At 65.0% G+C, this 230,686-nt stretch carries 180 protein-coding genes, 8 tRNA genes, 1 other RNA gene, 2 pseudogenes and 1 riboswitch (2 of these 192 cut by a window edge); of the genes and pseudogenes, 133 read left to right on the top strand and 58 right to left on the bottom strand.

What is annotated here, in order from left to right:
• From BBSC_RS11450 to BBSC_RS11435, 4 genes are all read left to right on the top strand, one after another.
• Nucleotides 1-1,037, top strand: the 3' portion of a protein-coding gene (locus tag BBSC_RS11450; RefSeq protein ID WP_162180134.1) for a SpaH/EbpB family LPXTG-anchored major pilin. It extends 634 nt beyond the left edge of the window; 1,037 of the gene's 1,671 nt are visible here — the last part of the coding sequence; the start codon falls outside the window, past its left edge; it ends in the stop codon at nt 1,035-1,037.
• Nucleotides 1,038-1,462: 425 nt separating this feature from the next.
• Nucleotides 1,463-1,843: a hypothetical protein gene (locus BBSC_RS14090; RefSeq protein WP_193349489.1), complete on the top strand. Its 381-nt coding sequence runs from the start codon at nt 1,463-1,465 to the stop codon at nt 1,841-1,843.
• Nucleotides 1,844-2,096: 253 nt separating this feature from the next.
• Nucleotides 2,097-2,861: an aspartate kinase gene (locus BBSC_RS11440; RefSeq protein WP_051923129.1), complete on the top strand. Its 765-nt coding sequence runs from the start codon at nt 2,097-2,099 to the stop codon at nt 2,859-2,861.
• 108 nt (nt 2,862-2,969) lie between these two features.
• A complete protein-coding gene (locus tag BBSC_RS11435) occupies nt 2,970-3,539 on the top strand; it encodes an ACT domain-containing protein (protein ID WP_033517208.1) in 570 nt (189 codons plus the stop codon).
• A 359-nt stretch (nt 3,540-3,898) separates the two neighbouring features.
• Here the strand turns inward: BBSC_RS11435 and asd are convergent, their stop codons facing one another.
• On the bottom strand, nt 3,899-4,993 hold the full coding sequence (gene asd, locus BBSC_RS11430; protein WP_033517207.1) for an aspartate-semialdehyde dehydrogenase: 1,095 nt from the start codon (nt 4,991-4,993) through the stop codon (nt 3,899-3,901).
• 499 nt (nt 4,994-5,492) lie between these two features.
• Here asd and BBSC_RS11425 point away from each other — a divergent pair, with 499 nt between their 5' ends.
• The 9 genes from BBSC_RS11425 to BBSC_RS11385 all read left to right on the top strand — a co-directional run bounded on the left by BBSC_RS11425 (nt 5,493) and on the right by BBSC_RS11385 (nt 17,294).
• Nucleotides 5,493-6,416 carry a DUF4862 family protein gene (locus BBSC_RS11425; protein ID WP_033517205.1) on the top strand — a complete coding sequence of 308 codons (924 nt, stop codon included), beginning with the start codon at nt 5,493-5,495 and terminating at the stop codon, nt 6,414-6,416.
• A 5-nt stretch (nt 6,417-6,421) separates the two neighbouring features.
• A complete protein-coding gene (locus BBSC_RS11420; protein ID WP_033517252.1) occupies nt 6,422-7,417 on the top strand; it encodes an ROK family protein in 996 nt (331 codons plus the stop codon).
• A gap of 108 nt (nt 7,418-7,525) precedes the next feature.
• Entirely contained in the window at nt 7,526-8,194 is a 669-nt protein-coding gene (locus BBSC_RS11415; RefSeq protein ID WP_033517203.1) for an N-acetylmannosamine-6-phosphate 2-epimerase, read from the top strand.
• Between the two features lie 231 nt (nt 8,195-8,425).
• Complete coding sequence (locus tag BBSC_RS11410) at nt 8,426-9,985, top strand: ABC transporter substrate-binding protein (protein WP_033517201.1); 1,560 nt, start codon at nt 8,426-8,428, stop codon at nt 9,983-9,985.
• Between the two features lie 101 nt (nt 9,986-10,086).
• The gene (locus tag BBSC_RS11405; RefSeq protein WP_144414485.1) at nt 10,087-11,043 is read left to right on the top strand and encodes an ABC transporter permease; all 957 of its coding nucleotides are present in this window, start codon (nt 10,087-10,089) and stop codon (nt 11,041-11,043) included.
• A gap of 1 nt (nt 11,044) precedes the next feature.
• Nucleotides 11,045-13,054 (top strand): dipeptide/oligopeptide/nickel ABC transporter permease/ATP-binding protein, encoded by a 2,010-nt coding sequence (locus BBSC_RS11400; RefSeq protein ID WP_033517197.1) that lies wholly within the window; start codon nt 11,045-11,047, stop codon nt 13,052-13,054.
• On the top strand, nt 13,051-13,896 hold the full coding sequence (locus tag BBSC_RS11395) for an ABC transporter ATP-binding protein (RefSeq protein WP_046726054.1): 846 nt from the start codon (nt 13,051-13,053) through the stop codon (nt 13,894-13,896). The genes BBSC_RS11400 and BBSC_RS11395 overlap by 4 nt, the downstream gene beginning before the upstream one ends.
• 106 nt (nt 13,897-14,002) lie before the next feature.
• Entirely contained in the window at nt 14,003-14,965 is a 963-nt protein-coding gene (locus tag BBSC_RS11390; protein WP_033517195.1) for a dihydrodipicolinate synthase family protein, read from the top strand.
• Nucleotides 14,966-15,011: 46 nt separating this feature from the next.
• Complete coding sequence (locus tag BBSC_RS11385; protein WP_033517248.1) at nt 15,012-17,294, top strand: sialidase family protein; 2,283 nt, start codon at nt 15,012-15,014, stop codon at nt 17,292-17,294.
• A 108-nt stretch (nt 17,295-17,402) separates the two neighbouring features.
• Here BBSC_RS11385 and BBSC_RS11380 read toward each other — a convergent pair whose 3' ends face one another.
• Nucleotides 17,403-18,221, bottom strand: a complete 819-nt coding sequence (locus BBSC_RS11380; RefSeq protein WP_161787637.1) for a FadR/GntR family transcriptional regulator — start codon at nt 18,219-18,221, stop codon at nt 17,403-17,405.
• Nucleotides 18,222-18,543: 322 nt separating this feature from the next.
• Between BBSC_RS11380 and BBSC_RS11375 the strand changes: the two genes are divergently transcribed.
• Nucleotides 18,544-19,164, top strand: coding sequence for a DUF5701 family protein (locus BBSC_RS11375; protein WP_033517193.1), 621 nt, complete (start codon nt 18,544-18,546; stop codon nt 19,162-19,164).
• Nucleotides 19,165-19,307: 143 nt separating this feature from the next.
• Here the strand turns inward: BBSC_RS11375 and BBSC_RS11370 are convergent, their stop codons facing one another.
• Nucleotides 19,308-20,711 carry a metallophosphoesterase family protein gene (locus tag BBSC_RS11370; protein WP_033517191.1) on the bottom strand — a complete coding sequence of 468 codons (1,404 nt, stop codon included), beginning with the start codon at nt 20,709-20,711 and terminating at the stop codon, nt 19,308-19,310.
• 314 nt (nt 20,712-21,025) lie between these two features.
• Here BBSC_RS11370 and leuA point away from each other — a divergent pair, with 314 nt between their 5' ends.
• Together leuA and BBSC_RS11360 are read left to right on the top strand one after the other, a co-directional pair.
• The gene (gene leuA / locus BBSC_RS11365; protein ID WP_033517189.1) at nt 21,026-22,936 is read left to right on the top strand and encodes a 2-isopropylmalate synthase; all 1,911 of its coding nucleotides are present in this window, start codon (nt 21,026-21,028) and stop codon (nt 22,934-22,936) included.
• 380 nt (nt 22,937-23,316) lie between these two features.
• Nucleotides 23,317-24,414: a glycoside hydrolase family 43 protein gene (locus tag BBSC_RS11360; RefSeq protein WP_033517187.1), complete on the top strand. Its 1,098-nt coding sequence runs from the start codon at nt 23,317-23,319 to the stop codon at nt 24,412-24,414.
• Between the two features lie 65 nt (nt 24,415-24,479).
• On the opposite strand, the pseudogene BBSC_RS11355 reads toward BBSC_RS11360, so the two are convergent.
• The 3 genes and pseudogenes from BBSC_RS11355 to BBSC_RS11345 all read right to left on the bottom strand — a co-directional run bounded on the left by BBSC_RS11355 (nt 24,480) and on the right by BBSC_RS11345 (nt 29,313).
• A pseudogene (locus BBSC_RS11355) lies at nt 24,480-25,836 on the bottom strand (ATP-binding protein).
• 397 nt (nt 25,837-26,233) lie between these two features.
• Complete coding sequence (locus tag BBSC_RS11350) at nt 26,234-27,430, bottom strand: pyridoxal phosphate-dependent aminotransferase (RefSeq protein WP_051923128.1); 1,197 nt, start codon at nt 27,428-27,430, stop codon at nt 26,234-26,236.
• Between the two features lie 245 nt (nt 27,431-27,675).
• Entirely contained in the window at nt 27,676-29,313 is a 1,638-nt protein-coding gene (locus BBSC_RS11345; protein WP_033517185.1) for a peptide ABC transporter substrate-binding protein, read from the bottom strand.
• Between the two features lie 192 nt (nt 29,314-29,505).
• Between BBSC_RS11345 and BBSC_RS11340 the strand changes: the two genes are divergently transcribed.
• From BBSC_RS11340 to BBSC_RS11330, 3 genes are all read left to right on the top strand, one after another.
• Nucleotides 29,506-30,660 carry a M24 family metallopeptidase gene (locus tag BBSC_RS11340; protein ID WP_051923127.1) on the top strand — a complete coding sequence of 385 codons (1,155 nt, stop codon included), beginning with the start codon at nt 29,506-29,508 and terminating at the stop codon, nt 30,658-30,660.
• 95 nt (nt 30,661-30,755) lie between these two features.
• Entirely contained in the window at nt 30,756-32,114 is a 1,359-nt protein-coding gene (locus BBSC_RS11335; protein ID WP_033517183.1) for a M20/M25/M40 family metallo-hydrolase, read from the top strand.
• 9 nt (nt 32,115-32,123) lie between these two features.
• Nucleotides 32,124-32,678, top strand: coding sequence for an Lrp/AsnC family transcriptional regulator (locus BBSC_RS11330; protein ID WP_033517181.1), 555 nt, complete (start codon nt 32,124-32,126; stop codon nt 32,676-32,678).
• Nucleotides 32,679-32,824: 146 nt separating this feature from the next.
• Here the strand turns inward: BBSC_RS11330 and BBSC_RS11325 are convergent, their stop codons facing one another.
• Nucleotides 32,825-35,071: a transglycosylase domain-containing protein gene (locus BBSC_RS11325; RefSeq protein ID WP_375713294.1), complete on the bottom strand. Its 2,247-nt coding sequence runs from the start codon at nt 35,069-35,071 to the stop codon at nt 32,825-32,827.
• Nucleotides 35,072-35,632: 561 nt separating this feature from the next.
• On the opposite strand from BBSC_RS11325, the gene BBSC_RS11320 reads away from it, so the two are divergent.
• The 6 genes from BBSC_RS11320 to BBSC_RS11300 all read left to right on the top strand — a co-directional run bounded on the left by BBSC_RS11320 (nt 35,633) and on the right by BBSC_RS11300 (nt 43,917).
• The gene (locus BBSC_RS11320) at nt 35,633-36,880 is read left to right on the top strand and encodes an ABC transporter substrate-binding protein (protein WP_033517238.1); all 1,248 of its coding nucleotides are present in this window, start codon (nt 35,633-35,635) and stop codon (nt 36,878-36,880) included.
• Between the two features lie 112 nt (nt 36,881-36,992).
• Nucleotides 36,993-37,089: signal recognition particle sRNA small type (gene ffs / locus BBSC_RS13065), an RNA gene on the top strand.
• A gap of 52 nt (nt 37,090-37,141) precedes the next feature.
• Nucleotides 37,142-38,347 carry a phosphatase PAP2 family protein gene (locus BBSC_RS11315; RefSeq protein ID WP_033517180.1) on the top strand — a complete coding sequence of 402 codons (1,206 nt, stop codon included), beginning with the start codon at nt 37,142-37,144 and terminating at the stop codon, nt 38,345-38,347.
• 90 nt (nt 38,348-38,437) lie between these two features.
• Nucleotides 38,438-41,413, top strand: coding sequence for a type I DNA topoisomerase (gene topA, locus BBSC_RS11310; RefSeq protein WP_033517178.1), 2,976 nt, complete (start codon nt 38,438-38,440; stop codon nt 41,411-41,413).
• 600 nt (nt 41,414-42,013) lie between these two features.
• Nucleotides 42,014-42,742, top strand: a complete 729-nt coding sequence (gene tmk, locus BBSC_RS11305; RefSeq protein WP_033517176.1) for a dTMP kinase — start codon at nt 42,014-42,016, stop codon at nt 42,740-42,742.
• Complete coding sequence (locus BBSC_RS11300; protein ID WP_033517174.1) at nt 42,739-43,917, top strand: DNA polymerase III subunit delta'; 1,179 nt, start codon at nt 42,739-42,741, stop codon at nt 43,915-43,917. Before tmk ends, BBSC_RS11300 begins: the two co-directional genes overlap by 4 nt.
• 288 nt (nt 43,918-44,205) lie before the next feature.
• Here the strand turns inward: BBSC_RS11300 and BBSC_RS11295 are convergent, their stop codons facing one another.
• Nucleotides 44,206-45,261, bottom strand: coding sequence for a LacI family DNA-binding transcriptional regulator (locus BBSC_RS11295; protein WP_033517173.1), 1,056 nt, complete (start codon nt 45,259-45,261; stop codon nt 44,206-44,208).
• Nucleotides 45,262-45,460: 199 nt separating this feature from the next.
• Nucleotides 45,461-45,721: an HPr family phosphocarrier protein gene (locus BBSC_RS11290; RefSeq protein ID WP_033517171.1), complete on the bottom strand. Its 261-nt coding sequence runs from the start codon at nt 45,719-45,721 to the stop codon at nt 45,461-45,463.
• A gap of 247 nt (nt 45,722-45,968) precedes the next feature.
• Here BBSC_RS11290 and ptsP point away from each other — a divergent pair, with 247 nt between their 5' ends.
• The 4 genes from ptsP (at nt 45,969) to BBSC_RS11270 (ending at nt 51,938) form a co-directional block, all read left to right on the top strand.
• Nucleotides 45,969-47,618 (top strand): phosphoenolpyruvate--protein phosphotransferase, encoded by a 1,650-nt coding sequence (gene ptsP, locus BBSC_RS11285; RefSeq protein ID WP_033517169.1) that lies wholly within the window; start codon nt 45,969-45,971, stop codon nt 47,616-47,618.
• A gap of 308 nt (nt 47,619-47,926) precedes the next feature.
• Nucleotides 47,927-48,481, top strand: coding sequence for a YbhB/YbcL family Raf kinase inhibitor-like protein (locus tag BBSC_RS11280; RefSeq protein ID WP_033517167.1), 555 nt, complete (start codon nt 47,927-47,929; stop codon nt 48,479-48,481).
• Between the two features lie 85 nt (nt 48,482-48,566).
• The gene (locus BBSC_RS11275; protein WP_033517165.1) at nt 48,567-50,240 is read left to right on the top strand and encodes a C69 family dipeptidase; all 1,674 of its coding nucleotides are present in this window, start codon (nt 48,567-48,569) and stop codon (nt 50,238-50,240) included.
• 180 nt (nt 50,241-50,420) lie between these two features.
• A complete protein-coding gene (locus BBSC_RS11270; protein ID WP_033517163.1) occupies nt 50,421-51,938 on the top strand; it encodes a formate--tetrahydrofolate ligase in 1,518 nt (505 codons plus the stop codon).
• Nucleotides 51,939-52,515: 577 nt separating this feature from the next.
• On the opposite strand, the gene BBSC_RS11265 is transcribed toward BBSC_RS11270, so the two are convergent.
• Nucleotides 52,516-53,571 (bottom strand): zinc-binding dehydrogenase, encoded by a 1,056-nt coding sequence (locus BBSC_RS11265; RefSeq protein ID WP_033517161.1) that lies wholly within the window; start codon nt 53,569-53,571, stop codon nt 52,516-52,518.
• 467 nt (nt 53,572-54,038) lie between these two features.
• Here BBSC_RS11265 and BBSC_RS11260 point away from each other — a divergent pair, with 467 nt between their 5' ends.
• The 3 genes from BBSC_RS11260 to hisC all read left to right on the top strand — a co-directional run bounded on the left by BBSC_RS11260 (nt 54,039) and on the right by hisC (nt 58,714).
• Entirely contained in the window at nt 54,039-55,694 is a 1,656-nt protein-coding gene (locus BBSC_RS11260) for a peptide ABC transporter substrate-binding protein (RefSeq protein ID WP_046726055.1), read from the top strand.
• A gap of 156 nt (nt 55,695-55,850) precedes the next feature.
• Entirely contained in the window at nt 55,851-57,473 is a 1,623-nt protein-coding gene (locus BBSC_RS11255; RefSeq protein ID WP_033517159.1) for a thiamine pyrophosphate-dependent enzyme, read from the top strand.
• A 155-nt stretch (nt 57,474-57,628) separates the two neighbouring features.
• Nucleotides 57,629-58,714 (top strand): histidinol-phosphate transaminase, encoded by a 1,086-nt coding sequence (gene hisC / locus BBSC_RS11250; RefSeq protein ID WP_033517235.1) that lies wholly within the window; start codon nt 57,629-57,631, stop codon nt 58,712-58,714.
• A gap of 142 nt (nt 58,715-58,856) precedes the next feature.
• Here the strand turns inward: hisC and BBSC_RS11245 are convergent, their stop codons facing one another.
• A complete protein-coding gene (locus BBSC_RS11245; protein ID WP_033517157.1) occupies nt 58,857-60,287 on the bottom strand; it encodes a peptide ABC transporter substrate-binding protein in 1,431 nt (476 codons plus the stop codon).
• A gap of 190 nt (nt 60,288-60,477) precedes the next feature.
• Here BBSC_RS11245 and BBSC_RS13795 point away from each other — a divergent pair, with 190 nt between their 5' ends.
• Nucleotides 60,478-61,077, top strand: a complete 600-nt coding sequence (locus BBSC_RS13795; RefSeq protein ID WP_144414483.1) for a hypothetical protein — start codon at nt 60,478-60,480, stop codon at nt 61,075-61,077.
• Nucleotides 60,962-62,488, top strand: a complete 1,527-nt coding sequence (locus BBSC_RS11240; protein ID WP_051923126.1) for a hypothetical protein — start codon at nt 60,962-60,964, stop codon at nt 62,486-62,488. Before BBSC_RS13795 ends, BBSC_RS11240 begins: the two co-directional genes overlap by 116 nt.
• Nucleotides 62,489-62,549: 61 nt before the next feature.
• Here BBSC_RS11240 and BBSC_RS11235 read toward each other — a convergent pair whose 3' ends face one another.
• On the bottom strand, nt 62,550-62,897 hold the full coding sequence (locus BBSC_RS11235) for a phenylpyruvate tautomerase MIF-related protein (RefSeq protein ID WP_033517155.1): 348 nt from the start codon (nt 62,895-62,897) through the stop codon (nt 62,550-62,552).
• Nucleotides 62,898-63,132: 235 nt separating this feature from the next.
• Between BBSC_RS11235 and BBSC_RS11230 the strand changes: the two genes are divergently transcribed.
• From BBSC_RS11230 to BBSC_RS11210, 5 genes are all read left to right on the top strand, one after another.
• Entirely contained in the window at nt 63,133-64,800 is a 1,668-nt protein-coding gene (locus BBSC_RS11230) for an SPFH domain-containing protein (protein ID WP_048349662.1), read from the top strand.
• A gap of 108 nt (nt 64,801-64,908) precedes the next feature.
• Nucleotides 64,909-65,322: a hypothetical protein gene (locus BBSC_RS11225; RefSeq protein ID WP_033517149.1), complete on the top strand. Its 414-nt coding sequence runs from the start codon at nt 64,909-64,911 to the stop codon at nt 65,320-65,322.
• Nucleotides 65,322-65,843 carry a hypothetical protein gene (locus tag BBSC_RS11220; protein ID WP_033517148.1) on the top strand — a complete coding sequence of 174 codons (522 nt, stop codon included), beginning with the start codon at nt 65,322-65,324 and terminating at the stop codon, nt 65,841-65,843. The genes BBSC_RS11225 and BBSC_RS11220 overlap by 1 nt, the downstream gene beginning before the upstream one ends.
• Entirely contained in the window at nt 65,840-66,775 is a 936-nt protein-coding gene (locus tag BBSC_RS11215; protein ID WP_033517146.1) for a hypothetical protein, read from the top strand. Before BBSC_RS11220 ends, BBSC_RS11215 begins: the two co-directional genes overlap by 4 nt.
• Nucleotides 66,775-67,341, top strand: coding sequence for a hypothetical protein (locus tag BBSC_RS11210; RefSeq protein WP_033517144.1), 567 nt, complete (start codon nt 66,775-66,777; stop codon nt 67,339-67,341). The genes BBSC_RS11215 and BBSC_RS11210 overlap by 1 nt, the downstream gene beginning before the upstream one ends.
• Nucleotides 67,342-67,390: 49 nt before the next feature.
• Here the strand turns inward: BBSC_RS11210 and BBSC_RS14025 are convergent, their stop codons facing one another.
• Nucleotides 67,391-67,666, bottom strand: a complete 276-nt coding sequence (locus tag BBSC_RS14025; RefSeq protein WP_156102365.1) for a hypothetical protein — start codon at nt 67,664-67,666, stop codon at nt 67,391-67,393.
• 274 nt (nt 67,667-67,940) lie between these two features.
• Here BBSC_RS14025 and BBSC_RS14020 point away from each other — a divergent pair, with 274 nt between their 5' ends.
• The 7 genes from BBSC_RS14020 (at nt 67,941) to BBSC_RS11175 (ending at nt 77,896) form a co-directional block, all read left to right on the top strand.
• Nucleotides 67,941-68,732, top strand: a complete 792-nt coding sequence (locus BBSC_RS14020; protein ID WP_156102364.1) for a hypothetical protein — start codon at nt 67,941-67,943, stop codon at nt 68,730-68,732.
• A gap of 925 nt (nt 68,733-69,657) precedes the next feature.
• On the top strand, nt 69,658-70,194 hold the full coding sequence (locus tag BBSC_RS11200; protein WP_033517140.1) for a GtrA family protein: 537 nt from the start codon (nt 69,658-69,660) through the stop codon (nt 70,192-70,194).
• A 742-nt stretch (nt 70,195-70,936) separates the two neighbouring features.
• Complete coding sequence (locus tag BBSC_RS11195) at nt 70,937-73,060, top strand: beta-galactosidase (protein ID WP_161787636.1); 2,124 nt, start codon at nt 70,937-70,939, stop codon at nt 73,058-73,060.
• A 144-nt stretch (nt 73,061-73,204) separates the two neighbouring features.
• Complete coding sequence (locus BBSC_RS11190) at nt 73,205-74,464, top strand: ABC transporter substrate-binding protein (protein WP_033517138.1); 1,260 nt, start codon at nt 73,205-73,207, stop codon at nt 74,462-74,464.
• Nucleotides 74,465-74,718: 254 nt separating this feature from the next.
• Complete coding sequence (locus tag BBSC_RS11185) at nt 74,719-75,693, top strand: carbohydrate ABC transporter permease (RefSeq protein ID WP_375713301.1); 975 nt, start codon at nt 74,719-74,721, stop codon at nt 75,691-75,693.
• A gap of 71 nt (nt 75,694-75,764) precedes the next feature.
• A complete protein-coding gene (locus BBSC_RS11180; protein ID WP_033517227.1) occupies nt 75,765-76,598 on the top strand; it encodes a carbohydrate ABC transporter permease in 834 nt (277 codons plus the stop codon).
• 272 nt (nt 76,599-76,870) lie between these two features.
• Nucleotides 76,871-77,896 (top strand): hypothetical protein, encoded by a 1,026-nt coding sequence (locus BBSC_RS11175; RefSeq protein WP_048349661.1) that lies wholly within the window; start codon nt 76,871-76,873, stop codon nt 77,894-77,896.
• Nucleotides 77,897-78,607: 711 nt separating this feature from the next.
• Here the strand turns inward: BBSC_RS11175 and BBSC_RS12945 are convergent.
• Nucleotides 78,608-80,281: a glycoside hydrolase family 43 protein gene (locus BBSC_RS12945; RefSeq protein ID WP_051923123.1), complete on the bottom strand. Its 1,674-nt coding sequence runs from the start codon at nt 80,279-80,281 to the stop codon at nt 78,608-78,610.
• 246 nt (nt 80,282-80,527) lie between these two features.
• Here BBSC_RS12945 and BBSC_RS11165 point away from each other — a divergent pair, with 246 nt between their 5' ends.
• Entirely contained in the window at nt 80,528-81,550 is a 1,023-nt protein-coding gene (locus BBSC_RS11165; protein ID WP_161787635.1) for a LacI family DNA-binding transcriptional regulator, read from the top strand.
• Between the two features lie 188 nt (nt 81,551-81,738).
• On the opposite strand, the gene BBSC_RS11160 is transcribed toward BBSC_RS11165, so the two are convergent.
• Nucleotides 81,739-83,220, bottom strand: coding sequence for an MFS transporter (locus BBSC_RS11160; protein WP_081892836.1), 1,482 nt, complete (start codon nt 83,218-83,220; stop codon nt 81,739-81,741).
• Between the two features lie 474 nt (nt 83,221-83,694).
• Between BBSC_RS11160 and BBSC_RS11155 the strand changes: the two genes are divergently transcribed.
• Both BBSC_RS11155 and BBSC_RS11150 read left to right on the top strand, forming a co-directional pair.
• Nucleotides 83,695-84,354: a histidine phosphatase family protein gene (locus BBSC_RS11155; protein WP_033517135.1), complete on the top strand. Its 660-nt coding sequence runs from the start codon at nt 83,695-83,697 to the stop codon at nt 84,352-84,354.
• A 38-nt stretch (nt 84,355-84,392) separates the two neighbouring features.
• Complete coding sequence (locus tag BBSC_RS11150; protein WP_033517133.1) at nt 84,393-85,346, top strand: hypothetical protein; 954 nt, start codon at nt 84,393-84,395, stop codon at nt 85,344-85,346.
• Between the two features lie 189 nt (nt 85,347-85,535).
• On the opposite strand, the gene BBSC_RS12940 is transcribed toward BBSC_RS11150, so the two are convergent.
• Together BBSC_RS12940 and BBSC_RS11140 are read right to left on the bottom strand one after the other, a co-directional pair.
• Entirely contained in the window at nt 85,536-87,050 is a 1,515-nt protein-coding gene (locus tag BBSC_RS12940) for a DUF805 domain-containing protein (protein ID WP_051923121.1), read from the bottom strand.
• 855 nt (nt 87,051-87,905) lie between these two features.
• Nucleotides 87,906-89,162, bottom strand: a complete 1,257-nt coding sequence (locus tag BBSC_RS11140; protein WP_033517131.1) for a substrate-binding domain-containing protein — start codon at nt 89,160-89,162, stop codon at nt 87,906-87,908.
• Between the two features lie 288 nt (nt 89,163-89,450).
• Between BBSC_RS11140 and BBSC_RS11135 the strand changes: the two genes are divergently transcribed.
• The 3 genes from BBSC_RS11135 (at nt 89,451) to BBSC_RS11125 (ending at nt 93,173) form a co-directional block, all read left to right on the top strand.
• On the top strand, nt 89,451-91,010 hold the full coding sequence (locus tag BBSC_RS11135) for a glycoside hydrolase family 30 protein (protein WP_033517129.1): 1,560 nt from the start codon (nt 89,451-89,453) through the stop codon (nt 91,008-91,010).
• Between the two features lie 588 nt (nt 91,011-91,598).
• Complete coding sequence (locus BBSC_RS11130; protein WP_033517127.1) at nt 91,599-92,201, top strand: AEC family transporter; 603 nt, start codon at nt 91,599-91,601, stop codon at nt 92,199-92,201.
• A gap of 96 nt (nt 92,202-92,297) precedes the next feature.
• Nucleotides 92,298-93,173, top strand: coding sequence for a D-hexose-6-phosphate mutarotase (locus tag BBSC_RS11125; protein ID WP_033517126.1), 876 nt, complete (start codon nt 92,298-92,300; stop codon nt 93,171-93,173).
• A gap of 129 nt (nt 93,174-93,302) precedes the next feature.
• Here BBSC_RS11125 and BBSC_RS11120 read toward each other — a convergent pair whose 3' ends face one another.
• Nucleotides 93,303-93,560: a Txe/YoeB family addiction module toxin gene (locus BBSC_RS11120; protein WP_033517124.1), complete on the bottom strand. Its 258-nt coding sequence runs from the start codon at nt 93,558-93,560 to the stop codon at nt 93,303-93,305.
• A gap of 2 nt (nt 93,561-93,562) precedes the next feature.
• The gene (locus tag BBSC_RS11115; RefSeq protein WP_231649008.1) at nt 93,563-93,943 is read right to left on the bottom strand and encodes a type II toxin-antitoxin system Phd/YefM family antitoxin; all 381 of its coding nucleotides are present in this window, start codon (nt 93,941-93,943) and stop codon (nt 93,563-93,565) included.
• Nucleotides 93,944-94,160: 217 nt separating this feature from the next.
• Here BBSC_RS11115 and BBSC_RS11110 point away from each other — a divergent pair, with 217 nt between their 5' ends.
• From BBSC_RS11110 to BBSC_RS11100, 3 genes are all read left to right on the top strand, one after another.
• Entirely contained in the window at nt 94,161-96,278 is a 2,118-nt protein-coding gene (locus BBSC_RS11110) for a beta-galactosidase (protein ID WP_081892834.1), read from the top strand.
• A gap of 651 nt (nt 96,279-96,929) precedes the next feature.
• On the top strand, nt 96,930-98,660 hold the full coding sequence (locus BBSC_RS11105) for a DUF4091 domain-containing protein (RefSeq protein WP_033517121.1): 1,731 nt from the start codon (nt 96,930-96,932) through the stop codon (nt 98,658-98,660).
• 31 nt (nt 98,661-98,691) lie between these two features.
• On the top strand, nt 98,692-99,654 hold the full coding sequence (locus BBSC_RS11100; protein WP_033517119.1) for an acyltransferase domain-containing protein: 963 nt from the start codon (nt 98,692-98,694) through the stop codon (nt 99,652-99,654).
• A gap of 359 nt (nt 99,655-100,013) precedes the next feature.
• Here the strand turns inward: BBSC_RS11100 and BBSC_RS14395 are convergent, their stop codons facing one another.
• Nucleotides 100,014-100,148, bottom strand: coding sequence for a hypothetical protein (locus tag BBSC_RS14395; RefSeq protein WP_269429185.1), 135 nt, complete (start codon nt 100,146-100,148; stop codon nt 100,014-100,016).
• Nucleotides 100,145-101,590 (bottom strand): MFS transporter, encoded by a 1,446-nt coding sequence (locus BBSC_RS11095; RefSeq protein WP_081892946.1) that lies wholly within the window; start codon nt 101,588-101,590, stop codon nt 100,145-100,147. The genes BBSC_RS14395 and BBSC_RS11095 overlap by 4 nt, the downstream gene beginning before the upstream one ends.
• 267 nt (nt 101,591-101,857) lie before the next feature.
• Here BBSC_RS11095 and BBSC_RS11090 point away from each other — a divergent pair, with 267 nt between their 5' ends.
• The 10 genes from BBSC_RS11090 (at nt 101,858) to BBSC_RS11055 (ending at nt 112,669) form a co-directional block, all read left to right on the top strand.
• Nucleotides 101,858-103,405 carry a glycoside hydrolase family 30 protein gene (locus BBSC_RS11090; protein ID WP_033517115.1) on the top strand — a complete coding sequence of 516 codons (1,548 nt, stop codon included), beginning with the start codon at nt 101,858-101,860 and terminating at the stop codon, nt 103,403-103,405.
• Nucleotides 103,406-103,460: 55 nt separating this feature from the next.
• Nucleotides 103,461-104,156: an ABC transporter substrate-binding protein gene (locus BBSC_RS14390; protein WP_051923200.1), complete on the top strand. Its 696-nt coding sequence runs from the start codon at nt 103,461-103,463 to the stop codon at nt 104,154-104,156.
• 2 nt (nt 104,157-104,158) lie between these two features.
• Entirely contained in the window at nt 104,159-104,773 is a 615-nt protein-coding gene (locus tag BBSC_RS14385; RefSeq protein ID WP_051923201.1) for an extracellular solute-binding protein, read from the top strand.
• 123 nt (nt 104,774-104,896) lie between these two features.
• Entirely contained in the window at nt 104,897-105,079 is a 183-nt protein-coding gene (locus BBSC_RS14085; RefSeq protein WP_197074431.1) for a hypothetical protein, read from the top strand.
• Between the two features lie 106 nt (nt 105,080-105,185).
• Nucleotides 105,186-105,827 carry a carbohydrate ABC transporter permease gene (locus BBSC_RS11080; protein ID WP_197074432.1) on the top strand — a complete coding sequence of 214 codons (642 nt, stop codon included), beginning with the start codon at nt 105,186-105,188 and terminating at the stop codon, nt 105,825-105,827.
• A gap of 1 nt (nt 105,828) precedes the next feature.
• Nucleotides 105,829-106,734: a carbohydrate ABC transporter permease gene (locus tag BBSC_RS11075; RefSeq protein WP_081892947.1), complete on the top strand. Its 906-nt coding sequence runs from the start codon at nt 105,829-105,831 to the stop codon at nt 106,732-106,734.
• 516 nt (nt 106,735-107,250) lie between these two features.
• Entirely contained in the window at nt 107,251-108,066 is an 816-nt protein-coding gene (locus BBSC_RS11070; RefSeq protein ID WP_033517113.1) for a hypothetical protein, read from the top strand.
• A 100-nt stretch (nt 108,067-108,166) separates the two neighbouring features.
• The gene (locus tag BBSC_RS11065; protein WP_051923202.1) at nt 108,167-111,007 is read left to right on the top strand and encodes a hypothetical protein; all 2,841 of its coding nucleotides are present in this window, start codon (nt 108,167-108,169) and stop codon (nt 111,005-111,007) included.
• Nucleotides 111,008-111,572: 565 nt separating this feature from the next.
• Nucleotides 111,573-112,304, top strand: a complete 732-nt coding sequence (locus tag BBSC_RS11060) for a hypothetical protein (protein WP_033517111.1) — start codon at nt 111,573-111,575, stop codon at nt 112,302-112,304.
• A gap of 41 nt (nt 112,305-112,345) precedes the next feature.
• Nucleotides 112,346-112,669 (top strand): hypothetical protein, encoded by a 324-nt coding sequence (locus tag BBSC_RS11055; RefSeq protein ID WP_033517109.1) that lies wholly within the window; start codon nt 112,346-112,348, stop codon nt 112,667-112,669.
• Nucleotides 112,670-112,741: 72 nt separating this feature from the next.
• On the opposite strand, the gene BBSC_RS11050 is transcribed toward BBSC_RS11055, so the two are convergent.
• Nucleotides 112,742-114,031: a LacI family DNA-binding transcriptional regulator gene (locus tag BBSC_RS11050; protein WP_081892948.1), complete on the bottom strand. Its 1,290-nt coding sequence runs from the start codon at nt 114,029-114,031 to the stop codon at nt 112,742-112,744.
• Between the two features lie 352 nt (nt 114,032-114,383).
• On the opposite strand from BBSC_RS11050, the gene BBSC_RS11045 reads away from it, so the two are divergent.
• The 5 genes from BBSC_RS11045 (at nt 114,384) to gltX (ending at nt 121,047) form a co-directional block, all read left to right on the top strand.
• The gene (locus BBSC_RS11045) at nt 114,384-115,982 is read left to right on the top strand and encodes an extracellular solute-binding protein (protein WP_046726058.1); all 1,599 of its coding nucleotides are present in this window, start codon (nt 114,384-114,386) and stop codon (nt 115,980-115,982) included.
• A gap of 195 nt (nt 115,983-116,177) precedes the next feature.
• Nucleotides 116,178-117,116, top strand: coding sequence for an ABC transporter permease (locus tag BBSC_RS11040; protein WP_033517106.1), 939 nt, complete (start codon nt 116,178-116,180; stop codon nt 117,114-117,116).
• 9 nt (nt 117,117-117,125) lie between these two features.
• Nucleotides 117,126-118,106, top strand: a complete 981-nt coding sequence (locus BBSC_RS11035) for a carbohydrate ABC transporter permease (protein WP_033517105.1) — start codon at nt 117,126-117,128, stop codon at nt 118,104-118,106.
• Between the two features lie 384 nt (nt 118,107-118,490).
• A complete protein-coding gene (locus BBSC_RS11030) occupies nt 118,491-119,399 on the top strand; it encodes a family 43 glycosylhydrolase (RefSeq protein WP_033517103.1) in 909 nt (302 codons plus the stop codon).
• Nucleotides 119,400-119,517: 118 nt separating this feature from the next.
• On the top strand, nt 119,518-121,047 hold the full coding sequence (gene gltX, locus BBSC_RS11025) for a glutamate--tRNA ligase (RefSeq protein WP_033519619.1): 1,530 nt from the start codon (nt 119,518-119,520) through the stop codon (nt 121,045-121,047).
• A 138-nt stretch (nt 121,048-121,185) separates the two neighbouring features.
• On the opposite strand, the gene BBSC_RS11020 is transcribed toward gltX, so the two are convergent.
• A complete protein-coding gene (locus BBSC_RS11020) occupies nt 121,186-122,250 on the bottom strand; it encodes an ATP-binding protein (protein ID WP_081892950.1) in 1,065 nt (354 codons plus the stop codon).
• Nucleotides 122,251-122,593: 343 nt separating this feature from the next.
• Here BBSC_RS11020 and BBSC_RS11015 point away from each other — a divergent pair.
• The 7 genes from BBSC_RS11015 to BBSC_RS10985 all read left to right on the top strand — a co-directional run bounded on the left by BBSC_RS11015 (nt 122,594) and on the right by BBSC_RS10985 (nt 129,877).
• Nucleotides 122,594-122,666 (top strand) — tRNA-Glu (locus BBSC_RS11015).
• 239 nt (nt 122,667-122,905) lie between these two features.
• Nucleotides 122,906-122,978, top strand: a tRNA-Glu gene (locus BBSC_RS11010).
• Between the two features lie 39 nt (nt 122,979-123,017).
• Nucleotides 123,018-123,092, top strand: a tRNA-Gln gene (locus tag BBSC_RS11005).
• A 449-nt stretch (nt 123,093-123,541) separates the two neighbouring features.
• A complete protein-coding gene (locus tag BBSC_RS11000) occupies nt 123,542-124,582 on the top strand; it encodes a LacI family DNA-binding transcriptional regulator (RefSeq protein WP_051923203.1) in 1,041 nt (346 codons plus the stop codon).
• Between the two features lie 257 nt (nt 124,583-124,839).
• Nucleotides 124,840-126,909 carry a glycoside hydrolase family 31 protein gene (locus BBSC_RS10995; protein WP_033519612.1) on the top strand — a complete coding sequence of 690 codons (2,070 nt, stop codon included), beginning with the start codon at nt 124,840-124,842 and terminating at the stop codon, nt 126,907-126,909.
• A 46-nt stretch (nt 126,910-126,955) separates the two neighbouring features.
• Nucleotides 126,956-128,299 (top strand): ABC transporter substrate-binding protein, encoded by a 1,344-nt coding sequence (locus BBSC_RS10990; RefSeq protein WP_033519611.1) that lies wholly within the window; start codon nt 126,956-126,958, stop codon nt 128,297-128,299.
• A gap of 57 nt (nt 128,300-128,356) precedes the next feature.
• Nucleotides 128,357-129,877, top strand: coding sequence for a metallophosphoesterase (locus tag BBSC_RS10985; protein ID WP_046726059.1), 1,521 nt, complete (start codon nt 128,357-128,359; stop codon nt 129,875-129,877).
• Between the two features lie 74 nt (nt 129,878-129,951).
• On the opposite strand, the gene BBSC_RS10980 is transcribed toward BBSC_RS10985, so the two are convergent.
• On the bottom strand, nt 129,952-130,746 hold the full coding sequence (locus tag BBSC_RS10980) for an IclR family transcriptional regulator (RefSeq protein ID WP_375713300.1): 795 nt from the start codon (nt 130,744-130,746) through the stop codon (nt 129,952-129,954).
• 234 nt (nt 130,747-130,980) lie between these two features.
• Between BBSC_RS10980 and leuC the strand changes: the two genes are divergently transcribed.
• Nucleotides 130,981-132,384, top strand: a complete 1,404-nt coding sequence (gene leuC / locus BBSC_RS10975) for a 3-isopropylmalate dehydratase large subunit (protein WP_033519609.1) — start codon at nt 130,981-130,983, stop codon at nt 132,382-132,384.
• Nucleotides 132,385-132,442: 58 nt separating this feature from the next.
• A complete protein-coding gene (gene leuD / locus BBSC_RS10970; protein WP_033519608.1) occupies nt 132,443-133,126 on the top strand; it encodes a 3-isopropylmalate dehydratase small subunit in 684 nt (227 codons plus the stop codon).
• A gap of 586 nt (nt 133,127-133,712) precedes the next feature.
• On the opposite strand, the gene BBSC_RS10965 is transcribed toward leuD, so the two are convergent.
• Nucleotides 133,713-134,915 (bottom strand): IS110 family transposase, encoded by a 1,203-nt coding sequence (locus tag BBSC_RS10965; RefSeq protein WP_439099641.1) that lies wholly within the window; start codon nt 134,913-134,915, stop codon nt 133,713-133,715.
• Between the two features lie 498 nt (nt 134,916-135,413).
• Between BBSC_RS10965 and BBSC_RS10960 the strand changes: the two genes are divergently transcribed.
• The 7 genes from BBSC_RS10960 to BBSC_RS10925 all read left to right on the top strand — a co-directional run bounded on the left by BBSC_RS10960 (nt 135,414) and on the right by BBSC_RS10925 (nt 145,915).
• Nucleotides 135,414-137,150: a vWA domain-containing protein gene (locus BBSC_RS10960; protein ID WP_231649009.1), complete on the top strand. Its 1,737-nt coding sequence runs from the start codon at nt 135,414-135,416 to the stop codon at nt 137,148-137,150.
• Nucleotides 137,150-137,938, top strand: coding sequence for a 5-bromo-4-chloroindolyl phosphate hydrolysis family protein (locus BBSC_RS14015; RefSeq protein ID WP_161787664.1), 789 nt, complete (start codon nt 137,150-137,152; stop codon nt 137,936-137,938). Before BBSC_RS10960 ends, BBSC_RS14015 begins: the two co-directional genes overlap by 1 nt.
• Nucleotides 137,935-139,026, top strand: coding sequence for a hypothetical protein (locus tag BBSC_RS14295; protein WP_065422480.1), 1,092 nt, complete (start codon nt 137,935-137,937; stop codon nt 139,024-139,026). Before BBSC_RS14015 ends, BBSC_RS14295 begins: the two co-directional genes overlap by 4 nt.
• Before the next feature lie 41 nt (nt 139,027-139,067).
• Complete coding sequence (locus BBSC_RS13485; protein ID WP_081892951.1) at nt 139,068-140,240, top strand: toxic anion resistance protein; 1,173 nt, start codon at nt 139,068-139,070, stop codon at nt 140,238-140,240.
• A gap of 201 nt (nt 140,241-140,441) precedes the next feature.
• Nucleotides 140,442-144,431, top strand: coding sequence for a DEAD/DEAH box helicase (locus tag BBSC_RS10935; protein ID WP_033519605.1), 3,990 nt, complete (start codon nt 140,442-140,444; stop codon nt 144,429-144,431).
• A gap of 114 nt (nt 144,432-144,545) precedes the next feature.
• A complete protein-coding gene (locus BBSC_RS10930) occupies nt 144,546-145,061 on the top strand; it encodes a helix-turn-helix domain-containing protein (RefSeq protein WP_033520085.1) in 516 nt (171 codons plus the stop codon).
• On the top strand, nt 145,061-145,915 hold the full coding sequence (locus tag BBSC_RS10925; protein ID WP_081893131.1) for an IS3 family transposase: 855 nt from the start codon (nt 145,061-145,063) through the stop codon (nt 145,913-145,915). Before BBSC_RS10930 ends, BBSC_RS10925 begins: the two co-directional genes overlap by 1 nt.
• Nucleotides 145,916-146,385: 470 nt before the next feature.
• Here the strand turns inward: BBSC_RS10925 and BBSC_RS10920 are convergent, their stop codons facing one another.
• Nucleotides 146,386-148,173: a PH domain-containing protein gene (locus BBSC_RS10920; RefSeq protein WP_033518812.1), complete on the bottom strand. Its 1,788-nt coding sequence runs from the start codon at nt 148,171-148,173 to the stop codon at nt 146,386-146,388.
• Nucleotides 148,173-148,964 (bottom strand): PH domain-containing protein, encoded by a 792-nt coding sequence (locus BBSC_RS12915; RefSeq protein ID WP_051923299.1) that lies wholly within the window; start codon nt 148,962-148,964, stop codon nt 148,173-148,175. Before BBSC_RS12915 ends, BBSC_RS10920 begins: the two co-directional genes overlap by 1 nt.
• Nucleotides 148,965-149,198: 234 nt before the next feature.
• Between BBSC_RS12915 and BBSC_RS12910 the strand changes: the two genes are divergently transcribed.
• From BBSC_RS12910 to BBSC_RS10900, 3 genes are read left to right on the top strand one after another with little or no spacing between them, the layout of a single operon-like run.
• The gene (locus BBSC_RS12910) at nt 149,199-149,849 is read left to right on the top strand and encodes a DUF805 domain-containing protein (RefSeq protein WP_051923298.1); all 651 of its coding nucleotides are present in this window, start codon (nt 149,199-149,201) and stop codon (nt 149,847-149,849) included.
• A 16-nt stretch (nt 149,850-149,865) separates the two neighbouring features.
• Entirely contained in the window at nt 149,866-150,045 is a 180-nt protein-coding gene (locus BBSC_RS10905) for a hypothetical protein (protein ID WP_033518815.1), read from the top strand.
• 8 nt (nt 150,046-150,053) lie between these two features.
• Complete coding sequence (locus BBSC_RS10900) at nt 150,054-151,415, top strand: hypothetical protein (protein ID WP_144414476.1); 1,362 nt, start codon at nt 150,054-150,056, stop codon at nt 151,413-151,415.
• A gap of 9 nt (nt 151,416-151,424) precedes the next feature.
• Here the strand turns inward: BBSC_RS10900 and BBSC_RS10895 are convergent, their stop codons facing one another.
• Nucleotides 151,425-152,105, bottom strand: coding sequence for a response regulator transcription factor (locus tag BBSC_RS10895; RefSeq protein WP_046726254.1), 681 nt, complete (start codon nt 152,103-152,105; stop codon nt 151,425-151,427).
• A 166-nt stretch (nt 152,106-152,271) separates the two neighbouring features.
• On the opposite strand from BBSC_RS10895, the gene BBSC_RS10890 reads away from it, so the two are divergent.
• Nucleotides 152,272-153,456, top strand: coding sequence for a CPBP family intramembrane glutamic endopeptidase (locus tag BBSC_RS10890; RefSeq protein WP_144414475.1), 1,185 nt, complete (start codon nt 152,272-152,274; stop codon nt 153,454-153,456).
• A gap of 140 nt (nt 153,457-153,596) precedes the next feature.
• Nucleotides 153,597-154,778 carry a diguanylate cyclase gene (locus BBSC_RS10885; protein ID WP_033518818.1) on the top strand — a complete coding sequence of 394 codons (1,182 nt, stop codon included), beginning with the start codon at nt 153,597-153,599 and terminating at the stop codon, nt 154,776-154,778.
• Here BBSC_RS10885 and BBSC_RS10880 read toward each other — a convergent pair.
• A pseudogene (locus BBSC_RS10880) lies at nt 154,775-156,121 on the bottom strand (FAD-dependent oxidoreductase). The gene BBSC_RS10885 and the pseudogene BBSC_RS10880 overlap by 4 nt on opposite strands.
• Before the next feature lie 670 nt (nt 156,122-156,791).
• Here BBSC_RS10880 and murA point away from each other — a divergent pair.
• Both murA and BBSC_RS10870 read left to right on the top strand, forming a co-directional pair.
• Nucleotides 156,792-158,150, top strand: coding sequence for a UDP-N-acetylglucosamine 1-carboxyvinyltransferase (murA, locus tag BBSC_RS10875; RefSeq protein WP_046726256.1), 1,359 nt, complete (start codon nt 156,792-156,794; stop codon nt 158,148-158,150).
• 140 nt (nt 158,151-158,290) lie between these two features.
• Nucleotides 158,291-158,569 (top strand): Lrp/AsnC ligand binding domain-containing protein, encoded by a 279-nt coding sequence (locus BBSC_RS10870; protein WP_033518820.1) that lies wholly within the window; start codon nt 158,291-158,293, stop codon nt 158,567-158,569.
• A 10-nt stretch (nt 158,570-158,579) separates the two neighbouring features.
• Here BBSC_RS10870 and BBSC_RS10865 read toward each other — a convergent pair whose 3' ends face one another.
• Entirely contained in the window at nt 158,580-159,890 is a 1,311-nt protein-coding gene (locus tag BBSC_RS10865) for an MFS transporter (protein ID WP_081893114.1), read from the bottom strand.
• A gap of 220 nt (nt 159,891-160,110) precedes the next feature.
• The gene (locus tag BBSC_RS10860) at nt 160,111-160,797 is read right to left on the bottom strand and encodes a TetR/AcrR family transcriptional regulator (protein WP_033518822.1); all 687 of its coding nucleotides are present in this window, start codon (nt 160,795-160,797) and stop codon (nt 160,111-160,113) included.
• 202 nt (nt 160,798-160,999) lie between these two features.
• Here BBSC_RS10860 and BBSC_RS10855 point away from each other — a divergent pair, with 202 nt between their 5' ends.
• From BBSC_RS10855 to BBSC_RS10825, 7 genes are all read left to right on the top strand, one after another.
• Nucleotides 161,000-161,884: a lysophospholipid acyltransferase family protein gene (locus tag BBSC_RS10855; protein WP_033518823.1), complete on the top strand. Its 885-nt coding sequence runs from the start codon at nt 161,000-161,002 to the stop codon at nt 161,882-161,884.
• A 239-nt stretch (nt 161,885-162,123) separates the two neighbouring features.
• Nucleotides 162,124-163,125: an NAD(P)H-dependent glycerol-3-phosphate dehydrogenase gene (locus tag BBSC_RS10850; RefSeq protein ID WP_033518824.1), complete on the top strand. Its 1,002-nt coding sequence runs from the start codon at nt 162,124-162,126 to the stop codon at nt 163,123-163,125.
• Between the two features lie 150 nt (nt 163,126-163,275).
• Complete coding sequence (locus BBSC_RS10845; RefSeq protein WP_033518826.1) at nt 163,276-164,415, top strand: D-alanine--D-alanine ligase family protein; 1,140 nt, start codon at nt 163,276-163,278, stop codon at nt 164,413-164,415.
• Between the two features lie 624 nt (nt 164,416-165,039).
• Nucleotides 165,040-166,209: an ABC transporter substrate-binding protein gene (locus BBSC_RS10840; RefSeq protein ID WP_033518827.1), complete on the top strand. Its 1,170-nt coding sequence runs from the start codon at nt 165,040-165,042 to the stop codon at nt 166,207-166,209.
• Between the two features lie 36 nt (nt 166,210-166,245).
• A complete protein-coding gene (locus BBSC_RS10835) occupies nt 166,246-167,175 on the top strand; it encodes an ABC transporter permease (protein WP_033518828.1) in 930 nt (309 codons plus the stop codon).
• Nucleotides 167,166-168,080 (top strand): ABC transporter permease, encoded by a 915-nt coding sequence (locus BBSC_RS10830; protein ID WP_081893113.1) that lies wholly within the window; start codon nt 167,166-167,168, stop codon nt 168,078-168,080. The genes BBSC_RS10835 and BBSC_RS10830 overlap by 10 nt, the downstream gene beginning before the upstream one ends.
• Nucleotides 168,077-169,309: an ABC transporter ATP-binding protein gene (locus BBSC_RS10825; protein ID WP_033518830.1), complete on the top strand. Its 1,233-nt coding sequence runs from the start codon at nt 168,077-168,079 to the stop codon at nt 169,307-169,309. Before BBSC_RS10830 ends, BBSC_RS10825 begins: the two co-directional genes overlap by 4 nt.
• Before the next feature lie 39 nt (nt 169,310-169,348).
• Here BBSC_RS10825 and BBSC_RS10820 read toward each other — a convergent pair whose 3' ends face one another.
• From BBSC_RS10820 to BBSC_RS10810, 3 genes are all read right to left on the bottom strand, one after another.
• Nucleotides 169,349-170,122: a mechanosensitive ion channel family protein gene (locus BBSC_RS10820; RefSeq protein WP_033518832.1), complete on the bottom strand. Its 774-nt coding sequence runs from the start codon at nt 170,120-170,122 to the stop codon at nt 169,349-169,351.
• Between the two features lie 173 nt (nt 170,123-170,295).
• Entirely contained in the window at nt 170,296-170,991 is a 696-nt protein-coding gene (locus tag BBSC_RS10815; RefSeq protein WP_046726257.1) for a TetR/AcrR family transcriptional regulator, read from the bottom strand.
• Between the two features lie 125 nt (nt 170,992-171,116).
• Nucleotides 171,117-172,364 (bottom strand): DUF2974 domain-containing protein, encoded by a 1,248-nt coding sequence (locus BBSC_RS10810; protein WP_033518833.1) that lies wholly within the window; start codon nt 172,362-172,364, stop codon nt 171,117-171,119.
• A gap of 146 nt (nt 172,365-172,510) precedes the next feature.
• Here BBSC_RS10810 and BBSC_RS10805 point away from each other — a divergent pair, with 146 nt between their 5' ends.
• The 4 genes from BBSC_RS10805 to BBSC_RS10790 all read left to right on the top strand — a co-directional run bounded on the left by BBSC_RS10805 (nt 172,511) and on the right by BBSC_RS10790 (nt 174,168).
• The gene (locus BBSC_RS10805; RefSeq protein ID WP_033518835.1) at nt 172,511-173,701 is read left to right on the top strand and encodes a pyridoxal phosphate-dependent aminotransferase; all 1,191 of its coding nucleotides are present in this window, start codon (nt 172,511-172,513) and stop codon (nt 173,699-173,701) included.
• Between the two features lie 117 nt (nt 173,702-173,818).
• Nucleotides 173,819-173,891 (top strand) — tRNA-Gly (locus tag BBSC_RS10800).
• 72 nt (nt 173,892-173,963) lie between these two features.
• A tRNA-Val gene (locus BBSC_RS10795) sits at nt 173,964-174,035 on the top strand.
• Nucleotides 174,036-174,095: 60 nt separating this feature from the next.
• A tRNA-Val gene (locus tag BBSC_RS10790) sits at nt 174,096-174,168 on the top strand.
• 122 nt (nt 174,169-174,290) lie between these two features.
• Here the strand turns inward: BBSC_RS10790 and BBSC_RS10785 are convergent.
• Entirely contained in the window at nt 174,291-175,172 is an 882-nt protein-coding gene (locus tag BBSC_RS10785) for a hypothetical protein (RefSeq protein ID WP_033518836.1), read from the bottom strand.
• A 240-nt stretch (nt 175,173-175,412) separates the two neighbouring features.
• Between BBSC_RS10785 and BBSC_RS10780 the strand changes: the two genes are divergently transcribed.
• From BBSC_RS10780 to BBSC_RS10755, 6 genes are all read left to right on the top strand, one after another.
• A complete protein-coding gene (locus tag BBSC_RS10780) occupies nt 175,413-175,922 on the top strand; it encodes an ASCH domain-containing protein (RefSeq protein WP_081893111.1) in 510 nt (169 codons plus the stop codon).
• A 322-nt stretch (nt 175,923-176,244) separates the two neighbouring features.
• On the top strand, nt 176,245-177,036 hold the full coding sequence (locus BBSC_RS12905; protein WP_161787652.1) for a class I SAM-dependent methyltransferase: 792 nt from the start codon (nt 176,245-176,247) through the stop codon (nt 177,034-177,036).
• A 31-nt stretch (nt 177,037-177,067) separates the two neighbouring features.
• Nucleotides 177,068-177,490: an HIT family protein gene (locus tag BBSC_RS10770; RefSeq protein ID WP_033518837.1), complete on the top strand. Its 423-nt coding sequence runs from the start codon at nt 177,068-177,070 to the stop codon at nt 177,488-177,490.
• Between the two features lie 279 nt (nt 177,491-177,769).
• On the top strand, nt 177,770-178,843 hold the full coding sequence (locus BBSC_RS10765) for a helix-turn-helix transcriptional regulator (protein ID WP_033518838.1): 1,074 nt from the start codon (nt 177,770-177,772) through the stop codon (nt 178,841-178,843).
• Nucleotides 178,844-178,897: 54 nt separating this feature from the next.
• Nucleotides 178,898-179,776: an alpha/beta fold hydrolase gene (locus tag BBSC_RS13480; RefSeq protein ID WP_081893110.1), complete on the top strand. Its 879-nt coding sequence runs from the start codon at nt 178,898-178,900 to the stop codon at nt 179,774-179,776.
• A gap of 159 nt (nt 179,777-179,935) precedes the next feature.
• Complete coding sequence (locus BBSC_RS10755) at nt 179,936-180,130, top strand: hypothetical protein (protein ID WP_033518840.1); 195 nt, start codon at nt 179,936-179,938, stop codon at nt 180,128-180,130.
• A 45-nt stretch (nt 180,131-180,175) separates the two neighbouring features.
• On the opposite strand, the gene BBSC_RS10750 is transcribed toward BBSC_RS10755, so the two are convergent.
• Nucleotides 180,176-181,465 (bottom strand): MFS transporter, encoded by a 1,290-nt coding sequence (locus tag BBSC_RS10750; protein WP_033518892.1) that lies wholly within the window; start codon nt 181,463-181,465, stop codon nt 180,176-180,178.
• Between the two features lie 159 nt (nt 181,466-181,624).
• Nucleotides 181,625-182,692: a PfkB family carbohydrate kinase gene (locus BBSC_RS10745; protein WP_033518841.1), complete on the bottom strand. Its 1,068-nt coding sequence runs from the start codon at nt 182,690-182,692 to the stop codon at nt 181,625-181,627.
• Nucleotides 182,693-183,130: 438 nt separating this feature from the next.
• On the opposite strand from BBSC_RS10745, the gene rpmB reads away from it, so the two are divergent.
• The 4 genes from rpmB to BBSC_RS10725 all read left to right on the top strand — a co-directional run bounded on the left by rpmB (nt 183,131) and on the right by BBSC_RS10725 (nt 187,448).
• The gene (gene rpmB, locus BBSC_RS10740) at nt 183,131-183,325 is read left to right on the top strand and encodes a 50S ribosomal protein L28 (RefSeq protein ID WP_033518842.1); all 195 of its coding nucleotides are present in this window, start codon (nt 183,131-183,133) and stop codon (nt 183,323-183,325) included.
• A 149-nt stretch (nt 183,326-183,474) separates the two neighbouring features.
• A complete protein-coding gene (locus tag BBSC_RS10735; RefSeq protein WP_033518843.1) occupies nt 183,475-185,973 on the top strand; it encodes an ATP-dependent DNA helicase RecG in 2,499 nt (832 codons plus the stop codon).
• A gap of 81 nt (nt 185,974-186,054) precedes the next feature.
• Entirely contained in the window at nt 186,055-186,648 is a 594-nt protein-coding gene (gene rsmD / locus BBSC_RS10730) for a 16S rRNA (guanine(966)-N(2))-methyltransferase RsmD (RefSeq protein ID WP_269429208.1), read from the top strand.
• A 197-nt stretch (nt 186,649-186,845) separates the two neighbouring features.
• Nucleotides 186,846-187,448, top strand: coding sequence for a nitroreductase family protein (locus BBSC_RS10725; RefSeq protein WP_033518844.1), 603 nt, complete (start codon nt 186,846-186,848; stop codon nt 187,446-187,448).
• 108 nt (nt 187,449-187,556) lie between these two features.
• Here BBSC_RS10725 and trmD read toward each other — a convergent pair whose 3' ends face one another.
• Together trmD and BBSC_RS10715 are read right to left on the bottom strand one after the other, a co-directional pair.
• Nucleotides 187,557-188,480: a tRNA (guanosine(37)-N1)-methyltransferase TrmD gene (gene trmD, locus BBSC_RS10720; RefSeq protein WP_033518846.1), complete on the bottom strand. Its 924-nt coding sequence runs from the start codon at nt 188,478-188,480 to the stop codon at nt 187,557-187,559.
• Nucleotides 188,481-188,491: 11 nt separating this feature from the next.
• Nucleotides 188,492-189,352 (bottom strand): DeoR/GlpR family DNA-binding transcription regulator, encoded by an 861-nt coding sequence (locus tag BBSC_RS10715; protein WP_081893109.1) that lies wholly within the window; start codon nt 189,350-189,352, stop codon nt 188,492-188,494.
• Nucleotides 189,353-189,553: 201 nt separating this feature from the next.
• Between BBSC_RS10715 and BBSC_RS10710 the strand changes: the two genes are divergently transcribed.
• The 3 genes from BBSC_RS10710 (at nt 189,554) to BBSC_RS10700 (ending at nt 193,626) form a co-directional block, all read left to right on the top strand.
• Nucleotides 189,554-191,062, top strand: a complete 1,509-nt coding sequence (locus BBSC_RS10710) for a PTS transporter subunit EIIC (protein ID WP_046726258.1) — start codon at nt 189,554-189,556, stop codon at nt 191,060-191,062.
• Nucleotides 191,063-191,218: 156 nt separating this feature from the next.
• The gene (locus tag BBSC_RS10705; RefSeq protein WP_051923296.1) at nt 191,219-192,343 is read left to right on the top strand and encodes an ADP-ribosylglycohydrolase family protein; all 1,125 of its coding nucleotides are present in this window, start codon (nt 191,219-191,221) and stop codon (nt 192,341-192,343) included.
• Nucleotides 192,344-192,657: 314 nt separating this feature from the next.
• Nucleotides 192,658-193,626 carry a nucleoside hydrolase gene (locus BBSC_RS10700; RefSeq protein WP_033518848.1) on the top strand — a complete coding sequence of 323 codons (969 nt, stop codon included), beginning with the start codon at nt 192,658-192,660 and terminating at the stop codon, nt 193,624-193,626.
• A 102-nt stretch (nt 193,627-193,728) separates the two neighbouring features.
• On the opposite strand, the gene rimM is transcribed toward BBSC_RS10700, so the two are convergent.
• The 5 genes from rimM to ffh form a co-directional block, all read right to left on the bottom strand.
• Nucleotides 193,729-194,331 carry a ribosome maturation factor RimM gene (gene rimM, locus BBSC_RS10695; protein WP_033518898.1) on the bottom strand — a complete coding sequence of 201 codons (603 nt, stop codon included), beginning with the start codon at nt 194,329-194,331 and terminating at the stop codon, nt 193,729-193,731.
• 8 nt (nt 194,332-194,339) lie between these two features.
• Nucleotides 194,340-194,573, bottom strand: coding sequence for an RNA-binding protein (locus tag BBSC_RS10690; protein ID WP_033518899.1), 234 nt, complete (start codon nt 194,571-194,573; stop codon nt 194,340-194,342).
• A 2-nt stretch (nt 194,574-194,575) separates the two neighbouring features.
• Complete coding sequence (gene rpsP, locus BBSC_RS10685; RefSeq protein ID WP_033518849.1) at nt 194,576-195,034, bottom strand: 30S ribosomal protein S16; 459 nt, start codon at nt 195,032-195,034, stop codon at nt 194,576-194,578.
• A gap of 204 nt (nt 195,035-195,238) precedes the next feature.
• A complete protein-coding gene (locus BBSC_RS10680; RefSeq protein ID WP_033518851.1) occupies nt 195,239-196,354 on the bottom strand; it encodes an endonuclease/exonuclease/phosphatase family protein in 1,116 nt (371 codons plus the stop codon).
• Between the two features lie 252 nt (nt 196,355-196,606).
• The gene (ffh, locus tag BBSC_RS10675) at nt 196,607-198,241 is read right to left on the bottom strand and encodes a signal recognition particle protein (RefSeq protein ID WP_033518852.1); all 1,635 of its coding nucleotides are present in this window, start codon (nt 198,239-198,241) and stop codon (nt 196,607-196,609) included.
• A gap of 397 nt (nt 198,242-198,638) precedes the next feature.
• On the opposite strand from ffh, the gene BBSC_RS10670 reads away from it, so the two are divergent.
• A complete protein-coding gene (locus BBSC_RS10670; protein ID WP_033518854.1) occupies nt 198,639-199,544 on the top strand; it encodes a cation transporter in 906 nt (301 codons plus the stop codon).
• Nucleotides 199,545-199,679: 135 nt separating this feature from the next.
• On the opposite strand, the gene cysS is transcribed toward BBSC_RS10670, so the two are convergent.
• Nucleotides 199,680-201,320: a cysteine--tRNA ligase gene (gene cysS / locus BBSC_RS10665; RefSeq protein ID WP_033518855.1), complete on the bottom strand. Its 1,641-nt coding sequence runs from the start codon at nt 201,318-201,320 to the stop codon at nt 199,680-199,682.
• Nucleotides 201,321-201,433: 113 nt separating this feature from the next.
• Between cysS and BBSC_RS10660 the strand changes: the two genes are divergently transcribed.
• Both BBSC_RS10660 and BBSC_RS10655 read left to right on the top strand, forming a co-directional pair.
• The gene (locus BBSC_RS10660) at nt 201,434-202,162 is read left to right on the top strand and encodes a type 1 glutamine amidotransferase (protein ID WP_033518857.1); all 729 of its coding nucleotides are present in this window, start codon (nt 201,434-201,436) and stop codon (nt 202,160-202,162) included.
• A 59-nt stretch (nt 202,163-202,221) separates the two neighbouring features.
• Entirely contained in the window at nt 202,222-204,399 is a 2,178-nt protein-coding gene (locus BBSC_RS10655) for an ABC-F family ATP-binding cassette domain-containing protein (RefSeq protein WP_033518858.1), read from the top strand.
• Nucleotides 204,400-204,658: 259 nt separating this feature from the next.
• On the opposite strand, the gene ilvN is transcribed toward BBSC_RS10655, so the two are convergent.
• The 7 genes from ilvN to coaD form a co-directional block, all read right to left on the bottom strand.
• Nucleotides 204,659-205,213, bottom strand: a complete 555-nt coding sequence (ilvN, locus tag BBSC_RS10650; protein WP_033518860.1) for an acetolactate synthase small subunit — start codon at nt 205,211-205,213, stop codon at nt 204,659-204,661.
• A 30-nt stretch (nt 205,214-205,243) separates the two neighbouring features.
• Nucleotides 205,244-207,160 (bottom strand): acetolactate synthase large subunit, encoded by a 1,917-nt coding sequence (locus BBSC_RS10645; RefSeq protein WP_033518861.1) that lies wholly within the window; start codon nt 207,158-207,160, stop codon nt 205,244-205,246.
• Nucleotides 207,161-207,379: 219 nt separating this feature from the next.
• Nucleotides 207,380-208,108 (bottom strand): ribonuclease III, encoded by a 729-nt coding sequence (rnc, locus tag BBSC_RS10640; RefSeq protein WP_033518863.1) that lies wholly within the window; start codon nt 208,106-208,108, stop codon nt 207,380-207,382.
• 178 nt (nt 208,109-208,286) lie between these two features.
• A complete protein-coding gene (gene rpmF / locus BBSC_RS10635) occupies nt 208,287-208,481 on the bottom strand; it encodes a 50S ribosomal protein L32 (RefSeq protein ID WP_033518865.1) in 195 nt (64 codons plus the stop codon).
• A 150-nt stretch (nt 208,482-208,631) separates the two neighbouring features.
• Nucleotides 208,632-209,249 carry a YceD family protein gene (locus BBSC_RS10630; protein WP_033518866.1) on the bottom strand — a complete coding sequence of 206 codons (618 nt, stop codon included), beginning with the start codon at nt 209,247-209,249 and terminating at the stop codon, nt 208,632-208,634.
• Between the two features lie 2 nt (nt 209,250-209,251).
• Complete coding sequence (locus tag BBSC_RS10625; RefSeq protein ID WP_033518868.1) at nt 209,252-210,127, bottom strand: cell division protein; 876 nt, start codon at nt 210,125-210,127, stop codon at nt 209,252-209,254.
• Between the two features lies 1 nt (nt 210,128).
• Nucleotides 210,129-210,629: a pantetheine-phosphate adenylyltransferase gene (gene coaD / locus BBSC_RS10620; RefSeq protein ID WP_033518869.1), complete on the bottom strand. Its 501-nt coding sequence runs from the start codon at nt 210,627-210,629 to the stop codon at nt 210,129-210,131.
• Between the two features lie 215 nt (nt 210,630-210,844).
• On the opposite strand from coaD, the gene BBSC_RS10615 reads away from it, so the two are divergent.
• Nucleotides 210,845-211,147, top strand: coding sequence for a DUF3039 domain-containing protein (locus BBSC_RS10615; RefSeq protein ID WP_374042863.1), 303 nt, complete (start codon nt 210,845-210,847; stop codon nt 211,145-211,147).
• A 179-nt stretch (nt 211,148-211,326) separates the two neighbouring features.
• Here the strand turns inward: BBSC_RS10615 and BBSC_RS10610 are convergent, their stop codons facing one another.
• On the bottom strand, nt 211,327-212,646 hold the full coding sequence (locus BBSC_RS10610) for a nicotinate phosphoribosyltransferase (protein ID WP_033518872.1): 1,320 nt from the start codon (nt 212,644-212,646) through the stop codon (nt 211,327-211,329).
• A 90-nt stretch (nt 212,647-212,736) separates the two neighbouring features.
• On the opposite strand from BBSC_RS10610, the gene BBSC_RS10605 reads away from it, so the two are divergent.
• The 5 genes from BBSC_RS10605 to BBSC_RS10585 all read left to right on the top strand — a co-directional run bounded on the left by BBSC_RS10605 (nt 212,737) and on the right by BBSC_RS10585 (nt 217,961).
• Nucleotides 212,737-213,363, top strand: coding sequence for a Pr6Pr family membrane protein (locus tag BBSC_RS10605; protein WP_033518874.1), 627 nt, complete (start codon nt 212,737-212,739; stop codon nt 213,361-213,363).
• Between the two features lie 89 nt (nt 213,364-213,452).
• Nucleotides 213,453-214,217, top strand: a complete 765-nt coding sequence (gene rph, locus BBSC_RS10600) for a ribonuclease PH (RefSeq protein ID WP_033518875.1) — start codon at nt 213,453-213,455, stop codon at nt 214,215-214,217.
• Between the two features lie 76 nt (nt 214,218-214,293).
• Nucleotides 214,294-214,965, top strand: coding sequence for a non-canonical purine NTP pyrophosphatase (locus tag BBSC_RS10595; protein ID WP_033518877.1), 672 nt, complete (start codon nt 214,294-214,296; stop codon nt 214,963-214,965).
• Nucleotides 214,966-215,356: 391 nt separating this feature from the next.
• Nucleotides 215,357-216,628, top strand: a complete 1,272-nt coding sequence (locus tag BBSC_RS10590) for an aminoacyltransferase (protein WP_034535552.1) — start codon at nt 215,357-215,359, stop codon at nt 216,626-216,628.
• A 79-nt stretch (nt 216,629-216,707) separates the two neighbouring features.
• Nucleotides 216,708-217,961, top strand: coding sequence for an aminoacyltransferase (locus BBSC_RS10585; RefSeq protein WP_033519816.1), 1,254 nt, complete (start codon nt 216,708-216,710; stop codon nt 217,959-217,961).
• 44 nt (nt 217,962-218,005) lie between these two features.
• Here the strand turns inward: BBSC_RS10585 and BBSC_RS10580 are convergent, their stop codons facing one another.
• From BBSC_RS10580 to BBSC_RS10570, 3 genes are all read right to left on the bottom strand, one after another.
• A complete protein-coding gene (locus BBSC_RS10580) occupies nt 218,006-219,007 on the bottom strand; it encodes an AEC family transporter (protein ID WP_033519815.1) in 1,002 nt (333 codons plus the stop codon).
• 53 nt (nt 219,008-219,060) lie between these two features.
• A tRNA-Leu gene (locus BBSC_RS10575) sits at nt 219,061-219,141 on the bottom strand.
• Between the two features lie 125 nt (nt 219,142-219,266).
• Nucleotides 219,267-219,342 (bottom strand) — tRNA-Thr (locus tag BBSC_RS10570).
• Nucleotides 219,343-219,576: 234 nt separating this feature from the next.
• Here BBSC_RS10570 and pgi point away from each other — a divergent pair.
• Nucleotides 219,577-221,277, top strand: a complete 1,701-nt coding sequence (gene pgi, locus BBSC_RS10565; protein ID WP_033519814.1) for a glucose-6-phosphate isomerase — start codon at nt 219,577-219,579, stop codon at nt 221,275-221,277.
• Between the two features lie 496 nt (nt 221,278-221,773).
• Nucleotides 221,774-223,621, top strand: coding sequence for a hypothetical protein (locus BBSC_RS10560; protein ID WP_052109237.1), 1,848 nt, complete (start codon nt 221,774-221,776; stop codon nt 223,619-223,621).
• On the opposite strand, the gene BBSC_RS10555 is transcribed toward BBSC_RS10560, so the two are convergent.
• Nucleotides 223,622-225,067, bottom strand: coding sequence for an ABC transporter ATP-binding protein (locus BBSC_RS10555; RefSeq protein WP_033519813.1), 1,446 nt, complete (start codon nt 225,065-225,067; stop codon nt 223,622-223,624).
• Nucleotides 225,068-225,119: 52 nt separating this feature from the next.
• Entirely contained in the window at nt 225,120-226,895 is a 1,776-nt protein-coding gene (locus BBSC_RS10550) for an ABC transporter permease (protein WP_033519812.1), read from the bottom strand.
• A gap of 374 nt (nt 226,896-227,269) precedes the next feature.
• Nucleotides 227,270-227,426, bottom strand: a riboswitch (M-box (ykoK) riboswitch).
• A 176-nt stretch (nt 227,427-227,602) separates the two neighbouring features.
• Between BBSC_RS10550 and BBSC_RS10545 the strand changes: the two genes are divergently transcribed.
• The 5 genes from BBSC_RS10545 to lepB all read left to right on the top strand — a co-directional run.
• Nucleotides 227,603-228,502, top strand: a complete 900-nt coding sequence (locus tag BBSC_RS10545) for a DUF362 domain-containing protein (protein ID WP_231649353.1) — start codon at nt 227,603-227,605, stop codon at nt 228,500-228,502.
• A 37-nt stretch (nt 228,503-228,539) separates the two neighbouring features.
• Nucleotides 228,540-229,118, top strand: a complete 579-nt coding sequence (locus tag BBSC_RS10540) for an ECF transporter S component (RefSeq protein ID WP_231649354.1) — start codon at nt 228,540-228,542, stop codon at nt 229,116-229,118.
• 7 nt (nt 229,119-229,125) lie between these two features.
• Nucleotides 229,126-229,554 (top strand): DUF1893 domain-containing protein, encoded by a 429-nt coding sequence (locus tag BBSC_RS10535; RefSeq protein ID WP_051923294.1) that lies wholly within the window; start codon nt 229,126-229,128, stop codon nt 229,552-229,554.
• Nucleotides 229,555-229,869: 315 nt separating this feature from the next.
• A complete protein-coding gene (rplS, locus tag BBSC_RS10530; RefSeq protein WP_033519811.1) occupies nt 229,870-230,235 on the top strand; it encodes a 50S ribosomal protein L19 in 366 nt (121 codons plus the stop codon).
• Between the two features lie 184 nt (nt 230,236-230,419).
• On the top strand, nt 230,420-230,686 hold the beginning of the coding sequence (gene lepB / locus BBSC_RS10525) for a signal peptidase I (RefSeq protein ID WP_033519810.1). Its footprint extends 513 nt past the window's final position; only the first 267 of its 780 coding nucleotides appear in the window; it begins with the start codon at nt 230,420-230,422; its stop codon lies off the right edge, out of view.

Below are 230,686 nucleotides of genomic sequence, written 5' to 3'. Positions count from 1 at the left end.
AGGGCAACATCACCGCTCTTGGCGCGTTCAACGCGAAGAACGAGAATATTCCGACCGTTGACAAGACCGTCGCGGATGCTGCGAACCCCAATGTCGACTTCAACGGCCAGACCGTGAAGATCGGCCAGAAGCTGTCCTTCGCCGTCAAGGGTTACATTCCCTCCACCGCGAGTGGTTACGACTCCTACCCGTACTACATCAAGGATGTCGCTTCCAAGGGCTTGACCGTCAACAATGGTGTCGAGGTCTACGCGAGCGATGACGCGAATCTTGATACTGCGGCGGATACGCTGCTGCCGGCTAACGCGTATACGTTGGTTGGTCCGACTGTTCAGAACGACACGACCACGCTGACTGAAGTGAGCTTTACGGATGCGAAGTCGTACGCTGGCAAGTACATCTTCGTGACTTACACTGCAACGGTGAATGCCGACGTGCTCGAAAACGCCAACAAGGTGACTAACGAGGCGCAGGTGTCCCGTGACAACCAGAACTGGAGCGATCCGAAGAAGACTGAGAACGACACTCTCTCCTTCGAGTTCACCAAGACCAACAAGGATGGCTCCGAGAAGCTCGAGGGTGCCACCTTCAGCATCAAGGACGGACAGACCGCCCTTAGGTTCGTCGCTTTGGCGACTAAGGGAGAGTATCGTCTTGCCACTTCGGATGATACGAACACGGTTAACGTGGTGACTTCGCCGGCGTCCGGCAAGATCGTGGTCAAGGGTCTTGCTGCCGGCACCTACACGGTGACCGAGGAGACTGCTCCTGCCGGTTACTCGTCCACGTTCAAGCCGACCTTTACGGTGACTATTGCCAAGGGCCAGGCGCAGGTTCTGACCGAGACCGGCTCCGTGAAGTACGGTCTGGTCGACAGCGTTAAGAATGAAGTTCACAACGTGAAGAATGTGTCTGAGCTGCCGCTGACCGGTGCCGCCGGTACCGCGCTGTTCACGGTGATCGGCCTGCTGCTGGCCGGTGCCGCCGCAACCGTGGCGCTCAAGTCCCGCGAGACCAAGCGCGCCCTGCGTGCCTGATCCGGGCATAACCCTCCTCATCCCCTCGTCGTCGCGATCCAACTCGTGGCGAACGTAGGGGATGCGGAACGGCGACCCATATCGTAATCGGTTCTCCGCACTCGTTGATTCGGTGCGGAGAACCGATTCGCATATTTGGACATTCTGATATCGGGGGTATATTCGGGGTGTATGTTCCAACGACGGGGGTAAGTTGGGACTACGTTGCATTGCAGCAGCGGAGAGGCTGACAGAGAAGGCCGAGGTGTGACATGGCACATGGGGGAGGGGCATTCAGCCCCGATGAAATCAACTATCTGAAGTCGTTGCCGGCCGTGTCGGAGGCGACGAGCACTCGCATCACGTATTCCGAGGCGTTCAAGCGCTCGAGTCTGCGACGGTATATGGCCGGCGAAAGTCCGGTCAAGCTGTTCCGAGAGGCGGGCATGTCCCCGGAACTGATCGGCTACAAACGCATCGAGCGGGCGTTCGCTCGGTGGAAGAAGGCGGAGGCAGATGCCGTCCGGGGCGACCCGTCGGACGAGGGGCGCAGATCCTGGAAGGGGGGTGCCGATGATGGGACCTCCCAAGCACGGCTCTCCGATAGGGAGGGCCTTGCGCGCGCCGGGCAGACGATCGATATGCCGTTGCCCGGCAGCGAGGCGTCGCGCAAATTCGATATCCGTGACGTGCTGATCTTCCAGCAGATCAGGCGCATCGACGAGCTTGAAGCGCAGGTGGACCGGTTGCGCGCGCAACTGGATCATATGGATGCGTGCGGATCGGCTGCGGGTGATGATGCCGGTGATCCATCCGTGAATGATTGATCGGTGGACGCTCCTGCTGAATGAATAATCTGGCGGCTTGCCTATGCCGTATTGACCACCCTCAGCCTCGCTTCGTGAGCCAGCTCCCGCCAGCGCCACGGTTCAACGGCCTGGCATATGCTCCGCAAGCGTGGCGCTCGTGCGGTGTCCGTATGGTGGGTCTTCGCCCGCGTCGAATGCCGCGCAATCAGTATAATCGTGCCGCTTGCGTAGAATAGCGACAGGCACAACCCCTCGGAGAGAATGGATAACAGTGGCGCTCATCGTGCAGAAGTTCGGCGGCTCGTCGGTCGCCGATACCGATTCGATCAAGCGCGTGGCCAAGCGCGTCGTCGAAACGAAGAAAAAGGGCAACAAGGTCGCCGTGGTCGTCTCGGCAATGGGCGACACGACCGATGACCTCATCGATCAGGCGATGAGCATCGATTCCAACCCTCCCGAGCGTGAAATGGACATGCTCATGACCGCGGGCGAGCGCATCTCGATGAGCCTGCTCGCGATGGCGATTCATGCGGCGGGCGACCGCGCCCACTCGTTCACCGGCCAGCAGGCGGGCTTCTTCACCGATGCCCGGTACGGCGCCGCCCATATCAAGGCCGTCAAGCCCGAGCGTGTCAAGAACGCGCTGTCGCTGGGCGATGTGGCGATCGTCGCCGGATTCCAGGGCATCAATGCGAAGGGCGACGCGACCACGCTCGGCCGTGGCGGTTCCGACACCTCCGCGGTGGCGCTGGCGGTGGCGCTCGGCGCCGACATCTGCGAGATCTACACCGACGTGGACGGCATCTTCACCGCCGATCCGCGCATCGTGCCGACCGCGAAGCGCATTCCGGCGATCGGGTACGACGCGATTCTGGAGATGGCCAGCTGCGGTTCCAAGGTGTTGGCGCTGCGCTGCGTCGAGTATGCGCAGCGATTCAACATGCCGTTGCATGTGCGCAGCTCCTTCTCGCATCGTCCCGGCACTCTGGTGGTGCCCGACGGCGTCGATCCGCGCACGCTGCCCAATCTGGACTGATCCGGCGGGACAGTCGGCGCCGGCCTCGCGTTGCGAGCGGTGCCAGACCGGACGCACAAGTACAGTAATCAATCACGCAAAAGCTACGTAACAAGCAAAGGCAATCACATGAGCGACAACAACGACAACAAGTCCATGGGCGATCTGTTCCCCGATCTCGGTCCCGAGGCCCCGGTCATCTCCGGCATCGCACACGACCGCTCCGAGGCGCTGGCCACCGTGCGCGGCGTGCCGAACGAGCCGGGCATGGCCGCGAAGGTATTCACCGAGCTGGCGTCCGCCGGCGTGAACGTCGACATGATCGTGCAGGCCGGCGCGTCCGTGGGCACCGCCGACATCTCCTTCACCGTGCCGGAAGCCACGGTCCGCGAGGTCGAGAACGTGCTTATCGACAAGCACGACGAGCTGGGCTACCGTTCGTTCGACGTCGACACCAACGTCGGCAAGGTCGCCGTCGTCGGCGTCGGCATGAAGACCCACTCCGGTCTGGCCGCCAAGTTCTTCACCGCGCTGAGCAAGGACGGCATCAACGTGCTGATGATCTCCACCTCCGAGATCCGCATCGCCGCGCTCGTTCCGCTCGAGCAGCTCAACGACGCCGTGCGCGCGCTGCACACCGCCTACGGCCTCGACGCCGATCAGATCGAAGCCGTCGTGTACGGCGGCACCGGCCGCTGATATAGCCGGTTTCGTCTCTCTGCCGGGCTTATCGCCCATCGGGTCTATCGGGCCGCCGCGGGTAACCTCGCGGCGGCCTTTTTGCTACCGTGTGCTCGGACACATTCGGGTACCTGGCGCTGCCGCATCAGTTTCGGCATGCTCCCGCCAGCGTCCGCCTCACGGCTTGGTTCGGCAATGAGAGCAAGGTGCGGCGAAATCGGTTTGACGGAGCCATAAACTCTGATGAAACTCTGCTGACATACGGCCGGTTTTGGGCCTCCGTCAGGCTGTATGCCAGCTTCGCCGGTCTGGAGACGCAATGTGGGGTTTGCCCTCGCCGAGAGCAAACCCCACATTGCGCAACGAGGAGCTGTCGCCTACTTCTTGGTGATGTAGCCCAGCGCCTTGAGCATTTCGGCGCATTCGAGCGCGCCGCCGGCGGCGCCGCGCAGGGTGTTGTGCGCCAGACCGACGAACTTCCAGTCGAAGATCGAGTCCTCGCGCAGTCGGCCGATCGACACGCCCATGCCGCCCTCGTAGTCGACGTCAAGCTTGACCTGCGGGCGGTCATCCTCGGTCAGGTACTGGATGAACTGCTTCGGCGCGTGCGGCAGCTCGAGGCGTGCGGTCTCGGACGTGTAGTTGACCAGACGGTCGATCAGTTCCTCCTTGGTCGCCTTCTTGCCGAAGTTGAGGAACACGGTAGCGGTGTGGCCGTTGAGCACGGGCACGCGGATGCACTGCGAGGTGATCCGGAGCGGACCGTCGAAGGGTACGATCTCGCCTTTCTCCGCGTCCACGTGACCGAAGACCTTGAGCGGCTCCTTTTCGGACTTGGCTTCCTCGCCGGAGATGAACGGGATGATGTTGCCCATCATCTCGGGCCAGTCCTTGAAGGTCTTGCCGGCGCCGGAGATCGCCTGATACGTGCTCACCACGACCTCGCGCGGCTCGAATTCCTTCCATGCGGCCAGCGCCGGGGTGTACGCCTGGATCGAGCAGTTGGGCTTGACGGCGATGAAGCCGCGCGTGGTGCCCAGGCGCTTGCGCTGGTGCTCGATCACCGCGAAGTGCTCCGGGTTGATCTCCGGAACCACCATCGGCACGTCCGGGGTCCAGCGATGCGCGCTGTTGTTGGACACGACCGGGGTCTCCGTCTTCGCGTAGCGCTCCTCGATGGCGCGGATCTGATCCTTGGGCATGTTCACCGCGGAGAACATGAAGTCGACGTTGGCCGCGACCGCTTCGGCGTCGTCGCCGTCGACGACCACCATGTGCTTCGCGTATTCGGGCATCGGCGTTTCCATCTTCCAACGGTCGCCGACGGCTTCTTCATAGGTCTTGCCGGCGCTGTGCGCGGACGCGGCGAGGGTGACGACCTCGAACCACGGGTGGTTCTCAAGCAGCGTCAGGAAACGCTGGCCGACCATGCCGGTGGCGCCGAGAATGCCGACTTTCAACTTTTCGGACATAACAACCTCTGGGGGTAGATGGGATCGGATCGGGATCGAGCGGCCGTACCACATGGCCGCACGCATGCACTCCATCTTACGAAGAGCCCGGCACAAGCGGTGCGCCGCTCCCATATGATGGCCGGTGGGGCGGTGAGAGGATGAGTTTGACCGGTACGAGGCGGCGGATCGACGCGATTCGCCTTCTGAGGGGCAAATCAGAGGCCGTGCATGCGTCTTTTGGCGATCTGAGGGGCGAGCTCGACGGGTAATCCGACTGGAATCATTGGTTTCCAAGACGATGGGCCGCATATTTCCGGTGATGTTCCAGTTAAAGTTTGCCCCTTAGATCGCCAAAAGAGGCTATCGGGCTCTCCAATCTACCCCTTAGATCGCAGATTGGCGCGTAATCGGGCAGGGTTAAGCGACATGCCTTCAAAAGATTAGACATCAGATGTCTGATGAGAGTACGATGGAGATGTTCAACGAAACCGCATCGGGAATTTCAAGGAGGAAAACGATGCCGCCATTCGTCGTCGGCGCATATGCGTCATTGCCGCAGGGGCGAGAAACTCAAGACAACTATTACGATCTGCTGGGGTCTCAGCCGTGGATTGACGGCATTGAGATCCCCTTTCCGGGAGATCTCGCCGAGAGCTCTGACCGGGTGCGAATGATCGGTCGCCTGCCAAAGCATTGGAGGAATAATACGGTCACCGCTATCCCGGGTACCATACGACACGTGTGGGCGGACCCGAATTTTGGATTGGCCAGCCCTGATGGACATGGCCGACGGGCCGCGCTGGCGTTTTTCGAGCAGCTGCGCGACTCCCTTGACGACTTCGTGCAGAGGCGGGGCAGCCAGGATGTCAGGTTCGTCGAGATACACACCGCCCCCACCCGCATCGCCAGTCGCGCGGCGATGGCCGCATCATTGCGGGATCTCTCGCGGTTGGACTGGTCCGGCGCCAAATTGGTCATCGAGCATTGCGATAAATATATTGACGGTCAACAGCCGGAAAAGGGCTTCCTGCCGATTGAGGATGAGATCGCGATATGCCGTGAAGCGGGCATTGGGCTAACGGTGAACTGGGGACGTTCCGTGGTCGAGGGGCGCAGGGCCCAGGCTGCCGTTGATCATATTGCTGCCGCAGCCGAGGCGGGGGTGCTCGCCGGACTGATGTTCTCCGGAGCCGGCCCCATGGAAACCCAGTACGGCTACGGTTGGATCGATGGCCATTTGCCGATGAACCCGGACGAGCCCACGTCGCTGATGGATGCCGCGGCGATCGAGAGCGCCATGAAGGCCGCGCGGGTGCAGGACAAGCCGCTTGCATATCTGGGAGCCAAGGTGTGCGTGCCTGAAGGCGCGTCGCTGCAGGAGAGGGTCGATTATCTGGCTCATATCCATGATGCTGCCCGTGCCGAAAGGATCGGCGCGTGATTGGGATGTCCTCTGAGGGAATGACGTATCTGGCCTTCGACGTCGGGGGAACGAAAATCGCCTCGGGATTCGTGACGCTGCCCGGCGGCGAATCTGTGAGTGCTGGCGGCGGATGGACTCCTCGTGTTGAGGCGCGGTGTGAGATTCCCACGGAGGCGTCCCGCGGCGGCGATGACATCCGTAAACGGCTGACGGCTTTCGCGTCACGCCAAATCATACGTGCCCATGACGAAGGCGTGCATATCCGTGGCATAGGCATCGCGGCGGCCGGTGTGCCTGACAGTGTGACCGGCGTGATTGTATCCGCCACCGACATTCTGCCGGGTTGGCGCGGGCAGCGCATCTATGATGCTTTCGCCGAAGTCACCAGTCTTCCGGTGTACATGGTTGGTGATGTCGGGGCGCATGGGCTTGGCGAAGCGGGCTATGGTGCTGGGCGCGGTCATGGCATTGTGCTGTCTATCGGTGTGGGGACGGGCATTGGTGGTGCGATCGTCGTGGATGGGGCGCTGTTTTCCGGAGCGCGCGGCGTGGCCGGGCATGCCGGTCATGTTCCGAGTGCTTTGGGACGCGGATTCGTGTGTTCGTGCGGTACCCGCGACGGACATATCGAGCCGGTCGCATCGGGCACGGGACTGAGGGATCTGTATAACAGCCGATGCGGATCCACGGCGGAACCGGTGCGAGATGGTGCCCAAGTGGCGGCGCGCGCGGCGGCGGGGGAGCCTCTGGCCGTGCGGACGATCGAGGACAGTGCCCGTGCGTTGGGCGAGTGCGTGGGCGGAATGGGCAATCTCATCGATCCGGACGTCATCGTCGTGTCGGGATCGGTGGCCAAGGCCGGGCCGTTGTGGTGGAATGCGTTACGTGCCGGGTTCGAGGATTCCGCATTGCAGCTGGTCCGGTCCACGCTTCTGGTGAAAGGCGAGTTGGGCGGATCCGCTCCGCTGATCGGCGCCGCGGCTGCCGCGCGGCGTCACATGGAGCAATGGCGCGAATAGGCATTGCGCATCACATTACTTGGTCGCTTTGGAGGCCGCGCGGAGGCCGGCCGCTCGCCCCAGGAACGACATGAGGGCATCTCGCAATACAAGGAAAGGAAACGCGTTATGCATCGGGTAATCGAGAAAATCAAAGGCGGACTCGTTGTGAGCTGTCAGGCGTATCCGGGTGAGCCGCTGCGCCATCCCGAGACGATGGCCCAAATGGCCATGGCCGCCGTGGAAGGTGGCGCGGTGGGCATCCGTTGTCAGGGACTGGCCGATATCGCCGCTATCAAGGGGCGGGTGAAAGTGCCGGTGATTGGTATCTGGAAGGAGGGGGATGAGGGAGTCTACATCACTCCGACACTGCGCCATGCGCGTTGCTGCGTGGCTTCAGGCGCCGATATCGTGGCGCTTGACGCCACCGGCAGGCCTCGTCCTGACGGGCTGAGCTATGCCGATACCATCCGCGCGCTGCATGACGAGGGCGTCATCACGATGGCGGACTGCGGCAGTTTCTCCGATGCCAAACGTGCCGTCGAGGCAGGTACCGACATCATCTCCACCACGTTATCCGGCTATACCGGTGATCGTGAGAAAACCGACGGCCCGGATTTCGAACTGCTCGTCCAGATGGTTAAGGCGTTTCCGGACGTGCCGGTGCTGTGTGAGGGGCGTATTCATACGCCCGATCAGCTGCACCGTGTGATGGAGTGTGGTGCGTGGGCCGCGGTGGTTGGTACCGCGATCACGCATCCGACGACGATCACGCGCTGGTTCGCCGCGAGTCTGTGATGTTGCGTTTCATGGTTTGGAGCCGCTGATTGCATGATGCGGCTGATTCCGCGACGGCGTGGCGTGAAAGGAGCGATACCCTGGCGAGGATACGCCAACGACAAAGTCAAGACATCAGACATCAGATGAGATTTGCAATCAGACATCAGATGTCTTATGATTAATAAAGATTCGGTCAATCATTGATTTCGGATCGCGATTCAGTCATCACTCAACGAAGAGGAGAAACCGATGCATTCTTGTAATACCCGCATGGCCAAAGTCGCCGCTGTGGTGCTGGCCGGCGCGCTCGCCCTGAGCGGGTGCGGGGGAGGTTCGACGAACACTGCGAAGTCCGGCCCGGCCGTCTCGGATACAATCACCGCACAGGTCGCTTACAGCAGCCGCGATTTTAATCCGCTGTCCACCTCCATGGCTCTGCCCATGTCCGGGAACTGGCATGTGACCGAAGCCCTGTACACCCTGCAGATGTCGGACTACACACTGGTTTCCGGCTTGGCCGCGGGTGATCCGGAAACGGTTTCCGATACCGAATATGTCATCACGCTCCGCGACGGTGCAAAATTCTCCGATGGAAACGCTGTGACCGCCAACGACGTGAAGGCGTCGTTCGAGCGCGTCATGGCTCCCGGCGGCGTCTATGCCCCCATGCTGGATTTCATCGACTCGATCACCGTGCGGAGCGACAATAAGGTCGATTTCAAGCTGAAATACGCCTTCACGTTGTTCAAGAACCGTATGGCGTTGGTGCATATCGTTCCGGCCAGCCAGACTGATGAGGACCTCAAGAAGATGCCGATCGGCTCCGGCCCGTGGAAGTACACTGAGATCACCGATCAGCAGGTCAAGTTCGACAAGAACGAGTATTACAACGGTGAGTTCCCGGCACAGGCCTCCCATATGGTGTGGAACGTGAATGTCGATGACACGGCCCGCGTCACCGCGATGCAGGCCGGCAAAAGCGACGTCATGGAAAATGTTCCCGCCAAGGCGTTTGGCACCCTGAAGGCGGCCGGCTCCGACATTCAGACGGTGGGCGGCTTCAATCAGGCCTTCATCATGTTCAATACCAGGAAGAAGCCGTTTGATGACAAGCGCGTTCGCCAAGCCGTATTCTATGCTATCGACGCCGAGAGCATGATCAAGAACCAGCTGGCAGGCGAGGCCAACATGGTTACGAGTTTTGTGCCCGAAAGCTTCAAAACATATCACCAGGCGTCGAACGTGTATACCTACAATCCGGAGACGGCCAAGAAACTGCTTGCGGAAGCCGGCGTCACCGGCCCCGTGAAGTTTACGCTGTATACCACCGACCATACGTGGATTACGCAGCTGGCCCCGCAAATCAAGAACAACCTTGACGCGATCGGGTTCAAGGTGGATATCCAATCCATGAAGTCCTCCGCACTGTTCCCGACCATTACCGATAAGGACGATGCCGACTTCTCCATGGTGCTGGCGCCGGGCGATCCGACCGTATTCGGCAACGATCCCGACGTATTGCTGAACTGGTGGTTCGGCGACACCGTGTGGACCAGACAGCGCACGTTCTGGAACGGCTCGGACGGCTATGGCAAGCTCCATGAACTTATGGACAAAGCGGCCCGATCCACCGGTGATGAGCAGCAGGGCTATTGGAACGAGTGCTTCGATCTGGTCTCCGACGAATTGCCCATGTACCCGCTGTTCTTCCGCAAGATGTCCACTGCCGTCAAGAAGAATGCGTTCGGCTCCTATACCCCGATCGGTACCACGGGCCTGTATTTCCTGAACGCCTCATTGAACGGTTGACGGTTGCGTCAACGCCGGAATCCCGAAGGAGCCGCTGCGTGGACGACGAGTGTCGCGTGGCGGTCCTTCCATCGTAAATCCACCATAGAGGAGCATATAGAGTGGGTAATTTACTGCGTTTGTTGGGAAGACGACTGATATCTCTGCCATTCGTGGCATTCGGCGTCGTCTTCCTGGTTTTCTTCCTGATGTCGTTCTCTCAGTATGATCCAGCGGTTTCGGCGCTCGGTGAAAACGCCACCGCCGAACAGCTTGCGGCCTATCGGCACGAGATGGGCTTTGATCGGTCTTGGGGCGAGCAATTCCTGTCGTATCTGGGTGGTTTGTTCCGAGGCGACCTCGGGGTCTATGGCGTGAACAAGGACTCGGTGTCCTCCCGCATAGGCGACGCGTTTCCGATCACCTTGCAGCTGACGTTCATCGCATTGGTCATTGCTGTGGTGTTTTCCGTGATCTTCGGCGTGCTCGCGGCGCTGTATCGCGATACATGGGTTGACCAGGCGATCCGCGTGATCTCCATCATCGCCATTGCGACGCCGTCCTTCTGGCTGGGCGTGCTGCTCATCTACCTGCTGCAGATCAAGTTGTCCCTGCTGCCTGGCGCCGGCGAGCTGGTTCCGTTCGGCGTTGATCCCGGAGAGTATCTGGCCCGTATGGCAATGCCGGCGTTTTCCCTGGGACTTCCCGTAGCCGGCCAGATGACGCGCATTATCCGCACCTCGATGGTCGAAGAGCTCGACAAGGACTATGTGCGCACGGCGATCGGCGCCGGTGTGCCTAAGCGCGTGGTGATCGCCCGGAACGTGTTCCGCAACGCGCTGATCACTCCGGTCACCGTGCTCGGTATGAAAATTGGCTACCTGATGGGCGGCGCGATCATCACCGAGATCATCTTCGCGTTGCCGGGCATGGGCACGGCGCTATTCGAAGGCATCAACGGCAACGAGCCGATTTTGGTGCAGGGCGTGGTGCTTGTTGTGGCACTGGCGTTCGTGATCATCAACATCATCGTTGACATGCTGTACGTGCTTATCAATCCGAGAATCAGGACGGTGTGACATGCTGCTCGGGAAAAACAAAGTGGCCGAGGCCGTGAGCAGGCCCGGCATATCATTCAATCGCTTCGGCAAGATGACCGTCGGTGCTCGGCTCGCATTGCTGTTCGTCCTGCTGCTGGTCGCTGTGGCCATAGCGGCCCCTCTTATCTCCCCGGACGATCCGCTGGCCATTACGGTGAGCTATCAGTCGCCGAGCGGCAGCCATCTGTTCGGAACCGACAATGTGGGGCGCGACGTGATGACCCGCGTGTTCTATGGCGCGCGATACTCACTGGTCATCGGTCTATTGTCCATTCTGTTCGCACTGGTGTTGGGCTCGATCATCGGCGCGATCGCGGCCGTGGCGCGTACGTGGATCTCCGAGATCATCATGCGGATCATTGACGTGTTCATGTCGGTGCCGGGCATCGCCCTTGCCGCGGTGTTCGTCTCGATTCTCGGCCAGTCGATGTTCGGCATCATCGCCGCCATCGGCATTCTGTACGTGCCGCAGATCGCACGCATCGTGAGGGCGAACATCATCAGCGAGTACGGCAAGGACTACGTGCGCGCGGTTATCGTCTCCGGCGCGCGTGCCCCGTGGATTCTGTGCAAGCACGTGATGCGCAACATCGCCGCTCCGGTCATGGTGTTCACCACGCTGTGCGTGGCCGATGCAATCGTATTCGAGGCATCCCTGTCCTTTATCAATCTGGGTATCCCCGAACCGACGCCGACGTGGGGCAACATCCTATCCTCCGCCAAGGAGGGCGTGATCTTCGGCTACTGGTGGCAGGCGCTGTTCCCGGGCCTGATGATCATGATCACCGTGCTGTGTCTCAACATCCTGTCCGAGGGCATCACCGATGCGATGGTGGCCGCCCCGACCTCCCCGATCGAGGAGAGCGATGCGGATAAGGAGGCGCGGCGCGAGGAGGATCGTCTGCTTGTCGACCCGGTTGCCGCATATGCCGCCCAGCATGACAGACTTGAGGCGTCACTCGCCAGATTGCGGGAGGCCGAAATGCGCCGTACCGACCGATTCGAGCCCAGAAGCACGGACGCCCCGGTCATCGAGGTCAAGAACCTGTGCATCAGATTCCCGCGCCATGGCAACGTCGACGTGGTGGACCACGTGAGTTTCGCGGTGCGCCCGGGCGAGACGATGGGCTTGGTCGGCGAGTCCGGCTGCGGTAAGTCGATTACGTCGCTGGCCATCATGGGCCTGCTGGATCCCAAAGCCGAGATCAGCGGCGAAATCCTCTTCGGAGGCAGGAACCTTGTCGGTATGAGCGCCAAGGAGCATAACGCCCTGCGTGGCCATGAAATCGCCATGATCTACCAAGACGCCCTCTCCTCGCTCAATCCCTCGATGCTGATCAAGGCGCAGATGAAGCAGCTCACCTCCCGCGGAGGCACCCGATCGGCCGAGGAACTGCTCAAACTTGTGGGGTTGGATCCGCAGCGCACGCTGGAATCATATCCGCACGAACTCTCCGGAGGTCAGCGCCAGCGTGTGCTTATCGCCATGGCTCTGACGCGCGACCCGAAGCTGATCATTGCCGATGAACCGACTACCGCGCTTGACGTGACCGTGCAGAAGCAGGTTATCGACCTGCTGAACGAACTGCGCGAAAAGCTCGGCTTCGCCATGGTCTTCGTTTCGCACGACCTTGCCCTTGTGGCCAAGATAGCGCATTCCATCACCGTGATGTACGCCGGGCAGGTGGTTGAGCAGGGATCTACCAAGGAGATCCTTACCGATCCCCGCCACGAATACACCCGTGGTCTGCTTGGGGCGGTCACGTCCATCGAGGCCGGTGCCGGAAGACTCCATCAAGTGCCTGGAACCGTGCCTTCGCCGGCTGAATTCCCGAAGGGCGACCGATTCGCGCCTCGCTCGAGTCATCCGACCGTAGGACTCAACACCCGCCCGATTTTCGAGCAGGTGCCGGGAACGCACCACTATTACGCAGCATTGCCCGCAGACGCCGACGTTGCGGTCGCCGCTCAGGAAGGAGACGCCCGATGAGCCGTATCGCAGAAAATCCCAAGAAGGATCCGAACGTCGCGATCATCGAACTCAAGGATGTTGAGGTGGTGTTCGCCACGCGTGCGGGCTCCATTCTCAGACCCAGCAAGGTCACGGCTGTCAATAAGGTGAACCTGAGACTGATGCCCGGGCAGACCATCGGCATCGTCGGCGAGTCCGGCTGCGGCAAGTCCACCACGGCCAATGTGATGTGCGGATTGCAGCAGGCCACCAGCGGCAAAGTGCTGTTCAAGGGCCAGGATGTCACTCACCGCACCGCCAAGGAGCGTATGAGAATCGGACGCGTGGTCTCCGTGGTCTTTCAGGACCCGGCCACCGCGCTGAACTCCCGTATGAGCATCATCGATCAGCTCATTGATCCGCTTGCCGTGCATAAGGTCGGCGACAAAGCCGCTCGGATCAAGCGTGCCAATGAACTGTTGCGTATGGTTGGGCTGCCGGAGTCGGTGCTGTACGCGCTGCCCGGCCAGCTTTCCGGCGGCCAGCGCCAGCGCGTCGCCATAGCCCGTGCCTTGTCGCTCAATCCGGATGCGATCATTGCGGATGAGCCGACTTCCGCCCTGGATGTTTCGGTCCGCGCGCAGATTCTCAATCTGCTTTCCGATCTGAAACGATCCCTTGGCCTGTCCTTGGTGTTCATCAGCCATGACATCCAAACCGTACGCTACGTTTCCGATGAAATCGTGGTGATGAATCATGGCACCATCGTGGAACGCGGGCCGGCCCATGACGTGTTGAACAATCCCCAGGACGGCTACACCAAGCTGCTGTTGGGCGCGGCTCCGTCGCTCCTGCATCCCACCGCGGAGGAGTGCCGGTAGGATCCGCGGACCATCCTTCTCTTTTCCCGACCCGTCCGCCTTGCATCCGCAATCCGGGCGGAACCGTAAATCTCATTATCGTCAAACCTGCTAAGGAGCAATCATCATGACAACTCAATTCCGCGGAGTCATTCCGCCCGTTGTTACCCCGCTTACCGCCTCCGGTGAAGTGGACAAGGCCAGCTTTGTCCGTTCGATCAACCGCATGATTGATGCCGGAGTCGATGGCCTGTTCACGCTCGGTTCCTCCGGAGAAGTGGCGTTCAGCACCGATGCGCGCCGCCGCGAGATCATCGAAACGGTGATGAACGCCGTGGACGGCCGCGTGCCGGTGCTTGTCGGCTGCATCGACACCGAAACGAATCGTGTGATTGAGCATGCGAAGGCGGCTGAGGAACTTGGCGCCTCCGCCATTGTGGCCACATGCCCGTTCTATGCGCTTGGAGGCATGGAGGAAGTGGAGCGTCACTTCCGCCTGATTCATGATGCCGTGCCGGATTTGCCGCTGTTCGCCTATGACATCCCGGTGTGCGTGCATACCAAGCTGCCGGGCGATCTGCTGGTCAGGCTGGGCAAGGACGGGGTGCTTGCCGGTGTCAAGGACTCATCGAATGATGACGTCGCCTTCCGTTTTCTGGCGGATGACAATGCCAAAGCGGGCCATCCTCTCACACTGCTCACCGGTCAGGAAGTCGTGGTCGACGGAGCCTATATGGCTGGTGCGGATGGCTCGGTACCGGGACTCGCCAACGTGGAAGCCGATGGGTATGTGCGTATGTGGAATGCTGCTGAAACCGGTGACTGGGACGCCGTCAGAAAGGAGCAGGATCGCCTGTCCGCGTTGATGCGCATCGTCACCGTGCCTCAGGATGTGGCGGGATTCGGTGCCGGTGTGGGCGCCTTCAAGACCGCGATGGCGCTGCTGGGCGTGATCGACACCAACCAGATGCCCGATCCGGTGCTGCCGCTCAAGGACGAGAACGTGAAGCGTATCGCCGCTGTGCTCAGGGAATGCGGCATGGAACTGGCGCGCACTCCCGATGAGGTCTCCGCCTCCACCGAGTTCTGATCCGTGCGGCGAAAACGGCAATGAGACTTATATGAAAGGTGCCCGCATGACACATCTCTCCCATCATATCGATCGGGCGTGGAGTACCGCGTCGCTTCCGGAATCGGGAGGAACGTTGCGTGCGACGTTCCGGATTTCTTCGGACGGCGCCCTGCTGGAGGCCAAAGCCGCGGAGCGTCTCGTGCTCGGCGTTTCCGTCGCGTGCGGCTCGCTGCGGATCGAAGCCCCCGAGGAAGGCATCGTGCTGGACGTCGAGGACACCTATGGCGTGCAACTTGGCGGCGTTCATGATCTGCACGTCACATTCGGTGATTTCGGCACCAGAATCTACGTGGACGGATATCAGGCGTTCGCCTGCGCGACCAATATCTGCCCGTCGAAATACGCGCGGAAAGGCATGTTCGTCTGTGCGGATGAACCAGGCATGCGCGTCGAACGTGTGGAATGCTTTGCGCAGGCGTGGACTTCGGAACGCATCCAGCGCAATGTGCCGATTCCGCAGCCCGATATCGAGTTCGCGGCGGCCTATGTGGCCGGGAAAGACATCGTTGCATTACGCGCGATGAAGACCGGTACGGTTCATGCCCAGTTCCGGGTGCGTGGGCTTGGGCAGTTCGGGACGATTGTCGCGGCAAGGACCGCCGAAGGGCAGGTTTTGGACGTTTCCATTGACGATGATGGATTCGTTTACCGGGTGCTGGCCAATGGCGAGTGGTGTGAGTACCGTGCGTTCGGATCTTGGAATGACGGCGGTTGGCATGATCTGGTCGTGCGCGCGTTCCGAGGCGCCATTGACATCTATGTTGATGGAAATATGGAAATCCACCAGCCGGGACAGGTGTTTTTTGCCGATTACCCGGATCTGCGGCATGTGTCGATTGGCGAGGACTCCTTTGGGGTGCGTTTGTGCGGTGAAGTGCGGAGCGGCGGCATCTACGCGTATCCGCTCATGGACGGGCAGATTCGAAAGCTTTCGGATGTTCCTCCGACGACCGACACGGCGTTGTTCGATAAGGGGTATGAAGGTTCGGCAAGCTATCGCATTCCTTCGTTGGCCGTTACTCCGTCCGGCGTGACGATTGCGGGCGCCGATCGGCGTGTGGTCATCTCCAACGACGCGCCCAATGAGATCCATTTCGTTATCCGGCGATCCTTGGACGGCGGGCAGACATGGCTGCCTCTGCAGACCGTTATCGCTTTTCCCGGCAGCGGACTGGATGGCGCGTGCGTCATTGATTCCTGCATGGTCTGTGACCGCGAAACCGGCCGGGTATCGGTACTTGTCGACCATTTCCCGGGAGGAAGGGGGTTTGCGAATGTACAGAGAGGAATCGGCTTGGACGAGCAGGGACGCCTGATCCTGCATGATTCGAAAGGCCTGGAGTACCTCCTGCGGTCCGACGGTATCGTGACGTCCAGAGACGGTGACGCCACATCGTATCGGGTGGACGACGATGGCAATGTGACGTGCGGCGGCGCTCCTGCAGGCAACATCTATCTCAAGGAAGGCGCCGATCCATGCGAGAGCCTGCTGACCGCGCGCACCAGCTATGTGGTGGAGGTGCATTCGGACGATGATGGCGAGACATGGTCCAATCCGAGGCATATCAATCACATGATAAAAGAGCCGTGGATGGGATTTCTGGGCACGTCGCCCGGTAACGGCATCCAGCTCAGCGAGGGAGAACACCGGGGGCGGCTGCTTGTCCCGTATTACTGCACCGGAACGAGTCCCAAGTTCAATGCCGGTGGCGCGCTGATCTCCGATGATGGCGGCCGGACATGGAGACGCGGCAAGGCCATCAACGAAGGTCGGACGGTCAACGGCGAAGTCGTCGATGAACAGGATGTGCATGACGACGATGCGACCACGCATGAATCGGTGTTCGTGGAACGGTCGGACGGGGACGTGCTGTGCCTGTTCCGCAACCAACACCATCTGGGCAGAGTGGGCAAAGCGGTCAGCCATGATGGAGGCGAAACATGGGATACGGTGGAGTTTGACCCGATGCTGCCGGACATATTCAGCCAGCCCAATGCGGTGACGGTGCCGGCTGGGGAACGCGGATGCGCCTCGGACCGGATCATTTTTGCCAACGCCAGCCTGATGCGGCCGTACCGTGGATGCGGTGTGCTGCGTTTGAGTGAGGACGGGGGCAGAACCTGGAAGCGCAATCGCTGCTTCAATCCCTACCATTATGTCTATCAGTGCATGTCGGTCCTGCCGGATGGCGCGATCGGGCTGTTGTGGGAACGTGAGACGGCTGGTGTGTACTTTACGCGTCTGCCGTTGAGCTGGTTCGGCGTGGAGGCGCTGGAATCCAAATAGTGCGGCACGTCCGGTACTTGCTGTCCGAATGACGTGAAACGGCCGCCGGCTGACTGCCGGCGGCCGTTTCACGTATGTATGCCGGCGTGCGGCTGAAGCGTGTCGTGGCTATACGTCGTTTTCGGAACTGTCCTGGATGCGCTGCCTCAAAATGGATTCGATCGGCTCGTAGTGGTCCAGCACCGCTTGGCGATACCCTTCCAAGTCGCCGGAGCAGGCCGAGCTGAGCATGTGCTTATGGGCCACGGCGGTGCGGTCAAGCTCGGTGGATACGGGGAGCCCAAGCTGCGGAAGCACCGCCATGTGGACCAGCCACAGGGAACGAACCATCTGTTTGACGATGGTGTTGTTCAATGAGTCGAGAATGCCCATATGGAAATCGATATCGAGGCTTAGGAAGGTCTTTCCCTCTTTTGCGGTGCTGGTCATCGCATCGGCGAGTTCCATCAGCCTCGGCTGTTCGCTGCCGGTAAGGGACGCGACCACTTCGTCCGCGCATCCCAGATCAAGGAATTTCCGAAGTTCCACCACGTCTTGAAGATCGGCGAAATTTTTGCCGACAGATACCATGGAGCGAAAAGCGAGAGTCTCCACCATGGGATCCAACGACAGCGATCCGACGAATGTTCCTTTGCCGTGCTCCACTTTGACTATGTTGAGTGCCTCCAGCTTGCGCACCGCTTCGCGTATGGAGGATCGGGAGGCGCCGATCGCCTCGCATAACTGTGTTTCCGTGGGCAGCACATCACCGGGTTGCAGACGTTCGCGCAGAATATAGGACTTGATGGCGTCCATTGTCTCATCGCAGCGGCTACGCGACGATACGGTCGGCTCCGCTTGCAGGGACAGGCGTGTCAGCAGCGCGAGCTCCTGTTGGCTGTACGCGACTTCCGGAACGTCCGGCGCCGCCGGGGCCGGAGAGGCCATTATGCCTTGCCCGGATGCGCTGATCATAATATGCTCCTTGTCGTATATGACCTGTCGGGGCCGTGACGCCGTCGTCGTAACCAATTGACAATTCTCTGACGTCTCCTGCTGTACACATTAGCGCGAAATGCTAACGCATGTCTGATATTACGGGGGTTTTGCCGCAACGTGAGACGGAATCGGCGCATTGTCATGGCAGGGTCCTGCGATATTGCCGCGTCGCGTTATCGAGCATGTGATAACGAAGAATGCAGCCTGAAGATTTTACTGCGCTCGCAGGCATGCTGAACTGTCAGAGCATGGCGCTGGTAGGCTGGTGAATATGTCAAAGGCATCAGCAGAAGCGCAAAGGCAGTTGGACCGTCTCGTGGCGTTGGGGTACCCGGATGTGGCGGACATCAGCGCCGCCGCGTTCCGCGCGCTCGCCCGGCCGCTGATCGGCGCGCTGGAGCAAAGCGATCTGGGATCCGATATCCTGCTGGTCCCCACGAGGGAGCTGGTATCGCCCGAATCGCTGATCGCCCGAACCAGCATCAATCGCATGGCCGGATTCACGACGATGCCGCCGCGCGATATCGCCAGCTTCCTGCCCCAGGACGGCTTCGAGCCGCCCGAAGGGCCGTTCTACCTGGTCGTCGAACCGCATACCGGCACCTGCTACATCAACCGCGAGCCGGATGTGGCCCGCAAGCTCATCGACTCCGACGAGCGCCTGCCGCTCACGCTTGAGGAAGGCCTCGCCATCGCCACCCAGCACCCCGAATGGCTGCTGGAGAAGAACGGGTTCAACCTGCTTGGCTCGCGCAGCGCCGACGGGCGGGTGCCGAGCATCTGGATGAGTCAGAACGCGCCGCGTCTTGGCGCGGTGTGGCCCAACTCCCGCCATACGTGGCTGGGCAACGCCTACTGCGTGGCCCGCCGTGGCGTGAGTCTGTTCCGGTGAGACGCGGTCTCGACTAAGACCGGAGGCGGGCCGTGGCGTGGCATTGCAGTGTTTGCAACCACCCCCAGTCGGCTGCGCCGACAGCCCCCGCCAGCGGGGGCATGAACCACTTCAGTATTTACGCAAGCCGCTAGCGTAGGACGTCAGGGCCGTCCGCCTTGCCGCAACTGACGAACGATGCCCCGCACGATCGCGGCGAATGCGGCGGTCGTGGTCAGCGCGACGGTGGCGAACACCTGCGGTCGGCGCAGTTCGTTGCGCAGGCCGATCGCATCGGTGATGCAGTGGTCCTCGAAGAACACGCGCAGCTCGTTGCCGGAATAGCGCCCTACCAGATCGCCCCAGGTGAGCATGCGGGTCACGTAGGCGCGGGGATTGCTCTCGTTGAACTCGAACAGCCGCACGCCGCGGTAGCGCGATTTGGGCCCGTAGCACTCGAACCCGCAGGTCGGCGCGTATCCCAGATCGATGCCGTGCACGTGCCCGACAAAGGAATTCTTGTGGTCGTGCCCGCAGAACAGCGCGAAATAGCCGCCCGCTTCGAGCAGCGCATCGACCTCGCCCACGTTGTCGTCCGCGCAGCCGATGGCCTCGCCAAGGCGCGAGCCGGGCCGGCAGACCTCGTGGTTGAGCGTGTAGCAGTGGCCGGCGAAATTGCGCGTGCCCTCCACGGCGTTCGGCGTCCATGCGGGCACTTCGGTCAGGCAGTCGTAGAACTCCTGCGGCGGAATGTGCTGGAACGCGATCGCTGGCACTGGCTTGCCGTCGCCGTTGCGTTCGCCCAGCTCGCGCTGCGCGCCGCCGAGCCACGCGATCGCCTCGGGCGTCGGCGTGCCGTAGCCGTCCGCGTCCGCCAGGTCGAGTCCTCGTGAATTGGCCGCGTACGCGGGGTATTGGATGTCGTTCTCGGCCGGCTTGCCCGCGTAGTCGCCCGAGTTGACCATCATCACGCTCATGGCGACGCGCCCCGAGCCGTCGGACGATTCGATGGGTACCGCGAACGTGCCCGGTTCCGGAGCCAGCGTGGAGCTGCCCTGCACGGGGTTCAGGCAGCCGGGGTACTCGCGGTACATATCGTCCTGCTCGTCGGCGAGGATGCCGCACTGGAAGTCGTGGTTGCCATAGGTCGCGGCGAAGGGCACGCCGGCCTTGATGACGGGGCCGAGGAAGGCGCTGAACGTGTCGCGTACCTTCTGCCTGGTGTCGTCCATCAGGTCGTCGATGGTCACGATGTCCTCGGTCGGCGGCAGATCGGGATTGCGTCTGGCCGCGATGCGCCGGCGCACGCCGTGCAGCTTCGCCTCGATCTCGGTGACGAGCCGCACCTTGGCTCCGGGGTTCTCGCCGCGGCGCCGCAGGAAGGTGTCGATGTAGGCGGGATCGTATCCGCGGATCTGGTCGCCGGTGAACACCACCAGATCGGGATCGGCCTCGCGGATGGCGGCTTCGATCATGCGGATCGTGTCGGCGTTGACGTCGGGGCCGTCCTGCACGTCGGCCATTTGCAGCACACGGAAGGTGCCGTCGTCGCGGAATCGCAGTGTCATGGATTTCAATATAGGCAAACGCGCCTGTAATTGCGACACCCGAACGGGGAATTGCTCATATCGTCGTGAAGAATTCACATTCGTGGCACGGCCGGCTGCGGTGGCTCGGGCGGCTACGGGGGTCGGGCCGTCGGCGGTGGCTCCGCAGGGACACGCCACGGCGCCGATCCAAAGGCCGTATAGCGGAACGGCGGCGATTTGCCGGGCGATGATCGGTAGGATAGGGGTTTACGCATGTTACGTGCGCGTAAACGAAACGGAATACGCCCGCCGGTCACTGTTCGGCGGCAACCTTGAACAAAGAAGGAGGAGTGATGGGTCAGGATCAATCATCGGTGTTTGATCTCGCGGCTGCGGCTGCAGCGTCCAACGGAGGGAACAACGACCCGCTGCTGCCTCCGGCGCGATTCATCGGCGAACCCCAGAAGCCGAGCAAGATGCCGTACAACAAGTACGCGTCCTATGACAAGCAGGTGCCGTTCGACTTCCCCGAGCGCACATGGCCCGGCAAGCGCCTCACGCGCGCCCCGCGCTGGTGCTCGGTCGACCTGCGCGACGGCAACCAGGCGCTGGTCAACCCCATGGATTCCGAGCGCAAGCTGCGCTTCTGGAACCTGCTCATCTCCATGGGCTTCAAGGAGATCGAGGTGGGCTTCCCCTCGGCATCCGAAACCGATTTCGACTTCATCCGCATGCTCATCGAGCGCGAGCTCATCCCGGACGACGTGACCATCGTGGTGCTCACCCAGTGCCGCGAGCACCTCATCCGCCGCACCTACGAGGCGCTCAAGGGCGCCAAGCGCGCCATCGTGCACTTCTACAACTCCGTCTCCGTGCTGCAGCGCGAGGTGGTGTTCAAGAAGAACAAGGACGAGATCAAGAAGCTCGCCACCGACGCCGCCGAGCTGTGCAAGGACCTTGAGGGCGAGGCCAAGGGCATCGACCTGTACTACGAGTACTCGCCGGAATCCTTCACCGGCACCGAGCCGGAGTACGCGGTCGAGGTGTGCAACGCCGTGATCGGTGTCATCAAGCCCACCCCCGAGCATCCGATGATCATCAACCTGCCCGCCACCGTGGAGATGACCACGCCGAACGTGTTCGCCGACGAAGTGGAGTACGTCTCCACCCACCTCGACGACCGCGACTCGGTCGTGCTCTCCCTGCACCCGCACAACGACGAGGGCATGGGCGTGGCCGCCACCGAGCTGGCCGTGCTGGCCGGCGCCGACCGCGTGGAAGGCTGCCTGCTGGGCAATGGCGAGCGCACCGGCAACGTCGACCTGGTCACGCTGGGCCTTAACTGGCTCACCCAGGGCCTCGATCCGCAGCTCGATCTGTCCAACGTGCCGGAGATCCGCAAGACCGTCGAGTACTGTAACCAGATCAAGATCTCCGAGCGCCACCCCTACGCCGGCAACTTCGTGTTCACCGCGTTCTCCGGGTCGCACCAGGACGCCATCAAGAAGGGTCTCGAGGCCCGCCAGATGGCCGCCGATCGCGCCGGCGCCGATCTCGACAGCTTCGTGTGGCTCGTGCCGTACCTGCCGATCGATCCGAAGGACATCGGCCGTACGTACGAGGCGATCATCCGCGTCAACTCGCAGTCCGGCAAGGGCGGTATGGCCTACCTGCTCAAGACCAACCACAACCTCGACCTGCCCAAGCGTCTGCAGATCGAGTTTGACAAGATCGTGCAGAAATACGCCGACGAGACCAAGAAGGAAGTCAAGGACGAGGACATCTGGCGCCTGTTCAAGGACGAGTACCTGCCGGTCGAGGAGTCGGGCGCGACGGCGGCCGGCGTGGTCGTCGGCGACTCGCGCGACGAATCGCTCGAGCAGTGGGGCCGCCTGAAGCTGCTCAAGGTGTCCGTCTCCTCCGGCGAGGACGGGTCCGACACCGTGCTCAAGGCGCGTCTGCTCGATCGCGGCGCCGGCGCGCACGCCGATCAGCCGGTCGAGCGCGAACTGTCCGGCATCGGCAACGGCCCGATCGCCGCGTTCATCAACGCGATCTCGAACCTCGGCATTGAGGTCTCGGTGATGGACTACGTGGAGCACACCATGTCCGTCGGCACCGACGCGATGGCCGCCTCCTACGTGGAGTGCCAGATCGGTGAGGACGCCGAGAGCCAGATCATCTGGGGCGTCGGCATCGACTCCTCGATCATCACGAGCTCGCTCAAGGCGATCATTTCCGCGGTCAACAGGTCGGAACGCTGACGTAGTATCCCGCATCGGTAATCCGTTTGCGATGTCTGGCTCCCCTCTCGGAGGGGAGCCAGGCATTGCCGACACAGGATAACGGCGGATATGCCGTGATGAGTGCGAAGGCTTTTCGGTGAGGCCCCTTCCCTGCATGGGAAGGGGCCTCGCGCGTTTCTGCGGGGCGTGTCGTGGGGGCGTCGGCCGCGGCGCGGCCCGGTGAACGGATCCTGGATCATTTACGTTGATTGTGCGCCGATCTTGCCGATGATGACGAGAACGCCGGTATCCATGCATTACAATGAGGCGGTTGACCGATAGCATGACCGGAACGATACAGACACAACACCGATACGACAGAGACGACACAAACGATGACGATTGCGGAGAAGGAACGGATGAACGACAGCATTGACGGCAAGAACCCGGGGGAGCAGTATGGCTACCTGCTGGTGCACTTTATCGAAAACGCGCTCGGGCACACCGAGCGCGTCTACATGGATCTGTCCGACGGTGACGACCCGCGCCGCTGGATCCCGCTCAAGGGCGGCGAGCCGATCCTGAGCTCCGAGCTGGGCACCAAGGGCGTGCGCGACCCGCACATCGTGCGCAACCCCGATACGGGCATGTGGTACATTGTGGCCACGGATCTGCGCGTGATGGGCGACGGCAACGGCTCGGGCTCCGATACCGACTGGCACTACTGGTCTCACCACGGCAGCACGGACCTCATCGTCTGGCAGTCGCCGGATCTGGTGCATTGGAGCGAGGCGCGCACGCTCGACGTGTCGCGCAAACCGGACGGCGGTCATCTCGAACTGGGCATGGCGTGGGCCTGCGAATGCCTGTGGGTGCCCGACTACTATCCGGAAGATCATGACGGCGGCCGCGGCGCGTTCGTCATGTACTGGTCGAGCAAGCTGTTCGCCGACGACGATCCCGGGCATGAGAGCGACGACGTGCACGACAGGGTGCTATGGGGCGTGACGCGCGACTTCACGCAGGATACGTACGAGTACGGCGGCGTGTTCGTCGATACCGGAACCAATTCCATCGACACCACGATGATCCAGCGCAAGCTGCCCAACGGCACCAAGCGCACGTACCGCATCACCAAGGACAACGGCACGGGCAAGGCGGACGGCAGCGGCGAAGGAATCGGGATGGAATCGACCGACGCCGAGCGCTGGTGGGAGCCGGGCACGGTGTGGACGCGCGTGCAGACGCATATCGGCGAATGCTATTCGGACGGCCACGGTGTGGAAGGCCCGGCCGTGTTCGCCAACCATCACAACGATGGCGGCGCGAACGACGAGTGGTATCTGTTCGTGGACGTGATCCCGTCGATCGGCTATCGCCCGATGATCTCCAATGATCTGGACGCCGGGTGGCGTCCGCTCGACGACCCCGAGTTCTCGCTCGCCCCGCACACCAAGCACGGCGGCGTGGTCTCGCTGACCCGCGCCGAATACGAGCGTCTCAGCGCGCTGCGCTGAGACGGTTGGTTGCGCCGTCATATGGTTCATGACGGGGCTGTGGACTTTTTGGCAAGGGAGTCCGGTTACAGGCAGAATGCCATGTACAGGGGCAGCAGGCGCCGATAGCCGTCCCTTGCCATGGGCCGGGAATGAAGCGCATATTCCTCTCCCGTTCTGCCAGCGAACTTCGTGCGGAACTTGTCGAGAGACACTGTCGAATACCGTTTACCGGACTTGACCTCGATGGGGCTGATTCGCGGTTTCATCGCTGCGTCCCGGGTACGGGCGCACGATCAGGAAGTCGATTTCCATACGTTCCTCGCGTATGTTGGATGACTTCGCATAGAAGTACAGGTCGTGTCCGACCGCGACCAGCTGCTGGGCGACCGCGTTCTCGGCAAGCATGCCCTCGTTCACGCCGTCCGCGCCCAGCAGCACTTGGCGGTACACGTCCGGCAGCGATGGGCCGTCCGAGGAGAACGCCATGGTGGACAGCAGGCCGGTATCGGCCATATAGCATTTCACGACCGTGTCGTCGGCGCTGAGCGCCAACCCCAGCGAAGGATCCTCGGCCAGTATGCACAGGTTGACCGTCGCGGCCTCGCGCATCCACGCAAAGGCCGTCATGAAGTCACGGGAGCGGGACCCCTTCTCGACTTGGCTATAGACCAGTTTCTTCTCATGCTTCGCCAGTTGGCCCGGGATTGCATTGAATACCGCGCGCACGCGCTTTGCCGCCAGACCGCCGTATTTACCGATGTCCTCCCGATACAGTTTGAGCACCAGGCGCTTGGCGCGGTCCGCCGCGGCCATGTCCCGGGCGGGAGCGTAGGCCGCCGCCGACTGCGGCATGCCGCCAACCAGCATGTATTCACGCCACAGGCGCGACGCCTTGCGGTGCAGCGAATCGGGCAACGATACGCCGGACTCGAACGCATAGCGAATCATCCGGGCCAAGGCTTCCTCGCCCATCGCCCACAGGAATTCCTCGAAGTCCATCGGTCCCATGCGCATGGACTCCTCTTCGGAGGGGATCAGAATGTCCCTCACATTGGCGTTGATGGAGATCAGCGAACTGGTCTCGATGTAGTCGAACCGCCCATCGGCGACTAGATGCTTGATGAACTCCCTTGCCTGGGGAAACATCTGGACTTCGTCGAAGATGACCAAGGACCGGTGTGGCGTGAGCGTTACGCCGAGCGCCGCGCACAGGTACAGGAACAGGCCGTCGAGGTCGTTGCGCATGTCCAAAAATGTCTGTCTGAACTCGGCATCCATCCTCGTGAAATCGACCAAAGCATACGAATCATATTCGTTCCTGGCGAACTCCTCCGCGACCGTGGACTTGCCCACACGGCGGGCGCCCTCGATCAGCATGGCTGTCCCGCCGCCGTTTCGCTTCCACGCGAGAAGCCTGTTGTACGCCTTCCTCCGGAACATCGCCACTCCTCGATTGCACGTTTCTAAGGTTTTATATGTAGATGGAATCGCACTTTTCTGAGGTTTTAGCACGATATGTCATGTCGATGGCGGTGAAGCACCGGTGCGGGGAATCGACGCTTCATGTTGATCTGGGGGCGGTCACAGGAACGCGGCTAGTGTGCAGAAGTCTGTGACTCCGATCAATGTCACGTCGGATTGTTCCGTGCGACGATATCGACCAGCGTCTGTGTGAATCCGCCGGGGCGCGATCGGTTGGAGCCAGTTGGCTGCGCCGTCAGCTCGAGACGTTACATGCGATGTACGCTTCGTGCGCTGTCGCAGACGTTCCGCCGAGTCGCTCATTCGGCGGGCGTGACTGGTTTGGCCTCAGCCGTGTTCCTCTCCAGAGGGAGCGCTAGTCGACGACGCCCCTGCGCGCGGCCAGCCAGCGCAGACTGGCGTCGATGCGGCGCAGAGCTTCGTCGTAGAGCTCCTCGTTGGGAACGGCTCCGTACATGATGCGCAGATATCCTTCGCCGAACGGCGTGAACCAGGTGCCGGGGCCAACGCCGACCTGCGCGTCCGCGAGCAGCCAGTCGCGCACTTCCTCGCAGGTGCCCAGACGGCTGACATTCGCCCAAAAGTAGAATCCGCCCTCGGGCAGCGGGCAGCTCACACCCGGGATGGCGTCGAGTATGCGCTGACCCCTTGCGCGCCGCGCGCGCATGAGCTCCACCCAGTCGTCGGCGTACTTCGGGTCGTCGAACGCCGCCGCGGCGCCGATCTGCGCGAAGGTGTTGGTCGGGCCATGCACGTTGAAAATCGCCGGCTTGAGCACGGGGAACAGCTCCTTGGGCACCACCATGTAGGCCACGCGGTAGCCGGTGAGCCCCAGATCCTTGGATGTGCCGAACACGCTGATCGTGCGCGCGCGCATGCCGGGAAGCGTGGCGAAGGTGACGTATTCCTTGTCGTAGACCTGCCGCTCGAAATCCTGGTCGACCACGGCGATGAGATTGTGCCGTTCGAGTATGTCCGTCAGGCCGAGCAGCTCCTCGCGGTCGTACACGGTGCCGGTCGGATTGTTGGGATTGGTCAGCACGATGCAGCGGGTGCGTTCGGTGATCTTCGACTCCAGAACATCGAGCTCCAGATGGAACCCGGTCTCCTCGCGCACGGGCACTGGCACGTTGACCGCGCCGATCTGCAGCACGTCGTTGATGTTCTCGGAGAAGCCGGGCTCGATGTTGAGCACCTCGTCACCCATGTTGGGCCTGACGCAGACGCGGATGCCCAGATACAGGCCCATCGCGGAGCTGGGCACCACCAGCAGCTCGGTGTCGGGGTCGACTTCGAGCTGGTTGAAGGTCGCCAGCTTGCGCACCAATGCCTCACGCAGCTCGGGCTCGGCGTAGCCGTTGGCCAGCGAATAGTGCGTGCGTCCCTCATCCAACGCCCGTTTGGTCGCCTCGATGACATGCGCCGGCAGGCACGGGTCCGGGAAGAACAGGTCGGCTCCGGTAAGCAGGATCTTGCGGTCCGGGTCCATGCCGTCATATGGGGAGAAATCGGGCGAGGTGATATGCCTCCAGGACGGGTCGATATTGAGCATGGGTGCTTCCTTCCTTACTTGCTGGACTTTGCTGGACTTGCTGGATGTGCTCGGCTCGCTGGGAGTCGCGCGCACGGCGTGCTCGCCGCCGATCCGTGGCGGCATCAATGAAACTGCCACGGACTCGGAGCCGTGGCAGTTTCGTCGGTCATCCGCCCGGCGCGTCCGGTACGGGCGGGCGCGGGCGATCGCATGATCGGTCGATCGGGTGACCGTGGTGCGGGCCGTGGGATGCGGCCGCACGATCACTTGGATTTGGTGACCTCATAGTAGATCGGCACGGAATCCCAGCCGAAGTTGACGTTGCTGACCTTCGTGGACCAGACGCCGTTGACGTTCTGATACCACAGCGGCACGGACGGCAGATCCTTGAGCAGGATCTCCTCGGCTTGCTGGAACTTCTTGATGGCGTCCTCCGAAGAGGTGGAGGCGGCGCCCTCGTCGATGAGCTTGTCGAACTCGCTGTTGCTGTAGCCTTCGAGATCGGAGCTGGCTCCGGTGCGGTAGTTCTCGTTGAGGAAGTTGAACAGCGACGGCCAGTCGGCCTGCCACCCGGCGCGGGTCGCTCCCTTGAGCTTGGCGCCGAGGCGGTCCTCCAGCGAGGCGGAGAAGGTGGGGTACGGGTCGCCCTCCGCGTTGATGCCCAGCGTGTTCTTGATCGAATTGCAGACCGCGTCGACCCAGGCCTTGTGCGAGCCGTCGGCGTTGTAGGCGATGTAGAAGGTGTTGTCGCCGTAGTCCGAGATCGCGTTGGCCTGTGCCCAGAGTTCCTTGGCTTTGTCGGCGTTGTAGCTCAGCACGTCGCTGCCTTCGAGCGACTTGCTGTACCCGTCCACCACGGGAGACGAGAAGTCGGTCGCCGGGGTGCGCGTGCCGTTGAAGATCTTCTGGACGATGGTGTCGCGGTTGATGGCGTAGGAGATGGCCTGCCGGCGCAGCGTGCCTTCCTCTCCGCTCCAGTGCTCCAGGTAGTACGGGATGCTGATGGACTGGAAGATGGCCGCCGCCTGGTTGACGTTGCGGCCCTTGAAGGCGGTGTCCGCGCTCTTGATCGCCGAGTCGGGGAGGGTGTCGAGGATGTCGAGGTTGTCCGACTGCACATCCGCGTAGGCGGAGTTGAGCGAGGTGTACAGGTTGAACGTGATGCCGCCGTTCTTCGGCTGCCGGATGCCCTTGTAATCAGGGTTGGCGACCAGTTCGATCTTCTGGTCGTGGTGCCATGCGCTGTCGCTGGCCATCTTGTACGGGCCGTTGCCGATCGGGTGCTCGCCGTAGGCCTTCATGTCGTCGAAGGCGACGGACGGCATCGGTGCGAAGGCGACGTAGCCGAGACGCATCAGAAAGTCGGATTCCGGCTTGTTGAGCGCCACGGTGAACGTGAGATCGTCCACCTTCTTCACGCCGGTCAGATCGGAATCCTTGGAATCGGAATAGCCTTGGATGTTGCTGAAATAGGAGGCCGCCTGCAGGCCGTTGCTCAGCTTCGCCGCGTAGTTCCACGAATCGATGAAGGAATCGGAGGTCATCTTCTCGCCGTTGGTGAAGGTCCAGCCGCTCTTGAGCTTGACGGTCCATTCGGCGCTGTCGTCGTTCGGCGTGATCGATTCGGCGGCGTCGAGCACGGGCTTGCCGTCGCTGCTGTAGGTCACCAGTCCGGCGAACAGCTGGGTGGCGACCTTGGCGCCGCCCGATTCGACGGACTGCACCGGGGTCAGGGGATTCAACGGTTCGGAGCCGTTGGTGGTGATGATTGCGGTTTTGTCGTAGGAATCCTGCGAGGACTTGCTGCCGGAGCCGTTGGAGGATGCGCCGCATCCGGACATTGACAGCGTGAGCGCGGCGATCATCGCCGCCGTTTTGGCCACTTTACTGAACCTGTTCATGTCCCGTCCTTTCTCTTCTGTGGACATGCATCAACAATAGCCGGAAAAGATATTCATTTGTTAACTGATGATCAGGTATTGTTACTCAAATGAAATACTAATACACTGATAGTGTCATATTTGTAAGAGATAGTATGATTAAAACTTGCATTTTGATATGTGAGTCCATACCGGCCCACGGAAGGAGTCCTGATGACATCGGCATTCATCATCTATGCGAGCACGGCTGCGGCGGATATGCACCATCTGATCCCCCATGACGTGCATGATCCGTTCATGTATATCCACACCGAGGCGGGTGACGACTATGTGGCATGCAGCACCTTGGAGAGCGCCCGCATGCGCGAAGTGCCCGGCGTCACCGTCATGCCGTTGGAAAGCCTGGGCTTCGATGAGTTCAAGGCAAGCGAGCCGGACGAGACCACGGCCGAGTTGGACTGCTACGCCGAGGCGCTGAAGCGCACCGGCGTGACGAAGGCGCTGATCCCGCCGACGTTCCCGACCCAGGCGGCGGATTTCCTGCGCGCCAAGGGGCTGAAGCTCACCGTCGACGAGAAATTTTTCTCCGACGCGCACCGCTGCAAGACCGATTCGGAGCTGGAAAGCATCATGCGTGCGCAGAAGGCCGCCGAGGAGGCGACCGCGTACGTGTCGGACGCCCTGTATCGCGCCGATGTCGCCGAAGACGGCGGACTGATGCTCGATGGCGAGCCGCTCACCTGCGAGCATCTGCAGTATCTGGTGCGTCTGGCCTATCTGCGCCACGGCTGCGACGACGGCGGCACGATCGTGGCGCATGGCCCGCAGACCTGCATCGGGCACTGCGCCGGTTCCGGCCAGGTGCTCGAGGGCGAGCCGGTCACCGTCGACATCGACCCGCGCGATCTGCAGCGCGGATGCACCACCGACATGACCCGCACCTTCGTCAAGGGCGAGATCAACGACGAGCTCAAGTTCTACTACAAGCTGGTCAAGGAATCCTACGACCGGACCTTGGCCGCGATCCGACCGGGTCTGGCCACGGCCGAGCTGCACCGCATCTCATGCGAACCGATGATCGAGGCGGGCCAGCCCACGCAGCTCACCAAAAAGCCGGGGGAGTCCCTGATCGAAGGGTACTTCCACTCGCTGGGCCACGGCGTCGGACTGGAGGTGCATGAACCGCCGTCGCTGAACCAGACGCCGGGCGAGCTGGTTGAGGGCGATGTAATCGCCATCGAGCCGGGCTGCTACCGCCAGGGCTTCGGCGGCGTGCGGCTGGAGAGCCTGGTACTGGTGACCAAGGATGGCGGCAAGCTGCTGGCCGACTATCCGTATGGCATGGAGCCGGCGCCGCTGCAGCGCTGACGGAGCCCGGGCCGGTCGCCGTGTCACCCGCGGCGACCACGGCGGCCGGCCCCGATGGATGACGACCCTCGACACATGAAAGGCAGGATCTGCATATGAGCATGGATCCCCGCATCCTTGAACAGCGCGACGCGATCATCGAGCGGTGGCGCACCCTCTGCCGGTTTGCGTCCACGGCGGACAACCTGCCGGAAATCGGCAAGGCCGCCGAATGGCTGGAGGGGCAGTTGCGCCCGCTGTTCGGCGAAGTCGGCACGGTGCCGGTTCCCGAGTACGGCCCGGTGGTCTACGGCATCGAACGCGGCGTGTCGGACAGGACCCTGATGCTGTACAACCACTATGACGTGCAGCACGCCGGCGATCTGGGCCAATGGACCTACCCGCCATACGAATCACAGGTGCACGACGGCGTCATGTATGCGCGCGGCGCCTGCGACGACAAGGCCGATGTGGCCGGTCGGCTCGACTCCTTCCGCCTGTGGAAGGAGGAGCACGGCGGCAAGCTGCCGTATACGGTCATCTATTTCGCGGAGGCGTGCGAGGAAATCGGCTCTCCGGGTCTGGGCGACGTGCTCAGGGAACACGCCGATTTGTTCCGGTCCGACGCCTGCCTGTGGGAAAGCTACCTGCGCGAGGAGGACGGCAGCCCGTCCATCGGATTCGGGTGCCGGGGCTCGTTGAGCGTGCGCATCGCCGTCCATGCGCTCAAGGACGGCATCCATCCCTCCTATGGTACGGTGGCGCGCTCGGCGCCGCTGGAGGTCATGAAGATCGTGGCGAGCCTGACCACGCCTGACGGGCTGGTGGCGGTGCCTGGCATGCGCGAGCTTGCGGTGAAGGCCTCGCCTCAGGCGATGCTCCGGCTGCGCAGGATCGGTGTGCCGGGCGATTCGCTGCGGCTCAACGATACGGTCAACCCCAACCCGATCGACAACGAGGCCGAACTGCAGCGCCGGTTCATTTTCGAGCCGGGCATGAGCCTGGCCTCCTTCGATCTCGATTCGAGCAGCGTGCGCAGCATTCCTCCGTCCTGTTCGGCCCGCGTGCGGTTCAGCTTGGTTCCCGGCATGGATCCCGAGCGCTGTTTCGAGCTGATCCGTCGGTATGTGGCCGATCAGAACCTCGATGCGACCGTTGAGAAGGTCGATGTCATCGAGCCGGCCTATTCTTCGCCGGACTCCTGCTTCGGGCAGTCGGTGTCGGATGCGGCCGCGCAGGCATACGGCAAGGAGCCGGTGATCTACGACATCATGACGGGAGCCGGTCCGGGCGCCATATTTCTCAAATATCTCGGCGCTCCCATCGCCTCGCCAACGGGCACGCTGCGCCCTGATGGTAATATGCATGGGTACAACGAACACGGTGCGCTGGATGATTATCTTACCCACGTCAATTTCACGTTGACGCTGCTTCGGGAATTGGAGGCGCACGGCTTCGGCGATCACGCCGACTAAGGGGTTGTCATGACGGAGCATAAGGGCGACGGGTCGTCCGCGCTGGATATTCACGGCCTGTTGGAGGTCGATTATCCACCGGTGAGCTTGGATGACGTCGACCGCCGGCTGCTTATGCTCCTCAATGAGGATTCCTCGCGGTCACAGCGTTCCCTCGCCTCGCAGTTGGGCGTTTCGGCACCGACCGTCGCCGAGCGCATGCAGCGCATGCAGCGCATGCATGTCATCGAGCACAAGGGGATCGTCACGAATCATTCCGCGTTGGGATACCCGATTCTGGTGGTGATGCCGATGAGCATCGAACAGGACGCCAACCCCGCAAGGATCGTTACGGCCCTGCGCGAGATCCCGCTGTTGACCGAATTGCTGCTCCTCACCGGCAGCTACGACATGATGGCGCGGTTCGTGGTCCGCGACCATAAGCAGCTTCAATGGCTGCTGCTGGAACGGGTGTGGTCGATCCCCGGTCTGCGGCATGTGGAGACGATGATCAGTCTCGGCACGCTGTGCCGCCGCAGCGAGCTCGACGTCGCGCTGAACGACGAGTCCCGTAACGACGAGTGACGAGTGGGGCGGCTGGTTCGACCTTGCTCGGTTCTGACCACCCCCATTCGGCACAGCCTTAGGAATCCGCTTGCGCGTTGCGGTTTTGCTCCCCTCAGTCGGCTGCGCCGACAGCTCCCCTCAGGGAGGGGAGCCCGATGTTTTGCTTATTGCTGGTTTTGGGTGGTGGTGGAGTTGGCGGTGTCGGGCGTGGTGGTGGAGTTGTTTGAGCCGTCTGAACCGCTGTCGGAGCCGGTGCCGCCGGTGCCGCCGGTGCTGCCGGAATCACCGGAGTTTCCGCCGGTCCCGGTGCCGTCTCCGGCCCCGCTGTCGTTGCCGGTGTCGGTCGCGGCGGGATCCTTGTAGCCGGGGCATTGCGGGCTGTATTGGGCGTTGGCGGCGCACTGCTGCTGGAACTGCGTCTCCTCGTCCTGCTGCGCCTTCTTCTGCGCATCCTCGTCGGCCTGCTTCTTGGCGTCTTCCTCGGCCTGCTTCTTGGCGTCCTCTTCCGCTTTCTTCTGGGCCTCCTGCTGCTTGGTGTACGCCGAGCCGAGGCCCCATGTGCCGTCGGATCCGCCGATCTTGCCGTTGTCGGTGGCGGTCGGGAAGTCGATGACCTCCTGGCCGGACAGGGCCTGGCTCATGAATTCGGTGAACAGGTGGGCCGGGTAGCCGGTGGACGAGATGCCGTATCCGGCGAATTCGGGCACGACCTGCGAGCTGCCGTCGTCGCCCGGGTTCCAGATCGCCCACACGTTGAGCAGCTGCGGCACGTAGCCGACGAACGAGGCTGCGGTCTGGTCGTTGGCGGTACCCGACTTGCCGGCCACCGCACGGCTGAGCGCCGCCGCGGTGCCCGCCGCGGTGCCGTTCGTCGTGGTGCCCTGCATCGCCTTTTGCACCAGCGCGCAGTCGTTCGCGTCGAACACCTTCTCGTTCTTGATGGCGGTCTTGTACACCTCGTTGCCCTTGCCGTCGTTGACCGTGGCGACGATGTGCAGCGTGTTCTTGACGCCGTTGGCCGCGATCGTCGCGTGGCCCTGCGCCAGATCCCACACGGTGCTCGCGTTGATGCCGAGCACGTTGTACGGCGAATCCGCGTCGATGTCGCTCGTGATGCCGGCCTCGTGGGCGATGGCGGCCGTGCGTTGCGGCGTCAGATGCTCGTTGACGTTCATGAACACGGTGTTCACCGAGTTCGCGGTGGCCTGGTACAGGTTGATGTTGCCCCAGTTGTTGTTCAGCGCGTTGTTCACGACCTCGCTGATGCCGTTGAAATGATGGCCGGAGTTGCCGTTGAACATCGTGTTGAAGTTCACGCCCTCCTGGGCCGCGCCGAGCAGCGCGAACGGCTTCATCGTGGAGCCCGGCTGGAACTGGGCCTGCGTGGCGTTGTTGAGCTGGTGCGTCAGGTAATCCGAACCGCCGTATATGGCCTTGACGGTGCCGTCGCGCGGGTCGAGGGCGATGCCGCCGACCTGGATGCTCTCGGGCATGCCGTCCGGGCGCGTGTCGCCGACGGTCTGCATCTCGTCCTGCATGGTCTTGTCGATCGTGGTGATGATCTTGTATCCGCCGGTCTCGAGGTCGTCCTTGGTGAAGGTGCCCGAGTTGATCAGCTCGTTCTCCACGGTGGTGAGCAGATAGCCGTTCGGTCCGCTGTACACGTTGTTCTGCGTGTATTCGACGGTGGCGGGCAGCGTTTTGGCCTGCGCCTGCTCGTCGGCGGTGATGTACCCGTCCTCCTTCATGATGCGCAGCACGCGCTGCATGCGCTGCGTCGCCATGTCGGGGTTCTGCGCCGGGTCCCAGGTGGAGGGGGCGGGGATGATGCCGGCGATGGTCGCGGCCTCGGCCAGGCTCAGGTCCTTGGCGTCCTTGCCGAAATACGCCTGCGCGGCGGCCTGGATGCCGTACGACCCGCGGCCCAGGTAGATCGTGTTCATGTAGTTGCACAGCACTTCGCTCTTATCCTGCTGCTGCGCGATCTTCACCGCGAGGATGGCCTCGCGGAGCTTGCCGGTGTAGCTGGTCGTTTCGCCCAGATAGTAGCGTTCCGCGTACTGCTGGGTGATGGTCGACCCGCCCTGGCGCGTGCCCTTGGTGATGTTGTTGACGAGCGCGCGGGCGATGCCCTTGAGATCGATGCCCCTGTTCGTGTAGAACGTGCGGTCCTCGGAGGCCACGATCGCCTTGCCCACATAGTCGGGCAGATTCTTGCACTCGATGATCTCGCGGTTCTGCTCGGCGAACGATCCGAGCGTCGTGGTGCCGTCCGCGTAGTACACGGTCGTCTTCTCGGCGAGCGCGAATTTCTCGGGCTGCGGTACCTCGGTGGTGATGTACAGGTAGGCGAACGCGCCGACCCCGGCCGCGATGCACACGGCGACGATGCCGAGGAACCATTTGAGGATCAGGTGCTTCTTGCGGCCTTTCGGCTTCGGCCCCTTGGAGCCGTAGGAGCGGTGCGAACCGCCGCCGTTGTGCCGTGCCGCCGGTTTGCGGGTCGCGTCGGTGCGCGCCGAGCGGGCGTTCCCCCCGGCGGAACGACGGGTGCCGGATGTGCCGCGTGCGGAGCGTGATGCGCGTGCTGAGGCGCTGCGTGACTGTGAAACCATGTGCCCAACCGTAATCGGCCCCCCTGAGAAAACCGGTCCTTCTCCGTCGAATCCTTACATTCGGTTGCTGTCGGATACAACCGACATTCGCGCTTTGTACGCGCAAAGCATCGTTTATGGTCGACAACATGGTCGACAACATGGTCGGCCACACGGTGTGCGTTGCGTCCTGTGCATGGCGGCGGCATGGGCTCCGTCAGGGCGGCAAACACGGTCGGTCGGCATCGCCGAGTTGACAGTTTCGCCGTTATGGAGTATAACGATAAACGAGAGTTGAAGCGATTCAATTCTGTTATGTGGTCAATGGGGGCCACGCAATCGATGCGTCAATATCGCAATATCGAGGGAGATACCGTGATGCATATCGGAAAAACGATGAAGGTCGCTTTCGCAGCCGCCGCGGCGGCCGCGATGGTCGTGCCCCTTGCTGCGTGTGGCGGCGGGGCCGATAGCGGCAAGACCAAGCTCACGTTCCTGTCGTGGAGCAACGAGCAGTACATGAAGCCGATCATCGACAAGTTCGAGGAAAAGAACCCGGACATCACGATCGACTTCAACTACTCGCCGCCGGTCGGCGAATACGTGCAGACGCTGCAGACCCGTATCGTGGGCAATCAGGCCCCGGACCTGTTCTTCATCTGCACGGAGAACAAGAGCAACATCATCGACAATGACAATGCGCTGGACCTGACGAACGAGCCGGCCGTGAAGAACCTGTCCGAGGCCAACAAGGAGTATCTGACCAAGGACGGCAAGACCTACGGCATCTCGGTCTCCTCGTGGGAGAGCGGCATCGTCTACAACAAGGACCTGCTGGCCAAGGTCGGCGCCGACTCCATCCCCGAGAACTGGGACGACTTCCTGGCACTGCTCAAGAAGCTCAAGGACGCCGGCATCACCCCGTACCTGGAGCCGGTGGACGACGTGCCGAAGATCTTCCAGGCCTTCCTGGGCGCCAAGTACGACCTGGCGGGCGACGCCGAGGCCGAGAAGGCCATCTTCGAGGGCAAGAGCACTTTCGAGAAGGAGTGGACCCCGGAGCTGGAGCAGTGGTACCGCCTGTGGGATGAGGATCTGGTCACGCGCGACGCGGTCGGCATCGACGGCAACGCGGTGAAGACGCAGTTCCTCAACGGCGAACTCGCCACGATGACCACCGGTCCGTGGGACTTCAAGGATCTGAAGTCGTCCAACCTCAACTTCGGCATCGCCCCCGTCCCCGCGCTGGACGGCGGCGAGGTCTATGGCGCCGGCTCCCCGTCCCCGGGTCTGGCGATCTACTCCAAGATCAGCGACAAGAAGCTCGACGCCGCCAAGAAGTTCCTCAACTTCTACATCAGCGAGGACTCCCTGCAGGTGCAGAGCGACAACGGCGACGCCATCACCGCGACCAACTTCTCCTCGAAGGTGATTCCGGAGTACGAGGACGTCTACAACAACGGCCTGCGCAAGAGCAAGTACTACCTGTCCATGAACTACTGGACCAAGAGCCCCGACGTGCTGCAGCAGGAGGCCAAGGCCCAGGCGCAGCAGGTCGTGCAGGGCGCCATCACGCCCCGCCAGGCCGCGAAGAACATGGACGCCAAGCTCGCGTCCCTGTCCTGACCGCCGGTACCGAACCGCCGGTCCACTGAATCGCCGGTCCGCTGATTCGACGGTGCCGACTCACCGGTGCGCCGCGCGCGACGCACCGGTGTCCGGGCATGATGTACACTGATATGAGCCTCCACGCGGCGCTATGTCACCCAACTCCCCCAGGGCAGGAATGCAGCAAGGGTAAGTGGCCTCTGACGGGTGCGTGGAGGTTTTTCTTTGCTTTTTCGGCTGTTCGGGGCAGTCGCCGGCCGGCGCCGTAGAATCATGCATATGACTGACGAACAGAAACCGACCATACGGGATCCGAGGGGGCCGGCGAACATGCTTGCCGGTGCCGGTGCCGGTATCGACACGGGTGCGGGCGCCGGCAGGGGAACCGGCGCCGCCGCTCCGGCTCCCCTGCCGCCCGTCTTCACTCCCATGGCCCCGGCTACGGGCGAAGCACGGCCGTCGGCTGCTCCGGCCTTCGGCGCGATGGCGGGCGCCGGCTCCGGCGTCGACGCCGGCCTCGAACGGGGCTTGGCCAAGCTGGACCCGCTGACCGTGCGCCCCCGCGTGTCCTCCCGCGTGCTGTGCGTGGTGTTCGGCACGCTGCTGCTGGCGCTCGCCGCCGGCGTGTGGTGGCTGGGCGTGCGCACCGAAACCGGCCAATCCTATGACGAGATCGTGGTGACGGGCTTCCAGGACGCGCTGCCCGAGTGGCTCGCCTCCATGCTCGATCCCTTCGTCCGGCAGAACAGCCATACGGTCCTGCCGATACCGCTCAACATGACGGTCATCCTGTCGCTGCTGATCGGCGTGATCGCGCTGGTGGTGATGATCGTGCGCAGACGCTGGTGGCTGATCGGCCAAAGCGCGGCGATCGTGGCGCTCTGCTATGCGGCGTCGCGGCTGAAGGACACGCTGCCGCGTCCGTTCCTGATCAACACCGACACCCCGCACGCGAATTCCGCGCCCTCCGGCCACATGATTCTCGCGGCGACCGCCGTGACGATACTGCTGATCGTCGTACCGCGCGTCTGGCGCGCCGTGTGCGCGCTGATCGCGGCCGCGTACATGCTGGTGATCGGCCTGTCGGTGATCGCCGGAGGCTGGCATCGGCCGACCGACGTGGTCATGGCGATCCTGCTCGTCGGCGGCATCGCGCTGCTGGCGCTGGCCTGCACGCGCACCTCCGGCATGGACGACCCGGGCCGGCGCGTCTCGTCGATGAGCGTGCAGATCGTCGGCTCGGTGATGATCACCGCGGGGCTGCTGGCCTGCGCCTACGCGGCGTACGTCATCTGGCAGATCGAACCCGGACTGGAGCTGAGCGCGCAGTGGTCGCAGAGCGGATCTCACCTGTCCACGGTCGTCGGCGTGGCCGGGGTCGCGCTGCTGGTCGGCGGGCTGGCTCTCGCGATGCGCCAGCTGACCGCCTCGCCGTTGAGCCGGATCGGCCTGATCGGCGCCCCTCCGGCGCCGCCAAGACGGTAACACCACGGGCAGCGCCACACGGTATTTTGCAGTTTGGCCGCACTTCATGGGTAATATGACGTTCCGTAGGCAACTTTCGAAGGAGCAGTCATGGCAACCGGCAGCAAGCTCGTCATCGTGGAGTCTCCCACCAAGGCCAAGAAGATCGGCGGGTATCTCGGAGATGGGTACACCGTCATGGCATCGGTCGGTCACATCCGCGATCTGGCCCAGCCCAGCCAGGTGCCGGCCGCGGACAAGGCCAAGTTCGGCAAGTTCGGCGTGGACGTCGAGGACGGGTTCAAGCCCTACTACATCGTCGACGGCGACAAGAAGCGCACCGTCTCCGAACTCAAATCCGCGCTGAAGGGCGCCGACGAGCTGTACCTCGCCACTGATGAGGATCGCGAGGGAGAGGCCATCGCGTGGCACCTCGTGCAGACGCTCAAGCCGAAGGTTCCGGTCAAGCGCATGGTGTTCCACGAGATCACGCCCGAGGCGATCAAGGCGTCGCTGGGCAACACGCGCGATGTCGACGGAGACATGGTCGACGCGCAGGAGACGCGCCGCATCCTCGACCGTCTCTACGGCTACGAGCTGTCGCCGGTGCTGTGGCGCAAGGTCGGCCCGGGCCTGTCGGCCGGCCGCGTGCAGTCGGTGGCGACCCGTCTGATCGTCGAGCGCGAGCGCGAGCGCATGGCCTTCGTGCGCGCCTCCTACTGGGATGTGACTGCCACGCTCGCCGCGCCCGATGCGGAAGGCCAGCGGGCCGAATTCGACGCGCGCATGGTATCGCTGGGCGGCAAGCGTCTCGCGGTATCCAAGGACTTCGGCGCCGACGGCAAGCTGACGCCGGCCGGTTTCGCGGACAATGTCTGCCAGCTGGACGAGTCGTCGGCGAATGCGATCGCCGAGGTGCTCGGCGACGCGCCGTTCACCGTGGTCTCCATGGAATCGAAGCCGTACCGCCGCCGCCCGCTGCCGCCGTTCACCACGTCGACGCTGCAGCAGACCGCCGGCAACCGGCTGTCGATGAGTTCCCGCCAGACCATGCGCGCCGCGCAGGGGCTGTACGAGAACGGTTACATCACGTATATGCGTACCGACTCGGTCACGCTGTCGCAGGAGGCGATCGCGGCCGCGCGCGGCGCCGTCGAATATCACTTCGGCAAGGCGTTCCTGTCCGACGCGCCCAAGCAGTACGCGACGAAGACCGCCGGCGCGCAGGAGGCCCACGAGTGCATCCGCCCGGCCGGCGCGCGCTTCCGCGACCCGGCCGAACTGGCGGCCAAGGTGCCGCCGGACCAGCTCAAGCTGTACACGCTGATCTGGCAGCGCACGCTCGCCTCGCAGATGTCCGACGCCACCGGCTCCACCGCGACCGTGCGCCTGTCGGCGCCCGTGGGGGAGCGCGGCGAGGCGATCTTCCAGGCCTCCGGCACGGTCATCGAGTTCCCCGGCTTCATGAAGGCCACCGGCGAGGGGCGGCGTACGGCCGCCCGGCCCGCCGAGACGGCGGTTGCCGGCGGCGCGGCCGCGGGCAAGGGCTCCGATGAAGGTGCGGGCAAGGGCGCGAAGAACAGCGAGGAGAACGCCTCGCTGCCGCCGATGAGCACGGGGCAGCGGGTCGAGGCCTCCAACGTCTCCGCCGACGGGCACGAGACGCAGCCCCCGGCGCGCTACACCGAGGCGTCGCTGGTCAAGACGCTGGAGGCCAAGGAGATCGGCCGCCCGTCGACCTATGCGAGCATCATCTCGACGATCATCGACCGTGGCTACGTGTACGAGCGCGGCCGCGCGCTGATCCCCTCGTGGCTGGCCTTCTCCGTGATCAAGCTGCTGGAGACCAAGTTCCCCAAGTACGTCGACTACGAGTTCACCGCCGACATGGAAAACGGCCTCGACCAGATCGCGCACGGCAAGGAGACCGGCCGGGAATGGCTGACCCGCTTCTACTTCGGGTCCGGCACCGGCGCGGCGCAGTCCTCCGACGAGGCGCATGCCGGCCTGCAGCAGAAGGTCGCGCAGCTCGGCGAGATCGATGCGCGCGCGATCAACACGATCGACATCGGCGACGGGCTGCATGTGCGCGTCGGCCGGTATGGCCCGTATCTGGAGGACATGGAGCATCTGGACGCGGAAGGCAACCCGAAGCGCGCGTCCCTGCCCGACACCTTGGCCCCGGACGAGCTGACCGTCGAGGTCGGCCGCGACCTGATCGACAACCATTCGGGCGGTCCGCGCGAGCTCGGCGTCGATCCGGTCAGCGGCGGCACCGTCGAAGTGCGCAACGGCCGGTTCGGTCCGTATGTGGCGCTGGTCCCGGCGGTTTCGGGAGACGATGCCGATGCCGGTGCGGCGGGAGGTTCCTCGGGAGCTTCCACGGCCAAGCGCGGCTCGAAGAAGGCCGCCGCGCCGAAGCCCAAGATGGCCTCGCTGTTCAAGACGATGAGCCCCGAGTCGCTGACGCTGGACGACGCGCTGCGCCTGCTCAGCCTGCCGCGCCTCGTCGGATCGTATGAGGAGACGAACGCCGACACCGGCGAAGTAAGCGAAGCCAAGGTCGAGGCGAACAACGGCCGGTATGGCCCGTACCTGACCAAGACCGCCGCCGACGGCAAGACCGAGACGCGGTCGCTCGGGTCGGAGGACGAGATCTTCACCGTCGACATCGACAAGGCCAAGGAGCTGTTCGCCCAGCCGAAGTACGGCCGCGGCCGCGGACGCGGCGCCGCCAAGCCGCCGCTGCGCGAGCTCGGGCCGGACCCGGAGAACGGCAAGCCGGTGACCATCAAGGACGGGTTCTACGGCGCGTACATCACCGATGGCGAGACCAACCGGACGCTGCCCAAGCAGTATGCGCCCGAGACGATCGAGCCCGCGGAGGCCTTCCGCCTGCTTGCGGAGAAGCGCGCGGCCGGCCCGGCCAAGCGCCGCGGCCGCAAGACCGCCGCCACGGCGAAGAAGACCACGAAGGCCGCGAAGTCGACTTCCGCGAAGACGCCGTCCAAGACCTCGGCGTCGAAGTCTTCCACGGCGAAGAAGACCACCACGCGCAAGACGGCCGCCAAGAAGACCGCCGAGTAGGTGTGGGCCTGTATCTTTTTTCTCCGGCGGTTGCTTCACGGCTCAGCCGTGAAGCAACCGCCGGAGGCGCTTGTAGACGAAGGCGGACGGCAGTGAGTGGACAAGGCCGTGGCTGCGAGGCCGTTCTTGATTGCGGATTGGGCGCTTGCGGTGTGCTCCCCTCAGTCCGCTTCGCGGCCAGCTCCCCTCAGGGAGGGGAGCCAGGCTTGGGGTCGGTTTGCTTGATCGCTCGGAGACTCGTTTCCGTCTGTAGATGGATATTTTTGCTTGGTGGGCGTCCTGGGATTGCTCTTCGGGCGAGACTTGACTGGGCAACGTGCCCCGATACGGCGTGCATTGAGTCGCGGATGATGCGAAGATGCGAGTTGTCGGTGCGTGGGTGAGTAGTGGAACCGGTTGCAACGCGGCGATTCGTCCTGATAAATGGTTATATCATGGCTGGTCTTGAGACCGACGCACCGACAACTCGAGGGTACGCCGCATTGCGGCAGATGAACCTCAGGCATTGAACGGCGGAGGCCGGGCCGACACCGCGAGCTCGCGCTGCATCTCGCCGGCAGGGCGGCCGCCCTGTTGGCGGATGCCGTTAAGGTGGAGGGCATGACCGGACTGTTTGTTTCGTTTGAGGGCGTCGACGGCGTTGGCAAGACCACGCAGGTCGAGAAACTGCGCGATTACTTGGCTTCGCGGGGTTATGAAGTGGTCGTGACCCGCGAGCCCGGCGGCACCGCGCTGGGCAAGGCGATCCGGCGCATGTTGCTGCACGGCGTCGCCGCCGGCTCCGCCGTTGCCGGCACTTCCGCAGATGCCGGAAACTCGGCCGCCGATATCGCCCCGCGCGCCGAGGCGCTGCTGTTCGCCGCCGATCGTGCACAGCATGTGGCCGAGGTGATTCGCCCGGCGCTTGACCGCGGTGCGGTGGTCATCACCGACCGCTACCTCGATTCGTCGCTCGCCTATCAGTCGGGTGGCAGGGAGCTGACAGCCGCCGACATCCGGAACCTGAGCCTGTGGGCGACCGACCGGCTGCTGCCCGACCGCACCTACCTGCTTGACATGGATCCGTCCGCCTCCCACGCCCGGTTGCGGCACAGCGCCGACCGCATGGAATCGGCCGGCGACGGGTTCCAGACGCGCACCCGCCAGGCCTTCCTCGACTTGGCCGCGGCGGAGCCGGGCCGTTTTTGCGTGATCGATGCCGCCCGGCCGATCGAATCGGTGTGGGCGAGCATTCTGCACGACATCGATGGCGTGCTGCCGCAGGCCGCAGACGCGACGGCGCCGGCCGGCAAAGCCGGCGTGGACGGCGGCCAGGGTGGTGCCCGATGAGCGTATGGGATGCGATTGTCGGCCAGCAGGCGGTCGTGGAGCAGCTGAAGGCGATCGTCGCGGGCGACCCGAAGGCCATCGCCCAGTCATGGCTGATCTGCGGGCCTCCCGGATCGGGGCGCTCGAACGTCGCCCGTGCGTTCGCGGCGGCGCTCGACACCCCGGACCATGGCCTGGCCGACGAGCCCGACAAGGCCCGCCAGCAGATCCTTGCCGGCACTCACCCTGATGTGACCGTCCTCGCCACGAACAAGGTGACCATCAGCATCGACGAGGTGCGCGAGCTGATCGGCATCAGCGAGCAGATGCCCAGCACCGCGCCGTGGCGCGTCATCATCATCGAGGACGTGGACCGCATGCTCGAGCGCACCACGAACGTGCTGCTCAAGGAGATCGAGGAGCCGAGCGAGCACACGATCTGGCTGTTGTGCGCGCCCAGCGCGCAGGACGTGCTGCCCACGATCCGCTCGCGCACGCGGATCGTGAACCTCGCCGTGCCCTCCAACCAGGCCGTTGCCGCGTTCCTGACAAGCACCGTGAACCCAACGCTGCCCGAGGACAAACGGTTCAGCGAGCATGTGGCGGCCCGTGCCGCACGCCTCGCCGAGGGGCATATCGGCGTGGCCCGCCTGTACGCCACCGACGAGAAGGTCATGTCCGACCGTGACGATCTCGTGGTCGGCGTGCTGGGGTTGGGACGCGCCTCCGACGCGGTGATCCTCGCCGGCGACCTCATCGACAACGCCAAGGCGCAGGCCGAAAGCGACGTGGAACAGCAGGCGAAGGCCTCCGAGGACGAGTTCCGCCGCATCAACGGCCTGGGGGAGCATGACCGCATCCCGCCGAAACTGCGCGGCGCCTACAATCAGATCGCCAAGAAGGACGAGCTCAAGCGGCAGGCGACCCGCCGCAGCCGCGACGTGCTCGACCGCGCGCTGAACTCCGTCTCCAGCGTCTACCGCGACGTGGCGGTGCTGCAGAACAACGCCGAGGACGCGGTCGGCCTGATCAATTTGGAAAACCGCACGGCCATCACCGAGTTGTCGGTGCGGCTGAGCCGGTCGGACACCGTGCGGCGGCTGGACGATGTCGCCATCGCACGCAAGCGCCTCGCCGGCAACGGCAATCCGCTGCTCGTCTTCGAAGCGCTGTTCTGCGCGCTGATCCCCGGCTGACGACTCCCGGCCGAGAAGCTAGTATCCTGCGTCATTAATTCGTCAGCAATGTCTGGCTCCCCTCTCTGAGGCTGCGCCGTGAAGCAAACGCCGGAGGCGTTTGTAGGCGAAGGCGAACGACAGTGAGCGGATAAGACTGCGGCCGTAAGGCCGTCCTTGATTGCGGTCGAGCTGGCCGTGCAGCGGCCTGAGTGGAGGATTTCCGAGAACGCCTAGATCCAGCCGGTATGCGTGTGCTCCCCTCAGCGAGGGGGCTGGAATTACTAAACGAATTAACGGCGCGGGATACTAGCCGACGGTGGTCGAGCCGCGGACGACGAGCTGCGGCGGCAGCGTGATGTGGGCGGGGGATGCCGGCCCGGCCGCGATCAGGCGCCGCGCCTCGGCGGCGATCTGGCCGACCGGCGGGCGCAGCGAGGTTAGCTGCGGCATCGTCGTCGCGGCCAGCGGCGAATCGCCGTAGCCGACGATCCTCACGTCCTGCGGGATGCGCAGGCCGATCGTGTCGAGCGCGATCATCGCGCCGAACGCCACGGTGTCGTCGCAGCAGATCAGCGCGTCGGGCCGGGCCCGGAAATCGTCGGTGATCTCCTCGCGGCCATAGCCGAACAGCCGCATCGCGCAATGGAACCCGCGCTGCACGGTGCGTTCGCCGAACTGGTTCCAGTCGTTGGCGGTGGCCAGCGAATACGACCGCATCTGCGTGTGGAACATCGCGAACAGCTCCGCCGACTCGAACGACACCTCCTTGCCGGCGAGATAGGCGACCGACCGCACGCCGGACGACACCAGATGCCGCACGGTCATCTCCATCGCGGCGTTTTCGTCGATGCTCACCATCGAGGTGCGGAACGAGCGCTGCCGCCCGCCGACCTGCACGATCGGCGTCTGCTGCGCGAAGCGTTCGAGAGGGGCGGCCAGATCGGCCCCGGAGGCGGCGATGATGATCAGCCCGTCGACGTTGCGGGCCATCAGCGACTCCATGCGTTCGGTCTGCGTGGCCTGATCGCGCCCGATGCCGAGCAGCAGCTGCTGCGATTCCACGTCGACGAGCTGTTCGAGCTCGTCGAGCAGCTGGGCGCTGAGCGATTCGGTGGCCGAGGGGATGATCAGGCCGATGGTGTTGGTCACGTCGCTGCGCAGGGCGCTGGCCGCATAGTTGACCGAATAGTTGAGCGCGGATGCGGCGGCGCGCACGCGGCGCGCGATGTCGTCGTCCTTGGCGCGCTTGCCGGACAGCACACGCGACACGGTCGCCGTGGAGACGTTGGCCAGGGCGGCGACGTTCGTGATGGAGGCGGACGATGTCCCCGCCGCTGGCGTCGCCATGGGTTTGGCTGGCATGCTGTCTCCTTCGTTGCTCGTGCCGGGGCCGTCGTCTCGGCCGTCGTCGTCTCGGGTGTCGAGGTGTGTCGGGGCGCTTCGGGGCGTATCGGGGTGTGGGTGCTCGATTTGCCCCCTGAACCTGCCCCTGAAAACAGAATACGGCCGCCCGGATACTGCGGGCGGCCGTCACAGGATAAGAAAGCGGAAGGCGCGGTGCTTACTCGGCCGCGGTGAGGGTGGCGATCAGGGAGTCGGCCACGGTCTCGGCGTTGTCGCCCTCGATGGTCAGCTCGACGGTGTCGCCCTGCTTGATGCCCAGGCCCATGATGGACAGGATCGAGCCGGCGGGGACCGGGTTGCCGCCCTGCTTGGCGATGGTGACCGTGCAGCCGGAGGCGGCGACGGCCTGCGCGAACTGCGCGGCCGGGCGGGCGTGGATGCCGACGGGATCGTTGATGGTGGTGGTGCGGGTAACCATAGGGGACACTCCTTTGCGTCAGTGATGTGGTCTGATTCACGACCGCTTACGTCACCGAGTATAACACGAAGCTGACGACTTTTCAGAAAACGTTTACTGGTGTTGCGTTGCGCTTTCTTTCGTGTATACTAGCTTCAAACAGAAAATGATTTACCGGCGATGAAGTAGGTGGGTCATTGAGAACGGACGGTCCGCTGGCGGGCTGTCCGGCACCATCAGGCGGGCAGCCGCAACATAAGGAGATCACATGGAAATCAAGGGTGTTGGCATCGGTCGTGGCGTGGCGTTCGGCCCGGTCATTCGCATGGCGCCGCCGCTGGAGGAGCCGTCCGACGCGCCCCGCGCCGAAGCCGTGTCCGCCGAATCCGAAATCGAGCGTGTCGTCAAGTCGCTGGACGTGGTGAACGCCGATCTCAACCGCCGCGCCGAAGAGGCCGCCAATGGCGACGAGGGTGCCAAGCAGGCCGCCCCGATCCTGCAGGCCATCGCCATGTTCGCCTCCGACCCTTCGCTCGCCGAGAGCATCAAGGGCCTCATCAACCAGGGCAAGACCGCCGAACGCGCCGTGCTGGAGGGCTTTGGCGCCGTCGAGGAGATGTTCAAGGCGATCGGCGGCTATCAGGCCGAGCGCGCCGCCGACCTGCACGACGTCGGTCAGCGCGTGATCGCCGACCTCATGGGCGTGCCCGCTCCAGGCGTGCCGGTGTCCGACACCCCGTTCGTGCTCGTGGCCGAGGATCTGTCTCCCGCCGACACCGCCGGCCTGGACCTCGAGCGCACCCTCGCCATCGTCACCTCGCAGGGCGGTCCGACCTCGCACACCGCGATCCTGGCCCGCGCCCGCGGCATCGTCGCGGTCGTCTCCGCCGCCGAAGCCGAGGGGCTGGCCAACGGCACCGACGTGGTGGTCGACGCGGCCAAGGGCGTCGTCATCGCCGATCCGAGCGCCGACGAGATCGCCGCGGCCGAGGCCGCCAAGGCGCACGCCGCCAAGGCCAAGGAGCTGCGCGGCAAGCCCGGCTCGCTCAAGGACGGCACCCATATTCCGCTGCTCGCGAACGTCGGCAAGCCCGCCGACGCCGACCCGGCCCTCGAATACGGCGCCGAAGGCGTCGGCCTGTTCCGCTCCGAATTCCTCTTCATCGGCAACTCCGAGCCGCCGAGCGTCGAGGAGCAGACCAAGGCCTACGCCGAGCTGCTCTCGCGCTTCCCCGGCAAGAAGGTCGTGATCCGCATGCTGGACGCCGGCGCGGACAAGCCGCTGCCGTTCCTGACCCCCGAGGACGAACCGAATCCGGCCCTCGGCCTGCGCGGCCTGCGCACCCTGAAGGCGCACATGAGCGTGCTGGAGGGCCAGCTCAAGGCGCTCGCCGCCGCCGATGCCCAGACCGAGGCCGACCTGTGGGTCATGGCCCCGATGGTCGCCGACGAGCACGAGGCCGCCTACTTCGTCAAGCTCGGCAAGTCCTTCGGCCTGAAGAAGGTCGGCGTGATGGCCGAGGTGCCGTCCATCGCCCTCATGGCCGACAAGGTGGCCGAGGTCGCCGACTTCGTGTCGATCGGCACCAACGACCTGACCCAGTACACGCTGGCCGCCGACCGCACGCTCGGTTCGGTCGCCAACTACCAGACCGCATGGCACCCGGCCGTGCTGCGCGCGATCAAGCTGATCGCCGACGCGGGCAACGCCCACGGCATGCCGGTCGGCGTGTGCGGCGAGGCCGCGGCCGACCCGGATTTGGCCGTCGTGCTCGCCGGCATCGGTGTCAACTCGCTGTCGATGACCCCGGTCGCCCTTGACGACGTGCGCGCCGAACTCGCCAACTGGACGCTGGAGGAGACCCGGGAGAAGGCCGCCAAGGCCCTCAACGGCGACTTCTACAACCCCGCCGAGTAAGGCCGGGCAAGGTTTCGGCGGTTTCCCCGGTGCGGTGCGTAGAGGGAGGTTGGTTAACGCGAGTTAACCAACCTCCCTCTACGCAAAACGGGCTTCCGGCGTAGAGAGGGGTTGGTTAACGCTTGTTAACCAACCCCTCTCTACGTTCGGAGGGCAATGCGCGTAGAGAATGTCCGAGGAGCCGGTCGGCGATCGGGAGGAAACCGGGAGCTGCCCCGACACCCGGTCTTCGCCGGTCCGCCCGCCGGGCGCGACACCGCCGGCCCGGCACCGCGCCCCTAGTCAGTGCGATGCGCGATACTGGGCATATGAGAATTACAGCTGATTTCACCGTTGTGCCCGATGCGTTCGCCAAGGCAGCGCCGCCCGAGAACCGCATTGACGGCACGCCCATCGTCTCCTTCCCGTTCTACATCGACGATCTCGACCCCGCGGTGCGCTACCTGCACTGGGAGTTCGTCGATCCCGACTCCATCCCCGTGTGCGGCTTCGAATGGATCCACTGGTCCGTGGCCAATCTGCCCGTCGACGCGCTGATGTACGACTTCAACGATTCGCACGCGCTGGCCATCCCGCCGGACTTCTCCCGCACCCTGCCGGCGATGATCCCCGAAACCGTGCAGGGACGCAACTCCTCGGCCTCCAAGTTCGTGGGGCGCGGCACCGACCCGGCGGTCATCATGCGCTACAACGGCCCGCAGCCGCCGGACAAGGACCACGAGTACTACCTGCACGTATGGGGCACCACCAAGCCGCTGCCGGGCCTCAATCAGGGATTCTGGCTCAACGAATTGCTGCACGCCGTGAGAAATTGCGGCGAAACGCCCGACCAAGGCGGTATCTTCGTAACCGGAAAAGCGTGACGCGCCGCGCCGGTCTCGCTCGGGGGAGTGAGGCCGGCGTCATGGAGCACCGCATACAGCAGCAGAGAAAGGAAGTAACATCACCATGGCCTGCACCACGATTCTGATCGGCAAGGACGCAAGCTACGACGGCTCCACCATCATCGCCCGCAACGAGGATAGCGCGAACGGCGAGTTCAACCCGAAGCGTTTCATCGTCGTCAAGCCCGAGGACCAGCCGCGGCACTACCGCAGCGTGCTGAGCCACGTCGAGGTCGATCTGCCGGAGGAGCCGCTGCAGTACACCGCGGTGCCCAACGCGGATCCCAAGGAGGGCATCTGGGGCGAGGCCGGCGTCAACGAGGCGAATGTGGCGATGAGCGCCACCGAAACGCTGACGACCAACGAGCGCGTGCTCGGCGCCGATCCGTTCGTGGAGTTCCAGCCGGCCAAGGGCCGCGAGGGCGAGGAGGGCTACGTGCCCGAGGTGCCTGGCGGCATCGGCGAGGAGGACTTCGTCACGCTGGTGCTGCCGTACGCGCGCACCGCCCGCGAGGGCGTGGCCCGCCTCGGCGCGCTGCTCGGGGAGTTCGGCACGTACGAGATGAACGGCACCGCGTTCTCGGATTCCAACGAGATCTGGTGGATGGAGACCGTCGGCGGCCACCACTGGATCGCCAAGCGCGTGCCCGACGAGGCATACGTGACGATGCCGAACCAGTTGGGCATCGACGAGTTCGACCTGGAGGACGTGCTGGGCGACCAGGTGAACCACATGTGCTCCGCCGATCTGGGCGAGTTCATCGAGGAGAACCATCTCGACCTGTCCGTGGAGACGACCACGCCGTTCAACCCGCGAGACGCCTTCGGATCCCACTCCGACTCCGACCACGTCTACAACACGCCGCGCGCGTGGGTGATGCAGCGCTTCCTGAACCCGTACGACGAGGTGTGGGACGGTCCCGACGCCGATCACAGGCCGGAGAGCAACGACATCCCGTGGGCCCGCCAGCCCGAGCGCAAGGTGACGATCGAGGACATCAAGTACGTGCTGTCCAGCCACTATCAGGGCACGCCCTACGACCCGTACGGCAAGCTCGGCGACGAGCATACCCGCCACCTGTACCGCCCGATCGGCATCAACCGCCAGAGCCAGCTCTCCGTGATGCAGATCCGCCCGTACCGCCCGCAGGCGTACCGCGCGATCCAATGGATCGCCTACGGCTCCAACCCGTTCAACACGCTGGTGCCGTTCTACTCGAACGTCAACGAGACGCCCGCGTATCTCGAGGACACCACCACGCGCGTGACCACCGAGAACTTCTACTGGGAGAACCGCGTGATCGCGGCCCTGTGCGACGCCGCGTTCGCTGACACCTCGAACGCCGTCGAGCGCTACCAGCAGAAGACCGGCGCGATGGGACACCGTTTCGTGGCCGACACCGACGCGCTGGTCGCCGGCATCGACGGCGTGTGGAACATCGACGATGACGAGACCGTCGAGGCCGCGCCGGCCGGCGACGCTGCGGACGCCGATGCCGGTGCGCGGGGCGATATCTTCGGTCTGGACGACGAGGACGACGATGCCGACGTGCAGCCGATGGGCGATCCGGACGGCATCATCGCCGCGACCCGCAATGCCGGCGTGCGCGAGGCGCTGACCGCCGCCAACCAGCGGATGGCCGACGCGCTCAAGAAGGAAACCGACGATCTGCTCGATGCGGTGCTTTACACCACGAGCATGAAGATGAAGAACGGCTTCCATATGTCCGACTTCTAGTGGTTCGCCCCGCATATTCGCCGCGTGATCCCGGTTTTCCCCACGGAGGAGCCGGGATTACGCGATGAATGCCCGGTGTGGCACACTAGAACGGTCCCCGCAGCCCCTCGGCGGTATCGACCACCCGTTTCGTTTCACCGACCACCTGTTTCACCGATCATCCAAGGAAAGGAATCCGCAGTGACCACTATCGCAGACTTCACCAGCCAGTACGGTCTGGTTCAGAAAATCGACGCCTTCGGCTTCATGGAGTATTTGAAGGCGAATCCGGATGCGCCGCGCAAGCACGGCAAGATCGTGCTTGTCACCGCCGATACGCCGCTCAAGGCGAGCCGTGGCGAAGGCAAGACCACCACGACCATCGCCCTGATCGACGCGCTGCGCGCCCGTGGCATCGACGCGACCGCCGTGCTGCGCCAGCCGAGCATGGGTATCACCGCGGCCGGTTCCAAGGGCGGCGCGTCGGGCGGCGGCAAGGCCTCGCTGACCCACCCCGAGCTCATCGACTGGGGTCTGTGCGGCGAGATGGCCGCGATCGCCGCGGCGCAGAACCTGCTCGTCTCCTTCGCCGAGAAGGCGATCGACGAGGGCCGCATCGACACGATCCTCGTGCCGCGCGTCTCCGAGGTGCCGTCGCGCTCGCTGCGTTCGATCACCGTGGACGCCGGCAAGAACAACGTCGCCGAGCGTGTGGTGCTCACCCCGACCTGCGAGCTCATGCAGATCGTGGTGCTGTCGCGCTCGATGGACGAGATCGGCGACCGTGTGGCGAAGATGATCGCCGGCACCAAGGACGGCAAGCCCGTCACCTTCGGCGAATTCGTCGACCTGTGGCGCATCACCGACATGCTGGCCGATGCGGTCAAGCCGGCCCTGACCGAGACGGTCAACGGCTCGCCCGTGTACGTGCACGGCGGCCCGTTCGCCAACGTGTCGATCGGCATCCCGACGCTGGTCTCCGTGGAGATGGCGTGCGCGCTGCACGACGTGGTCATCGTCGAGGCCGGCTACGGCACCGATGCCGGCGCGCAGAAGTGGCTCGACATCGCCTGCCGCGAGTACGGCGCGCAGTGGCCATCCGCCGCGATCGTCGTGACCCGCGCCTCGACGTGGCGCGACGATCCCGACCTCGCGTGGCGCTACCCGTTCCACGTCGACCGCCTCGAAAAGCTCGACATCCCGGCGTTCCCGCTGGTCAACCTGTGGGACGGCGAGGACGATCAGATTCCCGAGCTGCGCGAGACCGCGGAGCGCCTGGAATTCCGCGAGCCGATCATCGGCAACCTGTACCGCGATGGCGGCGACGGCCTGGCCTCGCAGCTCGACGCCTTCGTCGATGTGCTGACGAACAGCTCGATGCCGCCCGCGCAGCACAGCCACAAGGGCATGCCGCTCATCGAAAACGTGAAGTGGGTCGCCGAGAACGCCTACGGCGTGCCGAACGATCGCGTGCTGTTTAAGGACGGCTTCCTCGATTCGGTCGGCGCGGCGAACACGCTGTGCTCCGAAGCGGGGATCTCGCTCGATGATCTCGCGCTGGTCGCGGTCAAGTCGCCGGCCACCATGACCGACAACGACCGCGCCCCGCAGGACGAGCGCACCGTGACGCTGAAGAAGGTCGAGGTGCACGCCGGCGCCGGACTGGCGCAGGTCAACCTCACCACCTCGCTGACCACCCCGATGCCGAAGATCGTGTGAGACCGGCGTTGACGGCCCGGGTCCCCGCAAGGTTTTGCGGGAACCCGGGCCGTTTGTTATGCGGCCGCGCTCTTCCGTGGAGAGGTGCCGAACATGACGAACGAATCAGCAACGCAGGATATCGAATTAATGTTGGCGTAATAACATTAATCTAAATAACATTAATCCAGTGGTCTATCTCGCAAATAGTTGAGTGGTTGATCTCCCGCTGGCGGGAGGTGGCGCGTAGCGCCGGAGGGTGGTCGAATGCTTGATATTGCGGTATTTTCAGCCACCCCCAGTCGGCTTCGCCGACAGCCCTCCGGGCCCTGCAAGCAGAGACGGCCTTCGGCCGCATATTCTGTGCGACTGTCGTCGTGTCCTCGCCTACGGACGCCACCGACGTCCGCTACACGGCTCGGCCCGCCAGCGGGGGCGTGAACCACTCAACTATTTGCGAGACAGGTCGCTGACAACATTGTGGTTGGGTGACGGAATACGGGATTCGTAGGCAGAGATGAGGGACCCGGCGCAAAGCCGATCTGGAGAGCAACCTGCACCTGCTCGCCGCCGAGCGCATGCTGCGTGAGACCGCTTGTTAGATCTCGCTGACCTTGAGCAGCGCTTTGACGGTGGTGCGCTGGTCCATCATCCGGTAGGCGTCCGGCGCGTTGGCGAGGCCGGTGGTCACGGTGAAGACGCGCTCGGGGTGGATCCGCCCGGACATCACCGCCGGGATCAGGTCCTTGGCATACCGGTGCGCCGGCGCGATGCCGCCGCGCACGCCGACATTGCGGAAGAACGTGCTCGCGGCCGTCAGTTCCGCGCCGTGGGGGAGCCCGACGCGGCCGACGGTCGATCCCGGTCTGGCCACGGCGAGTGCTGTTTCGGTGGACTGCTTGGATCCCACGCATTCCAGCACGGCGTCGGCTCCGACGCCGTCGGTCAGGGCCATGACGTCGCGGACGGCATTGCTCCCGCGGGACGCCACGATGTCGGTCGCGCCGAACGATACGGCCAGACGCTGCCGGTCCTCATGGCCGCTGAGCGCGATGATGCGCGCGGCTCCCCGCATATCGCACGCCAGCACGCCCATCAATCCCACGGCGCCGTCGCCGACGACCACGACCGTGTCCCCTTGCCCGACCCCGGCGCTGACCGCCGCGTGGAACCCGGTGCTCATCACATCGCTCAGGGTGGTCAGTGCGGCGAGCAGCTTGTCCGGGTAATGCTCCCTTGTCGGCGATTCGGCGACCGTGACCAGCGTGCCATCGGCGTAGGGCACGCGGAGGTACTCGGCTTGGGCCGCCAATCCATCGGGGCCGCCGAAGCAGCCGCCTGCGCCGCAGTTCGATTCGAAGCCGTTGCGGCAGTTCGCGCATGCGCCGCAGCTGAACGAGAACGGGCAGATCACCAGTTCCCCTCCATGCACGGAGGCAACCGACGGCCCGACCTGTTCGACGATGCCGATGCACTCGTGCCCGAGACCGTCGCCCACCGTGTAGGGGGACAGCCCCCGGTAGCACCACAGGTCGGACCCGCAGACGCAGCTGCGGACGATGCGGATGATCGCATCGGTCGGCTGCGTGATCTCCGGCATCGGCCGGTCTTCGACGGCGACGTCGTAAGGGCCGCGGAATATGACGGTTTTCATAAGGGGATCACCTGTCCTTGCCTGTGCCTGGCTCCCTTTGGCGAGGAGAGCCGGCCGAGAAGCGGTCTGAGGGGAGGAATACCGCGAACGCCTGATATCAAGCCGATTCGTGTGATCTCCCCTCAGTCGGCTTCGCCGACAGCTCCCCTCAGAGAGGGGAGCCAGACAGAGTAAACAAATTGATGATGCGGGATGCCGGCTCGCCTTGCTCATCGCGCGCCCGCGCCCACGTACGCGCCCGTTATCCCACGCGGTGATTTCCTGACGGTTACGGGAAGAATACGGCGCATCACGCCGGTTTCCTTGAGGAAATGCGCCCGCAATCCACGATGGCGGGGAAAGAAACACGACGCGCATAGGTTGGCGGTCAACGCTGAAGGAAACCCGAAGCGATTCGGGCGGCATTCGCGTCGGGCCGTCAGGGCGCCGCCAAGGTGCGCGGGCGGCATGAGCAGAGGAGAGGGATTATGAGTCGCATATGGTTTGGAAACATCGCCAAAGCGCTGAAAACGGCGGCTGGCGCCATCGCGGTATGCGCCATGCTGACCGGCACGGCGGCCTGCGGTTCGGCGCAGGCCCAGGAGATGCAGGACAACGTCATCAGCGTGAGCGGTTCGGAGCCGCAGAAGCCGCTCATCCCGGGCGACACCTATGAGCCAGGCGGCATGCCGATCATCTTCGAGCTGTTCTCCGGGCTGGTGTCGGCGAACGGTGCGGACCACAAGACCGTCAACGAGGTCGCCGAATCCATCACCCCCAACGCGGACGCCACGCAGTACACCGTGAAGCTCAAGGACGGGTGGAAATTCTCGGACGGCACACCGGTGACGTCTGAGTCCTCCACCAAGGCGTGGAGCTACACGGCGAACGCGGCGAACGGCTTGGTCACGGCGTCCTTCTTCTCGAACATCAAGGGCTACGGCGATCTGCAGAACGAGAAGGGCGACCCGAACGCCCAGCTTTCCGGCCTTGATGTCAAGGACGACCGCACCTTCGTGATCAACATGTCGTCCCCGGATTCCGTGTTCCCCTCGGAGCTGAGCTTCTGCGCGTTCATGCCGCTGCCGGAGTCGTTCTACAAGGACCCGAAGGCGTTCGGCGAAAAGCCGGTCGGCAACGGGCCATACAAGCTGGAATCGTGGAAGCACAACCAGAGCATCACGCTGGTGAAGAACCCGGAATACACGGGCGTGCGCAAGGTGAAGAACGACGGCATCGATTTCAGGGTCTACAGCCAGACCACCGCGGCGTATTCGGACGTGCAGGGCGGCAACCTCGACCTGCTGTCGAGCATCCCGGACGAGGCCATGGGCTCGTTCGAGAAAGTGAAGAGCATCAAGGCGTACAACAAGACCGGCTCCAACATCAGCACGCTGATCATTCCGCAGAGTATGAAGCACTTCGGCAATGACGAGGAGGGCCATCTGCGCCGCAAGGCCATCTCCATGGTGATCGACCGCAAGAACATCACCGAGAAGATCTACCACGGCACCGCCACGGTCGCCACCGACTTCCTGTCGCCGTCGGTGTCCGCGTACTCCAAGAACGTCAAGGGCAACGAGGTGCTGCAGTATAACCCCGGCGAAGCCAGGAAGCTGTGGGCCCAGGCCGACGCGATCTCCCCGTGGAGCGGCGAGTTCACCATCGCCTACAATGCGGACGGCAACTACCGGAATTGGGTCGACGCGGTCTGCAACAACATCAAGAACGCCTTGGGCATCAACGCGAAGGGCGCTCCGGTGCCGACCTCCAGCGAATTCGGCGAGGCGCGCGACCAGCGCAAGTTCACCGGCGCGTTCCGCGGCGGATGGGCTCCCGACTACCCGTCCTCGGCGAACTACCTGGCCCAGCTGTACGACTCCCAGTACGCCTTCGGCAAGGGCCGCAACGACGGCGACTACGTCAACCCGCAGTTCGACTCGCTGATCCAGCAGGCGTACGAGACCCCGGATACGGGCAAGGCCGACGAGCTGTACCGGCAGAGCGAGGAGATCCTGTTCCAGGATCTGCCGGCGATCCCGCTGTGGATGGCGAACGACACCGCGGTGACCACGCCGCAGGTCAAGGGCGTCGGCTTCACCTACGACGGCCGCCCGGTCTACGAGGATCTGACCAAGCGGTGAGCGGGGGCGCGCGGCCGGCGAATCCCGGCCGCGCGCGTCAGGCGCACCCGCCCCTGCGCGGCGGTTCATCCCGCCGCGCAGGGCGCATACGGACAACCGACAACGAACAAACAAACGGCAAAACCGAATAGAACTGAACAGATTGGAGTATTGGCAATGACGCGATTCACCACCGGTGGCGATGCCTTGGCGGAAGCACTGATAGCGCAGGGCGTGACGACGATGTTCGGCATTCCGGGCATCCAGCTGGACGCCGCATGCGACGCGCTGTACTACCGCCGCGACCGCATCAGGTTCATCTGCGCGCGCAACGAGCAGGCCGTGACGTATATGGCCGACGGCTATGCGCGCAGCACCGGCAAGGAGGGCGTCGGCATGGTGGTGCCGGGCCCGGGGCTGCTCAACGCGCTCGCGGGGCTCGCCACGGCGTACGCGACGAATTCCCGCGTGCTGCTCATCGCGGGGCAGATCGCCACCGACAAGATCGGCAAAGGCGAGGGAGTGCTCCACGAGATCCCCGACCAGAGCGGTATCATCCACCATCTGAGCAAGTGGTCGGCCTGCGCCACGTCGGCCGAGCAGATCCCCTCGCTGGTGGAGGAGGCGTTCCGGCAGCTGCGTTCGGGTCGCCCGCGCCCAGTGGTGCTGGAGGTTCCGCCGGACGTGCTGGCCGCGCCGATCCCGCCGGATCTTGCCATTGCCCCGTATGTTTCGGGGGAGGCCGTCAAACCGGCCGAGGATACGCTGCGCCGCGCGGCCGATATGATCGCCGCCAGCGCGAGGCCGCTGCTCTACGCCGGGTCCGGCGTGCGCGGCGCCCACGCGAGCCAGGCGCTCACCGATCTGGCGCATCTGCTGAACGCCCCCGTGGTGGTCACCGAGGATGCGCGCGGCGCGATCGACGCGCGCGATCCGCTCGCGTTCGATCCGCTGGCCTTCCGCAAGCTGCGCGAATCCGCCGATCTGATCGTGTCGGTCGGCAGCCGGTGCCTCGGCAGTATCGGCGGGCCCTTGAACACGGCCGGCACGCCGTACATCTGCATCAACGTCGATGAAGCCGACCTCGGCGCGCCGCGCAAGCCGGCGCTCGCCGTGCACAGCGACGCGAAATACGCGCTCGAACGGCTCACCGCGCTGATGGAAGGATACCGCCCGGCGGCACGCGACGAGGAGTTCAAGGCCGCCCGCGATTTCGTGGCGGACTCGCTGGAGGCGGTCAGACCCCAACTGGCGTACATGAACGCGATCCGCGGCAACATCCCCGATGATGCCGTGTACGTGACGGAACTCACTCAGATCGGGTACGTGTCCGGCATCTGCTACCCGGCGTATGCTCCGGAAACCTACATCAACCCGGGATACGAGGGCACGCTCGGATACGGGTTCTCCACCGCGCTGGGCGCCCAGGCGGCGGATATGGACCGCACCGTGGTGTCGATCAGCGGCGACGGCGGGTTCGCATGGACGATGCAGGAACTGTCGACCATGGCGAAATACGAACTGCCGCTTATCGCCATCGTGTTCAACGACGGGTATTTCGGCAATGTGCACCGCATCCAGAAGAACACGTACGGCGGCCGGTTCTTCGCGTCGGACCTCAAGGACCCGGACTACATGACGCTCGCCGAAGCGTACGGCATCAAGGGGCGCCGGGTGACCGGGGCCGACGAGTTGGCGGCCGTGATGCGCGAGGAGACCGCCGCGCACGAGCTGGTGCTCATCGAGGTCCGGGTCGGCGAGTTCCCGTCGCCGTGGGCGCTGATCCACGAGGGCATCTGATCGGGGGTCGCCGCCGTCCGCGCGGGCGGCCGATGGCGATCGGTTCGATCAATCCGTTCGGCGCGAAACCGAACGGGAATAACCGGAATACCAACAACAACGGAAGCAATAGTGCGCGGGGCGTCGAGCTGCCCCGCACCGGAAAGGGAATGATCATGGAATTCAGGCGCAGGGCTGATCTGGGCAGCATGAAGGTGTACAAGCAGGGCAAGCCGGCTCCCTCGCAGAGCCAGTCGCTGAAACTGTCCAGCAACGAGAACCCGTTCGGGCCGCTGCCGTCCGTCGTCAAGGCCATCGAGGAGCAGACGCTGGGCACGCTGAATCGGTACTCCGACATGCGCGGCTGGCGGATCGTGGAACGGATCGCCGACAAGTACGGCGTCGGCGCCGATAACGTGATTCTGGGCAACGGGTCGGGCGAGAACATCAAGCAGCTGATCGAGGCGCTCGCCGGGCCGGGCGACGAGGTGGTGTTCCCGTGGCCGTCGTTCCAGGGCTACCCGGTGATGACTGCGTGCGCCGGCGCCACGCCGGTGGAAGTGCCGCTGACGAAGGATCTGCGCCACGACATCGATGCGCTGATCGCCGCGGTGACGCCCAGAACGCGACTGATGATCGTCAACAACCCGAACAACCCGACGTCGACCAGCGTTTCCAAGGAGGAGGCCGAGCGCCTGATCGAGGGCGTGCCGGACGACCTGATCGTGCTGTTCGACGAGGCGTATTTCCAGTTCAACACCGATCCGGACGCCTCCGTGGCCATGGACCTGTTCGACGCGCACCCGAACGTCGCGGTGGCGCACACCTTCTCCAAGGCGTATGGATTGGCCGGACTGCGCATCGGATACTGCATCGCGCACGAGGACGTCATCTCGGAGATGATGAAGGCGCGTCTGCCGTTCAGTGTGACCGACATGGCGCAGGTCGCCGCAGTGGCGTCCATGGACGCGCAGGACGAGTTGGACGAGCGCGTGCGCGCCATAGTGGCCGAGCGTGGCCGGGTGGTCGATGCCATCCGCGCGATGGGCTGGTTCCTTCCGGAGCCGGAGGGTAATTTCTTCTGGGTGCCGCTGCGCGAACAGACGGCTCAGGCCGCACAGGCATTCGACGAGGCGAAGATCTCCGTGCGTGTGACGCCGGGGGAGGGTCTGCGCATCACCATCGGCAGCAAGGAGGCCAACGATGCGGTGATCGCCGTATTCGAGGCCCTGAACGCGCAGGGCGTCCGCTCGGTGCGGTAGGTGTGGTGCACCGGTTGAGCGAATGACGGAGCTCCCCTCGCGGAGGGGAGCATAGTACACGAACTCACGACGCGGGATACTGGCAACAAAAAAACTGGGTATGGCCAAAGGCCATACCCAGCCAGAATTGCCGCTACGCGATCTACTTCTTGGTGATCGAAGTCATGATCGGGCCGCCCGAGTAATTGAATTTCACACCGGAAACATCAAGGGTGCTTGCCGAGGTGCCGTTCTCGTTCCACAGCGGAATCTGGGGCAGGTCCTGCATGAGCAGCGCCTCGCCCTGGTGGTAGTAGTCGTTGGCGGAATCCGAGGACGACGCCGACAGCGCCTTGTCCATCAGCGCGTCGAACGCCGGGTTCTTGTAGTTGACGATGTTGGCGCCCTTGCCGTCCGCGGAGCTGGAGGCGAACAGCTGCACAAGATAGTTGTCCGGCGACGGGTAATCGGGGCCCCAGCCGGAGCGGAAGGCGGTGGTCATCTTGCCGGCGTCGACATCCGAGGCGAACTCGGAGGCCGTGGCCATCGGCGAGCCTTGGGCGGAGATGCCCAGCGTGTTCTTGATCGAGTTGCTCACCGCGTCGACCCATGCCTTGTGCCCGCCGTCGGCGTTGTAGGCGATCCTGAAATCGCCGTTCCACGGGGAGATGGCGTTGGCCTTGGCCCACAGTTCCTTGGCCTTGGCGGCGTTGAAGCTGAGCGCGTCGTTGCCTTTGATGTCGGTGGAATACCCGTTGATCGGCTTGGCCAGGAAGTCCACGGCCGGAGACACCGTGTCGTTGAAGATCTTCTTGGCGATGAGATTGCGGTCGACGGCCATCGAGATCGCCTGCCTGCGCAGCGATCCTTCCTCGTTCTGCCCGAAATGCTTGAGATTCTCGGGGACGGCGATGGTCAGGGTGCCGCCGCCGGGCATGTTGTATGCCTTGATCGACTTGTCGGTCAGGAAACTGCCTCGCGAGGACGCCGGAATCATGGATGTGAAGTCGAGATTGCCGCTCTTGAGATCGGCGAACGCCGATTCCGGGGACGTGTAGATCTTGAAGGTCAGCCCGTCGTTCTTCGGGACCCGGTTGCCGTGGTAATCGGGGTTCTTCGTCATGACGATGCTGCTGTTATGGGTCCAGGACTCGAACTTATAGGGGCCGTTGCCGACCGGGTGCTCGCCGAAAGTCTTCGGATCCTTGAACGCCGACTCGGGCAGCGGCATGAATGCGTGGCTGCCCATCTTGACAGGGAAGGCGGAGTCCGGCTGGCTCATGCGCACGTCGATGGTCTTGTCGTCGACGGCCTTGAGCCCCGACAGCGTCGCCTTGGGGTCGACGCCGTTCTCCTGCAGCTTGCCGTCCTCGTACGTCACCAGGCCGGCGAACAGCTCGTCGACCACCCATCCGCCGCCCGATTCGGTGGTGTTGCCCGGGAACAACGGATGCGCCGGCTCGCTGCCGTATACCGAAATGATGTCTTTGCCCGAGTTGCCCGCGCCGGCGTTGGTTCCGCTGGTTCCGCAGCCCGCCAACAGCATAACCGCCGAGAGCGCCGCGGCCAACGCTGCGCCATGATGTCTGTACATGCTTGATTCCCTCTGCTCGTTGCATGGTGTCCGCGAAAACCCGTGAACACGGCATGAGTGTAGGAATCGATTAACTATCTATGTAATAAAACTGGTGGTGGACGCCGGCGTAGCGTCAGCCGCGCTGCACGCCATACCCACTATGGCCATAAAAGCGTGTTCCCCCGCGAATTGTGGTATTGGTGGAGCCATGGGTGATCTTCCATCCAATAATGCATATAACGTTACGGTGGAATGCGGCGACGCATTGACGATCGGCAATGCGGCGGTGGCCCGCGAGTTTTCGATGGACGACGGGCGGCTGTCCACGGCGCGGATCGTCAACCGGCGCGCCGGTACCGCATTCGTCCCGTCCGCCAACAGCGTTGAATTCGCCGTCATGGCGACGCGGACGGCAACGGAGCACGCGGACGGCGTGGAGGGTCCTGTGGCCGGTGAACGGCGTGGGTTCTCATCCGACGACCTGATATTGGCTGGTGCGCCGTCGGTTCGCGACGTCGTATGCCCGGCGGGTGATGTGCGCGCGCTCCTCCGGTCGGGCGGCAGCGGACAATCCGCCGTGCTGTCGCATCCGGATGGCGGCCGCCACGGCAAGGAAGTCGTCTTCCCGTTCCTGCCATACCGGTTCCGCGGGGTCGACTACACGATACGCGAGCACGTCATCATGGCCGACCGTGCTCGGCGCGGCGCGCAGCCGCGACAACGCCGTCATCCGCGCCGATTTCCTGCGCTACATCGCCGACATCGCCACGCCGACCAGGTTCCGGATCCAATACAACTCCTGGCTTGACAACATGATGACGATCGACGACAGGAATATCCTCGCCTCGTTCCAAGCCGTCGCCGACCATCTGCGCAAGGCCGGCGAAAGGCCGCTTGACAGCTATGTGGCGGACGACGGGTGGAACAACTACAACGACACCGATGTTTCCGTGGACGAGGCCTGTTCCGGCACCGGCCGCAACACGTCCGGATTCTGGTCGTTCAACTCCAAGTTCCCGCAGGGGTTCGGGCCGGCCAGCGCCTTGGCGAGCCGGCTCGGCAGCCATTTCGGCGCATGGATCGGACCGCGCGGCGGCTACGATTTCTACGGGAACCTCGCGAACATCCTGACCGCCAGCGGCAAGGGATCCTGCGCTGGCGGCTCCGTCGACGTCGCCGACCGCACGTACGCCGCACAATTCTCGGATATGGTGCGGCGTTGGCAGCACGACTACCGGATCAATTACTGGAAGTGGGACGGTTTCGCCGACGAGGAGCAGTACGCCGCGTTCCCGGCGGCCGACGGCGTGCCCGGTTATGCGAACCGCCATATGACCGGCGGATTCCACCACATGTACCATGTGACCGATCTGTGGGAGGCGTGGATCGGCGTGATGCGCGAGGCCCGCGCCGATGCGGCCGATCTGGGCATCGACCTGTGGATCTCCCTGACCTGCTACCTCAATCCCAGCCCGTGGCTGCTGCAATGGGCGAATTCGGTATGGCTGCAATGCGGCTACGATCAGGCCGATGCGGGGGCGAGCCCCAGCAAGATGGATCGGCAGCTTACGTACCGGGATGCCGCATACTACGACTTCATCAGAAGGCACGAGTTCCAGTTCCCGCTGGAGCACCTGTACAACCACGACCCGATTTACGGCAAGCACGGCACCGGCATCACCGCCGATACGGCTGACGAGGCGCAGTTCAGGAACTATCTGATCACGCAGGCCAGCCGCGGCACCGCGTTCTGGGAGCTGTACCTGTCCGCAAGCCTCATGAGCGAGGCCAAGTGGCGGATCCTGGCTGAAGCGCTGCGGTGGGCGGAGGATAATCACCATATCCTGCGCCATGCGGTGATGTTCGGCGGGTCGCCGAACCGGGCGATCCGGCTCGACAGCCGCACCAACGGCGAGGATCTGGGCAGCCCGTACGGGTTCTCCGCATTCGATGGCACGGATGGGCTGGCGATGATGCGCAATCCCTCGACGCGCCCCGCCGATATCGCCTACCGGTTCGACGCGGGCAATGGCGCGCCGGCCGATCCTGGCGCCTGTCGGGTCTCCGTCGAACACGCCTATAATCCGACTGATCCGGCCGAAACCAAGGACACGCCAAGCGATCCACGAGTGGCGGATGCGCAAGGCTTCGTCTACGGACGAACCTACACGTTCACGCTGCAGCCGGACGAGTCGGTCACGCTGCGCGTGCGGCGCTGAGCACGAAATGGACGATGCCATATCTGGCTCCCCTCGGAGAGGAGAGCCAGTGCTCGGGGGACTAGAAGTTGCCGCCGTTCCAGCCCCAGTCGGTGGTGGCGGTGTAGCGGATGTACGTGCGGTCCTCGGGGATGCCGAGTTCGCTGCTGAGCGCGGCCATGATCGACTTGGTCAGCTTTTCCCAAGCCGAGCCGGGCACGGAGCGGCCGAACACGTTCACCTCGACGTATGCGGCGGGGGCGCTGTCGTCGCCGCCGAAGTAGATCGGCATGTTGTCCTCGAACGGGCACATCAGCCAGCCTTCGGACTTGCCGGGAACCGCGGTGATCGCCTTGCCGTACGCGGCCTTCAGCGCCTCGCGCTGCTCGGGCGTGGTCTTGACCGAAACATGGGTGTGAATGACGGGCATGATTCCTCCTTGATTGGATGATGCCAATTGGGCTACACCACCATCCTAATCTCGCTCGGCACTTTCGCGCAGGCAATATCCGAGGTGATACCCGGCAGCGCTCCCGGTGCCCCCCGAGCCGCCGTCACGGCAACGCGGCGACTCATATTGCGAAACGTGATACCCCCGTTGATATACACGTCGTACACTATTGCCTAACGGAGAAGGTATCAAGGGTAATCAAGGGGGACACAACATGCCGTTGCATCTCATTGACGTCGTGCGCTACTCCGGCGGCGACACCACCAATATTCTGGCGTGGAAGGAGCCGAACACTACACTGAAGCCGGGCACCAAGCTCGAGGTGATGCCACACCAGCTGGCGATTTTCATCAAGTCCGGCCGCGTGGCGGAGATGTACCGGGAAGGGCGCCATGAGGTCGCCGGCCAAAGCACACCGTTCCTGACCGGCGTGACCAAGATGTTCACCGGCGGCGTGGACCCGTACTCCGCCATACTGTACTTCATCAACAAGCCGGACCAGATCGGCATCCAATGGGGCACCGCCGATCCGATCCAGATCCCCGTGCCGGGAACGGTCAGCGCGCGTTCCGGCGGCCTGTCCCTCCCCGCCGGCGCCCATGGCCGCTATTCCGTAACGCTGGATTACGAGAAAAGCGATGACCCGCAGGTCGTCGAGCGCAACATGCAGCGGGTGGAGGCGTTCTTCGAACAGTTCGTCTCCGGGCATGATGTGGTCACGCGCAAGGATGTGTCCCGCCTGATCAGCCAACGGGCCAATAGCGTCATCCGCACGATGATCGCTCAGGCGTTCATCAAGCTCAACATCCCCATCAACCAGATCGACGCCAGCACCGCGCAGATCGGCGACGTCATCGCCAAGCAGCTTGAAGTCAACGGCGTGTTCAAGGAGTTTGAGGAACGCTACGGGCTGAAGCTGCTGGATTTCACGCTCGATGCCATTTCCATAGACAAGAGCAGTGCCGCGTATCTTACGTACAGCAAGCTTGCGAACAGGGTCGAGGAACGGGCCGCGACCGCGGAATCCAAGCTGTACGACGATCAGCTCGACGCCCAAGGCGCCATGGCGCACACCGACGCCGCCGCCTACGACCAGCAGCAGCGCGGGTACACGTATCAGCAGGCGCGCACGATGGACGTGCTGCAGGCCGCCGCCGAAAACACCGGCACCGGGTCCGACCTGATGAACGGCGCGATCGGCCTTGGCGTGGGTCTGCATGCCGGTGGCGCGATCGTCAACGGTCTGGGGGCGGCGCTCGCCTCCACCGGTACCCCCGACTTCGCGTCGCTGGTGACGCCGCCGATCTCCGGGCCGAATGCCGGTGCCGCGCCGACCGGTCAGCCGGCAGAAGCGGCTCCGACTGGCTCGGGCGCGGCTCCTGACGGAGCCGAGACGCCGGCCCCGGCGGCTTCGGAGGCTTCAGCCCCCGCTGATGCGGCCGTCGCTGCCCCGACCGGCACGGATCAGGAGTCGCTGGCTCAGGCGGCCGCCCAGTTCGTGGCCGCGCATGGCGGGCAGCAACTGGATCCCGATCAGGTGCAGGCCGCGATTCAGGCATATCTTGCGCAGCAGGGTGCGGCTCAGCAGGGTTCCGGCACGGAACAGGCTGGTGCCGCCGGACAGTCGGGCGCGGATCAGCGGCCTACGGTGCCTCTGGCATCTCCGAATACGACCTTGGATCCCGCCGAGCGGCTTACGGTGCCGCTGCCGTCCCCGGATGCGGCTTCGGCTTCCTCGGCTTCCGCCGCTCAGTCGGCCCCTGCGGCCCCTGCGGCCGATCCGGTCGAGTCGCTCGGCAAGCTCAAGCAGCTGCACGATCTGGGGCTGATCACCGACGAGCAGTTCACCGCCAAGCAGCAGGAGATCCTCTCCCGCCTGTGATGAGTGGTCGGTGAGATGAGCGGTCGGGCGCCGATGCGTCGGTCGAACCGGTAGGTGAGTCGGTCGATCGCGCCACCCCGAGAGAAGCACTATCAAGAAGGAATCATTATGAAGAACAAGCAACCTGCCATTTTCGCCGTGCTGGCCACGGTGGTCATTGATATCATCATGCTGCTGATCCCGCACACGAACACGCTCGCGTTCTGGATCGCGTTCACGACGCTCACGCTCAGCGGCCTGCTGTTCCTGGTGCCGATGCTGGTCAAGCCGCCGAGCGACTACACCACGCGCGTGCCGATCTTCGCCGCGCTGGGCGTGAACTACGTGATCCAGATCGTGCTCACCTTCGTCTCCAACACCGGACTGTGGCGCCTGACCGTGATCGTCGCGCTGCTGCTGTTCCTGGCGCTCGCCGCCGTCGCACTGCTGACCTCGCTCTCGGAGCAGAAGAACGATGAGGCGAACGCGCGGCTGGAGCAGGAATCCGCCAACCGCTTCGTGCCGAAGCAGGGCGGCTTCTGATGAAGGCGCTGTTCGCCAAGCGCCTGTTCGTCCGTGTGATGTCGTGCATATGGATCGTCACGATTCTCAGCATGACCGCGACGGCGCTGTTCTTGGCCGTATTGTTCGGCATGGACTGGTTGTCCCGGCAGCCGGGCATGGCCCAGGAGATGGCTGATCCCCAGACCCAGAAGATGCTGGGGGATCTACGTCTCGTCATGTCGGTGATCCGCCCTGCGCTCCTTCCCCTTGCCGTCCTCATGCTGGCCACGGTGCTGGGCGCGATCGTCACGATGACGATGTCGCAGGACGTCTTCGATACCTATAATTCGCGGACCTTCAGCCAGGCATCCGGTCGCATCGCGACCGAGATGGGCTACGATCCGACGATGCAACGCACCGGTGCGCGCCTGAACGAGACCTATGGCTTCCACGGCGTCCACACCAGCCACACGGACCAGACCAGCTACGTCAATGCGGCTTCGTCAGGTGGTGCAGCGCCGGGCGGCACGTCGCCGCAGCGCGGAAACGGCGGTCAATGATGGAGCTGCTTAATCTTTTGGTCATGCTGGTGTTGGTGCTGGCCTTCCTTGCTCTGTTGATCGGCGTGCCGCTCGGCTTGGTGTGGCTGCTGATCAAGGGTCTTGGTCGCTTGGCGGGCAACCGGAACAAAGCGATGTATTTCCTGCAGCCACTTATCGGCATATTCTTCCTGTCCACCGGACTGGGCGGGCTGAGTGCAGTACCGTCGTCTCAGACCTCCTTCGGCTCATTGGCCTTTTCCTTGGCTGTGGCGGTCGGTGGAGCCGCGGCGCTGGTATACGCGGTCCGCGACGAGTGGAACCAATCGAAGCAGCTGTATGAGCTGCGCCTGAGCACGAACGCGCGCGTGCAGCGGCATATCGACATGGAAACGCAACATTCAGTGGATTGGCGCGCCGCTTCGGGGATCACTTCGACGGGCATCAAACAGCTGCGTTGCCCGGCTTGCGGAAATATGTGCGTCCTGCCGATGGGGCATGCCGTGATATGTGCTTCGTGTTTGAACCCGGTTTCGATGACTGCCGACCTATATGTGGAGAACGGCAGTATCGCGCACGGCATCGCACCGGACGATATTGCGGGATCGTCGCAGCCGTCCGCGGCCCCTGCTCCCAAGGTTGCGGTGGCGACGGCAAGCGCTCCGGTCACGACTCCGGCGAATGCCGCCGCCGGTCCACGCCCTCGGCAGGTGCACGCGATGGATGGTCGCGCGCTGTGGGGCGACAGCACGATCGTCAAGTTCCTGTGCCCGCATTGCGGCAAGCAAAGCATCGGCTTCGCCGGTCGGTCTCGCCGGTGCCTGGGGTGCGGCGGCCAGCTGGTCGCCAACGATATCGTAGCTGACAAACTGGGAGCAAGTTGGAACGCCGTGAGCAATGCAAACGGCGTGACCTATGCGCAATCCCAGCCGAAACGGGAAGGAGGCCGCTGATGGCGCGGAATACGGGCAAGAAGTCCAAGGCCACCGATTTCGCGGTGCGCCCGGTCGATACGGTGCAACAGCGGGCGCATGCGCGCGACAAGCGGCTGATGATCATCTACGGCGTCGGTTCGGTGCTGTATGTGGCGCTGTTTGTCGCGGCGTTCTGGGGATTCTACCGGTTTCTCTTCCTCACCTCGTTTAGAACCGGGTTCACCAAGGCACTGAGCGTGGGCGACAGTGCTCGGATATCCGCTGCGGATCAGGCGTCCATTGCCAAGTTCGCGGCGGTCTGTTATCTCGTCATGTTCCTGATAATTATGGTCGTGCCTATGATCGTGACGATCATCAATTTCGTCACGCGTCTGAGGCGCTGGCGCCGTTATGTGTACTGCTCCTCGCCGCGGTATCTGCAGTCGCTGGTCGACGGGCAGGCCGATCAGGCCACCAAGGAGACCCTGTTGCGGGTCGTCAAGGAACTGTCGTATGTCAATCGGCAGTGCCCGAATGACCATTTTTGGCTGTGGACTCCGGCTGAAGGCTTGGTCGAATGCCCGTACTGCCATCGGATGGTGTGATGCCACGAGCGTGGTCTGGGTGGAGCCGATAGGCATGGAGAGATAGGGATCATATGGTTCGGGGAATCATTGCGTTCATCATCGCCGAAGTAGTGCTGGGGATGTTGAACTTCAACGGATTGCTGGCGTTCATCATCGCCGTTGCGATCGGCGTGTTCGTGGCCAAGTCGGCGCCGGCGAAGGCGCCCAAGAGCGCGAATGGCAATGTGCGGAACAAAGCACGGAACGGTGCCGATGGCACGTCGGGGATGCCGTGGACGCCGGATGACGAGTCCGGTGCGGCGAGTGGGGCGCCGAGCGGTGCCGCGAGCGGCGCTGCGCGCATGCCGTATGGCTCGCAGAATGGTGCCTCAGCCGGCGCATATGCCGGTGATAACGCTGGTGGGCGTCGGGACGGGCAGCGCGGCGCGCGTGGCGGCGCGCAGGAGCCGGGCGCTTTCGGTGCAAGTGGCGTAGGTGTTGGGAAAAGTGCGCCTGCCGGGAATCGTCCCGCTGATACGAGCGTTCCCCTCGATCGCTCCACGGCGCCGAAACCCGAACCGGCCTCCAAGCCGATCGTCTTCGACGGTCCGGTGACGGTGCGATCCGACGGTTCTTCGATGCGTACCGCGGAGGGTGCCGACTGCGACAGTCCGGTCGGGTCGGATTATGACAATCCGCTGCCACAGACCGCGAACGCGACGGGCGCCGGCCCGGTGAATCCGTCGGAATACGTGTCTGGATATGACGCATCCGGCGATAACGGGAATCGGTATTCCGAGATCGTGCCGTGGCGCGAGTCGATCGATCCGGGCGAGTACGACCTTTTCTCCCTGACGCAGACGATGCTGGAACACAATGATCATGTCCGTGGCGTCCCGTCCGACAAGACCTTGGCGCGGCTGCTGGTGCACGGCAATGTCCTGAATCGCGGCTATTCGTGGTGGTCGCTGCCGGTGCCCGGCATGCCGAACGTCACCGCGGACGGCGTGCTGCTGCTGGACGGCGTGCTATGGGTGTTCGACACCCATGGGTACCAGGCCGATGCGGATCATCTGTTCACGGGCGAGCCGGCCGGAGCTCAGGAGGTGGACTCGCTGGTGCTCAAGCGGCGTGGACAGGACAAGGCGGAGCGGATCTACCGCGATCTCGCCGAACCGGGGGATGTCGCTTCCGCGCTTGCCGAGGAATTCCCGATGCTGCAGGTGCGGCCGGTCGTGCTGCTGAACCCGTCCAAGGACGGTACGGCGGCCATCGTGTCTCCTATGACCTTGCCCGGCGGCGTGGCGTTCGACCAGGCGATTCCGTTCGTGCAGGAGACGTTGCGGCCTCTGATCGTGGATTCGGCCGGGACCAAGCGTCCGCCGCATCCGCTGGTCATGGAGCAGCTCGACTATCTGTTGAAGCGGTAGCGGCGGCGGGTGGTGCTGAGCGGGGCTTTCGTGCTATGGGGTAGAGGATTCGCTTCGGTTTTGTGGTTTTGCCGGGGTATTGCTTCTACGGAGTAGTGGTTTTGCCTCGCTGAGCTGCTTCTGAGCGGAGTATTCCTTCGACAGGCTCGTTGTTTCGGGTCGTTGACACGCTTGAGCGGGGTCGCTTGTACTACGGAGTAATAGGCGGGCTTCGCGGGGCCGTTGCTATGCGGGGCATGCCTTCTACGGGGTAGGGGATTCTTTTCGGCTATTAGGTTCAGCGGGGCATTGCTTCCGCAGAGTAGTGGTTCTGCCTCGCTATGCTGCTGAGCGGGTCGGTTGTACTACGGGGTAGTGGTCGGGCTTTGCTGAGGTGTTGCTGGGTGGGGCATGTCTTCTGCGGGGTAGGGGATTCGTTTCGCTTGCGTAGCTCGGCGGGGTATTGCTTCTGCAGGGTGGTTGCTTTGCCGCACTGAGGTGGTGCTGAGCGTGGCATTCGTGCTATGGGGTGGAGGATTCGTTTCGGTTTCTTGGTTTTGCGGGGGTATTACTTCTGCAAGATCGTTGTGTTGCCCCGTTGACGTGCCTCTGAGCAGGTTGTTGCTTCTGCAGGGTAGAAGATATACCCCGCTGATGTGAGTTCAGTGCGGCGCATCTGGTATGGGCTAAGCGGAATGCCTCGGTGAGGGGACGAGGAGGTAATCATTCTCACAATCATTCTTGCCGCTTCTTGCTGCTTCTCGCTCTTTTCCGCTTTTCCCGCCGCCCCTCACCATCCCAAAAATGCAAAGGTGCTGCGCGCTCCCCGGTATCCCAACGCCCGGCGCGGCGTGCAAGGGAACGGTGCAAATCGGCGTCATACCGCCCCGTGGGTCAACCATGCAGTGTTAAATGGGTTTCCGTGAAGAAACTGATTGCGCAGCTTATGAAATTCGGCATCGTCGGTGTGATTGCCTTTGTCATCGACTGGGGTATCCTCAACCTCCTGGTCGGGCTGTTCCACATGCACAATGTGGCCGCCGCCACCATCTCCTTCATCATCTCCCTGATCTTCAACTATCTGGCGAGCATGAAGTTCGTGTTCAAGCATCGCGAAGACATGGCCCGTTGGATGGAGATCGTCATCTTCGTGGCCGGGGCGGTGGTCGGCCTGCTCATGAACGACGCGATCATCTGGATCTCCACCTACGGCATGAACCATGACGCCTATGTGTCGCAGCACGCCGAATACCTGCTGCGCACGAACGTTGGCAAGCTGATCGCCACCGCCGTGGTGATGGTCTGGAACTTCCTGATCCGCAAATGGCTGCTCGACGATACGCACACCAATGCGATGAACCGGCTCAAAACGGCCGAGAACCGGCTGACTCCGGAACAGCTGGAAGCCAAGTGGCAGAACAGCTTCTCGCACAAGCTGGGCGTCTGGTCGCTGGAACACACACCCAAGGGCTGGCCGAAATAGGCCAAAGCCCGATCGTGGCGTAGTGGTTGATCGTGGTGCGCGAATGCCGTGATCGATTCGCTGTGACGGCCATATTGCACGGAAGCCGGCGTAAACAAGCTTGTTTACGCCGGCTTCCGTGCAATATGGCCGTTGTTATTGGAGAAAGCCGATGCGATGCTCTGCCGGCGCGTAGGCTTTCCTGTGTATGGGGCCGATCCTGATCCCGAGGCGGAAGATGCGCCGGCATGTGGTGGCGCGTCATCGGCGCCGGCAGTTCATTGATCCCAGTGCGTGTGTGGGTTGGCCTGCCTGTATTGTCCCTTGTATTATCCCTGTCTCGGTCCCTGTGCCGCTCTCCTGTATCGACCTGTATGGTCAATCATCGCCCCTAGTATCCTGCGTCATCAATTCGTTAACAATGTCTGGCTCCCCTCGCTGAGGCTGAGCCAGAATTACTCAACGAATTAACGGCGTGGGATACTAGCCGATGGTGTCATATCGGCGCCTGCGCGTCGATATGACGGCGAGCTCCCACCCTTGCCGGGCAAAAACGCAATCCGCGCCTGACTCTTCCCCTGGTGCTCCAGAGCACCGTTCGCGGTGCCTGCGGCATGCCCGATCTCACAACAATGACACCTCCATTTTGACAAGACTTCCGTTCTGTCGTATGATTCATAACGTAATGATTCATAACGTTATGAATCAGAGAGAACCTCGATCGGACAACGAAGTGAGACGGTCGGCGGCGCTATATGGAGGCATGATGAACCAGAGGGCAAATCGCGAGGAAGACTGGTCCGGCGTGACGGTATCGGCCGACGGGGCGATGCTGTTCGGCGGCGACTACAACTACGAGCAATGGCCGGAATCGACGTGGGACGGCGACATGGATCTGTTCGCCGAGGCCGGCATCAACGAGCTGACGCTCAACGTCTTCGGATGGGTTGGCCTGCAGCCGTCCGAGGATGCGTACGACTTCGGGCACCTCGACCGGGTCATCGACTGCGCCGAGCGCCACGGCATGGCCATCGAACTGGCGACCGCCACCGCCGCGTTGCCGGCGTGGCTGTCCGAGCGGTTCGAGGAGGTCAATCGCGTCGATTTCGAAGGCCGCCGCCAGTCCTACGGCAAGCGCCACAACGCGTGCCCGAACAGCCCGGTGTTCCGCGGTTTCGCCGAGCGCCTTGTGGATCGGCTGGCCGAACGTTACGGCCGGCGCCGGTCCATCGTCGCGTGGCATGTATCGAACGAATACGAGAACCTCTGCTACTGCCCGAACTGCGCCGCGGCGTTCCGCGTCTGGCTGAAGAACCGCTATGGAACGGTCGAGGCCCTCAACGAGGCGTGGACCAGTGCGTTCTGGAGCCATACCTTCGCTTCGTTCGATCAGATCGTACCGCCGAACCGGCTGGGGGACGCCTTCGACGAGAACCTGTCCGTGCTGCCCGCGGCGTTCCTCGACTACGCGCGGTTCTTCGGCGAATCCCAGCTTTCGGAATTCGTCATGGAAAAGAACGCCATCCGGCGCCACGACCCGTCCACGCCGGTCACGACGAATTTCTTCGGCCGCGCCGCGCGATACGACTACGCGAAGTGGGCCGACGATCTCGACGTCGTGTCCTGGGACTGCTACGTCGGCCTGCAGGATTCGCTCGACGACACCAGCTTCTGGCATGCGATGATGCGCGGTCTCAAGCATGGCCAGCCGTTCATGCTCATGGAGCAGTCACCCGCCAAGCAGTGCTGGTTCAACCCGGTGCAACTGTCCGGGCAGATGCGCCGCCAGAGCTACCAGGCGCTGGCGCATGGCGCCGACACCGTGCAGTTCTTCCAGCTCAAGCGCAGCCGCGGCGGATGCGAGCAGTTCCACGGAGCGGTCGTCGGGTTGGACGAAAGCGACCGACCGCGGACGTTCCGCGAGGTCCGCGCGCTGGGCGAGGAACTGCAGCGCATCGGCCGGGAGATCCTGGGAACGCGGATCCGCTCCCGTGTCGCCGTCATGTTCGACTGGGAGTCGCGGTGGGCCATGAACGACGCCGACGGCCATGCCCATATCAACGACTACTACGATGCGGTCCGCGAATACTACGCGGGCCTGCGGCAGGCGGGCCTGTCGGTCGACGTCATCACCCCGTCGGACGATCTGGCCGGCTACGATCTGGTGGTCGCCCCGTATTTGTACATCGTTTCGCAGCAGACAGCGGACCGTTTCCGGGCATACGTGCGGGCCGGAGGGCGGCTGGTGGTCACCGTCATGAGCGGATTGGCGGAACCTCCGGATCGGCTGTATCTGGGCGAAGCTCCCGTGCCGTTCCGCGATCTGACGGGCATATGGTCGGAGGAGCTGGACGTGCTGGCCGAGCCGTACGGCACGATCCCCGTCATCGTCGACGAGGCGATGCTCCCGGCCTCCGCGCGGGAGGCTTGCCGCAAGGCGGACGGCCTGACCGGACGTACGCTGTGCGACATCATCCACGCCGATCCCGACGTGCGCGTGCTGGGCGCATACGGCGGCGACTCGTTCTATGCCGGCATGCCGGCGCTGACCGAACATCGTTTCGGCGAGGGCTCCTGCTACTACGTGGCCACCAAGCCGGGCGCCGGGTTGATGGCGATGCTGGTCGATGCGGCCACGGACGGACTGGAACTGGAACGGCGCATCCTGCCCCGGGATGTGGAATCCACCACGCGGGTCTCGCCGAACGGCGACTCATACACCTTCCTGATCTCCGGCAGGACGGATGACGTGAATGTCGCCTGCCCCGCCGATGCCACGGAACTCATCACCCAGCGGCGCGTCCGAGCCGGCGAACCGCTCACCCTGCATCCCTTCGATGTCATGATTCTCAAGCAAGGGGGTGCCGCCTGCGGCGAATCCGCCTGATCATCGCGCCTCCGGCGCCATCGCGGGCGTCCCCGCGCGATGGCACCCGGATCCAACCAAGACGCCACGCAATCCAAGACGTCACAATCCACAACACCACAATCCACAACACCACAACGATGTGTTCACAGGAAAGGAACAGCAATGAGAGTAACGAAGCACACGGTGAGGATGGTTGCCGCATTCGCGGCGGTCGCGACGATGCTGCCCCTGGCGGCGTGCGGCAGCGGCAGCGAGACCACCTCGGACGGCAAGGTCAAGCTGAGCTGGTACACCAACGAGAACGCGACGCTGATGGACCCGGTGGTGAAGGAGTTCGAGAAGGAGAATCCGGACATCGCGCTGGACTTCACCTCGACGCCGACCACCAGCGAGTACATCTCCACGCTGCAGACCCGCCTGGTCGGCAATCAGGCCCCCGACGTGTTCGTCATCACGTCGGAGAACATCAACCAGCTGGTGGCCAACGGCTATGCGATGGACCTGAGCGACGAGCCGTTCATCGACAATCTGGCCGACGCCAACAAGGCATTCCTGAGCCGCAACGGCAAGGTCTACGGCGTCTCGGTCGCGTCGTGGGCGCAGGGGCTGGCGTACAACAAGGATCTGCTCGCCAAGGTCGGGGTCAGCGAGCCGCCGCAGACCTGGGACGAGTTCCTCGAGGTGTCGAAGAAGCTCAAGGACGCCGGTATCACGCCGTTCCTCGAGGCCATGTCGGACAGCACGATGTCGCTTGAGGCGCTGCTGGGCAGCAAGTACTCCATCACCGGCGACAAGGAGGGGCTGCGCAAGGTGTTCGACGGCTCGAGCACCTTCGAAAAGGAGCTCACCCCGGTGATCTCCGAGTGGTACAAGCAGTATTCCGAGGGCCTGGTGACCAAGGACACCGTGGGCATGTCCGGCCAGGACATCGAGACGCAGTTCTACAACGGCCAACTGGCGATGATGCTGTCGGGCAGCTGGGCGGTGCCGACGCTGAAGGATTCCGGCATCAACTTCGGCATGAGCCTGTTCCCCGCATACAAGAACGGCCAGCGCATGGGCATCGGCTCGGAGAACGGCGGCTACACCATCTACTCCAAGCTCACGGGCAAGAAGCTGGAGGCCGCGAAGAAGCTGCTGACCTTCCTGACCAGCAAGACCGCGCTCAAGATCGACAACGAGCAGAAGGGCGACATCGTCAATACCAAGAACTACACAGCCAAGGTCGATCCGGCGTTCGACGACATCTACAAGAACGGCATCCAGAAGGGCAATCTGTATCTGGCCGTCAACCAGTTCACCAAGGGATCCGACGTGTTCGGCCCGCAGCTCGTCTCGCTGCTGCAGCAGCTCATCCAGGGCCAGATCTCCGTCGAGGATGTCGGCAAGAACATGGATGCCAAGCTCGCCTCGCTGAGTTGAGCTGAGCTGAATGGGGAGCTGAGCTGGACGAAGGCGAATCCTCAGGATTCCGGCCATCCGCGCAAGTGCAGCCGATGGCGGTGTGCGGGCCCGTCGCCGGGCCCGCACGGTCGGGGCCCATACGGCCACGCCCGTACGGCTAAGCCCGCATATCCAAACCCGCGCGGTTCGTCTCGCGCGGCCGGGCCGATGACGCGGGTGGGGCGGCGAGACCAACAAGACGCAGGTGCAGTTAAGGAGCAAGGCACATGAGTATGCAATCCACCGTAACGGTTTCCCTGGCGGGGAAACGGGCAAGGATGGCCGGCGCCATCGAGGCGCGAAGAAGATCCGGCATCTTCTCGCGCAGCCCGGGGCTGCTGGCCGACTTCACGTCGTTTCGGTTCCTGCTGCCGATCATCGCCGTGTTCATCGTGCTGTACGCGATTCCGCTAGGGCAGACCGTGTACTACTCGCTGACGGATTTCAACGGCTACAATCTGGACCTGCACTTCGTCGGCCTGAAGAACTACGCCAAGGTGTTTTCGGACCCCTCCATCCTGCAGGGGCTCGGTTTCACGGTGATCTACACCGTGGGCACCACCGTGGCCATCACCGTGCTGGCCATCCCGCTGGCGGTGACGCTGAACAAGAAGTTTTTCGGGCGCAATTTCGCGCGATCGCTGTTCTTCTTTTTCTCGGTGCCGTCGCTGGCCATCATGGGCATGATCTGGAAGTACATCTTCTCGCCGACCGACACCGGCTTGGCCAACACGATCCTGTCGTATGTCGGCATCCCGGCGCAGCCGTGGATCGCCAGCACCGGCATGGCCCGCTTCTGCGTGATCTTCATCGCGGTGTGGGCGCAGGTCGGCTGGCACGCCACGCTGTATCTGGCGTATCTGCAGTCCATACCAAGCGATCTGTACGAGCAGGCCGCGGTCGACGGCGCCAACTCGCGCCAGCAGTTCTTCCACATCACCCTGCCGCAGCTGGTGCCGGGCGTCGGCGTGTCCACGTTCCTGCTGCTGTCGGGCGGTCTGAAGGTCTACGATCTGCCGTTCACCATGACCAAGGGCGGCCCGGGGTTCTCCACGAACACCGTGACGCAGTCGATCATCGTGCAGGGCATCTCGCAGGGCCAGTACGGCGTCGGATCGGCGCTGGCCGTCATGTTCACGGCGGTCACGGCCGTGGTCGTCTTCATCCAGATGGGCGTCACGTCCCTGATTTCCAAGAGGTTCGCATAATGACTGATTCCGCATTGAACATTCCGTATGCCGCGCGCCGGGAGTGCCTCGGGCGCGGCGGCCGCAAGGGCATGACGCTCAGTCAGCGGGAGGCGGCGCGCTCGGCGCTGCGTTCCGTCGTGGTGCTCGCGCTGGCGCTGGTGTGCGCGATCCCGCTGTGGTACATCGTGATCAACAGCTTCAAGACCACCACCGAGATGGCCGTCAATCCGCTCGGATTGCCGCGACAGTGGGTGTTCGACAACTACACCACGGCGTTCAGCGAGGGGACGATGGTGCGCAGCTTCGCGAACACCATCATCGTGACGGTCGCCGGCGTGGCGTTCCAGGTGCTGATCGGCTCGCTCGCCGCCTACGGCATGATCCTGCGGCGGTCGTTCTTCACCTCGTTCGTGGGCGTGCTGCTGATGGTCGCGTTCGTGATCCCGGGGCAGGCCACGCTGATCCCGCTGTACCGCATGGAGGCCTCGGCCGGGCTGGTCAACACGCTGGAGGGCCTGGTCGTGATGTATCTCGGCGGCGCGGTGTTCTGCTACTACCTGATCGTCGGCTATATGCGCACGCTGCCGTTCGAGCTCATCGAGGCGGCGCGCATCGACGGCGCGAGCCCGTGGCGCATCTACTGGTCCATCGTGCTGCCGCTGATCCGGCCGATCCTGACAACGGTGGTCGTGTTCCAGACGATGGGCACATGGAACGACTTCATGACGCCGAACGTGTTCATCTCCTCGGCCGAGCTGAAGACCGTGATCCTGCAGGTCTACAATGCGGTCGGGCAGTTCACCACGGACTGGCCGAGCTTCATGGCGACCACGGTGATCGCGCTAGTGCCGATCTTCATCTTTTTCGTGCTCTGCCAGAAGTGGATCGTCTCTGGTCTGGTCGCCGGCTCGGTGAAGGGCTGAACGGCGCGAATGGCAATGACTGCGGGTTTCGCGCTGATGTGGCGCGGAGCCCGCTTTTTGTTGGGCTTCGGCGCGATGCGGGGGAGACTTGCGCCTCCGTGCGGCGTCGGTTTTCTCGGGATCGGTGGTCGCCGCGCGTGGAGGGCTGCTTCGTGTGCGCGGCGCCGGTTCCGCGGGGCCGGTGATTGGCGTTTCCTCGGTTGCGCACCTTCTCGGCGACGGGCACCGGGGCCGGCAATGGGTGCCGAGATATGTGTCGAAAGGAGTGCCGGATGAGATGGCACAGTGAATTCGCCGCGGTGCCGCCGCATCTGATCGGCGGGTACGTATATTGCTTCTTCCGTGGCGGGAAGGCCTCCGGTGGGAGCGGCTCCGGAGGGGGTGGCTACAGCGGGAGCGGTTCCGGCGAGGACCGGCAGCAGGTGTACGCGGCGATCAGCCGTGACGGGCTGCATTGGAGGGATTCTGACCAGGGTCGGCCGATTGCGGTGTCCGCGGGCGGCGACCGTGCGGTGCGCGACCCGTTCCTGTGCCGTGACGCCGATGGGGATGGGTTCATGCTGCTCGGCACGGATCTGGATATGTGGTCGATGCGGTACCGGGCCGCGGACGGGACCATAGACTGGCCGAGCATGACCAGCAGGGGCAGCACGGCGATCTGCGTATGGCGTCTGGATGGCGCGATGCGCGTCGTCGATGCATGGCTGCCCGATGTGGCGGCCGGCATCGGGGCCGGCAACGTGTGGGCGCCACGCGCCCTCTTCGATGAGGATACGCGGCGCTACCTGCTGTACTGGTCGAGCGCCACGCCGTCCGACCGGTACGGGAGCCAGCGGCTCTGGGCGTGCTGGACCGCCGATTTCCGTTCGTTTGATGCCCCGTTCCTGCTCGACGGCGATGCGGTCAAGGTGATCGACCCCTGCTACATTCCGTTGGACCGTGGCCTTTGCATGCGGTTCCTCAAGGACGAGGCCGCATTGGGAGTGCTGCAGCAGGTGTCGGAAGACGGGGTGTTCGGGCCGTGGCGGACGATACCGCAGCGGTTGTTGGAGGCGTTGCGCGGAGGATATGAGGGGCCGGACGCCTATATGCTGCCCGATGGCCGCGTCGTGCTGCTGATCGACGAGTACACCGGGGCAAAGCGGGGGTATATCGCGCTGATATCCGATGGTCTGGCGCGCGAGCACGGGTTCCGGCCGCTGCCGCAGAGCGAATATCGTTTGCCGGTCGGAGCCAAGCACGGCTCGGTGGTGGCGCTGAACGCAGCCCAGTATGCATTGCTTGCACGCCGCGTATGACGCGGTGCGCCGTATAGTACGGTGTTCCGTAACGCGCTGTGCGAGATGCGTTGCGCCTATACGCTGTTCGTGATGTGCTGCGTATGGCACGGCGAAGGCGTGGTGCGCCGCCCGATATGGCATGGGTCGGGGCGCAATGTAGCAAAGATTCGAGTTGTCGGTGCGTGGGTGCTGAGATAAGTGCCAATTTGGCCGTGGAAAACGATGAATATGCACGTTGCAATCGGTTCCACTACTTGGCCATGCACCGACAACTCGAACCTTCGTATCCAAGCGGTCTGTCTTGCAAATGGCTGAGTGGTTGATCCTCCCGCTGGCGGGAGGTGGCGCGTAGCGCCGGAGGGCGGTCGAATGCTTGACGCTGCATTGTTCCCGACTGGGGGCGTATGTGAATGGCTTGATTCAGGCGCTCGTGGTAGTCCTCCCCTCAGTCCGCTTCGCGGCCGGCTCGTCCGCAATCAAGGACGGCCTTACGGCCGCAGTCTTGTCTGCTCGCTGTCGTTCGCCTTCGCCTGCAAACGCCTCCGGCGTTTGCTTCACGGCTCAGCCTCAGAGAGGGGAGCCAGACATTGTTAACGAATTAATGACGCGGGATGCTGGCCGGTGCCTGATGTTGTTCTGGGCCCCGGAATGCGTGCGCGGCAGCACGCATTCCGGGGCCCGGGGCGATCGTCCGTTGCTTCGTCTCCACGCTCGATGTGGGCGGAGCGCTCAGCGCGGGCGAATCCCGGCCAGGCAGCCCAGATACCCGCCGGCCCGTTCGGTGCTGAGGAACGCGGCGTCGCACTGCGCGATCAATCGGCTTGATGGCGGATCGCACGGGTTGACGCGGTGCAGGGGGTATCCGCCGGCGGCGATTCCGGCATGGGGCGCATCGCCGATGCGTACGCGCAGCGGCGATTCGGCCGTGGTCGTTGGCTGCGCGTCTGCTGCTCCGGCGGAGGCTGGCTCATCTCGGAACTCGAGGCGTGTGCCGTTGAGCCGGATCGTATAGGCCTTGCCATCCTCGATGGGCCGGCGCCAGAGGATCGACCGGTCGCCGCCGTTGCGGATGACGCCCTCCGCGGTTCTGGTGTCGGCGTCGAAGCGCAGTGCGGCGTAGACGCCCTGATTCTGCTGGATGCGGATTTCTCCGGTCGATTCGGGAAGGGCGAATACGGAGAAATCCGTTTCGGTGACCTTGGCCCATGACCAATCGGGCTGCAGGGGAGTGTGCAGAGTGTGATCGGCGCCGATGGCCATGCTGCGCCACGATGCGGGGCGGTCGGCGGATGAATCGTCGTGTGCTGCGGCATCCGGCGTATCGCCCGGGTCGATGGCGGCATCGGAGCCGGCACCGTCGGCTGTTCCGGCGTGTTCTCCGGTGCGACCGGCGGACGCCCGGTTGCCGTCGGTCGCGACGATGCGCGGCACCAGCCCGTCGCCGGGCGCGAGCACCGGCCAGTCGTCCTCCCAGGTCACGGGGAACACGAACGGTTCGCGCCCCATGAAACTGTATCCGTCGATGACACGGGAGCCAAGGCAGACGCCCCACCACTGGCCGTCGTCGTCGCGCAGCACGTCGCAGTGGCCGATGTTCTGCACCGGATAGCGCCCGCCGAGATGCCGGTGCGTGAGAATCGGGTTGCAGGGGTCGCCTTGGTACGGCCCGATCGGCGACTTCGACCGTGCCGCGGACTGGGCGTGGCGCCGTTCGGTGCCGGCTTCGGCGGCGAACAGGTAGTACCAGCCGTCCTTGCGTACGATATGCGGCGACTCGGCCCACGTCGCGCCTTCCATCGCTCCGTGCCACAGGACATGCTCCGGGCCGTTCAACGTCCAGCGATCGAGATCCAGCCGGCGCATGTAGATGTCCGACTGATACGGCCATCGGGGATTGGCGGACTGGTGGCTGCCGACCCACCATGCCGTGCCGTCCTCGTCAATGAACAGGTCGGGGTCGTTGCCGGTGGCGCCGTCGACCCAGTACGGGCCGTCCCAGGTGGCGCCCCCGTCGTGGGAGACGAGGGCGAAATTGCCGTTGGCCCGTTCCATGGCGGCGATGGCGTCGGGGTCGGCGCCGTCGGCGAGGGCTCGCCGCGAGTCGATGCTGACCACGGTGCTGACGATGACGATCGCGCTGCCCAGCGCGCGGATGCTCGGCGCGAAGACGCCTCGCTCGTCCGAAGCGATGTATCCGAGAAACAGCCTGTCCGCGACTGTGGCGTCGATGGCGGCGCCGGCGTAGTCCCAATGCGCCAGATCCGCCGAGGTGTATATGGGCAGCCCCGGCACCAGGCCGAACGACGAGGTGACCAGCCACGCCTTGCCGTCATGCCACATCCATGAGGGGTCGGGGTGAAATCCGTGCAACACGGGGTTGATGATGGGGGCGGTGCCGTTCACGGGAATCCTTTCGTGTGGGAATGTCCATGCGTCTTCGCAGCTTCCACGCTGTTCGTAACGATATGATATCATATCGTTGCGATATCGATAAAGCAAGGCGGGAGCGCTTCTGCGGTTTGCGTTGCGGTGTCGCCGCTGCGGCAGGGCCCCCGGTTTGCGAAGCGGGCTCGGGATGCGATAGCGTTGGAAGGCGGTCGATGATCGCCTCCATTGCGGAGCCGGGATGCAGGTAGGTGAATGATGGTTGTGACGTTGAAGGATGTCGCGAAGAAGGCGGGGGTGTCTCCGGCGACGGTGTCGTATGCGCTGCGTGGGGGCCAGTACGTCTCTCCGGCCACGATGGACAAGGTCATGAAGGCGGCGAAGGCGCTGGGCTACTCGACGAACATGTCCGCCCGCAGCCTGCGGTATGGCAAGTCGCGGATCATCGAAGTGGCGGTGCACGAGCTGGACATCCCGTACTACTATTCCAAGTTCGCGGCGACCGCCGTGACGGTGATCGAACGCCATGGATACCAGGCGCTGGTGCTGCAGACCGGATTGAACACCAGCAGCGTCAAGGAGGCCGTCGGCAACATCTCGAACCAGATCTGCGACGGCATCATCCTCAACGCCACGGGCATCGACGCCTCGGAGATCAAGCGCCTGAGCATGAACCGGCCGACCGTGCTGCTGGATGACTGCACGCCGGAGCCGGTGCTGGACACGGTGATGACGCCCAGCCGCGAGGGCGCGAAGGCGGCGGTGACGCATCTGCTGGAACAGGGGTGCCATGCCATCGCGGCGGTCGGATTGGAATATCTGGCGGCCGATGTGCGGGGCGACCGCGCGGACACGCATGTGGAGCGCTTCGAAGGCATGCGCGAGGCGCTGGAGTCCGCCGGCAGGTCCCTCTCCGAGCAGCAGTGCTTCCCCGGCGAGTGGCTGGTCGAACCGGGCCGGGAGATCGCGCATCGTCTGGCGGATATGGGCATGCCCTTCGACGGGCTGTTCTGCGCCTCGGATTCATTGGCGTTCGGCGCCATCCGCGGATTCGCCGACCGGGGCATCCGCGTGCCCGACGATGTGAGGATCGTCGGTTTCGACGGCATTTCGCTGGGCGAATACACCGTGCCGTCGATCTCCACCGTGCGCATCGACATGGAGGATCTGGCGGACAAGGCGGTGCGGCTGCTGCTGGACCGCATCGACGGCGTGTACGACGGCGAGCCGCGGCGTGTGGTCGCCGATTACGCGTTCGAGGTCCGCGGGTCCAGCGTGCGCCGGTAAGGATCGGGTTCCGGCCGGTAGCGGAGGCCCGGCGGCTCGGGCCTTGATCCGGCGCGCGCCGGCGGGGCTCGCAGACCGCGCCGGACCGGGATCCGACCCGCGCATGGCATCCGTGTACTCGTTCTTTTATCCGTGAGTCCGCCGGTGAACTGCCGGCGGACCTTTCTCACACGTTGATTACACGTTGATTACACGTTGATCGCGGTGAGCTCCGGCGTTTCGGTGCTGGACTTGATCTGCGGGAAGCCGATGAAGGCGATCACCAGCGAAGCGAGCGCCAGCACGGTCACGACCATGAAACCGCCGTGCGACCCCATGCGGTCGATGAACACGCCGGCGATCGCCGAGCCGGCGGATGACCCGATCGAGTTCATCGCGCCCATCCACGCCACGCCCTCGGTGAAGCGCGTCGGCGGCACAAGGTGCAGCATCAGCTGGTTGCCGTTGATCCACGTCGGGGCCTGGCACACGCCGATCAGCAGATAGATCAGCATGATGACCCACAGGTGGTTCGCGAACAGGAACGACCCGATGCCGATGTTCACCACTGCCAGGCAGAAGTAGAAGCGCTTCCACAGCGGGATCATCCAGTTCTTCGCGCCGTAGACGAGCGCACCGACCAGCGAGCTGAACGAGAAGCAGGCGAACACGAAGCCCGTGTACTGCTTCATGTTCTGCTCGGTGGCGAACGCGATGATCGAGATGCCGGTGGCGGACTGGAACGCGCCCAGCGAGAACCAGGTCACGTACACGGCCAGCATGCCGGCACCCCAGATCGACTCCTTCTTGCCGGAACGCACGTCGGCGATGGCCCGGTCGACCGCCGCCTGGACCTGCTCGGGCGAGGCGCCCTCATGCTGGGCCTTGCAGCGCGCGTGGTCGGCCGCGGCCTCGGCCTGCAGCACCAGCGCCTTGGCGGCCTCGTGCTCACGGTACTCCTTGCGGGTCATGCCGGCGCGCTCGGCCAGCACGGTCTGCGACGGCGGCTCGGTCGTCAGTTCGGTGAGGAACATCAGCGCGCCGACGATCACGCACATGCCGGTGAACGAGAACGCGAGCACGCCGGAGATCACGGCGAGCGTCGAGGCGAGCGGGTTGCCGACGACCCACATGCACTCGTCGAACACGCTGGAGAGTGAGAAGGCGCGGTTGGTGCGCTCGCGGTCGCCCTTGAACATGGTGGTCCAGCGCGAACGGCTCATCGCGCCCCACGGCGGGATCGCCGCCATGAACGGCACGATGCAGAACAGGATCCACGACGGCACGCGCGCGGTGATGCACGTCACCAGCGAGAACGCGGCGATGGTCCATACGATGATCGTCGGGATCGACACCTGGCGCTGGCCGAAGGTGTCGACGAGCCGGCCAAGCAGCGGCGAGACGATGGCCAGGGCGATCGCCTGCACGGCGGTCAGGGCGCCGGCCAGCGAGTAGTTGCCGTAGTAGTGCTGCACGGCGATCGTGATCGTCATGCCGACCATCGGGAACGGCATGCAGGCGATCACCGCGCCGATGGAGAATCGCGCGGTGTGGGGTATACGCAGCAATTCCGCGTACCCGCCGAAGAGTTTGTGGTTGATGCCCTTGATCGCGTCCACTGCCTGCCGCGCCGGCGATTGCGTCGGCCGGGGCGCCGGCGATTGCGCCGGACGGCTGGTCTGGTGTGCCATATGCCGCTCCTTTCTGCTCACGGTTGGATATGCGGCCGACGATCGTTTTGCGTCGCGATCGGCGGTCATGGTCGTTGGTTCGTTGGTTTGTTGGTTTATGGTCGGTTGCGTCGGTTGCGTCGGTTGCATCGGGTGGCGTGCGGCGCGGCGGGGCGCCTGTACCCGCGCATGCATGATGACTCATCGGACCCTGTTGATTACCAAGTGGTAGCTGGAAGAAAAACGACTTTCCCATCCCCATGCCGGTCAATGCGTCATGTTGCCGTGCCTTGGGTCAGCCGTGCGAATGCATGCGTTGCTGTTCACTTTTCAGTCATGGCTACTCTAATAACTTCGCGAGGCGCGACACGCGGTAGATTGGAAGATACGCGGGTAATAATTGATGAAGACCGGCACGGCCCATTCGCCAGTCGGTCGGCGAACGACGGGGGAGCGCCCCGACCAACCGAAGACCAACCTAAGGAGGGCGGCCGAATGCCGGCAACCACCATTCATTTCGTCCGTCACGGCAAAGTGTACAACCCCGATCATCTGCTGTACGAGCGGCTGCCCGGATTCCATCTGTCCGACCGGGGCATGCGCATGGCGCAGGCGGCCGGCCGGTATCTGGCGTCCAATCCGCAGACGAACACGATCAGCGCCGTGTACTCGTCCCCGCTCGAGCGCACGCGCGAAACGGCCGGGGCGATCCTCGACGCGCTCAACGCGGTGCGCGCGGACCGAGGCGAGACGCCGCTCGAGCTGGTTACCGACGAGCGCGTGATCGAGGCGGCCAACGAGTTCCGCGGCAAGCGGATCGGCCACGGCGAGGGCGCGCTGTGGAAGAACGGCAACTGGAAGCTCGTGCGCAATCTGTGGACGCCGAGCTGGGGCGAGTCGTACCGGCACATCGCCGAGCGCATGGGGGCGTTCGCGCAGGAGAAGGTCGGCGAGCACCCCGGCGAGCAGATCGTGGTCGTCAGCCACGAATCGCCGATCTGGTCATACCGGCACCTGCTGGAGACCGGACACCCCGAGCATTGGATGTTCATGCGGCACACGGCGCTCGCCTCCGTCACCTCCATCACCTACGACTGCGCGACGCGCAATGTGATGTCAATCACGTATGTCGACCCCGCGGCCGATGTTGAATAGCGTCAGAATATAAGGGTTATACGAGCAAAGGAGCGATGATGACCGTTCGTGTTGACGATGACGCGATAGCACGGGTCGCGGCGATGCCCGCCGTGCGCGAGGCCGCACGCACGGGGGCCAGGCTGATCGCGCTGTGGCCGCTGACCGATGCCAAGCAGATGGACAACGACGCGAAATACGCGGAGAACCTGCAGGTGCGCCTCACGCGCATGATCGCGCGCGTGGTGACCGGCGAGGACGTGACCGTGCCGGACGCCGAATTCGTGTATGAGGGCGCGGACGAGATTCCCGGGCGCCCGCAGGCGATCGTGGACGCGCTGCTCGCCGCGAACGACGCGTACGACATGATGGCCGGCTATCGGGACGACGGCGATGCGCGCGTGCTGTTCGACGTGGCCGATCAGCTCGGGGCGGGATGGAACGACGGCGTCGTCGCGGCGGTGACGGATGCGCTGGGATCGGTCGACGCGTTGGCGGCCCGTGAAGGCGCGGCGACCGGGGACGCCGGCGAACCGGATGCCGGTGCCGCCGTTGAGGGGGATGACGAACCGTCGGCCGAGGCCGTCGCGGAGTTGGCCGACAGGTTTGCCGGCGCCCTTGCGGCGTGCGACGGGCTGTTTTCCGCTATCGATGAGGCGTTGGACGGCTCCGGGAAGGCTGGCGCCGAGGCGGTGGCGATGCTGCCGGTGCTGCTGTTCGTCAACGAGCTGCGCGAGCGCTTGGCGGTGCCGCGCATCTGTCTGAAGGACGGCGAATATTACGATCTGCTGCGGGCGCGCGCGGCCGCCGAGGATACGCTGGAAGCCACGGTCACGGTGATCGCGCCGCTGGCGGCAGCCGAATGGCAGAAGCACTACGACGATGTGACGTGGGACCCTGACGAGGCCAAGCGCCTTGCCAAGGAGGAGGACGAGCGCAAGAACAAGGAGGCCTTGGCCGCCAAGTTCGCGCACATCAAGGACGACCCCGGCAAGGAAACGGTAGAGCTCTAGCACTCCGCGTTGTTAATTCGTTGAGTAATTCCGGCTCAGCCTCCAAGAGGGGAGCCGGAATTACAAAGAACATATTCGAAGGGCGCCGCCCCGGTCAGAGACCGTTGGCGGCGCCCTTCATGTTCAGCGCGGGATCCGGGATTTCGCAGCGGTGCCGGTGGCACGGTTGCCGACGAATCCCGGACATACTCAGACGCGCTGGCCGGCCTGATCGCTGTGGTCGGCGGGCTGATCGGCCTGACCGTATTGGCCGGACTGTCCATACTGGTTGGACTGCCCAGCCTGATCCGTGGAACCGGCCTGACCGTACTGATCGGATTGGTTGGGCTGACCATACTGGTTGGACTGGTTGTACTGGCCGGGCTGGCCGTATTGGCCGGGCTGGCCATACGTCCCGACGTCGAAGCGGGCGCCTTCCGGCTTGGACCGTGTGACCATGAGCGCGATGCCGGAGATCAGGTATACCAGCGAGCATACTGTCGATATCATCACTGGCGTGGCGATCATCGATATCATGTGCTCAAGTGCCGCGTATACGGCTTCCGAATCGGCGGTCGAGCTGAGCTGGGCCCACATGGACACGATATCGTCCGAGACTGGGCGAATCCACACCCAGTTGATGATCTCGTTGAGCGCCCACGGAACAAGCGGCAGCAGGATCAGCCAACCCGACCGGTTTGTGTCGTGCAGCCGCCGGACGCCGACCGAGATGAACGGGACAAGGCAGATGAGCAGCCAGACATATCCGATCACGGTGCCGACGGTACTGGGGAACGGCACGCTCACGATGCCCAACGCGACGGAGACCAAGGTGTACATGAGCACCGGCCACCAGAACTCGCCGCGCGAGGCTCGCCCGGTGAACACCGTGTACTTGGCGAAGAAGCGCTTGGTCGCCGCGGCGAGGTTGATGCCGTACCACGGCATATTCGCTGCGGGCTCGCCGTAGGGGTATCCGGCGCCGGCGTACTGCGGCATGCCCTGCGGCAGTGGCGTGCCGTACGGCTGCGCGTAGGGGTTCTGTCCATACGTCGGCTGGCCGGGCTGCGGCTGATCGTAGGGGTTCTGCCCGTACTGCTGCGGGCCGGGCTGCCCGTACTGCGGCTGGGGATCCGTCTGCCCGTATTGGCCTTGCCCGTATTGGGGCTGCCCATCGTACGGCGCGCCATATGACGGCTGCCCGTACGGAGCCTGCGGCTGATACGGCGCGGACTGCTGCTGCCCATACTGCGGCGTGGCGGCGGGCTGATCGGCCTGCCCGTACTGCGGAACATCCTGACCGGGCTGAGGCTGTGCCCCTTGACCGTAGCCCGGAGCATACGTCTGGCCGTATTGCGGCGTGGGCTGCGCCGTGCCGTTGGCCGTGGCGCCGGCAGGCGCATCCGCCGGCGGCTGGATGTAGGCGCCGTATTCGGGGGCCGGTGCATACTGCGGCACGGCCGGAGCGCTCTGCGCCGCTCCCGTATCGGGGAAAGTGCCTGCCGTATCGCCCTCCGTGCCGGAGGCCTGATCGCCGGCCTGATCGACGGCCGGGGGCACAGCCGCATGCGCGGTGCCCCCGGCGGCGTTCGCGCCATTGCCGTATCCCATGCCGGCCGGCGTCGCCGGCGTGTCGGGCTGGCCGGCCGGCGGTGTGGCCGGCTGAGCGGATTCACTGGGCTGCTGAGCCTCTCCCTGAGGATTGAACGGATTCGGATCGGACATGCGCCCTCCTTGATGGCGGCTGATACTTTCCGCCAATTGTCCCACATGCCCCATGGAAGAACCAGAATTCGTACACAAAACGCTGATCGCCGTATCACGGAAAGCCACCCGCCCGGCGGGGGAACCGACCGCTCGATCATGCGCGGAGCCGGTCGCCGGCTTGATGCGGGGAAGGGATGGGCCGCGCGTCGACCTGCCTGATCGCGCGCGGCACCGATGTAATGAACGAGGGCATGTCCGGGATATCCGACGTGCCTCCGAATGCAAAAGCCTGATGATGCCACTCATGGCGCCGTACGCGGCCAAACACCGTTCCAAGCGCGGCGGCCCCAACCACCACTACGATCACACGGGTTTTCCGCGTGCGCGACGCGCACGGTCGTATCACCTTGCCTTCCGCGCGGTTGCGCATGGTATCCGGCTTCGGCGTTGCAGACGGGAAGGTGAGGAGCCCGCGCAGCGCGCCGAACCGTGCGCTCCGATCGGATGGGCGTATCCGCGCACTCCGGCCTGGGAATGCTTTCGGATACCGCCGTCCTCCGCGAAACCGGCTGCGGTCGGGGCGCGTCGTTCTTTGTGACGTGCGGCATGATTGCTGCCACCAATCATGCGAACGATGTCCAGTATAGGCGAAAGTTGACGTTATCCATCATTCCGTCGCGCATCCGCATGATGCCGCCGTCTTCATGCGTGTCGCCGCGTCGTGGGCTCCCGGCTTTCCTGCCGAACGGACGGCGCCGGGAGTGCTGGGAACACCGGGCGAGGAGCGGCGCGCATACCGTGGTGCCGCCTCTCCCGAGGTCGGTTATGCCGATGGTCTCCCGTTGAGAGCGGTCAGGTCAGGTTCGGCCAGACCTACGCCGCGGGGCGCTGCCGGATGTCGACGACGGAACCGCGGTCGATGAGCGTCGGGTCGACCAGCACGTGGCGTGTGGCGGCATCCGGGTTCTGGATGCGGTCGAGCAGCGTGCGGATCGCGACCTCGGCGAGATCGCGATCGGACGAGCGCAGCACGGTGAGCGGGCGTGAACTCGGCGTGGCGAATCCATCGACCGAGATCAGCGACACGTCGTCGGGCACGCGCTTGCCACGGCGCTCCAGGGTCTGCGCGATCGCGATCGCCAGGTAGTCGGAATGCACGAGCATCGCGGTGACGCCGGATTCGAGGATCGTGTCGACGATGCCGTTGACGCCCTTGGTGTCGTACGGCTGGATGCCGTCGATGACGAAGGGACAGTCGATCGCGTCGGTGGAGTCGACGATCTCATGCCAGCCTTCCTGGATCATGGTCGACGTCGGGGTGTCGCTGAACGCCGTGCCGATGCGGGTGTGGCCGTGCGAAAGGAAGTGCACGGCGGCCTTGCGCACGCCGTACGGGTGGTTGGTGCGCACGGAGTCGACGAACCGCGAGCCCAGCATCGGCTGGTCTCGTTCGATGACGACGGTCGGCGTCTCGGAGCGCGAGATCCAGTCCCATGTGTATTTGCCGCATTCAGGATGCGAATTCGGCGCCACGATCAGGCCGCACACGGTCGGGTCGGACGACAGGTCCTCGAGGATGTCGTCCTCGCGCACGTCGGCGTCGTAGGTGGATTCGCGCGTGAGGATGCGCAGCCCGAGCCTCGAGGCGATCGTGCGCATGTGCTCGATGACCCCGGGCCAGAAAAAGCTCGGCTCGGGAAGCATGACGCCGATCGCCGGCTGGTCGGAACCGAGTTCCGGGCCATGGGGCACCGGCTTGACGGTGATAGCGCCGGAGGGACTCCGCTCCGACAGCGCGGCGGTGGGCTGCTGGGTTATCGGGGAGAGCGGCGAGTCGGCGTCGGTGACGGACATGGCGCCGCCGCGGATACGCTTGAGCAGGCCGGCGTCGCTGAGCACGGTCAGATCGCGGCGGACCGTGATCTCGGTGGTGTTGAGCAGTTTCGCCAGTTCGGGAACCGTGGCCACGCTCTGGCGGGTGAGCAGGCTCAGGATCATGTCTTGTCGTTCGGCGGGCAGGTAGTCGCGCTTGCGCTCGCCGGCTGCCGGCGCCGCGGGCGCCGTGCGCCGTGCCGTAGCGCGCGTTTGCGCCGCGGATGTGGAGGCTGTGGGATTCGAATGCTCGGTCATGATTCCGCTTTCCTGCTGGTGATCATTTTGTGATCAGTGTCATGATCATCAGGGTGATCACAACAACCGCCGTACACGAAATCGTGCACATTAGTGATCATTTCTGTATTGAATCATAGCGGAAAAGCGGGGTTGATTCAAGAATTGCCGGATGTTGCCGCCGCGACACGCTGAACATTGATGATAAAACTTGATTAAAACTGATCGAATGTGCTACAGTGTGTGCTGTACACGGAAACGGTACGGTGACGTACCGGGTCCGATGAGCCACCACAATGAAGGACCATAATGAGCAAGTACAGCAATGAATTCTGGACTGTGACCTCCGGCGATCTCAAGCAGCGCCGCGAGACCCTCCCCGCCCCCGAAGTCGTTACCGATCCGGGCGACGCCGCCAAGATCATCGTCGACGTTGCCGACCGCAAGCAGCCGTGGCTGGGCGCCGGCGCGGCTCTGACCGACGCCGCCGCGTCCCTGATCTGGGGTTCCATGAACGCCGAGCAGCGCCACGCCTTCCTCGACGACACCTTCAACCCGGACAAGGGCGGCTTCTCCGTCCTGCGCATCCCGCTGGGCTCCTGCGAGCCGGCCGCGCAGCCGTACTACACCTACGACGACCTGCCCTTCGGCGAGCACGACAACGTGCTCTCCAAGTTCTCCCTCGGTGAGGGCGAGCCGGGCGCTCCGGACGCCACCAAGGACTTCAAGTACATCATCCCGGTGCTGCTCGAGATCCTGAAGATCAACCCGTCCATCAAGATCATCGCCTCCCCGTGGAGCGCTCCGGCCTGGATGAAGAACACCGGCCACCTGTGCCAGGGCGGCCACCTGCGCTTCAACGAGTGGACCGGCAACGGCTTCGACCCGATGCACGACTCCTTCGAGGGCACCTACGCCCGCTACTTCGTCAAGTACGTGCAGGAGATGGAGAAGCTCGGCATCCCGATCTGGGGCGTCACCGTGCAGAACGAGCCGTCCAACGCGCCGAAGTGGCCCGCCATGATGTGGACCCTCAAGCAGCAGGCCGAGTTCGCCCACAACTTCCTGCGTCCGGCCATGAACGAGTTCTACCCGGAGATGCGCATCTTCATCAACGACGACTCCATGCACAACCTGCAGTGGCCGGTGCGCGACATCGTCACCCCGGACGAGGCCGCCTCCGTCGATGGTCTGACCTTCCACACCTACGAAGGACCGTACTCCAACGTCTTCAACGCCAACCGCTCCTACAGCCACTGGATGTTCGGCATGACCGAGCGCCGCTGCATGATCGAGGAGACCCCCGAGGACGCCGCCCACATCATGTCCGGCATCATCGGCAACTGGCTGGTCCGCACCGGCGAGTCCTTCATCGCCCTGTGGAACCTCGCCCTTGACGAGCGCGGCCTTCCGAACCAGGTCGGCGCCACCGGCCGCCGTGGCGTGGTCACCATCCAGCACGAGACCGGCGAAGTGATCCGCAACCTCGAGTACTTCATGCTGCGCGCCTTCGGCCAGGACGTCGAGCCCGGCTCCGTGGTCGTGCGCTCCTCCAACTACACCCCCGACGGCTGGTCCGGCGGTCTGGGCTCCGTGGCCTTCCTCGCCCCGAACGGCGACGTGGCCGCCCACGTCTACAACCCGACCGGCGAGCCGCTGGAGGCCGCCTTCACCATCAACGGCGAGGGCAACCGCTGGCAGAAGGTCACCGTTCCGGCTTGGGGCACCGTCACCGTGCACAAGGGCTACGGCGAGCTCAACAAGTCCGAGGTGCCCGAGGACGGCAAGTTCGAGCTCAACCCGGCTCCGACCCACCTGCTCGGCGATGTCGCTCCGGGCAAGGTCCGCGTCTGGGGCCACGACGAGTGATCGAACGGCGGACGCGATAACGACGAACGACCGCGCTGCAACGCGGTGATGGCGGAAAGGAGCCGGTGATGAGCGTCGAACAACATGATGAGGATCTGGACTGGTCGGTGCTCTTCGCCGGGCTCGCCGCCTGATTCGCTCGTCCGTGCATTCGGGGGGCGGTTTCCCTTGCGGGAAGCCGCCCCCGTGCGTTTGTGCCGCGTTGTGCCGTGCGCCGAGTTGTGTACTGCGTCCGTGCTGTATTCGTGCTGCGTTTTGTGCCGTGTTTCGCATTGACGTCGTGCCATCGGTGCGGATCATGAGCGGTAGTGCCGAGTTGTCGGCGCCTTGCCGAGTAGCAGAACCGGTTGCATAGCGGTTTTATATCGTTACAACGGCGTATTCGGGGCTGATTCTCGGCATGCGCGCACCGACAACTCGACATTGCCGCGCAATCGGGCTCGCCCTGGGTGCCGGAGCGGCCCTATGGCGGCCTCGCTAAGGCCTCGCGGCAGGGCGCATCGGTGTTCGGGCGGCGCCGGTTCCGAGCGTATCGGTCCAGGATGCGTCGATCCTGGCGTATCGGATATCAACGAGGGGGAGTTTCGCATGGTTGCCGTGGCAAAGATCCTGGCCATCATCCTGCTGGGATACGCGCTCAAGCGCGTCGGCCTGTTCGGGGCCGACAACTACAAGGTGCTGCAGAAGATGGTTCTGTACGTCACGCTGCCGGCGGCCATCATCACATCGTTCGCGACCGGTCGCCACGATCTCGGCCTGCTGTGGATCTCCCTGTTCGGGCTGGTCTGCGCGACGATCCCGCTGGTCACGATGTTCGTGGTCTCCCGCCGCATGCCGGTGGCGCGGCGCGCCTTCCTCATGCTCAACGGTTCGGGGTTCAACGTCGGCAATTTCACGCTGCCGATTCTGCAGACCTTCATCGGCCCGGCCGCGGCGCTGCCGGCGATCATGTTCGACGTGGGCAACTCCATCATGATGTCGGCCGGCAACTACGTGACCACTGCGGCGCTGCTGCCCCTCGACGAGACGGCCCGCAAGGCGGTGGTGCTCATCTGCTTCGCGCCGGCCGGCATCTTCTCCGCCATCTTCGCCGACAAGGTGCTCGGCAACGCGCGTCTCTCCGGTTTCTGCCTGACGGCCACCGGCATCACCGGCGTCGCCGTCATGGCGATCGCCAACACGCTGCTGTGACGGCGGCGCTCCGGCCGCCGGCATGCGAATGCCGCCGCCGGCCGGTACACTGGCAGCGGCATGCGCCTGATCTGATCAATGGGGTTTGGAGGAATCATGGGTGATGGGTTCGCATTTCGCACCGTGGCGAATGGGGACGGGGCGGCGACGCTGAGCGATTACGGCGCGCAGGTGCTGCGCTGGGCGCCGGCCGGCCAGCCGGATGTGGTGTGGGGGCCGTCGTCATGCTACGCGAGGCGGGGCGAAACCCTTGGCGGCGGCGTGCCGATCGCGTTCCCGTGGTTCGGCCCGGGCTTCGCGAACGGCAGGCAGGCCGCCAAGCCGCTGATCCACGGTTTCGCGCGGCTGCGGACGTGGTTCCTCGACGCGGAGTCCTTCACCGATCGCCATATCCGGTACACGCTGGACGCCGCGCAACTCGAACCGGGCGACTCCCCGTGGCTCGGCGGCGATCCCGATCCGCGGTTTTCCGCCATATACGACGTGGAAGCCGGCAGGGCGCTGACCATGACCCTGACCGTCACGAACGAGGGGGATGCGCCGTTCTCCTACGAGGCCGCCCTGCACACGTATCTGCACGTCGGCGACGTATCCGGGGCGCGGCTTGCGGGATTGCGCGGAGCCGACTATCTGGACGCCACCCGCGAGGGGTATCCGGCGTGCGTACAGGATGATCCGGAAGTCGCGTTCGGGGCGCATGTCGACCGCGTGTACGATTCCGACGGTCCTCTGGAACTGCATGACGATGTGCTGGGCCGGGTGATCCGCATCGCCAAATCCGGCTCGCCGCAGACGGTGGTGTGGAATCCCGGCCAGCCGTTCGGGGAACCGGTCAACGCCCGTGAGGCCGGCGAGTGGCGCACGTTCGTGTGCGTCGAGGCGGCGGTCTGCCGCGAGCGCGCGGTCCGTCTCGCCCCGGGCGAGTCGTATGCGCTCAGCCAGGCGCTCGAGGTGCTGTCCGACCGAAGCTGATTGGCGGTTGTCCCGCCTTTGCGCCGACACGGCCATGGAGTCCTGAGATTCTTGGCACGCGAATCAGGCGATTCGCGTGCCAAGAATCTCAGGACTCGTCGCTGGGCGGCGCCGGATGCGTCAGGCTGTTCATTGATAGTGGTCCTTTGCGGAGAGAATGCACAGGCGCTCGCCTTCGACCGTATAGATCAATCGGTTGGCGGCGTCGATGCGGCGTGACCAGGCGCCGTCGAACATCCATTTGAGCGGTTCGGGTTTGCCGATGCCCTCGTGGGGATCTCGCAGCGCGTCTCGGATCAGGGCGTTGGTGCGCTTGAGCGTTTTCCTGTCCTGGGCTTGCCAGTATAAGTAGTCATTCCAAGCATCGTCGGCCCAGCACACCAGCATTATTAGTCCTCCGGGTCGATGAGGTCATGTGGGAGAACGCTTCCCTGACGGGCCTGTTCCAAGCCCTGTGCGATCTTGTCCCGCAGATAGGGATTCTGATGGATCCGCAGCATCTCCATCAGCGAGTCATAATCCCGAACGCTCATGACCACCACGTTGTCATTCGGATCGATATTGGTGACCATCAGCGTATCGGCGTCTTCGTTGACTTTGCGCATATACGACTTGAGGTTGTTCCTGAATGCGCTGTACGACACTGCCTGCACCATCATGTTCTCCGTCCACTGAGGCATATCTTGTACAAAATATTGTACTGTATGTCGTCTGTTGTGGAGAGATGCTCCGTGGCGCGCCTGCATTGCTGAGTGGTCTTCCTGGATCATGTGATCTCCTTTGGCGGGTTGTGCCGAAATCGATGGCTAGACCATACGGAATAAGCGTGGCCGTCGTCCACTCGATCCGGGCCATGTGGTCGAACGGTGGGTGCGCCGGGCGTGTTGTGGACAATGTGTTGGATGACTCCGGGCTGCATGCCAAGCAGCCCGGAACGGTCATGCCGATGTGCAACGATGTACTAGTGGGTCTTCGAGCAAAGGAGCAATGATGGGCGATACCGTGAAGCGGCCGGACCATGTGATGTTCGGGGCGGCCTACTACCGCGAATACGAACCGACCGACCATCTCGACGAGGACATGCGGCTGATGCGCGAGGCGCATATGAACCTGATCCGCGTGGGGGAGAGCGTCTGGTCCAGGTGGGAGCCGGAGGAGGGCAAATTCGATCTCGACTGGCTCGCTCCGGTGCTGGACGCCGCCCATGTCAATGGCATCGACGCGGTGATCGGCCTGCCGACCTACGCGATACCGATGTGGATGGCCCGGCAGTACCTCGACATCGCGCTGCAGAGCAGCTGGGGCGTGCGCCGCGGCTTCGGCGGGCGCGAGGAGCACAACTACAACCATCCGGGGTTCCGGTTCTTCGCCGAGCGCATCTGCCGCAAGATCGTGGAACGGTACCGCGACCACCCGGCGGTGGTCGGCTGGCAGCTGCACAACGAGCCCGGCGTCGCCGAAAACGATTCGCCGAGCGCGTTCGAGGGATTCAAGAACTGGCTGCGCCGCCGCTACGGCACGGTGGAGCGGCTGAACAAGGCGTGGGGGTTGGTGTACTGGTCCCACGGGCTGTCGGACTGGAACGACCTGTGGCAGCCGGAGAGCAACGCGCAGCCGCAGTACGATCTCGAATGGCGGCGCTATCAGGCCGAGCTGACCGACGAGATGCTGGCGTGGCAGAGCGACATGATCGCCGATCTGCGGCGCGACGGCCAGTTCATCACCGTGAACTACGCGCTCGGCCGGTACGCGCTCGACGAGGCGAAATCGGCCCGCTTGCTCGACGTCGCCGGATCGGACCCGTACTACCAGATGCAGGACGGGCTGGCGATGCCCGAACCGAAGATCCAGGGCAACAGCTGGGCGTACAGCGGAGCCTCGGCCCCGGCCATGATGGGCGACCGCACCTATTCGCTCAAGCAGGCGCCGTACTACGTGCTGGAAACTGACGGTGGCCCCATCGGCGAACCCTTCGTCAACTATCCGGGATTCCACGGCCAGTGGCGCCAGGTCGGTTGGCAGTTCGTCTCGCGCGGCGCGGAGATGGTCGAGTACTGGCATTGGCGCCAGCTGCACTACGGCACCGAAACCTACTGGGGCGCGGTGCTGCCGCATGACGGCGAGCCGGGCCGTGTCTACACCGAGCTCGCGCAGCTGGGCGAGGACCTGGAGCGTGCCGGAAGCGTGGTGATCGGCCTGAAACCCGACTACGACGTGACGATGCTGTATTCGGTCCAATCCCGCTGGGGGCTGGAATACCAGCCGCATGTGCAGTCCGCGCAGGGCGGCGGCCGCAACCCGATGGCCTTCGACGACACCTTCCGCGCGTTCTACGACGGCGCGTTCGCGTCCGGCCGCCAGGTGCGCATCGTGCAGGACGAGCAGCTGGTCGACCCGGACGACGGCGCGATGCTGATCGAGCCCGATCGGTTCTCGCGCACGCATCCGGTGCTGGTGGCGGCCGGCGTGTACGTGTGCTCGGACGCGGCGCTCTCGTGGATGCGCCAGTACGTCACGGCCGGCGGTCACCTGATCCTCGGTCCGCGCACCGCCTACGCCGACGATCTGGCCTGCGCCCGCGAGCAGACCAAGCCGGCGCACCTGCGCGACCTCGCCGGGGCATCGTACCAGGAATTCTCGAATCTGGTGGACGACGTGCCGGCCCGCGCCGGCGCGATGGCGCTGCGCGAAGGGGCGGCCGCCACGCGGTGGATCGACTGCCTGCGCCCGGAGGGGTGCGAGATCCTGGCGACTTCCGATCACCCGCACTTCGGCCAGTTCCCGCTGATTACCAGCCATGTCGTCGGCGGCGGCCGGGTCACGGTCGTCGGCACGATGCCGAACACGGCGCTCGCCGCGTCGGTGATCGACTATGCGTGCCCGGCCGGCGTGTGGACGTCGGCGCTCGCCGGCCATGCCGCGGTCACCCATTCCTCGGCGGTGAACGAGGCCGGCACCCGGCTGCACTTCCTGTTCAACTGGAGCTGGCAGCCCGACGAGATCACGCTGCCGGTGCCGTGCCGCGCCCTGCTGGATCCGGATGCCGAACCGCGGCAAACCGTGGAACTCGGCGCGTGGGGCGTCGCGGTGCTCGCCGAGGCCTGACGCGATAGCGCGGTGGTGCGGCGGCTCGGAGGCGTGCGGATACGTGCGCCCCGATGCCGCCGTGATCTGCCCGTCACGCCGGCCGGCTGGTTCCCGCTGCCCCTGTGCTGGTACTGGCCGGACCTCAACTAGCGCCCCGCGCCGTTGATTCGTCCGCTATGTCCGGCTCCCTTCCTTGAGGGGATCGAAATGATCCGACCTGATTCGGGTGTTTGCGGGAATGCTCCCCTCAGCCCGCTTCGCGGCCAGCTCCCCTCGAAGAGGGGAGCCAGACATCGCCAATACATTATCGGCGCGGGATTGGCGCGGTCCAACGGAGCCAAGACTTAGGCACATTGTTCATTTCTTAGGCACGTTCTCGGAAAGACCGTCGATCGGCAGGCCTTGAAATGCCGGGTTTCTCAGGGATGGTCTCGGAGGGGACATGCCTAAGAAATGAGCAATATGCCTAAGAAGAATGCGGCGCCTCGGCGCGTTGGCGTGCCGATTACGCCTGCTCGTTCTACTATAGGTAAAGGTTGTTTACAAAATAGTGGCGGTACCGAGACGATGGCGTTGAGGTCAGAGTCGGCGCCGTAGCGGCTCCGCCGCGGAGAAGGGTGACGCGGCGCGGCGTGGAAGACGCCATCGCGTCGGGAAAGGATCGTTTGCATGGTGACGTATCGCATGATTCCCATCAGTTCCCTGGACAAGATACTGCCGGATGGCGGTGAGCCGGGGATGAACCGCATTGACGGTCCGGTGACGGGATTGGCGGGGGAGACCGTGTCGTTCCAGCTGGCCTTCCGCCTTGAGGGCGCTGCGGAGGAGCTGCGCGGGTGTGGCGCCAACGAGCACGTCGCTCGCATCGCGGTGCGGAGCGGGCTGCCGGGCGTTCCGGCCGAATCCGTGCATATCCGCGCCGTACGCGATGTGCCGGTCGAATTCGCCGCCTATCCGAACGCCGATGACGGCGCTTATCTGTCCGACCGGCCCGGACTGTACCCCGACCTGCTGCAGGACGCCGGCGGATATGTCGCGTTCCTGCCCGCCCGGTGGCAATCGCTGTGGGTCGATATCGACCTTCCCGAGGAGGACGATCCCGCGACGTGGAACGGCGAGCTAGAATTCGCCGCCGAGGACCGCGACGGGCGCCGCGTGGCATCGGTCGGCGTTTCTGTCCGCCGTATCGGCGCGCGCCTGCCGGAGCTGGAACTGGAACACACCGAATGGCTGTACGCCGACTGTCTGGCGCAGTGGTACGGGGTGCCGGTGTGGAGCGAGGAGCATTGGCGCATCGTCGAGCGGTTCGTGCGGCTTACGGCCAAGCGCGGGGTCACCATGATCTACACGCCGCTGTTCACGCCGCCGCTCGACACTGTGGTCGGCGGGGAACGCCCGACCACGCAGCTGGTCGGCGTACGGCGGACGAATGGCGCGTGGTCGTTCGACTTTGCCCTGCTGGAGCGTTGGGTGGCGATGTGCCAGGCCGCGGGCATCAGCCGGTTCGAGATGAGCCACCTGTTCACGCAGTGGGGCGCGGAGCGCTGCCCGAAGATCGTCGCCACGGTGGACGGCGTCGAGCGCAAGGTGTTCGGCTGGTCCACCGCCGCAGCCGATCCCGCAAGCGAATACCCCGAATTCCTGGCCGCGTTCCTGCCGGAGCTGGATCGCGAACTCCATCGTCTCGGCATCGCCGGGAGCACCGTGTTCCATGTCTCCGACGAGCCCACGGCGGACAACCTCGACTCGTATCTGGCCGCCAAGGCCGTGGTGTCGCCGTATCTTGGCGACTACCGGATCATGGATGCGCTGAGCCATATCGAGTTTTACGACAGCGGCGCGTGCGAGCATCCGATTCCCGCCGACGACGCGATCGAGCCGTTCGTCGCCGCACATGTGCCGGGATTGTGGACCTACTATTGCTGCGCGCAGACCACCGATGTGCCGAATCGGTTCATGGCGATGCCTTCGTACCGCAACCGCGTGCTCGGGTTCCTGCTGTACGCCTATGATCTCGCCGGTTTCCTGCACTGGGGCTTCAATTTCTACAACACGCAGTTCTCGCTGCGCCCGATCAATCCGTACGTCGAACCGGGCACGCCGGAGGGGTTCCCGGCCGGCGACGCGTTCCTGGTCTACCCGGGGCCGGGCGGCGAGCCGGAGGAGTCGATCCGCATGATGGTGATGGAGGAGGCGCTCAACGACCTGCGTGCCTGCCGGCTGCTCGAATCGCTGGTCGGTCGGGAACGCGTGCTGGCGCTGCTGAACGAGGGCCTCGACGAGCCGTTGGCCTTCGCGCGTTACCCGCACAGCGCCGCATGGCTGCTGGGCCGGCGCGCCGCCGTCGATGCGGCGATCGAGCGGCATGCCGGCTCTTCTCGAGCCTCTTCGCGGCATTGAGCATATGAGCATAACAGACAAAGGAGTTGCCATGGCAGCGACCATTACCGATCCGCGGTGGGCGCCGGTGCGCTCGTTGTGCGAGGAGATCCGTATGCCGCAGCGTGCCGTCGACGCGCTGGCCGGCGTGTACGCCGAGCCGCGATCCAGCGGTCTCGCGGAACTGCGGCGCTATGTGGAGCCGCTATCCTGCGGCGACTACGCGCAGTCCCAGGCCGCGTCGAAGGAGCTGCTGGCCCGCACCGGCATCCCCAACGTGTTCGTGACCGCGCCGGATACCGCCGTGACCGTGCTCGCCGTGTATCTGGAGGCGGCGCTGCGCACGTGGGAGACGGTTTACGTGCCGAGAGGCATCGGCCGGGACGTGTTCGCGGCGACGATGGCGAATATGTCCCTGTTCATGGGCGAACGCATCGCCGCTTACGGCGACGTGCTGTTCGACCGCAGCTGGTGGTGCGGCCAGTACACCAGCGGGCGCCAGTACCGCATCGGCATGCTCAACTTCGAGATGGCGGTGTCGGACGGCACCTGGGGCGACGGGGCGCCGGAGACTCCCTCCGGCGGCGACGGCGGCGAGGGCAACGAGGCCGCCTGCCCGTTCCCGGCGGGAACGTGCCTGCTGCACATCCACATCCCCTCGGACGCGGATCTGGACCCCGAGCGCACCCATGCCAGCTACCGCATGGCCCGCGAATTCTTCGCCCGGTACTACCCGCAATGGGCCGCGGCTCCGATGGTCACCGAAACGTGGTTGCTCTCGCCGGCCGTGCACGCGATGCTGCGGCCGGGGTCGCGTATCCTCGCCTTCGCCGGCGATTTCGAGGTGCTGCATGTCAACGCCGCTTCGGATGAGGGGAGTTTCTTCGTCTTCGGCCGCAGCGACCTGCCGGTCGATCGGTTGCCGCGGCGTACCAGCCTGCAGCGGTCCGCGGCGAAGCTGATCGAGTCCGGTGGCCATATCGGCGTCGCCTTCGGCCGGCTGAGGGCCGCCTGATGTGGGGCCTGGCGCTGATGCAGTGGCGGTGAGCCCGAGCTGGTGTTCTGCGTCATAAGTTCATGTACTATGCTGGCTCCCCTCTTTGAGGGGAGCTGGCCGCGTAGCGGCCTGAGGGGAGGATTCCGAGAGCGCCTCAATCAAGCCGATTCGTATGCGCTCCCCCTCAGTCGGCTACGCCGACAGCTCCCCTCATGGAGGGGAGCCATCATTAAATCAATGAATTAATGATGCAGAATACCAATCCTGCGTCATTAATTCGCCGGTGCCGGCGTGGCCGGAATGCCTCCCTATAACGCGATTGGCCCGCTCCCCGTAACAACGGGAAGCGGGCCAATCGCGTTATGCGGATCGCACTACTAGCGGCGCTTGAGGTAGTTGACCGCAAGGGTGGCTACCGTGACCAGCGCGGCGAGCAGCAGCAGGGACAACCCGTGCTGCAGGCCGGCCGGCAGGGCCGCAGCGCTAGCGGCGGCGAGCAGGGTGCTCATCACATCTCACCCTTGGCGCGGCGCTCTTCGAGGATCGCGGCGTTCTTCTTGGAGATCTCGCCGGACAGCGGGTAGAAGCACAGCAGGATCAGGGCGATCAGGCCGTTGCCGATGGCCGGGGCCAGGGTGGCGACGCCGTAGATGTTGTTCAGGGTCTCGACGGACTGGCGCACGGCCTCGCCGGAGGTGGCGGTCACGTAGCCGGTCGCGGCGAGCACCACGGCGGGCAGCAGGCCGGAGAGGGCCTGGCCGATCTTGCGGGCGAACATGTAGCCGGTGTACACGGTGCCGTCCTCACGGGTGTGGGTCTTGACCTGGATGTCATCGATGATATCGGTGATGAAGCTCCAGACCATCAGGCCGAACACGCCGTTGCCGAAGATGGCGACGATGGACATGACCACGAACACGTACGGGTTGGTGATGTGCATGAAGAACATGACCACGTACACCACGCAGGTGAAGATCAGCAGCACGCCGCAGACGAGCTTCTTGCCGTACTTGTCGCAGATGGCGGGAACGAACGGGGCCACGATCAGGACCGGCACGTTCTGCACGGCCAGGATGGCCAGGGCGCCGGTGTTCTCGAAGTAGTCCTTGTACAGGTAGGAGTTCACGGCGCCGGCGAACATCTGGGCGAAGATGAGCAGCAGGGCGGCGAGCATCAGGGCCACCATGGCGCGGTTGGAGAACATGTACTTGAGGGACTTGAGCAGCGGGACGCGATCGGCCTTCTCCTTCTTATCCACGCGGATGCGCTCGACGGTGCCCTTGAGGGTGATCTGGTAGCAGACCCACAGCAGGATGGCGAAGATGATGGCGACCCAGATCAGGACCGGGCCGTTGAGGATCTTCTTGTCGGCGCCGGTGGAGTCCTTGACGGTGGTGTACATCACGAGCGGCAGGATGAAGGTCACGATGATGCCGCCGGCGGTGGAACCGAAGCCACGGCCCGCAGCCATCTCGTCACGGTGCTTGACGACCGGGGTGGAGACGGAGGCGAAGGAGCCGTACGGGGCGGAGGTCGCGGAGTAGCAGGCCACGCCGAGGATGTAGATCACGGCCATGTAAATGACGCGGGCTGCCATGGGCCAGCTGGAGACGAACGGCAGGAAGGTCAGGATGATGACGGCCATCAGCGGGTAGCGCAGGGTGCGCACGAACCAGTGGTAGCGGCCGTCCTCGCGCAACGGGGCGTTGTCGGCCCAGACGCCGGTGCCGAAATCGGTGAACGCGGAGATGAGCTTGCCGACGAAGATGATCCAGCCGGCCCACAGCGGGTTGATGCCCAGGGCATCGGTCATGTAGATCAGCGCGTAGTTGGTGACCAGCTGGAAATAGAAGCCGTTGCCAATGTCACCCATGGCGTAGGCCATAGGCTCGGTCTTCTTGAATGGGGGTTTCTCCTCAATGGTGGTTGAGGCATCAGCAGTTGCAACCGACATGATGTTCCTTTCTTGACTATCTCTTGTATCGCAAGGTGCTTTCGCACACCCAGCGGCCTCGGTGCCTTACCGAACGTCCTTGGTCGTTGAGCTTTGACAATGATCAATATATCACAAATAATCACGCAATGATTAAAAATGATAAAAAAAGATAGAAAAAGATTGAAGACGGCGTTTTGTATGTATAATGGAATCACCTGAAACAGTAGGGCGTAGCATGGCCGGATCGGCCATAAACCGCGCCAAACACACGAAGGAGTGGTCTGAATGGCCGAATTCATCAATCAGTACGCTCATGAGTACTGGACGCGCACCAGCGGCGATCTTGCGGAGCGTCGCGCCCCGATCGCCACCCCGGTGATCGAAAGTGATCACGGAGACGCCGTGGATGTGATCATCGATCCGACACGCCGCTACCAGCGTTGGGAGGGCGTCGGCGCCGCGATCACCGATTCCTCCGCGTCCCTGTTCATGAGCTCGATGAGCCCCGAGCAGCGCCACGCCATCCTGTCCGAGATGTTCGACCCCGAGCAGGGCGGCTTCTCCTCCGTGCGCATCTCCATCGGCGCCTGCGACTTCTCCAGCCAGAAGTACTACTCCTACGACGACCTGCCCGAGGGCGTGGCCGCCGACGCCAGCCTGAGCTACTTCTCCATCGGCGAGGGCGAGCCCGGCGCCCCCGACGCCACCAAGGACCTCAAGAACGTGGTCCCGGTGCTGCAGGAGATCCTGAAGATCAACCCGGCCGTCAAGGTCATGGCCTCCCCGTGGTCCGCCCCGGCCTGGATGAAGACCTCCGGCGTGCTCTCCGGCGCCGGCCGCCTGCGCCTCGGCGAGTATGTCGGCAACGGTTACCGTTACCAGGACACCATCGATTACGTGTATGCGCAGTACTTCGTCAAGTTCATCGCCGCCTACGCCAAGTACGGCATCCGCATCAACTCGGTGACCATGCAGAACGAGCCGAGCAACGGCTGCCCGTGGCCCATCACCGTGTGGACCCCCGAGGAGCTCGCCAAGTGGGGCAGCGAATACCTGCGCCCGGCTCTCGACCGCACCTTCCCCGACGTCGAGATCTACTTCGGCGACGACTCCCTGCGCTTCTTCCAGCGCCCGGTGAGCGACTACATGACCCCGGCCCAGGCCAACGCCTTCGCCGGCGTCGCCTTCCACACCTACTCCGGCCTGCCCGAGTGGGTGCACAACGGCGCCCGCCAGTTCCCGGGCTGGAAGGTCGCGATGACCGAACGCCGCTGCATGCTCGACGAGACCGTCGACGAGGCCAGCCACGTCATGTTCGGCGAGATCGGCACCTGGCTGGTGCGCAACGGCATGGGCCTGATCAACCTGTGGAACATGGCGCTCGACGAGCAGGGCTTCCCGAGCTACGCCGGCACCTCCGGCCGCCGCGGCGTGATCACCATCGACTCCTCCACCGGCAAGGTCAAGCGCAACCTCGAGTACTTCATGCTGCGCAACTACGGTCAGGACGTCAAGGTCGGCTCGCAGCGCGTGGCCTCCACCAACCGCACGCCCGACGGCCGCCACGGCGGTCTCGGCTCGGTGGCCTTCGTGGCCGACAACGGCGATCTGTCCGGCATCCTGTACAACCCGACCGGCAAGGACATCGAGGCCGCCGTCGAGATCAACGGCGAGGGCGCCCGCTGGCAGAAGGTCACGGTTCCGGCCTACGGCACCGTGAGCTTCCACAAGTCCAACCACGCGATCAACGAGACCCAGGCCCCGGCCGACGACGAGTTCAAGATCACCTACACCCCGCACCCCGCCGACGATCACGACGAGACGCTGTTCTGATCCCGTCCGATCCCGGCTGCCGCGGCACCGTGGCAGCCGATCCGCGGCGGCGGCCATGACGGCGTCGCTCGCCGGCTGCGGCTCCGGTCGGACCAACGCGGACGGCAGCAATCCCGATGGCACGGTCACCATCAGCATGGCCGGCTGGACGCTCGCCACCCGCCCGGAATTCCCGGCGTTGGCCGACGCGTTCGAACAGACCCATCCGAAGGTGCGCATCGACGTCAAGGAATACAGCGCCGACGACTACGACAAGCAGCTCATCGCCGATCTGTCGGCCGGCAAGGCCCCGGACGTGTCCCCGATGAAGAACCTCAAGATGTACTACACGTACGCGTCGCCGGGCGTACTCGCCGATCTGAGCGACGAGGCCGCGGCGTATGCGGATGACGGGAACATCGCCAGCCTCAAGGACTACGCGATCGACGGCAAGACGTACGCGATGCCGTACCGCCTCGACGCCACGCTGCTGTACTACAACAAGACGATGCTCGGCGAGGCCGGCGTCGCCGTCCCCGACGGCACCTGGACGTGGGATGACTACCTGTCCGTCTGCCGCGAGCTCAAGAGCAAGCTGCCGGCCGCCGGGTACAAGGACGCCTACCCGACGTACCACCACACCTCGTTCCAGGCGATCCCGCAGGCCATCGCGCTCGCCCAGCAGAGCAAGGGCGACGGCGTCGAGGGTCAGAACGACCTGTTCTTCTCCGGCGACTACGGCTACCTCAAGCCGATGTACCGGCTGTCCTGACCATGCAGGACGAGGAGCTGACACTCTCGTACAACACGGTGTCCTCGTCGAAGACCACGTACCAGTCGCAGTTCGGCACGCAGAAGGCCGCCCTGCTGCCGATGGGGTCGTGGTACATGGGCCCGCTGGCCGACCAGCAGGCCAGCGGCGACGCCGACGACTTCGAGTGGGGCGTGGCCGCGCTGCCGCAGCTGGATTCCTCGACCGTGAAGCATCCCGTGACCTATGGCGACCCGACCGGATTCGCCGTGGCCGCCAACTCGCCCAGCGCCAGGATGAAGGCCGCCAAGGAGTTCGTCGCATGGGCCGCCGGCCCCGAAGGCGCCAAGGTCACCGCGAAAACCGGGTCGGTCCCCGCCTACACGTCGGACGAGGCGCTTGGCGTGTTCTTCGACAAGCAGGGGCTGCCGCAGGACGAGCAGTCGCGCACGGTGCTCCGCCGATCGGTGATCAAGCAGGAGAATCCGGTCGGCGAGGAGACCCAGGTGATCCAGGACGAGCTGTCCATGGCGCAATCGTCCATCCTGTCCGAAACCAAATCGACCGACGACGCGCTGGCCAAGGCCTCGCACGCCACCGTCAACACCGGGCTGCTGCCCGGCCAGCAGGGGAAGTGAGGGAGCCATGGGACTGAGCAACAGTTCATGCTCCCGCTGGCGGGGGCCGTCGGCGAAGCCGGCTGAGGGCGGCCGGCATCCGCGCCGGCAAGCGACAATCGGCACAATCGGAAAGGAGCAGCGATGAGCGAGCCAACGCACGTCTCCGCGCCGGCGCAGGCGCGGGACAACTCGGGCCACGTCAACAGGCTGCGCAACCGCAACATCCGCAACGGGCTGCTGTTCATCGCGCCGAACTTCATCGGGTTCTTCTTCCTGGTGCTCATCCCGGTGGTCACGCTGTTCTACACGTCGTTCACCAAGTGAAGCGCGCTGAGCGACCCGCAGTTCAACGGCCTGTGGAACTGCGGGTCGCCCGTTCACCGACGAAAACTTCCTCAACGCGCTGATCAACACGCTGTACTACGCGGTCGTGCACATCCCGTTCACGCTGGCCATCGCGTACGGGCTCGCCGTGCTGCTCAACTCGAAGATCAAGGGTCGCGCGTTCTTCCGCACCATCGCGTTCTTCCCATACGTCACCGCGATCGTGGCCGTGGCGCAGGTGTGGAGCATGATGTTCGACCCCAAGGCCGGCGTGATCAGCCAGTTTCTTGGGCTGTTCACCGACAACGTGCCCGGATGGCTGTCCGACACGCACTGGGCGATGCCGGCCGTGATCATCGTCGGCATGTGGCGCGAGGTCGGCTACTTTATGATCCTGCTGCTCGCCGGCCTGCAGACGATCCCGGCCGAACTGTACGAGGCGGCGAAGGTCGACGGCGCGAACGCGTGGGAGCGCTTCTGGCACATCACCGTGCCGTGCATGCGCCCGACGCTGTTCTTCGTCACCGTCACGCTGACGATCACTTCGCTCAAGATCCTCGACCTGACGCTGGTCATGACCAACGGCGGGCCGGGCACCTCGACGCTCGTGCTCGCGCAGTATGTGTACCGCGTGGCGTTCGAGCGCGCCGACTTCGGCTACGCCTCGACCGTGTCGCTGGCCCTGTTCTTCATCTGCCTGGCCGTGACGCTCGTGCAGTTCTGGTACAACAACGCGAAGGAGAAGTGAGATGGGTGCCGTGAGTCTTTCCCGCGATCCTTCCCGTGGCACTGGCGGCGGTCTGAACGGCGCGCCGGTGGTCCGCCGCAACTCGCCGCTGCGCATCGTCGGCATGATCCTCGGTTACGCGGTGATGGTCGTCGTCAGCGTGTTCGTGGTGATGCCGTTCATCTGGATGGTGCTCTCCTCGCTGAAGAACAACAATGAGATCTACATGGTGCCGGTCAAGTGGCTGCCCGACACCTGGCATTTCGAGCACTACGCGCAGATCTGGCAGAAGGCCGACATGCTCGGCTGGCTCGGCAACACCGTGTTCTTCGCCGTGGTGGTGACCTTCCTGCAGGTGTTCACCGGATCGTTCGCCGCCTACGGCTTCTCGAAGATCAACTTCCCCGGCCGCAACACGCTGTTCCTGATCTACGTGGCGACGATGGCCGTGTCGTGGCAGGCGTACATGATCCCGCAGTTCAAGATGCTCTCGATCGTCGGGCTCAACGACACGCGCTGGTCGATCATCCTGCTGCAGGCGTTCGGCGCGTTCGGCGTGTTCATGATGAAGCAGTTCTACGACACGATCCCCGACGAGCTGTCGGAGGCCGCGCGGCTGGACGGCCTGAGCGAGTTCGGCATCTATCTGCGCGTGATCCTGCCGCTGTCCGGATCGTCGGTCGCCGCGCTCGCGATCATCACCTTCACCAACACCTGGAACGACTACATGGGCCTGCTGCTCTACCTGCGCTCGCCCGACCTGTACACGATCCAGCTGGGCCTGAAGACCTTCATCTCCCAGTACGACGCCGACTACTCGATGATCATGACCGGTTCGGTCCTGTCCGTGCTGCCGATCCTGGTCGTCTTCCTCATCGGCCAAAAGCAGTTCATAGAAGGCATCGCCACCAGCGGAATGAAGGGCTGAGCCTATGGGAAGCCCAGTGGCCTCCCATAGGCTCAGCCTGAGTGAGGCGATAGCCGAGCGAAGGTCGGGTTGAGTCTCGCCGAAGGCGAGTCCGTAATTGCAGGGGCCGAAGGCGAGCCGTAATGGGAAGCTCGAAGGTTACCGTAAATTCCATGGACCACCCCAGTCGGCTACGCCGCCAGCCCCCGCCAGCGGGGGCATATGATTATTGACTGTCAGTATTTCGTGATTGGGAACTGTGGCTCCCCTCTCTGAGGGGAGCTGCCCGCGAAGCGAGCTGAGGGGAGCAGGAGCAAGCATGTTAGTCCTTTTTCCCAACAGGCTTCCTGACTTTATATGCGACGTTTGTAGGGTGCATGCTCCCGCTAGATGGACAGTCCACCGAACTGTCCATAGCAGCGCACGGAGTGCGCGTCATATCTGATGCCCCCGCTGGTGGGGGCTCCCGCGAAGCGGGTGGGGGTGGTCCATCGCGTAGTGTGGATTCCGCATGGCCGTCAGGGAAAGGAGCGTGGCATGAGCGCCAAAACCAAGTTGCCGCATATTTCGCCCGATACCTTCCTCACCGTGGCGAATGTGGTGTATCTGCTGCTCGCCATGTCGGCGCTGACCCTGCTCGGCTGCCTGCCGATGCTGCTGGCGATCGTATTCGCGGCCGATCCGAGCGCCTACCCGCTGTACCTGGCGGCTGCGGCGTTGAGCGCCCCCGGCATCGCCGCGTCCTTCGCCGTGTTCCGCGATCATCCGGTGTTCATGACCACGCCGCGCCGGGAGGCACTGGCCGTTCTGGCGGAATCGGGCACGGCTCTGCCGGATTGGATCGCCGCCCCGTACGTGCCCTCCGATACGTCGGTAGCGGTGTTCCGGCCATGGTTCCGCGCCTACCGGCGGGTCGGCCTCCGTGCGTTGATGATCGGCGTGACCTTCGCCGTCATCGGATTCCTCGCGCTGTACAACGCGCAACTGCTCATGCAGGTGGCGTGGGGGCAGCTGCTGGTGCCGGCGCTGCTGGTGATCGCGGTGATCACCGTCGAAGCCTCGCTGGTGGTGCTGCATCTGACCGTCGAATTCCCCAAGGCCAAGTGGCTGTCGCTGGTTCGCAACGGCTATCTGCTCGGCGTGCGCCGGTTCGTGATGCTGGCGGTCAACGCCGCATGCCTTGCCGTGTATGCATGGGGGCTGACGGCCAGTCCGATCATGGTGGCGATTCTGGTCACCGGGGTCGTCTCCTTTGTGGTATGGGCCGGCGTGCGGTGGCAGTCGCAGCCGTTGATGGCGGCGATGGCCCGGGAATCCGGCGACAGCCGGCTGATGGCGCTCTACGATCGCTGACGGCGCATCCCATGGCGCCCCGTCGCGCGTGTGATCATTTATCATCGTATATGATTAAACTTGAATGAAGTTGTTTATAAAATCGTTGAAAGAGAGTGTCATGGGTGATATTCAGCGTCCGGGCGAACCCCGCGTCGACGCCAAGCCCGTCGAAGTCACGGTCGACGCCGCGGATGTCGCGGCCGCGGCCAGGAACCGCAACGGCCTGACCTACAAGGGCTTCGGCCTGCTGTCCGGCAATGCCACGTCCTCGCTGCTCATGGACTACAAAGCCGAGCACCCCGACGTGTACTGGCAGCTGGTCGAGACGCTGTTCGGCGGCGAGCATCCGCTGCTGAACACCGTCAAGGTCGAAATGGGCAACGACCGCAACAATTCCACCGGCCCGAACGTGGCCACCATGCGCGACCGCGACGAGTACCCGTCGGTCACGCGCGAACCCGGTTTCCAGCTGGCCGCCGACGCCCGCCGTTACCAGCCCGGCGTGCGGGTGAGCATCCTGCGCTGGATGGCCCCGACCTGGGTGCACAACAACGACGACGTCTACCGCTGGTACAAGAACACGATCCTCGCGGCCTACCGCGAATACGGCTTCATGGTCGACTCGGTCAACCCCGACGTCAACGAGCGCACCGCCGATCTCGAATGGGTCTCCGATTTCGCCGATCGCGTGCGCCACGACACCGAAGGATTCCTCGGCAACGGTCCCGACGATCCGAACGCCGGCTTCCGCAGCGACGCCGAGCGCGACCTGTTCCACCGGATCAAGGTCATCACCTCCGACGAGGAGGTGACCGGCACCTTCGGCGGCGACGTGATCGCCGACCCGCGCTATCTCGACGCCATGGACGTGGCCAGCTACCACTACTCCGTCGAGGACGACAAGGATGGCAACTTCACCCGTCTGTCCGACGAATTCGACAAGGAGATTTGGAACTCCGAGGCACAGGCCGTGTTCTCGAACTCCGCCGACCGGCCCAACAACACCATGGACAACGGGCTTGGCGAACGCACCGGCACCGGCATCGGCGGCAGCGGCAGCCCTCTTGAAATGGCGAACACCCTGATCAAGGGATTCGTCGAATCGCGCCGCACGCACGCGATCTACCAGCCGGCCATCGGGTCGTGCTACGAGAATATGGAGTATGCGTCCAAGGAGCTGATCTCGGCGCGGGACCCGTGGGGCGGCTGGATCTACTACGATGCCGGATGCGCGGCGCTCGAGCACTTCACGCGCTTCGCCCGGCTCGGCTGGGCTCCGGCCGCCGGAGCCGAGGCTCCGGATCGCATCTGGCGTGCCATCCCGCAGTCGAGCGGCTGCGAGGTCGGCGGCAACAACCCGGTGTCCGGCGCCCGGCACGGCGAACCGTCGTACCTGACGCTCGCCGCGCCTGACGGCACCGACTTCAGCATGGTCATCGTCAACGACAGCGCGTACGAGAAGACCTATCTGGTCAACGTCGGCACGGATCTGCTGGCGTTCGGCAAGCCGCTGCAGATCTGGCAGACCAAGGCCGCTGGCGCTGGCGAGGCCTACGATGCGAACTGGCGCAAGCCGGTGTCGATCGCGCCGCCGCACTACCACAACACCGAGGACGCGGCCGACGCGGAGAGCTCGCAGGACTTCGACGGGGCGCAGCGTACGGACCATGCGCAGTACACGATCGTGGTGGAACCGTGGACCATGGTCACCGCCACCACGCTCGACACTGTGGACATCGCCGCCGACGGCAGCTATCTGCCCAAGCCCGAGTATGCGCATACGCTGCCGCACACCGCGGAGGACAGCCGCGCGGTGCTCGGCGCGGACGCCGAGGATTCGTCGGTGTTGTACGCCGATGATTTCCGGTACGCGGATGCGGCCGCAGTGCCGGTGTACCGCTTCGACGCTCTGGACCAGGTGGACTATCTCACCTCGCGCGGCGGCGAGGCCGGCGCGACCCCGCGCTACACCACCGATACGAACGGCGCCTTCGAGGTGGTTCCGGACGCCGAGCGCGGCCATGCGCTGCGCCAGCAGATCGACTGGAACCATGCGGGCAACGCATGGATCGAGGGCGACCCGCGCACCGCGATCGGTGACATGCGCTGGACCAACTACCGCGTGTCCGTCGACGCGCTGTTCGAGGAGTATCCGGGGCGTGCGCCGTACGTGCTGCTTGGCGCGCGCGAGATGGGCGGCAACAAGTTCACCACGGATATCTGCGGCGTCGACTTCAAGATCCGCGCCGACGGCGTGTGGCTGCTGCGCAACTTCGGCAACGAGGTGCGCCGCGGGCATCTCGAGGATCTGAAGAAGCGCGCCGCCGAGGCCGGGGCCAAGCCGTTCGTGCCGGGATCCGGCGCGTGGAACACGATCACGCTCGAAGTCGCCGGAGACACCGCCACGGTGTATGTCAACGGCGCGAAGATCACCGGCTGGTCGCAGCCGGGGCTGCAGTCGGCGGGCCGCGTGAACCTCGGCACGAGCTTCGATCACGTGCGCTTCTCGAATCTGCGCGTCGGGCGCGTGGCCGGCTTCGCGCCGTACTACACGCAGCTGATCGACGACATGCATATGACGTCGTGGGACGACGGCTCGCCCGTGCTGAAGTACAGCGGTCCGTGGACGCACGACAACGGCCAGGGCATGTTCACCTACATGCGCACGATCTCCCGCGCCTCGACGATGGGCGCCAGCCTGACCTACGCGTTCACCGGCACCGGCGTCGATCTGTTCGGCCCTTCCGACGGGAAGGCGAAGCTCGACGTGTACGTGGACGGCAAGCTGGCCAAGGCCGCGGCGCCGGTCGCGCCCACCTCGGGCTCGCTGCGCTGCCAGTTCCAGCTGCACGATTTGCCCTTCGGCGCGCATACGGTGACGTTCCGCACGGCGAACGGCGCCGATTTCGCGCTCGATGCGCTGGGCGTGCTGGGCGTGCTGGGCGCGATCGCGGCATAGCGCGTTGTGTGGCGCTGCGTATAGCCTCTAGGGATGTTGCCCCGCTGAGCTGCTGCTTGGCGGGGCGACTTGTCTATAAGGAGACGGTTTTGCTTCGGCGAAGGGGATTGCGCGGGGCGTTGTTTCTAGCCTCTAGGTGTGTCGCCTCGCTGGGCTGCCGCTTGGTGGGGCATTGCTTATAGAGGGTAGTGGCGTTGCTTTGCTGAGATGAGCTGACGGGATGTTGCTTCTAGCCTCTAGGCGTGCCGCCCCGCTGGGGATCCTCTGAGCGGGGCGCCTCTTCTATAGGATGGTGGTGTCGCTTCGCTATAGGATATTGCGCGGGGTGTTGCGTTTAGCCTCTGTGAGTGTTGCCTCGCGGAGGATCCTCCAGGCGGAGCATCGCTTCTGAAAGGTAATGGAATTGCTTCGCGAGAACATGCCGGCGCAGCATTGCACCTCAAGGGTTGTGATGACGCCCCGGCTGGGGGAGTGCCGGTACCCTTGGGTGGTACCATGGCCGCAAAGGCATTGAAGGTCCGCTAGCCATTTCAACTGTCCAAAGGTGCATAGGGGTGAGTGTGCCATGGGTGATATCGAGGAACTGCGCAGGGAAAACCGTAGGAGGATCGTCCCATCGTCCCATGATGTGCCGCGCCCGCGCTATGAGTCGTTCATGACGGACACGTTGCGTCATGCGTTGACGGCAGACGGCTGGAACCAATCCGACAGTGCGGTCTACCGTAAAACCTTCGTATCCTCGTGGCTGGGCGCTCGCGAATATTCCCTTACCGTCGCCCCGTTCGACACCATTCTCGGCGGCATTGAAGTGAGCATGTTCGCCATGGTCGGTCGGATGAGCGCGGGTGAGACCGCCGACGCCTTCGGCGGGATGGGATTGCTGGACATGTGGTCCACCGATGTGCTCGGTGAATATGGCGTGGTGCGTAGCAGCTTCGGCGGCGAGCATCCGAACGTTCTGGGGCAGCAGTTGGCCGACGATCTTGCGTTGTGGATGGCGATTCGCAGCGGGTCGGATGATCCGGCGTCCATGCCGGGGCCCCTGCATATGCTGCGGCCAAGAGTCGCCTGCCGCATGGATGCGCGTCCGCCATCTCGTATGAGGTCACGGGGTGGTGCGGATGCGAATGGAGTGATAATGAATGGAGCGAGCACGGGGATTTTTGGGACGTCGACCGTTCGTTGTTCGACGATCTTTGGCAGAGTGGCGATTGGGTCCGCAGCCCCGGTGACTACCGTAATTTTGCGGACCGGCTGTGCGACAGTGTGCCGTGGGGCGCATCGGCATTGGAGCTGATGCGTGACTGCAGGAATCGGTGCAAGCCTCACTGGAGACTCATGCTGTACCGCAGCGATAAGAGGAATAACAGCAAGCTCATTGATCGTTGGATGCGATTTGTCGCGGATAACAGCCCGTCTTCCGGACGCCGTGAAGGGGCCGAGGCCATTATGATGGAGACCCTTACGGCGTGGACGCTGGTGATGTGTGCTCCCGAGAGGCTGCCGCAAGCGAGGGAGCGTCTGAACGATGCGCTGAATATGATGTCCCGCGCCGACGGCCGGCTTTCCGATACGATGCCTTGGGATGTGCTTGGCAAGCTGCTGTGGCTCAGCGATTACCCGGGGTTCCGCAGGATGGTCCGCACGCAATCGCGCGGATGAGTACGTTCCATGGTCTGAGCCATATGCGATTCGTACGGCCTTGCCGGGTCGGTGCCCGGAAAGCGCATGCGGCTATGCGGATTCCCCGATGACCAGATGGCATTCGGCCACTTCCCGCCGCGGGGCGCGCTCGAGCGAGGGATCGTTGATGCGCTCGATCAGCATGGCCACGGCCTTGCGCGCCATGTCGTCGTAATCGACGGCCACGGTCGACAGCCTGGGCACCATATAGTCGGGATCCTGGATGCCGTCGTTGCCGAACACCGCCTTATCGTCGGGCACACGGATGCCGGCGTCGCGCAGCCCGCGGATCAGGCCGTAGGCGATCAGGTCGTTCATGCAGTAGAAGGCGTCGTAGCGGTCGACGAGCCGTTCCCTGAGGGGCGGCGTGGTACCGGCCTCCACGGTCCGGCCCGTATCGCCGACGGGTTGGGGGCCGCCGGTAGGGATGCCGGTATCGCCGGCGCCTTCGGTTCCATGCCGGTCCGCCGACTCGGCGGCCGGCGTGCACAGCACGCGCGCGGCGTCCAATCCTCCGTCGACGCTCCAGCTGCAGTACACGAAATCGCCGGGGGACCCGAGCCCCGTGGATTCCAAGGCCTGCATGACGTAGTGCGTATGGGTCTTCTGCGCTTGCAGATCGGGCTCGAAGCGGTCGATCCGCTGTCCGCCGATGATGGCGACGCGGCGGTACCCTCGGCCCCTCAAATAGCCGAATGCCGTGGTCGCCGAGCTGGCGATCGGTGAGGCGACGTTGTCGAACAGCGGCGGATCGGCGTGGTAGTTGAGCAGCACGGTCGGATGGTTGCCGATCATGGTGTGCAGATGGTCGGCGTCCACGTTGCTCATGTTGAGGATTAGCCCGTCGCACGGCATCGAGTTGATGCGGTGCAGCGCGCTTTCCTCGCTCATGCTGGTGTAACCGGTCTGTTGGATGATGGTACGCAGCCCGTGGCGCGACGCCTCGGCGTCGATGGCGTAGGCCAGCCGCGCATAGTAGGGCTGGAGGATGCGGGGGATCATCACGGCGATGGCGCCGGTCCGCCCCTTCTTGAGATACCGCGCCGGCAGGTTGGTGGAATACCCGAGCTCGCGCGCCGCCTGAAGGATCAGCTCTTTGGTGGTCGTCTTGACGATCGATTCGCCGCGCAGCGCCGCCCCCGCGGTGCTGAGTGACACACCCGCCCGGTTCGCCACGTCCTTGAGCGTCACCATGCCCTGTCCCGCCTTGTCTGTCGTCGTCGCCGGCGACGGGGCCGCTGGGGTGAACGGCGATGCGTTCGCCGGCGCATCGTTGGATGGTACCTGTGACGATACTGTAGTGCCCGGTTCGGAACGGTGGGGGAAGTTCACGGTGTTCATGTTCGCATCATATCAGAAATCGCAACATTGCGATACGGGATATTGTTCGATGAACATGCTATGCGCTACGTAGCCAGTGTGAGCGATAACACCCATGAAATGCCGGAATTGAGCGGATTATAAGACACGCCGAAGGGGGTTTGTTTGAGTTGACATCGGTCTTGCTTTCGTTTTAGAATCGCAGCGTTGCGAATTCAAAAGAGAGAATTCGGAAGAAATACGCAAGGTTTCTCCTCGGCGGTCGTTCCCCGGAGTGATCCGCCGTCAACGCCAACTTGCCGCAACGCCGTCGCGGTCGACCGGCCCGCGGCAACACAAGACCTGCGCCCCGCAGGCACATGAGGAAGGAACAATGATGGCACGCAAGAACATCATGAGGAAGACGCTGGCGGCAGCGGGATGCGTGGCAATGCTCGCCTCGATCGCCGCCTGCGGCAAGTCGGAGCCGACCACGACCGCGGACGGCAAGCCGATCCTGTCGATCATGGTGGTGAAGAACACCAATCAGGACAAGATCGAGAACATGCAGTGGGCCAAGGACCTCGAGGAGGAGGCCGGCGTCAAGATCAACTGGCAGGAAGTCAGCGACGATGCCTGGGGCCAGCAGAAGAACCCGTCGGCCAGCGCCGGCGAGATCGCCGACATCTCCATCCGAGCGTTCAGCGCCGGCGATGCCGTGCAGTTCCCCGGTCTGCTCGAGGATCTGAGCAAGCACATGGACGCCCTGCCCAACGTCGAGGAGTTCTTCAAGCAGGAGCCGGACGCCAAGAAGCTCGTCGAGGACCCGCAGGAAAAGACCTTCTACGTGCTGCCGTCCAGCCGCGGCAAGTCGTACGCCGGCTCCGGCCAGAACATGATGATCAACAAGACGTGGCTCGACAAGCTCGGCCTGGACATCCCCACCACCTGGGACGAGTTCAAGACCGTGCTCGAGGCCTTCAAGACCCAGGATCCGAACGGCAACGGCAAGGCCGACGAGATCCCGATGAACCTCAACGCGCTCAACACCTACGGCTTCGGCTGGTACAGCCCGATGCTGCTGCTCAACTCCACCGGCATCGTCACCGGCTTCAACAAGGGCCCGAGCATGCAGGGCATCTACGTCAAGGGCGGCAAGGTGGCCAACTACCTGATCAGCGACGAATACAAGTCGGTGATCAAGTTCTACCATGAGCTCATCAGCGATGGCCTGATCCCCAAGGACTGGTCCACCAAGGCCTCGGACGCCTACTACGCCGACCAGACCAGCGACGGCAAGACCGCGAAGACCGGCGTGATCTTCGGCTGGTCGCTCTCCGACTTCGGCGACCTGCAGGACCAGTACGTGGCCATGCCGGTGCCCGCCGCGCCGGGCGTCCCCGCCGACAAGGTGGTCTGGGACGGCTCCTCCAACCAGTACGAGGACAGCAAGCTCGCCATCTCCGCCAGCTGCAAGAACATGGATGCGGCGCTCAAGGTGGCCAACCTGCTGTACGGCGAGAAGTACTCGATCCAGCAGTTCCTCGGCTCGTTCGGCGACATCCTGACCAAGACCGGCGACCACACCTACACCGTCGACTCCGACGGGTACCGCACCAAGCTGAGCGACAACCTGTTCCCCGGCCTGTCCGACCGCTTCGCCGGATGGATCCCCGATGACGTGACCATCACCGGCGACTACAACGCCGATGACATCCTCGAGGTGAACAAGGCCTTCGACGAGCAGCGCAGCCACTACGACCACGTCAAGGACTACATGCCCGACTACGTGCGCGCCGACGCCACCGACTCGACCACCATCTCGAACAACAACGCGCAGCTGATGGACGCCGCGGTGCAGCAGGCCGCGACGTGGATGACCGAAGGCGGCATCGACGAGGGCTGGGACACCTACGTCTCCTCGCTCAAGAGCCTCGGGCTCGACGAGAACGTCCAACTGTGGCAGAAGTGGTACGACATCTACACCAAGTAGTGCCGTGCCCCGCGACCACTGCCCGGTGAGCGGGATCGGGGCCGCAGCTTGTGCCGATATCTGTGGCGGGCGCGCATGAATTCTCTCCCAGGCCGTCCGCCACGCCACCGCGATATCCGCCGGAACAACACAACCCAACCACCTCCGGCGGATATCGCATTCGACTCGTTCGATTCGATTGGAAAGCGAAACATCATGTCTACCACCGATGCAATTCCCGTGCAGGACCGCCATATGGCGCTTCCCGCCCGCATCGCGGACCATCTGCGCCGATACTGGCAGCTCTGGGTGATGGTCCTTCCGGCGCTCATTTTCGTGGCGCTGTTCGCCTATGTGCCCATGTACGGCCTGCGGCTGGCCTTCTTCGACTATGACCCGCGCCAGGGCCTGACCGGCGGCAACTTCGTCGGGCTCAAGTACTTCAGCAAGTTCTTCACCTCGCCGATGTTCGGCACCATCGTCGGCAACACGCTGCGCATCAGCCTGTGGACGCTGGTGATGGGCTTCATCGCACCGATCATCTTGGCGCTGCTGATCAACCAGATCGGCAGCACCAAGATCAAGGGATTCGTGCAGACCATCACGTACATGCCGCACTTCATCTCCACGGTGGTCATCGTCTCGATGATCAACATCTTCCTGGCCCCGAACACCGGCATGATCGGCCGGTTCTTCACCGATACGAACCTGCTCGCGCAGGCGAACCTGTTCACGCCGATCTACTGGATCACCGAAGTCTGGCAGCATGTCGGCTGGAACTGCATCATCTACCTCGCGGCGCTCTCCTCGGTGGACACCGCGCTGTACGAGGCCGCCAAGATCGACGGCGCCGGGCGCCTCTCGCTCATCCGCTACGTCGATCTGCCGACCATCATGCCGACCGTCGGCATCATGCTGATCCTTAACATGGGCAACGTGCTCAACGTGGGCTTCGAGAAGATCTTGCTGATGCAGAACTCGATGAATCTGTCCGCGTCCCAGGTGATATCGACCTACACGTACAACATCGGTATTCTGGGCAACCAGTTCAGTTACGCGACGGCCATAGGCCTGTTCAACACCGTGATCAACTTCCTCTTCCTGGTGGCGGCCAACTTCATCTCGAAGAAGGCCTCCGACACGAGCATCTTCTAGGAGGCAATCATGTCAAGTGCAACACTGACTCCGGGCGCCGCGCCCGCGTTCTCCCCGGCCCCGAAACGGGCCTCCGACGACATCCCGTTCAATCCGAAGGTGCGCCAGCACAAGAGCCCCGGCGACTGGGTGGTCGACATCGTGATCGTTGCGATCCTCGTGCTCGTGGTCGTCGCGGTCATCTACCCGCTGTGGTTCGTGGTCATCGCGTCCGTCTCCGACCAGACGCTCGTCTCCAACGGGCAGGTCACGGTCGTGCCGCGCGGGTTCAGCCTCGGCGGCTATGCCAAGGTGTTCGCCGACACGCGCATCTGGGCCGGCTACCGCAACACGATCCTGTACTCGCTGGTCGGCACGCTGGTCAACATGGTCGTCACGATCCCGGTGGCGTTCGGCCTGTCCCGCCGCGAGTTCAAGGCCCGCCGCGTGATCCTGTTCCTGTTCACCTTCACGATGTTCTTCTCCGGCGGCCTGATCCCGCAGTACCTGCTGTACAAGCAGCTCGGCCTGCTCGATTCGATGCTGGTGTTCATCCTGCCGGGCGCGGTGAGCGTCTACAACGTGATCGTCGCACGCTCGTTCTTCGAGACGTCGATCCCCGAGGAACTGCATGATGCGGCGCAGATCGACGGTCTGAGCTACTTCGGCTACTTCTTCAGGATCGTGCTGCCGCTGAGCTCGGCGATCATCGCCGTGATCGCGCTGTACTACTTCGTGGGCCACTGGAACGACTTCTTCACCGGACTCGTGTTCATCCGCGACGGCGACAAGCAGCCGCTGCAGAACGTGCTGCGCTCGATCCTGCTGGCCAACCAGACCAACATGACCGGCCAGAGCTCGGGCGGCATGAACATGCTCGAACAGCAGCAGTTCGCCAACCAGATCAAGTACGGCGTGATCATCGTTTCCACCCTGCCTCTGCTGGTGATCTACCCCTTCCTGCAGAAGTACTTCAACAAGGGGGTAATGATCGGAGCGGTCAAGGGCTGATCTTCGATCGGCCTTTGAGGAAAGCCCTGTGGGCTTTCCGACCGCTCCGAGCGTAGGGGCTCGCCAATATGGGGCGAGCCCCGGAGCCAATGTTGAGCCTCGCCGTAGGCGAGTCCGTAATTGCAAGCTGGTCCGTTAAGCGGGCAGTCCGGTGGATTGCTCGTAGGCTCAGCCTGAGCGAGACGATAGTCGAGTGAAGGTCGGACTGAGTCCTCGCGTAGCGAGGTCCGCTGTTGCGGAATCCGAAGGCGGTGCCGTAAAGGGCTGATCCCCTATCCCTTCCTGTGCTGTGCGGACGACAGAGAAGTCGTCCGCACAGCCAACCTACATGTCGCTCGGAGTCGTCTCCGGGTGGCTCACCATATGAAGAAAGAAGAAAAAATCATGGCTACATTGCATGGAGCCACGCTGTTCTATGACGACAAGGGAGCCGTCGCGCAGCTGCATGGCATCGGCGTGCAGCGATTCGGTGATCGCTGGTACGCCTATGGTGAGAACAAACGCAACGGCCACCTGTTCCAAGGCGTGGCGTGCTATTCCACCGACGATATGGTGCACTGGCGCGATGAGGGCATCGTGCTGCCGGCGGGGGAGCGCGGCTCCATCACCGGCCCCGATCGCATCATCGAACGGCCGAAGGTGCTGCGCTGCCCCTCGACCGGCACATACGTGATGTACCTGCACGTGGACGGGCGCGGCGACTATGAGTACGCGCACGTCGGCACCGCCGTCTCCGATTCGCCGACCGGACCGTTCGAATTCCTGCAGACCATGCAGTTCCGCGGTTACGAGTCGCGGGACATCGGCGTATTCCAGGACGAGGACGGCACGGGATACCTGCTGAGCGAGGATCGCCCGCACGGCACCCATATCTATCGTCTGTCCGACGACTATCTGAGCATCGTCGAGGATGTGGTCTGCCGCAAGGGCAAGGATTACTGGGCCGGCTACGAGTCGCCGGCGATGGTCAAGCGCGACGGCATCTACTACTGGTTCGGCTCGCAGCTCACCGGCTGGGAGTGCAACGACAACATGGTGTCGACGGCCACCGACCTGCACGGGCCGTGGAGCGAGTGGCGCCCGTTCGCCCCGGTCGGATCGCGCACCTTCGACTCGCAGTGCGACGTGATCGTGCCGTTGGACGACGACCAGTACCATTCGACGCGATTCATGTACATCGGGGATCGCTGGCGTCAGTCCGCGCTGGGCGAGTCGCCGCTGGTCGTACTGCCGATCGTCCTCGACGGCGAGGACGTCGCCCTCGAATGGCATACCGAATGGACGATCGGCTAGTATTCCGCGCCGTTAATTCGTTTGGTAATTCTGGCTCCCCTCAGTCGGCTGCGCCGACAGTCCCCATAGGAGGGGAGCCGCTCCCGGCACGTCCCACTAGCGCGGCACAATGGAGCCTATGACTGAAGCTGAACATGCAAAAGACCACAAGCCTGAACTGCCGAAGAACGTTCGCGTTCGTTTCTGCCCGTCGCCCACCGGCACGCCCCATGTCGGCATGATCCGCACCGCCCTGTTCAACTGGGCCGAAGCGCGCGCCACCGGCGGCACGCTGATCTTCCGCATCGAGGACACCGATGCGGTGCGCGACAGCGAGGAGAGCTACAACCAGATCCTCGAGTCCCTGCGCTGGCTCGGCATCGACTGGGATGAGGGCATCGACGTCGGTGGCCCCCACGGCCCGTACCGCCAGTCCGAGCGCGGCGACATCTACAAGGACGTGGCCGCCAAGCTGCTGGCCGCCGGGTACGCTTACGAATCCTTCTCCACCCCGGAGGAGATCGAGGCCCGCAACGTGGCCGCCGGCCGGCCGAAGGCCTTCGGCTATGACGGGTACGACCGCAACCTCACTGAGGAGCAGAAGGCCGCCTTCCGCGCCGAAGGCCGTAAGCCCGCGCTGCGCCTGCGCATGCCGGACGAGGACATCGCCTTCGACGATCTGATCCGCGGCACCATCGAATTCAAGGCCGGTTCCGTGCCGGACTACGTGATCGTGCGTCCGAACGGCGACCCGCTGTACACGCTGACCAACCCGGTCGACGACGCGATGATGGAAGTCAACGTCGTCCTGCGCGGCGAGGACCTGCTCAGCTCCACCCCGCGCCAGATCGTGCTCTACCGCTACCTGATGGAACTCGGCATCGCCAAGGAGATGCCGCTGTTCGGCCACATGCCGTACGTGATGGGACAGGGCAACAAGAAGCTCTCCAAGCGCGACCCGGAGTCCAACCTGTTCAACCACCGCGACAACGGCTTCATCCGCGAGGGCCTGCTCAACTATCTGGCCCTGCTCGGTTGGTCGATCGCCCCGGACCGCGACGTGTTCTCCATGGACGAGATGATCGCCAAGTTCGATGTGCGCGACGTCAAGGCCAACCCGGCCCGCTTCGACCTCGACAAGGCCATCTCGATCAACGCGGAGCACATCCGCATGCTCGAGCCGCAGGACTTCCTCAACCGCTCCGTGCCGTACCTGCACCGCGACGACGTGGTGTCCGCCGACTCCTGGGATGCGCTGACCGACCGCGAGCGGTCGATCCTGACCGCGTCCGCCGAGCTGGTCCAGCCGCGCGTGCGCCTGCTGGGCGAGGTGGCCGGCATGGTCGGCTCCCTGCTGTCGACCGAAGGCTATATCGAGCCCGACGCCGACGCCCGCAAGCAGCTCAAGGACTCCGCCGGCGACGTGCTCGATGCGGCCATCGCCGCGCTGGAAGGCGTGGATGAGGTCGACTGGAAGACCGACAACCTGCACGAGACGCTGAACAAGGCTCTGGTGGATGACGGCGGCTACAAGCCGCGCCTGGCCTTCGGCCCGGTGCGCGTGGCCATGTCCGGCCGCCGCGTGAGCCCGCCGCTCTTCGAGTCGATGGAGATCGTCGGCAAGGATGTCACCGTCGCCCGTCTGAAGGGCCTGCGCGCGCACCTGTGATGTCGCTTCGACTTCCATAGCGAAGCCGGCTATGTGGGGGCGTCCGTCATATCTGACGGACGCCCCCACATGCATGTCAGGCGTCGTCATCAGGCGCATCGGCCGGTGACGGTGACGCTCTCCGACCGCGGATGCCCGCTACCGCCGTTCCAGCAGATAATCCTCGGCCGTGACGTATCGGCCATTGTTGCCGGAAAAACTTTCCGCGCCCCGATATACAACAGTTCTGCGTTCGATGGGTATGTTCAGTTCCTTGCCGATGGCGGCGAGATGTTTGAAGAAGTCGAGGCGCGGCGTCATTCCGGACTTGATTTCCATGAGTGCTGGAGCGCGCCGCTGGGTGGCGTCCACGAGATCGATTTCTGCTTTTGCGGTGTCCCGGTAGAAGTACAGGTCGACGTCCTTGTCGTTATTGCGATATCGTTTCGCTGTTTCCGCAATGATGAGGTTTTCGAACACGTCGCCGCGTTTGGGATCGTTCAGTAGCTCCTCCATGGAGCGGATGCCCAGAAGATAATTCAGCAGTCCGGTGTCGTAGAAATAGATTTTGGGTGTTTTGATCAGCCTCTTTCGGGTGTTCGTGAAATATGGCGGCAGCCGGAATACCAGAAAACTCTTTTCGAGGATGGACAGCCATTGCTTGGCGGTGTTGAACGAAATGCCGGCGTCCTTCGCCAGCGCGGTGAGATTCAGCAGATTGCCCGCGCTTTCAGCACACAAGCGTATGAAGATGCCGAAATCCGAGACATTGCGCACATCCAGATATTCCGACACGTCGCGTTCTATGTAGGTGGCGGTGTAGTTGCGGAAATATACGTCGTTCGGCGTCGGCACATCGTAGAGATGCGGGTATCCGCCGCGGAACATAAACTCGTCCACGGTAAGGCCCGGGTTCGCCTGAGATGCTTCCGCATAGGAGAAGGGCAACAGTTGGAGCATGCCCACGCGCCCCGCCAGCGATTGACCTATACGTTTTTCCATAAGGAAGTTCTGCGAGCCGGATAGTACGTATTGCCCCATCGTGCCACGCTCGTCCGCTTCGACCTGGATCTGCGAGAACAAGTCAGGGGCGTATTGCGCCTCATCGATGATGAGCTTGCTCTCGTGCGAGCGGATGAATCCCACAGGATCTTCCGTTGCGCTGGCGCGTGTTGCCGCATCTTCGAGATTGACGTATTCGTAATGGGGCAGCAGGGTCTTCACCAGCGTTGACTTGCCGCTTTGCCAGGGTCCCCGTTATCGAGACGACCGGGAACCAGGAGAGCATGGGGGCGAGTTCTTGTGCAATCGTTCGTGGGACCATTGGATTCTCTCCTGTGGATTCATCAATAGGTATTGTGATAATTCATCAGTAGGGTTGATGATAATTCATCAGTAGGGCTTGGTGGGTGGGTAATTGGTCTCACGCTCACGTGCGATGAGTAGCCTGACCGAATTGTCAACCGATCGATCACCATGTGACACGCCGTGATTGACGGCGATCGGATGTTCCCGTACATTGTGTATTCGTCGCACGGCTCGCCGAGCGGCCGCGAAAACCGAATACGCCCCCATCGTCTAGCGGTCTAGGACTACGCCCTCTCACGGCGCCAACACCGGTTCAAATCCGGTTGGGGGTACGAAATCGAAGGGCCCCGACTGATTCCAGCCGGGGCCCTTCGCTGTCTTGGATGAGCGGCTCCGATCGGGATGTCATCGTGCGATCGAACCAAAGTGGCTGCGGTACCATGACCTCATGATGGTGTAAACCCTTGGAAAATAGCGCGACACGCCGTGATTTGCGCAGTGGTTGATACTCGCGTATATTAATCACCTGTTGCGCGGTTCATGAACTACGCAGCCAGTGAAAACTGAATACGCCCCCATCGTCTAGCGGTCTAGGACTACGCCCTCTCACGGCGCCAACACCGGTTCAAATCCGGTTGGGGGTACGACGCGGTGGCTCTTCGGAGCCGCGACGCCAGCCAAATTGGAGTGTGGTGTAATTGGCAACACAGCTGATTCTGGTTCAGCCATTCTTGGTTCGAGTCCAGGCACTCCAGCCAATGACCCTCGCGAAAGCGAGGGTTTTTTGTTTTTCCGAACAAAGTGGTTCGGCCGTGCCGGGAGGCATGAGGCATATGCGCCGGAGGGTGTGCTAGGCGCGCAGGCCGCCCAAGGCGCGATTTCTCGATCTCAGGGGTAAAAACAGGGGCCTGCAGGCCTCTTTCTGCGATGTGAGTGGTATCCCGCGCGTCGTTCGCGACTGAGTTTCAGGGGTTCTCGAGCGGCAATGGCGTGGTGGTGATCGGAGTCCTACCCCTCACATCGCCGAAAGAGGCATGCAAGGCCGTTTTTCTGCCCCTCAGATCGCTGATTATAGGGAGTCGGCAGGAATCGAGCATGGTATCTGGACGTTGTTGTTCGGTCGATCTTGCTCCGCGTGACGCGAGTATGGAGACTCGATATTCCTCCCGAATGACGCATCCCTTCCGCATGACGTATATTGAACAGCATGGTCACCATTACTGATGTCGCACGCGAGGCCGGAGTCTCCAAGACCACAGTCTCCTATGTGATCTCGCGCCCGTCGCGCGTGTCGGCGGAGAGCCGCGACAAGGTGCGCAGGGCGATGCGCAAGCTCGGCTATACGGTGAACCATGCCGCGCGTGCCCTGTCTACCGCGCGCAGCATGACCCTCGGCGTGCTGGCGCCCGCCGAGGACGAGGCTTCGATGTCGATCACCCGGGGCGCCTATCTGTGCGCGCTGTCGAACTTCGCCCGTCTGAAGGGGTACGATCTGCTGCTGCTGAGCGATCCGGACGGTGTCCGGGCGGTGCGGGACGCCGCGGACGCGCGCAAGGTCGACGGTCTGATCATCATGGACATCCGGCGTGACGATCCTCGGGTGCGCGCCGCCGTGGAAGGCGGGTTGCCGACCGTGCTGCTGGGCATTCCCGCCGATTCGATGGGTCTGGACGAAGTCGACACCGATTTCGAGCGTGCGGCGGTTCAGTTGGTCCGTCATTTCGCCGAACGCGGTCATCGCGACATCGTGCTGCTCCATTCTCCCGAAGGGACGGTGGATGGTGGCGCCAATTTCGCCGTGCGGTTCAGGCGGTCCGCCGTCGCGGAGGCGGAACGGCTGGGCGTGACGATGCGCGTGCCGGTCTGCGATGCGGACCGTGAAACCGGGGGAACGGCTGCGCTCCCCGGCGATCCCGGCGAGCGGCTGCGCCGCGCCTTGGAAGCTTTTCCCGAAGTCGCCGGGCTGATCATCGACGACGACAACGCGATCTTGGCCGCGCCCCAGGTGTTTCTGGAACTGGGCGTGCGCGTGCCGGAGGATATGTCGGTCGCGGTGGCGGTGCCCAATGCGCTGCGGGCGAGGATGAGGATCCCCTACACGGCGGTGGACATCGACCTGCAGTCGGTGGCGGAGGAGACCGTCGACACGCTGATCCGGCGCATCGACGACGCTTCGCGCCCCGCCATGACCCGTCTGATCAGCCAGCCGCTGTCCGACCGCGGGTCCGTGGCGACGGTGTCGCATTAATCGCTCTCGGTCTCGTTGCGTGGGCCGGCTTCCGGCATTGTAGGCGAGGCACGCTGGGCGTATTGCTATGGGATGATCCGTCGATATTTGTGAATCGGTTGGCAATAATTAGATTTTTGATTTGACAAACTATTTGCAGTGCTTTACGATTATTGGCGTGAACCGGTTCGCATCCGAGAGTGACGAGCGAACGAACGATGGAAGCAAGCGCCTCCCTTCGGGGGGTGGATATGTCAATGACGACAAGGAGCAACGCGATGGCAATCAGTGGATTCCGAGCAGTTGGCGGCGCGCTCGAATGGCGCGGCGAAGGAGAATACCTGCGCGTCGAGCCGTATGGCCGCAACGGCGTGCGTGTGCGCGCCTCCAAGAAGAGCCCGATCTCCGACGTGAACTGGGGTCTGATCTCGCCGGAGGGCATCGCTCTCGACGCGGGCGTGTCCATCGACGAGGCCACCGGCGACGCCGTGGTGCGCAACGGCGGCATCGTCGTCAAGGCCCACGCCTACCGTGCCGGCAACGATGGCGCCGGCTATACCGAAAACCTGTGCGAGCTGAGCTTCCACAACGCATCCGGCGACCTGCTGTTCAAGGAAATGCCGCAGAGCGGCGCCCTGAAGCTGCACGCGCGCTCATACCAGCCGGTCATGGGCGGCGCGCACGCCATCGAAGCCACCTTCGTGGCGCCGGAACACGAACGGCTGTACGGCATGGGCGAATACCAGCAGCATTATATGGACCTCAAGGGCTGCTCCTTCGAGCTGGCCCATCGCAACTCGCAGGCGTCGATCCCGTTCGTCGTCTCGAGCGCCGGCTACGGGTTCCTGTGGAACAATCCGGCGATCGGATCGGCGCAGTTCGCCAAGAACCGCACGCTGTGGCGCGCCGAATCCTCCCCGCAGCTCGACTACTGGGTGACGGCCGGTGACACCCCGGCGCAGATCGAATCGCAGTACGCCGACGCCACCGGCCATGCGCCGGCGATGCCGGAATGGGGACTGGGCTTCTGGCAGTGCAAGCTGCGCTACTGGAACCAGGACCAGGTGCTGCGCGTGGCCCGGGAGTTCAAGCGCCGCAACATCCCGATCGACGTGCTGGTCATCGATTTCTTCCACTGGCCGCATATGGGCGACTTCCGCTTCGAGCGCGAGTTCTGGCCCGATCCCAAGGCGATGTGCGCCGAACTGCATGAGATGGGCATCACGGTGATGGTGTCGGTGTGGCCGCAGATCTCGCTCAAATCCGAGAACTACGACGAGATGCGCGCGAACAACCTGCTGGTCAGCGCCGAGCACGGCATCGACGTCGGCATGATGTACCAGGAGCCCAACCAGTTCTACGACGCCACCAACCCGGAGGCCCGCGCCTACGTGTGGGACAAGTGCAAGCGCAACTATGTGGACCTCGGCGTGGACGCGTTCTGGCTCGACGAGGCCGAACCGGAGTACGGCACCTACGATTTCGGCAACTACCGCTACCATTCCGGCCCGAACATCGAAACCGGCAACATCTACCCGCGCGAGTACAACCGCGGCTTCTACGAAGGCCAGCTGGAGGCCCGCGGCGAGGACGACGTGGTCAACCTGACCCGTTGCGCATGGGTCGGCTCGCAGCGCTACGGATCGCTGGTCTGGAGCGGCGACGTCGGCTCCACCTTCGAGGACATGAAGGCGCAGATCACCTGCGGCATCCACATGGGCATGGCCGGCATCCCGTGGTTCACCACCGACATGGGCGGCTTCCACGACGGCGACGTCAACACCGGGTACTTCAAGGAACTGCTGGCCCGCTGGTGCGCATTCTCCTGCTTCTCCCCGGTGATGCGCAACCACGGGTTCCGCCGCGGCGAACAGCCCGACGGCTCGATGGTCGAGGCGATCACCGCCGCCGACGGGTCGCCGCGCGACGCCTCGGGCGTGGACAACGAGCCGTGGAGCTACGGCGAGGAGATCGAGCGCATCTTCGTCAAGTACATCGGCGTGCGCGAGGCCCTGCGCCCGTACACCCGCGAGCTGTTCGCCGAGGCGAGCCGCGACGGGCAGCCGCTGATCCGCGGCCTGTTCTACGAATTCCCGGACGACGCCGCGGCGGCCGACGTGGCCGACGAATACATGTTCGGCGCCGATCTGCTCGTCGCCCCGGTCACCGATTTCGGCGCCCGCGCCCGGAGCGTGTATCTGCCCGGGGACGCCTCGGTGACATGGACCGCGCTGCGCGACGGCGCGACCTACGCCGGCGGCCAAAGCGTCGACGTGGACTGCCCGCTCGACACGGTCCCGGTGTTCGCCCGCAACGGCGCGACCCACGGTCTGGACGGGCTGCTCTGACGGATAACCCGCCAACGTCGGCGGAACAACCAGGAAAGGAACAACCATGATGAAGTCAATGAGGACGATGAAGAAGGCGATCGCCGTCGCCGCGGCGCTGGCGATGGGCGTCGGCGCGCTGGCCGCGTGCGGATCGAGCACGAGCGGCACGAGCGAGTCGAAAGGCAAGGTGTACTACCTGAACTTCAAGCCCGAGGTCGCCGAACAGTGGCAGACCGTGGCGCAGGACTACACCGACGAGACCGGAGTCGAGGTCATCGTGGAGACCGCCGCGTCCGGCACCTACGAGCAGACGCTCAAGTCCGAGATGGCGAAGACCGACGCGCCGACCCTGTTCCAGGTCAACGGCCCGGTCGGGCTGGCCCGCTGGAAGGACTACGCGGCCGACATGAGCGACACCGAAGTGTACAAGCAGCTCGAGGACCAAGGGCAGGCGCTGAAAAGCGACGACGGCTCCAAAGTGCTGGCGGTGCCGTTCGTCATGGAGTCGTACGGCATCATCTACAACAAGGATCTGCTGAACCGGTATTTCGACGCCTCGTGGTCGTCGGTCAAGTCGCTGGACAAGCTGAACACCTTCGCCGCGCTGAAGACCGTGGCCGACGAGATCCAGGCGCACAAGGGCGATCTGGGCGTCAAGGGCGCGTTCACCTCGGCGGGCTTCGACTCCAGCTCCGACTGGCGCTTCAAGACCCAGCTGGCCGACGTGCCGCTGTACTACGAGTTCAAGGACAAGGGCCTCACCTCGCAGCCGGCGACCATCGACGGCACCTACCTCGACAACTTCAAGAACATCTTCGACCTGTATATCACCGGCTCCACCACCGATCCGGCGCAGCTGAGCTCCAAGACCGGCGACGACGCGAACTCCGAGTTCGCGCTGGGCGAGGCGGTGTTCTACCAGAACGGCACCTGGGCGTGGACCGACCTGAACAGCGCGGGCGTCGAGGCCGACAACGTCGGCATGCTGCCGATCTACATCGGCGCTCCCGGCGAGGAGAACCAGGGCCTCACCACCGGTTCCGAGAACTACTGGTGCATCAACTCCAAGGCGTCCAAGGACGACCAGCAGGCCACGGCCGACTTCCTCAAGTGGATGATCACTTCCGACGCCGGCAAGAACGCGCTCGCCACCGACATGGGCTTCAGCACCTCGTTCAAGACCTTCGACGACGTCTCGACCGACAACCCGCTGATCGACGAGTCGAAGAAGGACGTGGAGGAGGGCCGCGAATCCGTGACCTGGGTGTACACGATGATGCCGTCCGAGCAGTGGAAGAACGATCTGGGATCCGCGCTGCTCGAGTACGCGCAGGGCACCGGCGGCTGGGACGCCGTCAGGACCGCGTTCGTCGACGGCTGGGCCAAGGAGTACGCCGCGGCGCAGTGACACGATGAACCCCGAACCTTACCGTGTTCCCCAAGGTATCGCGGTAAGGTATTCGGTATGACCGAACTCTATGGGAATGATGGCGCCACGGGCGGCGGCAACGCGGCCGAAGCGGCGAATCCGCGCCCGAACGGGGCGCCCGTCGAAGGCGACGGGCGCCCCGTATCCGTGTCCGCGCGGCTGGGTCGCCTGCAGTTCCATCATTCCGGCAAATTCCGCGTATTGCAGTTCGCCGACATTCAGGACGGGCCGAAAGTGTCCAAGGACACGATCCGTCTGATCGAGACCTCGCTCGACGCGGCCCGCCCCGATATCGTCGTATTCAGCGGCAACCAGATCGCCGGATACGACCCGTCCTTCGCCGCCACGTTCCGCAAGCGGCGCTGGCGCGACGAGCAGGAGGCCGCCGGCGCGCAGTCCCCGCGCATCGGTTCGGGGGACCGCCTCTCCGAGAGCGGTTCGGCGTCCAAGCGCCGTGCCGCGGAGCTGGAGAAGACGCGCAAGCTGGCGCGCAAGGCCATCGGCCAGTTCCTCGCCCCGCTGATCAAGCGCGGCGTGCCGTTCGCCGTCACCTACGGCAACCACGATTTTCAGTGCGGGCTCGATGTGAATGAGTTCGACGCGATCTACCGGGAATTCCCCGGCTGCCTCAACGCCGCGCCGATCGATGCCGGGGTTGCGCCCGGCGCCGTTTCCGGTGCCGGGGCGGACGGCGAGGACATGGCCGCCGATTCCGCGGATCCTTTCGCCCCTTCCGAACCGCGGTCCTGCACGATGCCGCTGTCCGGGCTGGCCGACCAGCAGGTGTTTCCCTGCGAGCCCGGTACGCTCGCATTGCCGGTGATGGATGTGGAACGTACCCGCAACGTGCTGGCATTGGTATTGGTCAATTCCGGCGACTACGCGCGCGAGGGCGGTTACGGCAGCCCGTCGGGCGCGGCCCTGCGGTTCCTCGCGTCGATTCCCTCGCGCATCGGCACGCAATCGTTGGTGTTCCAGCATATGCCCCTGCCGCAGTACTATGAGCTGCTCACGCCGGCCGAGCCGAATGCGCCCGGCGCGATGCAGGGTTATCGCACATATGCGTCCGCGTACTACGTCATGGATGAGTCGAAGATGCAGCCCGGCAGCTATCTGGGCGAGGGCATCAGCTGCCCCGATGCCGATTGCGGCGAGTACGACGTGCTGCGCGGCCGCGGTGAGGCCGGCAAGGGCGAGTCCGGCAAGGCGGATGGGCGGCGCGGGGAGCGGGGCTATTTCGGCATCGTCGCCGGGCACGATCACCGCAACGGGTTCGTCGGCGAACTGGACGGCATGATGATGGTCGCCACGCCGACCTGCGGATTCGGGTCCTATGGGCCAGCGCCGGAGAAGCGCGCGGCCAGGTTGTTCGAGTTCGACATCCGCCACCCGCACAACCCGCGCACGCAGCTGCTCGAATTCGGCGACCTGGTCGGCAAACCCAGCTCCCGCAAGGCCTATTCATACGACATAGCCGACGTCAAGGCCGAGAGCGAAGGCATGAACCTGCTGCACAAGAAGAATCTCTGGGACTCGCTCAGAGGCCTGTTCGCGTAGATGCCTGTTGGCTCCCCTCTCTGAGGGGAGCATCACCGTGGGCGTCAAGTATTCATCGAGCAATCAGTGATCGCTCAGCGGCCGGCGGAAGCCTTGATGAGCGCGTCGGTGAGGTACTTGCCGGCGGCCATGACGAGCGGGGCGTAGCGGCGGCCGGGGGAGTTGCCCATGCGGCCGGACGGCCCGGAGATCGAGATCGCGGCGATCACCTGGCCCGAGGCGTTGCGGATCGGTGCGGAGATCGAGCACACGCCGTCCTCGCGCTCGTTCACGGATTCGGACCATCCGCGCTTGCGCACGGAGGCCAGCTTCGTCGCGCTGAACTTCGCGCGGCGAAGTCCCTGATGCAGGCGTTCCGAGTCCTCCCACGCCAGCAGGATCTGAGCGGCCGAGCCCGCTTCCATCGACAGCATCGCGCCGACGGGGATCGAATCGCGCAGGCCGGACGCGCGCTCGACGGCGGCGATGCACATGCGCTGGTCGCCCTGGCGGCGATAGATCTGCGCCGATTCGCCGGTGCGGTCGAGTAGCGTCTGCAGGATCGGGCCGGCGGCGGTCAGCAGACGGTCCTCGCCGGCGGCCGCGGCCAGTTCGGCGAATCGCGATCCAAGCGCGAAACGGCTGTGTTGATCGCGCAGCACGAAACGGTGGCGTTCGAGCGCAATCGCCAGCCGGTGCGCGGTCGGGCGGGCCAGTCCGGTGGCGGCGACCAGCTGACCGAGCGTGGCCGGTCCGGATTCGAGTGCGTCAAGGATCTTCACGGTCTTGTCGAGCACGCCGACGCCGGAATGGATCTCCCCGTCGTCTACGGGGAATGCCGTGGACTGGTCGTCCGTGGCTGGGGCGTCGTCAAGGGGCTCTTCGGCCATGGTTGCGTCTGCGTTGGAAGTCATAGTCGTCGATTATGCCATCTCACATAGTGAAACGCAAAATGACGTTTGCCGTGTTGTGTTGTAACGGCGATATCGGGGGTCGCCGGGCCGCTCCCGGCCGTCTCATATACCGGCCCCAAGCTCGTCGCGGCTGATGCGGAACCATAGGCTATGTACCACACAGGATGCGTAAGGGCAATACCTTATGCGAAGAAATTAGGAGGAGTCCGAATGGGAACGACACTGGCCGAGAAGGTCTGGGCCGATCATTTGGTACGCAAAGGCAGCGACGGAGCGCCTGATTTGCTGTACATCGACCTGATGCTGATGCACGAGGTCACCAGTCCGCAGGCGTTCGAGGGCCTGCGTCTGGCGGGGCGCAAGCCGCGCCACGTCGATCAGCTCATCGCCACCGAAGACCACAACACCCCGACGGTCGACATCGACCGGCCGAATCCGGACAAGACCAGCGCGCTGCAGCTGAGCACGCTGGAGAAGAACTGCAAGGAGTTCGGCGTGCGGCTGCACCCGCTCGGCGACGCCGATCAGGGCATCGTGCACGCCTTCGCGCCGATTCTGGGCCTGACTCAGCCGGGCATGACCATCGTGTGCGGCGATTCGCACACCTCGACGCACGGCGCGTTCGGCGCGCTCGCCTTCGGCATCGGCACGTCCGAGGTCGAGCATGTGATGGCCACGCAGACGCTGAGCCTCAAGCCGTTCAAGACGATGGCGATCAACGTGAACGGCGAGCTGCCGAAGGGCGTCACCGCGAAGGACATCATTCTGGCCATCATCGCGAAGATCGGCACGGGCGGCGGCCAGGGCCACGTCATCGAATATCGGGGCGAGGCGATCCGCAACCTGTCGATGGACGCGCGCATGACGATCTGCAACATGTCGATCGAGGCCGGCGCCCGCGCCGGCATGATCGCGCCTGACGAGACCACGTTCGAGTACCTGAAGGGCCGCCCGCACGCGCCCGAAGGCGAGATGTGGGACAAAGCCGTCGCCTACTGGAAGACGATCAAGACCGATGACGACGCCGTGTTCGACACGGTCGTCGACCTGAACGCCGAGGATCTGGCGCCGTACGTGACCTGGGGCACGAACCCCGGCCAGGGCCTGCCGATCACCGCGAACGTGCCGGTGCCGTCGCAGATCGCCGACGCCACCAAGCGCGCCGCCGCCGAGCGGGCGCTCGACTACATGGGCCTCGAGCCCGGCATGCGGATCAAGGACATCCCGGTGGACACCGTGTTCATCGGTTCGTGCACGAACGGGCGCATCGAGGATCTGCGCGCCGCGGCAGCGATCATGAAGGGGCAGCACAAGGCGAAGTCGATCCACCGCGTGCTCGTGGTGCCGGCCTCGTCCCGCGTGCGCCTGCAGGCGGAGGCCGAAGGTCTGGACCGGGTGTTCAAGGACTTCGGCGCGGAATGGCGCAACGCCGGATGCTCGATGTGCCTGGGCATGAATCCCGACAAGCTGGTGCCGGGGGAGCGTTCGATCTCCACGTCGAACCGCAACTTCGAGGGTCGCCAGGGCAAGGGCTCGCGCACGCACCTCGCCTCGCCGCAGGTCGCCGCCGCAACCGCCATCCGCGGCACGATCTCGTCGCCGGCGGACCTGTAGACCGCCCAGTTATCGGTTCCCCTTCCAAGGGGAGCCCGACAAGAAGGATTTTGCAACAATGGAAAAACTCACCACACTCACCGGCGTCGGCGTGCCGTTGCGCCGCTCGAACGTCGATACGGATCAGATCATTCCCGCGGTGTTCCTCAAGCGCGTGACCAAGACCGGGTTCGACGACGCGCTGTTCTACGCATGGCGCCGCAATCCCGATTTCGTGCTCAACCAGGAGGCGTACAAGAAGGGGCAGATCCTGGTGGCCGGCCCGGACTTCGGCATCGGATCGTCCCGCGAGCATGCCGTCTGGGCGCTGCATGACTATGGCTTCCGCGTGGTGATCTCGCCGCGCTTCGCCGATATCTTCTACGGCAACACCGCCAAGAACGGCGTGCTTGCGGCGATCATGCCGCAGGAATCGGTCGAACTGCTGTGGAAGCTCCTCGAGGAGGAGCCGGGCCGTTCGATGACCGTCGATCTGGAACAGCGCACCGTGACCTGCGGCGACGTGACCCTCCCCTTCGAGGTCAACGACTACACGCGCTGGCGCCTGATGAACGGCTATGACGACATCGACCTGACGCTGCAGCACGAGGACGACATCGCTGCCTACGAGAAGATGCGCGCCGAGAAGTTCCCGTTCAAGCCGAAGACGATTCCGGCCAAGCACCTGCCCGAGCAGCCCATCGCCTCCGCCCGCGAGCCCGAAGAGGATACGTGGCCGGGACCGTTGAGTGAGCGGAACTAGCGTTCCGTGCACCCTGTTGGGAGTCCGGTGGACTCCCAACAGGTCCCGGCCGAGGTGCGGCAGCGCCTCGGCAACGTCGGGCCTCGCCGCAGGCGAGTCCGTTATTGCGGACCGGGGCCGTTGCGCAAACGAACAGCGGCCCGCGCCGCAAGTCTGCAATACGAAGGTATCCGGCTCCCCTCTCTGAGGGGAGCTGTCGCCGCAGGCGACTGAGGGGAGCATAGCGGCGGCCCCGCGGCATCGAGCATTCGACCACTCTCCGGCGCTATGCGCCACCTCCCGCCAGCGGGAGGATCAATCTTCATTGACATTGCCGTGTACGCTGGGAAAGACTCGTGCCCCTACGCATGCAGGTGAAGTGGCATACGTTCATAGAGCCGTGTTGAGCGTTAATGAGGGTACCATCGAACGGTACCTGAAATGTGCATCAAGAAGTGAGGAACGTGGGGATGTCGGAAAACATTCACGGGGGGTGTTCCTATGTTTTTGTCAACTCTGTAGGGGTTGATGTCGGGATTTTGGCGGGTTGTTGTGGGCGTGCTTCGCCTTGCCGGTGGGTCCGGTGTTCTTGCTGGCCGTTCGGGTTTCAGGCTGCGAGGTCGGGTTCCTGGTAGAGGGTGCCGTTTTTGAGCATGCTGTAGATCACGTCGCGGCGTCGGCGCGCGAGGCAGATGACGGCGGCGTTGTGGTGCTTGCCCTGTTCGCGTTTGCGTTTGTAGTAGGCGATCGACGGCGGGTGCTTGGTGGATGCGACGAACGCCGTCTGCCATAATGCGTTCTTGAGTCGCTTGTTGCCCCGCCTGGAGGGCCGTTCGCCTTTGATGCTGGTGCCGGACTGGCTGGTGACCGGCGATATGCCCGCGTATGCGGCCAGATGGGCGGACGATTTGAAGTTGGCGATGTCGCCGCCGATGCCGAGGAGGATGCTGCTTGCGGTCCCGGCGCCTATCCCGGGCATCGACGTCAGGACCGTGGGAAGAGGGTGGCCCTCCAGGAGAGCCTCGACTTGGCGGCCGGCCTCGCGCCGCCGGTCCTTGATCGCCTTGATGTCGTGGGCGATGGAGGGGATGATGGTCTCGGCCATGAGGGTGCCGGGCACGGTGACGGTCTGCTCGCCGATCGCCTTGAACATGTCGTCGATGATGGCGCCGGCGCGCAGGCCGTTGGCCTTGGCCCACGCCCTGACCTCTTCGATGCCCATCGTTTTCATGCCCGCGGGCCCACCGTAGTGTTCGAGCAGGGCGAGCGTGGCGTCGCGCGTGATTCTCTCTCCCTTGAGCGCGCGTTCGAACGCGGGGTGGGTCTGCAGCAGCAGGCTCCGCAGGCGGTTGACGTGGCGGGTGGATTCGTGGGCGAGGTCCTCGTCGTGGCCGGAGAGCATCTTCAGCGCGGCGAGGGTCTCGTCGTCCGGGCCCGCGTCCCTGAGCGTCTCGGGCAGCTTGAGCGCGGCCCACGCGATCACGTGCGCGTCCCTTTGGTCGGTCTTCGCGGCTCCGGGCAGCAGCTGCGCGGTCCTGCGCATCGCGCCGCCGGGAAGGTAGGCGACCGTGATCCCCATGCTTCTGGCCACGGTCAGGGGCAGGGAGCCGATGGTGTTGGGCTGGTCCACGACCAGCAGCACGCGGCCGTGCTTGGAGAGCTTGCCCAGCATCGTGCGGATGGCCTTCTCGTCCTGCCTGACCGGCTTGTCGTACGGGGTGTTCCCGTCATGGTCGAGGGCGCAGGCGTGGTGCGCGCTCTTGCCCACGTCCAGGCCGACCCACACGTCGATGTCGTCCGGAGTCATCATCGTCTCTCCCGTCATGAAGGCTGCGCGGCCGCCGCGGGCTCGGAGGAGTCCTGACGCCCGTGCCGCATCCACATTACGACGAGACCTGCGCCATGCGCCCCAGCGCGTCCATGCGGCCGGCCTGGTTCCTATCAGCGGTCAGCGAGCGTCCCCGCTCCCGGCGACAACACCCCCCGGATCATCAACGACAGGGCGGGAAAGTCATACCGGAACCGGCGGCCCGGTCCCGACCATCAGGACCTACTAAACATGGTAATGGGGAGGTGCAAACAAATTCTGGCTCCCCTCAACGAGGGGAGCCAGACGTCAGGCAATGCGCGATAGGGTGGTCATATGGGCGCGATCCCGCCCATATCACCGCAAACCCCCGTCGGATGCAGAATTCAGCATGAATTCATGTTCGCGTAACCGAGCGCTCGCCCGGGGCTAGACCGCATGTCTATTGTCGTGAATACGGGTACGTAGTGTATTCGGATCACGACACGGAAAGAGATGCGGATGGGCCACTCAACGGCGATGCGCTCGGCAACGGCGGCTTCGAAGGCGATGAGGAGATCGGTCGCGTTCGTCGCGGCCACGGTGATCGCCGGCATGATCATGGCGCTCGGCGGATGCTCCGCCACCAACGGATTGGTAGGCATGTTCGGCGGTACCGGCAATAACGCGAGCAGCGCCAAAACGCAGTCCTTCACCCCGGCGAAGGGCAAGGCGATGGCGACGCTGCGCATCGCGTCCGGCTCCGAGAACAAGGAGGTCGCCGACGCGATCCAGCAGGCGGTCGACAGCTCGAAGGTCGCCGTCACGCTCGACTACATGGGCTCGCTCGACATCATGACCACGCTGAACGGCGGCGGCGACTACGACGCCGTCTGGCCGGCGAGCTCGATCTGGATCTCGATGGGCGACACCAAGCACATCGTCAAGGAACAGCAGAGCACCTCCACCACGCCGATCGTCTTCGGCATCGCCAAGTCCAAGGCCGTCAGCCTCGGGTGGGCGAGCGGCGACGGCACCACCACGCCGGTGAGCACCGCCGACCTGATCAAGGCGGTCAAATCCGGCGACCTCACCTTCTCGATGACCAGCGCCACGCAGTCGAATTCGGGCGCCTCTGCCTACCTGGCGTTCCTGACCGCGCTGAGCGGCAAGAACCAGGCCCTCACCGCCGACGACCTCAACGACGCGACCCTGCAGGACTCCGTCAAGACCCTGCTCTCCGGCGTCGACCGCTCGTCCGGGTCGTCGGACTGGCTCAAGGACATGGTAGTGGCCGATCCCGGCAGGTTCGACGCGATGGTCAACTACGAGTCGCTGGTGATCGCCGCCGACAAGCAGCTCACCGCTGACGGCAAGGATCCGCTGCTCGCCGTCTACCCCTCCGATGGCATCGCGGTCTCCGATTCGCCGCTCGGCTACGTCGACCGCGGCCAGGCCCAGTCCGTCTCCGATGCGTACGGCGCCTTCGCGAGGGCGCTCGAATCCAAGGACTGCAAGCTCCTGTTCGAGCGTGCCGGCCGGCGCACCGGGCTTGGCGGCACGCTCGCCTACTCCTCCGACCACGCCGTGCAGCAGGCGTTCCGCGCCGAATGGGGCATCACCACCGGTTCCGACGCGCTCAAGGCCATCCCGATGCCGGCCGCATCCGTGATCAGCCAGGCGCTCAACATCTATCAGCACAATCTGCGCAAGCCCAGCTGGACCGTATGGGTCGTGGACTATTCCGGCTCCATGTCGGGAGCCGGCAAGGACGGCGTGGTGCGCGGGCTCAACGCCGCGCTCGACAAGACCGAAGCCACCGCATCGATGATCGAACCCGGCGACGGCGACGTCAACATCCTCATCCCGTTCAACCAGACCGCGATGACGCCGGTGCGCGCCGGCGGCACGGACACCGCGGCGCTGCTCGACCATGCCGAGGAGCTGGCCGCGGACGGCGGCACCAACATCTACGACGGTCTCAACGCGGCGCTGTCCGCCAATATGCCGAGCGACCCGGGCCGGTACACCACGGCCATCGTGCTCATGACCGACGGCCAGTCCGAGACCGCCGACCGCAGCAGCTTCCAGGACCGTTACCGCAGCGAGGAGCGCAGGGTGCCGATCTTCCCGATCATGTTCGGCGACGCCGACCCCGACCAGCTCAAGGACATCGCCAGCTTGTCCAACGCGAAGGTGTTCGATGGCCGCAGCGGAGATCTGGCCGCCGTGTTCCGCCAGGTGAAGGGCTACAACTGATGCTGCCCATAGTGCTTGGGTTCGTCGCCGGGCTGGTGCTCGGCGCGCTCGCCTTCGTGCTGCTCAAGGGCGGTCTGCTGGGGCTGGGCGTCGGCGCCGTGGTGGCGGTTCTCGGCTATGTGGCGGTGTCGGCGCTCGCCGAACGGCCCCGCAGGATCGGCGATATGGCCGCTGAACTGGTTCCGGACGGCGAGGCCGCGCTTCGGGCCATCGACGAGGCGACCGCTCGCGTCGCGTCGATCGGCGAGCTGTCGAGCCGGATCATCGATCGGCGGGTCAACGGGGAGGCAGCCGACTTCATCGCGGCGACGAACGCGCTGATCCGGTACGTGAACACCGATCCGCACGCCTACCAGACGTTGCGCCACTACATCAACGTGTACGGCGCGCAGACCGAAAGCCTGCTCAAGGGGTATCTCGATGTGGAGCGTTCCGGCGTAGGCCCGCAGATCGCGAAGGCCCGCGACGAGGCCATCGAGGCGTTGCAGGCGCTGGAGATGACGGCGGCCGGCGAGCTGCAGCGCGCGGTCGCCGCGAAGACGCTGGCCCTGTCGGCCGATTCGGAGGCGATCGTGCGGCTGGCGAGCATGGACGGTTACGTGATGCCGGATAAGCCGGCGGTCGGCGCTGCGGATGCCGAGGCCGATCAGGCGGGCGGCCATGCCGCCGACGGCCCGGACGCCCCGCCCGCGGTGCGGGAAGACGCGCCGGGCGCGCTTCCGCCACGGCAACCGTCACGCCAACCGTCATCGCCGTCCGGCGCATCGCAGAAAGGAGCGCGTCGATGAAACTGACCAAGGCGAAGGTCGCGGGCCTGGTGGCCCTGCTGGCCGTGTTCCTCGTGTTCGGCGGCATCGCCGTATGGCGCCAGGCGCAGCCCGAACCCGCGAAGCCGGTCGAGCTCACGCAGGTCAACGGCTATCTCGGCGGCGAGAAGATCAGCCTGTTCGACGACGCCGAGTTCCGAAAACTCGCCGAACGGCAAGGCCTGCGGCTCGACTACCGCAAAGCCGGCTCGCTCGCGATGATGGACGCCGACCGCAAGGGCATGGACTACCTGTTCCCCTCCTCGCGCGCGGCCGTCGAATACGGCAAGGCCAAGGGCGTGGACACCTCGGCCGGCGACATCGTCTTCAACTCGCCGATCGTGGTCTACACGCACCGGCAGGTCGCGGACGCGCTGGTCGGCAGCGGCATTATGAGCCGGTCCGACGGCGGCGTGTACACGATGGACATGGCCAAGGCCATCGGCGCGATGGTCGCCGACAAGACCTGGGCCGATGTCGGATGGGCGAGCGGTTACGGCCAGTTCCGCATCGACTCGACCGATCCGGTCAAGTCGAATTCCGGCAACGAGTACGCGGCGCTCATCGCCAACGTGCTCAACGGCGGGCAGCCGGCGACCGCGGAGTCCGTGGCCCGCGACGCCGCCAGCATCGCCGCGATCTTCTCCAAATCCGGCTGGATGGAGACCAGCTCCGAGGACTCGTTCAACCAGTTCCTCAACCTCGGCGTCGGCTCCAAGCCGATGATGGTCGGCTACGAGAGCCAGATCCTCGATCTGGCCGTCAACAACCCCACCGCCTGGGACCAGGTCAAGGACGATGTGGTGATCGTCTACCCGACGCCGACCGTGTGGTCAACGCATGTGTTCATCCCGCTGAGCGCCAACGGCGAGGCCGTGCTGCGCCTGCTGACGAGCGACGACGTGCAGCGGCTCGCGTGGGAGCGCCACGGCTTCCGCGCCGCGAATTTCACCGGCACCTCGTCGATCAGCCGCTTCAAGGTGCCCGGCACGCTCGACCAGATCGGCGCGGTGAGCGAACTGCCCAACAACGACGCGATGCAGGCGCTGATCGGCGCCCTGTCGCACTGACCTTCACCAACGAATCGCAACCCTATCGAAAGGACCATGACATGGTACAGGACATCTCCCTGGCCGACCTGACCGGCGCCGCGGCCGCCAACGGCAACGGGGCGGCGGGCATTTCCGCGGGCGACGGATCAGTGCTCGACGCGGCGCACGGCGCGCTGACGCCGGCCACCGACCTCGACGACCAGATCGCGCGGCTGCCGCAGGCCGACCGCGATCGCATCGCGCAGATCGCTGACGCGATCGACTTCACCAAGCAGGGCATCGAATCCTCCTACGCGAAGGACGCCCAGCGCGCGACGTCGAGTTTCGCCGACGACATCCTCGCGAAGGTTCGCTCCAAGGACGCCGGGCAGGCCGGCGACCTGCTGCAGGAGCTGCTCACCACGGTCGACAAGGCCGAACTCGGCGCGGTCAGCAATGTGCCGATCCTCGGTTCGCTGCTCGGCGGCGTGGACCGGCTGCGCCGGCGCTACCAGAAGGTGTCGTCGCAGATCGACGAGATCGTCTCCAATCTGGAGCGCCAGCAGACCCAGCTGGTCGCGGACATCGCGATGTACGACACGATGTACGCGCAGAACGCCGAGCAGTACCGGCAGCTGAAGACGTACGTGCTCGCCGGCAAGAGCGCGCTGCGCGACTTCAACGCCGAACAGCTGCCCAAGCTCGAGGCTCAGGCGCAGGAGTCGGGCGACCCGATGCAGGCGCAGGTGCTCACCGACTTCAAGTCCAGGCTCGACCGGTTCGCCAAGCGGCTCGACGACCTCGACCGGGTGTCGGTCGTGACCCTGCAGACCGCCCCGCAGATCAAGATCATCCAGAACGCCGACCAGACCGTCGTCGACAAGATCGACACGACGATCTCCACGACGATTCCGGTCTGGAAGTCGCAGATGGTGATCGCGCTCGGCTTGGAAAACCAACGCAAGGCGCTCGACCTGCAGAAGCAGGCCGACGACGTGACCAACAAGATGCTGCAGCAGAACGCGCGCACGCTCCATCAGGGCGCGGTTGACGCGGAACGCGCCAACCAGCGTTCGGTCATCGACACGGAGACGCTTGAGCGCGTCAACAGCGAGCTGATCGCCACGCTCAAGGAGACCGTGCAGATCCAGCAGCAGGGCAAGGCCAACCGGGCCGCCGCCGAAACCAAGATGCGCCAGATCGAATCCGATCTCAAGGCGGCGCTGCTCGACAACGCCCAGCAGCTGCGCTGAGCCGGCTTCGCCGTGGGCCGGTTGCGCCGGGCCGGTGCCATCTCGCCGGCTCAGTCGGGCCGGCTTCGCCGCGGGCCACGTCCGTTGCGGCCCTGTCGCCGTCGCGTCCTCGCGCATGGTACGGTCGGAATGCCGTATCGGGCCGGATACCGGCGTAGGATGGCGGGTCAGGGCAGGCTTTGCGGCGAAGGGCGGTGGACGATGGATTGGCATGCGGCCGTATACGGATCGCGCTCCGGAACCGGCGGATACCGTGATTTCGGCGGGCGTTCCGGCGATTCCTGCGATGACGACGACTTCGGCCGCACCTACGGGGCGTACGGGCGCACGCAGCTCGTCGACGACGACGTGCTCAAGCGCCGCAGCGGCAGCGCCTACTACCGCGCGCACGACGTGCTCTCCTCCGGGCGCATGCACGACTGCACCTATGCCGTCACCGATGCCGGCGTCAGCCTTGGCGCGCTCGTCACCAGCGCCGACCAGTACGCCGACGACTACCGCGTCTCGGTCGAGGTGGACGAGGACGCGGGCGACATCGCGGACTCGTCCTGCACCTGCCCCGCATACGGCCGGTTCCGCGGCGTGTGCAAGCATGTTGTCGCCCTCATCATGGACTACGACGAGCGGCCGGACGACTTCCAGCGCGTGGCGTCAGGCGCTTCGGGCGCCGGCCGCGCGCCGTCGCGCCAATCCGCCCGGCGCACGTCGCGTGCGCTTGCGGCGTTCATGCAGCGGCGCGAAGCCGACCTGCGGCAGCAGGAGAAGGACCGCCAGCTCGGTCTGCTCAAGGAGATCGGCAGCATCGCCGACGCCGGCGGCACCGCCGGTGGCGCGGCCGGCGGCATGCAGGCGGTGCGTCACATGCCGATCGGCAGCGTCACGCTGCGTCCGACCGTGGAATGCCGCGACACGGGCTGTTTCGTCAGACTGCGCATTCAGGTGCCGTCGCGGTCCATCGCCTATGTGGTCAAGGACATCCACGCCCTGCTGCAGGCCGTGCGGCATCAGGAGTTCGTCTCCTACGGCAAGAAACTCGCGTTCATCCACACGCGCGACGCCTTCGACCCGCGCTCGCGGGCGCTGATCGGCGTGCTGGACCGCGCGGACGCGATCCGTAGCAGCATCAACGACGACTACGCCGATTCCTACCTGTACCGGCGCAAGGCCGATGCTGCGGAAATGCGGTTGTCGGACAATGAGATAGCCGATCTGCTCGACGTCTACGTCGGATCGGATGCGACGGTCGACTACGCGCCGTCCTCCAGATACTATGCGCAGACGGCGCCGTCGCGCGTGGTCGAGGGCGACCCAGCGCTGGGGCTGGCGATGGAACCGGCCGGCGGCGAATCTGGAGATGACGGCGAACCTAGCGGATACGTCATCAGCCATGCCCAGTGCGTCGAACGGTTCATCGTCGGGCAGCGATCGTCGTACGTGATCGTCCGGCCGATGTCCCCCGCGGTGCTGGAGGCGGGCCGGCGTGATCGGTCGGGTGCCGCGGGCGCTGCCGGCGCCGCGGGCTCCGCGTCGCACGGGAACATCGTTCCGAACGACGGCAAGGCCGAAGACGCGTGGGATATGCTGATGCGCGTCCGCTCGCAGGCCGCCGCGAACACCGCTCCGGCCGTGATCCGCCGGTGCGGCGCGGGCTTCGCCGCCAACCGGGAGCTCATCACCCTGCTGAGCGGGGACGACGAGCATGCGTCGATGTTTCTGAGCGCGGCCGACGTGGACGCGTTCGCGCGCACCATCCTGCCGCTGCTGGACGATGGCGGCGCCGCGCCGGAATCCGGGGGCGATCCGTCCCGGGGCGGTCTCGGCATCGTGCTGCCGGAACGGCTGCGCCGGCTGGTGCAGGCGCCATGCCGCATCGAGATCTATCTCGACCGCGACCGTGAGGGAGTGAGCTGCGATGTGCAGGCGAGGTACGGCGACGCCCGGTTCCATGTGTTCGACGGCATCGGTTCGGATGCCGCGAACGGCGGCGTTCGCCGCGACGCGGGCGCGGAGCGGCTGGCCGTGGAGGCCGTGCTGCACTATTTCCCTAGGCCGTCCAGCGAAACGGCGCGCATTCCCGAATCCGACGACGAGGCGATCTACCGTCTGCTGACCGAGGGCCTGCCGGTGTTCCGCGGCATCGGCGACGTGTTCTCCACGCCGGCCTTCGACGGGTTGAGCGCCATGCCGAAACCGACCATCAGGGTCGGCCTGTCGGTCAGATCCGGGCTGGTCGAGATATCGCCGATCGCCGACGAGATCGACCCGGCGGATGTGGCCGCGCTGCTGGCCAGCTACCGCAAGCGCCGGCGTTTCCACCGGCTGCGCAACGGTTCGTTCGTGGATCTGCGCACCGTCGACGCCACCGCGGTGGACGACATCGCGAACGATCTGGGGCTGCGCGCCAACGCCTTCGAATCCGGGCCGGTCACCGTGCCGGCCTTCGAGGCCTACTATCTGGACCATCAGGTCGGCGCGGCCGATAAGGATGCCAGCTTCACCGGGTATCTCGACGATCTGCGCGTGATCGACCCGGCCCGCTACCGGGTGCCGGGCGCGCTTGCCGGCGTGCTGCGCCCGTATCAGGCCGAAGGGTTCCGATGGCTCAACGCGGTGAGCGACAAGGGCTTCGGCGGCATCCTCGCCGACGAGATGGGCCTGGGCAAAACCGTGCAGCTGCTCTCCTACCTGCTGTCGCGGCGCGACGAGGCCCGGCGCGTCGGGCCGAGCCTGATCGTGTGCCCGGCGTCGCTGGTGTACAACTGGGCCGCGGAGGCCGCCAAGTTCACGCCCGAACTCACGGTCGCCGTCGTGGCCGGGTCGAAGGCCTCGCGCCGGGCCATACTGGACGGGGCGCGCCGTGCGTGCGTCGATGGGTCCGGTGACGGTAGCGGTGACGGTAGCGCCAGCCCCGGCTCCGAGACTGACGATGGGTGGCAGGGAGCGTCGACCGCGTCGGTGGAGGACCGCGACCCCGTTCCGGACATACTGGTCACGTCCTACGACCTGCTGCGCCGCGACATCGCCGACTATGAGGGCGTCACCTGCTATTGCATGGCGTTGGACGAGGCCCAGTACATCAAGAACGCCGCCACCAAGTCGGCGAAGGCGGTGCGCGCGGTGAACGCCAGGCACCGCTTCGCGCTCACCGGCACGCCGATCGAGAACCGTCTCAGCGAGCTGTGGAGCATCTTCGACTTTCTCATGCCCGGCATCCTGGGCAGCTACACGCACTTCCGCGAGCGTTTCGAGATGCCGGTCCTCAGCGGCGACGAGGCGGCGCAGGCCAAGCTGCAGGCCTTCGTCGGGCCGTTCATCCTGCGCCGGCTCAAGTCCCAGGTGCTCAAGGATCTGCCCGACAAGATCGAGAACGTCATCACCGTGCAGCTGGAGGGCGAGCAGCGCAAGCTGTACGCCGCGCTCGAGCAGCAGCTGCGCGCCACGCTCAACAAGACCAAGGACGTCGACTTCAACACGGGCAAGATCCAGGTGCTCGCCCAGCTCATGCGTCTGCGGCAGGTCTGCTGCGACCCGAGGCTGCTGTACGAGAACGCGGGGGAGGCGGGCGGCTCAGCCGCCGCGCGCGGGGGAGCCGGCGATGGCGTTGCGGCGCATGCCGGGCGTGACGCGGCTGGTCGCGGAGTCGGGAAACCCGGCGTGGCGAAGATGCCGTCGGCCAAGCTCGACGCCATCGCTGAACTGGTCGATTCCTGCCGGGACGCCGGGCGCAAGATGCTCATCTTCTCGCAGTTCACCAGCTATCTGGATCTGATCGCCGAACGTCTGCGCGCGAACGGCGTCGCCTACGACATGATCACCGGCACCACGCCGAAGAAGCGTCGGCTTGAACTCGTCGACCGGTTCAACGCGGATGCCACGCCGGTGTTCCTCATATCGCTCAAGGCGGGCAATACGGGGCTCAACCTGACGGGCGCATGCGTGGTCGTCCACGCCGATCCGTGGTGGAACGCGGCGGCGCAGGACCAGGCCACCGACCGTGCGCACCGCATCGGCCAGACCCAGGACGTGAACGTGTACCAGATCGTCGCCAAGGACACGATCGAGGAGCGCATCCTCAACCTGCAGCGCACCAAAACCGATCTCGCCACCCGCTTCGTGGACGCCGCATCGTCGTCAACCGGCCATTCCATCGCGTCCCTCACCAAGGAGGATCTGCTCTCGCTGCTGGGCTGATGCCCGGTATCCCGCATCGTTAATGCATCGTTGATTCTGGCTCCCCTCTCTGAACTGCACCCTGATTGTTGGACTGGAGTAATTCATGTTTGATGATTGGAGGTGTGGTTTTCTGTGTGTGCAGATCGCAGGCGTCGGTATGATGATGCTTTCAGGTGTTCGGTGGCCGCCCTGTTTGGTGAGGGGTTGGGTTACAAGGCCGCGGCGCGTCGGGTTGGCATGCCGGTGATGACCGCGAAGAAATGGTCGCTGGCGTATCGGGTCGGCGGACGGGAGGCGCTTATGGCGAAACGCGGGGGCAACAGGAGCTATGACTGGGACACGAAGGTCGCGGCCGCGCGCGATCACGTGGACCGGGGAGTGGCGAAGTCCGTGGTGATGGAGCGGTACGCGATCGCGTGCGTCACGACGTTGGAGGCCTGGTGTCGTGCGTACCGGGCCGGCGGGGCCGAGGCGCTCAGACCGGGACGCAGGGGCAGGCCCAGGGGATCGGGGCCGAGGCCGGAGCCGGATCCGACGCCCGAGGGGGCGTTGCGGGAGGAGAACGAGTTCTTGCGGGCGAGGGTCGCATACCTGGAAAAAGCATTGGCCCTGCCGGCCTCGAGATCACCAACCGGGAGAAAACGGTGATCGTTTCGGCGCTGGCGGGGCTTGGCCATCCGCTTCCGCTCCTGCTGAGGGCCGCGGGACTGGCGAGGAGCACGTACTACTACCACCGGTCCCATCCCGAGCGGGTCACCAGGCCCGACATCGAGCCGTTGGTCGATGAGGTGTTCCACCGCACGCCCAACGGGTGCGGGCACCGGCAGGTGCGCATGTGCCTCGTGAACGAGTTCGGCGTGACGGTGAGCTCCAAGAGCGTGCTCAAGGTCATGCGCCGCATGGGCCTGGAGTGCGTCATACGCCGGCCGAACCCCCACCGCGGGTACAGCTCCTATCGGGGCGAGGCGGGCGCGAAGCCGCCGAACCTGCTGGAACGCGACTTCGCGGCCGACGCCCCGTGGGTGAAGCTGGGCACGGACGTCACCGAGTTCAGGGTCGCCGGCGGCAAGGCGTACCTCGCGCCCGTGTACGACATGGGCTCGAAGGAGATCGTCGCCTGGGACGTGAGCCGTCATCCCGATCTGGCCCAGCAGAAGCGCATGCTGGCCATGCTCGAGACCCGTCTTCCCGAAGGCGTGTCCCCGATCCTGCACTCGGACATGGGCTGGCAGTACCAGCACTCCTGGTGGCGGGCCCGCCTGGAGGAACTGGGCATCCGCCAGTCGATGAGCCGCAAGGGCAACTGCCTGGACAACGCCGCGACCGAGCAGGTGTTCGGCCACCTCAAGGACGAGTTCTGCATCGGGCGCGAGTTCGCCTCCTTCGAGGAATTCAGGACCGGGCTGGACGCGTACATCGTCCACTGGAACACCAAACGACGCCAGGCGAGACTCGAGGGACGCACCCCGGAGGAATTCCGCAACACGTTCCCCACCGCTTGACCGGGTACCCTATAAATAAACCACGTCCAACAAATGGGGCACAGTTCACTCTGAGGGGAGCTGTCGGCGTAGCCGACTGAGGGGAGGATGCGCGAATCGGCTTGATACCGGGCATTCGCGGTAATCCTCCTCTCAGCCTATTTCGCGGATAATTTTTCCCAATGCGGGGAATCGGGCAAGACGAACGAACCTGCGGCGCGAGCCGTCGGATGTGCTCGTCATACCGAACTATGGCGAACAGTATCCGAACAGTATCGAACACCGGACGCGCGGGGAGGCGGCTGTCGGACTCTCATCGGGGTGCCAATGCGCTCAAGACTCGAGTTGTCGGTGCGAGGTCGAGTAGCAAACGGGGATTGGAACGTTCCATTGCGCTGTTGAATCGTGACAAACGCCTCGGTCTCCGACCCCACGCACCGACAACTCGCCACTGCTGCGCAAAAGCGCGTCGATCGGTGTTTCGGCAGGGCCTATTGTTCCGCCCAGCAGGCAAGCCGGTCCGCGTCCGCGCGCCGAATGAACCGGAACCGCAGCTCCGACAGGCCGTTCATGACGAACAGGGGCATGACCACCCGTTCGATGCCGAGCGGTGCCCGCCATGCCGTGGTGGATCTGCGGAACGACTGTACGCGGGACCGCCGCGTGAACACCGTGAAACAGGACACCCCTCTGACGCCGGTCGCCGCGATCCGGTGCGGCAGCACGGAGACGCATGCCCTGCAGTCCTCAAGGCATGCCGGAACGCCCGGCGCCCCGGCATCGGCTCCGGCATCGTCAATGGATCCGGTCTCACGCGTCGTACCCTCGGGCCGGTCGCCGTCCGGCAGCGCGAATCCCTCGATGCGCGACGCGAACCAGCGGCTCGTCGACCAGCATGCGCACGCAATGAGCGGAACCGCCAGCCACCAGTACGATATGTCGATCACGGACATCCTCCGCAACAGAGCGAACACGGCGCCCGCGCCGCCAGTGGCCATGATGCCGACGGCCACGGGCATGCCCAGGTAATACCTCGCCAAGCCTCTGCCGGTCCGGTGAATGTCGGGCTGGTGCAGATCCCATTCGGGCAGCATGGCCCGCAGCACCCCGACCACATGCGGCGTGCCGATCACCGGCAGGATGTTCGCCACGGCCAGGCTTCCCTCGCCGTTGTCCTCGCCGGAGGTCGACGAGCTCAATCCCAGGCCAACCGAGCACAGTCGGAACGGTCTTCTCAACACGGATTGCCGGATGACGATGGTCTGGATGCGGCTGACCGGCACCGTCGTGACGCGGCGGGTCAGCAGTCCGCGCACCACGACCAGGTCGTCGCCGCGCCGCCATACCTCGAACCTGTGGGAACGCAGCAGCGACGACACGACGCTGACGATCAGCAGCACGATCAGGCACAGCGCGACCATCATGACGATCGAGGCCAGGCCCCGGGCGAGGATCCGGTCGACTGACTGGTCCGCGTTCTCCAGCCACCGTTTGGGCAGCACGTCCCGCAGCTGGGAAATGAAGCCGTATACGACAAAGGCGGCCGCGAGGAACCCCAGATCGGTGATCGCGAACAGCACGATATCGGTGGCCGACGCGCGGAACACCGGAGCGCCCCCGCTGTTTAGGGCGCCTTGATCCTGCCCGCGCGAGGTTCCGTCCGTTGCGGGGCGTTCGGAACTGGATACACCGGACAGGCCGGATGCCTCCACCGTCGCCGGTATCGCGGAACCGATGCCGGCGACGGCCGCCGCGTCCGCCGCGTCCGCCCCATCCGCCGTGGATTCGCCCCGCGATCGGCCGTCCGCCAGGAACCGGGCGCGCACGGTTTCCAGTTCAAGCTGCAATGCGGCCGGCACCGCGTCGAGCGTGATGCTCGACTCATCCATTCCCTCGGTCGACACGGTCAGCTGCACGACGTGGAACGGCTGCAGATAGACCGGCGAGGCGCTGTTGATGGCGTGGACCTTGTCATAGCCGACCGTGCGGCGGTTGCGGAAGATCAGGCCGGACACCAGTGTGAGGCTGTCCTCGTCGAGCCGGTAGCGCGTGGTCGCCCATGTGGCGATCGGCCGGCCGGCGGCGATGAGGACCGCCGCTGCGGCGGTCGCCCACATGGCCCAATCCCGCCACTGCTCGGGAATGATCCGGAAGAGGAGGGCCAAGGAGATGATCGAGCTGACCGTCGTCTTGACGGATTGCACCATCGCGACGATCAGCCCGGCCGGGTGCAGCCGCCGCCACCCGTCCCGGCCGGCGGTGCCGAAAACGCTCCCCATCACAGGTCTTCCTTCGCATAGGCCACGCGCTCGGTGATCAGCTCGACCACGCGCTCGGCTTCGGCGTCGTTCAAGGCCTCGATCTCATGCGTGTCGACGGCGGTGTGCACCACCACCGAGGTCAGCCGGAAATGCCGCAATACCGGATTCTGCTTGGTGTCCACATGCTGCACGCGGTTGAATGGCACCGTGGTCGTGGAGCGGAACAGCCACCCCTTGCGTAGCCGCAGGTCCTTTTCGCCGATCGAAAATCGGTTGAAGGCATAGGCGTATGTGGTCTGCAGCGGCTGGAAGGCGAGGTCGAGCACCGAGTAGGCGGCGACCAGCCCGATGATCAGCGGCTGCCAGAAATCCCACCAGCCGTTGGCAAGGCAGATCGCGGCGGCCATCGCGCACACCGCCAAGGCGGCGAGCGTGCTCAACGCCTCGTTGACCAGCCAGACGCGCCGCACGCGTTGCGGCAGGGCTCTCCATTCGCGGTCCCGGTCGCCGAGGTCGGCTCCGGCCGCGTCGAAGGACGCTCCGGCCTCGGCGGAAGGCGCGGCGCCGGCGTCCGAGGCCCGCGCCGCATCGCGTGTGGCGTCGGCCGGACGTTCCGCGGCGTCGGCCGGACGTTCCGCGGCGTCGGCCGGACGTTCCGCGGCGTCGGCCGGACGTTCCGCGGCGTCGGCCGGACGGTCAGCTGTGCCGATCGACCGTTCCGCAGCGTCGGTCGGACGGTCCGTTTCCGGCGTCTCTCCGTCGTCTGCGCCGTATGGCGTCCCGGAATCCGTGATAGTGGCGTTGGTCATGGTGCCCTTCTTCGCGAGTCGTTCGTCCCACTCTAGCGAAGGGCGGTCGGCCCGCCACCTGCCCGTACACGTTCGTTGACGCGCATCAGGGTGCCGTGATCCGGGAAACCGCGCTGCCGTCAACCGCCTTCGGCTCCCCGTGGACATGCGTTGACGGCGCTGCCCGGCCGGCTGGACGGGTGATCGGATACGGTGTTGAGTTGGTAGTGCACCATGGATCGGAGGAAGTGCGTCATGAGCGATGAACTCAAGCGCCACGATGCGGACGACCGGGATTTGTCCGATGGGACGGGTCCTTATACGGGCCGTTCCGAAGAGCCGTTGGATATGCCCTCGGCCGGGCCGGACCACCGCCCGCCGCTGTGGGCGCCCTGGTACGGCATCGGCTTCGTGCAGGCCATGGCGCGCTTCGTGCGCAAGGCCTTGGTCTTCGACGGGCGCGCCTCGCGGCGCGAGTACTGGTGGGTGCGCCTGGTCCTGTTGGTGTTCGTGGCGTGCTGCGGCGTTGGCGCCCTCCTGTACGACGGCGAGGGGTACGGTGCCGAAGCGCCCTTCGACTGGACTGGAACTCCCTTTGACATGGTCGTCGTCGGGGCGTACACCCTGTGGTTCGTTCCGGAACTGTCGCTGTCGGTGCGCCGCCTGCATGACGCGAATCTACGCGGTTGGTGGGTGGTGCTGCCGACCGTGATGCAGCTCGGCGCGCTGTTGGTCGGTGGTTCCACGGCGATCGCGAGCAGTGCTCAGGCGCTGTCCGTGCAGACCATGGCCATCGCGCTGTTGGCGCTGTTGGCGCTGCTGCTGTTCGCCATGCTGCTGGAAGTCGTATTGATGGTCTTGCCGAGCGACCCTCGCGGCGTGCGCTTCGACAAGCCGCGTCCGTGACGAAAGGTGGTGCTCGATGAGGACCTTCGATTGGCGTGCCGGCTGGAACCGGTGGCGGCGCTGGTGGCGCGAACCGCATTTTCTGGAGAAATGCGCGTTTTTCGGCGGCCTGCTCACGCTGCTGCAGCTGGTGCTGTTCCCTCCGGACTCGCCGTTGCAGATGCTGTGCGTATTGGGAGGCCTGGCCGCGAGCTGATGCTGCCGGTGGCTCCGAAGACGGCGTGCTCGGCCGGATTGGCGCTGTGCCTGGCCTCGACGTTCCTGCCGCAACGGTACTGGAACATCAACGGCATCGCGGTCATCGTCATGTTTCTGGCAGCAGGCTATGCGATGCCGCGGCTGGTGGCGGCGCTGCTCCCCTTGGCGTACGCCGTCGTCGACGCGTTGCTCTACGTGCGTTTCGGCACGGGGGCGTCCGGCGGGACGATCGTCGAAAGCCTGCTCGACACCTTCGCCGATGCCGATCCGCGCAGTTCCCCTCCCTCGCATGCCGTCGACACGATGCCCCAGCACGAGCTGATCGTGTTCGTCGGCGCGTTGGTCTTCGAGATGATGGTCTTCGGTTTTCTGGCGATTCTTGGCGTGTCGTTCCGGCGCACCACGCAGGCCACCAGGCGGCTTGCCCGCACCGAGCGCATGCTCGGCCGCGTCACCCGGGAACAACGGCTCGCGCATATGATCCATGACGCGGTGGCCAATGACATGTCCACGATCGCGATGCTGGCCTGGCGCGCGAAAACCGCGGACGATGACGCCGCCATGCTCGATTCGATCTACGAGCGCTCGCAGCATGTCCTCGAGCGGGTGCATGAGGTGATCGACGTGCTGAACGGCAAACGCGAACTGGATACTGAGCTGAATGCAGTCAGAGAGGGCGGCCCGGGCGCGCCGGATGGGTCCGGTCCGCGATCCGGACCGGCCGGGGGCGCGGATGCCGTGACGATGCCTGGGACGGACGGCCGTCCCGGCGCAGGGCCGGCCGCGGCGGGGACCGGGCCGGCCGCCTCGGATGGCCCGGGATATTCGTCCGGTTCGGGCGAGGCCGGACCGGGGACCCCGTCCGCGGCCGGCACGCCCGCCGGCCCGGCCTCATTCGACGCCAGGCTGGAAAAGTACGTGGAGGATCAGGACCGCGCCATGGCGATGCTGGGACTGCACGGCGCCACGCGGCTGACCAGCGCGCCGGACGCGGACGTTCCCGTGCCCGTGCAGCGCGCGGCGATGAACCTGACCGAAGAGATCTACGCGAACATCGTTCGGCACTGCGCGCTCGACGCGGAGGGGCCGCGTCAGTCGGATACGGACGCACACGTGGACGGCCTGCAGGAGCCGGCATACAACCTGTTCATCGATATCGCCAAGGATCGCGTGCGCATCAGCGAGGTCAACGCGCTGACCGAGTCCTCGAAGACGATGGTGCACGGCACGCGGCACGGCAACGGCGTGGCGATGCAGGCCACGGCCATTGAGGCGCTGGGCGGCACGCTCCACGCCACCGCGCAGGATGGCGCATGGACACTGAGCGCGGAAATCCCCTGGAACGACCCCGCCGCGAATATGATCTAGTACCCGCGTTCAGCGGCCCAGCCACAGGGCGATGGCATGGGCCAGGGAATGGGCCCCGAGCTTGTCCACGGCGCGGTGGGCATGGGTGCGCACGGTCGAAGCGGCCACGCCCCATTGCGCCGCGATCTGATCGTAGGTCAGCCCCTGCGAAAGCAGGTGCAGCGTTTCGGTTTCCTTCGCGCCGAGGTTCGGAGCGAAGGCGTCCTTGCCGGCGCGGGCCCCTCCGTCGACGATCATGGAGTGCGCCTGGACGGCGGTGCGGAACGCCACGTCGGGCATCGGGCTGAAGGTGCCGCCTTCGGCCACGCGGTGCAGCGCCTTGGACAGTTGCGGAATATCGGCTTTCGACGCGATGCCCTGCGCGCCGGCCTCCGCCACGCGCTTGGCATAGGTGTCCACGGAGAAGGCGGTGATCGCCAGCAGCGCCACCTGATCGGTGCGCGCCCGGATCTTGCGGCATACGCTCACGCCGGTCGATTCGCCCAACGACATGTCCACCAGCAGCAGCTGGGGCCGGGTGTCGGGGTCGAGCGCCCTCTTCACCGCGTCGTCGCCGCTTTCGACGCCCCACATCCAATGCGAGCCTGGCAGCAATTGGGGCATCACCCCCTTCAGGGCAAGCAGCGCCATGCGGTCGTTATCCACCGCAGCCACCCAAACCGGCGAGGATGCGCCTTCTTGTGCACTCATGGCAATTATTGTAGTAAGAATCATCTCAATGTCACCCCATGTCGTGGCCCCGCGTCGCTGCAGCTGGTGCGCTGCCCGCTCCGCGGCGGCGCGGATCGGGTGCATACATGTACACATATATGGGCAGCGTGTCCCCGCCTGCGATAATTCGCGTAGCCTAGAAGCCATGAGCATGAACGCACCGCAATCTCCGCAGCCGCAATCTCCGCAGGATCCGCCGTCGCAGTCCCGCCAGCCCGTGCCGCCGCAGCCCCAGTACCAGCAGCCGCAGCAGCCGTCGAACCAGCAGTACCCGCCGCAGCCGCCGCGATATCCGCAGCCGCAGTATCCGCAATATGCGCCGTACCCGTACCCGCAGCCGTACGTCGACCCGGTCAGGGTGCACCGCCGTGCGCTGCGTACGGCGGTGGGCCGCCCGGCCGGGCTGATCCTGGCCTATCAGGCCGTCTTCACGGCGGTGTCGATGGTCGTCGGCTTTACGATCGGCCTGGCGATGCTGGTGTGCGGCATGGAATCGGATACGAACGCCGATCTGATGCGCGTGCAGGAACAGGCTACGCAGGCCGGATTGCGCTGGACCGGCGTGATCAGCCTGACCTCCGTTGGCTTCGGCTTCCTGTTCATGCTGCTCATGCGACGTCGCTCGATATGCACCCGCGAGTTCTGGGCGGGCGATCGCCAGCGCGGCCGGATGCGGCCCGTCTGGCTGCTGGTGTTCATCGTGCTGATTATCAGCGCGCAGGCCGTATTCACGCTGCTCCAGATGGCGCTGCAGGCGATGGGCCTGTCGCTGGTCTCGCCAACGTCCGAGGCCATCGACCAATCCGCCGTCACCGTGAGCATGTGGCTCTACATCGGGCTGGTCGGGCCGATCGTCGAGGAAGTGGTGTTCCGAGGCGTGCTGATGAAGGAACTCAAGCCGATGGGCAGGAACTTCGCGATCCTCACCTCGTCGCTCATGTTCGCGCTGTACCACGACGACCTGGTGCAGGGGGCGTTCGCGTTCGCCATCGGGCTGCTGCTCGGGTTCGTGGCCATGGAATACTCGGTGCTCTGGTCGATCGCGCTGCACATTTTCAACAACGCGGTGATCGGCGGGGCGTCCAGCCTGATCGCCATGCGCTTCGGCACGACGGGAGAGGCCGTATTCTCGCTCGCTCTGCTGGCGATCGGCGTCATCGGTCTCATCGTGATCATGGCGAAACACGGGTGGGGGCTGCGCCTGTACCATCGCGTCAACCGTTCCGCGCCCGGCACTTACTGGGGGTGGACGTCGGGCCGCTTCATCACCTTCTGCGTGCTCAACGCGCTGGTCGCGCTCGTTTCGTTCGCCGTGGTGGCGCTGATGTGACGGAAGCGGCGCGCGGACGCCCGGCGAGGCGCCGTCCGTCCGATGCGACACGCGCGGTACGCCGTGCCTTATCGTGGTAGTAACGATATGCGCGGTATGTATCGGGTGAGAAGCATCGGATGATTGCGAAAGGCGAAGCGATGGGCCAGGATTTCGAACCGTTCTACGACGTCAACCTCAGCTATGACGACAATTATGCGCGCGGGCCGTTCGGCGCGTTCGCGGAGGCGCTCGCCGGCGCGGCCGATGCGTCCGGCGCGGCTGATGTAGCCGGATCGGCGGCCGTTGGCGCGGCGGCCACGACCGAGTTCCTCGGGCATCGGGTCAACCTGCCGTTCGGCATTCCGGCGGGGCCGCTGCTCAACGAGTGCTTCACCACGGCCGCGTTCCGCAAGGGATTCGATCTGGCGACCTACAAAACCGTGCGCTCGCGGGCATGGGGGTGCAACCCGTTCCCGAACGTGCTGGCCGTGCACCCGAAAAGCGCGGATGGCTCGCTGACGCCGGGCAGCGCCGAGCTCGACGAGGGCGTTCTGGCCGACACGCGGTACGAGATGCCGATTTCGATCTCCAACTCCTTCGGCGTGCCGTCGCGCGATCCCGACGAGTGGCAGCCGGACATGCGCAAGGCGATCGCCGCGGCGGGCCCCGGCCAGCTGCTTATCCCCAGCTTCCAGGGGTCGCGTGAGCCGGGCATGACCACCGAGGCATACATCGCTGACCATGTCGCCACCGCGCGGCTGGTCAAGGAGACCGGTGCCGGGCTGATGGTGATGAACACGAGCTGCCCGAACGAGGGGCACAATCGCCTGCTATGCCACGACCCGCTGCTGGTCGGCCGCATCACCGAGGCAGTGAAGGGCGAGATCGGCGATCTGCCGCTCGCGGTGAAGATGGCGTATCTGCCCCCGGTCGAAGTCGAGGGCGGTTGGGGCGAGCACCGCCGCATCGTCGACGACTCGGCGCTGGAGCTGATGGTGCGCGAGACCGCGGCCCGGGATTCGGTGCAGGCGTTCTCCGCGATCAACACGATCTCCGCCCGCTTGGTCGACGCGCAGGGCAACCAGGCGCTGCCGGGCGCCGGACGCGATCGCAGCGGCGTATGCGGCCGCGCGATCCGCCACGCCGGTCTCGACATGGTGCGCAGGCTCGCCGTGATCCGCGAGAAGCTCGGGCTCGACTATACGATCATCGGTCTCGGCGGCGTGGTGTCGCCCGAGGATTACCGGTCGTACCGCGCCGCCGGCGCCGATGCGGTGATGAGCGCGACCGGCGCCATGTGGGACGCCGATCTCGCTCTCAAGATCAAGACCGCGCGCTAGGCCTCGGCCGCGGCCTTCATGGCGACGGCGCCGACGTAATACACCGGCTTGTCGAAGTTCGGCTGGAACAGGAAGTCCACGTTCGCCAGATCGTCGATCGTGAAATGGGCCTGGATCGCCATGGAGATCACGTTCGCGGCGCCGGACACGTCGGCCTTCGCGCAGAACTGGCCGCCCTTGACCTCGCGCGTGTCGGGGTCCCACGTCAGGATGCTCGTCACCGGCGTGGTCGTCAGCATGAAGTCCGGGCGGTAGTCGTCGGTCAGCGAGGTCTCGTGCACGGTCAGGCCGCGGCGCTGCGCGCCGGCCGCGGTCAGGCCGGACGCGGCGAGCGACAGATCGTACAGCTGCACGGCGCTCGTCGCCTGCGTGCCCATGTACTTGCGCGTCGGCGTTTCGATGTTGCCTCCGACAAGCAGCCCTTGGCGCACGGCGTTGGTGGCCAGCGGGATATAGTCGTGCCGGCCGGTCGGGTTGAAGAACACGGTGGCGGAATCGCCGGCCGCGTAGACGTCCGGCACTGAGGCGCGCATGTACTCGTCGACGATGATCGCCCCGTTGGGCAGCATGTCGACCTGGCCCTTGAGCAGATCGGTGTTCGGGCGGAACCCGACCGCAAGCACCGCGAACTCGGCGGTGTATTCGCCCTTCTCGGTCACCACGGTCACCGTGTCGTCGGCGTTGTCGCGGAATTCGACCACCTTCTGGCCGAGCGCCAGTGTCACGCCGTGCTCGCGGAACGCGTCCTCGACCTGATCGGTGATGACCTTGTCGAAATTGTTCGCCAGCACGCGGTCGAGGCCGTCGACCAGCGTCGTCGTAACGCCGACCTGCGAGAACTGTTCGGCGAGTTCGGCGCCGATATAGCCGGAGCCGATCACCACCGCGGACTTGGCGTTTTTCGCCGTGGCCTTGATGACCATCGCGTGGTCCTAGTTCTTGCACAGCAGCACATGCTTGGAATCGATGCCCGGAACCGGCGGGATCACCGGCGCCGAACCCGTGGTGACGACCAGCTTGTCGAAGGACAGCTCGTGCGTGGCGCCATCTTCGGCGTCGAGGCTGCGGTAGGTCAGGGTCTTGCCGGCGACGTCGACGTCGGTCACGTCGGTGCGCATGTGCATCGTGGCTCCGGCTGCCGCCAGCGCCTCGGGCGAGGAATAGAACATCTTCTTCGGATCGGACACGTTGTCGCCGACCCACAGCGCGATGCCGCAGGAGAGGAACGACAGCGTGGCGTTGCGCTCGAAGACGTGCACCTGCCAATCGGGGTGCTCGGCGAGAATGGACTGCGTGGCGAACGTGCCGGCGTGGGTACAGCCGATAACGGCAACTGTGGTCATACAAGGCTCCTTTGCTCGTATACCGCGGGTGCCCCTTGCGCCCGCGGCTGATCCAGTCCAATCAACTGTAGCAATGAGACCCAGATCACATCCAACCGGCATGGCCGTGGCACTGTGATCTTCCCCACAGTGCCGCGCGGCCTGGTTTCGTGGCGGGTGGCTCCTCCACCGCGCGGTAATCCTTCCACGGCGTGGCTGATCTTCCACGGCGCGGTAAACGTTCCACCGCGTAGTACTGCAAATTGGCCGTATTCCATGGTTTCCGTAAATCGGCTTGCCGCGCGGTGGGGTGTTTCGTGCGCGGTGGAATGTTTGCCGCGTGGTGGGAGTCGGATCGTGCGATAAACCCTCCACCGCGCGGTAATCCTTCCACGGCGTGGTAAACGTTCCACCGCGCGGTGCTGCGGAATGGCCGTATTCCGGGGTTTGCGTAAATCGGCTTACCGCGCGGTGGGGTGTTTCGTACGTGGTGGATGGTTTGCCGCGTCGTGGATGCTGTACCGCGCGGTGGGGATGCACGGGTAATGGGCTCGTTGGAGCCTGGTATACGGAGGGAAAGTGGCCGTATGCCCGAAAAATGGCACGAACGGTACTCTCAGAGCACATTTCGGGGGCCTTTCACGGGGTCGCCACACACGGTGTGGCAAACTAACGGTAGTGTTATCCACTGATGCCATTGAAGAGAACGAAAGAGGTTAGCGTGGCCGAGGACCAGAAGGACGACATCCTGCACGTTGAGGGCGGCAAGCCGCTGAACGGCACGATCAAGGTGCGTGGCGCGAAGAACTTCGTCAGCAAGGCCATGGTCGCCGCGCTGCTCGCACCGGGCAAGTCGGTGCTGAAGAACGTGCCGGAGATCCGCGATGTGCATGTGGTGTCCGATCTGCTGCGTCTGCATGGCGTGGACGTGGACGTGAACGGCGAGAATGGCATCGTGACGATCGACGCGAGCCACGTGCAGCTCGCCGATGTGGCCGACGTGGACACGCTGTCCGGCTCGTCGCGCATCCCGATCCTGTTTTCCGGCCCGCTCGTGCATCGTCTCGGCGAGGCATTCATCCCGGCGCTCGGAGGATGCGCCATCGGCGGCCGCCCGATTGACTTCCATCTGGAGACGCTGCGCAAGCTCGGCGCCACCGTCGACAAGGAACATAAGGACGGCATCCACATCACCGCCCCGAACGGCCTGACCGGCGCGAAGATCCACCTGCCGTACCCGTCCGTCGGCGCCACCGAGCAGACGCTGCTCGCGGCCGTGCTGGCCAAGGGCAAGACCGAGCTGTCCGGCGCCGCGACCGAACCCGAAATCATGGATCTGGTGTGCGTGCTGCAGAAAATGGGCGCGATCATCTCCGTGGATGTGGACCGCACCTTCCGCATCGAGGGCGTCAAGGAACTCAAGGGCTTCACGCACACGGCGCTCACCGACCGCATCGAGGCCGCGAGCTGGGCGTCCGCCGCGCTCGCCACGCACGGCGACATCTTTGTCAAGGGCGCGACCCAGCCCGAGATGATGACCTTCCTCAACGTGTTCCGCAAGATCGGCGGCGAGTTCGACATCACTGACAAGGGCATCCGCTTCTGGCATCCGGGCGGCGACCTGAAGCCCGTGGCCATCGAGACCGACGTGCACCCCGGCTTCATGACCGACTGGCAGCAGCCGCTCGTCGTGGCCCTGACCCAGGCCAACGGCCTGAGCATCGTGCACGAGACAGTGTACGAGAACCGTTTCGGCTTCACCAAGCCGCTGGTTCAGATGGGCGCCACGATCCAGCTGTACCGCGAGTGCCTCGGCTCCCTGCCCTGCCGCTTCCAGCAGCGCAACTACAAGCATTCCGCCGTGATCTTCGGGCCGACCCCGCTGACCGGCCGCGACATCGACGTGCCGGATCTGCGCGGCGGGTTCAGCCATCTGATCGCGGCGCTGGCCGCGTCCGGTCCGTCCGACGTGCACGGTATCTCGCTGATCGACCGCGGCTACGCCGACTTCCGCGGCAAGCTGACCGCGCTCGGCGCCGACATCGACTGATCGGCCGAGGGGTGGATGGCGGCGGGGCTGTGCGGCCCCGCCGCGCGTTTTTTCGGAGCGAACGGTTCCGGCCGTACGGGTCGGAACCGTATAATGGCGTTGACATATGCCAGACCATGCAAGGAAGCAAAGGAGCGACTATGGCTGACGCAATCGTGCTGATCAACACCGAGGCGAACAAGGTATCCGAGGCCGCGCAGGCGATCGTCGAGATCGACGGCGTCAAGGACGTGTATTCGGTGGCGGGGGAGGTCGACCTGGTGGCCGTGGTCTCCACGCCGCATTTCGACGGGCTGACCGACATCATTCCCGGCGGTATCGCCAAGGTCGACGGCGTGCTCGGCACGCAGACCCTGATGGCCTTCCGCCAGTATTCGTCCAGCGACGAGGCCGCCGCCTACGATCTCGGCGTCGACTGATCGTCGGCCGTCAGCAGCCGAACCGCTTGGATAGCGGGGCCATCGCGGCGGTGAGCAGCGCTGCCGCCGCCGCGGTGGCCAGCAGTACGGCGGCCACGGAGAAGCGGTCATAGGCCCATCCGTAGATTATCTGGCCGAGGGGTTGGGCGCACATGGCGATGGCGCTGGTCATGGCCATCACCTTGCCGGTCATCGCCTCCGGCGTGCTCATCTGGATGGCCGGAATGGCGATGAGGTTCGTGAAGCAGCAGGCGATCATCGTGCCGCAGGTGAACGTCACCAGTGCCGCGAGTCTCGCCCATGCGCCGATCGGCAGCAGGAACGCGATGCCTTGCGGTGCCAGACATGCCGTGAGCGCCGCCATCGCGGCGGGGAAGCGGCGCATCGTCAGCTTCGCCGCGAATAGCCCGGCGACGAGCGCGCCGACTGTGCCGGCGACGCCGACCAGACCGTCGGCGACGCCGTAGACGGTGGCGCCGAAACCGAGCGCGGTGCGGACCGTGTAGGGGAAGCCGACCGCGGATATGCCGGTGATCAGGAAATTCAGCGCCGCCGCGAACATCAGCAGCCTGAACACGTTCGGTCGGTCGCGCACAAGGAAACGCACGCCGGCCGCGAGATCCTCGATCGGCGTCGGCAGCCGTCCCTCGCCGCGATCGGGCGCCCCCAGCCGGATGAGGCATTCCAGCGCGGCCGCTCCGGCGAAACTCGCGATGGTGACGATCATCATGGTGCGGATGCCGAACGCCGCATACAGCACGCCGCCGAGAAAGCTCGGCAGCAGGCTGCCCAACTGCTGGACCTGATTGATCACGGCCATGCCTTGGCGCATGGTGGCCGGCCCGTGGCTGCGGAACAGTTGGGGGAGCGCAGCCTGCACGGTCGGCGTTTCGAAGGCGCCGAGCACGGCGAGCGACACCTGCATGGCGGCGATGGCGGCGATGCTGAATCCGACGGCCGCGAAGACGATCGCGCTCGCCAGCACGAGCGCGGCGGAAAGGGCGTCCAGCGCCACCATGATGGTGCGTCGGTTGACGCGGTCGGCCAGCACCCCGCCGAACGGGGAGAGCAGAATGGTCGGCGCGATGGAGACGGCCAGGATGGAGGCGAACGAGGCGGCCGAACCGGTCTCGTCCAGCACCCACATCGACATGGCGAAGCGGAGCATCATGTTGCCGAACAGGGAGATGCCCTGGCCGGCGACCAGCAGCAGGAAGTCGCGGCCGAGCAGCGGGGAGTGCGGCGAATCGCCGTTGCGCGGCGCGGTCCGGCCCGCTGCGACGGCCGCCGAATCGCCCGTATTGGTGGTTGGAAGGGTCATGGCGGATACCGGTCCTTTCATTTTAATACCGACCGACGGTATGTAAATTGGCGATGATGCGATGGCGGATGATGGTCGTCGGTGACGGCCGACGGCAGATATGCGATGGATATGGGAAGCGTGCCCCCCATACGCGGTTTGTCGGTAGCGAACTGATGGGATGTGCGTCGCATGCGGCCGGGGGCTGGCCTGACGGTCCGCGAAGCGCGCCGAAAGGGCCTTACCCGGCGGTGCCGGCCGAGGGGGAGGACTGGCCGGAGCCATGCCCGTCGAGACGTGCGTAGAAGTCGGTCATCAGGTCGATCATGTCGGCGTCGAACGCGGGCACGCCGATTGCGGCGAGCATGGTGGCCAGACAGGTGACGCGCTTCTTCAGCTCGGCGCGCGTGGCCGGATAGAACTGCGTGAGCAGCCAGTAATTGGTGAGCAGGGAGATCAGCTCGGCAGCCTCGCGCGGGTATTCGGTGGGGATGGAGCCGTCGGCGATGCCCGCCTCGAGGATCGGCATCCAGTGATCGGGCAGTTCGCTGGCCCAGAAGTGCAGGTTGCTGGCCAGCGTGGTCGGATCGTTGAGGAACCGCGCCGCCTCTTGGTTGAGCTGGTTGTGATCCTCGTCTGTCATGGCCATGCTGAGCAGCGTGCGCAGCTTTTCCATGCCGTTCAGGCCGGTGTCGGCCATGATCCGGTCGCGCAGCCCCTGGCTGGAATCCCAGTCCATGCTGGTGAGCCGGTCGAGGATCGCCTCCTTGGAGGCGAAATGATGGTATATGGCGCCTTTGGACAGGTCGCCGAGCCGGTCGACGATGTTTTGGATCGATGTTTTCTCGTAGCCCTGCTCCGCGAACAGGTCCCGCGCCGCTTCGAGGATGCGCCGCTCGGTCACTTCCGGATGCGTGTTGCGTGCCATGGCCGGCCTCCTTGCGATATGTTGTGTCCAGTATACATACCGACGGTCGGTATGTATATCGTCGTGTGTTGCGGGCGCGTCGCGGCGCTGCGGGCGGCGTCGCGCGCCGGCTGCGCGCCGGATGTGCGCCGGACGGGCGTGGATCGTGCAGGGCCCGCGTGTGGCGTGCCGCCGGTACGGGGCTGGCGGCACAATGGAACGCATGGCATCCAAAGGAAAACCGTCGCCGCGCTCCGCGGTCAAGCCGTTATCCGATGCGCAGGTGGCACAGCTCGCCGCGCGGCATCGTCTCGTCGATCCCACGCACGAATTCCCGACCGGTCCGCGCAAGGCCAATCAGGCCGAAATCAACGCGCAGAACCCCAAGGCGACCAAACGATTGCTCGCCGGGGTCGCCGCCGTGTTCCGCGCCAGCTGCAGGACCCGGGCGTGGGGGCTCGAGCATGTGCCCGAGGAGGGGGTGTTCATCACCGCGGCCACGCACGTCACCATGTTCGACGTGTTCGTGCCGATGATGAGCCTGTTCCACATGGGCCGCCGCCCGCGTTACATGGCCAAGGCGGAGATGGCGAAGTGGCCGCTGATCGGCAAATGGTTCCAGCTGGTCGGCATGCAGCCGGTCGAGCGCCGGTCCGGCAAGGCGCGGGCCATCGAGGAGACCTCGATCGAGATCATCACCAACGGCAGGCCGCTGACCGTGTGGCCGGAGGGCACGGTGACGCGCGATCCGCAGAAATGGCCGATGAGCATGAAGAACGGCGTCGGCGTCATCGCGCTTGAGGCGTCGCGCCGGCTGGGTCGCCAGGTGCCGCTGTTCTGCGCGGTGACGTGGGGCGCGGCCAGCATCAACCACTGGTGGCCGTGGCCGCGCAAGAACGTGGTCATGTGCTACGACAATCGACTGGACTATGCCGATCTGCTCGCCGATCAGGAGTCGTGGGGCGACGAACTGCCGCAGGAGGCCGCCGACGAGCTGACCAGGCGCATCCGCGTGCGCATGACCGAGATCATGGCCGAGATCCGCGGCGAGCAGGCCCCCGACGGGTACTGGGACTATCGCACGATGCGGCGCGTGAAGGACGCCTGAGCGGCGTTCGCTTCGTCGCCGACCGGCGGCGGCTGCCGTTGCGGTATCTGCCGCTGCTGCCGCCGGAACGGTGGGATCCGCATCGCTCCCCTCAGCCCGCGCTGCGGGCAGCTCCCCTCATGGAGGGGAGCCATGGGGGTGGAGACGCATCGTTGAGCGGTATGGCAGGTTGTAGCATGTCACCAAGCGATGGTCGTGACGCGGGGATACGGAACCCCATGCGGAAATGGAGGCAAAACATGGGTAAGAGAATTACGGTACTGGGTGCGGGCGCATGGGGTACCGCTTTCGGCCAGGTGCTGGCCGATGCGGGCAACGCCGTGACGATGTGGGCCAAGGAGCCCGAGATCGTGGAGGGCATCCGCGACCATCACCACAACGGCGTGCGTCTGCCCAGCGTCGAGAAGCTGCCCGAGAACATGACCGCCACGGGCGATCGCGCCGAGGCCGTCAAGGACGCCGACATCATCGTGGTGGCCATCGCGGCCCAGTTCGCGCGCGTGGCGCTCGTGGAATTCAAGGACCTGATCCCGGGCGATGCGATCGTCGTGAGCCTGATGAAGGGCATCGAGCGCGGCACCAGCAAGCGCATGGACGAGGTCGTGCGCGAGGCGCTCGATCTGCCGGCCGACCGCTTCGCCGCCATCTCCGGCCCGAACCTGAGCAAGGAGATCGCCGACCGCCAGCCCGCGGCGACCGTCGTGGCCTGCGTGAACATCGACCATGCGCGCACGGTCGCCGAGGCGTGCACCACCAGCTACTTCAAGGCATTCGTCAGCACCGACGTGATCGGCCTCGAAATGTGCGGATCGCTCAAGAACGTCGTCGCGCTCGCCGTCGGCATGGCCCGCGGCGCGGGATACGGCGAGAACACCGCCGCGATGATCGAGACGCGCGGCCTTGCGGAGCTGACGGCGCTCGGCCAGGCCGCCGGCGCCGACCCGAAGACCTTCGCCGGACTCGCCGGCGTCGGCGATCTGATCGCCACCTGCGGCTCCCCGCTGAGCCGCAACTACACCTTCGGCTCGAATCTCGGCAAGGGGCTGAGCGTCGAGGAGGCCACGAAGGTCAGCAATGGCGTGGCCGAAGGCGTGCCGACCACCGACGCGGTCGTGGCGCTCGGCGACGAGCTCGGCGTGCCGACCCCGCTCGCCTATGCGATGAGCCGCGTGCTGAGCGAGGGGCTGTCCTGCAAGGAGATGCTCGCCCAGCTGTTCGGCGGCGACATCACCGAGGAGTGAGGCCGGCGCCCCGCATGTGAAGTTCTCACGGTGGGTTGCCCTACGTAACCACCCGTGACATAGGGGAGAGTAATCTGGCCAACGATGGTATCGAGCATCGGCGGCCGAAACGGCAGCAAGAGCACGCCCCATGAAGGAGCAAGGGAGAACATGGCCAAAAAGCGCGTTGTGGTGATGTACGGCGGTAAGGCGGACGAGCATTCGATTTCCTGCATTTCCGCCGCAGGAGTGTTGAAGGCGTTGGACGCGGATCGCTTCGAGGCGATCGAGATCGGCATCACCAAGGCCGGTCAGTGGATCGTCGGGGGGCAGGACCCCCGTGTGTGGGATCTGAACGGCGGCGCGTTGCCGACCGTCGAGCGCGTCGAGGGCTCGCGCGACGTCGTGCTGGACGTGGCGCTCGGCCAGGACGGGTTCTTCGCCCGCGAAGCCGATGGCACGATGACCTCCCTTGGCCACGTCGATGCCGTGCTGCCGGTGCTGCACGGCCCGTTCGGCGAGGACGGCACGATCCAGGGCCTGTTCGAGATGATGGATGTGCCGTACGTCGGCTGCGGCGTGCTCACCTCCGCCGCGTGCATGGACAAGCACTACACCAAGGTGCTGCTCGCCGCGGCCGGCATCCCGGTCGCCCCGGGCATCACGCTCGACACGCGGTCGTTCGACAAGGACGGCGAATTCGCCGCCGACGCGGATGCGGTTCTCGCGCAGGTGGAGGCCGCCGGACTGAGCTACCCGCTGTTCGTCAAGCCTTCGCGCGCCGGCTCCAGCTTCGGCGTCACCAAGGTCGAGCATGAGGGGGACGCCGCCGAGCTTGCGGCCGCGGTGTACGAGGCGAGCCACCACGACTGGCGCGTCCTGATCGAGCAGGGCATCGACGCGCGCGAGATCGAATGCGCGGTGCTGTGTCCGAAGGCCGGCGAGGAGCCGCGCGCCAGCTGGCCGGGCGAGATCGTGCTCGACAAGCGTGCCGGCGGCGACGACCAGTTCTACGATTTCGACAGCAAGTACATGGATGCGACCGCCAGCCACGTCGAGGTTCCGGCCAAGCTGCCGGCCGAGCTGCTTGAGCGCGTGCGCGAGACCGCGGTCAAGGCGTTCAAGGCCGTGGACGGCACCGGTCTGAGCCGCGTCGACTCGTTCGTCACCCCGGGCGGCGAGGTCATGGTCAACGAGATCAACACCATGCCCGGGTTCACCCCGATCTCCATGTACCCCAAGGCGTGGGAGGCCACCGGCATCACCTACACCGACCTGATCACCGCGCTCATCGAGGGCGTGCTGCGCTAGGAGCGGTGTCCGGCGTTGAAAACGTCCGAGTACCAACGTCGTTACTCGGACGTTTTCGACGCTATAAGGCGTCTCGGCGTTGAAAGTGTCCGAGAACCAGTTTGTTACCCAAACTTTTTCGACGTTCCAAGGTGTTTTAGCGTAGAGAACGTCCGAGAACCACTCTGTTACCCAACCGGTTTCTACGCCGGAGGCCTCATACGCGTTGAAAGTGTCCGAGAACCGCTCTGTTACCCACGCGCTTTCCACGCCAGCAGGCGGTTCAGCGGCAGTTCACCATTGTTCATATGGGATCCTCAAAAGACAAGATACTGTTCATCCCGCGTCCAGAGTCGCGTTAACTCGCACCCGTAGCCTCGATTCTTGGATGTGCGGGCGCCGCGGCATGCCCGGGACTCTTCCCGGGGCCGGCGCCTCCTGCGCAACGGAACGATGAATCGGCTTGTTGGAGCGGTTCGGCGGATCAGGCCGATGAATCGGCGTGAGGGATCGGACGGACGGAATGGGCCGACGGGGCGATCCGGATGCACTGCAGGGAACCGGACGGTCCCACGCCGGGCACGGCGCGGGACCAAGTCGCGGCATGGCCCGCATCCGTAGCATATGAGGAAAGGAATAATCCTGATGAATTCCCTGCAGAAGCTTGCGGCCGGCTCCCTTGCCGCCGTTCTCGCCCTGTCGATGGCCGCCTGCGGTTCGGGCAGCGGCGGCACCGCGGCCAGCGGCGACTCCGCCTCCGGCAAGGCCGTGAAGGTGAACGAGAAGTCCGCGGCCGCCACCTCGCTCGCCGACTTCGGCACGATGGCGGATCTGGAGAAGGCCGCCAAGGAAGAAGGCGCGCTCAACGTCATCGCCCTGCCGCACGACTGGTCGAACTACGGCGAGGTCATCGACGGCTTCAAGAAGAAGTACCCGGAGATCAAGATCACCGAGCTCAACCCGAACGCCTCCTCCAAGGAGGAGGTCGACGCGGCCAAGACCAACAAGGGCACCGACGCCGCCCCCGACGTGTTCGACCTGGGCCTGTCCGTGGCCGACTCGAGCACCGACTACTTCGCCCCGTACAAGGTGCAGGCGTGGGATTCGATCCCCGAGAGCGCCAAGAACGCCGACGGCCTGTACTACGCCGACTACACCGGCATCATGGCGATCGGCTGGAACAAGGGCAAGTACGGCGACATCTCCTCGCTCGACGATCTGCTCGACCCGAAGTTCGCCGGCACCGTCGCGCTCAACGGCAAGCCCGCCGAGGCCGGTTCCGCGTTCAACGGCTTCCTTATGGTCAACGCTCTGTCCGGCGGCGACCTCGACAACACCCAGCCCAGCCTCGACTTCTTCAAGAAGCTCAAGGACGCCGGCAACCTTACCCAGATCGACGTGACCAACGCCACCATCGACTCCGGCCAGACCGGCGTCGTGTTCGACTGGAGCTACAACCAGGCCTCCTACCAGTCCTCCCTCAAGGAACAGGGCGTGAACTGGCAGTACAAGACCTTCCCGAAGGCCCAGGTCGTGAGCTACTACAACCAGGCCATCAACAAGGACGCCCCGCACCCGGCGGCCGCCCGTCTGTGGGAGGAGTACCTGTACTCCGCCGACGCCCAGAACCTGTGGCTCAAGGGCGGCGCCACCCCGGTGCTGCTCGACGCGATGCAGCAGGACGGCACGGTCGACAAGGACACGCTCGCCAAGTCCGTCAAGCTCGAGGGCGACCCGATCAACGCCACCAGCGAGCAGGCGGCCAAGATCACCGAATGGCTGCAGAACAACTGGGACTCCACGATCGGCAACTGATCGCGCACCGGTCGAACCCGAATCGAAAACACCATCATGAGTAGTGCAGCATCTGCACCATCATCTCCGGCCGCCCGCGTCAACCGCGGGCGCGCCGCGTCTTCCCCCGCGATCTCGGCGCATCGCAAGGCGCTGGGCACCATCGGCGTGACCATCCCGTTCTTCGCCTACACCGCCTGCTTTCTGCTCGCCCCGACCCTGATCGTGGTGTTCGGCGCGTTCACCTCGGCCTCCGGCGGCTTCACCCTCGCCAATTTCGCCAAACTGCTCGAGCCGAACACGATCTCCAGCTTCGTCACGTCGCTGGTCGTCTCGCTCGCCTCCGCCTTGATCGGCGCGGTCGCCGGCGCGCTCGCCTCCTACGCTCTGGTGATCGGCTCGAAGCCCAACGGCCTGCTGCGCCGCATGGTGTCGGCCGTCTCCTCGGTGCTCGCCCAGTTCGGCGGCGTGATGCTCGCGTTTGCGTTCATCGCCACGCTCGGCATCAACGGCGTCGGCACGATGCTCATCAAGACGCTGTTCGACTACACGCTGAACCCGAACTGGCTCAGCTCCCTGCCGGGTCTGGTCACCGTCTACTGCTACTTCCAGATCCCGCTGATGATCATCATCTTCCTGCCGGCGGTCGATTCGATCCGCCCGCAATGGCGCGAGGCCACCGAAAGCCTGGGCGGCAACACCTGGCAGTACTGGACGCGTGTGGCCGGCCCGATCCTCGCGCCGCGCTTCATCTCCTCGTTCCTGCTGCTGTTCGCCAGCGCGTTCTCCGCGTACGCGACCGCCGCCGCGCTCTTCTCCCAGCGCTCGATCCTCGTGCCGCTGATGATCCAGGGCGCGATGCGCAACGAAATGGACCCGAACCAGCAGGGCTTCGCCCAGGTGCTCGCGTTCGCGATGATCGTGGTCGTGGCGATCGTCATGATGATCAGCCACGCCGTGGAAAAGAGGGCCGGACGATGGCAGTGATCATCAACGATGCCGGAGTCGTCAACGAATCCGGCGAAACCCTGACCCCGCTGCAGGCCGGCGCCCCCAAGCCTCCGCAGCTGCGCGCCCGCCGCGTGCGCCGGCAGGGCGAGATCAAGGCGGTGATCCTCACCGTCACGCTGCTGTTCCTGTTCCTGCCCTTGCTGTCGATGCTGCTGTTCACCGTGCGTCACCCGCTGTCCGGCAAGTGGAGTCTCGCCGCATGGCAGGCGATCTTCACCGGCAACGGCGAGGCGATGGGCACCGACATGGCCGTGCTCTGGCAGGGCCTCGGCTCGTCGCTCGGCCTGTGCGCGGTGACCGTCGTGATCATGCTGCTGCTCATGGTGCCGACCATGGTGATCGTGCACATCCGGTCTCGTCAGCTGGAGCGGGCGATCGAATGGGTGGCGACCCTGCCCCTGACGATCCCCGCGATCGTACTCGTCGTCGGGCTCGGGCCGATCTACCGCTGGCTGAGCGCCGACGTGCTGAGCACCGATCCGATCTGGCTGTGCTTCGCCTACGTGATTCTGGTTATGCCGTTCGCCTTCCGCGCGATCGCGGTCGGGCTGAACTCCATCGACGTGAAGACGCTGTGCGAGGCCTCGCGCTCGCTCGGCGCCTCGTGGCCGCGCGTGTTCTTCCGCGTGATCATCCCGAATCTGTGGCAGTCGATCCTGTCGGCCTCGTTCATCTCCATCGCCGTGGTGCTGGGCGAATACACGGTCGCCTCGTTGCTCGGCCGCATGAACCTGCAGGTCGCGCTGTTCCAGATCGGCCAGTCCAATTCCCAGATCTCCACCGCCATGTCGTTGCTCGCATTGCTCTTCGGCGTGATTCTGCTGGTGGCCTTGGATCTTATCTCCAATGCGATGCGCAACCGTAAGGAAGGCACACAATGACCATCGCCGACCAGAAAGCCGCCGTCGCGTCGGCCGCCGAATCGTTCCGTTCCGGCGCGCGGCACGGCGGTTCCGCTACCGGTTCCGTCACCGAGGCCGCCAAGGCCGTGCTCAGGGATTCGTCCGGGCGCGGCGGCATCCAGATGCAGAACGTCGACAAGATCTACCCCGGGGCGTCGTTCAAGGCGCTCGACGACTTCAACCTCGACATCAAGCCCGGCGAGATGGTCGTGCTGCTCGGCGGCTCCGGCTGCGGCAAGTCGACCGCGCTGCGCTCGCTCGCCGGCCTCGAGGACATCCAGTCGGGCCGCATCATCGTCGGCGGCCAGGACGTGACCGGCGTGCCGGTCAACAAGCGCAATATGGCGATGGTGTTCCAGGCGTACTCGCTGTTCCCGCACATGACCGCGCTGCAGAACGTCGAATTCGGCCTCGAGGTGCATGGCGTCGGCAAATCCGACCGGCGCCGGATCGCCATGGAGAAGCTCGAACTGGTTGGGCTGGTCGATCAGGCCGGCAAGTTCACCCAGCAGATGTCGGGCGGCCAGCAGCAGCGCGTGGCCCTGGCCCGCGCGCTCGCGGTGTCGCCGCGCGTGCTGCTGCTGGATGAGCCGCTGTCCGCCTTGGACGCGAAGGTGCGTGTGCAGCTGCGCGACGAGATCCGCCGCATCCAGCTCGGCACTGGCACCACCACCGTGTTCGTCACGCACGATCAGGAGGAGGCGCTCGCCGTGGCCGACCGCATCGGCGTGATGAACCACGGGCGCATCGAGCAGATCGCCGCCCCGCAGACCCTGTACCGCAAGCCGGCCACCGAATACGTGGCCACGTTCATCGGCCTGACGAACCGTCTGCCGGGCATGTCCGACGGCAAGGAGGCCATGGTGTTCGGCCGCCGCGTGCCCCTGCTGGAAGGGTCCAGGCGAGGGGACGACGCCACCGTGCTGGTGCGCCCCGAAAACCTGACGCTGCAGGCCGCGGACGCCTCCGCCGCGGCCTCGGGCGGCGCCTCGGGCGTCGGGGAGCGTGCGCGCGTCGAGGTGATCCACTTCCTCGGCGCGCTGGTGCGCGTCGACGTGGCGCTCTCCTCGGCGCACTGGCTGCGGCGGAACGACGGCGAGCAGCCGAAGGTCACCGTGCAGCTGCCGGCCAACGAGCTGCCGGCCGGCCTGGCCATCGGCTCCGACGTGATCGTCGCGCCCCGGCCGATCCCCGCGCTCGCCGTCTGACCGGCCACTGGCCACTGGCCAACGACTGGCCGCGATCGGCTACGCGCCGATCGCGGCCCGCTGTTCGAGGTAGTCGGCGTCGGCCAGTGCGCGCACGGCCGCATCGCGCACCGTGGACAGGAAGACGCCGGGCTTGGCGAAGATGAGCACCTCGCCTTCGATGCCGTACGGCGAGAATCCGGTGAATTTGACCAACGGGGTCGAACCCGGTTCGGCGAATTCGGAGGTCGCCTCCTGCACGCGCGCGATGATCCGCCGCGAGATCAGGTCGGTGTCGCCGCCGCCCTTCGCGGTGAACCGCACGCTGACCAGTCCCTCGTTGCCCGGCGTCAGCCGTTCCAGCGAGGCGGTGTTGAGCACCGAATTGGGAATCACCATCTCGTTGCCGCTGCGCTCGCGCACCACGGTCTGCCGCCAGGTGATGTCCTTGACCACGCCGGTTGTGCCGGAGACGGTCACCAGATCGCCCGGCTGGATCACCCTGCCGAGCATGAGGCCGAAGCCGCCGATCACATTCGCTATCGTGTCCTTCAGGCCCAGCGACACGGCGATGCCGCCGACGCCGAGCGCCGTCATCAGCGTGGTCGGGTCGATGCCGAACACCGGTTTGAGCACGATCGCCACCGCGACGACCCAGACCAGCACGCGCATGATGTTGATGAAGATCGAGGCGCTTGGCATATTGGTGCTGTCCAGCACCCGCCGCAGCAGGCCGCTGAGCGCCTTGGTGATCAGCGCCGCCGCCACGAGCGTTATCGTGAGAAAGATGATCTTGCCGGCGTTCGCGCCGAACCACTGCAGTATCGCGTCCATATCAGCCGTATCACTCCTGATCGGTTCCGGGGTTGGTCTGGTCCGATCCCATCCTACCCAGCGGCTGGTCCGTGGCGGGCCCGTGCGCGCTGGGAATTCCCCCGGATGATCCGGGGAAACCGGAAGGGGCTGGCTTGGCGGCGCGGCGCGGACCGCCCGGAGCGGGTCGCCCGTTATTCGCTGCGGCCGGTGCCCTCGTCGGGCGACCCCTGTCCGTCGCTTCCGTCGCTTCCGCCGATCTCCCGCACATCGTCGCGGAAGATGCGGTGCCAGTAGCCGCGCATGTCGGTTTTCGACATCGACAGGTACAGACCCATCGCCAGTACGGCCACATCCTCCTTGAGCAGGTCCTCCAACTCGATGCTGTTGCTCAGTTCGGGCCAGCGGCGCAGCACGCTCAGCATGCCGCCGACCGTGAAGTCGAGCATCAGATCGGTTTTCAGGTCGAGGTGATCTGGGTCGAGCTGCAGCGTGCTGATCATGGTGAGACGGCCGAAGTCGCGCAGCGAGTCGATGAGCGCCGGCGAGCTGTGCGGGCCGGCGAGCAGGGCGAGACGGTCCAGACGCTCGCGCGGCCCGGACGTGCGCAGCATGGTGATCACGTTCTTGCGCCACATCTCATCCGGATCGGAGTTCGGCGTGGGGAAGGCCAGATGCGTGTTCTGCACCGTATGCATGATGGCCGAGTCGGCGAGTTCCGGCAGCCCGCTGTAATGGTAGTAGAACGAGTTGCGGTTGACGTCGGCGGCGCGCACGATGTCGGTGACGGTGATCTTGCGGTACTCGCGATCGGCGAGCAGCTCCCAGAACGCGTTTTCCATGCGCTCCTTGGCCGGCAGGATCTCCGAATCTCGGCGTGGGCGTGGCATGGTGGCCTCTCTTTCGTTGGCGCTGCGGCAGGCGGCGGTACTGGGCTATTTGTCCATTATCGTTTTTTATTGGACAACGTGCCTAGCATCATCGGGTGGGTGCCCGTTTCGCGATGGGGGGGGGATTATCGCCGGCGGGCCAGCGACGCCGATACGAACAGATTCACGGCCTCCAGCAGATGCCGGCGATCCTCGTCCGACAGGCCGACGAAGGTGCCGATCATATTCGGCACGGCTTTCAGACCGGCGTTCATCAGGCCGGAGATGCTGTCGGTGTTGCTGGCGTGCAGGATCGAGAACAGCGCGTCGACCGTGCGCTCGCGCTGCTCGGTGCTCATCGACTCCAGCCAGCTGTTCAGCGACTGGTTGAACAGCTGCGAGCTGTGCGCCACTTCGGACAGATAGTCGAAGTCGTCGCCGTTCACCTGCCACGAGAACGCCAGATGCTGCATCGGCCCCTGCTGGTCGGAGCGCACCACGCGGCACGGCTCGGGGGTCTCGAAGATCATGCCGACGATCGACGAATCCGGCACGATCTTCTCGATGCGGTCCATCATGGCCGCATACGCCGGGCTGTTCACCACCGATGACGGGAAGCCCGGGCCGTCCAGCGAATACACCTTCGTGATGCGCTCGGCGACCTTCTCCGGCGCGTTGAGCGCGGCGTACACGGCCAGATTGCCGCCTTTGGAATGGCCGAGCAGCACCAGGGGGCCGCGCCACAGGCACGCGACCCCGTTCACGTACTCAGCGGCGGCGTGCTGGGCCGGGACCGGGTACTGGAAGGCCATGTTGAAGTCCTCTTTCCAGCCGACGAAAGTGTCGTCGGTGCCCCGGAACACGACCGCCAGCGTGCCGTCGGGCAGCAGCATCGTCACCGCGGCGAACTGCATCTGCCGCTCCCTGCTGAAACGGTCCGCGTACCCGTCGAGGCGGATTGGCGCGAATCGGGGGGATCGGGCCACGGCCTCGTACAGGTGTTGGGTGAGTTTCGGATCGGCCAGCCCGGTGTGCCCGGTGGCGACGTCAAAGTCCTTGGGGTCGAGTTCCTCGGCCACGTCGCCGAGCGTCACGTCGCTGAACGGGGCGCGGAACGGGAGCCCGCGCATGCGGTGCCGGTGCGGGGTGCCGGTCCGGGGCTGCGGGGGCTGTAAAGACTGTTGTACCACGCCGGAGTCCTGCGGGCCGGAGAACCACGAGCGCATCCTGGCCGTCAGCGTGCCGTAGCGCGCCGTGGCGTCGTCGAGCGTCTGCACGGTGGCCGGCATCTTCTCGTAGGCGAGCGAAGCCAGCACCAGCGCATCCACCGCGTTGAACGGCTCATCCGTGAACGACCGCGTTTCGCGTGACGCGTACTGCGTGATGTTGCCCAACTCGCTCCTCCTTCGGCGTGCCGGTGTCGTGCTCCCCATTGTACGAGCGGGCGCGCAATGCGCTGGTGCGCGAACGGGCGCGCAATGTGCTGGGGCGGTGGTAGAAACGAGGACATAGGGTGAGAATGCCAACAGGGAGGTTGCCCATGATCAACGAAGGCTACAAGGCGATGCTCGGCGGCAAGTCCGTGATCCGTGAGCTGAGCGAATACGCGACAGCGCGCGGCTCCGAAATCGGCTACGACAACGTGTTCGACTATTCGCTCGGCAATCCGAGCGTGCCGTGCCCGCCCAGCTTCACCGAGGCGATGATCGACCTGTACCGGACCGCCGAACCCGTCGCGCTGCACGGCTACAGCCCGTCGCTCGGCATCCCGAGCGTGCGCGCCACGATCGCCGACAGCCTCAACCGCCGCTTCGGCATGGACTACACGGCCGACTACATCTTCCCGACGTCCGGTGCTGCCGGCGCCCTGGCGCACGCGCTGCGCGCGGTCACCAAGCCGGGCGACGAGATCATCACCTTCGCGCCGTACTTCCCCGAATACCAGCCGTATGTCGCGGGCACCGGCGCCCGGCTGACCATCGTGCCGGCCGACACCGAGAACTTCCAGATCAACTTCGCCGCGTTCGAGGCCGCGATGAACCCCGGGGTGACGACGGTGCTCATCAACACGCCGAACAACCCCTCCGGCGCGGTGTATTCGGAGGAGACGCTGAAGCGTCTGGCCGGCATCCTCACCGCCAAACAGGCCGAATACGGCCACGACATCTTCCTGATCAGCGACGAGCCGTACCGCGAGATCGTGTTCGACGGCGGCACGCAGCCGTACCCGAGCAGGTTCTACGACAACACGCTGAGCTGCTATTCCTGGTCGAAGTCGCTGAGCCTGCCGGGCGAGCGCATCGGCTACGTGGCCGTCAACCCGCGCGCCACCGACGCGAAGCTCATCGTGCCGATGTGCGGCCAGATCAGCCGCGGCACCGGCCACAACTGCCCGAGCTCGAGCATTCAGCTCGCCGTGGCGAAGGTCGTCGACGAGACCAGCGACCTGAGCGTGTACGAGACGAACATGAACCTGCTCTACGACGCGCTCACCTCGATCGGCTTCGACGTGGTGCGCCCGGGCGGCACCTTCTACATCTTCCCGAAGGCGCTGGAGGGCGACGCGAACGCGTTCTGCATGAAGGCCAAGGAATACGACCTGATCCTCGTGCCGTCCAACAGCTTCGGCGTCCCGGGCTATTTCCGCATGGCCTACTGCATCGACACCGACAAGGTGCGCCGTTCGATCCCCGTGCTCGAGAAGTTCGCGCACGAGGTGTACGGGCTGTAACGGGGCGCGCCGACCCGGGTCGATTCCGGTCGAATCGGGGTTGACACGCGCGGATGTTGCATCCGTGCGCAGTTTGGCGTACATTATCCACCTGTTGCCTCTTGCAGGCGGCAGAGTGCGGACATAGCTTAGTTGGTAAAGCGCAACCTTGCCAAGGTTGAGACCGCGGGTTCGAGTCCCGTTGTCCGCTCGCACGGGGGAGTGTCCCTCCCTCTGATGCTTCCGGTTCGCGGGCGTTGCCCGTGCGCCAGGAGGCTGACCCGGGCGGTTGGCGCAGTGGTAGCGCACTTCCCTGACACGGAAGGGGTCACAAGTTCGAATCTTGTATCGCCCACCCGAGAGTGCCTGACCGGCAGGCGAGTGCTGCCGCAGGCGCCGTTCTCGATGGTTTTCCGGGCGATTGGCGCAGCGGCTAGCGCACTTCGTTCACACCGAAGGGGTCGTAGGTTCGATTCCTACATCGCCCACCCCTGCGTTGTTTTTCCGACATGTCACGACAACAAGGCCCGGCGAACGGGAATGTTCGCCGGGCCTTTCGCGTGTCCGATGCGTGTGGTGCGCACGATGCGCGCGCACCGCCGAGGCTCGTCTACTTGGTCTGACGGTCCTTGAGATAGGCCTTGACGCTGTACGAGAGCAGTGCCAACGCCAGGATCGCGGTGATCGACAGGGTCAACGCCGGCATGCCGATGCCGGTCGAGGCGAGCAGTCCGCCCTGGTTGGACTGGCTCGCAGCCCCGGTCGCCGTGCCGTCGCCCGTGGACGAGGCGTTCGTGCCGGACGCGCCGTCATTCGCGGACTGGGTGCCGGATGCGTTCGTGGAGGTCGTGGTGGTCTTGCCCGTGGTGGTCGATCCGGATGTGGCGGATCCCTGCTTGCCGTCAGAGGTCTTGTTGTCGGTGCTCTTGCCGTCCGTTGCGGTGGTGCCCTTCTGGTCGTCGCTCTGATTGTGCTTCGACGCGTTCGCCAGCGCCTGCTGGAAGTTCTTGTGCGCCTGGTTCTGGGCTTCCACCAGCGACTCATGCTGCTGCTTGAGGGCGTCGTGATCGGCCTTGAGGTTGTTGTGCGCCTGGTCGAGGTGCTGCTGGGCGTCCTGAGCGTCCTGATGCAGGGTCTGCTGGGTGTCGTGCGCGCGATCGTAGGCGCCGTCGACCGCGCCCTTGATGTCGTCGTGCGTCTGCTGCGCATCCTGCCATGCCTGCTCGTGGTGCTGGCGCAGGCTGTCGGCATCCTGGTGGGCCTGCTCATGCAGCTGGTCGAGGTGCTGGGCGGTGGTGTCGATGTCCTGCTTGATCTGGTTGTTCGTATCGTGCAGATGCTGCAGCACGTCGCTGTTGGGCAGCGTGCCCTCGACGGTGGTCTGGTGTTCGATCTCCACGCCGACCTCGGCGGCCATGGCGCTGGTCGGCGCGGCCAGCGCCAATCCGCAGGTGCCCAAGGCCACTGCCACTGCGGTGATGATCTTCTTCATATCTACCTGAACTCGATTCTGTGGCGTTTGACGGAAAGTCGCCCATCGGCGGCGATCATGTGCAACCAGCCGTCATTGTAGGTTCGAATGGCCGAAGCGTAAAGCAATACAACCGGGTGAGGTGTCTATTTAGCGGGGCGGATAGGGGGTATTCGCCGTTCGCCGGCGTTCGCTGGCGCCCGCCGCAGACGCCTTCGCCGTGATTCGTCCATTCGGGCCGCATCGGGTACTATTGCGCACATGTCGAATCATCTGTCTCATTATGACGGCGCCGATCCGGCGCATGCCGAGGGGAATGCCGCGCCGGAAACGCCCGAATCGTGGGCCGGCCTGCCAAGAGAGGAGTTCGCGTTCCCCGGCCCGCTGCGCGACCGGCTGGTCGCGGCGATTCTCGAGGGCCGCAAGACCTCCGGCACGGCGTTGCTGACCGAATACCTCAGCGCCGGGGAAACGCTGCCCCGGGCCGGCGACCGTTCCGTGCTCGTCGATTCCGGGAACCGGCCCGTCGCGGTGCTGGAGCGCACCGCGGTGCGCATCGCGCGGCTGGCCGATGTCGACGAGGCCCATGTCCATGCCGAAGGCGAGGGCTATGAGGATGTAGCCGCCTGGCGTGCGGCCCACGAGGAGTTCTGGGATTCACCGGCGTATATCGAGGTGCTCAGCGATCCGACATTCCGCGTGGACGACGACACCTTGGTGGTGCTGGACCAGTTCAGGGTGTGCGAACGGAGGCCCGATACCGGCGCGTAGGTACGGTAACCGCGAGTTGTCGGTGCGCGGCTGCGGAGACAACACCGAAATAGTTGGCGTGTCGGGGTGAAAAACCGGGTTGCAACCGGTTCCACTACAATGCCGTGCACCGACAACTCGCATATTGCGTACCAAAGCGGGGTGATGCGGAGTGATATGGGCCTCCGGAAGCCCATTCCTCGCATGCCGTCACAGCCGTTGTGGTGCGATCCGGTCCCCGGAAGCCCTGTTGCCCCCAGAAATACGCTTTTGCCGGCGTGACGGGGGCTTTTCTTATGGAAACAATGCGCGGGGAACGGGCTGACGCCCTATGCTGGGAGCCATGGAGAACACGAAATTCCACGGCAAGGCGCAGGCCTATGCCGCCGCGCGCCCGGGATACCCCAAGGAGGTGATGCGCTACATCGCCTCATTGATGCCGTCCGATGCGGTGGTGGCCGATATCGGCGCCGGCACCGGCAAATTCACCGTGCCGCTGGCCCAAGCAGGATTCGAGGTGCTGGCGGTGGAGCCGGATGCGGACATGCGCGGCGAACTGGCCGTGCAGACGGCCGCATACCGCCGGGTGACGGTGATCGACGGATCCGCCTCGCATACGGGGCTGCCGGATCACAGCGTCGACGCCATCACCTGCGCCCAGGCGCTGCACTGGTTCGACCATGACGAATTCCTCGCCGAATGCCGCCGCATCAGCCGGGGCGGCACGTTCCTGCTCGTCTCCGTATACAACAGCACGTCATTCGATTCGGCCATGACCATCGGTCATGACGGCGACCCGTCCGGGGCTGCCGACGGGGCGGCTTCCGGGGACCCCGCACACCAGCCGGATCCCCTAGCCTGCGACCGGGCCGACATGGGCGTGAGCGCGCGGCATTTCAAGGAGACCACCGCCGAGTTCTTCCGGCATCCGCAGATCCGCGAATTCCCCAACCCGATCCACTACACCCGCGACAGCTGGCGCGAGTACATGGACTCGCATTCCCACAGCCCGCTGCCCACGGACCCGGCGTATCCAGCCCATCGCGCGTGGGTCGACGCCATCTTCGACCGACACGGCGTCGACGGCATCATGACCGACGACAACGTCTGCATGGTCGCCAGCGAAATCCTCTGACACGGGTCGACTCGGCACGGAAAGGATCGTGATGGCACACATCGAACAATCCGAACAGGGCGATGACTGCGTGTTCTGCGTCATCGTCCGCGGCGAGGCGCCATGCCGCCCGGTCATGGAATCCCGCCTGGCGCTGTGCTTCCTGTCCAATGACGATCAGGCCGATTACCATCTGCTCGTCATCCCCAAACGCCACGCGGTGAACGTGCTCGACTGCGACGCCGAGTCCCTGCACGCGGTGGCGGATCTGGCGCAGCGGGTCGGCCGCCACCTGGTCGACGACTGCGGATTCGACGGGGTCGACCTGCTCAACACCTCGTTCGTCGGGGACCAGTCGGTGATGCATCTGCATGTGCATCTCATCGCGCGCAAGTACGGGGATGGGCTGGACACCTGGCCCAAGCTGCCCGGACGCTCGCTCGGCCTCGATGCGGCCTGGCGGGCGTTGCGGTAGCCGCCGGTCGGGATCGGGCAAGCTCGCGGTCATCCCGCGATCGACGGTCGCCCGTCGTGGGGAGCGCGGGAAACGGTCGGAACGCATCCGGCGGAAACGGCGGTGAGGAAGCCGGAAAACGGCGGAATCCCGCCGATGCAACCTGAGGTTGCGCGCGGTTTCGGTTGCGACCGGCAATCGCAACCGCAAGATGGTGGCGGGCGGCGGCCCCGACATGCCATAGTGGGGCCAACGGCCGAATACGGCATGATGGAACCACACGGCAAAAGGACGGCGACGATGAGCTTCCGCACCAATCTCCAGTATCTGCGCTCGCAGCGCAACATGACGCAGGAGCAGCTGGCCATGCTGCTCGGCGTCTCCCGTCAGGCCATTTCGAAATGGGAATCCGAGAAGGCATACCCCGAGATGGACAAGCTGCTTATGATCTGCGACCTGTTCGGCTGCACGCTCGATGACCTCGTGCTCGGCGACGTGAGCGTGAGCCGGCCGGCTGCGCGCGAGGCCGCGGCGGCGGATGGCGAAACCGCGGCGACTGGGCCGGCGGCGGGGGAAGGCCCCGGCGCGATCGCCCCTGCGGCCGCCCTGCCGCAGGATCTGACCGGCTACGACAGGCATCGTCGTCGGTTCGCGCTGCTCGTCGCCGGAGGCAGTGCGGCGATCGTGGCCGCGACCGGCATCGGCTGCCTGTTCGATTCCGGCAATTCCATTCTCGGCGCGACGCCGCTCAACGGTTTCCTGACGTTGCTGTGCATCTGCGTTGGCGTGATCGTCGGCTTGGCGGCGCTGATCCCGGGCGGAATGTCGCACGCCGATTTCAAGCGGCGTCACCCGTATGTCAAGGATTTCTACACGGAGGATGATCGCAGCCGCGAGATGCGCGTGTTGGTGACCGGCATCGTGGCCGGGATCGCGATGATCCTGATCGGTACGGTTGTTCTCGTGTACGCGGACGATGTACTGGGCGTCAGCGATGGGTGGCCGGTCACGATCATGCTGGTATTGTGCGCGGCCGCCGTCTTCTGCTTTGTCTACTGCGGGATGCGATACGGCATGCTCGACATCGACGGCTACAACAAGGAGGCCGAGTCCGACCGCAAGGAGCGTGCGGGCGAACAGGATTTCTATGCCAGGCTGACCGGCACGGTGTGCGGAATCATCATGATGGTGGCCACGGTGATCGCCCTGTGCCTGCTGTTCCTGAGCCCGGCGGCCTTGCGCGGCGATTGGTCGTCCATCGGTTCCGGCGTCTCGGAGGACTCGATGTTCTGGTTGCCGTGGCCGATCGGCGGCATATTGTGCGGCATCGCGGCCGCCATCATCCGATTGGTCAAGGATTACCGCGAGCGATGACCGATATGATTCCGGATGATGCCGGATGCGCGGAATGAGCGGAAAGGACGACCGATGAACGATCTCGCCGATTTTTGCAGACGATACCCGCGGCGAACTATGCGGTTGCCGGGCGGCGAGACCTTCTCGTACCGGTACCACCGTCATCCGGGCGCCCGGGCCACGGTCGTGCTGCTGCCGGGCGGCATCGGATTGTCCGACCTGTTCTACCTGCATTTCGAACGGTTCGCCGAGGACTGCTCGGTCATCACCTTCGACTATCAGGAACGGTTCGCGACGAATGCCGAACTCGCACGGGCCATCGCCGGGTTGCTGGACGGGCTTGACGAGCGGGTGTGGCTGGTCGGGCAGTCGCTTGGCGGCGTGATCGCGCAGATCGTGGCGAAGTCCCATCCCGGGCGCATCGAGGGGCTGGTGCTGTCCAACACCTGTTCGCTGGCGCGGGATATGGGCCGTGAGGCGCATGACGAGCTGATGGGCATGGTCGCGGAGCAGCGCAAGTGGAAGCGGATGCTTCGCCTGGTGCCGATGCCGCTCTACCGGCGGCTGATGGCGTGGGCCGTCATGCGCAAGACGCGGGATCTGCAGCCGAAGGAGCGGCGGCTGATGCAGGGGCTGTGCGATGCCTTGCGGCAGCTGCTCGACAAGCCGTACCAGCGCCATATGGCGGATCTGCTGATCGACGCGGCATCGCATGCCGACATGGTGCCGGCGGATTTCGCGCAATGGGGCGGACGTGTGCTGCTGATCCTTTCCGAGGACGACCACACCTTCAATCAGGCGAACAAGGACGCGCTGGTGCGTCTGATGCCGGATCCGACCGTCGTCACCGATCTTGCCGGAGGCCATCTTGCGCTGATGGCGCGCATGGACGAGTACGTGGACGCCGTGCGCGGCTTCATCGAATCGCGCGCGTGCCGTGCGGATCGATGACTGTTCGGCGCCTTGAACCGGCCATAGCTTCTTGATATAGGTCGGGTCTCGTGTCGCCGACGGCGGTGTGCTTCCATAGTGGTCATGGCGGCGGAAGGGGAGCCGTCATACCGACTCGTCATACCGGCTTGTCGGGGAACGCGCACGGCATAGGGGGCGATGGTGCGCACCACGCTGGATTTCGCGGAAAAGTACCTGCTGAAAACGGAGATCATATCCGTTCCGGTCTCACCCGACGGCGCCGATACGACCGGGGCTGATCCGGAGCGCGGCGCGGCCGCCGGCGACCGCTATGCCATCGGGTATCGCACTGATGGATACCGATCTGACGGATACCGCGCCGGATCATACTGATCGCTGATCGCACCCGACTCGGTATCCGGCCCGGGGCTAGCCGCGTCAGGCCTTGGTCGGATCCTTCTGCAGCAGCAGGAACACGAGCGCCACGACGAGCAGGATCGCGATCGACAGCACGCCGATCGAGGCGTTGCCGGTCAGCGACGTGGTGGTGGCCACGATGAAGGTGCCGAGGATGCTCGCCGTCTTGCCGAAGATATCGTAGAAGCCGTAGTACTCGTTGGCGTGGTCCTTGGGGATGATCTTGCCGTAGTACGAGCGCGACAGGGCCTGGATGCCGCCTTGGAACATGCCGACCAGAATCGCGAGAATCCAGAATTCCACGGCCGAGCGCAGGAAGAACGCGGCGAAGAACACGATGCACATGTACGCCACGACCGCGGCCACGATCATCGGCTTGCAGCCGTACTTTCCGGCCATCCGCCCATACAGGATCGCGCAGGGGAACGCGACGAACTGCGTGACCAGCAGCGCGATCACCAGCTGCGTGGAGTCGATGCCGAGCTGCGTACCGTATGAGGTGCTCATCGAGATCACCGTGTTCACCGCGTCGATGTAGAAGAAGAACGCGATCATGAACATCCACAGCGGCTTGTTCTTCACGATCTTGCCGAAGGTCGAAGCGAGTTCGCTGAAAGTGCCGTGCACGGCCTCGCCCAGCTGGTCGCGGGTCGCGCGGTAATGCACCTGCCGGTAGCTGGTCAGCAGCGGGATCGTGAACGCCACCCACCAGATGGCCGTGATCACGAACGAGGCCCGCGTGCAGGCGGCCGTCGACCAGCCGAAGAGGGACGGACCGCCGAAGATCAGGGCGATGCATGCGATGAACGGGACGGTCGAGCCGACGTAGCCCCAGCCGTAACCGTGCGACGATACGCGGTCCATGCGTTCGTTGGTCGTCGTGTCGATGAGCATCGAATCGTAGAACGTGAGCGAGCCGTTCAGGCCGATCGTCGCCAGCACGTAGATGATCAGGAACGGCAGCCAGCCGAGCGGCAGCGCCATCGCGCAGCTCATGACCACGCCCGTGCCGAAGAAGCCGAGGAAGAACTTGATCTTCATGCCCTGCACGTCGGCGATCGAGCCGAGCAGCGGCATCAGCACGGCGATCACCAGCGAGGCGATCGTCTGCGCGTATCCCCATGTCGACACGATGTTGTGCTGCCCGGCGGCCTCGAGCAGCGAATTCGCGTAGATCGGCACCACGGCGGTGCTCAGCAGCACGAACGCCGAATTGCCGACATCGTAGACGATCCAGCGCTTTTCGCGCGAGGTCAGCTTCCCGGTCGCTCCGGTCTCGCCCGTCTCCTCGGTCCGAGGCGACGGGGCCATGGACGTTGCGTTCTCAGCCATACATAACTCCTGACGTCAGCTCATCCTCCATCCTACGGTCTGGCGCAGGCGGGAAGGCCACGCTATCCGTGAACAGAGGATGAATTCGCCGCGGCGCGGAAAACCGGTGCCGCGGCGGGGGAGTCCAGGCCGTGGCGGTTACTTCACCGGCGTCGGGTCGCTTTCCTCGACCTTGGCGATGGCCTCGTCGTAGGTCGGGCAGTCGGGCACGCCGCTGATGCTGCGCTGGATGGCCAGCGACGCCGCGGCGTTCGCGATCTGCACGGCATCGGTCAGCGACCAGCCGCGCGCCAGCATCGCGCACATCGTGCCGGTATGGCATGACCCGGCCGAGCGGGTGTGCGTGGCCTTGGTCGGATACCCCTCGATATGGATGACGTCGCCGCCCGGCGTGCGCACCCATGCGCCGCGCGATCCGGCGCGCACGACCAGCGGCGCGCGCAGCGTGGCGCCCAGCGACTCGCACAGCCGCGCCATCGCCTTGTCGAATCCGCCGCCAACGGTCAGCCCGTCGTCGGATTCCTGCGGCACGCCGAGCCGTTCGGCCAGCGTGATGGCCTCCTGCCGGTTGCACGACCATGTCGGGCGAGCCAGCACAAGGTCCTCCAGCAGGTGGTCGTTGACCAGCGAAAGCGTGTTCGTCGGGTTGAGGACGATCCGGTAATCGCGGGCGTTCGGGTCGGTGCCTGCCCGCTGCACGAATTCGTCGATGCCGGCGGCGGTGTGGTCCATCAGCGTGTTGCCGCTGATGTGGATGATGTCGCCGGCGGCGGGCTCCACGCAGTCGAAGGTGGTCTCGTCTCCTTGGGCCTCCGCACCGTATGTGGCGATATAGGTCTTGCGATGGTCCTCATCGCCCAGCACCAAGCGGAAGCCGGAATCCGTGTCGAGCCGGTCCTGGCCGATGTGCGTGATCTCGTGGTCGCTGAAGGTCTTGCGCACGATGCTGGCCCATGGCCCGGTGCCGATGATGCCGGCGTGATCGGCCTCGACGCCCATGCGACTGACTGCCTGCAGCACGCGGTAGCTGCCGCCGACGGCCGCCGTGGTGTGGTCGGACACCGCGAATCCGCCGGCCTTCGGCACGCCGTTGACATCCATCATGATGTCCACCCAAACGTGGCCGAGCGATATCACCGCATGATTGGGTTTGCGCGCCTGTTCCTCGCGCTGGTGTGCAAAATATTCACCGATGCGACTGAGCATGGCATCCTCCTTGACAGACCCTCAGATATTTTGAGTTGTACCGTGAGTTTATGAATGTTTGCTGAAAGCGGCAATAGGCACAGCGGATGATTTTGCGGGGGTAGCGCCGATGCTACGCCTTCAGCTGAGCGTCGGGGAAGCCTGGGTCTATCGGGTGCGGGCGCGTGCACCCGTGCCGGCCACCCCACATCCGCGGCGTCCCTGATTCGCGGCGGCCGCCGGCGAGGTCTCGGGGCGGGTCGCGCGTGTGCCTTATAGTGAAGGAACGCATATGCGGCAACGTTTTCCGGCGTGTGCCGCCGCCGTATGATACACGCTTGTGTTGCATTGTCCGGTATTGCGCGGTATATTAGTGAAGTTGTGTGTTCTGCCGTACCCCATGGTGCGGTGCGAATAACGCAAGACTTGCAAGTCTAAAGAATTAATAGGGAGTCCAACATGGCAGCTCGTTGCGCAGTGTGCGGCAAGGGACCGCAGACCGGTTTCACCGTTTCGCATTCGCATATCCGCAATAAGCGCACCTTCCGCCCGAACCTGCAGCCGGTTCGCACCACGATCGACGGCGAGAACGTTCGCGTTCGCGTGTGCGTCAAGTGCCTCAAGGCTGGCAAGGTTCAGCGTGTGGCCGCGTGAATCGCGAGATAGCAAGCTTAAGCCCCGGTAGTCGCAAGACCCCGGGGCTTTTTCTTTGCGTTGCGCTGTGCGGTGCGCGTGTTCCGCCGGCATGTTTATGCCGCCGGCGGCGCCGGAGGTGTCGGCGTGGTCGGCCACAATGAGTACCCATGAGCATTACGTTGGAAACCCCGATTGCGTCGCTGATGACGAACAAGAGGCGTGCCGGCGCGCTCAAGTCATTGGGCATCGTCTCGGTCGCCGATGCGCTGACCTATTATCCGTTCCGCGTCACCGATCCGGTGCCGCTGCGGGCGATCCGCGAGGCGCGCATCGGCGAGACGATGGCGTTCGCCGGCGTGATCCGCGATCTGCGCGTCGTGCCGATGATTGCGCGCCGGGGGTACCGGCTGGAGGCGCTGATCGACGATGCGGCGTTCGCCCGCTCGCGCCATGTGGCCGGATCCGTGGCCCGGCTCGTGTTCTTCTCGTACAAGAAGCAGTATGTCGACTGGCTGAGTATGCGGCTGCGTGCCGGCGCCGGCGCGGTCGTGTCGGGGCAACCGAGCGAGTTCAACGGGCAGCTGCAGTTCACGCATCCGGAAATACTGACTGTCGCGCCCGGGGGAATGAGCGAGCCGACGGATGCCGGCGCCGATGACGCCATGTTTGTTCCCGCGTCGTCCGCGCTGCGCTACGATGCGGACACGATGGAGGCCGGCCTGCGCCGCGTCTGCCGGCCGCGCCCGGTCTACCACGCGACATCGCGCATCTCCAGCGAGCATATCCACGAATCGATTCTGGGCTTTCTGCATGCCTTGGCCGGCGACGAGGAGCCGGCAGCGCCGGATGACGCGCATGCGCCGGAAACGGGCGTTGACGGGAACGACGGCGAGGCGGGCGTTGCCGCCGCGCGCGAGACACTGCGCCGCATGATCCCCGACATCCTTCCCGAATCGGTGCGTGCCGATCGGCAGCTGATGCACCGCGCCGATGCGTTCGCCGCGATCCACGAGCCCGACACCACCGCCGCGTTCAAGCGCGCCATCGACACGATGCGCTACGAGGAGGCGTTCGTCTGCCAGGTCGCGCTGCTGCAGGCCCGGCAGCATGCGCATAAGGCCGATGCCGCGCCGTGCGCGGACCTGTCCGTCCGCGATCGGTTCATTGCGTCATTGCCGTTCGCGCTGACCGCTGGGCAGCGGGAGGTCGTCGACGACATCGGCGCCGATATGGCTCGCGACTATCCGATGCAGCGCCTGCTGCAGGGCGAGGTCGGCTCCGGAAAAACCGTGGTCGCGCTGGCGGCGCTGCTGCAGGCGGTCGGCTCGGGCCGTCAGGCGGTGCTGGTGGCTCCGACGCAGGTGCTCGCCGAGCAGCATCACGCCACGATCGGCGCCATGGTTGGCAAGGTCGATCCGAAGATCCCGGTCATCCTGCTGACCGGCGGCATGAAACTGGCCGCGCGTCGCCGCGCGCTTGCGCAGGCCGCCAGCGGGGAGCCGTGCATCATCGTGGCCACGCATGCCGCATTCTCCAAGACCTTCCAGGCGCCGAACCTGGCGTTGGCGGTGATCGACGAGCAGCATCGCTTCGGCGTCGAGCAGCGTGAGTCGCTGCGGACGAAGGCGGATATGGCGCCGCATCTGCTGGTCATGACCGCGACGCCGATCCCGCGCACGGCCGCCATGACCTGGTTCGGCGATCTGGACATCTCGTGGCTGACCGAGCTGCCGGGAGGGCGCAAGCCGATCCGTACGTTCATCGTGCCCGAGGCTGACGGGCGCACGATGGCCAACATGTTCGCGCATCTGCGCCAGCGCATCGACGCGGGGGAGCGGGCCTACGTGGTCTGCCCGCGCATCGACGCGGACGAGGACGAGTCCGGGGACGCGTCCGGCGACACCGGCATCGGCGTATACGACGAGTCCGACGCGTTCGCCCGCGAGCGTCGACTGGCCGTTTCCGGCGCCGCGGGAGGTGCCCCGGCGGCCCGGCAGGCCGGTGGCGGCCCGTCGGCCGACCAGCAGACGGACGACGAGCGTGAGCAGCGCCCGCCGCTGCATTCGGTGCATGAAATCGTCGATCGGCTGTCCGGGTTGCCGCAGTTCCAGGGCGTTGCGTTCGCCACGCTCACGGGGCGCGACGACGATGAGACGAAGACCCGGGTGATGGAGGAATTCGCCGATGGCGCGACGCCGATTCTGGTGGCCACCACGGTGATCGAGGTCGGCGTGGACGTGCCTCAGGCCAGTTGCATCGTGATCTTCGACGCGGACCGTTACGGCCTGTCGCAGCTGCACCAGCTGCGCGGCCGCGTCGGGCGCGGCGGCACCAACAGCTGGGCGTTCCTGATCTCCCGCGCCGAGCCGGGGTCGCCGGCCGAACAGCGGCTGCAGGTGATCCAGGGCACGCTGGACGGTTCTCAAATCGCGCAGGCCGATTTGGAATTCCGCGGTGCCGGCGATGTGCTCGGCGACGCGCAGTCGGGCGGCAAGTCCAGCCTAAAGCTGCTGCGCGTGGTCAAGGACGCCGACATCATCGCCGACGCCCGCGCCCGCGCGGAACGGTTGCTGCAGGCCGATCCGTCGTTGTCCGGTGAAGTGCAGCTCGCCGGTGCCGTGCTGGACTTCACGCGGGGAAACGAGACCTTCCTGACATCGTCGTGATGCCGTAGCGGCGCCATCGACAGACCGGATGTCCAAGCATGCTCGGGATCGCGAGAGTCATCGTCACCGGTGCCTGAGAACATGGTGCGCATGCGCGTGATTTCCGGACGATTCAAGGGCGTGGCGCTGACCACGCCGAAAAGCGGTACGCGGCCGACCACCGACCGCACCAAAGAGGCGATCTTCTCCCATCTCGATTCGTTGGGTGTGCTGGATGACGCCCGGGTGCTCGATCTGTTCGCGGGCACCGGCGCGCTGGGCGTCGAGGCGCTGAGCCGCGGCGCCCGCGAGCTTGTGGCCGTCGAGGCGAACGGCCCGGCCGCCTCGCTGATCGCCGTGACGCTGACCGCGCTCAAGCGCCACCGTGCGTGGGAGCCGGGCATGAATGCCCGCGTCATCAGGGCGAAAGCCGAAAAATACGCGTCGGTCACCGCGCCGCAGCCGTTCGACGTGGTGTTCATCGATCCGCCGTATGTCTTCGCGACCGAAGTGTGCGACCGTCTGCTCGCCGATCTGGTCCGGTCCGGCGCGGCCGGCGACCGCACGCTGATCGTGCTGGAGCGTTCCGCCCGGTCCGATGACCCGACGCCGCCGGCCGGCTGGAGCGTCTCCGAGCAGCGCGACTATGGCGAAACCGCCGTGTTCTACATCGAATTCAACGAGGACGCGGGCTGACCGGGAGATGTTTGGACACGGTGATCAGAATAGTGTGAGATAGCTCACAATATTCTGATGGTGAATGTCGACGTGGGGCGCAGACGAATTCAGTACCGTAGATCTTGGCAAATATATCGAATCGAGATATCGCGATAAGGGGTATATCCGCTCCGTCGATGCTCCGATCGTAGAACCGCAACAGAAAGGCAGATGTCATGTCGAATTTTGTCGAGGACCTGAAGGCCCGCCGCTCGCAGTACGCGCTGACGAGTGATTCCCCGATCAGCGATCAGGAGATCGTCAAGCTGGTCGAGGACGTCACCGTCGAGGTGCCGAGCGCCTTCAATTCGCAGCCGCAGCGCGCCGTCGTGCTGTTCGGCGATGCCAATCAGAAGCTGTGGGGCGTCGTCAAGGAGACGCTGCGCGCCGTCGTTCCCGACGCCGAGGCCTTCAAGTCCACCGAAGCCAAGATCGATGGCTTCGCCGCGGGCCACGGCACCGTGCTGTTCTACGACGATGCCGACGTGACCGCGCAGCTGCAGAAGAGCTTCCCGGCCTACAAGGACAACTTCCCGGGCTTCGCCCGCGATGCGGCCGGCATGCTCCAGCTCGGCGTGTGGACCGCGCTGGCGGAGAAGGGCCTCGGCGCTTCCCTGCAGCACTACAACCCGCTGATCGATGAGGCGGTCGCCGCCGAGTTCGGCCTGCCGTCCAACTGGAAGCTGCAGGCCCAAATGCCGTTCGGCGCCGTCGCGCAGCCGGCCGGCCCGGTCGACAAGCAGTCTGTCGAGAACCGCGTCAAGGTCTTCGGTCTGTAAGCCGAACGCGTGCCATCGCCGATGAGGGCCGGTCCCAGATGGGGCCGGCCCTCATCGATTGTTGCCTTGTGCCTGGAACGGCTCGCGGGAACGTGGCGGCGTGAGCCTCTACGCGAGACGCCGCGGATGCGCGGCGGAAACCTCCCAGCCGAGTCCGATCAGCGTTTTGCGGTCGGCCTTGTCGAGTGCCGAACAATCGAGCCGTTCGATGAGATCCGGGCGGATCGCATCGGTGCGCGCCAGCGCCTCGTCCCTGCGGAACCGGTCGACCTTGCCGTGGTCTCCGGACAGCAGCACGTCCGGAACCGCGATGCCCCGCCACTGGGCCGGCTTGGTGTACTGCCGGTGCTCCAGCAGCGCGTCTTCTCCCGTATACGATTCCTCGACGGTCGATTCGGGGTTGCCCATGAATCCGGGCAGCAGCCGGGTGATCGCCTCCAGCATCACCGATACGGCCACTTCGCCGCCGTTGAGCACGTAATCGCCGATCGAGTACTCGCGCACATCGACGCCTTGCGCGCGGTAATACTCGGGGATGCGTGCGTCGTACCCCTCGTAGCGCCCGCAACCGAACAGCAGATGCCCGGCGTGGGACAACTCGGTCGCGTCGCGCTGGGTGAACAGCGGCGCCGACGGATTCGGAAAAATCAGAATGGGGGAGACCTCCGTTGGTTCCGCGGATTCCGGCACCCTCGTGGCGGCCTCGCCGGCGGCCGGATCGGCGGGTGCGGATTCCGATGCGGCGCCGTCCGCGCCGTTGCCGTCCGCTCCGCCATCGTCCGCGGCGGTGCTCTTCGCGGCGGGCGGGCCGAGCAGCTCATCCAGGCACTCGGCCCATACCTCCGGCTTCATCACCATGCCGGCCCCGCCGCCGACCGGCGTATCGTCCACCGAATGATGCACGTCATGCGTCCAGTCGCGCAGGTTGTGCGCGGACACGTCGATAAGTCCCTTGGCCTGCGCCTTGCCGAACAGGCTTAGGTTCAGAACCTCGAAATACTCGGGAAACACGGAAACGATGTCGATCTTCATAGTCCCATAGCCTAGTGGATGGCCCTGTCGGCATTCCGTGAACCGGCCGTGGCCGGCCCGGCGCCCGGGCAGCGAATGTCGATGACGGACGCGTTGTGGTCAGCCAATGCCTGCCGTTGCTCGGTGTCGAAATCCGCGTCGGTGACGACGTAGTCGTAGTCGTAGACGTGATTGATGTCGAGCAGCGCGGTCTTTCCCATCTTCGACTTGTCGAGCAGCAGCACGCTGCGGCTGCACTGACACATAAGCGTGGTCTTGAACGCCACGTCGTCCTCGACGAATCCGGTCACCGCCAGCGCGCCGCTGACTGCCGCCGGGCTGAGAAACGCCATGTCTCCGTGCATGCGGCTCATTTGGTCGATGGTGGTCGAACCGTAGGTGTTGAGCTGCCCTTCGATGAAACGGCCTCCCAGAAATACGGTGCGCATGCGGCTGTGGCGTTCGATGAGCAATGCGATGATGGGGAACGAGTTGGTGATCAGTGTGATGGTATCGCTCAGCTCGGGGCGGTCCACAATGGCCTCCGCCAGCATGCTGCCAACGCCGCTGTGCTCGATGGCTACCGTACTGCCTGGGGATATGAGCTCGGCCGCGCGGTTGGCCAGATGCGTTTTGATCTGCGTGTTGACGGACCGCCGGAATTGGAACGGCACGCCGGTTCCCGCGGAGGAGGCGCCGAGGGCCACGCTGCCGTGTGCTTGGATCACCTGATCGCGCAGTTCCGTGGACTTCAGATCGGTGCGAATGGTCTCGTCGGACACGCCGAGTTCCTGCGCCAGCTGCGCGATGGAGCTGAGCGGTGTGGAGGCGAGCAACTCCACGATACGTTGGCGGCGCACTTCTTTTTTCCCAAGAATCGATGGAGTTCCCATGCGAGCGCCTTCCTCGGTGGTGTGTGCTGTCCTATGCCAGAATACTGGTGATTCTGCGGTGCTGATGGTTCTTTGCTGTCGGCGTGTCGCTCGGTTGACTATTTGGGATTGTCAAGATTATAATTTGGAATTATCCAAATTTGGTATGGATATCCCACAACATAAGGCATCGACGAAGATAACTTGAGAGAAGGTCTGACGATGGGGCACTATGACAAGCTGAATGATTTCATACTCGAACACATCGGCGGCGCGGCCAATGTGAACGAAGTCGCGCACTGCATGACCCGCCTGCGCTTCACGCTTCACGACAATGCGCTGGCGGATACGCAGGCGCTGGCCTCGGCTCCCGGCGTGCTGGGGGCGCAGTTCTCCAACAATCAGCTGCAGGTCATCATCGGCACCACGGTCGGTGATGTCTACGACGAGCTGCTGCCCAAACTGGCGGCGTCAGGCGCCGAAGATGCCGGGGTCGGAGCGAATGCCGGGCAGCAGCGGAACGCCGAGACGCAGCCGGCGTCCGGTTCCGCGGCGGCTGCGTCCCCGATCGCCGACGCGCCCGTCGAGGACAGGACAAAGCAGACCCTGCTGAACCGCATCCTCGCCACCATCACGAAGATCATCACGCCGGTCCTTGGCGTGCTGATGGGCTGTTCGCTGGTGCTCGGCTTGCAGTCGGTGCTTGTCGCCACCGGTGCCATCCAGTCCGGCGACGGCACATATGTGATCCTCAATGCCATCGGCAACGCCATCTTCACCTTCTTCCCGGTCCTGCTCGGCTACACGGCGGCCAAGGCGTTCGGGTCGGACGGATTCATCGGCATGATCGTCGGCGCGGCGCTGGTCTTTCCGAATTTCGCCGCCGATCTGGGCAAGGGCGACCCACTCTTCACCCTATTCGCCGGCACGCCCTTCTCCACCGACGTGCACAGCACATTTCTGGGCATCCCGGTGATCTTCCCCGAAAACGGCTACACCTCCACGGTGATTCCGATCATTCTGGCGATGTTCTTCATCTCCAGGTTCGAGCTGTGGCTCAAGAGCAAGTTGCCTCACGCCACGCAGTTCACCTTCGTGCCGTTCCTGACGATCCTTGTCGGCGTGGTCGCCACGCTGCTCGTGCTTGGCCCCATCGCCAATCTGCTCTCCGACGCCATCACCGTGGCCCTGCAGTGGCTGTATGCGCTGTCTCCGGCCATCGCCGGCGCCGTCGTCGGCTTCTTCTACACGCCGCTGGTGATCCTCGGCCTGCACTGGCCGCTCGTCGCCATCGGCATCAACAACCTGTCGACCCTGGGCAGCGACTTTATCATGCCATTGATCTACGTCGTTCCGCTGGCGCAGATGGCGGTCGTCTTCGCCGTGTGGCTGCGTTCCCGCAACACCGAGACGCGCCAGATCTGCGTCACGGCGATGATCTCCGATTTCTTCTGCATCATCGAGCCATCCATCTATGGCGTCACCCTGCCGGTCAAGCGCCGTTTCGCGATCACCTGCCTCGGATCGATGATCGGCGGGGCCATCGTCGGGGCCTTCCATGTGGTGAACTACGCCTCCACCATCGGCGTGCTGGGCATCGTCGGGTTCGTCAACCCGAAAACCGGCGACGTGACGAACATGCTCATCGTCATCGCGGCATCGCTGATCGCCATGGCCTGTTCGTTCGCGGCGGCGTTCCTGACCGAGAAGAAGGATCCGTCCGCGGCCTGAACTCCCACCGCGCGATTCCGGTCACGCCGGCCCCGCCGGTCCGCCGGGTCCATATGACCCGATGGACCGCGGTGGATCCGTCACGGCCAATGCCGATATTCTCGTAAGCATCCACGTTTCCTGCGGAACGTGGAATCCAAGGAAGGAGCGGCCGCTATGGCCATGGACAAGACCTTCGCGGGGCATGATCCCGCACTGCTGCGGCGCGGCGCCGATTCATCGAACTCCGTGCAGGGTGATATTCCCCGGCGCATCAGAGGCATGCTCATCGGCTGCGCGTACGGCGACGCGATGGGCATGCCCACGGAATTCATTCCTCGTGAACGCATGCGCGAGTGCTTCCCCGACGGCATGACGACTTTTCGCCCGTCGACGCGGTACGGGATGTATCCTCGATCACTCGCCGCGGGCGAGGTCACGGACGACACCATCAATACGATATTGATCGCGCGGATGCTGATCGCCGCACGGGGCCACGTCGACGCCCACGCGTACGTCGAGCATCTGCTTGACTGGATACGGCGCAATCCTGAAAAAAACGACGTGGTCAGCGGGCCAAGCACAAGACGCGCATTGGATGCGATCCAGCGCGGTGTGCCCTTCGACCGTGCAGGCATCGGCGGCACCACCAACGGATCCTCGATGAAGATCTCGCCGATCGGCGCGATCTCCTCGATGAACGATCTTTCGGCGCTGGTACGGCGCGTCGAACAGATCTGCCTGCCGACGCACAACACGTCCATCGCCATTGCCGGAGCCAGCGCCGTCGCGGCCTGCGTGGCCTACGGCATCGAGGGAGGTGCGGATACCGGGGAACTGTGGCGTGTGGCCGATCGCGCCGCACGTCTGGGCAGTGAGCGTGGATACCGGACACCGACCGTGGACCTGTGCGCCCGGCTCGATGCCGTGTACGCCGCCGTGCACGGCGTGGACGGGCAGGAAGCGCTTCGTCTGTTGCGTGATGTGTTCGGCACGGGCGTGGATACGGCGGAGACGATTCCGGCGGTGCTGGTGTGCGTGCAGCTGGCCGGCGGCGATCCCACCGTGGCGACCCGGATGACGGCCATGCTCGGTGGCGATACCGATACGATCGGGGCCATCGCCGGCGCGATCTGCGGGGCGATGCATCCGGAGCGATTCCCCGCCGAGGATGTCGGATTGCTGTCCTCCGTGAACGGCATCGATTTCGCCGATCTGGCCGAAGGATTGGCGGAAGCGCGCACTGAGGCGGCATCCGTACTCCCGGTTCCCTCGCCAAGGAATGTTGTCGTAGCGCACTAGTGGCCTGTCTCGTACATAATGAAGTGGTTCATGCCCCCGCTGGCGGGGGCTGTCGGCGAAGCCGACTGGGGGTGGTCGAGAATACCGCGGCGTCAAGCATTCGACCACCCTCCGGCGCTACGCGCCACCTCCCGGCGTTACATGCGACGTGCACTTGCGTGCACTGCTATGGATAGCCCACAGGGCTATCCATCCAGCGGGAGGATCAACCGCTCAACCATGTGCGGGGCAGACCGCTGGAGCTTGTCCCGCGTCAGTGGCTGCGGGGATGATGATACATGGATAGTGTGGCGACCCTGAAGGAGTGCAAGCCCATGAAGAAACTGATTTTGGATCTGGATACCGGCATCGACGACACGCTGGCCATCGCGTATGCGCTCGGCAGCGCCGACGAGGCCGAACTGATCGGCATCACCGGCACGTACGGCAATGTGGCGGTGCCGCTGGGCGTGCGCAACTCGCTGGCCGTGCTGCACCTGTTCGGGCGCGACGACGTGCCCGTGTACCCCGGTGTCGATCATCCGCTAAGCTATGCGGCGGACGCTCCTTGGGCTCCGTCGGCAGGGTCGGTCGCCGTGCATGGGGCCAACGGCATCGGGGGAGCGGTGCTGCCCGATTCGCCGCGTGACCCCGAAACCCCCGGCTCGGCCGTCGATTTCATCATCGATGCGGCGCGCACCTACGGCGAGGATCTGGTCATCGTGCCGACCGGCGCGATGACGACGATGGCGACCGTACTGCGCGAGGCCCCGGACGTCAAGGATTCCGGCGCCGCGATCACGCTGATGGGTGGCGCGCTCACCGTGCCGGGCAACGTGAGCCCCTGCACGGAGGCGAACATCTCGCAGGACCCGGAAGCGGCCGACTATCTGTTCCGCTGCGGCGCGCGCACCACGATGATCGGGCTCGACGTGACGCACCAGACCGCCCTGACCCGCGAAGGCACGGCGCGCTGGCGCGCCCTCGGCACCAACGCCGGCGATTTTCTGGCCGACATGACCGACTACTACATCGACTTCTATCTGGCGAACCAGCCCGAGCTCAAGGGATGCGGCCTGCACGATCCGCTTGCGGTGGCGGCGGCGCTCGATCCGGACCTGGTGACCACGCTCGGCGTGAATCTCAAGGTCGATCTCGACGGCGCGTTCCGCGGGCGCACGATCGGCGACCGCGACCGCCTGCAGGACCCTGACAAGACCACGCGGGTGGCCGTCGGCGTCGATGTGCCGGGCTTCCTCGCGCGCTTCATGGACCGCGTCACCGCGCTCGCATCGCGGCACTGACCCGTATGGAGCCGTGTGGATTCGCACGGAACCGTCCTGATATGCGGGTGGCCCCTTCCGATCACGGAAGGGGCCACCCGCATATCAGGACGGTTCGCGGATCTACAGTCCGGGGATCAGCCCGCCGGGCGGGTCGATGGTCAGATACCGCTCATCGAGATCGATGTCCGGCACCAGCGCCTCGACGAACGGCACCAAGGCGCTGGTGCCGGTGGCCTCGCCGGTCTCGGCGTCGCGCACCGGATTGGCCAGACGCACCTTGAGCAGCGACTGGAATCCGTCGAGCACGTCGACCACCTTGCCGACGACCTGCCCCTCGGGCAGACCGAGCCCGTTATCCGGAGCCAGCCGCACCTCAAGCCCGATGAGATCCTTCGGATACCATGCGTCCTCTTCGAGCATGTCCTCGGAATCATCGGCTTCGCCGTACAGCTCGGTGCCGTTGGCGGCCTCGGCGTCGTCGCGGTTCTCGATGCTCTCGAATTTGATGATCCAACGGTTCTTGAACGTGCGCGCATGCTCCACGACGTACTCCTCGGAGCCGTCACGGGCATACAGCACGGAACCGGCAGCGAACCGGTACTCCGGTTCGTCCGTGAAACTCTGAACGGTGACTTCGCCCTTGAGCCCCTGCGCGCGGCCAATACGACAGACCCTCAGCAGCTCGGGCTGCTGAGGGTCGTCGGAGTGTTGTTGACGCACCACGTTGGGGTTCACCTGCGCACATCCATGATGTCGACGCGCACCTTGTGATCGGACAGCGCCTGAATCACCGTGCGGATCGCGTTCGCGGTCCGGCCGCTGCGGCCGATCACTCGGCCGATGTCCTCCGGGTTCACGCGCACGCGAAGCAGTTCGCCGCGCGGGTTCTCGTGGGACTTGACCGAGACATCGTCCGGAAAATCAACGATGTTCTTGATGAGGTGTTCCACAGCCTGTGCGAGCATGATCACTCAGCCTGCGCTTCCTCGGCCGGAGCTTCGTCAGCGGCTTCATCGGCGGCAGCGGCGGCCTCAGCCTCGGCCTTGGCCTTCGCCTCGGCTTCGGACTTGGCGGCCTTGAGCTTCTGGGCCTGCGCTTCGACGGCCGCGACGCGAGCCTCGGCGTCCGGGCCGGACTCGGCGGTCTTCAGGGTGCCCTCGGCACCGTCGAGACCCTTGAACTTCTGCCAGTCGCCGGTGATCTTCAGCAGGTTGAGCACCTGCTCGGTCGGCTGCGCGCCGACGCCCAGCCAGTACTGAGCGCGATCGGAGTCGATCTGGATGGTCGAAGGCTGGGTGTTCGGGTTGTAGGTACCGATCTCCTCGATGGCACGGCCATCGCGCTTGGTACGGGAATCCATGACCACCACGCGGTAGTACGCGTAGAACTTCTTGCCCAGACGCTTCAGACGAATCTTGGTTGCCAAAATGGCTCTCCTTGTTAACTAGGGGTGTGGTTTCGGTTTGCAGTGTGGGGCACAGCTCGCCGAGCCCACGTGTTCCTCGCTGCGTGCGGCAGATAGAGGGCTCCGCGCGCGCGAATAACTGGGAAATTATAACACCGGGGTCTGGATTTTCCGGTGATCGGGTTTTGGCGGCCGGATGCGCGCCGCCGTTGGCTGCGCAGCCGGTTACACCGTGAGCGTGGCGACCAGCGCCAGATGATCGGTGCCCGCGATTTCGAAGGACTCGACATTGCGGAACGCGACGCCGGGCGTGGCGAGGATGTGATCGAGTTCGATGCGCGGCCAGGGGGTCCATCGGGGGAAGGTGGAGGTCGGGCCGCGGCCCTGCGACAGGCTCGCGTCACGGAAGCCGGAGCGCAGCAATGCGCGGAAGCTCGGGTGATCGATGCCCGAGTTGAGGTCGCCGAGCACCACGGCGATGTCGCGGTCGCGCCGCGCGGCATCCGTGGCGAGACGGCCAAGCCCGATGATGCCGGCCGACCATTGCGCGCATCCGCGCATCGGGGACTTCGGGTGCGCCGAGGCGAAGGTGATGTCGCGCATCGCATCGACGGGAACGGTGATCGAGGGGACGTCCGCGGCTGGAATCGCGACGGACGCCGGCGACGATGACTTCGGCTCGACGCGTATCCAGATGCCGTTGAAGCCGCCGTTGTCGGTGTCCTTGCCCTCGCCGAGCTGACGATACGGCAGCAGCGCGTCGAGCCCCGCGGAGTTCAGCGCGTCGACGAGCTCGTCGGTCGCTTCCTGCAGGGCGAGCACGGCGACGTTCCTGGCCAGCACCGCGCCGACGATCGATTTGGCGTCGGCCTCGCCGTACCGGCAGTTGAGCGTCATCACGGTGAAGGACGCCGCGGACGAGAACGACTGCTGCTGGTCGAGCACATCCTGCGCCGTTTCATGTTCGGTATCGCGCAATGCCCGGGCCATGGCTGCGGTCTTCGCGGCGCCGTCGCTCGACGATCCCGCCGTCGCCGCGTGGCTTCCGCGGCGGCCGCGGCTTTTCAGCGCCGCCGCAAGGTCCTTCGGCGAGGCGATGCGCGACCAATAGCCGGCCTGGCGGATCCGCGAGGCGATGCCGACGCCGATGGCGCAGCACGCCAAGGCATACTCGCGCATGGCCAGAGCGGCCAGAGCGGTCGCAAGCGTCGGTATCCACAGGAACTGGATCAGCGCGATGAAGTAGGGCAGCGGTATGCGCCCCTCCGTACCGGCGGGCAGCGCGCCGAGCGTGACCCACACCGCGCAGATCAGCACCACGATCCACAGGAACCAAAGCATGAAACCTCCGTAGGAATTGCAAGGATGAGCTGCCGGCACAGTTTATTGAGGGAAGAAGAAGAGGCAGTTAATCACGAGTCCGTGGCAACGCTCCCCCTCAGTCCGCTTTGCGGACAGCTCCCCTCCGAGAGGGGAGCCAACACTTGGTGCGGTCACCGCAATCGGTTCACTCGGCTGTCGCCTCGCAACAGCTTCGCTGTTTGTCTGACGGCTCCCCTCGCCGAGGGGAGCCGTCAGACAAACAGCGGTCCGTCAGAACAGTCCGGACAGGCCGCCGCCCAGGTTCGGGGGAAGCTCGCCGTTGCCGTCCATCATGTCCTGCAGGCCTGCGGGCAGTGCGGGATTCTGCGGCTTCTTGGCGAACGCGGAACCGCCGGAGCCCGAACCGGACTTGCCGGACAGCTTGTCGCGCAATGCCTTTTCCTCGGCCTCGCGCTTCATCGGGTTGCCGGACTTGGAGCCCTTCTTCTTGCCCTTCTTGGCGTTCTTCTTGCCGCTGCCCATCGAGGGGCCGCCGAAGCCGGGGATGCCGCCTCCGGCCTTGTTGGTCATGCGTTTCATCATCTTCGCGGCCTGCTCGAACCGCTGCAGCAGCCCGTTGACCGCGGAGACGGTGTTGCCCGAACCGTAGGCGATGCGCGCGCGGCGCGAGCCGTCGATGATCTTCGGGTTGCGCCGCTCCTCGGGGGTCATCGAGCGGATGATGGCCTCGGTGCGGTCGATCTCCTTCTCGTCGAACTGCTCGAGCTCCTTGCGGTGCTGCGCCATGCCCGGGATCATGCCGAGTAGCGACTTCATCGAGCCGAGCTTGCGCACCTGTTGCAGCTGGTCCATGAAGTCGTCGAGGCCGAACTCGCCCTCGGCCATCTTCTGGGCGGCCTTGCGGGCCTCCTCCTCGTCGAACTGCTTCTGCGCCTGCTCGATGAGCGTGAGGATATCGCCCATGTCGAGGATGCGCGAGGCCATGCGGTCGGGGTGGAAGACCTCGAAGTCCTTGAGCCCCTCGCCGTTCGAGGCGAAGAGGATCGGCTTGCCGGTCACGGACGCGACCGACAGGGCCGCGCCGCCGCGGGCGTCGCCGTCGAGCTTGGAGAGCACCACGCCGGTGAAGTCCACGCCCTCGTCGAAGGCCTTGGCGGTCTGCACCGCGTCCTGGCCGATCATCGCGTCGATGACGAACAGGATCTCGTTGGGGTTCACGGCGTCGCGGATATCGCGCGCCTGCTTCATCAGCTCCTCGTCGACGCCCAGTCGGCCGGCGGTATCGATGATGACCGTATCGTACAGCTTCTGCTTGGCCAGTTCGATCGAATCGCGGGCCACCTTGACCGGATCGCCGGTGGTCAGGCCCGGCGCGGACACCGCGTCGCCGCCGTCGGACTGCACGCCCTTCTCGGGCGCGTACACGGGCACGCCGGCGCGCTCGCCGACCACCTGCAGCTGCGTCACCGCGTTCGGGCGCTGCAGATCGGCCGCCACGAGCAGCGGCGTATGTCCCGAATCCTTGAGCCAGTAGCCGAGCTTGCCGGCGAGCGTGGTCTTGCCGGCGCCCTGCAGGCCGGCAAGCATGATGATCGTCGGCGGGTTCTTCGCGAAGTTCAGCGGCCGGTCGACGCCGGCGCCGAGCACATCGGTCAGCTCCTCGTTGACGATCTTGACCACCTGCTGCGCGGGGTTAAGCGCCTCGGAGACCTCGGTGCCGAGCGCGCGCTCGCGCACGCGGCCGGTGAAGGAACGCACCACGTCGAGCGCCACATCGGCGTCGAGCAGTGCGCGGCGGATCTCGCGGATCGTGCCGTCGATATCCGCCTCGGAAAGCTTGCCCTTGCTCTTGAGATGCTTGAACGCATTCGAGAGCCGGTCTGTAAGAGAACTAAATGCTGCCATAGTGGGCACCAGTCTAGCCGCCACGCGGGAAAACGACGTTTGCGCGGCGATCGGGGCGCAGCGGGGAACGACCGGATGACGGGTGCGCCGGGGAGTGGTTTCCGTCATCCGCCGCCCGCGATCCGGCGCCCGCCATCCGGCTAATCAGGGCATGTCCCGCTCATCTGTCTGTCCGACACGGGGCATCCGCTCTCGGTGAAGGCAGTCGGGGGGTTTCCGTTATCATGAATAACGACCAAAGCGCCGTGGATTTTGGATGCGCATGGACTTTCTTCATGCTGTTTGGAACTCCCTGGACACCACCTATACGCAGACTGCCGTGCGCCCTGGGCCAACAGGCGAACCATGATGGTTCGGGCCAACGCAGACATGCCGTGCAATGTGGAAGGCCCGCCCTATGCCTCAAAAAAGAATAGAACGCAAAGCCCTGATCGTTGGCATCGTCGTCAACGTGCTGCAAGTCGCGGCCGGTCTGGCCGTGTTCTTCATGACCGGCCTCAAGGCCATGTTCCTGGACGCCGCATTTACCGCCATCTCCGTGTTATCCGGGTTCGTCGCGGCCTACCTGTCCTCGCGCACCGTGCGCACCACCGACCGCTTCCCGAACGGCATGTTCGCCCTCGAGCCGATCTACGCGATCTGCAAGGCGATGCTCACGCTCTCCCTGCTGCTGTTCTCACTGATCGACGTGACGCAGGTGGCTTACAACTACTTCGCGCTCGGCATCGGATCGCGCATCGAGACCGGGCCGGTCGTGATCTACGAGATCCTGACCGTGATCGTCTGCTTCGCCCTGTACATGTACTACCGCAGCGAAAACCACAAGATCCGCAATTCGAGCACCATGCTCACCGCCGAGCAGAAAAGCACGCTGGTCGACGGATCGATGTCGTTCGGTATCGGCGTGGTCGCCGTGTTCCTCCTGCTGCTGCCGACCGGCACGCCCCTCGACTTCCTGCACTACACCGGCGACTTCTTCATCACCTTCGCGATCGTGGCCCTGACCATCAAGGAGCCGATCGGCGTGCTGCGCGACGCGCTGGTGGAGCTGGTCGGCGGCGTGCACGACGACGACGAGATCAACGCGATGGTCGAGGCCGAGGCCCAGCGCCATCTGCCTGAAGGCACCGACTACGAGCAGACCCTGATCTTCAAGACCGGCATGAACTACACGGTCGACGTCTACCTGTCCGGAACGGGCACCACGATCGACGTGGCCGACCTGGTCGAGTGCAAGCGCGAGCTCGAACGCGAGCTGACCAAGCGGCTGCACATCGTCGACGTCGACTTCGTGTTCGACTGATCCGCCGCCCGCGAAGCGGCTGCCCTTGAGGCGACTGTCCTTGGCTCCCCTCAAAGAGGGGAGCCAAGGATCACGCCAGGGGAGCATGCCGGCGTGTATACGGCGACCTATACGCCGTATACACGAGAGAAGGCGCTACTTCAGGCTCCAGGTGCTGCCCTGCGGGCCGTCCTCGATGGCGATGCCGGCGGCGCCGAGGGCATCGCGGATCGCGTCGGCCTTGGCGAAGTCACGGGCCTTGCGCGCGTCGGCGCGGGCCTGCAGCTCGCCCGACACCAGCGCGTCGAGCGCATCGTGCTCGGCGTTGTCGCCCTCGCCGGCGGTTCCGGCGCCGCCGCCGATCCACGGCTCGGCCAGCGGATCGAGGCCGAGGGTGTCGAGCATCGCGCGCACGGCGACCAGCGCCTCGCGCACCTCGGCGCGCGCCGCCTCGGAGTCGGCGCGGTCGGCCAGCTGGGACAGCAGCGTGTTGCCGGAGCGGATGGCGGTGAAGATCGCGGCGGTGGCGCCCGACACGTTCACGTCGTCGTTCATCGCGGCCACGAAATCGGCCGGCAGTTCGTCCGCGCCGATGGCGGCGATCTCCTCGCGGCCGGGCTGCCCGCCCAGGGCGACGCCGGCGCGCTCGATGAAGTTCGACACGCGGTCGTACGCGGCTTGCGCCTCGACCAGCGCCTGATCGGACCATTCCAGCATCGACCGGTATTGCACGGAGCCGAGCGCATAGCGCACCACCCATGCGGAATGCTCGGCCAGCACGCTCGGCACCGACAGGCCGGTGCCCAGCGACTTGCTCATCTTCTCGCCCTTGGTGGTCACCCACGCCGAGTGCATCCAGCGGGCCGCCGACTCGTAGCCGGCCGCGCGGGTCTGCGCCATCTCGTTCTCGTGGTGGGGGAAGCGCAGGTCGAGCCCGCCGCCGTGGATGTCGAACATATCCTGCAGATAGCGGTGGCTCATCGCCGAGCACTCGATGTGCCAGCCCGGGCGCCCGACGCCGAACGGGGTATCCCACCGGGCATCCAGCGGATCGGTGTCCTTCGGAGCCTTCCACAGCGCGAAATCGCGCGGATCGCGCTTGTCGGGGGACATGTCGGCCGGGTCGACCGGATTGTACTTGTCGCCGCCGGCGGCGTCGACGCTCGGCCCCATGCGGTCGGCCACCGCGGCGGCCTCATCCACCTCGGCCGGGGCGGCGCCGTCCGCGCCCTGCTTCTGGTGCGTCAGCTCGCCGTAGTGCGGCCAGCTCGCCACGTCGAAGTACACGTTGCCGGTCGGCTTGCCGTCCTGGTCCTTGACTACGTAGCCATGGCCGTTGTCGATGATCCGCTGGATCAGCGCGACCATGTCCATCATGTGTCCGGTGGCGCGCGGCTCGTAGGTCGGGGGCAGCACGCCGAGCGTATCGTACGCCTGCGTGAACTCGCGCTCGTAGAAGTACGCGCGCTCCCACCACTGCTGGCCGGCCGCTGCGGCCTTGTCGAGAATCTTGTCGTCGATGTCGGTCACGTTGCGGATGAACGTGACCTTGTAACCCAGCCGCAGGAACCACCGGCGCACCACGTCGAACGCGACGGCCGCGCGGATGTGGCCGATGTGGGGCGACGACTGCACCGTCGCGCCGCACACGTAGATCCCCACGTTCCCCGCTTTCAGCGGCGTGAACGCCGACACCGCATGCGACGCGGTGTCGTACAGTTTCAGGCCGGCGGCGGCCCGGGCCACTGCCGGTGTTGCGGAAGTGTTGGAATTGCTTGATTCTGGGGCTTGTGTCATACCTTACGAGGGTATTCGTGTTGGGCGACATCTTATGGGTCATCGGGGCATGCGGTGACGAATATGCGCAAAACGTCGAACAAAGTTTACGTAGGTGATGTCACAATGGAATCATGACGCAGCCGCAGGTGTTGATTTTGCAGCACGTCCCGTGGGAGAAGCCGGGACGGATTTTGGAGAACCTCGAGGACCTTGAACTGGCGACGCAGACGTTGAACATCGCGAAGAAAAAGAAGCCGGATCTGCCGGACTTCAACGAGGTCGCCGGCGTGGTGATCATGGGCGGCCCCATGGGCGCGCTCGATTACGACAAGTATCCGGGGCTGAAGATGGAGGCGAAGCTCGCCCGGGCGGCGATCAGCGTCGGCAAGCCGGTGATCGGCGTATGCCTCGGCCATCAGATCATCGCGGCCGCGCTGGGGGCCAAGCTCGAACGCGGCGAGGCTCCGGAGATCGGGTTCGCCCCCATCAAGCGCGTGGACCGGCACGATTACTTCTCGATGTGGAACAAGCAGATCAACGTGCTGCACTGGCACAACGACGTGGTCGGACTGCCGGCCGACGCGCAGCTGCTCGCCCGGTCCTCGTCCACCAAGGTGCAGGCCTTCCGCTTCGGTTCGGCGCTCGGGCTGCAATTCCATCTGGAAGTGACCGCGCCGATCCTCGAGGAGTGGCTGGACGAACCGTCCATGGTCAAGGATCTCAAGGCGGCCGGCGGCTCCAAGTCGAAACTGCGTGATGATTTCGCCGAATACAACCCGCAGCTGCAGCCGCTCGCCGAGCAGGTGTTCTCCGGGTTCGCGGCCCGTTGCAACACCTACGCCCAGTCGCTCGAGGCCTGATGCGCCACCGCGCCGGGCAGGCGCGCGTTGGTTGGAGCGTGGCGCTACATTAGTGGATTATGCCGACTTATGACCTTGGACTTGAACACGTTTCGCTCGCCTTCGCCACGAAGACCATATTCACCGATGTGACGCAGGGCGTATTCGAAGGCGACCGCATCGGCATCGTCGGCCGCAACGGCGACGGCAAGTCCACGCTGCTGCATCTGTTCAACGGCACGCAGGAGCCCGACGAGGGCCGCGTGACCAAGCGGGGCGGCCTGACTTTCGGCATGCTCGACCAGCGCGATCCTCTCGACGACGACGCCACCGTGCGCCAAGCGGCGCTCGAGGGGCGCGCCGACTATGAATGGGCCGCGGAGACCCGTTCGCGCGAGATCGTCGAAGCGCTGCTCGGCGGCATCAGCCTGGACGCCACGATCGGCTCGCTGTCCGGCGGCCAGCGCCGCCGCGCCGATCTCGCCCGCCTGCTGCTGCACGAGTGGGACATCCTCGCGCTGGACGAGCCGACCAACCATCTGGACGTGGTGACGATCCACTGGATGGCCGAGCACCTGAAGAACCGCTGGTCGCGCGGGCAGGGCGCGTTGCTGCTCGTCACCCACGACCGCTGGTTCCTCGACGAGGTCTGCGAGTCCATGTGGGAGGTGCACGACGGCGTGATCGACCCGTTCGAGGGCGGGTACTCCGCGTACATGCTCCAGCGTGTGGAACGCGATCGCCAGGCCGACGTGCGCGAGACGAAGCGGCGCAATCTCGCCCGCAAGGAACTCGCGTGGCTGACCCGCGGCGCCCGCGCCCGCTCCACCAAGCAGAAGTTCCACGTCAAGGCCGCGCGCGAGCTGATCGCCGACGTGCCGCCCATGCGCAACACCGTCGAGCTCAGGCAGATGGCCACGTCCCGCCTGGGCAAGCAGGTGGTCGACCTGATCGACGTCACCCAGATCTTCGAGAAGCCGCAGGGTGCCGCGGCCGCGCCGTCGTTGTCGAACATCGACCCGGATGCGGCGGCGCTGGAGGATTCCGCGTCCCGCGTGGACGTCGTGCGGGCGATGTACGCCGAACCGCAGGTGCGCGGCTCGGTCGAGGTGGCCGTCACCGATCTGGATGACCCGCGCCTGGTCGACGCCGGGGTGCCGGAGGCCGTGGAGGCCGCGCAGGCCGATCACGGTATCGATGCGGTCCAAGGCTCCGCCACGCCGGCGCCGGAGCCGGGCGCACGGGCCGAGGACGACACCGCGGCGGCCGACGCCACATCCGCCGCCCGCAAGGTCACCATCACCGGGCGCAAGATCCTCGACGATGTGACCTGGCTGATCGGTCCCGGCGACCGCTTCGGCATCGTCGGCGCGAACGGCGCCGGCAAGTCGACCCTCCTGAAGCTCATCGACGGCACGATCACGCCGACCGTCGGGCGCGTGAACATCGGCAAGACGGTCAAATTCGCGGTGCTTTCGCAGCGGCTCGACGAGCTGGAGAAGCTCAACAAGTACAAGATCAAGGAAGTGCTGAGCCGCTACAAGCCAAGCTATGTCGTCGACGGCAAGGAAGTGACCCCGGGCCAGCTCATGGAGCGCCTCGGTTTCGCGTCCGCGCAGCTCATGACGCCGATCCGCGACCTGTCGGGCGGGCAAAAGCGGCGCATGCAGCTGCTGCTGATCCTGCTCGACGAGCCGAATGTGCTCATCATGGACGAGCCCGGCAACGACCTGGACACCGACATGCTCGCCGTGATGGAGGATCTGCTCGACACCTGGCCCGGCACGCTCATCGTCGTGTCGCATGACCGGTACCTGCTCGAACGCGTCACCGACCAGCAGTTCGCGCTGATCGGCGGCAAGGTGCGGCATCTGCCCGGCGGCGTGCAGGATTACCTCGACATGGTCGAGGACCTCAAAAACGGCAAGGTGCTCTCCCAGGAGGCGCCGGAGCGCGGTTCCAAGGCCGCGGGGGAGGACTCCGCCGGGCTCGCCGAGGAAACGGCCGCGGCAGGAACCGACACCGAGCCGAAGCTCACCGGCAAGGCCTTCCACGACGCCAGCAAGCGCGTCGCCGCCATCGAGCGCAAGCTCGCCAAGCTGGAGGAGCAGAAGGCCGATCTGGAAGCCCGCATGGCCGCGCACGATCCGAGCGATTTCGCCGGGCTCAACGACCTCAACCAGCAGCTCCAGGCGGTCGCCGACGAGTCGGACTCCCTGGAAATGGAATGGATGGACCTCTCCGAGCAGATGGAGTAGCCGGGGTTCCTGGCTGGCTTACGGTCCCGTACGGTCCAAAAACCGGCCGTAAGCCAGCAGGAAGGTTTGAAAGAAAACTGCTGGCATACGGCCGGTTTCCGGGGCATGGGAGATCGTATGCCAGCGGGGAATCAGCGGGAATCAGCGGGATCCCGTGGAAAGAATCGGCAAGAATCGGTGGCCCGGTATACGACAATCGGGGGGTGTGTCCGCTCGCCGGCGAGCGGACACACCCCCGAAACCTTGTCGGATTGCCGGTCTACCGGCCGGTGATCTCCGAGCCGAGCACCTTTTCGCTCAGCGCGCGTGGGCCGCGGGTCACGGCGACCGCACCGGAGCGGACCAGCTCGATGATGCCGTAGTGGTCCAGCAGCCCCAGCAGCGCGTCGATCTTGCCGCCGGCGCCGGTGGCCTCGATAGTCAGCGACTCGGGGTGCACGTCGACCACGCGCACGCGGAACAGGCGCACGATCTCCAGCACGTCGGAGCGGTTCGACTCGTCGGCCGCCACCTTGATGAGCACCAGCTCGCGCTCCACGGTGGTCGCCGGGTCGAGGTCGACGATCTTGAGCACATGCAGCAGCTTGTTGAGCTGCTTGATGATCTGCTCGAGCGGCACGTCGTCCACTTCGGCGGTCACGGTCACGCGCGAGATGTCGGGGCGCTCGGTGGGGGAGACGGACAGGGAATCGATGTTGAACGCGCGGCGGGCGAACAGGCCGGCGATGCGCGCCAGCACGCCGGGGCGGTTCTCCACCAGCACGGACAGCGTGTGCCGCGTGGATCCGGGCTGCGTTGCGGGATAATTTGCCATTGCAGTATTCTCCTTAACCCTCGAAGACCCTCAGAAGCTCGCGTTGCTGGAGGCGTCGGCGGAATCGTCGGCCGGCGCGCCGTTCGGATGCAGCGGCTGGGTTCCGGGGCGGTACGTGACGTCGTCGTTGGACGCGCCGGCCGCGACCATCGGCCACACCATCGCGTCCTTCCACACGCGGAAGTCGATGAGCACCGGGCGGTCGTCGATCTCGTTCGCCTTGTCTATCGCGGCGATCGCCTCGTCCTCGGTGAACGCGCGCATGCCGACGCACCCGTACGCCTCGGCCAGCTTCACGAAGTCGGGCACGTCGAAGAACTCGCCGCCCTCCTTCGCCTCGCCGTCCAGCAGGTTCGTGGCCGAGTAGTGGTGCTCGTAGAACAGCGTCTGCCACTGGCGCACCATGCCGTAGACGGAGTTGTTGAGAATCGCGATCTTCACCGGCGCGTGGTCGAGGAAGGCTGCCGCCAGCTCCTCGGATGTCATCTGGAACGAACCGTCGCCGTCGATCAGCCACACCGGCTTCTTGCCCTGGAAATCGCGCTCGGAGCCGATGGAGGCGCCGATGGCCGCCGGCAGGCCGAATCCCATGGTGCCGAGGCCGCCCGAGGAGATCCACGAATGCGGCTTTTCGAAATCGACCAGCTGCGCGGCCCACATCTGGTGCTGGCCCACGCCGGACACCCAGATCGTGGACGGATCGGCCTTCTTCGACAGCTGCTCGACCACCCACTGCGGGGACAGCGAACCGTCGGTCGGCTGGTCGCACGGCTCGTCGTAGCGGATCGTGTACCGATCGCGCAGCGCGTCGAGCTGGTCCCACCACGGCTTGAGGTTGGGCTTGCCACCGATCGCCTGCGAACGCTTGATCTCGGGGATCAGATCGTGGAGCACGGTCGCCACGTCGCCCACGATCGGCACGTCCGGGGCGCGGTTCTTGCCGATCTCCGCCGGGTCGATGTCGATGTGGATCACGCGGGCGCCCGGCGCGAAGGCGTCGAGCTTGCCGGTCACGCGGTCGTCGAAGCGGGCGCCGATCGCGACCAGCAGATCGCAGCGCTGCGCCGCGGCGGTCGCCGCGACCGTGCCGTGCATGCCCAGCATGCCGAGGTTCTTCGGATTGGAGTCGGGCACGATGCCGCGCGCCGGCAGCGTCGTGACGATCGGGGCGCCGGTCACCTCGGCCAGTTCGGCGACCTCGGCGGAGGCGTTGGAACGCGCCGCGCCGCCGCCCACGTACAGCACCGGCCGGTACGACTGGGCGAACAGCTTCGCGGCGTCGGAGAGCACGCGGCCGTGCGCCTTGGTGGTCGGGTTGTAGCCGGGCAGGATCATGCGCTGCGGCCACGAGTAGTACATCTCGCCGGTCTGGGCGGTCTTCGTCAGGTCGACGACGACCGGTCCGGGGCGACCGGAACGGGCGATGTAGTGCGCTTCGGCAAGCACGCGGGGGATGTCCTGCGCGCTCGTCACCAGATACGAATGCTTGACGACCGGATAGGTCGCGCCGACGATGTCGGCCTCCTGGAAGGCGTCGGTGCCGATCGCGGCCACGCCGACCTGACCGGTGATCACGACCAGCGGCACCGAATCCATATTCGCGTCGGCGATCGGGGTGATCATGTTCGTCGCGCCGGGGCCGGATGTGACGATGCACACGCCGACGCGGCCGGTGGCCACCGCGTATCCCTCTGCTGCGTGGCCGGCGGCCTGCTCGTGGCGCACCAGCGTGAAGCGGAACTTCGTGTCGTCGTTGATCGCGTGGTATACCGGCAGAATCGCGCCGCCCGGCAGGCCGAACACGTCCTGAACGCCCAAATCCTCCAGCGCACGAACCAGCGCCTGTGCGCCGGTCATTTTCTCGCCGTCGACAATGGTCTGCCTGTCGTTTCCGGCGTGCGTTTTCGGCACGCCGCTGAATGCCTGAAGAGGCGTTGGTGTCACCATGGTTCCTCTCAACTTCCTGGTCGGTCGCTTGGGTTCGTAGGCCGCACACGCGGGGCGCGCGGATATGCCGGGCGGCCCGGGGCGGCAGATGCGTCCGGCGCTTGTGGCTCCTGAACGGCTGCTACTAGCCAAGTGTAATCCACCTCATCCTAGTGGCAGGCCCGGTGGAGGGGCGGGCGGCGCCCATATATTGGCTGACGGTGCGCGGCTTGCCGGCGGCTACTTGTCCAGCGCCTTCCACGCGGCTTCGGCGGCGGCCAGCTGCGCCTTGCGCTTGCTGGACCCTTTGCCAACGCCGTATACGGTGTCATCGTCGCCGAGCAGCGCGCGGGCGGTGAAGATCTGCGCGTATTCCGGCCCCGTGACGGCCATCCGGTAGTGCGGGTCGCCCTTGCCGAGCTGGTGCGATTTGATCTCCAGCGAGGTCTTCCAGTCGAGCGCCGGGCCCTCGGTGGCTACCTCGGCCAGCGTGTCGTCGATGAGCCGGTGCACGACCTCGCGCGCGCCGTCGATGCCGTGCTCGAGGAAGGTCGCGCCGATCAGCGATTCCACGATGTCGCACAGGATCGAGCTCTTCTCCGAGCCGCCCTGCTCGGCCTCGCCGTGGCCGAGCAGGATGTACGGCCCGACGTTGAGCTTGGTCCTGGCGATGGCGCTCAGCGACTCCTCGGACACGGCCTTGGCTCGCATCTTCGCCAGCTGGCCCTCGCTCATGTCGGGATGGGCGGCGAACAGCGTCTCCGTGGACACGAGCTCGAGCACCGCGTCGCCGAGAAACTCCAGACGCTCGTAGTTCAGCGCGCCCGGATGCTCGTGCGAGAACGAGCGGTGGGTGAGGGCTTGCACCAGCAGCTCGGGCCGGATGGTGGTGCCCAGCGCTTCCAACAGCACGTTGGATGGTGAGATGTGCGCAGCGGTCGAGGGGGATTCGGTGGTCGTCGTAGTCATGATTCCTTGTGTAGCCTGTTACTCGGACTTATTGGGGTCCTACGAGGTCCTGTGACGTGATGGCGCGTCTTGCGATGCCCTGCGGAAACCGGTGGGGCCGGGCGCGCCTATGAAAAAGCCCCGCCACCCGTCGATGGCAGGGCTTTGATGCGTTATCGCGCTATGCGGCGCGCTCGGCTCACTTGGCGTGAGGGGCGCGGATGGCTTCGCGGTACACGCGGCCGCGGAACGAGCCGCAGCTCGGGCAGGCCATGTGCGGCAGCGCCGGGGCGCCGCAGTTCGGGCAGTTGACGGTCTGCGCAGCAGACGCCTTCCAGTTCGCGCGGCGCGAGTGCGTGTTGGCGCGCGAGGTCTTGTACTTAGGCAGTGCCATTTGTTGTTCCTCTGTTTCGTTCGAACGATTGAGCTTAAGCGTTCAGCATCTTAGCGCATCGTCCGTACAAAGTCCATTCCGTCCAGTTCGCGCGGGCGGGCCTGCTCCGCTCGTCGCGAATACCCCGGTTGCCCGCCGGGCGCCCGCGGATTACTCGCCGGTTTCCAGCTGGGCCTTGAGCGCGGCCAGCGCGGCGAAGCGGTTGTCGATCACGTCGTGATGATGGTCGGGGTCCTCGTTGAGGTCGGCGCCGCACTGCGGGCACAGGCCGAGGCAGTCCTCGCGGCACAGCGGCTGCAGCGGCAGCGATTCGACCAGCGTGTCGCGGATCAGCGCCTCGAGGTCGGCGAAGGCGCCGTTCGACACCAGCGGGTACTCGTCCTCGGACTCCTCCTCGCCGGCGATGATGTCCACTTCCTCGTCCTTGCGGCCGTTCTGGTGGCCGTGCGCGGCGTCCTTCGCGTCCTTGCCGGAGTCGTAGGGGAAGAACGCGGTGACGTCGACGGTCCAGTCCTTGTTGATTGGCTTGAGGCAGCGCGTGCACTCCGTGCTGACCGGCGCGATGATCCGTGCGGTCAGCACCAGCCCGTCGACGATCGAGTCGAACGATCCGACGACATGCACGTCGGTGCCTTCCGCGATGCCGACGATGCTGTCGCCGATGCCGCTTGGCGCGGGGAATACGGCGTCGATCGCCTTGCTCTGGCCGGCGCGCGACGCGACCTGCGCCACGGGCACGGCCCATACGGAATCTTCAGGACGTGGCATGATCAGCCCTCCGGATAGTCGTTGTGGTCAAGATGGGGAAGTTGCTCGCCGGCTGCACGCTGGCGTTCATACAGTACATTAAGCCCGGCCTGCACGTCGCGGTCGAGCTTGGACAGCTGCGCCTGCAACCCCTCCATCACGGTCACGCAGTACTGGTCGGCGCCCTGCGTGAGCCGATCGGACTTGGCCTGCGCCTGGTCGAGCGTGGCGCGCGCCTTCTGCCGCGCGATTTCCGTGACGTTCTCCTGGCCGGCCAGGAACTGCGCCTGCTCGTTGGCGTCCTTGACCATGTCGGCGGCACGGCTCTGCGCCGAGGCGACGATCGCGTTCGCCTGCGTCTGCGCGGATTCGAGCCGGCGCTCCGCCTCGCGCATGAGCGCCGACGCGCGCTCGAGCTGCACCGGCAGCATCTTCTTGAGCTCGTCGAGCCGGTCGGTGAACTCCTCGCGGTCCACCTTGACGATGCCGGCGTTGAAGAAGCCTCCCTTGGCCTCGCCGAGCATGGACTCGAGCCGGTCGATGATGTCGTACACGGTGGTGAACTCGTCGCGGGACTTGAGGGTCGCCGGATCGAGATCGGGCGAGCCGACGTCCAGCGTCTCCCTCAGATCGGGCAGTGCGTCCATCGGGAAGGCCGCCTTGGCTCCATCCGCCGAGCCGGTCCGCGCGCCTGACGCGTCCGGCGTGCTTTCGGACGCCGGCTGCGCCGGGGTCGCCTCGGTTTCGGCGATGAGCGCGGGATCGGTCCCCTGGGCCGGCGGGTTCCCCTGCCCGCCGGGCTGCCGCCCGTATGCGGCCTCGTTCGTCGGAGCCGGGGCCGCCGGTTCCGGAGGCAGCGGTGCAGGCTGCGCCTGCGAGCCGTCCATTTCCTCAGTCATGTCAGCTTCTTTCCTCGTTTTCCTTGTTCAGCGCCTCGACGAGCATGGGCGCCACGCAATCGGGCACCATGCCGGTGATATCGCCGCCGTGGCGCGCCACGTCCTTGACGATCGAGCTGGAGATGTGCTCCAGGATCGGGTCGGCCGGCAGGAACAGCGTCTCGATGCCGGCGAGCTTGCGATTGACCAGCGCCATGCCGAGCTCGGCCTCGTAATCGCCGTTCTGCCGCAGGCCCTTGACGATCACCGTGGCGCCGACGTCCTTGCAGTAGTCGGTGATCAGGCCGCTTGTCGAGGCGACCGTGATGTTCGGGAATCCGTCCTTCTCCAGCGCCCGGCGGATCACGTCGACGCGGACGCCCTCGGAAAACAGCGGCGTTTTCGCGGCGTTCACGGCAACCACCACATGCACTTCGTCGAAGAAGCGCGCGCATCGTTCGATAACGTCCAAATGCCCCGCGGTGACGGGGTCGTACGATCCTGGACATACTGCGATAGTCATAGACCCAAGACTACCGCTTCGCGCGGAAGTAGGGCGCGGAACCACGCCGGCGGAGGGCGTTCGCGCGCCGGCGGCGCGGCACGGCGCGGCACGGCGGCGGGATATGGAGATTCGGCGTGAAAAGCGTGAACGGAACACGAAGGTTTTATCATGGGTGATGACGGGCGGTCCAAGCCAAGGATCGCTTAAGCCAAGGATGGAGAATCGCAATGCGCATGCGGATGAAGAATGACATGACGGATCTGGCCGATCCGGTGTCGCCCCTGTCGACGCCGGACCCGGGACCCGGCACGGCGGTGCTGGAGCGCCCGCAGACCGAGGAACAGACCCAGCGCGACGATGGCGGCGACGCGGACCGTTACGCCCACTACGTATCCAAGGACCGCATCGCCGAGTCGCGCATGACCGGCCGCCCGGTGGTGGCGCTGTGCGGCAAGATCTGGGTGCCGAAGCACGATCCGTCCAAGTACCCGGTCTGCCCCGACTGCAAGCGCCTCTACGACGAGATGATGCGCTAGGGGTCTCTTCCGTTGCAGTTGGCTCCCCTCTTCAGAGGGGAGCTGTCGGCGCGGCCGACTGAGGGGAGACCATGCAAACCGGCTGGATTCAGACGTTCGTGGTAATCCTCTCCTCAGCCCGCTTCGCGGTCAGCTCCCCTCATGGAGGGGAGCCAGTCGGCACTCCGGCGGCGTCGCCGTCACAGCACCGTCGTTTCGGTGGGGATCACCGGCTCGCCCTTCATCAGCGACTGCGCGGTGATCGGCAGCTCGGCGAGGGCCTGCGCGCGGTACTCGTGCGCGGCCATGATCGCGCCGTGGCCTTGGTATTGCTGGTCGATCCGGCCGTGATCGACGTAGCTGACCAGCAGGTCCTTCCAGTTGTCCGCCGGCGTGTAGCCCGCGAGCTGGTCCTCCGAACCGGAGATCACATGCTCGCAGTCCGCGAGGTTGTACTCGTAGGAGCGGTAGGCGAGCTTGCGCCCCGGCACGGTCGCCTTGTTCGTCGACTTCTTGGCCACGGGCTGCATCACGCCGGCCGAGTTCTCGCGCTCGGTCAGCTTGTACACCATCGCACAGGTCGGCGCGCCCGATCCGGTCACCAGCATCGTGCCGACGCCGTAGGAGTCGACCGGGGCGGTCTGCAGCGCGGCCAGCGCGTACTCGTCCAGATCGTTGGTGACGGTGATCGTCGTGTTCGTGGCGCCGAGCGCGTCCAGCTGGTTGCGCACGCGCTGCGCAAGCGAGGCGAGATCGCCCGAGTCGATGCGCACGCCGCCCAGTTCGGGCCCGGCCACCTCGACCGCGGTCTTCACGGCCTCCTCGACGTTGTAGGTGTCGACCAGCAGCGTCGTGTTCTTGCCCAGCGCGTTGATCTGCGAGCGGAAGGCGTCGCGCTCGTTGTCGTGCACCAGCGTGAAGCAGTGCGCGGCGGTGCCGATCGCCTTGAGCCCGTACATCTGCGCGGCCAGCAGGTTCGCGGTGCCCTTGAACCCGCCGATCACGGCGGCCCTGGCCGCGGCCACGGCGGCCCATTCGTTGGTGCGCCGGCCGCCCATGTCCATGCACGGGCGGTCCTTCGCGGCGCTCACCATGCGCGAGGCCGCCGAGGCGACCGCGGAATCGTAGTTGAGCACCGACAGCAGCAGCGTCTCCAGCAGCGTGCACTCGCCGAAGGTACCCTCGACCTGCAGGATCGGCGAATTCGGGAAGAACATCTCGCCTTCGCGGTACCCCTTGATCGTGCCGGAGAAATGGAAGTTCTCGAGCCACTTGATGGTGTTCGCGTCCACGACCTTGCGGTCGGCGAGGAATCTGAGGTCCTCGTCGTCCAGATGGAAGCGCTCCAGCTCGTCGAGGATGCGCCCCGTGCCGGCCACGACGCCGTAGCGGCGGCCCTCGGGCAGATGCCGGGTGAAGATTTCGAACACGCACCTGCGGTTCGCGGTGCCGTCCTTGAGCGCCGCGTCGAGCATCGTGTATTCGTACATGTCGGTCATAAGGGCCGGTGAATAATCCATTGATTCCTCCCTGAAAACGGTACGCCTATGCCATTGTAGGGCCAAGCCCCCGTCATCCCGGTGCGGCTTCCACCGGCTATGCTGTGAGGCATGAGATTCGTTGCGGGATTGTGGCGGCTTGCGATCGCCGCGCTGTGCTTCGTCGGCACGTATGAGGCGTGGCACCGGCCCGAGCTGTGGGTGTATTTCACGTTCCAGACCGGTTTCGCGCTCGGCTTCGTGATGCTGTGGGCCGGCGCGGCGAGCCTGCTGAAGGGCATCCAGCCGCCGGCCTGGCTCAAGGGGTGCCTGACGATGTACGCGGTGATCACCGCGCTCGTGGCGCTGCTGCTCATGCCTCCGGACGATCCGAACTACGTGCCGCAGGTGCTGGGCATCATGACCAATACGATGCTGCACAGGATCGCGCCGATCATGGCCGTGGTCGATTTCCTGCTGTTCGACCCGCACCGCAGGTTCCGCTGGCACTACTGCGCGAGCTGGCTGATCTATCTACCGGTCTGGCTGGCGTTCGTGATGATCCGCGCCGCGATCTGGCCTCATTCCGGCCCGGCCGCCGGCGGCAACCCGTATCCGTACGCGTTCATCGACCCGAACGCGCTCGGATGGGCTCGGTTCGGCACCAATGTGCTCGAGCTCGCCGTGGGGTTCGCGTTCGTGGCGCTCGTCCTGTTCATCGTCGACAAGATCGAGCCGTCCAGGCCGCTGCTGGGATAGCCGCCTGCGGCCGCTTGCCGGCCGTCCTCCGAGCGCCTGCCGGCCGTCCTCCGCCCGCCTGCTTCGCCGCCTAGTGATAGGTTGGCAGCATGGCCCAAATCAAAGACATGCTTGGAAAGAATACCGTGATCCGTGCCGACGGCCGCGCCGTGGACGAGCTGCGCCCGGTGCGCATCACCCGCCACTTCACCGACGCTCCCGAAGGGTCGGTGCTGATCGAATGCGGCAACACGCGCGTGATGTGCACCGCGACCTTCACTGCCGGCGTGCCGCGTTGGCGCAAGGACTCCGGACTCGGCTGGGTGACCGCCGAATACGCGATGCTGCCGCGCGCCACCTCCGAGCGCACCGACCGCGAATCGGTGCGCGGCAAGGTCGGCGGGCGCACGCAGGAGATCAGCCGTCTGATCGGCCGCTGCCTGCGCGGCGCGGTCGACATGAAGGCGCTCGGCGAGAATCAGGTCCAGCTCGACTGCGACGTGCTGCAGGCCGATGGCGGCACGCGCACCGCGTCGGTCACCGGCGCGTACGTGGCGCTGGTCGACGCGCTGCGCTGGGCGGAGCAGCACCGCCACATCCGCTCCGCCGACCGCGTGCTCAAGGATTGCGTGTCGGCCGTGTCCGTCGGCGTGATCAACGGCACGCCGATGCTCGACCTGCCGTACATCGAGGACAGCCAGGCCATGACCGACATGAACGTGGCGATGACCGGCGCCGGCGCCTTCATCGAGATTCAGGGCACCGCCGAGCACCGTCCGTTCAGCCGCGACGAGCTCAACACGCTGCTCGATCTCGCCGAAAAGGGCAACAAGGAACTGCAGGCCGCCCAGCGCGCCGCGTTGGCACTGGATTGAGGCATTACTCAGGCTCCTCTTTCTGAGGGGAGCTGCCGCTGAAAGCGGCTGAGGGGAGTCAGAAGAGGAGAACCCCATGCAAATCGTCGTCGCAACTCATAACGAAGGCAAGCTTGTGGAAATCCGCCGCATTCTCGCCGAAGGCCTCGGCTCGGACGCCGGACGTATCGAGCTCGTCTCGGCCGGCAGCCTGAACCTGCCCGACCCGGTCGAAACGGGCGTCACCTTCCAGGAGAACGCGCTGCTCAAGGCCCGTGACGTCGCCGCGCGCACCGGATGCCCGGCGGTGGCCGACGACTCCGGCCTGATCGTCGACGTGATGGGCAACGCGCCCGGTATCCTGTCCGCACGCTGGGCGGGGCGCCACGGCGACGATGCGGCGAACAACGCGCTGCTGCTCGCGCAGATCGAGGACATTCCCGATGCCAGGCGCACCGCGCGCTTCCGCTGCGCCGCCGCGCTCGTCGTGCCGCAGGCCGAACGCGACGCGGATGCCGGCGTGCACCAGGTGGCGTCGGAAACCGTGGAGATCGGCGAGATGCCTGGCGTCATCATCCGCGCTGCCCGCGGCGAGCACGGATTCGGCTACGACCCGCTGTTCGTGCCCGACGATCAGCCGGCACGAGCGCAGGGGCTCGCCGAGCCGCTGACCAGCGCCGAGATGACCCCGGCGGAGAAGAACGCGATCTCGCACCGCGGCAAGGCGCTGCGCGCGCTCGTCCCCGCCATCGAGCGCCTGGTGCGTTAATGGCCCGTCCCATGAATTCGTGTAGTGATTCCGGCTCCCCTCTCTGAGGGGAGCCGTCGGCATAGCCGACTGAGGGGAGCGTGCGTGGATCGGCTTGGTTCTGGCGTTCTCGGAAATCCTCCCCTCAGGCCGCTGCGCGGCCAGCTCCCCTCAAGGAGGGGAGCCAGAATCAGTGCATACATACATGCACGAGATATCAGCCGCCGCCCGTCGGACGGCGCAACGATGGCGAAGCCGTGAGGGTTTGCGGCTGGCCGGCCGATCTGCTGGCCGGCCGTGTTACCATCGGCACGATATCGCAGGATATACGGTGCGCCGTGCCGGCCGCGTGCTCCGATCGGCACTCGGCCGGCACGGCGCCATACAGTACATAAGGATTTCACGGTTCAGCATGCGTTCATTCAGCACCGTCACCCTCAGTGGCCAGGAATTCGACGACTTTTCGGCCACCCATGCGCAGGGCAACTTCCAGCAGACCTCCTGCGCCGGGACACTGCGCGCCGGCCAAGGCGTGGACGTGGAGTACCTGGGCGTCAAGGAGAACGGCGCCGTGGTCGCCGCCGCGCTGCTTGAGACCCACCGCGCGTCACGCCTGTCCACCTTCGCCGTCGTGCACGACGGCCCGATGTGCGACTATCACGACGGCGAGCTGCTGACGTTCTTCATGACCGCGCTCAAGCGGCACGCCAAGGCCAAGGGTGCTTCGCAGATGGCGATCACCCCCGAGGCGCCGTATCGTCTGCGCGACAGCGACGGCAACCCTCTGCCCGACGATCAGGGCGGCGCCCCCGACGACGAGATGGTCGGCCTGCTCACGCGTGCCGGATTCGAGCACGGCGGCTTCACCGTCGGGTACACGGCGGTGCCCCGGTGGCGCTACCTCAAGGATCTGACCGGTATCGCCGACGAGGCGGCGCTGCTCAAGTCGTACGACAAGCGCACGCAGTGGAGCGTCAAGCGCGCCAAGTCGATGGGCGTGCACGTGCGCGAGCTGGCGGACGGCGAGCTGGGCGTGTTCGCGCGCATCGAGCAGCAGACCGCCGAACGGCGCAGCTTCGAGTACCGCGGCGAGGACTACTTCCACCGGTTCAAGGCCGCCTACGGCGACAAGGCCCACTTCATGGTCGCCGAGATTCATATCGACGAGTATGTGGCCGACATGACGGCCAAGCGCGAGGCGCTCGCCGCCAAGGTGGCTCGCCTGCAGGCCAAGAACGATGAGCACCCGACCACCAAGACGGAGCGCCAGCTGGGCGAGGAGACGCGCAACCTGGCCGCCGCCGAGAAGCGTCTGGCGGAGGCTGCGCGGTTCGCCAAGGACGGCGACGTGCTGCCGGCCGCGGCCTCGCTGTTCGTGGAGCACCCGCGCGAGGTCATCTATCTGTTCTCCGGCAGCGTGGAGCAGTACAAGCCGTTCTATGCCTCCGCGCTCATCCAGCACGATGCGATGCTGCGTTTGTGCGTGGCCAAGGGCGTGACCCGGTACAACTTCTACGGCATCGACGGCGTCTTTGACGATCCGGATGACGAGGGGCGCGGCGTGCTGGAGTTCAAGCAGGGGTTCAACGGCTATGTCGAGGAACTGCCCGGAGAGTTCGTGCTGCCCGTCAGCCCGGTGGCGTACGGGCTCAAGAAGCTTGCCCACAAGGTGCTGGGGCGCTGAGGGCGGCGGCCGGGGTGGTACGGCGGCGCGGCGATATACGACGGTACGACGAGACAAGAGGAACACGCAGGAGACGACTATGACGACCGACATCGTGACCATGACCCCCGAGGCGTTCGACGCGCTGTCCGCGAGGCACCCGCAGGGCAATTTCCAGCAGACGACCGCAATGATGGACGTCGCGAAGGCCCGCATCGATTCGTATGACCTGGTCGGCGTGAGCCGTGGTGACGAGATCGTCGCCGGATGCGCCATCGCCTACACGCGAGGCCGGTTCGGATTGGAGGGATCCGTCTGGCTCGGCCCGATGTGCGACCCGCACGACAGGCCGCTGCTGCAGGCGATGACCGAGGGCATCCGCCGGTCGGCGCATCGCCGCGGAGCCGTGTCCGTCACCTGCTGGCCGAATCTGGTCTACCAGCGCCACGATTCGCAGGGCGTGGCCGAGGGCGAGCCGGACACGCCGGCGCTTGAGGCGTACGCATCGCTCGACTGGCGCCACGCCGGGTTCTCGCGCGGGTACGGATCGGTGGTGAACCGATGGGTGTACGTCAAGGATCTGGCCGGCATAGCGGATGAGAAGGCGTTGCTCGCGTCGTACGACAAGCGCACGCAGTGGAGCGTCAAGAGGGCCGAGTCGATGGGCGTGCGGGTGCGCGAGCTGGGTGACGGCGAGTTGCAGGCCTTCGCCGATATCGAGACCGCCACCGCGCGTCGCCGGCATTTTCAGGATCGCGGCGTCGAATACTTCCACCAGTTCAAGGCGGCGTTCGGCGAGCGGGCGCATTTCATGCTGGCCGAGATTCATATCGACGAGTATGTGGCCGATATGACGGCCAAGCGCGAGGCGCTTGCCGCCAAGGTGGCGCGTTTGCAGGCCAAGAACGATGAGCACCCGACCACCAAGACGGAGCGTCAGCTGGGCGAGGAGAGCCGTAATCTGGCCGCCGCCGAGAAGCGTCTGGCGGAGGCTGCGCGGTTCGCCAAGGATGGCGACGTGCTGCCCGCGGCCGCCTCGCTGTTCGTGGAGCACCCGAACGAGGTGGTCTACTTCTTCTCCGGCAGCGTGGAGCGGTACAAGCCGTTCTACGCCTCCGCGCTCATCCAGCATGTGGCCATGCGCGACCTGTGCGTGGCCAAGGGCGTGTCCCGGTACAACTTCTATGGTATTTCCGGCGTCTTTGACGATCCGGATGACGAGGGACGCGGCGTGCTGGAGTTCAAGCAGGGGTTCAATGGTTCCGTCGAGGAGCTGATCGGCGAGTTCACCCTCCCCGTGGACAGGCTCCGCTTCGGCGTGAGCACGCTGGCCCACAAGCTGCTCAAGCGCTGACGCCGTGTGCCGCCCATCCCGGCTGGCACATGGGGCGAATGCGGCTACGCCGGCAGCAGGATGTTGACCGCGGTCATCAGCACGATCGCGATGATCGCCGAGGTGGCCAGCGTGAAGCCGGCGAGTTTCGCGTTGCCGAGCACCTTGTCGGTGAACAGCGTGGAGAACACGGCGGTCGGCGCCAGCGAGAGCATCACCGCGGCCTTGCGCACCCCGGCGTCGAACGGCAGCACGAACCACGCGAACGCGGCGAACGCGAATCCGAGCGGCAGGCGCCATCCGAGCACGCGAGCAACGTCCTTGACGTCCTTGGCGGTGTGCGGCAGATCCATGAGCATGCCCACCATGAACACCGAGCAGAACGAGTTCGCGTCGGCGACCGGCTGCAGCAGTGTGGGGATGAAGCCGGGGATCGGGATGCCGAACAGCATCACCGCGATCATCAGCAGATAGACGTCGAACGGCACCGAAGTGAGGAAGCCGCGCAGCACGGAGCGGAGCTTGGCCCGGCGGGCCAATCGGCGCGCGTCCCTGTCGGCCGGCCGTCGGTAGGGCAGCGTCGGGGCGTTCCCCGGGTTCTGCTCGGTCAGTGGCTTGTCCATGTCGATGTGCAGCAGCGAGGTCGTCATCACATTGATACCGGCCGTGACCATCACCGAATTGCCGATGTCGAACATCGATGCCGTGACCAGCGCGGATGGCCCGAGAAACGCCTGCAATACCGGGAAGCAGAAGTTGCCGATGTTGAACCCGGAGGCATTGAGCATCAGGAAGGCGCGGTCGGTGACCGGCCTGCGGCGCGACGCCGCGAAAGTGAGCAGCAGCGGCAGCAGCGCGCATACGAGCGCGAACAGCGAGATCAGCAGCATGCTGACATGGTGCGGATTCGTGGCGAACGACACGATGATGGACGCGGGAAGCGTGAAGGTGAATACGGTGACCTGCATGATGCGGTAGTCGCGCGGCTTGAACAGCCCGGCCCGTTTGGCCAGATACGCGGCGGCGATGATGCACAGGAACGCGATGGGCTTGAGTATGGCGGACATGCTGGTTCTCCTCTTCCCCTCCGATGGCATCCGGCCGGGGGACCCACCCAAGGTGCGCGAGATGGGACTCGAACCCACACGTCAAAGACACAGGAACCTAAATCCTGCGCGTCTACCAATTCCGCCACACGCGCGCAAGGAATAACTTACCATAAGGTTGTCCTTTTCCGGGGCGTCCTCGGTGGTCGGGAGGGGACGCCGGCGTTGGCCGGCTTTGGGCGGAAAAGCAAAACCCCGGATGGGGCCATCCGGGGTGCTCTGGAGCCACTTGACAGAATCGAACTGTCGACCTGCTCATTACGAGTGAGCCGCTCTACCGACTGAGCTAAAGTGGCGTGTTGCCCGGATTGCATTCGCGATCCGCGCACAAGAATTTGAGTGTACTGCATGCCCTGAATTAATTCAAATCGCGTGTCGTGCGGCGTGTGCCGGCGGCGCACGATTTATGTGTTGTTATGTCCGCTTTTGTGAGTATCTTGTGAGGTGAAGTAAACGGTGCGTTCTCGCCCGGTTTCACGGCCGAACGGGAGCGACCCGCTTCGCAAGTGATGATGAAAGGACCAACACTTATGGCCATCAATCCTCCCGTTGACGCCACCCAGACTCCCGCGTGGGCCGCCCTGCAAAAGCACTATGACGAGCTGCAGGCCGAGGGCATCAGCCTCAAGAAGTGGTTCGCCGACGACGCCGACCGTGTCGAGAAGCTGAGCTTCGACGCCGGCGATCTGCACTTCGATCTGTCCAAGAACCTGATCAAGCCGGAGACCCTCCAGCTGTTCGCCGATCTCGCCAAGGCCGTCAAGCTCGACGAGCGCACCAAGGCGATGTACACCGGCGTGCACATCAACAACACCGAGGACCGCGCCGTGCTGCACACCGCGCTGCGCCGCCCGGTCGAGGACGAGGGCAAGTACATCGTCGACGGCCAGGACACCGTCAAGGACGTGCGCGAGACCCTCGACAAGATCTACGCCTTCGCCGATGACGTGCGTTCCGGCAAGTGGACCGGCATCACCGGCCGCAAGATCGAGACCGTGGTCAACATCGGCATCGGCGGCTCCGACCTGGGCCCCGTCATGGTGTACGAGGCGCTCAAGCCCTACGCCGACGCCGGCATCTCCGCCCGCTACATCTCCAACATCGACCCGAACGATCTGGCCGAGAAGACCAAGGGCCTCGACCCGGAGACCACGCTGTTCATCATCGTCTCCAAGACCTTCACCACGCTGGAGACCCTGACCAATGCCCGCGAGGCCCGCACCTGGCTGCTTGAGGGGCTTGCCGCCAACGGCGCCATCTCCGAGGGAGACGAGGCCCAGAAGGCCGAGGCCATCAAGAAGCACTTCGTGGCCGTCTCCACCAACCTGGAGAAGGTCGAGGAGTTCGGCATCGACCCGAACAACGCCTTCGGCTTCTGGAACTGGGTCGGCGGCCGCTACTCCGTCGATTCCGCCGTCGGCACCTCCCTGGCCGTGGTCTTCGGACCGGCCCGCTTCGAGGAGTTCCTGCACGGCTTCCACGAGATCGACGAGTACTTCGCCAACACCCCGTTCGAGAAGAACGTCGTGGTGCTGCTCGGCATGCTCAACGTCTGGTACCGCAACTTCTTCAAGGTCGCCTCGCATGCCGTGCTGCCGTACGACCAGTACCTGCACCGCTTCCCGGCCTACCTGCAGCAGCTGACCATGGAGTCCAACGGCAAGTCCGTGCGTTGGGACGGCACCCCCGTCACCACCGAGACCGGCGAGATCTTCTGGGGCGAGCCCGGCACCAACGGCCAGCACGCCTTCTACCAGCTGATCCACCAGGGCACCCAGCTCATCCCGGCCGACTTCATCGCGTTCGTCAACACCCCGAACCCGACCAAGGACGGCGACCAGGACGTGCACGAGCTGTTCCTGGGCAACTACTTCGCCCAGACCAAGGCTCTGGCGTTCGGCAAGACCGCCGACGAGGTCCGCGCCGAGGGCACTCCGGAAGAGATCGTTCCGGCCCGCGTGTTCTCCGGCAACCGCCCGACCACCTCCATCTTCGGCGTGGCCCTGACCCCGTTCGCGCTCGGCGAGCTCATCGCCCTGTACGAGCACATCACCTTCGTCGAAGGCACCGTCTGGGGCCTCGACTCCTACGATCAGTGGGGCGTCGAGCTCGGCAAGCAGCTGGCCAAGCAGATCACCCCGGCCATCTCCCAGGACGACGACGCCCTCGCCGCCCAGGATGCCTCCACCCAGAGCCTGATCAAGTTCTACCGCCAGAACCGCGAGTTCTGATTCGCTGCGCTCGGTCGGAACGCCATACCTTCGGCTCCCCTCGCTGAGGGGAGCTGTCCGTGTGGCGAACTGAGGGGAGCAATGCAACGGGCACGGTATCAAGCCGCTTCGTTCATGCTCTCCCAGTATCCCGCGCCGTAAGTTCGCGTCCTATGTCTGGCTCCCCTCAGAGAGGGGAGCCCTTTTTGTTTGCTCTGATGAAACCGTTATGACCTATCCCGCCCCCGCTGGCGGGCCGAGCCGTATAGCGGACGCCGGTGGCGTCCGTAGGCGAGGACGCGACGACAGTCGCGCAAGGGACACGCGGCCGAAGGCCGTCCCTGATTGCAGGGCCCGAAGGGCTGTCGGCGTGTAGCCGACTGGGGGTGGTCTGGTGGTGCCGTATGCCTCAGTCGCGCTGATCCCGTCTGCTTCCCCGGACCGGCTCTGGTGCGTCGCCCCCGTGCCCGCTATGATGACAACCACACGAATAGGGGTCGATCGAGGCTGGGGCATAATGGCGAAGGCGCAGCAGGATTGGGATACCCCGGAGGGCCAGATCCCGCCGTCTCGGGAATCGTCGGCAATCCAGAACGCCGCACCACGGCATGCCGAATCCCAACCTCCCGAATCCCAACCTCCCGAATCCCACAACGGCGAAGCAGACGCTCATCTCCGCAGACACCACCGCTGGATCGCGGCGCTGACCGCCGTGGCCATGCTCGTCGCCGGCGCCTCCGGATTCGCCTGGCGGCGATACCATCAGGGCGGATCCGCCCTCAACTGTTCCCATCAGACCGGTCTCGCCGATGCGCAGGACTACTGCTTCGGCGGATTCAAGCCGTTGCAGCCGTCCGGCGATCGGCTCGCCCCAGCCGAGGCCGGGCGGTACTTCGCCGCAGCCGTGGACGACACCTATGCCGCGGACGATGCCGTTCGCCTCGCCGCGGCCGGCGGCGATACGGATGCCGTGAACAAGGCCGCAGCCACCGCCCGCGATCTTTCGCAGCGGGCCGCCGAAACCCTCGCCGCCCGTACGTGGCCGGAATCGTTGGACAAGACGATCCGCATGGTCATCATCGAATACCAGGAACGCGCGTCGATCTACGGGAATCTGTGCACCAACCGCAACGCCGAGGCCATCGACTGGATGACCTTTGACGAATTCCGCCCCTCCGGCGCCCAGCGGCTGATCCGTACCTCTCTGGACCTCCCCGGCGAGCCCGAACCGGCGATCCCCGTCTCCATCACCGGCATCCGCGACGACGGCGAATGCCCGGATCGCATTCTTGACGGCAACGATGAGGTCGAAGTCACCCGCCGATGCTTCACCGTCACCGCCAGCAACCGCACGAACGCCGACATCAGCGGCATCATACTGGATTTCAACGTGCTCGGCGGCGACGACACCATCCGCGGGACCGGAGCGAGCGCCATCTCCTCGACGCCGCTCGACGGGAACGGCGACCTCATCGAGCATGGCGGCATCAAGCAGGGCGATACGGTGGCGCTCACCATGCGCATCGATCCGGAGCTGCTGCGTGACGGTGACCGTTTCGCGCCCTCAGGCTGGTCGGAGGCAGGCGCATACTATCTCGACGCCATCGAACCGTCCATCCGGCCGTTCGATGCCGCGCTGGCCGCATCGTTCTCCGGCGATCTCGCCGCCACGCGGAACGCGGCTGCGGATGCGGCGAAGGCGCTGCGAGCCACCGCGGCGACGCTGCGGTCACGCACCTGGCCCGAATCTGTGGCCAACACCGCCGCGACCATCGCTGACAACTACGCCGACCGAGCCAGAAAGGCCGACTACGTCGCCTCCGCGGTCGGCTCCGACGCCGGCGACGAACTCACGCAGCTCGACGCCTACCGGGTGAGCGAGGCCGACGCCTACCTGCGCGGCAAACTCGGCCTGCCGGCGGCGGCTGCGCCGGCCGTCCCCCTGGAGATCGTGCGCATCGAGGATCACGGCATCCAGCAGGGGCCGGACATCTCCGGCTCTTCCGTGGACAAGGGCAATCGTGTCATCGCCATGACCGTGCGCAGCCATGTACCCGGTACGTTGACCGGGCTGAACCTGTCGTTCAGACTGAAGCACGGCAAAAGCGCCGTCGGCCGTGCGTGGGGGATCGTCCACGATATCGCGCTCGCGGAAGGCCAATCCATCGTGGTGACCATTCCGCTCGATGCCGACGGCGTGCCGTCCGGCGATACGGCTCCCGGGGGCGCGCTCGCCGGCAGCCGCCTGATATGGGACGGCCTGTCGCTGACCGATGCACGCGGCGCCGACCACCAGGCGGCGGCGGATGCGAGCTACGCCGCGTCCAATCCCGACCCCGTGCTCGACGCCTTCGTGCTGCGGTAGCTACTTTGCCGCCTCGTCGAGCGTCAGCAGATCGTCGTCGGCGTCATAGTCGAACAATTCGCCGTAACGGCCCCACTCCACGGCGATGGCGAACTGCTGGTGAGCCTCGTCGTCGCCGTGCTTCGAGCGCAGCAGGTCGAGGATCAGCTCGCCGCGCAGCTTGCCGTCGTTCGCGCGGCGCAGCGCGTTGGTGATGTTGCGCACCAGCGGCACATGCTCCATCGTCAGGCTGGCGAACACCTGCTTGGCCCGTAGGATGTCGGCGCCGTGCCAGGCGTCGCCCGCCTCGGTGATATGCGCGCGGCCGTCGCGCACCGAGATGACGTGCAGCAGCGTGCCGGCGTCCACGAGCGGGAACAGGTCGTCCACCTCGAACGACAGATCCGAGGCCAGATCGGCCAGATCGATGCCCTTCGGGTATTCGGCGATCACGTCCAGCAGGCCGGCCAGCCCGCCCGGCGTGGCGTTGGGCAGCGGGCGGTCCTTCGCCGTCGACCTGGCCGATGCGGGGAACAGGGCGTCCGCCGCGCCGGCAGCCGCCGCCGCGGCAGGCGATGCGGCGGACGCGGTCTCCTGGCCCGGAGCGGCCGGCCCGGAGACGCTCGTCGCCTGCGCGTCGGCGGCCGTGGAAGAGGCCTCTTGGCCGGTCAGGATCGTGTACAGCTTGTCGACCATCGCCTCGAATTCGACGCTGTGGCGGTCGCGCGGGCGGGGCAGGTCGACCCGCACGTTGGCGATCAGGCGCCCGGGATGCGAGCCGAGGACCACCACGCGGTCCGCCATCTCCACGGCCTCCTCGATGTTGTGCGTGACGATCAGCACCGACTTGATCGCCCGCTGCTCGCCGGACCACAGGTTGAGCACCTCCTGGCGCAGGTTCTCGGCGGTCAGCACGTCCAGCGCGGAGAACGGCTCGTCCATGAACAGGGCGTCCGGGCGCAGGACGAGTGCGCGCGCGATACCGACGCGCTGGCGCATGCCGCCGGACAGCTCCTTCGGATAGGCGGATTCGAAGCCGTCCAGGCCGATCGAGTCGATGGCCTGCAGCGCCAGCTTCTCACGCTGGGCGCGCGGCACGCCCCGGGCCTCGAGCCCGAGCTCGACGTTGTCCTGCACGGTCAGCCACGGCATCAGCGCGAAGGTCTGGAATACCAGCGCCACGCCGGGATTCGGGCCGTTCAGCGTCTGGCCTCGGTACTTGACCGTGCCGCTGGTCGGCTGCACCAGGCCGGCCAGTGCGCGCAGGAAGGTGGACTTTCCGGCGCCGGAGCGGCCCAGGATCGCGACGATCTCGCCCTCGTACAGGTTGAACGAGATGTCGTCCAGCACGGTGAGCTCGGTGCCGTTGTCCGAGGTGAAGCGCTGGCTGATGTGCTGCGCCTCGATGATGGTGTTGCCCGGGCTGACCGCTCGGATCGACTTGGTGATTGAGGTGGTGAACGTCATGTCAAAAACTCCTTGAAAAATATCGGATTCGTGATGGCTGTTGATGGCCGGCCTAGTTCAGCGAGAAGCGACGGTCGGCGAGCCGCTGCAGCGGGTTCCAGAACAGCCGGTTGACGGCGACGACGAAGACGCTCATCACCGCGACGCCGATGACGGTGCGCACGGTGTCGCCGTTTTCGGTCGCCTGCGCGATGTACGCGCCAAGGCCGTCCGCGCTCAGCGTGTGCTTGCCGTACGAGACGATTTCGGAGACGATCGACGCGTTCCACGCCCCGCCGGCCGCCGTGATGCCGCCCGTGCACCATGCGCCGAACACCGACGGCAGGATCAGGGTACGCCAGCGCTGCCGCCAGTCGAGCCGGAAGCTGCGGGTCATTTCACGCAGGTCGTCGGGGATCTGGCTCGCCCCGGCGATGACGTTGAACAGGATGTACCACTGCGTGCCGAGCGACATGAGCAGGATGCTGCCCCAGTTGATGTCGATGCTGCACAGCACGAACCACATGGTGACGAACGGGAACGTGAAGTTCGACGGGAAGCTGGCCAGCACCTGCACGATCGGCTGCAGGAAGCGCGAGATCTTCGGGTTCATGCCGATCAACGCGCCGATCGGGACCCATACCACCGAGCAGACGACGGTCAGCAGCATCACGCGCAGGAAGGTCAGCATGCCGAGGCCCAGGGCGCGCCCCAGCTCGCCGAATCCCGCGTCGCGGTGGATGACGATCAGCATCTGCGCCACCCCGATCACGATCAGCACGCCGACGGCCACCGAGAACACGACGTCGGCGACGCGGCTGCGCGTGGACGATTCATGCGTCCACCGGCTGCCGGTGCGGCCGAGCGGCCGCGTGACGCGGACGAGCAGGTCGCCGAGCGGGCGGAACAGCCGCACGAACAGGTCGTCGATATGCGACTGCCGGATGATCGTCAGCACCGCGCTGGTCTTGGGCGCGGCGGACTGGCTCTGCGTGATCCTGAACTTCTCCGCCCAGGCGGTCAGCGGCTTCCACAGCAGCACGTCGATCAGCAGCACCACGGCGATCATCGTGACGATGGCCCAGCCGATCGCCCCCAGATTCTCCTCGTCGGCGGCCTGCGCCACGAAGCTGCCGATGCCCGGCAGCGCGTACGTGCGGTTGTTCACCGAGATCATCTCGGAGGCGGTCAGGAAGAACCACCCGCCGCCGACGCTCATCATCGCGTTCCACAGCAGCGGGATCATCGAGTTGGGCACGTCGAGCGTCCAGAAGCGCTGCCAGCGCGTCAGCCCGAGCGAGCGGGCGGCCTCGTCGAGCTCCCGCGGCTCGCTGGTGAGCGAGCGGTGGAACGAGAACGCCATGTTCCACGCCTGGCTGGTGAAGATGGCGAAGATGGAGGCGGCCTCCACGCCGAGCATCGATCCGGGGAACAGCACCAGCCAGATCGTGATGGTGGCGGACAGGAAGCCGAGGATCGGCACCGACTGCAGGATGTCGAGCAGCGGGATCAGCACGCGGGACAGCCTGCGGCAGCGGGCCGCGGCGAGCCCGTACACGAAGGTGAAGATCAGGGAGAAGAACAGCGCCACGAACATGCGGAACACCGAGCGCAGCGCGTAATACGGCAGATTCGACAGATCGGTCGACACGGTGGAGGGGATGCCGCTCGGTCCGATCGGCTCGCCGAGCGCGGGCAGCAGCCAGGCGATCAGGCCGAACATCGCCACGATGCCTGCGGCGACGATGATGTCGGAAAGGATGCGACGCCCGAGCGTGACCGGTCCGGTCTTGCGATCCTCGGGCGTGCCGCCGCCGAGCGTGGCGGCGTGGATGGAAAACATGGTCATGAGACGACCCCTTTGCATTCGGATAACGGTGATGCAAGGGTCATCCGGCCGGCGTGCGGGCATGACGGGGCGGAGAAAACCGACGGCGGCTATCGCATTGCCGCTCGGCGGACGTTCCCGGAAGGGCGGGCTGCCGAATTCACGACGCGCGGCGACGCCGCAAGGCGAACGCCGGCCGGATGACTGATACGAGCATTGATTTCTGCATGCGACTGTGACTGTCGCGACTATGACCGTCACAACTATGACTGTCGGAGCTGCGGTCATTATCCATGGTGGCATTCACCTCCTTGCGGTCCGTGCATTCGAGCACTACGGCTATCATCGCCGGTATTCTCGCGAGCAGCAAGAGGGGTGGAACCCAACCGAATCCACCGGTTCGCCATCGTTCAAGCTTCAGCATCGCAGGGCGGTGGCATCGCACTAGTTCATGCCTTGATCCGACAAGAACTGCTGACCTGCATGCAGTGTCTCCACTGGTAGCGGTAGCGACCCATATCCCTGCGGTAGCCTCACCTACCGACGCTCTAACGGTAAAGCCCCGTGGCCCGCATGTCAACTTCGCCATGCCGTCAGCGTTGCGCGCCGCGGGAACGCCGGAACGCCGCGGCCGCCGGCGTTGCGCGAGGCCGTGTTGCGGCGGTTTTTCTCCGTTGCCGTGAGTATCGTTGAGCATGGATGTGCTCATGGATTGCAAGGAGGCGTACATGGCTGTAACGACGTATCAAACCGATTATCCGATGGCGTCGAAGGTCTATTTCACGCGTGACATCAGCCCCGTCGGGCTCATGCGCGTCTATGACGCGCTCGGGGCGCGCCCCCAGGGCAAGGTGGCGGTGAAGCTCAGCACGGGTGAGGGCGGCAACACGCACTACCTCGACCCGAACCTCATCAAGGACCTCGTGCATCGCCTGAACGGCACCATCGTCGAATGCAACACGGCCTACGCCGGCACGCGCGACACCAGTGACAGACACTGGCAGACGATCAAGGACCATGGATTCCTCGACATCGCCGATGTGGACATCCAGGACGAGGAGGGCAGCATCGTGCTGCCGGTCGAGGGCGGCAGGCGCATCACCGGCGACATCGTCGGCTCCCATTTCCCGAACTACGACTACTACGCGGTGCTGTCGCACTTCAAGGGGCATGTGATGGGCGGATTCGGCGGCGCCCTGAAGAACATCTCGATCGGCATCGCCTCGGCCGAGGGCAAGAAGCGGATCCACTCCGGCCAGGACGAGGTGCTCGACCAGCATTTCTCCGGCGACCAGGACGCGTTCCTGGAGGCGATGGCCGAGGCGGCGACCGCCGTGTTCAACGCCCTGCAGGGCAACATGCTGTTCATCAACGTGATGAACCACCTGTCGGTGGACTGCGATTGCGACGGCAACCCGCATGCGCCGCAGATGGCCGACATCGGCATCTGCGGGTCGCTGGACCCGGTGGCGGTCGACCAGGCGTGCGTCGACATGGTGTACACCGCGCACGACAACAACGGGCCGCTGATCGAGCGCATCGAATCGCGCCACGGCATCCACACCATCGAACACGCCGTGGAAATGGGCGTCGGCAGCCGGGAATACCGCCTGATCGACCTGGACTGAGCCCGTGCCGGGGGTCGTCTCAAGAAAAGGAGCCATCATGTCGTCATCGTCTTCAACCGCATCAGCCCACGCCCTGCCTTCCGCAGCGGTCCAGTCGGTCGCCGCGGTCCTTGCGGTGGCCGGGGCCGTGGCGCTGCCGCAGATCTTCCATGTGACCGGCGCGCTGTTCGGCGTCGGCACGGGGCTGGGCGAAATGCTGTTGCCCATGCATATGCCGGTGCTGTTGGTCGGCCTGCTGACCGGCCCCTATGCCGGCCTTGTCGCCGGGGCGCTCAGTCCGCTGGTGAGCGCCGCCATGACCGGCATGCCCGGCGCCGCGATGGTGCCGTTCATGGTGATCGAGCTGGCCTCCTACGGCCTGTTCGCCGGCCTGCTGCGCGGCGTGGAGCTGCCGAAGGCGATCCGCGCGCCGTGGCTGGTCAAGGTGCTGATCGCGCAGATCGCCGGGCGGGCCGTGCGCGCCGTGGCGATCGTGGTCGCCGTGACCGTGCTGGGACGCACCGCGATCGGCGTCGCCACGATCTGGACGAGCATCGCCGTCGGCCTGCCGGGGCTGGTGCTGCAGTGGCTGGCGATCCCCGCGATCATGGTTGCCGTCGAGCGTTCCCGCAAGTGAGCCCTCCATGGATGATCTGGAGCGTGCGAAGGCGGCGCTGTTCGCCGACGATGCGTTCGGCTGCGTGGCGTGCCGGTCCGACGAGACGCTGAACGGCAGCGGCCACGGCGTGCGGCCGCTGCTGCAATGGCTGTCGTCCGGCCGGAGCCTCGCCGGATTCTCGGCCGCCGACCGCGTGGTCGGCAAGGCCGCGGCGCTGCTCTACGCCCGGCTCGGAGTGGAGGCCGTCTATGCGCGGATCATGAGCGAGGAGGGCCTCGCCATGCTGCAGCTTTACGGCATCGCGTCCTCGTACGAACAGCTGGTGCCCATGATCCTCAACCGTTCCGGCGACGGCATGTGCCCGATCGAACGGTCCGTGCAGGCCATCGTCGATCCGGTGGCCGCCGTGCCGGCCATCCGCGCCGCCGTGGCTAGGCTGATGGCCGGCCGGTGACTGCCGGCTGGTGGCCGGTGATCGGTCGGCGGCCGGTCCGTCGGCGACCGGCCGTCCCCGCCTGCGCGGGCGCGGCGTGCTGTCGAGCACTGCCAATAGACTTGTGCTTCGCTGTGTCGAGAGACGGGCCGCCGCATAAGCCGGTCTCTCCGCGAGTCCAGTCCGAACGGCCTCAGGCCCGACTTTCGGCGGATTGACAGGCATCCCGAGGGCAGACCCGAAGGAATACAAGCAGGTCGCCATCGCCGGCGGATGAACGGCGAATGGGCGGACCCCAACCTGGGGCTGATATGCGGCAGCACTGAAGGAACAACAATGGTTAACGCTGTTGAGGCATTTGACGCCAAGCACCTCAAGCCGGCCGAGGAGATCCCGGCCTTCCGTCCCGGCGACACCGTCGACGTGAACGTGAAGATCAAGGAAGGCAACAACTCCCGTATCCAGACCTTCACTGGTGTGGTCATCGCCCGTCACGGCGCCGGTGTGCGCGAGACCTTCGTGGTCCGCAAGATCAGCTTCGGCACTGGTGTCGAGCGTCGCTTCCCGCTGCACTCCCCGGCCATCGACTCCATCAAGCTGGTGCGTCGTGGTCGCGTGCGCCGCGCGAAGCTGTACTACCTGCGCGCCCTGCGCGGCAAGGCCGCTCGTATTGTCGAGCGTCGCGACAACTCCGCCAAGTGAGTCTCGGCCGCATCATGAGCCGCCATCGCGCGTCATGGTGCGCATAGACCGTACAGTTCAGCCCGGGAGCGTAACGGCTTCCGGGCTGTTCCATATTCATTCGGTATGATGAGACGCGCAACGACGGTGCGCCGCGCCGTGACCCCATGGATCGGGGGCGGGACGGCCTGGCAAGGAGCTGTACATGCAGTCGACTGAGGACGAACACACCCTGCAGGTGGCGGTTCACGCCATCGATCCCACCCCGTTGACGAATCCGCGGCCCGAGGGGGGATCCGCCGGCCCGGCGGCGAACGCGAACCCCAGGCGCAGGCCGAAGCACGCCAGCAGCGACGCCGAACCGTCCGATTTCGGGTGGCGCGACCTGTTGGTCTGGTGCGGAGTCCCCATCGTCATCGTGATCCTCATCCGCATCCTGTTCGTCGGCTTCTACAGCATTCCCAGCGGTTCG

This window comes from Bifidobacterium scardovii JCM 12489 = DSM 13734, assembly GCF_001042635.1.
Classification (GTDB): Bacteria; Actinomycetota; Actinomycetes; order Actinomycetales; family Bifidobacteriaceae; genus Bifidobacterium; species Bifidobacterium scardovii.
The sequence above is the reverse complement of the archived record's forward strand: the minus strand, read 5'-3'. Positions and strand labels throughout refer to the sequence as shown.

Excerpts from the sequence above, each read along its gene's own strand:
- BBSC_RS14090 (WP_193349489.1), top strand. The coding sequence starts at position 1,463 with ATGTCCCCGGAACTGATCGGCTACAAACGCATCGAGCGGGCGTTCGCT.
- BBSC_RS11435 (WP_033517208.1), top strand. The coding sequence starts at position 2,970 with ATGAGCGACAACAACGACAACAAGTCCATGGGCGATCTGTTCCCCGAT.
- asd (WP_033517207.1), bottom strand. The coding sequence starts at position 4,993 with ATGTCCGAAAAGTTGAAAGTCGGCATTCTCGGCGCCACCGGCATGGTC.
- BBSC_RS11425 (WP_033517205.1), top strand. The coding sequence starts at position 5,493 with ATGCCGCCATTCGTCGTCGGCGCATATGCGTCATTGCCGCAGGGGCGA.
- BBSC_RS11420 (WP_033517252.1), top strand. The coding sequence starts at position 6,422 with ATGTCCTCTGAGGGAATGACGTATCTGGCCTTCGACGTCGGGGGAACG.
- BBSC_RS11415 (WP_033517203.1), top strand. The coding sequence starts at position 7,526 with ATGCATCGGGTAATCGAGAAAATCAAAGGCGGACTCGTTGTGAGCTGT.
- BBSC_RS11410 (WP_033517201.1), top strand. The coding sequence starts at position 8,426 with ATGCATTCTTGTAATACCCGCATGGCCAAAGTCGCCGCTGTGGTGCTG.
- BBSC_RS11400 (WP_033517197.1), top strand. The coding sequence starts at position 11,045 with ATGCTGCTCGGGAAAAACAAAGTGGCCGAGGCCGTGAGCAGGCCCGGC.
- BBSC_RS11395 (WP_046726054.1), top strand. The coding sequence starts at position 13,051 with ATGAGCCGTATCGCAGAAAATCCCAAGAAGGATCCGAACGTCGCGATC.
- BBSC_RS11390 (WP_033517195.1), top strand. The coding sequence starts at position 14,003 with ATGACAACTCAATTCCGCGGAGTCATTCCGCCCGTTGTTACCCCGCTT.
- BBSC_RS11385 (WP_033517248.1), top strand. The coding sequence starts at position 15,012 with ATGACACATCTCTCCCATCATATCGATCGGGCGTGGAGTACCGCGTCG.
- BBSC_RS11380 (WP_161787637.1), bottom strand. The coding sequence starts at position 18,221 with ATGGCCTCTCCGGCCCCGGCGGCGCCGGACGTTCCGGAAGTCGCGTAC.
- BBSC_RS11375 (WP_033517193.1), top strand. The coding sequence starts at position 18,544 with ATGTCAAAGGCATCAGCAGAAGCGCAAAGGCAGTTGGACCGTCTCGTG.
- BBSC_RS11370 (WP_033517191.1), bottom strand. The coding sequence starts at position 20,711 with ATGACACTGCGATTCCGCGACGACGGCACCTTCCGTGTGCTGCAAATG.
- leuA (WP_033517189.1), top strand. The coding sequence starts at position 21,026 with ATGGGTCAGGATCAATCATCGGTGTTTGATCTCGCGGCTGCGGCTGCA.
- BBSC_RS11360 (WP_033517187.1), top strand. The coding sequence starts at position 23,317 with ATGAACGACAGCATTGACGGCAAGAACCCGGGGGAGCAGTATGGCTAC.
- BBSC_RS11350 (WP_051923128.1), bottom strand. The coding sequence starts at position 27,430 with ATGCTCAATATCGACCCGTCCTGGAGGCATATCACCTCGCCCGATTTC.
- BBSC_RS11345 (WP_033517185.1), bottom strand. The coding sequence starts at position 29,313 with ATGAACAGGTTCAGTAAAGTGGCCAAAACGGCGGCGATGATCGCCGCG.
- BBSC_RS11340 (WP_051923127.1), top strand. The coding sequence starts at position 29,506 with ATGACATCGGCATTCATCATCTATGCGAGCACGGCTGCGGCGGATATG.
- BBSC_RS11335 (WP_033517183.1), top strand. The coding sequence starts at position 30,756 with ATGAGCATGGATCCCCGCATCCTTGAACAGCGCGACGCGATCATCGAG.
- BBSC_RS11330 (WP_033517181.1), top strand. The coding sequence starts at position 32,124 with ATGACGGAGCATAAGGGCGACGGGTCGTCCGCGCTGGATATTCACGGC.
- BBSC_RS11320 (WP_033517238.1), top strand. The coding sequence starts at position 35,633 with ATGCATATCGGAAAAACGATGAAGGTCGCTTTCGCAGCCGCCGCGGCG.
- BBSC_RS11315 (WP_033517180.1), top strand. The coding sequence starts at position 37,142 with ATGACTGACGAACAGAAACCGACCATACGGGATCCGAGGGGGCCGGCG.
- topA (WP_033517178.1), top strand. The coding sequence starts at position 38,438 with ATGGCAACCGGCAGCAAGCTCGTCATCGTGGAGTCTCCCACCAAGGCC.
- tmk (WP_033517176.1), top strand. The coding sequence starts at position 42,014 with ATGACCGGACTGTTTGTTTCGTTTGAGGGCGTCGACGGCGTTGGCAAG.
- BBSC_RS11300 (WP_033517174.1), top strand. The coding sequence starts at position 42,739 with ATGAGCGTATGGGATGCGATTGTCGGCCAGCAGGCGGTCGTGGAGCAG.
- BBSC_RS11295 (WP_033517173.1), bottom strand. The coding sequence starts at position 45,261 with ATGCCAGCCAAACCCATGGCGACGCCAGCGGCGGGGACATCGTCCGCC.
- BBSC_RS11290 (WP_033517171.1), bottom strand. The coding sequence starts at position 45,721 with ATGGTTACCCGCACCACCACCATCAACGATCCCGTCGGCATCCACGCC.
- ptsP (WP_033517169.1), top strand. The coding sequence starts at position 45,969 with ATGGAAATCAAGGGTGTTGGCATCGGTCGTGGCGTGGCGTTCGGCCCG.
- BBSC_RS11280 (WP_033517167.1), top strand. The coding sequence starts at position 47,927 with ATGAGAATTACAGCTGATTTCACCGTTGTGCCCGATGCGTTCGCCAAG.
- BBSC_RS11275 (WP_033517165.1), top strand. The coding sequence starts at position 48,567 with ATGGCCTGCACCACGATTCTGATCGGCAAGGACGCAAGCTACGACGGC.
- BBSC_RS11265 (WP_033517161.1), bottom strand. The coding sequence starts at position 53,571 with ATGAAAACCGTCATATTCCGCGGCCCTTACGACGTCGCCGTCGAAGAC.
- BBSC_RS11260 (WP_046726055.1), top strand. The coding sequence starts at position 54,039 with ATGAGTCGCATATGGTTTGGAAACATCGCCAAAGCGCTGAAAACGGCG.
- BBSC_RS11255 (WP_033517159.1), top strand. The coding sequence starts at position 55,851 with ATGACGCGATTCACCACCGGTGGCGATGCCTTGGCGGAAGCACTGATA.
- hisC (WP_033517235.1), top strand. The coding sequence starts at position 57,629 with ATGGAATTCAGGCGCAGGGCTGATCTGGGCAGCATGAAGGTGTACAAG.
- BBSC_RS11245 (WP_033517157.1), bottom strand. The coding sequence starts at position 60,287 with ATGTACAGACATCATGGCGCAGCGTTGGCCGCGGCGCTCTCGGCGGTT.
- BBSC_RS13795 (WP_144414483.1), top strand. The coding sequence starts at position 60,478 with ATGGGTGATCTTCCATCCAATAATGCATATAACGTTACGGTGGAATGC.
- BBSC_RS11235 (WP_033517155.1), bottom strand. The coding sequence starts at position 62,897 with ATGCCCGTCATTCACACCCATGTTTCGGTCAAGACCACGCCCGAGCAG.
- BBSC_RS11230 (WP_048349662.1), top strand. The coding sequence starts at position 63,133 with ATGCCGTTGCATCTCATTGACGTCGTGCGCTACTCCGGCGGCGACACC.
- BBSC_RS11225 (WP_033517149.1), top strand. The coding sequence starts at position 64,909 with ATGAAGAACAAGCAACCTGCCATTTTCGCCGTGCTGGCCACGGTGGTC.
- BBSC_RS11220 (WP_033517148.1), top strand. The coding sequence starts at position 65,322 with ATGAAGGCGCTGTTCGCCAAGCGCCTGTTCGTCCGTGTGATGTCGTGC.
- BBSC_RS11215 (WP_033517146.1), top strand. The coding sequence starts at position 65,840 with ATGATGGAGCTGCTTAATCTTTTGGTCATGCTGGTGTTGGTGCTGGCC.
- BBSC_RS11210 (WP_033517144.1), top strand. The coding sequence starts at position 66,775 with ATGGCGCGGAATACGGGCAAGAAGTCCAAGGCCACCGATTTCGCGGTG.
- BBSC_RS14025 (WP_156102365.1), bottom strand. The coding sequence starts at position 67,666 with ATGCGCGCAGCGCCGCTCGCGGCACCGCTCGGCGCCCCACTCGCCGCA.
- BBSC_RS14020 (WP_156102364.1), top strand. The coding sequence starts at position 67,941 with ATGCGTACCGCGGAGGGTGCCGACTGCGACAGTCCGGTCGGGTCGGAT.
- BBSC_RS11200 (WP_033517140.1), top strand. The coding sequence starts at position 69,658 with ATGAAATTCGGCATCGTCGGTGTGATTGCCTTTGTCATCGACTGGGGT.
- BBSC_RS11195 (WP_161787636.1), top strand. The coding sequence starts at position 70,937 with ATGATGAACCAGAGGGCAAATCGCGAGGAAGACTGGTCCGGCGTGACG.
- BBSC_RS11190 (WP_033517138.1), top strand. The coding sequence starts at position 73,205 with ATGAGAGTAACGAAGCACACGGTGAGGATGGTTGCCGCATTCGCGGCG.
- BBSC_RS11185 (WP_375713301.1), top strand. The coding sequence starts at position 74,719 with ATGCAATCCACCGTAACGGTTTCCCTGGCGGGGAAACGGGCAAGGATG.
- BBSC_RS11180 (WP_033517227.1), top strand. The coding sequence starts at position 75,765 with ATGACGCTCAGTCAGCGGGAGGCGGCGCGCTCGGCGCTGCGTTCCGTC.
- BBSC_RS11175 (WP_048349661.1), top strand. The coding sequence starts at position 76,871 with ATGAGATGGCACAGTGAATTCGCCGCGGTGCCGCCGCATCTGATCGGC.
- BBSC_RS11160 (WP_081892836.1), bottom strand. The coding sequence starts at position 83,220 with ATGGCACACCAGACCAGCCGTCCGGCGCAATCGCCGGCGCCCCGGCCG.
- BBSC_RS11155 (WP_033517135.1), top strand. The coding sequence starts at position 83,695 with ATGCCGGCAACCACCATTCATTTCGTCCGTCACGGCAAAGTGTACAAC.
- BBSC_RS11150 (WP_033517133.1), top strand. The coding sequence starts at position 84,393 with ATGACCGTTCGTGTTGACGATGACGCGATAGCACGGGTCGCGGCGATG.
- BBSC_RS12940 (WP_051923121.1), bottom strand. The coding sequence starts at position 87,050 with ATGTCCGATCCGAATCCGTTCAATCCTCAGGGAGAGGCTCAGCAGCCC.
- BBSC_RS11140 (WP_033517131.1), bottom strand. The coding sequence starts at position 89,162 with ATGACCGAGCATTCGAATCCCACAGCCTCCACATCCGCGGCGCAAACG.
- BBSC_RS11135 (WP_033517129.1), top strand. The coding sequence starts at position 89,451 with ATGAGCAAGTACAGCAATGAATTCTGGACTGTGACCTCCGGCGATCTC.
- BBSC_RS11130 (WP_033517127.1), top strand. The coding sequence starts at position 91,599 with ATGGTTGCCGTGGCAAAGATCCTGGCCATCATCCTGCTGGGATACGCG.
- BBSC_RS11125 (WP_033517126.1), top strand. The coding sequence starts at position 92,298 with ATGGGTGATGGGTTCGCATTTCGCACCGTGGCGAATGGGGACGGGGCG.
- BBSC_RS11120 (WP_033517124.1), bottom strand. The coding sequence starts at position 93,560 with ATGCTGGTGTGCTGGGCCGACGATGCTTGGAATGACTACTTATACTGG.
- BBSC_RS11115 (WP_231649008.1), bottom strand. The coding sequence starts at position 93,943 with ATGATCCAGGAAGACCACTCAGCAATGCAGGCGCGCCACGGAGCATCT.
- BBSC_RS11110 (WP_081892834.1), top strand. The coding sequence starts at position 94,161 with ATGATGGGCGATACCGTGAAGCGGCCGGACCATGTGATGTTCGGGGCG.
- BBSC_RS11105 (WP_033517121.1), top strand. The coding sequence starts at position 96,930 with ATGGTGACGTATCGCATGATTCCCATCAGTTCCCTGGACAAGATACTG.
- BBSC_RS11100 (WP_033517119.1), top strand. The coding sequence starts at position 98,692 with ATGGCAGCGACCATTACCGATCCGCGGTGGGCGCCGGTGCGCTCGTTG.
- BBSC_RS11095 (WP_081892946.1), bottom strand. The coding sequence starts at position 101,590 with ATGTCGGTTGCAACTGCTGATGCCTCAACCACCATTGAGGAGAAACCC.
- BBSC_RS11090 (WP_033517115.1), top strand. The coding sequence starts at position 101,858 with ATGGCCGAATTCATCAATCAGTACGCTCATGAGTACTGGACGCGCACC.
- BBSC_RS14390 (WP_051923200.1), top strand. The coding sequence starts at position 103,461 with ATGACGGCGTCGCTCGCCGGCTGCGGCTCCGGTCGGACCAACGCGGAC.
- BBSC_RS14385 (WP_051923201.1), top strand. The coding sequence starts at position 104,159 with ATGCAGGACGAGGAGCTGACACTCTCGTACAACACGGTGTCCTCGTCG.
- BBSC_RS14085 (WP_197074431.1), top strand. The coding sequence starts at position 104,897 with ATGAGCGAGCCAACGCACGTCTCCGCGCCGGCGCAGGCGCGGGACAAC.
- BBSC_RS11075 (WP_081892947.1), top strand. The coding sequence starts at position 105,829 with ATGGGTGCCGTGAGTCTTTCCCGCGATCCTTCCCGTGGCACTGGCGGC.
- BBSC_RS11070 (WP_033517113.1), top strand. The coding sequence starts at position 107,251 with ATGAGCGCCAAAACCAAGTTGCCGCATATTTCGCCCGATACCTTCCTC.
- BBSC_RS11065 (WP_051923202.1), top strand. The coding sequence starts at position 108,167 with ATGGGTGATATTCAGCGTCCGGGCGAACCCCGCGTCGACGCCAAGCCC.
- BBSC_RS11060 (WP_033517111.1), top strand. The coding sequence starts at position 111,573 with ATGGGTGATATCGAGGAACTGCGCAGGGAAAACCGTAGGAGGATCGTC.
- BBSC_RS11055 (WP_033517109.1), top strand. The coding sequence starts at position 112,346 with ATGCTGTACCGCAGCGATAAGAGGAATAACAGCAAGCTCATTGATCGT.
- BBSC_RS11050 (WP_081892948.1), bottom strand. The coding sequence starts at position 114,031 with ATGAACACCGTGAACTTCCCCCACCGTTCCGAACCGGGCACTACAGTA.
- BBSC_RS11045 (WP_046726058.1), top strand. The coding sequence starts at position 114,384 with ATGATGGCACGCAAGAACATCATGAGGAAGACGCTGGCGGCAGCGGGA.
- BBSC_RS11040 (WP_033517106.1), top strand. The coding sequence starts at position 116,178 with ATGTCTACCACCGATGCAATTCCCGTGCAGGACCGCCATATGGCGCTT.
- BBSC_RS11035 (WP_033517105.1), top strand. The coding sequence starts at position 117,126 with ATGTCAAGTGCAACACTGACTCCGGGCGCCGCGCCCGCGTTCTCCCCG.
- BBSC_RS11030 (WP_033517103.1), top strand. The coding sequence starts at position 118,491 with ATGGCTACATTGCATGGAGCCACGCTGTTCTATGACGACAAGGGAGCC.
- gltX (WP_033519619.1), top strand. The coding sequence starts at position 119,518 with ATGACTGAAGCTGAACATGCAAAAGACCACAAGCCTGAACTGCCGAAG.
- BBSC_RS11000 (WP_051923203.1), top strand. The coding sequence starts at position 123,542 with ATGGTCACCATTACTGATGTCGCACGCGAGGCCGGAGTCTCCAAGACC.
- BBSC_RS10995 (WP_033519612.1), top strand. The coding sequence starts at position 124,840 with ATGGCAATCAGTGGATTCCGAGCAGTTGGCGGCGCGCTCGAATGGCGC.
- BBSC_RS10990 (WP_033519611.1), top strand. The coding sequence starts at position 126,956 with ATGATGAAGTCAATGAGGACGATGAAGAAGGCGATCGCCGTCGCCGCG.
- BBSC_RS10985 (WP_046726059.1), top strand. The coding sequence starts at position 128,357 with ATGACCGAACTCTATGGGAATGATGGCGCCACGGGCGGCGGCAACGCG.
- BBSC_RS10980 (WP_375713300.1), bottom strand. The coding sequence starts at position 130,746 with ATGGCCGAAGAGCCCCTTGACGACGCCCCAGCCACGGACGACCAGTCC.
- leuC (WP_033519609.1), top strand. The coding sequence starts at position 130,981 with ATGGGAACGACACTGGCCGAGAAGGTCTGGGCCGATCATTTGGTACGC.
- leuD (WP_033519608.1), top strand. The coding sequence starts at position 132,443 with ATGGAAAAACTCACCACACTCACCGGCGTCGGCGTGCCGTTGCGCCGC.
- BBSC_RS10965 (WP_439099641.1), bottom strand. The coding sequence starts at position 134,915 with ATGATGACTCCGGACGACATCGACGTGTGGGTCGGCCTGGACGTGGGC.
- BBSC_RS10960 (WP_231649009.1), top strand. The coding sequence starts at position 135,414 with ATGGGCCACTCAACGGCGATGCGCTCGGCAACGGCGGCTTCGAAGGCG.
- BBSC_RS14015 (WP_161787664.1), top strand. The coding sequence starts at position 137,150 with ATGCTGCCCATAGTGCTTGGGTTCGTCGCCGGGCTGGTGCTCGGCGCG.
- BBSC_RS14295 (WP_065422480.1), top strand. The coding sequence starts at position 137,935 with ATGAAACTGACCAAGGCGAAGGTCGCGGGCCTGGTGGCCCTGCTGGCC.
- BBSC_RS13485 (WP_081892951.1), top strand. The coding sequence starts at position 139,068 with ATGGTACAGGACATCTCCCTGGCCGACCTGACCGGCGCCGCGGCCGCC.
- BBSC_RS10935 (WP_033519605.1), top strand. The coding sequence starts at position 140,442 with ATGGATTGGCATGCGGCCGTATACGGATCGCGCTCCGGAACCGGCGGA.
- BBSC_RS10920 (WP_033518812.1), bottom strand. The coding sequence starts at position 148,173 with ATGGGGAGCGTTTTCGGCACCGCCGGCCGGGACGGGTGGCGGCGGCTG.
- BBSC_RS12915 (WP_051923299.1), bottom strand. The coding sequence starts at position 148,964 with ATGACCAACGCCACTATCACGGATTCCGGGACGCCATACGGCGCAGAC.
- BBSC_RS12910 (WP_051923298.1), top strand. The coding sequence starts at position 149,199 with ATGAGCGATGAACTCAAGCGCCACGATGCGGACGACCGGGATTTGTCC.
- BBSC_RS10905 (WP_033518815.1), top strand. The coding sequence starts at position 149,866 with ATGAGGACCTTCGATTGGCGTGCCGGCTGGAACCGGTGGCGGCGCTGG.
- BBSC_RS10895 (WP_046726254.1), bottom strand. The coding sequence starts at position 152,105 with ATGAGTGCACAAGAAGGCGCATCCTCGCCGGTTTGGGTGGCTGCGGTG.
- BBSC_RS10890 (WP_144414475.1), top strand. The coding sequence starts at position 152,272 with ATGAGCATGAACGCACCGCAATCTCCGCAGCCGCAATCTCCGCAGGAT.
- BBSC_RS10885 (WP_033518818.1), top strand. The coding sequence starts at position 153,597 with ATGGGCCAGGATTTCGAACCGTTCTACGACGTCAACCTCAGCTATGAC.
- murA (WP_046726256.1), top strand. The coding sequence starts at position 156,792 with ATGCCATTGAAGAGAACGAAAGAGGTTAGCGTGGCCGAGGACCAGAAG.
- BBSC_RS10870 (WP_033518820.1), top strand. The coding sequence starts at position 158,291 with ATGGCTGACGCAATCGTGCTGATCAACACCGAGGCGAACAAGGTATCC.
- BBSC_RS10865 (WP_081893114.1), bottom strand. The coding sequence starts at position 159,890 with ATGACCCTTCCAACCACCAATACGGGCGATTCGGCGGCCGTCGCAGCG.
- BBSC_RS10860 (WP_033518822.1), bottom strand. The coding sequence starts at position 160,797 with ATGGCACGCAACACGCATCCGGAAGTGACCGAGCGGCGCATCCTCGAA.
- BBSC_RS10855 (WP_033518823.1), top strand. The coding sequence starts at position 161,000 with ATGGCATCCAAAGGAAAACCGTCGCCGCGCTCCGCGGTCAAGCCGTTA.
- BBSC_RS10850 (WP_033518824.1), top strand. The coding sequence starts at position 162,124 with ATGGGTAAGAGAATTACGGTACTGGGTGCGGGCGCATGGGGTACCGCT.
- BBSC_RS10845 (WP_033518826.1), top strand. The coding sequence starts at position 163,276 with ATGGCCAAAAAGCGCGTTGTGGTGATGTACGGCGGTAAGGCGGACGAG.
- BBSC_RS10840 (WP_033518827.1), top strand. The coding sequence starts at position 165,040 with ATGAATTCCCTGCAGAAGCTTGCGGCCGGCTCCCTTGCCGCCGTTCTC.
- BBSC_RS10835 (WP_033518828.1), top strand. The coding sequence starts at position 166,246 with ATGAGTAGTGCAGCATCTGCACCATCATCTCCGGCCGCCCGCGTCAAC.
- BBSC_RS10830 (WP_081893113.1), top strand. The coding sequence starts at position 167,166 with ATGGCAGTGATCATCAACGATGCCGGAGTCGTCAACGAATCCGGCGAA.
- BBSC_RS10825 (WP_033518830.1), top strand. The coding sequence starts at position 168,077 with ATGACCATCGCCGACCAGAAAGCCGCCGTCGCGTCGGCCGCCGAATCG.
- BBSC_RS10820 (WP_033518832.1), bottom strand. The coding sequence starts at position 170,122 with ATGGACGCGATACTGCAGTGGTTCGGCGCGAACGCCGGCAAGATCATC.
- BBSC_RS10815 (WP_046726257.1), bottom strand. The coding sequence starts at position 170,991 with ATGCCACGCCCACGCCGAGATTCGGAGATCCTGCCGGCCAAGGAGCGC.
- BBSC_RS10805 (WP_033518835.1), top strand. The coding sequence starts at position 172,511 with ATGATCAACGAAGGCTACAAGGCGATGCTCGGCGGCAAGTCCGTGATC.
- BBSC_RS10785 (WP_033518836.1), bottom strand. The coding sequence starts at position 175,172 with ATGAAGAAGATCATCACCGCAGTGGCAGTGGCCTTGGGCACCTGCGGA.
- BBSC_RS10780 (WP_081893111.1), top strand. The coding sequence starts at position 175,413 with ATGTCGAATCATCTGTCTCATTATGACGGCGCCGATCCGGCGCATGCC.
- BBSC_RS12905 (WP_161787652.1), top strand. The coding sequence starts at position 176,245 with ATGGAGAACACGAAATTCCACGGCAAGGCGCAGGCCTATGCCGCCGCG.
- BBSC_RS10770 (WP_033518837.1), top strand. The coding sequence starts at position 177,068 with ATGGCACACATCGAACAATCCGAACAGGGCGATGACTGCGTGTTCTGC.
- BBSC_RS10765 (WP_033518838.1), top strand. The coding sequence starts at position 177,770 with ATGAGCTTCCGCACCAATCTCCAGTATCTGCGCTCGCAGCGCAACATG.
- BBSC_RS13480 (WP_081893110.1), top strand. The coding sequence starts at position 178,898 with ATGAACGATCTCGCCGATTTTTGCAGACGATACCCGCGGCGAACTATG.
- BBSC_RS10755 (WP_033518840.1), top strand. The coding sequence starts at position 179,936 with ATGGTGCGCACCACGCTGGATTTCGCGGAAAAGTACCTGCTGAAAACG.
- BBSC_RS10750 (WP_033518892.1), bottom strand. The coding sequence starts at position 181,465 with ATGGCCCCGTCGCCTCGGACCGAGGAGACGGGCGAGACCGGAGCGACC.
- BBSC_RS10745 (WP_033518841.1), bottom strand. The coding sequence starts at position 182,692 with ATGCTCAGTCGCATCGGTGAATATTTTGCACACCAGCGCGAGGAACAG.
- rpmB (WP_033518842.1), top strand. The coding sequence starts at position 183,131 with ATGGCAGCTCGTTGCGCAGTGTGCGGCAAGGGACCGCAGACCGGTTTC.
- BBSC_RS10735 (WP_033518843.1), top strand. The coding sequence starts at position 183,475 with ATGAGCATTACGTTGGAAACCCCGATTGCGTCGCTGATGACGAACAAG.
- rsmD (WP_269429208.1), top strand. The coding sequence starts at position 186,055 with ATGGTGCGCATGCGCGTGATTTCCGGACGATTCAAGGGCGTGGCGCTG.
- BBSC_RS10725 (WP_033518844.1), top strand. The coding sequence starts at position 186,846 with ATGTCGAATTTTGTCGAGGACCTGAAGGCCCGCCGCTCGCAGTACGCG.
- trmD (WP_033518846.1), bottom strand. The coding sequence starts at position 188,480 with ATGAAGATCGACATCGTTTCCGTGTTTCCCGAGTATTTCGAGGTTCTG.
- BBSC_RS10715 (WP_081893109.1), bottom strand. The coding sequence starts at position 189,352 with ATGGGAACTCCATCGATTCTTGGGAAAAAAGAAGTGCGCCGCCAACGT.
- BBSC_RS10710 (WP_046726258.1), top strand. The coding sequence starts at position 189,554 with ATGGGGCACTATGACAAGCTGAATGATTTCATACTCGAACACATCGGC.
- BBSC_RS10705 (WP_051923296.1), top strand. The coding sequence starts at position 191,219 with ATGGCCATGGACAAGACCTTCGCGGGGCATGATCCCGCACTGCTGCGG.
- BBSC_RS10700 (WP_033518848.1), top strand. The coding sequence starts at position 192,658 with ATGAAGAAACTGATTTTGGATCTGGATACCGGCATCGACGACACGCTG.
- BBSC_RS10690 (WP_033518899.1), bottom strand. The coding sequence starts at position 194,573 with ATGCTCGCACAGGCTGTGGAACACCTCATCAAGAACATCGTTGATTTT.
- BBSC_RS10680 (WP_033518851.1), bottom strand. The coding sequence starts at position 196,354 with ATGCTTTGGTTCCTGTGGATCGTGGTGCTGATCTGCGCGGTGTGGGTC.
- ffh (WP_033518852.1), bottom strand. The coding sequence starts at position 198,241 with ATGGCAGCATTTAGTTCTCTTACAGACCGGCTCTCGAATGCGTTCAAG.
- BBSC_RS10670 (WP_033518854.1), top strand. The coding sequence starts at position 198,639 with ATGCCTCAAAAAAGAATAGAACGCAAAGCCCTGATCGTTGGCATCGTC.
- cysS (WP_033518855.1), bottom strand. The coding sequence starts at position 201,320 with ATGACACAAGCCCCAGAATCAAGCAATTCCAACACTTCCGCAACACCG.
- BBSC_RS10660 (WP_033518857.1), top strand. The coding sequence starts at position 201,434 with ATGACGCAGCCGCAGGTGTTGATTTTGCAGCACGTCCCGTGGGAGAAG.
- BBSC_RS10655 (WP_033518858.1), top strand. The coding sequence starts at position 202,222 with ATGCCGACTTATGACCTTGGACTTGAACACGTTTCGCTCGCCTTCGCC.
- ilvN (WP_033518860.1), bottom strand. The coding sequence starts at position 205,213 with ATGGCAAATTATCCCGCAACGCAGCCCGGATCCACGCGGCACACGCTG.
- BBSC_RS10645 (WP_033518861.1), bottom strand. The coding sequence starts at position 207,160 with ATGGTGACACCAACGCCTCTTCAGGCATTCAGCGGCGTGCCGAAAACG.
- rnc (WP_033518863.1), bottom strand. The coding sequence starts at position 208,108 with ATGACTACGACGACCACCGAATCCCCCTCGACCGCTGCGCACATCTCA.
- rpmF (WP_033518865.1), bottom strand. The coding sequence starts at position 208,481 with ATGGCACTGCCTAAGTACAAGACCTCGCGCGCCAACACGCACTCGCGC.
- BBSC_RS10630 (WP_033518866.1), bottom strand. The coding sequence starts at position 209,249 with ATGCCACGTCCTGAAGATTCCGTATGGGCCGTGCCCGTGGCGCAGGTC.
- BBSC_RS10625 (WP_033518868.1), bottom strand. The coding sequence starts at position 210,127 with ATGACTGAGGAAATGGACGGCTCGCAGGCGCAGCCTGCACCGCTGCCT.
- coaD (WP_033518869.1), bottom strand. The coding sequence starts at position 210,629 with ATGACTATCGCAGTATGTCCAGGATCGTACGACCCCGTCACCGCGGGG.
- BBSC_RS10615 (WP_374042863.1), top strand. The coding sequence starts at position 210,845 with ATGCGGATGAAGAATGACATGACGGATCTGGCCGATCCGGTGTCGCCC.
- BBSC_RS10610 (WP_033518872.1), bottom strand. The coding sequence starts at position 212,646 with ATGGATTATTCACCGGCCCTTATGACCGACATGTACGAATACACGATG.
- BBSC_RS10605 (WP_033518874.1), top strand. The coding sequence starts at position 212,737 with ATGAGATTCGTTGCGGGATTGTGGCGGCTTGCGATCGCCGCGCTGTGC.
- rph (WP_033518875.1), top strand. The coding sequence starts at position 213,453 with ATGGCCCAAATCAAAGACATGCTTGGAAAGAATACCGTGATCCGTGCC.
- BBSC_RS10595 (WP_033518877.1), top strand. The coding sequence starts at position 214,294 with ATGCAAATCGTCGTCGCAACTCATAACGAAGGCAAGCTTGTGGAAATC.
- BBSC_RS10590 (WP_034535552.1), top strand. The coding sequence starts at position 215,357 with ATGCGTTCATTCAGCACCGTCACCCTCAGTGGCCAGGAATTCGACGAC.
- BBSC_RS10585 (WP_033519816.1), top strand. The coding sequence starts at position 216,708 with ATGACGACCGACATCGTGACCATGACCCCCGAGGCGTTCGACGCGCTG.
- BBSC_RS10580 (WP_033519815.1), bottom strand. The coding sequence starts at position 219,007 with ATGTCCGCCATACTCAAGCCCATCGCGTTCCTGTGCATCATCGCCGCC.
- pgi (WP_033519814.1), top strand. The coding sequence starts at position 219,577 with ATGGCCATCAATCCTCCCGTTGACGCCACCCAGACTCCCGCGTGGGCC.
- BBSC_RS10560 (WP_052109237.1), top strand. The coding sequence starts at position 221,774 with ATGGCGAAGGCGCAGCAGGATTGGGATACCCCGGAGGGCCAGATCCCG.
- BBSC_RS10555 (WP_033519813.1), bottom strand. The coding sequence starts at position 225,067 with ATGACGTTCACCACCTCAATCACCAAGTCGATCCGAGCGGTCAGCCCG.
- BBSC_RS10550 (WP_033519812.1), bottom strand. The coding sequence starts at position 226,895 with ATGACCATGTTTTCCATCCACGCCGCCACGCTCGGCGGCGGCACGCCC.
- BBSC_RS10545 (WP_231649353.1), top strand. The coding sequence starts at position 227,603 with ATGGCTGTAACGACGTATCAAACCGATTATCCGATGGCGTCGAAGGTC.
- BBSC_RS10540 (WP_231649354.1), top strand. The coding sequence starts at position 228,540 with ATGTCGTCATCGTCTTCAACCGCATCAGCCCACGCCCTGCCTTCCGCA.
- BBSC_RS10535 (WP_051923294.1), top strand. The coding sequence starts at position 229,126 with ATGGATGATCTGGAGCGTGCGAAGGCGGCGCTGTTCGCCGACGATGCG.
- rplS (WP_033519811.1), top strand. The coding sequence starts at position 229,870 with ATGGTTAACGCTGTTGAGGCATTTGACGCCAAGCACCTCAAGCCGGCC.